The sequence below is a fragment of the Aestuariibaculum suncheonense genome (assembly GCF_014596935.1).
GTDB lineage: Bacteria > Bacteroidota > Bacteroidia > Flavobacteriales > Flavobacteriaceae > Aestuariibaculum > Aestuariibaculum suncheonense.
Genome location: NZ_JACVXC010000004.1, coordinates 173,015 through 363,180, shown reverse-complemented (window position 1 = coordinate 363,180; position 190,166 = coordinate 173,015). Strand labels below are relative to the sequence as shown.

Here is a 190,166-nt window from a genome sequence, read left to right as displayed (position 1 = left end):
GACTGCGAAAGTAGCTCAGGGGTAGAGCATCACCTTGCCAAGGTGAGGGTCGCGGGTTCAAATCCCGTCTTTCGCTCTGAGACTTTCAAAAAAATATACCATGCTGAAGTGGTGGAATTGGTAGACACGTTGGACTTAAAATCCAATGAACATTAGTTCGTGCGGGTTCAAGTCCCGCCTTCAGTACTAAAGCCTTTGCGATTTTCGTAAAGGCTTTTTTGTTGCTTAAAATCTTGCTGTTTTAGATTTGCTGAGTGTTTAAGAATGATGCTTTTTAGAAAAATGTAAATAAAAATAACTAAAAAACTTTTTACTTTTAATAATTATAGTAAATTTGCACCCGCAATAGCAATATTGTACGTTCATAATAAAGACTGCGAAAGTAGCTCAGGGGTAGAGCATCACCTTGCCAAGGTGAGGGTCGCGGGTTCAAATCCCGTCTTTCGCTCTGAGACTTTCAAAAAAATATACCATGCTGAAGTGGTGGAATTGGTAGACACGTTGGACTTAAAATCCAATGAACATTAGTTCGTGCGGGTTCAAGTCCCGCCTTCAGTACTAAAGCCTTTTACGATTTTCGTAGAGGCTTTTTTGTTTTAAACACTTTCCTTTTACATCCTGTATTTAATCATTCCTTTAGGTGTGTATTAATGTTCAAAATGATATTATCACGACAAATTTTAAGGGTTTTACTTTTTCGAGAAGTTATTATGTTGTGAGTCATTAAAAAAAATAAGTAATCTTGTAACTTTTTGTTATTTAATGATGTTATATTTTTATGTGTCTGAAGTTGATAAAAATGTCCCCTTTATTCGCTTAAAAAATAATACAGATTTCATTTTAAATTACTGAATTTTGTTAAATGGTGCACATCGCATAAATTTTTATAATTCATTTTGTCAAATATATTTTATGAAACGTAGAGAATACTTAAAAACCATAGTTTTGGGCTCGGTTTTACCGATGGCATTTTCCAGTTATGGTTTGTCTCCATATATCGAAGAGTTGTGGGATGCTAAAAAGAAAGTTAAGTTTAAAAGTCAGTGGGATAAATTTAAGGATATGAAATGGGCCGGACCCGAATATTGGGGAAACCGCTTGCAGGATTGGGAAATACGTAATGGTGCTGTGGAATGTGTGGTGGTAGGAAAAGAAAGAAATCTACATTTGTTAACTGTAATGCATCAACATGGCGATTCGGCTTTAGATTTAGAAGTGACTATTGCTATAAAACATCCGGATTTAGGAACCTTTGATAAAGGTTGTGTTGGAATGTTATTAGGGGCAAAAGGAAATTTTGACGATTATCGTTCAGCAGCTGTTTTTGGTAAAGGTCTTGAAGTAGGGTTGAATACCAAAGGGCAACTTCAGGTTGGTAAGCAAGAAATTAAAACGCCGTTTTCTGAAATTCCGAAGACTTTTAAATTACATATTAAAACAAAGCCTTTAAAGAATGATGAGCAAACTTTAGTTGTTCGCATATTAAATCCAGAAAACAATAAAGAACTATTTGAAAGTTCTAAGTTGAATGTTAAAAACAAAGATTTAGCAGGCACATTTGCTTTGTTAGCAAATATCGATTCAGGAAGAAAAGTTGAAGAAAAATCGAGTTGTTCTTTTAGTGATTGGAAAGTAGAGGGTAATGCGCTTCAGGAAAACGAAACTCAGTTATTCGGTCCAATTTGTTTTGCACAGTATACTTTAAATAAAGGAAAATTAAAGCTAATGGCTCAATGTTCTCCTTTTGAAAGTTTAGAAGGACACGCTGTTGCCCTTGAAATATTTAAAGATGGCGTGTGGAAAACTATTTCTAAAGGTGAATTAATTAACGGCGGAAGAAATAAACTTTTTGAAATCGAGGACTGGAATGAGGAGACCGATATACCATATCGTGTTTGTGCAGAACTTCCGCAGTCCAATGGCATTAAGCGTTACTATTATGAAGGTACAGTTAAAGCAGAACCTAAAGATAAAGAAGAGCTTAATATAGCCGTCCTAAATTGTAATATGCACTTCGGATTCCCAGATCAGGATATTGTAGATAATTTAGATATGTTATCATACGATGTTTGTGTGTTTTTAGGCGATCAGTTTTATGAGGGTACTGGAGGTTATGGTGTGCAATATGAAGGCGATTACGATAAACGTTGTTTAGATTTCTTAAGAAAATGGATGATGTTTGGTTGGTCGTATCGCGAAGTATTTCGTCACCACCCTTGTGGTATTATTACAGACGATCATGACGTGTTTCACGGCAACCTTTGGGGATGCGGTGGAAGTCACGCCGATACCTCTTCAGGTTTTGGCTCTATAGCTCAGGATAGTGGCGGCTACAAAATGGATGCTGATTGGGTAAATATGGCACAATTTACGCAAACAGGACACCTTCCTGATCCTTACGATGCAACACCTGTAAAACAGGGGATTAATGTATATTATACCCAATGGGATTATGCCGGGGTAAGTTTTGCAATTTTAGAAGATAGAAAATTTAAATCGGCACCCAAAACAGTGCTTCCTGAAGAAGCCGATATATTTAATGGCTTCATAAGAAATACAGAATTCGACATTAAAAAACACAGAGATATTGATGCTGAATTGTTAGGTGAAAGACAGGAAACCTTTTTGAAAAACTGGGTAGACGATTGGTCTAACAACACCCAAATGAAAATCTTGTTATCACAAACCAATTTTGCAACCATCGCAACTCTTCCTAAAGGAGCAACAAGTGATGATATGGTGCCTAGTTTACGAGTACCTGAAAAAGGAGAATACATTGAAGGGGATGATTTTACAAAGGATATGGATTCTAACGGATGGCCCCAAAAAAAGCGCGATGAAACCTTAGAGATTATTCGTAAAGGATTTACATTTCATATTGCAGGCGATCAGCATTTAGGAACCTTTGTGCAATATGGAATTGAAGAACACGGCGATAGTGGTTTTGCTTTTACAGGACCGGCACTTAATAACATCTGGCCTCGTCGTTTTTGGCCACCAGTAAATGCATCTAATCATTCGGTTGAAAATCCCGCATACAAAGGAGATTTTGAAGATGGATTCGGAAATAAAATATCTGTTCATGCCGTAACAAATCCTTACAATCATCACAAAGAGCCGGCTATTTTGTATAATAGATCAACGGGGTTTGGTATGGTTTCAGTAAATAAAAAGAAGCGAACCATTACCAGTTCTTGCTATCAAAGGTTTAAAGACGTTAGTCAGGCAGATGCCCAATATCCCGGATGGCCTATTACAGTAACACAGGAAGATCAATTATTTAAAAAAGCCAAATTTGTCCTTCCGGAATTAAATATAGCATCAGATGTGTTGCCAATTGTTAGAGTGCTTGACGAGCAGGGGGAGTTGGTATATTCATTACCGCTTGCCAATAAGATATTTTTACCTAAAGTTTACAAAGAGAGCAATTACACTATTCAGTTTTTAATTGATAACGAACTAAAAAAAGAAATTAAGGCAAAATCTTCTTTAGAAAATGTTGGAGCAATTACTGTTTACATTTAAAAAATAAAGGGATGATACGAATTTATAAATTTAGTTTTTTAGCCGGTGTTTTTGCAATATATTTATATTCCTCCTCGGTAAAAGCACAGCAGAAAAATGCTTCAAAACCCAATATCATTTTTATTTTAACTGATGATCTAGGTTATGGTGATATTGGTGTCTTTTATCAGAATCAACGAAAGGCCAAAGGAGAACGATCACAGCCATGGACAAGCACTCCTAATCTCGATAAAATGGCTCATGAAGGAGCGATGCTTACTCAGCATTATGCAGCCGCTCCAGTTTGTGCCCCTTCAAGAAGCTCTTTGTTGACTGGATTGTCACAAGGTCATGCCAATGTTCGAGACAATCAGTTTGATAAGGCTTTAGCCGATAATTACACGATTGGAAATGTGGCTCAAAAAATGGGGTATACGACAGCAGCAATAGGTAAGTGGGGATTACAAGGTAGTGATGTTGAAGATTGGCCAAGTGCTCCAAATAAAAGAGGTTTCGATTATTTTTATGGATATATGCGTCACGTCGATGGACATGAACATTATCCCGTAGAAGGTATTTATCGAGGTAAAAAGGAAGTCTGGGAGAACGATAAGGAAGTCTCTGCAGGTTTAGATAAATGCTATACTACCGATTTATGGACCGCTGTGGCTAAAAAATGGATTGTGGAGCAGACAAAAGCAGAGAAACCATTTTTAATGTATTTGGCTTATGATACACCTCATGCTGTATTAGAATTGCCTACTCAGAAGTATCCCAAGGGTGGTGGACTTCATGGTGGTTTACAATGGACAGGAAAATCAGGGCAAATGATTAATACTGCATCCGGAGCACCAGATTCGTACATGCATCCAGAATATGCTAAAGCAACTTACGACGACGATAATAATGGTGATACCCCCGAAGTAGAGTGGCCTAAAACTTATAAACGTTATGCAACCAGTGTGAGACGAATTGATGATGCGGTTGGAGATGTGATTCAGTTGCTTAAAGATTTGAAAATTGATGACAATACTTTGGTGATTTTCACTTCAGACAACGGGCCTTCCACGGAATCGTATTTGCCTAAAGGTTATGTGCCCAATAATCCTGATTTTTTTGATAGTTTTGGCCCGTTTGATGGTGTAAAGCGAGATGTGTTAGAAGGAGGAGAGCGCATGCCTTTAATTGCGAGATGGCCCGGCCATATTCCTGAAAACAGCAAAGTAGATGAGCCAAGTATTTCTTATGATTGGTTGGCGACGTTTACAGAGGTTGCAGGTTTTCCAGCACCAGCCTACAGTGATGGGATTTCTGTTTTACCGGCATTAACAGGAAAAGGGAATCAGCAGGAATCCTTAGTGTATTCAGAATATGTTTTTCCTGGTAAGACCCCCGATTTTCAAGAATTTTCACCAAATAATCGTAATCGGGTTCGCAAGCAAATGCAAATGATTCGAAAAGGAGATTTGGTAGGTATTCGTTATAACATTCAATCGGCAGAAGACGATTTCGAAATTTATGATGTGATTATCGACACACACCAATCTCATAATTTAGCAGGAGAAGATTCGCTTGCTGAGGTTCAGCAATACATGAAAGATAAAGTATTGCGTATTCGTCGTACTGATGCTCAGGCAAAACGTCCTTATGATGACGCTCCGGTGCCGGCACTGTCAATGCAAGTGCGTAAAAAAGGTTGGAACTGGAAAGCGTTCGACGGGCACTATCCTTGGCTACCAAATTTAAGTTTTATGTCAGCCGTTAAGTCCGGCAAGGTTTCAAAACTGGATAAGATGAATTTTAAAAAAACTGAGGAGGACTTATTCCTATTTGAAGGATATATTGATATTCCTAGTACGGGAAGCTATACGTTTCAGTTTAGTGCAATTGATAAAGGTTTAGTGCGTTTTCACGACGCTATTTTATTTGATGCGGATTACGGCTATACACCCGGAACGATGAAAATGACTGAGATGATTCTTGAAAAAGGAATTCACCCAATAAAAGTTTATATTTCTAATAAAAACCAAGTGCAAAACCCGTTTCAGCTAACATGGAGCTCTAAGTCGCATGTCTCTGAATCTTTTAATGCCCTATCGGTATATTATCGTTAAGAGGTAAGTGTAACTTATTCTAAAAAGGGAACTATTGTTAAAATAGTTCCCTTTTTTGTTTTCATATTAAAAAATTAGTTATTTTTACAAACCAGAACAGAACAGAACGGTTAATGATTTTTGATTTAAATTTTAATAGCGATATACCTAAATACCAGCAGTTGGTTAATGCTATAAATGATGCTTTGGCGAATAATACCATAGGCAGTGGAGATCCCTTACCTTCGGTGAATAGTATAGTTAAGGACTATAGCTTGTCCAGAGATACGGTGTTCAAAGCTTATTCTATTTTAAAGGATAACGGAGTTATTGAATCAGTGCCGAATAAAGGTTATTTTGTAGCCAATGATACCCGAAAAGTTCTGTTGGTTTTAGATACGTTTAAGGCTTATAAGGAAGTTTTGTATCACGCATTTGTAAATAATTTGCCAAAAAACGTCATTGTCGATGTGCAGTTTCATCATTATAATATCAACAATTTTAAAACCATTTTGCAAAATAGTAAAGGGAAATATTTCAAGTATGTGGTGATGAGTTTTAATCATAAAGAAGTAAAAGGGGTATTATCAGAATTCGATAAGGATAAATTGTTATTAATAGACTGGAATATTTTTGCGGACGATGATAATAATTATGTATTTCAGGATTTTGGGAAATCTTTTTTTGAAGCTTTAGAACCTGCCATTACTGCGTTTAAAAACTACAAACGCTTGGTATTTTTGTATCCAAGTTTTACTAAGCACCCTTCAGAAACAGTAACTTATTTTAAAAAGTTCTGTGAGTCTCATCATTTAAAATACAAGGTGATTACCGAGATTGAAGATTTTAAAGTTACTAAAGGTGACGCATACATTAGTGTTAGCGATCGCATTTTGGGTGTGTTTCTAGAGCAGTGCCGAGCTAAAACCTTTGAGCCAGGAACCGATGTCGGCTTTTTATCTTACAACGAAACCCCGATGAAACCATTTATTTACAAAGGTATTTCGGTAATATCAACCGATTTTAAAGCGATGGGAGCAACCGCAGCAGGTTTTATAAATGAAGAAAAAAAAATACAAACCTATATACCAACACAATTAATATTAAGAGAATCATTATAATATGTATTATTTAGGACTAGACATAGGAAGTTCATCCATAAAAGCGGCACTGGTAGAAACAGAAACCGGTAAAAGCATAGGTGTCGTGCAGGAGCCCGAAGATGAGATGGGCATGTATGCCGAAAAAAATGGATGGGCAGAACAACACCCAGACGATTGGTGGCAGCATGTATGTCGTGCGATTTCTCGATTGAAATCGGAAAATCATATAGAAGCCAATCAAATTAAAGGCATTGGTATTTCATATCAAATGCACGGTTTGGTGGTAGTAGATAAAGACGGTAAACCACTGCGAAAAAGTATTATTTGGTGCGATAGTCGAGCCGTAGACATTGGGAATTTAGCGTTTCAGACCATCGGCGAGGAAACCTGCGGTACTAGTTTACTGAATTCACCGGCCAATTTTACAGCCTCAAAATTAAAATGGGTAAAAGACAATGAACCTGAAATTTACAATGAAATTTATAAGTTCATGTTGCCTGGTGATTATATCGCTTACAAATTTTCGAATACCATAAATACAACCATCTCAGGATTGTCAGAAGGCATTTTTTGGGATTTCAAAACCGATAACATAGCCGATATTCTTTTAGAGCATTACGGTATAGATAAAAACCTGATTCCAGATATTGTTTCAACTTTTGAAACACAATCGATTGTGTCGAAACAAGGCGAAATGGAAAGTGGAATTTTGGCAGGAACACCAATTTATTATCGTGCCGGAGATCAGCCTAACAATGCCTTGTCATTAAATGTATTTAATCCGGGAGATGTGGCCTCAACAGGGGGAACATCTGGTGTTGTTTATGCGATTACAAATAGCCTTTCTGTTAAGGAAAGCTCGCGCGTTAATAACTTCGCTCATGTTAATTATAACAAGGGAGAAGAGGCTAGAATAGGAAAATTACTTTGTATAAATGGTGCCGGTATTCAGTATCGTTGGCTATTAAACAATTTGGCTGTGAGCTCCTATGAAGAGATGAATATTTTGGCTAACAAAATTCCTGTTGGGTCCGATGGTGTTTGCTTAATTCCTTTTGGAAATGGAGCTGAGCGGATGTTAAATAACAAAGACATTGGTACACGTATTTTAAACCTCAATTTAAATAATCATCATAAAGGGCATTTGTGTCGTGCAGCACTGGAAGGTATTGCTTTTTCCTTTGTATATGGCATGGAAATTTTAACGTCCGATGGTATAAAACCAACTGTTATTCGAGCAGGAAACGATAATTTATATCGTTCAGAGATTTTTGCTAATACCGTAGCAACTTTAATCGATCAGGATATTGAAATTTATAATACTACCGGCGCGATTGGCGCCGCTCGCGCAGCCGATTTACACAAAGGTGATTTTGAAACTTTTGGTAAACGAATTATCGAAAACGATTATATAATGACCTACAAACCGCTTAAAAATAAAGAGGTTTATCAGGAAGCGTATAATAATTGGAAAAAAGAATTAGAAATAATATTACAAAATAAATAAACAATAAATACAATGGCATTAATAGGTAACAAAGAATACTACAAAGGTATTCCAGAAATTAAGTTTGAAGGAAAAGAGTCTGATAATCCGTTAGCGTTTAAATACTATAATCCGGATCAGGTAGTTGCTGGAAAAACTATGAAAGAATGGTTCAAATTTTCGATAGCATATTGGCATACGTTCTGCGCTAAGGGAGGAGATCCGTTTGGTACAGATACTATGAGTTTTGAATGGGATAATTCTTCAGATCCAATTCAGGCAGCTAAAGATAAGGCTGATGCGGCATTCGAATTCATTACAAAAATGGGATTTGGTTATTACTGCTTTCATGATGTTGATTTGGTGCGTGAAGGCGCCTCATTTGGTGAATTAGAAAGCAGATTGGCAACTATTACCGATTATTTAAAAGAAAAGCAAGCAGCTTCAGGTGTTAAGTTACTTTGGGGAACGGCAAATTGTTTTTCTAATCCACGTTATATGAATGGTGCAGCGACTAACCCAGATTTTAATGTCGTAGCTCGTGCTGGTGGACAGGTAAAATTAGCTTTAGACGCAACTATTGCTTTAAACGGAGAAAACTATGTCTTCTGGGGTGGTCGTGAAGGTTATATGAGTCTGTTGAATACCGATATGGGACGCGAGTTAGACCATATGGGACAGTTTTTAACTATGGCAAGAGATTATGCCAGAGCCCAAGGATTTAAAGGGAATTTCTTTATAGAGCCAAAGCCAATGGAACCCATGAAACATCAATATGATTTCGATACAGCTACAGCTATTGGTTTCTTAAAGGAATATGGTTTAGATAAAGATTTCAAAATTAATATTGAAGTGAATCACGCTACGTTGGCGCAACACACATTTCAACATGAGATTGAAGTGGCAGCTAAAGCCGGAATGTTAGGAAGTTTGGATGCTAACCGTGGAGATTATCAAAACGGATGGGATACCGACCAATTCCCGAATAATATTTTAGAAACGACTGAAGCCATGTTAGTGTTCTTAAAAGCTGGTGGCTTACAAGGAGGTGGTGTGAATTTCGATGCTAAAATCAGAAGAAATTCAACCGATTTAGAAGATGTATTCTTGGCGCATATTGGTGGAGCCGATACCTTTGCTAGAGCTTTATTAACAGCCGATAAAATCATTGCATCATCACCTTATGAAAAACTGAGAACCGAGCGTTATGCCTCATTTGACTCAGGAAAAGGAAAAGCATTTGAAGAAGGAAAATTAAGTCTTAAGGATTTATATCAAATCGCTCAGGATAATGGTGAATTGAAGTTACAAAGTGGTAAACAGGAGTTGTTTGAAAATATACTTAACCAATATATTTAATATTCCTTTTTGCAAACTAAACAAATAAAAAAGACTGCTTTTCGGCAGTCTTTTTTATTTTAATTCTAAGATTGTATTAGTCTTTTTTCTCGTAGTGTTCGTCTGTAATTTGTTGCACTTTTTCTTCAACGGCATCACTGGCATCTTGCAATGCTTTTCCAGTAGATTTGGCCGCATCATCAACAGCTTTTTCGGCTTTGTCAAGTGTTTCGTTAGTGGCATCAACAGCATCATTAGCCATATTATCTATATCGTCAGCGGCTTTTTCAAGAGCATTTCCTGCATCATCCATAGCTTCGTCTGTTGCTTCAACGGCATCGTCGGCAGCTTCTTTTACATCATCGGCAGCATCATCTAAGGCCTCACCAACGTTTTCCATGGTTTCTTCAATAGATTCCGATTTTTTTGTGTCTCTACAAGAGGTGAAACTTAAACTTAGGGCTAATAACAGGGCTGTACTTAACAATAGTTTTTTCATTAGTTTTTGATTTTAGGTGTTGATTATAAATATACTAAATTTAATAATAGATGTCTGGTTAATGTCTAAATATTAAATGTTTAGCTTTATATACGGAAGAAAGCACCTTATAGATGTTTGACTAAAAATTTAAAAACTAGAATCCTAAATACTTGATGATTTTATCAACAGCACCCTTATGATTTTTAATGTAAGTGGCGTTGTTGTTTCCGGCGAGTTTACGCTTGGCATCCTCTTTAATAAGTTCTGTCAAAATATCATTGAATTCATCTTGGGAAGAAATAGAAAACATACCTTTATTGTCAATTAAAGCCTGGGCCTCAGGAAATTTATCGTAAATATTTCCGATGATTATCGGGACGCCAAAAACCGCAGGTTCTAAGGTGTTATGCAAGCCTGTATTCCCTAATGCGCCGCCAACATAAGCAATATCTGCATAGCTATAAATTTTGGTTAAAATACCAATGGTGTTGACAATAAATACCTTCGCTGTTTTTAAATCATGTTGTTCTTTTTCAGAAAACAGAACGCTTTCAACTTTAAGCTTGTCTTGAATATTATGTATTTGGTTAGATTTAATGTTGTGAGGAGCGATAATGAATTTTACATCTTTTGAAGCATGATTATTAATATAATTAATTAGTAAAGCTTCCCCTTCAGGCCAGGTACTTCCGGCCACAACACAAAGTTTACCTTGTTTAAAATCTTCAACAAAATCTAAAGTATTATCCATTTCTAACTGACTCGACACACGGTCAAAACGCGTATCGCCAGAAACAGTGACGTTATTATAATTGATGGATTTTAATAATTCTTTTGAAGCTTCATTTTGGGTGAAAATATGTTCAAAGGCAAACAAAGCCTGTCGCAGATGTTTTCCGTAGAATTTAAAATACGATTGATTTGGTCTAAAAGCTGCCGAAATAAGAATCACGCGTAATTGCTTTCTTTTAAGTTCATTTAAATGATTAGGCCAGATGTCGTACTTAACAAAAACGGTAAGCTCCGGATGTACAAGATTGATAAAGCGTTTAGCATTCTGTTTTGCATCCAGAGGAAGATAAACAACAACATCGGCAATAGGTGAATTTTTTCTAATCTCGTAACCCGAAGGTGAGAAAAAGGTCAATACGATTTTATGATTTTTAAAGTGTTTACGGAGTACTTTAAAAGCCGGAAGCCCTTGTTCGTATTCACCTAAAGAGGCACAATGAAACCACAGCGTTTTGTCTTTTTCTGATATATGCTTTTCTAAAATAGTGAAGGATTCACGTCTTCCTTCAACACCTTTCTTAATTTTTTGGTTAAAAGGAGCGACGCATATCAGTCCAAAATGTGCTAATGTAATGCCTGTATTGTAAGTAAAACTCAATGCTTTTTTTGTTTGGTGCTAAAATACATTTCTTTAAAATAAATTCATTGGTTACCGCTTACTAATTTCGTAATTTCGTAGTCTATTAACTCCAAATACAAGTGTTAGTAAAAATGTGTCTTTCTAATTTTATTAAACCTTGTAAAAAGTTACAATTTTTTTAGATGAAAAGTATTCAAATGGTAGACCTTAAAGGTCAATATAATGAGATTAAAGATGAGGTGAATGTCTCGATACAGGAAGTTTTAGAAACCACCGCATTTGTTAACGGACCAAAGGTTCATGAATTCCAAAAGAACTTAGAGAATTATTTAGGTGTAAAACACGTTATTCCTTGTGCAAATGGCACTGATGCGTTGCAAATTGCCATGATGGGACTGGGGTTGCAACCAGGAGATGAGGTTATCACTGCCGACTTCACCTTTGCAGCAACCGTTGAAGTGATTGCGTTATTGCAGTTAACACCTGTATTGGTTGATGTAAATGAAGATGATTTCAATATTAATATTGAAGCCGTTAAAAATGCAATTACGCCAAAAACAAAAGCTATTGTTCCTGTGCATTTATTCGGGCAATGTACAAATATGGAAGCTATCATGGAAATTGCTAAAGCTCACAATTTATTTGTAATCGAAGATAATGCGCAAGCTATTGGAGTAAATTATACCTATAGCAACGGAACAAAAGCAAAAGCAGGAACTATAGGGCATGTAGGAGCGACATCTTTCTTTCCTTCAAAAAATTTAGGATGTTACGGTGATGGTGGAGCTATATTTACTAACGATGATGAATTAGCACATATCATTAGAGGTATAGTAAACCATGGTATGTACGAGCGTTATCACCACGATGTGGTCGGTGTAAATTCACGTTTAGATAGCATACAGGCTGCAGTATTAAATGCCAAGTTGCCAAACCTCGATACCTATAATAAAAAACGACAAGCTTCAGCAAAAAAGTATAATGCAGCTTTTGAGGGTATCGATAACATAATTACACCAAAATTATCCAATGGCTGTAAGGAAATCTGTGATACTTGTGATTGTCATGTATTTCATCAATATACTTTACGTGTAAATAGCGCAAAAAGAGATGGTTTAGTAAAGCACTTAAATGAAAATTCTATACCTTGCGGCGTCTATTATCCAATTCCGCTTCATAAGCAGAAAGCCTATGCCGATGAGAGATATAATGAAGCTGATTTTGTAGTAACAAATCAATTGGTTAAAGAGGTGATTTCTTTACCAATGCACACCGAGTTGGATGATGAGCAAATTGCACACATAACATCAACAATAATAAACTACATTAATGAGTAAAATTTTAGTTACAGGTGGATTAGGTTTTATCGGGTCCCATACTGTTGTAGAATTACAAAACGAAGGTTACGAAGTTGTAATCATTGACGATTTATCAAATTCATCTGAAAGTGTTTTAGACGGAATTACGGCTATTACAGGAAAGAAACCAGTATTTGAAAAATTAGATTTAAAAGACAAAACTGGAGTTGAATCGTTTTTTAAGAAGCATAACGATGTAGAAGGCGTGATTCATTTTGCTGCCAGTAAAGCGGTAGGCGAAAGTGTTCAGGAGCCTTTATTGTACTACGAAAACAATATCAGCACTTTAGTTTATATTCTAAAGGAATTAAAGAAGCTACCATCTGCAGCTTTTATCTTTAGTTCATCATGTACTGTTTACGGTCAAGCCGACGAATTGCCAATTACTGAAAATGCACCAGTTAAATTAGCTGAGTCGCCTTACGGAAATACGAAACAAATTGGTGAAGAAATCATAAGAGATACATGTAAAGTAACACCTTCAATAAAAGCTATTGCGTTACGTTATTTCAATCCGGTAGGAGCACATGAGTCTGTTGAAATTGGTGAGCTTCCAATAGGCGTACCTCAAAACTTAGTGCCTTTTATTACACAAACTGCTATTGGGCTTCGTGAGGAATTATCTGTTTTTGGTGACGATTACCCAACGCCAGACGGGACCTGTATTCGCGATTATATTCACGTGGTAGATTTAGCAAAGGCACACGTGGTTGCTTTAAAACGTTTGTTAGAAGGAAAGAATAAAGAAAACTACGAAACCTTTAACTTAGGTACAGGGAAAGGTAGTTCTGTATTAGAAGTGGTTCAGGCATTTGAACGTGTTTCTGGTGAAAAATTAAAATACAAAGTTGTAGGTCGTCGTGAGGGTGATATTATTTCAGCGTACGCCGATACCAATAAAGCAAATAACGAATTAGGTTGGAAAACTGAATTATCCCTTGACGATGCGATGCGTTCTGCATGGAATTGGGAAAAGAAAGTTAGGAGTAAATAGCTTAATCGTTAAATAAAAAAAGGCTGCAATACTAATTGCAGCCTTTTTTTATTGTCAATTTGAATGTTATTATTCAGTAATTGTTTTTTTCTTGGTTTTAAAACTGGCAAACAGCAGAATAAACATGCCTGCTGTAACTGATACATCGGCCATATTAAAGATTCCGGTTCTAAATACGCCTCCTAAATCAATAAAGAAAAAGTCGGTTACTGAGCCATAAACAATACGGTCGTAAACATTGGCGATACCACCACCAATGATGCTGGCAAAAGCAAATAACGACCAAGGGTCGATGGTTTTATCTTTTAAAATATGACGTAAAACAAAACCTAAAACAATAATTGGTAAAATAAGTAATACAATAAGTCTAAGCGTGGGGTTTAAATCACTACCCATTCCTAAAAAGGCTCCGGTATTTTCAACATTCATCATTACAAACATATCTCCAATTACAGATATACGTTCTCCGGGACTCACTTCGGTTCGTGGTTCAATACTTCCTCTTACAATTACTTTAGAAATCTGATCGACTGCAATCGTAACTACAATCACTAAAATAATGTATAAGGTACGTTTTGTAAACTTCATCTATTAAATATTTTCTACAGGTCTGTTTTAGACTTATGCGGTTGCAGAAGCTGTTTCAGCTTGTCTGTCAATTTTTTTAACTAATCCTTGTAAAACGTTACCAGGCCCCACTTCAGTAAATAACGTAGCACCATCGGTAATCATTTGTTGTACTGATTGCGTCCAACGTACAGGAGCTGTTAACTGAGAAATTAAATTTGTTTTAATCGCGTTCTCGTCAATAACGGCATTAGCGGTTACGTTTTGGTAAATAGGGCAGTTAGGTTTGCTAAACGTTGTGTTTTCAATAGCTGCTGCTAATTCTTCACGAGCAGGCTCCATTAATGGTGAGTGGAACGCACCACCAACAGGTAAAACTAACGCACGACGCGCACCAGCTTCTTTTAAAGCTTCACATGCTTTGTTAATGGCTTCAACTTCTCCAGAAATAACTAATTGACCTGGGCAGTTGTAGTTTGCAGCAACCACAACACCTTCGGTGGAAGCACATACGTTTTCCACGATGGAATCTTCTAAACCTAAAACAGCAGCCATAGTACTTGGTTGTAACTCACAGGCTTTTTGCATCGCTAAAGCACGCTGAGAAACTAATTTTAATCCGTCTTCAAAATTTAAAGCACCGTTGGCAACCAATGCTGAAAATTCACCTAACGAATGTCCAGCAACCATATCTGGCTTGAAGCTAGCACCTAAAGTTTTTGCTAAAATAACAGAGTGTAAAAAGATAGCAGGTTGTGTTACTTTAGTTTCCTTAAGATCTTCAGCAGAACCTTCGAACATAATATCAGTAATGTTAAAACCAAGAATGCTGTTGGCTTTTTCAAATAATTCTTGAGCTAAAGGGGAGTTCTCATAAAGATCTAACCCCATACCTGTAAACTGTGCGCCCTGACCAGGAAATATATATGCTTTCATTTGTAAGTGTTTAAAATTTAGTGGTGCAAAAATAGGAATATTTTTTCTAAGATAATTTTGTTTCGTTTTGTGTTGAATTTCAGTGTGTTGTTTTATAAGCCTGTGATTGCAGCTTCGGCACAACGCTCACCATCCATAGCCGCCGATACGATACCACCGGCATAACCACCACCTTCACCACAAGGGAATAAGCCTTGAATTTGCGGGTGTTCCAAGCGTTCATTTCTAGGTATACAGACTGGAGATGAGGTTCTGGATTCAACACCAACAATATTGGCTTCGGCTGTATAATAGCCTTTCATTTTTTGTCCGAAGGCAGTAAACCCTTTTCTTAAGCGGCTACCAATTAATTTCGGCATTAAAGAATGTAGTGGTGCTGAATTTAACCCCGGTTGATAAGAAGTGGGGTTTAAATCTGCCGATAATTTACCTTCAACAAAATCGGTTAAACGTTGGGCAGGAGCGACCTGACTTCTTCCGCCAGCTGTAAATGCCATACGCTCTAGATTCTTTTGGTATTCCAAGCCTTTTAAAGCACCGAATTGTTCGTATTTAGGTAAATCGCGGTTCACATCTATTTCAACCACAATACCAGAATTAGCATATAAGTTATTACGCTTAGAGGGGGACATACCGTTAACTACCACTTCGCCGTTAGCCGTTGCTGCAGGAACAATAAAACCACCAGGACACATACAAAAAGAGTATACACCGCGGTCATTAACCTGTTGCACTAAACTATACGAAGCTGCAGGTAATAATTCGTGACGCTCGCCACTACAGTGGTATTGAATACTGTCAATAATATGCTGCGGATGTTCTACACGAACACCCATAGCGAATGATTTAGCTTCTAAAGCAATTTCTTTTTCATGTAATAAATAGAAAATGTCTCTTGCTGAATGTCCTGTTGCCAGAATAACACGGTCGGCAGGCATTTCATTATTTCCATTTAATTGAATGGCCTGTATTTTATTGTTTTTAATGACGAAATCCGTCACTCGTGTTTCAAAATGGACTTCACCACCATATTTTAAGATGGTTTCACGAATATTCTGAACTACTTTTGGTAGTTTATTGGTTCCGATATGTGGATGCGCGTCTACCAGAATCTGGTCGGTAGCTCCGTGATATACTAAGTTTTCAAATATACGACGGACATCACCACGCTTTAAACTTCTTGTGTACAGTTTACCATCACTATACGTTCCGGCACCGCCTTCACCAAAACAGTAATTAGAATCTTCGTTTACAAAATGTTGTTGGTTAATGGCTCGTAAATCACGACGACGGTCTTGAACGTTTTTACCACGCTCTAGCACAATAGGTTTAAAACCTAATTCAATACAGCGCAATGCGGCATACATTCCGGCAGGACCAAAACCAATAATATGGATAGGCTTGGCTTTCGAAACATCTTTGTAATCGAATTGATATTCGGAAGATTTTGGCAGCACTTCACGAATATAAACCGCTACCTTGTAGTTAAAAATAATTTTAGGTTTACGAGCGTCAATTGATTTACGTAACACCTTAACACCTGTAATATCTTCCTTGTCGACATCTAATGCTTGAGCCGATTTAATAACCAAAATATCATGGTGTTCCTCTTCCTTAAGAGTTACACGAAGTTGTAATTCTTTAACCATACTGCGAAATTAGTGAAAATAGCCATGATTTTTTTAAAAAGTATACTTGAAAGGTATTAATGCGGCCTTTTAGTGTGTTTTTTATAAGCCTTATAAAGTTTCGGAATATTTAAAGATTCGGTATTTCCATTGTGAACAAGTAAACGGTAGCGTAAAATGGTGGGTTTGATATTTGATAATGGAACAGTTTCTGCTCCGGGAAACGGATATACAGCATTTTGCATACTACGTTTTTGGCGTAAAATCCATCGGTTTTGTTGTCCAGGATTTGAAGGATGGCACAAAATAGTTAGCCCTGCTTGTGATGAGTTTTTACCTAATGTACCGGAAATATCCATCCAGTTTCCAGACTTAATAGGAAGATTTTTGGGAGTGACTTTGCCCTTGCAACTTCTGAAAGTAATATCTTCAGGAAGTTTTATTCTTGGAGAAAATCCGCCATAGCCTTTTTCGTCTTCCGAACCACCAATACGTAAGTTTGGTTCTAAAGCTAGTAAGCGAATTTCAATATCTATAGCGCGATAATTTTCGGTTTTAGGATAAACTGTGATGTTTGTGGTTTCTTTTACAAAGGGTTTTTCGTTACCTGCGGAATCTAACCATAAATTCGATTTCCAGAAGACTTCGGTTTGTATGGTTTTAGATTTATTATGGTTTTCAATTTCTTTTACAGAAGAAACTTCCCAGCTAAAATTTTCAATTTCCCAGCCATCGCCAATACGTTTATCACTAATATAAAGTTGATGCCAAGCCCAGAATATGCCACGATGATGCAGATGGTCTTCAGGAAAATCTTCGGTTAAAACTTCGCCGTCTAAGGAATATAGCGGATGGATATAATTGGCTCGTTTATAATTCCCGTTTAATGATTTTTCAGTAATTTGATAAGCAAGAATACTGTCTTTACTTTGAGTAAAATAAGCCTGATTTTTATTTATGGAGACAGAAACGGTTTGCGCTTCCACTGATATAATGATGAATAATAAACAGAATAAAATGGCCTTTAGTTGCATGAGTAAAAAAATATGACTTTAACAAATTACCTAAAATTACTGTAATTTGTTAAAGCCATTATGCTTTAGGTTTTACGCTTTGTTTATTTTCTTTGGTATGTTAAGAATGTAAAATCATATTCGTTTTTCTCACTTTTTGGGTGGAATTCATGAGCTGTTTCCTGCCAGATGTTTGAATCGATTTCAGGGAAAAACGTATCGGCTTCAAAATCGGCGTGGACACGAGTAATTTCAATTTTATCGGCAACTTCCATAGCTTGTTTGTAAATTTCACCACCACCTATAATAAAGGGTTGGTCGTCGTTTTTAGCTACCGCAATAGCGTCTTCTAAATTATTTACCACAATAACGCCTTCAGGAACTTCGTAATCGCTTTGTCTTGTAATGACCACATGCGTGCGGTTAGGTAGTGGTTTTGGGAAACTTTCAAAAGTTTTACGCCCCATAATGACATGGTGTCCGCTGGTTAAGCTTTTAAAGTGTTTTAAATCGTCGCTAATATGCCAGATAAGTTTGTTGTCTTTTCCAATAGCATTGTTTTCTGCTGCAGCAACAATAATGGTTAAGTTGTCGTTTTTTGTCAATTTCTGATTTAATTTTTTTAATAAACTTTCGTCGGAAGGCAAACTGGCTTTAAGATTTTCAATTCGTTCCTTTTGTTTGGCTACAAGTTTGTTTAATTGTGCATTTTCCCATTCTTTACCCATAAATCGGTGTGTAACAAATACAGAGAAAACATGGTAAGTAAAGAAGAAAAACCAGATAAGAATAGCTATAACAAACCAATCTTGGCCGAGTGGTGTTATGGCGTTACCAATACCTAAAACTAAATTGGCGATAATAAAAAATACAGAAGCAATTAAAAAAATAACAAAGTGTCTGTAAAGCCCTTTTTTCTTTTTAATGCGTCTTTGAGCGTTTTCAATCAGCTCCAATTGTTCTTTGTCAATTTGAGGTTTTGATGTCTTTTTTCCAAACATAATACTTGTTTTACACAGGAGTAAAGTTAAAGCTTTTTGTTTAATTGCCTTTCTTTATTTTTTTAAGAGACAGTGATTCGATATTCTGCTGTTTTGTTATTCAATAAAACTGAAAATCAGTTATTAATATTCATTTTAAACTGACAAATACATAAAATTTATTAGGTGAAAAATAAGAGGTTTAAATTTAGTATAGGGCATTATTAATAAATTGATAATTCTTTGCCTTAAAGCACGTTAGAATGTAATCTATGTTAAATTCTTTGTTATTTTTGTTAGCATAACAATCACTAAAACTTATATTATGGCTATTTCAAAACAGTACTTAAAAAGTAAACCAGTATGCAAAGTAACGTTTTCAATTCTTGCTGAAGACGCTAAAAAAGTATCCTTAGTAGGAAGCTTTAATGAGTGGAATACAAAGGCAATGCCTTTAAAAAAATTAAAAAACGGAACCTTTAAAGGCGTTGTTGATTTAGACAAAGACGGATCTTACGAATTTAAATATGTAGTTGATGGCACTTATATAAATGATGATGATGCAGATGGGTATGTATGGAGTGATTATGCTGCTGCAGATAATAGTGTTGTAACGGTTTAAAACCAATGCTTATTGATAAAAAATACATTAAAAAAGGCTTTCTTAACAAGAAAGCCTTTTTATGTTTTATACTGCAACTACACCTTTAATGTGTGGATGCGGATCGTAATCTTCTAAAGTGAAATCTTCAAATTTGAAATCGAAAATATCTTTGATTTCAGGATTTAATCTCATTTTTGGTAATGGTCTTGGCTCACGCGACAGTTGTAATTCCAACTGCTCAAAATGGTTGCTGTAAATATGTGCATCACCAAAGGTATGAATAAATTCTCCTGGTTGGTAACCACAAACCTGTGCCATCATCATGGTGAATAAAGCATAAGATGCAATATTGAAAGGGACACCTAAAAAGATATCTGCACTACGTTGATACAGTTGACATGATAATTTACCATTGGCTACATAAAACTGAAAAAAGGCGTGGCACGGAGGCAAAGCGGCTTTTCCATTAGCTACATTTTCACTGAAGCTTTTTGAGGTATCTGGTAAAACCGAAGGGTTCCAAGCAGAAACTAACATGCGACGACTGTTCGGACTGTTTTTTAAAGTGTCTATAACTTCTTTAATCTGATCGATTTCATCGCTGTTCCAGTTACGCCACTGATGACCATAAACTGGGCCAAGATCGCCGTTTTCATCAGCCCATTCGTTCCAGATGCGAACGCCGTTTTCGGTTAAATATTTAATGTTGGTATCGCCTTTTAAAAACCAAAGTAGTTCGTAAATAATCGATTTTAAATGCAATTTTTTAGTGGTTACCATTGGGAAACCTTCACTTAAATCGAATCGCATTTGGTATCCAAAAACACTTTTTGTACCTGTTCCGGTACGATCTCCTTTTTCATTGCCATGTTCTAAAACATGTTTTACTAAGTCGTGGTATTGCTTCATAATGTTATTGGTCAATGAAAATCATCGTGATAAAAAACGGATGTATTTTCAAGGGATAAAAATAGAAAAAAGCAGAATGCTAACCGATTGAAAAATACTTAATTTATTCTAAAGTTATTAACGGTTAGAAAGGTAGCTGTTAACCAATAATCATTCCGGCGATGGTTGCTGAAACTAAAGAAGCAATCGTACCTCCAATTAAAGCTTTCATTCCGAATTTTGATAAGGTTTTACGTTGTCCGGGAGCAAGAGAACCAATGCCTCCTATTTGAATACCAATAGAGGCGAAGTTGGCAAAACCACAAAGCATGTAGGTCGCCATAATAATGGATTTTTCATAAGTCAAATGAATGCCGTTGGTCGCATCTTTCAAATCACGAAGCTGTATGTAACCAATAAATTCACTGGCAGCCAATTTGATTCCAAGTAACTGTCCCATCATCATCATGTCTTCTTGTGCAACACCTATTAGCCACATTAATGGTGCGAAAACGTAGCCTAAAATCAGCTCAATAGATAAACTTTGATAACTTGTATTATCGGTAACCCAGGAATTGAATGTTGTTATATCTCCAATCCAACCTAAAATACCATTAAACATGGCAATGAACGCTACAAAAACTAAAAGCATACCACCTACATTAACGGCTAGTCTTAGACCTTCGGTGGTTCCGTTGGCAATAGCATCTAAAAAGTTAGCTCCTATTTTTTCCTGTGAAACAGAAACATCGGTATTTACATCTTCGGTTTGTGGATATAATATTTTTGAAATGACAATCGCACCTGGTGCAGCCATAACTGATGCGGCTAAAAGGTGTTTGGCGTAGAATAAGCGCATCACTTCGTCATCGCCTCCTAAAAAACCAATGTATGCAGCAAGTACAGCGCCTGCAACAGTGGCCATACCACCAATCATAACCAAAAGCATTTCAGATTTATTCATTTTCTCCAAATAGGCTTTGATTAAAAGCGGGGCTTCAGTTTGACCTAAAAAGATATTCCCGGCAACACTTAAACTTTCTGCACCTGAAATTTTTAAAGCTTTTGAGAGTAACCAGGCCATGCCTTTTACTACTTTTTGAATCACACCTAAATAGAAAAGTACAGATGTTAATGCTGAAAAGAAGATGATAGTTGGCAATACCTGAAAGGCAAAAATGTAACCAAAGGTATCCATGTCGACTACCAATCCTTCAAATAAAAATTTACTTCCGGCTCTGGTGAATTCAAGTACCGAAACGAATAGTCCGCCAATAAATTCAAAAACGGTTTTTATAAAGTCAACTTTTAAAACCCCAAAAGCTATTAAAAGCTGAAAAGCTAAGCCAATACCAACAATTTTCCAATTAATGGCTTTTCTGTTACTGCTAAATAAAAAGGCTATAAAAATTAAAGATACCATTCCTAAAGCACCTCGTAAAAGACTGCTAAATGAGAAGCCTTGACTTGGGATGATAGGGGAGTTAACTGTAGCTTCGGTTTCTTCGGCTACAATAATTTCTTCAGGAGTAGTAGAGGATGTAGGAATTAGAGAATCGGCTTCAGTGTTAACCGGTTCTGATATTTCGGTTTGTAAACTATCGGGCGGTGTATTTTTGTTTTGCGCTAAAGCTGTTGAAGTAAGTAGACATAAAAATAGGGCAAAAAACAAAAATACGTGTTTCATAGTATGCTTATGTTATTCGAGGTTATTCGCGTTTAGAAATTTCATCCCTAATATGTGCCGCACGCTCGTAATCTTCATTAGCAACGGCTTCATCAAGTAAAGTTTGTAATTCTTTTAAAGTCTTTCCTTTGTAGTTTTCGCGAGGAGCAGAACTTGTCGATTCAACTTCGTCTGCTAATAAATCATCAACAAGAATACTGTCATGCGATTCGTTACCTTCTTCGTCTTCTTTTTTAGGATTCACTTTTAAATAAATTCCGGCCTTATCCAGAATGTTTTTATACGTAAAAATAGGTGCATCAAAACGTAACGCTAACGCGATAGCATCACTGGTTCTGGCATCTATAATTTCTTCAATTTTGTCCCGTTCGCAGATTAAACTTGAGTAGAATACACCATCAACAAGTTTATGAATAATGACTTGTTTTATGGTAATATCAAAACGATCGGCAAAATTTTTAAATAAGTCGTGTGTTAATGGTCGTGGCGGACGAATTTCTTTTTCTAAGGCTATAGCAATAGACTGCGCTTCAAAAGCTCCAATCACAATTGGTAATTTTCTGTCACCATCTACTTCGTTTAAAATCAGTGCGTAAGCGCCGTTTTGGGTTTGGCTATAAGAAATTCCTTTTATATTTAATCTTACTAAACTCATATGTTATAAAAAACGCAAAGAACTGTTTAAATTAGGACTTTAGCAACTGCCAAGGACAGATTTACTCTATTATCGAGATTTAATTGCCCGGGATTGCCTTGATAAACACATCTTGTTTCTTGCCAAAGCCATGTTGGCTAAATACAATGTTGTTTACCAAAAAGTGCCAATTTAAGCAGTTCTTTAAAACTATACAATTTATAAAAAATAATTTATTGTTGAGCTTTAAACGCTTTTAATTTTTCGATAAGTTCAGGGACAACCTGAAAAGCGTCACCTACCACTCCGTAGTCTGCAGCTTTAAAGAATGGTGCTTCTGGATCGGTGTTGATAACTACTTTGACTTTTGATGCATTAATACCGGCTAGATGCTGAATAGCACCAGAAATTCCGATAGCGATATATAAGTTTGAAGCCACTGGTTTACCGGTTTGACCTACGTGCTCACCGTGCGGTCTCCAGCCTAAATCGGATACCGGTTTTGAACAGGCTGTGGCGGCACCTAAAACATTGGCTAATTCTTCAATCATACCCCAGTTTTCTGGGCCTTTAAGTCCACGACCACCAGATACCACAATTTCGGCATCGGCGATACTTACTTTATCTGAAGCTTTGTCAACAGATTCAACTTTTATACCTAAATCGGTGATTGATGGTGAAAAAGCTTCAGCCGTAGCAGATCCTGAGGTTTCAACCAAGCCGAAGGCATTATTAGAAACCCCAACGATTTTAACATCGGTATTTATGGCCATTTCTTCGAAGGCTTTATTGGTAAATGCGCTACGTTTTACTGTAAAAGGCGTTGAGCTTGATGGTGCGGCAATTACATTTGAAGCGTATCCGGCATTTAAAAAGATGGCTAAAAGCGGAGCTAAATATTTGCTGTTGGCACTTGAGCTTAATACTACAACTTTCGAACCTTCTTTTTCGGCTGCCTGCTGAATAGCTTCAGCGTAACCTTTAGCGTTAAAAGTTTCTAACTCACTGTTAGAAACGGTTAAGACTTTATCAACCCCATAATTGCCTAAAGTTGAAGTATCGTTCGCATTTATGGTAATGGCAGTTACTGTTGTTCCCAATTGGTCTGCAACAGCTTTAGCATAAGAAGCCACTTCGAATGCTACTTTTTTAAGTTTTCCTTGTTCTGATTCTGTATATACTAAAACGGACATGTTATTCTTTTTTTGAAGGTTAATTAAATCACTTTTGCTTCGTTGTGAAGTAAGCGTATTAATTCGTCTAGGTTATCTGGAGATACTAATTTTACCGCTCCTTTTGGCGCTGGTTTTTCAAATTTTACAGAAGCAGTTTCTGTATTTGTATCAACAGGATCGACAACTGTTAAAGGTTTTTGGCGAGCCATCATGATACCTCGCATGTTAGGAATACGTAAATCGCTTTCCTCAACAATTCCTTTTTGTCCCCCAATAACAAGAGGCAGAGATGTCGATACCGTTTCTTTACCACCATCAATTTCTCTTACAGCAGTAACCGAAGAGCCTTCAATATCTAATTTTATACAGTTATTTATAAAGTTGGCATTGGTTAATCCGGCAATCATACCCGGTACCATACCACCATTGTAATCAATCGATTCACGACCAGCAATTACTAAATCGTAACCACCTTCCTTCACTACATTTGCTAATTGTTTAGCTACAGAAAAACCATCGGTTGCTGGTGTATTAACTCGAATCGCAGCATCTGCACCAATAGCTAAAGCCTTACGAAGGGTTGGTTCAGTTTCAGCACCACCAACATTTACTACGGTAACATTGGCACCTTGTTTTTCCTTGAACCACATCGCACGGGTTAGTCCGAATTCATCATTCGGGTTAATTACAAATTGCACACCGTTTGTGTCGAATTTTGTATCGCCATCGGTGAAATTAATCTTCGATGTAGTGTCAGGAACATGACTAATGCACACTAATATTTTCATCTGTTTTATTTTTTAGTTGTTATATTAAAGTCAGATGGAATTCGCTAATGAATATTAAGTTAAAGTTAATGGTTCATTATGGCTCATTTCATAAGAATTTCAATTTAATAAGTCTATTTTGGTTGCGGCTACGAAGTTAATTATTTTATTCTGAATATTTATTATGCACGCATAATAAATTTTAAATAATTCTTTAATAAGAATATAGCTTTTATTCCTATTTTTGTGACTCGAATTAAAATAGATTTAATGAAGACAATACAATTTAGAGAAGCTATTTGTGAAGCCATGAGCGAAGAGATGCGTCGTGATGAGAGCGTATACTTAATGGGTGAAGAGGTAGCTGAGTATAATGGTGCCTACAAAGCATCAAAAGGAATGTTAGATGAATTTGGGCCAAAGCGTGTAATCGATACACCTATTGCAGAGCTTGGTTTTGCAGGTATTGCTGTAGGATCTACAATGACGGGTAACCGACCTATTGTAGAGTATATGACGTTTAACTTTTCTCTTGTTGGAATTGATCAGATTATAAATAATGCTGCTAAAATCAGACAAATGTCTGGTGGACAGTTTAAATGTCCAATCGTATTCCGTGGGCCAACAGCGTCTGCAGGTCAGTTAGGAGCGACTCACTCACAAGCTTTTGAAAACTGGTTTGCTAATACACCAGGTTTAAAAGTTATCGTACCATCAACACCTTATGATGCTAAAGGATTATTAAAAGCGGCTATCCGCGATGACGATCCGGTTATTTTCATGGAAAGTGAGCAAATGTATGGAGACAAAGGTGAAGTACCCGAAGGTGAATATATTTTACCAATTGGTGTTGCCGATGTAAAACGTGAAGGTAGCGATGTAACCATTGTGTCTTTTGGAAAAATCATTAAAGAAGCTTTTAAAGCTGCTGAAGAATTAGAGAAGGAAGGTATTTCTTGTGAGATTATCGATTTACGTACGGTGCGTCCTTTAGATAAACAAGCGATTTTAGAATCTGTTAAGAAAACAAACCGTTTGGTTATTTTAGAAGAAGCCTGGCCATTCGCTAACGTATCTTCTGAGATTACTTATATCGTGCAATCTGAAGCTTTCGATTATTTAGATGCTCCAATTGTAAAAATCAATACAGCTGATACACCAGCCCCATATTCACCGGTGTTATTAGAAGAATGGCTTCCTAACAGTAACGATGTTATCAAAGCCGTTAAGAAGGTATTGTATAAATAAAAATATTATTTTTACGTTATATGAACTTCATCAACAATTATGTTGATGAAGTTTTTTTGTATTATGAACTTAAGACTACTTTTTATATTTTTTTATTTCGGAATCGTTACTGCTTTTGCCCAAACAAAGGTTAGTGGTTATGTGTTCGATGAATACGACCAGCCGGTTTCTTTCGCTAACGTATTGTTTAAAGGCTCAACTAAAGGGACTATTACTGACGAAAATGGTAAGTTTTATTTAGAGTCCGATGAAACCTGGGACGCCTTAACGGTATCCTTTATAGGGTACGAAACTTTAGTCATTTCTCTAGATAAAAAAGTCAATTATAATTTAAACTTCATATTAAAAGAAGAAACAGCACAGTTGGATCAGGTGGTGATTGTTTCTGGTAAACAGTCTAAAAAGAATAATCCGGCCATTGATATTCTTCGGAAAATCTGGGAGCATAAACGTAAAAATGGCTTACGATTGTATAACCAGTATCAGTACGATAAATACGAAAAGGTAGAATTCGACATCAACACCATCGACAGTGCGCTTATAAAAAGTAAACTCTTTCGAGGGATGGAGTTTGTATTTAACGAAGTCGATACTTCTAACGTAACCGGGAAAACCTATTTGCCTATTTTTATCAATGAAGCGGTATCTAAGGTGTATGGCGATAATGTGATAAGCAAAGAAAAAGAAGTTTTAAGTGGAAATAAAAACTCAGGGTTTAGCGATAATCAGGTGATTATCGATTTTGTGGATGATTTGTATTCCGATTATAATATTTACGACAATTACATGAAGTTTTTCGATAAAAGCTTTGTAAGTCCCTTGTCACGTACCGGAATCAATACTTATAATTATGTGTTGGGCGATAGCGCGTATATCGATAATAAATGGTGTTACAACATTGTGTACTACCCGAGACGTAAAAATGAATTGACTTTTAAAGGGGATTTTTGGGTAGCCGATACCACCTATGCCATAAAAGAAATAAACCTTCAGGCGTCTAAAAGTGCCAACATCAACTGGGTAAAAGATATTTATATCGAACAGGAATTCGAGGTTGTAAACGATTCAGTGTTTTTGGTGAAACGCGATTATATGATGTCGGACTTCGCTTTCAAGAAAAAGGAACAGGCTCGCGGTATTTATGGTAAACGAACCACATTATTCAATAACTATAAGTTCGATATAGAAAAAGATAAGAAATTTTACGAAGCCGAGGTTTTTAATTACGATCAAGATGTCTACGATCGAGATGATTCTTTTTGGGAAGAAAACCGAATGGAGGCTTTAAATAAAGACGAAAAAGGGGTTTATAAAATGCTAGACACGCTGAAAACCGTTAAAAAGTTTAAGCGTTTGTATAATTTAGGAAGCATTTTAACCTCGGGTTACATAGAATTTAACACTCTGCCATTAGATTACGGACCTATTTTTTCAACCTTCGGATTTAATGAAGTGGAAGGGGTGCGTATCCGTACCGGCGGAAGAACCTATTTTGGTAAAAACGACTTATGGCGTCTGGAAGGCTATCTGGCTTATGGCCTTAAAGACGATAAATTTAAATATGGTATTTCAGGAAAATGGCTTTTAGATAAAAAGAACCGATTTATTATTTCGGCTGGAAATAGGCGAGATGTAGAACAAATAGGAGTGAATTTAACCACCAATACCGATGTGTTGGGAAGAAGTTTTGCCTCGTCGGGGCTAATTACTACGGGACCAAATGATAAGCTGACCAGCATCAATTTAACGAGCTTGTATATAGAAACTGAACCATTAAAAAATGTAGTATTCAAAATAGGAGGAAACTACCGCACTTTGGAATCGGCATCACCAACCTTTAGCTTAGATTATAATACCGAAGATGGCGTAGCATCTGAAATCAAGCAATTTGAATCTTCGTTATCCGTTTCTTATTTCCCTAAACGGAAAATGACAGGTTTTGGAGTAGAACGCCTACATGCTAACGATGATTATGCGAGTTTGTTTGCGCAGGTCACCAGAGGCGATAAAGATTTCTTCAATAGCGATTTCGATTACACAAAACTGCAATTTTCGTATACGCAACCTTGGCAAATTGGAGGCTTTGGTCGTTTAACAACAGTGGTTGAAGCGGGAAAAACTATTGGTGAAGTGCCGCTGGGTTTATTAAGTATAGTACCTGGAAATCAATCCTATTTTTCAATTTATAATACTTTTTCACAGTTAGATTACTACGAGTTTGTAACCGATACCTATGCCTCGTTTCATGTGGAGCATAATTTTAACGGACGATTATTTTCAAGAATTCCATTCATGAGAAAACTTAATCTTCGTGAAATTGTAAGCTTTAGAAGCGCCTGGGGAGAATTATCAGATGAGAATATTGCTTTAAATACAACTAGCAATCCTAATGCTGTTCCTTTAGTGGCCCCAAGCGACGACATCTATTATGAATATGGCTTTGGAATTGGAAATATTTTTAAAGTATTTCGAATAGATTTTAATTTTAGAGGTAATTATTTAGACAATCCCGATGCTCGAAAGTTCGGTGTAACAGGGACTTTCGGATTTTATTTTTAGAATTTTCATTTTTATTAAAGTCTTTAAATGATTTATTATCAGTTTTCAATATTTAAAAAGGTCAAAACGATATAAATTATCACTTTAACAAATTTTTAATCAAAAGCTCTTGTTTAGATGTTTTCCGTGATATAGTTTTGTTTCCCTGAATGAAAAAAGCATTTTTTAAATACCTTCTTTTTCTATTAGTATTCGTTTTAAACGGGTACAATCAGGTGTATGCTAATGTAGGTGAGCAAGACGATTGTATGCCATGCATTAAGCCTAACCATTCAAGTCAGATTTCTGCAGATAATCAATTAAATTTTACTCATACCACTTCAAATGAGTCTTTAGATTTAAAGGTAACCGAAATAGAAATTGAAGAAAGTGAAAAGGCACTTTCAAAAAAAATAGGGCAGGATAATGCGTTTATCGAATTTTACTTAGCTTCAGAACATCACTACAATATTAATAATAAAAGCCTCATTCCAAACGGGCTTTTTTGCTATACGCTCTTTAGTAAGCGTCACATTTTATTCCAGATATTTAGAATTTAGAATCTAAATAAGGCCGAAAATGGTCTTGTTTATGGCATTCTCATGCCGGTAATATTCTTTTTTATCAGAAAAAAGGAATGCCTGCTTGTATTTCTATATTCCGGAAATAAGCAAACCAAATTTATTAATTATTACAAAATGCACTACGGCATGGCAACAGGCTTGTTGTGAGCTGTACTATGCTTTGGTGCGTTTTAATCTGAATCAAAACACCCTATAACTGATGACAAAAAAGTTTCTATTTGTAACAGGCATTTGCAGCTTGTTACTATCTACTAGTTGCGAATCAAAACATGAAAAAAAGGAAAAGGAAGTTGCCTTTTTAGTGACCAACCCAGTGGTTATGGATACCACAATAACCAAAGATTATGTGTGTCAAATTCATTCTATAAGAAATATTGAATTACGAGCACTTGAGAAAGGTTATCTAAAACAAATTTACGTAGACGAAGGGCAAACGGTGAAGAAAGGACAGAAAATGTTCGACATCATGCCTAATGTTTATCAAGCCGATTTACTAAAGGCAAAAGCAGAAGCTGAAGTTGCAGAAATTGAATATAAAAACACTAAAATGTTAGCCGATAACGATGTGGTTTCTGTAAACGAATTAAATATGAGTAAAGCTAATTTCGACAAAGCCAAGGCCGAAGTAGCTTTGGCGGAAACGCATTTAAGCTTTACCGACATCCGTGCGCCTTTTGATGGTATTATGGATCACCTACACGTTAGGGAAGGAAGTTTATTAGACGAAGGCGAACTTTTAACCTCTTTATCTGATAACAGTAAAATGTGGGTTTACTTCAATGTCCCTGAAGCAGAATATCTGGATTATATCATGAATCATTCGAAAGAAAGTGCTAAAGAAGTGAGTCTTTTAATGGCCAATAATAGAAAGTTTCCGCACGATGGAAAAGTGGAAACTATAGAAGGAGAATTTAACAACGAAACCGGAAATATAGCCTTTAGAGCAACATTCGAAAATCCGGAAGGGATTTTAAGGCATGGTGAAACTGGTAGTATTCTTATGAAAGTGCCATACAACCAGTCACTGATTATTCCACAGAAAGCCACCTTCGAAATTCTGGATAAGAAATTTGTTTTCGTTATCGATAAAGACCATGTTGTAAGACAACGTGAAATTACTGTAGAAGCCGAATTGCCTCATTTATTCATCGTTCAAAAGGGATTATCTACAAAAGATCAAATCCTTTTAGAAGGGATTAGAATGGTGAAAAATGGAGAAAAAGTTCACACTAAGTTCGAAAAACCAAATGTGGTTATGGCAAACTTAGAGGCATACGCCGAGTAATTAAAACACGTACAACATTATGTTTAGTAAATTTATAAAAAGACCGGTATTGGCTATTGTCATTTCGGTGATTATCGTATTTACGGGTTTGCTGGCCATCAAGCAGCTGCCCATTTCACAGTTCCCCCAAATAGCACCAACCACGGTAAATATTTTTATTGCTTATCCGGGATCTAGTGCCGATGTTTTGGTGAACTCCACGCTAATTCCTTTAGAAACAGCTATTAACGGAGTTCAGGGGATGCGTTATATTGCTTCCGATGCCACCAGTGCTGGTGAAGGAACCTTACGTATTATTTTCGAACCAGGAACCGATCCCAACCAGGCCGTAGTTCGGGTAAAAACGCGTGTAGATCAAGTAATGCCTTTATTGCCAGAGCTGGTACAACGTGAAGGGGTTATTATTACGCCCGTTCAACCCAGTATGTTAATGTATGTGAACTTGTTTAGTAAACAAAAGGATAACGACGAGAAGTTTCTTTATAATTATGCATACACTAAAATTATTCCTGAAATTCAACGTATTAATGGTATTGCCAGTGCACAGATTTTAGGTAGTAGAAAATATGCGATGCGCGTTTGGTTAAAACCAGACCGTATGCGTGCTTATAATATTTCGGCCGAAGAAATTCTGGAAGCCATGCAGGAACAAAGTATTCTTGCCAGACCTGGGCGTTTGGGGCGAAGCTCGGGGATTGCTTCACAATCTCTGGAGTATGTATTAACTTATGAAAACCGATACAGCGAGCCTGAACAATACAAAGATATTATTATTCGTGCGAATAAGGATGGGGAAATGTTGACCTTAGGCGATGTTGCTGAAGTAAAATTGGGAAGTGAATTCTTTGATATTTATTCAAATCTGGATGGACACCCATCGGCGTCTATCGTTTTAAAGCAAACCTTTGGTAGTAATGGTAGTGATGTTATTGATTCCGTAAAAGATAAACTGAAAGAACTAGAGGAAGATTTGCCTCCTGGGATTGAATATAAAATCAGTTACGACGTATCGAATTTCTTAGATGCATCTATCGAACAAGTACTTCATACCTTACGTGATGCCTTTATTCTGGTAGCTGTTGTAGTATTTCTGTTTTTAGGTGACTGGCGATCAACATTAATTCCAATTATTGCGGTACCGGTATCCTTAATCGGAGCCTTCTTTGTAATGCAAATGTTCGGGTTATCCATAAACTTAATTACTCTGTTTGCCTTGGTGTTGGCTATTGGTATTGTGGTCGACGACGCGATTGTGGTGGTTGAAGCCGTCCATTTAAAGATGGAAGAAGAACATCTTACACCTTATCAGGCATCTTATAAAGCCTTAAGTGAAATTGGGGGCGCCATTGTAGCGATTACTTTAGTTATGGTATCGGTATTTTTGCCAATATCGTTCATGACAGGACCCGTTGGGGTATTCTACCGTCAGTTCTCAATTACTATGGCAGGTTCGATTATCATTTCGGCAGTTGTGGCTTTAACATTAACGCCGGTATTATGTGCGATGATGTTGAAAAATAACCATGGTAAACCAAGAAAATCACCTATCGATAAATTTATAGACTGGTTTAACCGCGGATTCGAAAGATTAACCGGACGCTATGTGAAAGTGTTAAATAAAATTGTAGCACGACGTGTCGTAACCTTTGGTTTATTAATCGCATTCTGTGCGGGTATCTTCTTTACCAATAAATCGTTACCGGCAGGATTCATTCCTAGTGAGGATCAGGGGATGATTTATGCGATTATTCAAACGCCTCCAGGGGCCACTTTAGAGCGTACCAATGAAGTGGCCAGAAAGCTTCAGAAAATATGTGAAGAAACCGAAGGCGTAGAGTCGGTGTCATCTTTAGCGGGTTACGAGATTATGACCGAAGGTCGTGGATCTAATGCTGGTACCTGTTTAATAAACTTAAAACCATGGAGCGAGCGTCATCATTCGGTACACGAAATCATGGAAGAATTAGAGGAAGAAACCAGAGATTTAGGAGCTGTTATCGAGTATTTTGAACCGCCAGCAGTACCTGGATTCGGGTCTTCGGGTGGTTTCTCTATGCGTTTATTGGATAAAACCAATTCAACCGATTATCATGAGTTTGAAACTATAAATAACAACTTTCTTGATGCCTTATCGGCCCGTAAAGAGTTAACCGGATTATTCACCTTCTATTCTGCAAATTATCCGCAGTATCATTTAAAAATTGATAATAAAAAAGCCATGCAAAAAGGGGTAACCATTGGTAATGCTATGGAAAACCTGAATATTTTAATTGGTAGTACTTACGAACAAGGTTTCATACGTTTTGGCCGATTCTTTAAGGTATATACACAGGCGGCACCGGAATACCGCAGAATACCTTCAGATTTAGAAAAACTTTATGTGAAAAGTGAAGAAGGTGAAATGGTTCCTTATTCAGCATTTATGATTTTAGAAAAACAATTAGGGCCAAACGAGATTACCCGTTATAACCTTTATAATTCTGCCGCTATTCGTGGGTTACCGGCAAAAGGCTATACCAGTGGTGACGCCATCAATGCTATTAAGGAAGTTGCTGCCGAAGTGTTGCCAAGAGGTTATGATGTTGCTTGGGAAGGTCTTACTTACGATGAAGCAAACCGAGGAAATGAATCGATTTACATTTTCGCTGTGGTGTTAATTTTCGTGTACTTCGTTTTAGCGGCGCAATACGAAAGTTTCTTATTACCATTGGCGGTAATCTTATCGTTGCCAGTGGGTATTTTCGGGTCGTTCTTATTGCTTAAAGGTATGGGCTTGGCGAACGACGTATATGCACAAATCGGACTCATCATGCTGATCGGACTGCTCGGTAAAAATGCCGTTTTAATTGTAGAGTTCGCCGTGCAGAAACGACGTGAAGGCGCAACTATTCTGGAAGCAGCTATCGAAGGTGCTAAAGCACGTTTCCGTCCTATTTTAATGACGTCATTTGCATTTATCGCAGGTTTAATTCCATTAGTAATTGCTACTGGTGCCGGTGCTATTGGTAACCGTACCATTGGTGGTTCAGCCATGGGAGGAATGGTGTTAGGAACACTATTCGGAGTGATTGTTATTCCTGGTCTGTATTACATTTTTGGAACTTTAGCCGATGGTAAGAGTTTAATTAAAGACGAAGACACGACGACCATTACAGAAGAATTTATGAAGTACAGTGAAAGCGAAAGTAAATTAAAAATACAACTGCGTAAGATGAATTTACTCGTGAAAAAATTAATGAAACGATCAGACGATGAACAATAAAAGAAAACATATGTTACACTATAAAAAAATAGGGTTACTGGGCGCTATCGTTTTAATCAGTCTGTATTCCTGTGTACCGACTATAGAGGTGATGAAAGAACGAAAGGATGTTCCGGAACAATTCCAGAATCAATCTGGCGATACGACTAATACTGCCGGAATTCATTGGCAGGAGTATTTTACCGATCCGCATTTGTATGCCTTAATTGAAACGGCATTGCAAAACAATCAGGAGTTAAATATTACTTTACAGGAAATTGAAATTGCCCGTAATGAGGTAAAAGCCAAAAAAGGGGAGTATTTACCTTTTGTAGATTTTAAAGCGGGCGCTGAAGTTGAAAAAGTAGGCCGTTATACCAGTCAGGGGGCAAACGATGCGAATACCGATATCAGACCTGGAGAAGAATTCCCGGAACCTTTACCAAATTATGGTTTAGCACTCCAGGCGCGTTGGGAACTAGACGTTTGGAAAAAGTTGCGTAATGCTAAAAAAGCAACCTACCAGCGTTATATTGCTTCGGTTGAAGGCCGAAACTTTTTGGTAACGAATTTAATTTCAGAAATTGCTAATTCCTATTACGAATTACTGGCTTTAGATAATCAGTTGCGCATTGTTGAAGAAAACATCAAAATTCAGTCCAATGCTTTGAATATTGTAAAGCTTCAAAAGCAGGCTGCTCGCGTAACCGAACTGGCTGTAAAACGTTTTGAGGCTGAGGTGATGCATACCAGAAGTTTACAATTTGATATTAAGCAGCAAATTGTGGAAACGGAAAATAATATCAACTTTTTGGTAGGTAGATTTCCGCAACCGGTCATTAGAAGTTCAGATGCGTTTTACGATTTAATTCCAGAACATTTAGCGGTTGGTGTGCCTTCGCAATTGTTGGAAAACCGTCCGGATATCCGTCAGGCAGAAATGGAACTGGAAGCGGCAAAATTGGATATAAAAGTGGCTAAAGCCAGATTTTATCCGTCGCTTGGTATTTCGGCAGGTATAGGTTTAGAAGCTTTTAAACCGTCGTTATTAACCGAAACTCCAGAGTCCTTATTGTACTCTGTTATTGGTGATATTGCCGGGCCACTTATTAATAGAAATGAAATAAAAGCGGCGTATTATAACGCCAGTGCAAAGCAAATACAGGCTGTATTTAATTATGAAAGAACGGTGTTGAACGCGTATCTAGAAGTTGCTAATCAGCTCTCTAAAATTAGTAATCTTGATAAAAGCTACGATTTAAAATCGCAGAAAGTAGATGCGCTTACCCGTTCCATCGATATTTCGAATACCTTGTTTAAGTCGGCAAGAGCAGATTATTTAGAAGTGTTGTTAACTCAAAGAGAAGCTCTAGAGTCAAAATTTGAGTTGGTGGAAACCAAAAAAGAGCAAATGAATGCAATGGTTAATATGTATCGTGCTTTAGGAGGAGGTTGGGATTAAGCTTCTCCTGGTTTAAGTGTTTTGATGAGAAAACCCCAAAGGACTTAGTCTTTTGGGGTTTTTGATTATAAAAATTCCGAAATATATTTAGAATGACAATTTTCGCTATAATTATTTTTTAGATTTTTCTTTAAAACGATCAAAATCCGACTGGCTTTCCGTTTTCGGGAAACTGTTGTTAGTCGCATCAGTATCGGCAAATTCAAAATTAGGGTCTAAATTTACCTTGCTCACTTCTTTGTCTTTTAAAAAGGTTTTAGTCACTTCGTATTCATTAAGTCTCCAGATATCGGCTGGTAATTTTTCAATCTCGGTAGTGCCGTCGGTATACATCCATTCAATGGTTACCGGCATCACTAAACCACCTACATTTTTTATGGTAACCTCGTAAATGTTTTTATTGTGCAATTGTTTGCGCATTTCGGTTTCATCTAATCTGGATAAAAATCCGCCATATGCGTTATCAGGCGTGTCGGTCATGGTAATTACTTCAGGTCCGTTCGAGAAATCCTGTGGGTTTTCAGCGCTATTTTTACCTTCAATTTTAACCGATGTCTTTTTCTGCTGATCTTCAATGTTCAGATTCTCTTCGAAAACTTTATACCATTTAACGTTGCTTAATTCCATATCAACATGATCTACGGTAAAAAACCAACCTCTAAAAAACCAGTCTAAATCGGTAGCAGTAGCATCTTCAAGCGTTCTGAATAAATCGCCCGGATTGGGGTGTTTGTATTTCCAACGGTTAGCATATTCTTTAAACGCCTGGTCGAATAATTCTTTCCCAATGATGGATTCACGAAGCATTTGCAGCCCAACGGTTGGTTTTTGGTAAAAGTTATTGCCGAATTGCGTTAGTAATTCGTTATCGGAAGTTGTCATAATCGGGCGTAAAATGTTTTTATCGCCGCTCATAAACGGTACGATACTCTTCGGTGTGGTATAGCTGAATTCAGGGTAGCGCTCTTCAACAGTACGTTGGTGAATAAAGGTGTTTAGTCCTTCGTCCATCCACATCCATTTACGTTCATCTGAACTAACAATCATCGGGAACCAGTTGTGCCCAACTTCATGTACAATAGTACCAATCATGCCTTGTTTAGCGCGGTCACTCATTTCTCCGTCTTTCGGGCGGCCACCATTAAAGCTAATCATCGGGAATTCCATGCCAATATTAGAGGTGTTCACCGAAATAGCTACGGGATAGGGGTAATCGAAAGTAGCTTCAGAATAGACTTCCAATGCATTTTTAATCGCTTTAGTCGATTCTTCAGCCCAAACCGGAAGGCCTTCTTCAGGAAAATACGACATGGCCATCACAGTGTTGGTTGGTAATTTTACTGCCTGAGCATCCCAGATGAATTTTCTTGACGATGCAAAAGCAAAATCTCTGACGTTCTCAGCGTGGAATTTCCAGGTTTTGGTTTTTGAACTTTTATTTCTTTTGTTTGCAGCCGCTTCTTCCTGGGTAATAATTAATACAGGTTTGTCGAACGATTTTTTAGCCTGATCTAAGCGTTGTCTTTGGGTTTTTGTTAAAACACTTTCGCTGTTTTGAAGTTCTCCTGTTGCAGCAACAATATGATCTTCGGGAACAGTAATTTCTACATCATAATCACCAAATTCTAAGGCGAATTCTCCTAGGCGTCTAAACTGTTGGTTTTGCCAGCCTTCGGTATCGTTGTAAACAGCCATTCTTGGAAACCAGTGTGCGATTAAATAAATGGTGTTGTCGTCAGTTGGGAAATATTCATACCCTTCACGACTTAACGAAAACATACTACGGTCGGTAATCGGGTAAGACCAGCCTAAAGAGAAGGTTAAGCTTTCACCAGATTTTAAAGGGGTGTTTAAAATAACCTTCATCATGGTGTTATTCACTAAAGCTTTCAGCATATTTCCGGATGCGTCTTTAATGTATTTAATAGAATAGCCTGCGGGAAAGTCAATAGCTCTGGTAAGAAACTGCATTTGTCGGCTGTTCATCCCATCAGAAACGCCACCTCGGGCATCACCGAAATCAGGATTACCCTTTTTGTTAACGTTTTGTTCCAGTTGAAGCCATAAATAGCTCAAATCGTCAGGTGAATTGTTATGGTAGGTAATGGTTTCTTCACCAGATAACACATTTGTTTTTTCATCTATCGAAGCCTTAATCTTATAGTCGGCGCGCTGTTGCCAGTATTCCCGGCCGGGTGCGCCACTAGCGGTTCTGTAAGCGTTAGGCGGAGCAATCATATTATCGATAGGTTCGAACTTGCCCTGCCAGGGTTGGGTTTGGGCTTGTACATTAAGAAATGCACAAACCGGTAGGAGTAATAAATAATGTAAACGCATAAATATTTAAAGTTAGTCACAATTGAAGGACAATATAATAAATAGTTTCAGTTGTGCTGTTAAAAGTCTTCTGCTTTTACGGTATACCTAGTAAAATTACGGTTTTACCGTAAAAATGAGGGGTGAAAATTCGCTTTGCTTTTTAAGGAAATTGAGCTCAAACGTTTAAGCTTAAATTATAGGTATAAAAACAAACCTTTTGTTGCTAAATGCATAAGTGTTCAGTACATTTGCACGACCAAATACTAATATAATGAGTAACGAACAAGTAACATTTGATGTTTTAATAGAAATCCCAAAGGGAAGTAGAAATAAATACGAGTACGATTTTACATTACACAAAATCCGTTTTGATCGCATGTTGTTTTCATCGATGATGTATCCGGGAGATTACGGATTCATTCCTGAAACTTTAGCTTTAGATCAAGACCCGTTAGACGTTTTGGTATTAGGACATCAACCAACCTTTCCAATGGTTGTTATGGAAGTTAGACCTATTGGTGTATTCTACATGACAGATGAGAAAGGTCCGGATGAAAAAGTTATTTGTGTTCCAGTATCAGATCCAATCTGGAGTAAAAAGATGGACATTAGCGATATTAACCCACACCGTTTAAAAGAAATCGAGCATTTCTTCCAGGTATATAAAGATTTGGAGAAGAAAAAAGTTGATACTGGCGGATGGGGTAATGCTGATGATGCTGTTAGAATTTATGAGGAATGTGTGAAGCGTTACGAAGAAAGCGACCACAAGAAAAAACGAACGTTTACAATCTAATTTGAAAGATTAACAATATATCGTAAAAATGAATGAGCCATCTTTAATTAAAGGTGGCTTTTTTTATCACTTATATTTTCCTATTTTTAGCAGAATTAAAAATTTATTAACATAAAACCAACTAACTAATATGGAATTAATAGTGAGCTTTTTACCGCTTTTCGGAGTTTTAGCGTTAGCATTTGTATTTATTAAAAGTGCCTGGGTCTCCAAGCAGGATCAGGGTAGTGAGAAAATGATTAAAATTGCTAAAAATATAGCCGATGGGGCTATGTCTTTCCTTAAAGCCGAATATAAAATTTTATCGGTATTTGTAATCGCAGTAGCCATTTTGCTGTACTTTAAAGGGAGTTCAGAAACCGGATCCAACGGTATGGTGGCGGTATCATTTATTGTGGGCGCTATTTGTTCTGCTCTGGCAGGTTTTATTGGAATGAAAGTAGCCACCAAGGCTAATGTTAGAACAACTCAAGCGGCAAGAACTTCTTTAGGAAAAGCTTTAGAAGTGGCCTTTGCTGGAGGAGCCGTAATGGGCTTAGGTGTCGTAGGGCTTGGTGTTTTAGGTTTAAGTGGGCTTTTTGCTCTATATCAGGGTATTTGGCCTGGAGCAGATAACTTAGGGCTAGTTTTAAATGTGCTTTCAGGTTTTTCTCTTGGAGCTTCGTCTATAGCTTTATTCGCACGTGTTGGTGGTGGTATTTATACCAAAGCTGCCGATGTTGGTGCCGATTTAGTAGGGAAAGTAGAAGCTGGTATTCCTGAGGATCACCCGTTAAATCCTGCGACAATAGCCGATAACGTAGGTGATAATGTAGGTGATGTAGCCGGTATGGGTGCCGATTTATTTGAATCTTATGTAGGGTCTATCATCGGAACCATGGTATTGGGAGCATTTATTGTTACACCTAATTTTAACGGATTAGGAGCTGTTTATCTTCCGTTAGTTTTGGCTGCGGTAGGTATTATCATGTCTATTGTAGGTACCTTCTTTGTGAAGGTTAAAGATGGTGGTAACCCCCAAACCGCTTTAAATATTGGAGAATTTGGTTCTGCAGGATTAATGGTAGTAGCTTCTTATTTTTTAATTGATATTTTAATTCCTGAAACTTGGGTTTATAGTGGTGTGGAATATACTTCTTTAGGAGTTTTTCTTGCGACTTTAGCAGGTTTAATAGCAGGATTAGCAGTTGGTAAAATAACAGAATATTATACAGGTACCGGAACAAAACCGGTGAATAGTATTGTAAAACAATCAGAAACAGGTGCTGCAACTAATATTATTGCAGGTTTAGGTGTTGGTATGATGTCTACCATGTTTCCTATATTATTCATTGCTGCAGCAATTTTAGTATCGCATTATTTTGCGGGCTTATATGGTATTGCAATAGCGGCTGTAGGGATGTTAGCAAATACAGGAATTCAGTTAGCAGTTGATGCCTACGGACCTATTTCTGATAATGCCGGAGGTATTGCTGAGATGGCTGAATTACCAAGTGAAGTTCGTGAACGTACCGATAAATTAGATGCTGTTGGTAATACCACAGCTGCTATTGGTAAAGGATTTGCCATTGCTTCAGCAGCATTAACAGCGTTGGCCTTATTTTCTGCTTTTATGAAAGTAGCTAATGTAACATCAATAGATGTTTCAAAACCAACGGTTATGGCAGGATTATTAATTGGAGGGATGCTACCTTTTGTGTTTTCGGCCTTATCAATGAATGCGGTTGGTCGAGCTGCCATGGCAATGATTGAAGAAGTACGTCGCCAGTTTAAAGATATTCCGCAGCTAAAAGCAGCTTTAGAGGTGATGCGTAAATATGACTCTGATATGAGCAAAGCGTCAAAAGAAGATAGAGCTATTTTTGATGCTGCCGACGGTTATGCAGAGTATGGAAAGTGTGTTGATATTTCAACAAAGGCATCTATTAAAGAAATGGTGTTGCCTGGTTTATTAGCGATTGCTGTACCTGTAGTCGTTGGATTTGTAGGACATGCTGAAATGTTAGGAGGCTTACTTGCAGGTGTAACAACCTGTGGTGTGCTTATGGCTATTTTTCAGTCTAATGCTGGTGGCGCCTGGGATAATGCTAAAAAAATGATTGAGGCTGATGGTCGTAAAGGAACCGATGCACACAAAGCTGCCGTTGTTGGTGATACGGTTGGAGATCCGTTTAAAGATACGTCAGGGCCTTCATTAAACATATTATTGAAATTAATGTCGGTAGTAGCCTTGGTTATTGCGCCGAGTATTGCATTATCTCTAGATGAAGATACGGCTTACGCGTCAAATCAAGTTGAGGTTGTCAAAGAAATTAAAGTTGATATGACTAAAAATGATGATGGCACCGTACAAGCTGTGGTAACCACAGTAACAACTCAAAACGGGGAAACATCAACTTCATATGATACTTTTAATGGTGAAGAAGAAGAGGTTATTTCTAGAGTTAAAGCTTTAAAAGGCGATTCTTGAAAGGAGTAATTTAGTAAAATATATTATCATTTGTTGTTAAGTCGTCTATAAACCAATGTAGGCGACTTTTTTTATAGGTAATTTTTTGTACTGTAAGTTTTTAAAGAAGTGTATGAAAAAGCATAAAAGGATGTAAGGTATTGAAACAGAGGGGGACTAAAAGTTTTATATACTTTTTTCTCTTATATGTCCTAGTACTAGGATAGGGCAACTAGACGATTTGAAGCGATTACTAACCAGACTTTAAATTTATACAATAGTAAGTTTAAAAGTCAACTAAACTATATTTTATGAAACAAATAGCCTTATTTTTATTTACTGCTTTTTTAATTACAGCTTGTAGTAACCAAACTAATGATGAAGTAATTACATCAGAAATTGAAGATACAACTATTGTAAATTCAACTTTAGAAATCTCAAATCTAATGGATTTAAAAATTATTGAAGGGGTTGGTCTTGGAGATGTAATAACTTTAGGGATGAGTCGAGAGGAAATAATAGCAATAGCTACTGGGGTAGATTGTGCCTCTGATAATCAATGTAGTTTTCGTCTTTCTCCAGAAACAGGAACTATTACAGTTCATTTTGCCAATGATGTTGTTGATTTAATAGAAATTGGTCAATTTGGAGTTTTTCCTGAATATTTGTGGGAAACTTCTAAAGGCGTTACTAGTCAAACATTGCCTTCTGAAGTAGCGGAGATTTATGAAGGTTCTGAAATAGAAACTTATACTACTCACACTAATATTATTGCACTCGATTATGGTTACACATTTGCGAGTTATTTGCGTTACGGAGATGGTAGTAGCCAACGTGTGGTTACCCATCAAGTTTATGCTGTAGGTGGTCGACCAGAAGTTACTTATAGAAATTTTCAGGGGTTTATTGAAATTATTAACACTAAAAGAAAATCGACTCAATACGATGTGCAAATAACAATTACCACTCCAGATCCTGGTAAAGAGGCTGTAGAGGTGTTTTTACCTTCAGTAGATGTGCCGGGTCAAAGTTCTATAAAATTAGATCCTGAGAGTTATTTGCCTTTAGATGGATCGCTTGGTACTTATTATTACACTGTTGATTTGTTGATTGCAAAAGGAAGAAAGTCTTCGGTAGCTTCTACTTATACAGGAAGTTTTAAGCTTGTAGAATTTATTGAGTAACATCAGGAATACTATCGCATAAAAAAGGCTACTATTAAAAAAATAAATAGTAGCCTTTTTTTATGTTTAAATAAAAATATTTTAGAGATTAATATTTTCTTGCAATGTCAATATTCATTTCAGTAATATCGGTACTAGTGGCTTCAACTCCTAAAAAGTGTTTGCTGAAATAATCGGCTTTTAACCAGAAGAAGTATTCATACATTCTACCAAAACTATGACGTTGTCCTGGCATAACCATAAAATCGAAACGTTTGTTGGCTTTGATTAAAGCATCGGCAACGCGAATGGTTGATGCAGGGTGAACATTGTTGTCGATGTCTCCTGTAACCAGCATTAGTTTTCCTTTTAAGTTCTTTACCAAAGACTGGTTTTTGTCGATGTTGTATTTGTATGAAATTTTATCTTCTGCTCCAATAACTTCCTTAATACCGTGGTGTGTTTCACTCCACCAGCTATTGTAAATCGTGTTATCGTGATTTCCGGCAGACGATACAGCAACTTTAAAGAAATCAGGATACACCATCATGGCGGCGGTAGACATAAATCCTCCACCTGAGTGCCCGTAAATCCCAACTTTGTCAATATCGATATAATTGTATTTATCGGCTAATTGTTCGGCTACATATTTTTTATCTTCTAAACCGTAATCTCTTAAGTTTCCGTAACCGTAAGTGTGGTACCATTTAGAACGTGCCGGATGACCACCACGATTACCAACAGTCACTACAATAAATCCAACCTGAGCCATACGGGCTGTATTATGCATGCTCACGGAAAACGATTTGTCTACAGCTTCGGTTTGCGGGCCAGGATAAACGTATTCTAAAATTGGATATTTTTTGGTTTCATCGAAATCGTAAGGTTTGTACATGACTCCGTACAAATCAGTGATGCCATCAGCAGCCTTAAGTTTAAATGGTTCAGGGAATTTATATCCGGCAGCCATAAGTTGTGATAAATCGGCTTCTTCTAATTCTAAAATAACTTTACCGTTGCTGTTTCTAAGTTCCGACTTAGGTGTGGTATCTACTCTGGAATAGTTGTTAACAAAGTACAGGTTAGAATCTGCTAAATCAGCAGCGTTGTCATAGTCACCTTCATTTAAACATTTAAATCCGCTTCCGTTCAAGTTTACTTTGTATAAATGCTGGTAATACGGATCTTGATCTTTATTCACCCCGTTAGCAATAAAATAAACCGTACGTGTTTTTTCATCTATACCTTTAAAGTCATCCACGTGGAATTCACCAGTTGTTACTTGATTTTTAAGTGTTCCGTTGGCGTCGTATAAATAGAAGTGCCCCCAACCGTCGCGTTCAGACCAGTGTAGAATTTCGGTTTCATTATTAAATAAAACAATGTCTTTTTTATCGACATAGGTGTTGAAGTGATCTTCGATTAAGGTTTTTACTTCTCCGGTATTAAGGTCGGCAACATGAATGTCTAAGCGTTTGCGATCACGACTCACAGTGTTGAAATACACTTTATTTTTTTTAGAAAGTAATAAGCGTGGTTTGTGTTCGCTTTTATCAGCTTTTTTATATTGATGTGTGTAAATACCAATAGTCTGCTGTACGGTACTGTCTAATTGAACGGTTGTGATTTCTTTTGATGGCATGTCGAAGATCAACAAATCTGTTTTGTAAAACTCCGGCTCACCAGCCATGTGGTATTTGTAGGTTTCTAGAGTCGGGCGACCTTTATCAACCGAGTTGATGACCCATAAATCTTTAATATGGCGTGAATCTGTTTTTTGAAACACGAATTTTTTAGAGTCGTGAGACCAGTATCCGTGAATGGCTTCGCGTTTGGTGGTGTCTGCAGGTTTTGAATCGTTCTCTTCCTCTTTATTGCTTCCGCCATATCCAAAATAACGCTCACCATCTTTAGTCCACTGGTTTTCAACAACGGTTGTGTCTTTTTCGTCTTTTACAAGTTTCAGGAAGTTTTCTTTATCCATCCAGTATAAATTGTGATTTTTAGAGAATAAAACCACAGTACTGTCTGGTGATACATTAGCCCATGTTTTCCATGGTTCTTTTTTGTCTTTTTCGTATTCCAGAACTGTTAAACCATCAGAACCTAATTTGTATTCAAGATAGTATTTTTTCTTTTCCATTTTAGGAGCTTTCTTTTTCTCCTTTTTAGCTTTCGTAGAATCGGTTTGTGTCGAGTCGGTTTCTTTTTTTGCTTTTTCATCAACGACTTCAACCTCTTCATTCGATGTTAATTTGAATCGAATAGCGGTATCGTTATCAACAAATTCAAAATCGAACCTAGGCAGGTGCTTGGCGTCGTATGGATCTTTGGTGATTTCGGTTAGCCATTTTGCCATTTTGGCGTTGTCGAATAATTTCTTTTTGGTTCTTTTATCGGCATCTACAATGTAATAGTTAGAGCCTTCGGTGGTTTTGTACTGGTACCAGAACCGATTGCCATGTTCCAGCCACATAGGCTTAACTTCGGTAGAATGTACCATTTTAGCTAAGTTGTAAGGCGAAAACTTAGTAGCTAATTTGTAATTGGGTGTGGGTGTTAAGTTTTCCTGATTTTCCTGTGAAAAGGAAATGTTAGCGAGTATGGCTAACAGAAAAAATAAGGTAATTTTTTTCATGGTTTATAATCGACAAATTTTATGAAGCCACGAAAATATGCATTCAAACCACTAAAAATTGGTAATTAAATGTTAAAACCCTTATAAATAGTGTTATAATTTAGTTGGCATGATGATTTATTGAGAATTAAAACACCTAAGGAAGATGGTTTAAAATGTTCCCACAACCCCTAAAGTACCGTAACCCGCTTTAAATTGCCAACTTATTTTGTTGGAATGGCCATAGGTATATGCCGATTTTTTCTTCATAAAGTTATCCACACCATCTACGGTTGCTATAGCGATGGCGTAACCAAGTCCAACATCACTTAACCAGTGTGCGCCTGCCCATAGTCTGGAAACCGGAGCAATGGACCCGACGGCGTATATGCCCACTTTAACCCAGATGTTATCGAATTGCTTGGCAATGGCGTGTGCCATAGAAACAGATAAAATGGTATGACCAGAAGGGAAGGAGTGATATCCAGGCTCTTTAGAGAAAATGTCGAAATCGTTACGGTCGCCATCAGTTGGGCGCGCTCTACCTACAATATTTTTTGAAAGGGTTTGGATAAGTCCGGAAGTTACAGCAGATCCAATTATTAGAACTCCTGTTTCGCGTACTTTTTCATTATCGGTTATGAGTCCGAAACCATAAATACCTGCGGTAACCATAAAAAAGTTTTGCGGGCTACCAAAGTACCAGCCAAATTCTTTTAAAACCTGAGGAGCGTTTTCACTTTGTTCCAGAAAATAAGTATGAGCTTCATTATCGGCAGCATATAAGAGTCCGGTTCCAGCGACAATACCAGCGGCTGTTAAAAAGTCTTTTTTCTGCCAGCGCAGGGGTTGAGTAAATCCATTTCCAACACTTTTAAGAACAAAGCTACCGTCGTATTTAAGGTTTTTCCAGATACGACCTTGTGCTTTAGAGTTGGTGGTGTCCATGTGCGTTTGTGCATTGGAGATGAAGCTCCCAAGCATAAACATAAAGGCAAGAGCTATGGTTTTTGTCGCCGTCATTTATTGTTGAAAATATTTAAGGCCGCAAAAATACTAAAATAAGCCGTTTATTTCAGCATCAATAGTGTTAATAACAAAGCCCAAATCTTCGGGTTTTGATACGAAATCCAGTTTATCAACATCAATAATTAATAATTTCCCTTTATTGTAACCATGTATCCATGCTTCGTAACGTTCATTAAGTCGGCTTAAATAATCAATACTAATGGAGTTTTCATATTCACGACCACGTTTTTGAATTTGCGATACCAGATTAGGAATAGAGCTTCGTAAATAAATAAGAATATCGGGCCCCTGAACCAGCGATTCCATAAGATCGAATAGCGAACGGTAATTTTCAAAGTCACGATTGGTCATTAACCCCATGGCATGTAAGTTAGGAGCGAAAATATGAGCATCTTCGTAAATGGTTCTGTCTTGAATAATGTCTTTTCCACTTTCGCGAATTTGTAAGATTTGGCGAAAACGACTGTTTAAAAAGTAAACCTGTAGGTTAAAACTCCAGCGTTCCATCTGATTGTAAAAATCGTCTAAGTACGGATTGTCTACAACATCTTCCAGCTGTGCTTCCCAGTGATAATGTTTTGCAAGTAGTTTTGTAAGGGTGGTTTTTCCTGCGCCAATATTTCCGGCAATAGCAATATGCATAGCGTTAGATGGTTTTTATTTGGTATTCATGTAGGGTTTCGTTGTCGTAAATATACAAGGTTTCGTTGGTTACAAAAAACGCATTTATCAACAAATTTGGTAATTTTATAGGGATAATATCGTCAGATGTGTTTTTTAAAAAGAATAATGAATTATCTTTTTTCAGGATGATGTTGGCGTTGCTTTGTTCGAATGTCGTATAGCCTTTGTTTTTAATTTTTTTAACCAGACTACCAAAGTAATTATAGACGTATAAATATTTTTCGGTAAGTACCCAGCATGTATTGTAATTGCTTTTAATGTCTAATACCGGGCTTTGAATAGGCATAGATGTGACACGGGTTGTTTCGGTGTTATAGTCAAAAAGCTCCAGTTGCTGGTTGTTTTGGTTGAAAACCCAGAGCGTATTATCGTAGCCAGTAGAAACATGGGTAATATACTTTTGCTCTTCGAGAGCATTGAAATCTATTTTCGAGATTTCAGCCATGCGATTATCTAAAATAACTACCGTGTTAAAGTCTTTATAAAACAAATTAATTTTTAAGGGATTAAAGGTGTTTACCGATGTAATGTTTCCTAATTGAAAATTGTTATAACCAACATCGATACCTTTGGAATTTTTTTCTTGTTTGAATAGCACATTATCGAAAATATAAAATGTGGCTTCAAAACTGGAAACGCTAATAAACCTATCGGCTTCTAATTTGGTGTCTTTAATAAACGCGGTTTCAACATATTCCTGAGAATATATCGAGAGCGATATAAAAGCCAACAGATATCTTAATTTTTTCATGTAGAAATCAAAAGTACAAAAAAGCGCCAATGTTTTTGCATATTCAAGTGTCGTTACAGTCTATATATACTTGAATTCTAAATATATATTATTATGCGACTTGTGCGTTTTTATTGATAATTTAACATATAGCAATTAAACTTAATCATATTTTTGATATCTAACTAAAAATAAAAACAACTTTTCTAAATAGAGTTACTAACGTTTCAAATAAAAAATAACTTATGAACATGAAATACTTTAAACATTTGGCCTTAGGTTCAGCCTTATTGGTTTCGGTGGTGGCGTTCGCTCAAAAGGAGTTCCAGGGTATTGCGTATTATCAATCGAATACCAATGTCGATATGCAAGGCTTTGGTGGTGGTGACATCGATCCGGAACGTCAAAAGCGCATGGCAGAGCGTATGAAAGAGATGCTAGATAAAACCTATGTTTTAACCTTTAATCAAATAGAATCGTTTTATAAGGTTGAAGAAACAGAAGCTGCAGGTGGGGGTCGCTGGCGTGGGATGATGAATAGTTTTTCCAACGGGCCTCAGTACAAAAATATCAAAGAAAAACAGCTAATCCAAGATCAGGAGTTTTTTGGAAAGCAGTTTATAATAAAGGATGAATTACCGAATTTAGATTGGAAAATGACGAACGAATCTAAGAAAATTGGTGATTACATGTGTTTAAAAGCAACGACAACACGAACCGTACCTAATGTAGGTCCAGGGAATTTTAGAAGACGAGCAGATGCTAACGGAAATGAAGAAGAGCCGGCGGCAACCAAAGAAGTAGAAGTGGAAGCCTGGTATACCTTACAACTGCCAATTAATCAGGGGCCTGGCGATTATTGGGGGCTTCCGGGATTAATTTTAGAGGTTACAGTAGACAGAACAACCTTATACTGTTCTAAAATTATCATGAATCCTGCCGAGAAAGTTGCCATCGAAGCTCCTTCAAAAGGAAAAGAAATTACCCGTGCCGATTATGACGATTTGGTGAAAAAGAAGATGGAAGAAATGCGTGCGCAGTTCAGTGAACGTGCCGGAGACCGAAGATTTTAATATGATATCTTGGTGTGAAAGATTATTTTGAAAAAAAAATCATATTGTAAAACCTTGTTAATTATGGTTTTAAATATTTTTTTTGAAATTGCATGAATTTTATGTTGTGTAGTTTGATAAACAATGATATATTTGCACCCGGTTTTGGGGAGATACTCAAGCGGCCAACGAGGGCAGACTGTAAATCTGCTGACTATGTCTTCGCAGGTTCGAATCCTGCTCTCCCCACAAAACTGAAAAGCCTGCATCAAGCAGGCTTTTTTATTTCTGTATGTTTCCTATGTTTATTTTCTGCTCAAAAGATTAAGGTTTACAAGCAATAATATCTCAAAGTTGTGTTATTAGAGGCCTTGTTTTTAATCATGTCTTTTGTGGTAATCGTTCATGCAGTTAGCCATGCGTTACATGTCAAAGCTATGTGAAGTGGAAGACACCTGCATTCGGAATGATAACTAAACATCGAAACTTGAGAAAGGTCATGACGAGATATGCTACTTCGAAATCCTTCCATATAATAAACCATAACAAAATCTAAAAACCGGGGACAAATCGTAGGCCATCGAGTGCCGATACCTAAGATTAATATTTTAAATAAGAAAAAACCGACTAATTAATATCTAGTGTAAGATTTTAAATATAACTTTGTTGATTTATAGGGGTTTTCTTCGACATTCCTTCGGGGATTGTTCGGGTTTTCTTCGTAAAATAAGGGTTTTACCGAAGAATCCCCGAAGGAATGTCGAACATGACTCGAAGGAAACCTATATAATGACTGTAAAAATAATAGCTTGTCGCATAATAAATTGTAAGAAAGTTATTATATTGCAATGTACATGATGATACAAAAATGATAGGAATGAAAATAAAGCTTAAAAACCATCGTTATCCCACCCGATTAGGTGAATATGTAGTTTTCAATCATTCATATACACTGCGTTGTAGGTAATTTATGAAACAAATACTATTCATAGAAAACGAAAAGGATACAGTCCTTCCAAAAGAGCATCATAAAACAAACAATATTTGTGCAATAATTTACGACCAAATAACAGAAATATTCACCAAAAATAAATACAAAACATTATATGAAACTAATCTTAGCTTCAATGAAAACAATCTAAAGTTTGAAGAGTTTCAAAATGGTGAAATGCACATATTAGACTTTTTGAAGGAAAATGAATTAAATGATGATATTGAAAAAATTTTAACAAAACACATATTATTATCTATTAGTTCCGACTTCGTAAATTTTGTGTTTGAATCTTTAAGTTGTGCAAAAAAATGCAAATCTACTGTTGCTTATGCTCTCTCAAGAAAACCCTTCACAGACGAATTATTTCTATTAGAACAACTGCTTGTAGATAGAAAAGATTTTATTTATAAATTTTTCCATATTGGGGAACCAAAAAATTACGACCCCAGTTATAAACATGATAAAAAAGAAATCATAAAGGAAACAATTGAAAATTGTATTTCTAAATTAAAAATGAATTTTTTTCACTCTAAAGACTCTATTTACGAGTTAAGATATGACAAATCCCTTGAAAGAGGATTAAATGGTGTTTCTAACAAAGCCTTGCATATAGTAACAATTGATAAAAACTATAAGACTGCTGAGCAAAACTTAAACTTCATTTTTTCAAAACAGGAAGATATTTTTGAACAACTAAATGATTATTACTCAACAATACCTCCTTTGCTTTTTTATACTGCATCTGTTATTGATGAAATAGCTTTTAGTTTTACAGAAAAGAGTGATTCAGAAAATAAATCAAGACAAGTTTTAAAGCAATTTAGAAGGCTGATAGGATATATCTTATACGCAGAGGCAAATAAAATTACCGAAATAGCTAAAAGTAATGAAGTATTAAATTTTATATCAGAAAACCTAAATTTCATATGTGAAAATTGCAATCAAAAAACTGTCCCTACAAGAGATGATTTTGAGTATTTCTTTTATGCTAATTCTATTAATTGTAAAAGTTGCTTTAGTGATTTACTTAAGTTTAACAGAAACATAGATGAAATTTGTCAAATATCGAATTAAAACTACCTACAACACGGGTAGCTGTTAAATAACCTCATAATGTTGTAAAACCATGATACATAAGCGCTCATTTTATGGGCGTTTGTTGTTTTTAAGGATCACTTTGGGAGGGTTCAAATATTGCTTGAAGAACATGTACAGGGTATTTAAGTCTTCTGTGGTTTGTGTTGTAAAATGATTTAAAAAAAAACAGATATAAAAAAACTCCATAAGTTTAAAATTACGGAGTTTTTTTATGTTATAATGAAGTATAAATTATAAGTTGAAAGCTTCTTTCACTTGGTCTACATAGTCTAATTTTTCCCAGGTGAATAACTCGACGTCTAATGTAACGCTTTCACCTGTTGGCTGTGTGAAGGTTTTGGTTACGATCTCATTGGTGCGTCCCATGTGGCCGTAAGCAGCAGTTTCACTATAAATAGGATTTCTTAGTTTTAAGCGCTCTTCAATAGCGAATGGACGCATATCGAAAATTTCAGAAACTTTCTCTGCGATTTCACCATCAGTCATGTTAAACGGACACGTACCGTAGGTATTGATAAAAATACCCATAGGCTCAACAACACCAATAGCATAACTTACCTGTACTAAAATCTCGTCGGCAACACCAGCAGCAACTAAGTTTTTAGCAATATGGCGTGTTGCATAAGCAGCACTACGGTCTACTTTACTTGGGTCTTTTCCTGAGAAAGCACCACCACCGTGAGCACCTTTTCCGCCGTAAGTATCTACAATAATTTTACGCCCTGTAAGTCCGGTATCACCGTGTGGTCCACCAATTACGAATTTACCGGTTGGGTTAATGTGGTATTTAATGTCGTCGTTAAACAACGCCTGAATTTGCTCTGGTAATTTAGCGATAACACGTGGGATTAAAATCTCAACAATGTCTTTTCTAATTTTGGCCAACATCGTGTCGTCGTCAGCGAAATCGTCGTGCTGTGTAGACACCACGATGGCATCAATACGTTGTGGCACATTATCATCACTATATTCAATGGTTACCTGACTTTTAGAGTCTGGTCTTAAATAGGTGATGTCTTTGTTTTCACGACGTAAATCTGAAAGTTCTTTTAAGATACGGTGTGATAAATCTAAAGCCAACGGCATGAAGTTTTCAGTTTCGTTTGTAGCGTAACCAAACATCATTCCTTGATCTCCTGCACCTTGTTCTTCTTTAGAAGCGCGGTCAACACCACGATTAATATCGTCAGACTGCTCGTGAATTGCCGAAAACACACCACAAGAGTTGCCGTCAAACATGTATTCACCTTTGGTATAACCAATACTGTTAATGGTGTCTCTCGCAATTTTTTGAACATCTAAATAGGTGTGTGATTTTACCTCTCCGGCAAGGACAACCTGTCCGGTGGTTACAAGGGTTTCACATGCAACTTTCGATTCTTTATCGAAAGCTAAAAAATTGTCAATTAAAGCGTCGCTAATTTGGTCAGCAACCTTATCTGGGTGGCCTTCAGAAACACTTTCTGAAGTGAATAAATATGCCATAAAACTATTTTTATACTAAGATTTGACGGATAACGTCGAAGGAAGTTTGCACTGCCTTTAGCATTTTTGATTGTATCAAACTCATTTATAAATTTTTAATAAATTGGGTTTGTTACAAAGAGGTTGCAATCAGTCAAATCTTTCCTCTGTTATTTTACGAGGGCAAAAGTAAAAAAATAATAAGGAATAGAGAATTAGTTTTGATTTTTTTAAGGAATTAATTGGTTGTTAAATAAATAATTTAAATATTTGTCTTTCGAGATTATGAGAAACCAAATTTTAATTAGCATTTCTATTATTGTCATTGTGATTATTTCACAGGGATAGGAAGGCTATTGTTAAAATTTTATATGAATATATAAAGCCTTCCAATTTAGGAAGGCTTTTTTTATGCGATAATTTTAATTTTTGGACATCATAAAAATATCTGATTAAAAAATTGATAGTCAGCTATTTAGTTGAATATTTAAAGCAGTGGATTTAACCCTGAAAAACAAAGAAAAAAAGAATTAAAAACCTAAAGGACTAATTTCGAACCTCAATTTAGCAATTTGATTATTTCTAAGGTTAGTCTTAAAAACATAAAGTATTAAATAAAATATAGGATAGATTGTAGAATATCTTTAATAAAAATGAAAGAACTTAATAAACACAGTAAACGACTTACTCAAGATGAATCTCAACCAGCCTCGCAAGCTATGCTTTACGCCGTGGGGTTAACTGATGAGGATATGAAAAAAGCTCAGGTGGGTATTGCAAGTACCGGTTACGATGGTAACCCTTGTAATATGCACTTAAATAATTTAGCTGCTGAGGTTAAAATAGAGTGTAATATCGCCGGTTTAGTTGGTTTAGGATTTAATACTATTGGTGTAAGTGATGGTATTTCAATGGGAACTTCAGGGATGAATTATTCACTGGCTTCTCGCGATATCATTGCCGATTCTATTGAAACTGTTATGAATGCGCAAAGTTACGATGCACTTGTTTCTGTAGTAGGCTGTGATAAGAATATGCCAGGTGCTGTAATAGCCATGTTACGATTAAACCGTCCGTCAATCATGATGTACGGTGGAACCATAGCCTCAGGAAATTATAAAGGAAGAAAATTAAATATTGTATCGGCATTCGAAGCTTTAGGTCAAAAGGTAGCAGGTGAGATTGATGAAGAAGAATATAGAGAAATTATAAAAAGTGCCATTCCAGGAGCAGGAGCTTGTGGAGGTATGTATACCGCGAACACCATGGCATCAGCGATTGAATGTATGGGGTTTGCACTGCCTTATAATTCATCTATCCCAGCTGAAAACCCAAATAAACTATCTGAAAGCGAAAGAACAGCCGTTGCTATTAAAAATCTATTGGAATTAGATTTAAAGCCATTAGATATCATTTCTAAAAAATCTATTGAAAACGCTATTGCTATCGTAAATGCACTTGGAGGATCTACCAACGCGGTTCTACACTTTTTAGCGATTGCACATGCAGCAGATATTGAATTTACTTTAGAAGATTTTCAACGTGTTAGCGATAGAACCCCATTAATCGCTGATTTAAAACCGAGTGGTAAATACTTAATGGAGGATGTTCACGGTATTGGTGGTACACCAGCCGTAATGAAGTATTTATTAGATAATGGATATTTACACGGCGACTGTATGACAGTAACGGGTAAAACATTAGCTGAAAACTTAAAAGACGTGGAGCCGCTTCAGTTTGAAGACGAACAAGACGTTATTTATCCAACAGATAAAGCTTTAAAATCTTCAGGAAATTTACAAATCCTTTATGGAAACTTAGCAGAAGAAGGTGCAGTAGCAAAAATTTCTGGAAAAGAAGGCTTGGTATTCGAAGGCAAAGCGGTGGTTTACGATGGTGAGCAGGCGGCTAATACAGGTATTTCTAACGGTGAGGTTGCTAAAGGCGATGTGGTTGTTATCCGTTACGTAGGTCCTAAAGGAGGTCCGGGTATGCCGGAAATGTTAAAACCAACCTCTTTGATTATGGGAGCTGGTTTAGGAAAATCGGTGGCTTTAATTACCGACGGACGATTCTCTGGTGGTACTCACGGGTTTGTGGTAGGACACATTACACCAGAAGCACAAACCGGAGGAACAATTGCATTGGTTGAAACCGGAGATCGTATTAGAATTAGTGCGGAAGACAATTCTATTAATGTGTTAATTTCAGAAGAAGAACTGGCGAAGCGTAAAGCCGCTTGGGTAGCTCCGGAATTAAAGCACAAAAAAGGAATATTATACAAGTATGCGAAATCAGTAGCTTCAGCTTCAAAAGGTTGTGTAACTGACGCATTTTAAATAGATTTTTTATTTCCGCGAAAGCGGAAATCTCACATATAGAAATTGTGAATTATGAACACAGAAACGGAAAATAAAACACAGGAAGTGGCAAGTAAAACGATGCGTATTTCAGGTAGCGAAGCTGTAGTACGCAGTTTAATCGCAGAAGGTGTAGACATTCTTTACGGATATCCGGGAGGTGCTATTATGCCTGTTTATGATGAACTGTTTAAGTTTCAAGACCAGATTCATCACGTCTTAACCAGGCATGAACAAGGGGCGGCTCACGCAGCTCAGGGTTATGCTCGTATTTCAGGTAAAGTTGGAGTTGCTATCGCAACTTCAGGACCAGGTGCAACTAATTTAGTCACAGGTATTGCCGATGCGCAAATCGATTCTACACCATTAGTCTGTATTACGGGTCAGGTGTTTTCTCATTTGTTAGGTAGCGATGCGTTTCAGGAAACCGATATTGTAGGTATTTCTACGCCGGTTACCAAATGGAACTGTCAGGTAACGAAAGCTGCCGATATTCCTGCAGCATTAGCAAAGGCATTTTATATAGCAAAAAGTGGTCGTCCAGGGCCTGTACTTGTAGATATTACTAAAGATGCACAAGTAGGGGAGCTTGATTTTGAGTACGTACCTTGCAAAGGTGTACGTAGCTATTGGCCGGTACCAAAAACAAATCCTGCAGATGTTCAGGCGGCAGCCGATTTAATTAACGCAGCTAAAAAACCAATGATTGTTTGGGGACAAGGCGTTATTTTAGGTAAGGCTGAAGAAGAATTAAAAGCAGTAGTGGAGAAGGCAGGTATTCCTTCGGCTTGGACCATTCTTGGTGCTTCTGCAATGCCTACATCACATCCATTAAATATTGGAATGGTGGGGATGCACGGAAATTATGCGCCTAACAAATTAACCAACGAATGTGATGTGTTAATTGCCATAGGAATGCGTTTTGACGACCGTGTAACTGGTAAATTAGATTCTTACGCAAAGCAAGCGAAAATAGTACACTTCGATATCGATCCGGCTGAGATTGATAAGAACGTAAAAACCGATGTGGCTGTAATTGGTGATTCTAAAGACAGTTTAGCCCAATTATTACCTTTATTAGAAGCAAAATCGCATGATGCCTGGTTACAGGAATTTAAAGATTTGTATGCTATTGAGTTTGAACAGGTAATAAAAGGGGATATCCATCCGGAAAAGGAAGGCCTGACTATGGGTGAGGTATTAAGACAGATTAATGAAGAAACGAAAGGGAATGCAGCCATTGTTTCTGATGTTGGACAGCACCAGATGATAGCTTGTCGTTATGCCCATTTCAACGTGACCAAAAGTAATATTACATCGGGTGGTTTAGGAACCATGGGCTTCGCTTTACCGGCAGCCATTGGTGCGAAAATGGGAGCTCCAGATCGTGAAGTTGTTGCTATTATTGGTGATGGTGGTTATCAAATGAATATTCAGGAATTAGGGACTATTTTCCAAACCAAAGTTCCGGTTAAAATAGTGGTTTTAAACAACGAATTCTTAGGAATGGTGCGCCAGTGGCAACAGTTATTCTTCGATAAGCGTTATGCGTCTACCGAAATGACGAATCCAGATTTCGTTACTATTGCCAAAGGATACTACATTGAAGCTAAACGTGTAAAAACCAGAGCAGAATTAGCCGATGCCGTTAAAGAAATGATTGCTTCAAAAGATGCTTATTTCCTTGAAGTTTGCGTTGAAAAAGAGGATAATGTATTCCCGATGGTTCCAACAGGAGCTTCGGTTTCAGATGTACGTTTAAGCTAAATTATCAGAAAGAATGAACGAAGAAATAAAAACATTTACCATATCGCTTTATACCGAAAACAACATTGGTTTGTTAAACCGTGTTTCGGCAATTTTTCAGCGCAGACATATCAACATTGAAAGTTTAACAACATCACAATCTGAAATTGATGATGTGTTCCGATTTGTTATTGTTGTCAATATTACAGAAGCTCAGGCGGCGAAAATTGTAAAGCAGTTTGAAAAACAGATCGAGGTGATTCGCGCGTATTATCATACCGATGAAGAAACGATTTATACCGAATCTTGTATGTTTAAAATCAAGTCGGCGTTATTGTTTGAGGAGCCTCAAATTCAGAATATTATAAAAGATAGCAATTCAAGAATTGTTACAGTAAATAAAGAGTTTTTTGTTTTAGAAAAATCAGGAAGACGACATGAAATTGAATCGCTTCGCAGAGATTTAAATGTGTTTGGCATCATGCAGTTTGTGCGTGCCGGGCGTATTGCAGTAACAAAAGACGAAATGAGAGTAACCGATATGCTTATGGCATTCAATAATCATAATAACTAGAAATTAAAAAATGGGAAATTATTTTAACACACTTTCGTTAAGAGATAAATTAGACCAATTATCGAAGTGTAGATTTATGGACTCTTCAGAATTTGAAGATGGTGTAAATGCATTAAAAGGCAAAAAAATTGTTATCGTAGGTTGTGGTGCGCAAGGACTTAACCAAGGGTTAAACATGAGAGATTCAGGATTAGATATTTCTTATGCATTACGTGCTGAGGCGATTGCTGAAAAACGTAAGTCGTTTGTAAATGCAACAGATAACGGATTTAATGTAGGAACATACGAAGAGTTAATTCCAACGGCAGATTTAGTATTAAACTTAACTCCAGATAAACAACATACAAGTGTTGTAAATGCGGTAATGCCTTTAATGAAAAAAGGAGCAACGTTATCGTATTCTCACGGATTCAACATTGTTGAAGAAGGTACTCAAATTCGTGAAGATTTGACCGTAATCATGGTGGCGCCTAAGTGTCCTGGATCAGAGGTTAGAGAAGAGTATAAAAGAGGTTTTGGTGTGCCAACACTTATAGCAGTACATCCTGAAAACGATCCTGAAGGAAAAGGATGGTCACAAGCTAAAGCTTATGCAGCAGCAACTGGAGGTGACAGAGCAGGTGTGTTAGAATCATCTTTCGTTGCTGAGGTGAAATCGGATTTAATGGGTGAGCAAACCATTTTATGTGGATTGTTACAAACAGGATCTATCCTTTGTTTCGATAAAATGATTGAAAAAGGTATCGATGCTGGTTACGCTTCTAAATTAATTCAGTACGGATGGGAAACCATTACCGAAGGTCTTAAGTATGGTGGTATCACTAATATGATGGACAGACTTTCAAATCCAGCTAAAATTAAAGCATTCGAACTTTCAGAAGAATTAAAAGATATCATGCGTCCGTTATTCCAAAAGCATATGGATGATATTATGGAAGGACGTTTCTCTAGCGGCATGATGGAAGACTGGGCTAACGGTGATGAGAAATTATTAACATGGAGAGCAGCTACTGCAGAAACAGCTTTTGAAAAAACACCTGCAGGTGATGTTGAAATCTCTGAGCAAGAGTTCTACGATAATGGTGTGTTAATGGTAGCTATGGTAAGAGCTGGTGTGGAATTAGCTTTCGAAGCTATGACCGATTCAGGAATTATCGATGCGTCTGCTTACTATGAGTCGTTACACGAAACGCCGCTTATCGCTAACACGATTGCAAGACGTAAATTATACGAAATGAACAGTGTGATTTCTGATACTGCTGAGTACGGTTGTTATTTATTCGACCACGCTTGTAAGCCATTATTAGCAGATTTCATGACAAAAATAGACACTGATGTTATTGGTAAAGCTTATGCTAAAGATAACGGTAAAGGTGTTGATAATGCGAAGTTAATAGCGGTTAATAAAGCGTTAAGAGAGCATCCGGTAGAGAAAATCGGTTCGTTCTTAAGAGCGTCTATGACGGCTATGAAACCAATCGTTTAGTTACAAGTTCCGCGAAAGCGAGATATTAAAAAATACATTTATGGAAAAAGGGAAAACCATATATTTTCCAAGTATTGATAATGTTAAAGTAGCTGCCGATACCATTAAAAAGGTATCGGCAGTTACGCCTTTAAGCCCAAGCTTAAGGTATTCTAAACAGTTTGATGCTAACATACTTTTAAAGCGTGAAGATTTACAGCAGGTACGTTCCTATAAGATTAGAGGGGCTTATAACAAAATAAGCTCGTTAACGGCCGAAGAATCTGCTAGCGGCGTGGTTTGTGCTAGTGCCGGAAATCATGCGCAGGGCGTAGCATTATCCTGTAAATTATTAAAAATTAAGGGAAGTATTTATATGCCTGCCCCGACACCAAATCAAAAGGTGGAGCAGGTTAAAATGTTTGGAGAGGATTATATTGAAATTAAGCTGATAGGCGACACTTACGACGATGCCTATAATGCGGCGATGAAGGAGTGTGCAGAACAGAAAAAGACATTTATACACCCTTTTAATGATGAAAAGGTAATTGAAGGTCAGGCGACTATTGGAATGGAAATTCTGGAACAAACAACAGGACCTATCGATTATGTTTTTATCGCCGTTGGTGGTGGTGGATTAGCTTCTGGACTGTCAACTGTTTTTAAAACCTTATCTCCAAATACCAAGATTATAGGTGTTGAGCCGGAAGGCGCGCCATCTATGAAAGTGTCGTTGCAAAATGGTGTTAATACTGAATTAGACGATATTGAAAAATTTATTGACGGGGCGGCGGTAAAACGTGTCGGCGACTTAACCTTTGAAATCTGTAAAGCCAATTTACACGATATGATTACAGTGCCGGAAGGGAAGGTTTGCGAAACCATTTTAGAGCTTTATAATAAAGATGCTATTGTAGTGGAGCCGGCCGGAGCATTGAGTATTTCAGCCTTAGATTTTTACGCCGAGGAGATCAAAGGGAAAAATGTGGTTTGTGTGGTAAGTGGTAGTAATAACGATATTACCCGTACGGCAGAAATTAAGGAGCGTGCCTTACTATATGCCAATCTAAAACATTACTTTATTGTCAAGTTTCCGCAACGAGCGGGAGCCTTACGAGAATTTGTGGTAGATATTTTAGGGCCTAACGATGATATTACTTTTTTCCAGTATGCAAAGAAGACCAATCGCGAGAATGGTTCGGCAGTCGTTGGAATTCAGTTGAAATCATCGGATGATCTGGAGCCTTTAATTACCAAAATGAAACAACGTAATTTCTTTGGAGATTACCTAAATAATAAACCTGATTTGTTTCAGTTTCTAGTATAAAAAAGAGCGGTTATTTAACCGCTCTTTTTTTATTCATGATGGAGATTGTTATTCACTAATTCTTCAATAGGTTCAATTTTAAACTGGTCGATTTCCGGTGTGCGATGTTCTTGCTTAATTATGGAATATAAACGCTGAATGATTTCCGGGTGATCTTCGCCAATATTGTGTTCTTCGGTAATATCTTTGCTAAGGTCATACAGTTCGATTTCTGTATTTCCCTTTTTTATGTCTTTCCAGATCATTTTCCAGTTCCCCATTCTAACTGCAACCTGTCCGTTATACTCAGGAAATTCCCAATACAAATATTCATGCTCTTTTTGGTTCTCATTTTGAATTAAGGTATTTAAGAAGCTAATACCATCAATGGTTTCTGGAGGTGCAATTTGGGCTATATCACAAAAGGTTGGCATGACATCCCAGAAGGCAGAGATATGGTCGGTGGTTGTGTTAGGCTTTATTTTACCCGGCCATGAAGCGATCATTGGAACACGAATTCCACCTTCATAAACAAATCCTTTTCCATATCCGTAATCACTTTTAAAAGGTCTGGCGCTGTCAAACCAAGGCGAATCTGTTCCTCCATTATAGGTTGGGCCGTTATCGGAAGTGAAAATAATGAGGGTGTTGTCGTATTTTCCGGTTTCTTTAAGGCGTGCAATTAATTTTCCTATATTTTCGTCTAAATACGAAACCATTGCGGCATAAGTTGCCTTTGGATAGCAATTAGGGAAGTAGCCTTTATTGCCGATATAAGGTGCTTCGTCTCCAAACTTTTTAAGGTAATAATCGACCCGGTTTTTCGGTGCTTGTAATGGCATATGCGGAATAGGTGAGGCCCAGTAAATAAAAAATGGTTCGTCTTTTTTTAGAGAGTCGATAAATCCAATCATTTTTTCGAAAGACACATCTGGTGCATAGTATGGTTGAGTGTATTTACTGTAACTGCTTGGGTTGTTTGGGTCTGCACCCTTATCAAGTTTGGTATTAGGAGCTACCGTGTCGTTCGCTAAATAATAGCGCTTTTCGTTTTCGTATAAGTGTAAAGGGGTATATGTGTGTGCCTGACGTTGACAGTTATATCCGAAAAAATAATCGAACCCCATAGTTGTCGGAATAGATTCCGTATGTGGAGCTCCCAATCCCCATTTACCAAACATACCATTGGTGTAGCCGGCTTGTTTTAAAAGTTTAGCAATGGTCAGGGTGTTTCTAGGTAACGGACGTTGTCCTTCTAAAGTCGAATCTGCAGCAACTTTCCGATAATTCCAGACATCGCCAGGTTCTCCACGTTGCCATTCATCATTTCCTCTAATATAGGAATGTCCCATGTGGGTTCCTGTTAGTAAAGACGACCGTGCCGGTGCACATACCGGAGCGCCACTGTAATGCTGAGTAAACAGCATACCGTTTTTTGCTAATAAATCGATGTTTGGTGTCTCAATTTTATCCTGACCGTAGGCACCAATGTCTCCATAACCTAAATCGTCGGCTAAAATGTAAATGATATTAGGTTTACTTGTATATTGTTTTTGGTTGTCTGATTTACAAGAAAACAGTGAAAGAATAGTTAGAAAATAGATGCTATTTTTAATATGCATGTTTTTTAAGATTTGATTACAAGTAAAATAAATAAATTTATGTCTTAAAAATGTCAATTATATTATTCATAAAAGTGTATTATTTGATCGTTTTCACCTTTTATATTCTAGTCGACTTTTGAATTTAATGTTTTTATCTTTTTTATACCCGAAAACGTTGTAGCACTTTCGTTTTTTTTAAGGTTTCAAATTAATGCTGCAAATACAGTATTTTTATTCGCAATGTGATGGTTTTGAGTCGTTGTTCGTTAAAATATGAGTAACTTTAACTCTAGTTTTAATCACTAAAACCAATTAAAAATGAAAACGAAATTTTCAGAAATACCTGAACCATATAGAATAAACAAACTCACGCATCAAAATAGTTATTTGGTCTCTGGAGAGCTTAAAGAGTGGCACGGAGAAACTGCAGAGGTGTATTCTACGATTTCTTCAACTGAAGACTATAGGCCTACTTTGTTGGGAACTATTCCGCAACTCGGCGAGGCAGAAGCAATGGAATCTTTAAATTCAGCATTAGATGCTTTTGATAAAGGTCAAGGTTTATGGCCTACTATGAAGGTGGTTGACAGAATTGCTTGCATGAAAAAGTTTGTAGAGCAAATGAAGACCAAGCGCGAGGAAATTGTTAAGCTTTTAATGTGGGAAATTGGAAAAAATCTTCCAGATTCAGAAAAGGAGTTCGATAGAACCGTAGATTATATTTATGATACCATTGAAGCCTACAAACAAATTGATCGCGATTCTGCTAAGTTTGAAAAGAGTGAAGGCGTTTATGCACATATTCGTCGTGGTCCGTTAGGGGTTGTATTATGTTTAGGGCCATATAATTACCCGCTTAATGAAACCTTTTCATTGTTAATTCCCGCGCTGATTATGGGGAATACGGTAATTTTTAAGCCTGCTAAACATGGTGTTTTATTGATAAGTCCATTACTGGAAGCCTTTCAGAGTAGTTTTCCTAAAGGCGTTGTGAATATTGTTTATGGCCGTGGTAGAACGTTGGCAACACCAATCATGCAGTCGGGTAAAATAGATGTGTTGGCGTTAATAGGGAATAGTAAATCGGCCAACACGTTACAATCGCAACATCCTAAAGGAAACAGATTACGTATGGTTTTGGGATTGGAGGCTAAAAATCCGGCGATTATTTTACCAGACGCCGATTTAGATTTAGCTGTTGAAGAGTGTATTGCCGGAACCTTATCGTTTAATGGACAGCGTTGTACTGCTTTAAAGGTGGTGTATGTTCATGAATCGGTAGCAGAAGAGTTTAACAGGCGTTTTTCTTATAAAGTCGATCAGTTGAAATTTGGGAATCCATGGGAATCAGGCGCTAAATTAACACCACTTCCAGAAGTTGAAAAGCCTGCTTATATTCAGGAATTAATTGATGATGCCTTAGAAAAAGGGGCATCAATTTTAAATGAAAAGGGAGGAGAGACGACTGAAAATTATATTTATCCAGCAGTACTTTATCCTGTGAATAAAGAGATGCGTGTATATCAGGAGGAACAGTTCGGTCCTGTAATTCCAGTGATATCTTTTGCAGATATCGAAGAGCCTTTAGATGATATGGCAGAATCGAATTACGGACAGCAGGTGAGCTTGTTTGGTAAAAATGTACAAACCTTAGCGCCGTTAATTGACACTTTAGTGAATCTAGTATGTCGTGTTAATTTAAATAGCTCTTGTCAACGCGGACCAGATGTGTATCCGTTTACCGGAAGAAAAGATTCGGCTTATGGTACTTTAAGTGTGCATGATGCCTTGCGATCATTTTCTATTCGAACTTTTGTAGCTTCAAAGGATAATGATTACAACAGGGCTATTTTAAATGAACTTTTAGATAAAAAAGTGTCTAATTTTATCAGTACAGATTATATCTTATAATAAGTTAAAGGAAAAAATGATAACTATAAAAAAATCGAGGGTCCAAACCCTCGATTTTTTGTTTTTATGATGCTTTCGTTTTTAGAGTAAATCACTACTCATACCAGGTTCTTGAGGAACCAGATAGCGACCATTTTCTATTATTGCAGGGTGTTTAAATTTGTCACGTAAATGTGGAATATGTTCTAAAAGCACTACGGGATGGTTAATAGTGATGTGATTGAATAGAACCAGATGCTGATGGATTTGTCCCATGTCACCAACATGAGGAACAACCGGAATATTAAATTTCTTAGATAGTAAGCTAATTAGTATAAATTCTGAAACACCACCAACTCTTACAGCATCTACCTGGTTAAAAGACATACAACCCGATTGCATGAAGTTTTTAAAGATGATTTTATTAGGGACGTGTTCTCCTAATGCAATTTTAACATTGGTTTGATTGGCCAACTCTACATGAGCAAATACATCATCAGGATGTGTTGGTTCTTCAACCCAGTACGGATTTAGTTTTTTAAGTTCATGACAAATGTCAATTGCTTGAGGTAAATTCCATTGCTGATTAGCGTCAAACATAATGGTAGCGGCATCTCCAGCAATAGTTCTAACGAGTTCAGCTCTGCGTAAATCACGTGAAGCTTCTTTGGAACCCACTTTAAGTTTCATGGCTGTAAAGCCTTTGTCCATTGCTTTTTTTATGTTTTCAGCGACTTTTTCATCTGAATAATTAAACCAACCAATCGAAGTGTCGTAACCCGGATAACCGTCTTTTAGGATATTGCTTCGTTCATTTATGCCATTTTGTTGCTGTTTTAATAAAGTTAAGGCTTCTTCTTTAGGTAAAACGTCTTCATAAAATGAAAAGTCTAAAGTATTAACCAAAGCTTCAGGAGAAAGATCAATCAGTAATTTCCATAAAGGTACTTGTCTAGATTTAGCCCAAAGATCAAAACAGGCATTTACTACTGCTGCTAAGGCCAAATGCACCACACCTTTATGTGGTCCTAGCCATCTGAAATTAGGGTCGTCTGACATGGCTTTGTAGTAGGTGCCAAAGTCAGCCATTAAATCTTCAATATCTTTGCCTTCAATATGTTTAACTAAATAGTCTATAGCGTCGCATACCAATTTGTTTCCTGTTCCTAGGGTAAAAGCAAGACCAGTTCCTACCAGATTGGTATTCGTTTGTAAATTACATATGGCGTAAGCATAGATAGGAGTTAAGTGAACGGCATCAGAACCTGCGCCGTTTTCAAGTGGGAATCTTGTATCAGAGGATGTTCCTTTTAGTATTATAATTTGACTCATTATGACTTTTCTTTTAAAAGATGTATTTGTATTATTATTATTATTATTCTATCGAGTTGAAGGTTAGACCCCCTGAATCACTTGATTTATAAGCGGCTTCAACTATTTTCATGGTGTCTAAGGCTTCTTCAACACTGTTTGGTAAAGGAGAACTCTTGTCTATGCAGTGTTTTTGAAGCACTCCCATGGAGCCGATAAAGGCATGTGGAAACCATTTGCCTTCAAGTTTAAGATTTTGCCAACCTTTTTCAGGGGCCTCTAGATTATAATATTCAAAAGTAGGTGGCATCCCATTTGGATAATCCAATGAAACTCCAATCCGAATATGAATTGCACCTTTTGAACCCTCAATTTTAAAGTAAGAGGCTTGATGTTTTAATCCAAAGTTGTGCCCATGATTTGTAATAATACGTGCCTGAACATGATTTGGGTAGTCTAATATGGCCGTGGTGCGAGTAGAGGCTAAATCTAGCATTTTAGGGTGTTTTCTGGTACTGGCATAAATTTTTTCTGGATTGCCCAAAAATCCACGTATCAGGTCAAAGTAATGAATGCTGTGATATAGAATTTCTACTCTAGGAAGGTCGAAAAGAAAATCCCATAAATGCCATGGCGTATTCACATTAACCATTAGTTCCATGTCATATACATCACCAAGTAACCCGTCATTAATAAGTTGTTTGGCAGCAATCATGTATGGAGCAAATTGTAACTGAAAATTTACGGCAGCGGTCAGTTCTTTTTCGTTACAAATGGTTTTAATTTGTTTAGCTTCTGCTAGTGTTTCACCCATTGGTTTTTGAAGTAAAACGACACTGTGATTGGGTAATTTTTTTAAAGTTTCAATATGAAAGGCTGCCGGTAAAGCTAAGTCAAAAATAACCTGATGTGTCATGCTTTCTGAAATAGCATCTTCAAAGGAATTATAAATCTTCTCAACTATTGGAAATGCCGATTTTAAACTAATAGCCTTTTCTTTGTCAATATCATAAATACCAAGCACTCGAAATCCAGCGATTTGATAAGCTGGTAGGTGAGCATCTTTTACAATACCACCAGCACCAATAATAATTATAGGTAATGGTTTGGATGGTAAATCTATGGTTTGTTTAATAGTCATTTTTAAAACATTGGTTTCATAATTTGCCACTTTTCGAAGGTGTCATTGTTTTTATCAATTCTTTGAAATTTTGAAACATAGTCTTGCCATTCTTTTTCCCGAGGAAGTTTCCCCCAACGTTCTGAATCGGCATATATATCAAATGTGTCTTTTACCTCCATAATCATGAATACCCTATATTCTTGCAGGTATAATTCCATGTTTAAAACCCCCATGGTATTCATGTTATTGATGATTTCTGGCCAGATGGCATCTGGTTTATGAATATCGATATATTCTTTGCGAAGTTCAGGGTCTGGTTGTAAATTAAGAGTTAAAACTAGTTGTTTGCTCGCTGTTGGTGTGTTTTTATTTATTGCGGTTTCAGGCTTTTTAAATATGCGCTCCAAGGGGCCATGTATTTCCTTAAAATAGGATTCCATCTGCTTTTTATCCTCATTTAGGGATTCATAGGATGTTGTTGTAATAACAAAAGTGAGGTCGTTTTCACGGTAACCTTTTATGTTATTATTCAGGGATTTAAATGAATCCAAAATTGGATTTAATCCTATATAGCAGTATTTCTTAGCATTGGAATGTTTCATTTTTTAGAAAAATATAGTGTAAATGGTCAGCATAATAACAACCAAAGCCAAAGCAGTTATGTTTACTAAAGTTGAAGGGTTTTTAATTTTTAAATAAAAGGCACTGGAAACGTTCTGGTTGGACTTATCAAAATAGGACACTGTAAAATAAATTACAGAAGATACGATAAAAAAGACATAGGTTTGTCTTAGCCAGTTAATGCCTAGTCCTTCGGGATTTGAAACAAAATTGGTCATACCATTAAAAGAACCATATTTTTCAAATAAAAAGACTCCTCCAGCGAATAAACTTCCTATTAAGAGTGTAGCAAACGATGCATTTGCCGTACCTTTTCGATAAATAATACCCCACAGAAATACTGCAACTATCGAAGGTGCAAAAATACTAAACATTTGATTTATAAGTTCGAATATGGCACCGAGATTACCTAAAAAAGGAGACCAGATGGTGGCTATAGTTAGCACGGTAATTCCTGTAATTCGACCAATGCGTATTTTGGTTTTGTCGTTAAGTCCTGGTTTTAGCTTTTCGAACACATCGTATACAATTAAAGTAGAACAACTGTTTAATGCAGCGGCAACACTACTCATTACAGCAGCTAATAACGCCGCTATCATTAATCCTTTAAGACCTAAAGGCATCAATTCCATAATCATTATGGGTAATACATTCTTGGTGTCCTCACCAATTTGATCCTGGAATAAAGCAAAGGCTAATATACCTGGTACAATCATTAAAAATACGGGCAGGATTTTAAGAAATCCAGCAAATATAGCACCTAATTTAGCTTGCTGTTCCGACTTGGCGCCTAATACACGTTGTACAATGGTTTGATCGGTACACCAATACCAAATACCAAGTACCAGATGACCTAAAAGAATATCGCTAAAGGTAAACCCGGTTTTTTCGGTGTTAAAACTTACGGCATTCCAACGGTCTGGGTCTACAGCTTCTTTCAGAGCTTCATAGGAATGAATTCCAACCTCAGGTAATTGTAATATAGCCAAGATTAAAATCACTAAGGAGCCGAAAATTAAAATGATAGTTTGTACAGTTTCAGTAATAACAACCGAAGATAATCCGCCTACAACCGTATAAATTCCCGTTGCAATGGCAATAATAATAATGGAAATCCAAATGTTAATGCCGAAAATATATTCGAAAACGACTGCACCTGCATAAAAACTAACGCCAATATGCATAAACAAGGCTGCCAAAATGCTAAAAATAGCCAGGATTACCCGAGATCGTCCATCGTAACGTTTTTCAAGAAATTCAGGAAGTGTTGTTATTTTTGTTCGTAAATAAAATGGGATAAACACAAAGGCAAGAATAAGAAGTTCGAAGGCCGAGAACCATTCAAAATTACCCCAAACCAGGCCTTCTCTAAATCCAGATTCGGCAAATCCTACTAGATGTACTGTTGATATGTTTGAAGCGAAAAGAGATGCTCCAATAACAGACCAGGTTAAAGATTTACCAGCCAGAAAATACCCTTCACTGGTTTTCTTTTTTTTACGTGAATACCAAAGACCGAGTAATACGATACCAACAATGTAAATGATGATAACTAATAAGTCCCAAATGGCGATAGATTTCATATAATTTAGAGTTTATTGTAAGTTATTTTACCCTGCTTGGTCAAGTGGGGCCATACCAGCTCCCAAACATAGGTTGTTAATTTTGGTTCTTCTTCTGTTGCAAATTTTGGAAATATTTCTTGTTGAGAATTCCAGAAGGTTATGAGAATACGAATGCTGTGTTGTAATCTTAAATAACTGCCGGGTAGGGATTCTTTTTTTAGATATCCAAAAGCATTAAAGCGTTCATAAAAATCGGTCATTTGTTCACGTCTTACTCTCAAGGTAGCTTTTAGCAGGGTGTTTAGGTTTGGGAAATTTCTGGAAATTTCTAAAACATCTAAATTGAAAAACAGGTATTTGGTTTGAAAGGTTTCTAATTGTAGAAGTAATTCGTTAAATTGAATCATTGGATCTTTCGTCGCATCTTCAATTTCATAAACCTTAGAAATTTCATTGCGCATTTCACCGTAAATTCCCATAAGAAGATCTTCTTTAGTAGGGAAATGATATTCTAAATTCCCATGACTCATTCCTAGAGATTTAGCGATGTCCCGACTTGTAATATTTCTAAGTCCGTGTTCGTTATAAAGGGCAATTGCCTGATTAATTATTTTCTGTTTGGTATTCATCTTTCTTAGAAGTGAATGTCAAATATAAATAAAAATAACTTATTTAGGGCGTTTGCCCTAATTATTTGTTGCGTCGTAAATTTTAAGAGTTTTGATTTTTAATTGGGGGTTGAATAATACGGATTTGGATATGGCATTTTAGCGTTAACATTTTTACGCCATTCATGCAAAAGGGTTTTAAGTTCTTCTACTTTCTCAGGATTAATCTTAGCAAGATTTTGACTTTCACTTATGTCTTTTTTAATATTATAAAGCTCTACGCTCATATCCTCATAAAATTCGATTAATTTAAAATCACCAAGACGAACAGCTCCAGATGGTGTGCCTCCCAAACCACCACTATAGTGCTGATAATGCCAGAATACAGGTCGATCTTTAAGAATTTTATTTTCAAGCGCAGATTTCAAACTGAGACCTTCTAAGTCTTTAGCTTTACTGTTTTCTATATTTGCAAGATCTAACAAAGTGGGGTAATAATCTATACCTGAAACGGGTATTTCACATGTTTGTCCGTTATATTTTTCGCCGAATTTAATAACCAGTGATACGCGAATACCTCCTTCATACAAATATCCTTTACCGGCTTTTAAAGGTAAATTACTTGTTGGAATATTGTCTGTACGATTATTTGTTGCCATTCCACCATTATCTGATGTAAAAACCACAATGGTGTTTTCTTCTAATTTAAGTCGTTTTAAAGTTTCTATTACGCGACCAACATTTTCATCCATACTTTCAACCATGGTAGCATAATGAGGCATATTTTGTTGCTGTTTTATCCATGTTTTACCATTTAAAACGAAACCATCATTTGAGCTATTTATGGTATTTAATTTTTCCTGATATTTTTTAACTTTATCAGGCTTTCCTTGCATAGGCAAATGTACAGTGTAAAAGGAGAGATAAGCGAAAAACGGCTGGTTCTTGTTTTGTTCTATAAAATGAATAACCTCATTGGTTAAACGATCGGTTAAATATTCTCCTTCATAACCATCTGGTAGTTCTGGGTTTTTATAAGGAGAAAAATAACCTGACGATGGATGCCCTGTGTTATTACCTCATATATTAATATCAAATCCCTGAAATTGTGGATAATATTTTTCTTCTTCAGCTAAATGCCATTTTCCTGCCATCATTGTTTTATAACCCGCATCCCTAAAAGATTCAGCAATGGTGTATTCATTTAAATCGAGATAGTTTTTTAAGGCATGAGATGTTAATGTCTGGTCTTTGTGAGGGCCATAACTTTTATTTCCGGGAAGATAATCTGTAAGGTTTAATAGTGCGGGAGTCTTTCCTGTCATGATTCCTGCTCGAGACGGAGAACATACGGGGCAGGCAGCATAGGCATTGGTGAAAATAGTACCGTTAGCTGCCAAATTATCAATGTTTGGAGTTGCATAAAAAGAACTTCCTGTATATCCTAAATCAGACTAGCCAAGGTCATCAACTAGAATAAAAAGAACATTAGGTTTCTTAGAATTTGAATTTTTATTGCTTTGTAAAAAACAGGACAAGGCTATAAATACTGATATAATTGCCAACACTATTTTTTTGTCATGATTTCCAAGTTGCGTTTAATCGATTTATTCGTTTATAGCCTTTGCTACTATTTCAGCTATAGTTAGATAGCCTGCTTTGTTTGGATGAACGCCATCTTCTACGGTGAAAAACTCGGGTTTATTATTTAATGGTGTGTTTAAATCTATAAAGTTGACTTTCTCTTTATTAGCCACTGTTTGAATGATGTTTATTAATTTTTGTAAACGTGATTTTCTGATGGTTAAACCTTTTATACGTTCATCATTTAATCCTGGAGTTTCCAATACCATTGGGGTTGGTGCACAAATATAAATTTCAGGGTGTGAAGGGATTTGCTTTAATTCATTAATCAAATCAATATAATCTGACTTAAATTCATCGTTATGTTCCCAGCATATTCTTGAGCCACAGGTGCCCATACCGCAAGTATCATTCGTTCCTAAACTTATAATAACAAGGTCTGGCTGTGACTCTTTTATGCCTTGTAGTTGTTGCCAAACATTAGGGCTACCTTTTCGAATAAGAGTGCAACTGCTTACTCCAAAATTAATGACATTATAATTAGCGCCAAGAAGAGTCTGTAATTTAGCAGGATAAGAATCCTGGTCCGGGTTTTCCAGTCTGGCTCCAAACGTAATACTATCACCAACACAGGCTATCGTTTTTGTTTTTTTTGAAGAACAAGCCACGAGTAGAAAAGCTAAAAAGCCAGCTGATATATATAGTAAACGTGTTTTAAACATGGCTTAATATTTTAGTCGGTAATGTGAAAAACCTCAAATGATTTTATTTTAGGGGTATCTTGAGATGCTGTTATTTTTAAACGTACTTGAGAGACCTCTATGCCATCGAATTTATAGATGAATTTATGTCCTATACATGAGCCTTCGAAAATAGTTTTCCATCCGCTTTTTGTTTTGCCTTCGAGAATGAAGTTTCTAACACGTTCACCATGTGAAATATCTTCTGTAATCACAACCTGATTAACCTCTTGTGCATTAGGAAGTTTTACAGTTAGTTTACTTTTGTTACCAGAGGCACTCGCTACAGGGGTTGAAAAATTGCGTTTAATGTTTTCACCGAACTCTTTAAGACGTTTTACATCTGCTTCAGGAACTAAGCCATTAGGGTCTGGAGTGATACCTAAAATGAGAGATGTGTTATGTCCTACAGAATTACAATACATATCCATTAAATTTTTTAAAGGATAAATGTTTTCATCGTCATTAGGTTCCCAAAACCACTCATGGCGACCATTAAATCCTCTTAACGGTGCATCACTCATAGCCGGCATGTAAAATTTTCCATTCGGATCTCCTGTTTTTAATAACTTAAAGTTGTTTTTAAAAATAACTTCTTGATTAGTTGAATGCGAGTAAGGAAAAGGGTAGTTACCCCAACAAGGGTAAGGTACAGTACCAGATTCACTCCCTCCCCAACGAATATCTGCTCTTTGTGTATTGTGATAAAAAACAATGTCCTTTTGATATTTTTCTACAATCGGTAAAATATCTGCTCCGCCTTTTTCCGGTCCGTGGGCTCCACCATCGAACCAAACGATAGCTAAATCGCCATAGCGTGACATAAGCTCATCTACCATGCCCTCGCACATGCGATTGTAATGTTGCTGTCTGTTTTTAGCAAAATCACTGTTTCCCTCTACTATAAAGTCGTGAATACCAAAAAACGAATTCCAACGAATTCCAATGTAAATTCCCGGTTTTACTCCATATTTTCTGCACGATTCTACAAAATCCTTTACAATATCACCTTTGCCATCTCTCCATTTAACGGCTTTTAGAGAATAAGGATTAACATCACTTTGGTAAAGGGCAAAACCTGTTTCGTGAGTAGCCGTTAAAATAGCAATTTTACAACCTGCATCTTTAACCGATTTTATCCACTGGTCTGTGTCTAGTTGCTCTGGATTGAATATGTTTATATCTTCTACAGGTGTGATTCTATTGTGTGATTGGTTATAGGTTTTTCCATCAAAAACATGTAGATCGTAATGAAAAACAGCAACTAATTCTGCATTTTGCCAATCTAATTGCGCTTGTGTTGGTATGGGAATTGCAGTTTTAGATTGCGCCGTAGTTTCTAATGAGTTAAAAAGAAAAATAATTAAAATATATATGTATTTAGACATGTTATTTTTTTAAAAAATTGACTATTAATTACTGTTTGCTTGTTAATGTATTTTAATTTTTGAATTTTAGAATATAACTTATAGTACAATCACCACCATAAATATTTGTTCCAGAAGGGACATAAAGGTAAGCAGGCTTATTATCTAGAAATAAAATCTGAGGACGTTCAAATTTTGCATAAGATTTAGTTTTTGGGCCATAATGTACCGCTGCTTTATCCATATTGACATTGGTGTATTGATTGATACGATGAAATCCTTTTTCATATTCATTGAAGTGAATACCGTCATTTGATTTCCAAAGAATACCACCTCCGGCTTCTATAATACCATGATTGTCGGTAGTGAGCAGGCAAAATTGCCCATCATACATAAAAGCATAACCATCTTCTATATTTTGATCGTTTGCTGTAACAGGAAAAGGAAGTTGAACATAGGGGCCTTCAAGATTTTCAGCGATGGCAAGACCCATTTTGGCTTTTTCAGATTTGAAATATAGAAAGTAGCCGCCATTTGGATGTTCTAAAAAGGCTGGATTATTTACCCCATTACTAGCTTTGTAATTCCAGTAGTTTGGATTTGAAGGAGGGGTAAGTATTTTTCCATTTTCGGGGGCTTTTTTCCAAGGGCCGTACAAGCTTTTAGATACTGCCATACAGATGTATTGGTTAGATGGATGTTTTTCAATACCATCATTAACAATATAAAACAAAGCATAAGAATCTTCGGTTTTTTTAATTACTGGGTTGTGTGGAGCATATATTTTGGTAACTAATGGGTTTACTGGAGATTTTAGGTCAATATCGCCCTCTACTACAACATCTAAAAATGTAAACGGACCTTCAGGAGAATCTCCAATGTAATGAGCTATTTCACTATGCGTACGCCAGCCTGGATCAACGTTGAGTTCGCAAGGCCATCGAGCAACAAAAAGATGTACTTTACCAGCTTCATCTATTATGGGTGATGTGCCCCAAATGGTATAGCCAGGTTCCTCAATAGCAGTGCCCACAAATTCCCAATGGTCAGCAAATGATTTGTTATTTTGAGAAAACCCTACTGTTACTACAAGAAGAGTAATTACAAAGGAAAAATGATGTTTCATATTTTTAGTTTAGCTTTTTTAGTGATTACTATATCCTTTTATTTTATACTGATTGAGTATGGATGTTAATTCCTTTACCTTTTCAGGATTAATATCATACTGGTTATGCTGTTCGGATGGGTCGATATCAAGATTGTAAAGTTGTCCTTTTGTTTCTACAGGAAAGCCTTCAATTTTTAAATTCTTACTAAATCCTCCAGAGTTTTTACCTAAAATAAGTTTCCAATTCTCTTTTCTTATGGCAAATGTGCCATCTCCAGAATGATGAACTATAGTTTGTCTTAAGCTATTTTTATTGTCTTTGCCTAATAAAACTGTAGATATATCGTAGCTATCTTCCATTGAATTTGTGTCTTTTTCAATACCAAGGATAGAACAAACAGTTGATATAATGTCGGTTTGACAAACAAGTTGATTGCTTACCGTATTTTTTTTAATTTTTTTAGGCCAAGTAACTATAAAAGGTACGCGATGACCACCTTCCCAAGCATCTGCTTTTATACCTCTCCAAGGTTTACTTGGGTCATGTCCATATTTTTTTACCGATGTAATTTCGCCACCCATATTAGTGCCATCTCTTTGTGGTGAACCGTTGTCAGAGGTGAAAATTAGAAGAGTGTTTTCATACTGGCCTGATTTTTTAAGTGCTTTGATAATTTGACCAACAGACCAATCTACTTCATTAACGAAATCGCCGTATAAGCCAGCTTGACTTTTTCCTTTAAATTGATTTGTGGGAGCAATTGGAGTATGAGGGGCGGTTAATGCAAAATACAGGAAAAAGGGATGCTCTTTTTTAGATTCTTGTTCGATGTAGTTTACTGCTTTTTCTGTAATTTTTGGCATCACGTTAGTTAAATCCCAGCCTTCAGCCATTGGTCCTGGTGCGCCATACATATTTTTAGGTTTAATATGGTTTGGAATTTCTAAGAGTTTATCGTTTTCGAAAAATGCATACGGTGCAAAGTTGGGTACATCATCACCATAATAGTAATCGAAACCAGCTTCTAGAGGTCCACCCCCAAGCGGTTTTGAAAAATCTATTTTTTCATAAAAATTGTTTCTGTCTTTTAAGGTGTTGTTTCCAATAGCAATGGTATCGTTCATATATTCTCCATTAATATTCGAAGGCCAAAGCCACCCTAGATGCCATTTACCAATACATGCTGTTTGATAGTTTTTGGTTTTTAATAATTTAGGAAAAGTTAATCTGTTTTTTTCTATTAATGGTTTATCCCACATTTTAAGCACCCATTCTTTTAAATCTGTTCGCCAGGCGTATCTTCCAGTTAATATGCCATAGCGGGTGGGTGTACATACGCTACTTGGAGAATGAGCATCGGTGAAACGCATACCTTCACTTGCCAAATTGTCAATATTAGGTGTTGGAATCTTTGATTCTGAATTATAAACTTGAGGATCACCATAGCCTAAGTCGTCAGCCAATATGATTACTACGTTTGGTGCTTTTTTTTCATTAGAACAAGAAGAAAATAAAATTGTAAACGCAATAAGGAGGAAGGTTAGTTTATATTTAAAATGCATATTTAATACGATTAAGCTTTGATTTAATTTCGTTATTGTCTTTTTTAAAATAAGTCAAATATAGTAAAAAAAACACTAATTAGGGCTCTTGCCCTAATTAGTGTTTTTGAGGTTTTATATATAGATAATTTTTATATTCGATTAACTTTTGACTTCATGGATATTAAAAATAAAAGCCACACAAATAAAAGGTTGATAATATTTTGAAGAGTTTGAATTTTTACATTATGGAGTAAAAAAAAGTAAGTTCTTTTTTTGTCTTAAAATGTATAGCTTAATTTTAAAATTGAACCCCAAGGTAACACTGGTACAACGATAAAACTTGCATCAGGGTTTTCTTCAATGTAAGATTTTGTTGTACCATTAGCACTGGCACCAAAGCTATTGATTCCATAAAAATTAGCAAGACCTTCAGAATTGAAAAGATTGGTGATGAGTAAGCTGGCAGTCATGTTCTTTGTGATTTTGTATTCTAACCCTAAATCGAAAATACTATAAGCGGGAAGTTGGAATGCGTTTGCTACATTAGCCTCTCGTTTGCCCATAAAATGCCATGTCATAAAACTTGAAAAGGCTTTCAAATTGTATTCAGTAGTCATGTTAAACATAAGTTTAGGGTTAAAGGGTAGAGTATTGCCTGAATAGTCAGTAATACTATCATCTGCTGCATCTGCAGTTCCTGATGCTTCATAAAGGGTCCAGGATTTGGTTTTAGGATTTTGAAGTGTTCCGTTAAATATAAATCTGAGGTTGTTTATTGGAGCATAAACACTTTCCCATTCTAATCCAAAGGTTTCAGAGGAGTTAAATTGAATAGGAGTATAGAAAATTGAATTATTAGCATTGTCAAATTCAAAATTCGAACTGCCTATATTTTCAAGCTGACTATAAAATAATGTTCCGGCTACTGAAATATGTTTTAAACTTGACTTTAAACCAATTTCAATTTGATGTATTTTTTGAATTTCCCCTTTTTCGTTAATAGGAACATTAGAGAAATTATTGAAATAATAATTTAATTCAGGAGCTTTATTGCCTTTAGAATAACGCCCGAAAAGAGCTGTGTGGTTGGAGGATTTATAATTAATGCCAGCCGAATAAGAAATGTAATTGTATGTGCTATTAAATTCATCTATTTCTCCGGAAGGAGTTAGTATACCATTGTCATAATCCGTAAGAGGATTTTCGTCTAAGCCTCCTTCTTGAGAGAAAGGTTCGTAACGGTCGTTACTGCCTTTGTGTGTTATGGATTCAAACCTTAAACCGAAATCTAAATTAAGTTTATTTGTAAGATCCCAGCTGTCATTCGCAAAAGCTGCTAGCTGAGTTATGTTAGCTCTGCTATTTCCGAAAAATAGGCCGCCATAGTTGCTAATTCCGTTTTCATCTGATAAGGTTACAACAGGTTGATCAGGGTTTTCTAATGTTACGAATAACATCTTCGGATTCGTATCGTAAGTAACAAACCCAAAACTACCTTGAGTAAATACTGAAGTTTTTGAAAATCCGGATGCTAATCCAAAATCAAGGTTATGACTTTTTAGTTGTTTACTTAGTGTTAATTGTTGAATTAATTCGTCGGCCGTATTGTTTTTTAACCAGGTAGATGTTCCCATAATGGCATCGTTTGGAAGGCGACCATCGGTCAAATATAGAAAAGACTCACCAGATAAAATTCCGCTATTGTCAATTCTTGCAATTTCAGAACCAGACTGAGTGTCTCTGAAAACAACTTCTCCTACGGGAAATTGAGCACCAGTAATAAAATAAGCTAACGGATTATTTAGGGAAACGAAGGCATTACTAATAGATGTTTGCCAATTTGCTATCTTCGCTGAGAATTTAATATTGTTTTTTATGCTCCAGCTGTTGTTTAAATCTTGAAATAAATCTAACCCAAAAGCATAGTCTTTGGCATGAACACCTTGGGCGGGATTGAAAGTATTAGAGGAAGTTAAATTGCGACCATCAGGGATTTTAGTTTTAAATTCTGGCATCATCAAGGCCATTGAATTGAAGTTTTGTCCGAAAGCAGGAGTTGGATCGTTCCAATTCCTAGCGGCTACACCAGTGTAACGATTGGTTTTGTCATTAAGAAATTTTCCGTAGAATTTAAAATAACCGTTATCATTCTCTTTTCTAAGATTAAATTTAAGTTGTCCGCCTTTACTAAAAGTGAAATTAGTATTTCTGGCCCCATCATCATGACGGTAATGGCCTCCCGCGTTAAAAAACCAACTATTACCTAAGGGGCTTCCTATAGTAGCATCAATTCTGTATAACATGTTGTTGTTATTTTGGACACCAGATTGCAATTGAATTTCTCCTCCTAAAGCATTTCTCTTTCCATTAGAAATAAAATTGAAAATACCTCCGGGAGCATTCATTGAGGTGATAGATGTTTTTCCTCCTCTAATGGCTTCCAGTTTAGTGGTTGTTATATCATTTCGATAAAAAATATCGGGAGCATAATACGAATGTTGAATAAGGCTTATGGGTAAGCCGTCTTCTTGAAGTGAAATATAGTACCAACCCATGTCGTCTTCTGCTGACGCTGAAACACCTCGAGTATAAACACGAGTAAATACTTCTCCTGCAGAAGCATCTGTAAACATTCCGGAAACAGTTTGAAGTATTTGAGCAGTGCCACGAGGTGCAATTTTTGATAAGTTATTTTTATGTAATGTGCTAACAGAGGTACTGGATTGTAATTTTGATTTGGGGCTGAAATTTCCGGTAATAATCACGGTTTCCAGATTTAGTAAATCATCTTCAAGAATATAAGATAATTCCAAATCTTTATTGTTAATCGTTATAGCCTCATGAATATCTTTAAAGCCTAAATGGGTTAAAGAAAGTTTGTAATTGCCATTGGGAATGTTTGATAATTGATATAATCCGTTTGAAACATTTATCGAATAATTAACAGCAGGTGTTAGATGAATAATTGAGTTTTTAAGGTTGTTTCCGTCGCTATTTTTTACATTGATAAAGATTTGATTTTGAGAAATTAGTTGAAAAGAATATAGTAAAATAAAGATGAGAAGTGTGGTGTTTTTTTTCACGAATAGTTTATTAAAATTTTAAGTCGATAGGCTAAAAGCAAATATATAAATAAACTTATGTGGCATATTGTATAATTTAATTTTCATGTAATTTGAAATTTAACCAGTTATATATAGGTTGATGAGATAGTGATTATTTGTGAAATTTTCAATAGAAATATCTTAACACGAGTTATTTGTAAGTAAAAAACGAAAATTGGAGAAATATTAATAATTTTCGATGAAAAATTGAGGTTTTTATAGAACGCATGTTTTTGTTTGAAAAAAATATGTAATTTTGCTTCATCTAGTTAACGAAAGGGGCTTATGCCGACGATTTAGAGTTACTATTATGAAAACGACAAATTATATTTATACTCAAGTTAATGCTCAGTTTATGAGCATATTATTTAACGCATTTATCCCTGCACGTCGTTTTCGCCGCCCCTTGAGGGTTTAATAATTTATTTAGAAGTAGGTGTGCCCTGCTTCCTCAAAAGAAAAGAATCCATTTATTTTACCTAAACTTAACTCACTTTCAAGGTGATGTGCTATTTTTTAGGTTAAATTCTTTTAATTTTATTCGGATTCAAAAACAAGCAACAAAATTTAAATTATAATATTTTATTTATAACCTAGATTGGTTTATGAAAAACATTGAGGTATTAATTGCCAATAAATCACATGCTAAATACGCAGAAATTATCTGCGATACTATTGCCGAATCGGCCGCTGTTAGAGGGACTGGTATTGCTAGACGTTCTCCTGAATATATTACCAAAAAACTAGAGAACGGTAATGCTGTTATCGCCTTGGAAGGTGATAAATTTGCCGGCTTTTGTTATATAGAGCTTTGGGGACACGGTAAATTTGTGGCAAACTCAGGATTGATAGTACATCCAGACTACAGGAATGTAGGTCTGGCCAAAAAGATAAAACACAAAATATTTAAGCATTCAAGAACAAAATTTCCTGAAGCTAAAGTATTTAGTATAACTACCGGTTTGGCGGTAATGAAAATGAATAGCGATTTAGGATATAAACCGGTACCGTTTTCTGAGTTAACCGACGATTCAACATTTTGGGATGGTTGCCAAACCTGTAGAAACTATGACGTATTAACACGAACCAATAGAAAAATGTGTTTGTGTACAGGTATGCTTTACGACCCTAAAGCAAAGGATGAAAAACATAAAAAAATTAAAGAAAAGGTTTTCAATAGATTAAAACATATTAAAGAAACCATGTTCTTAAAAAAAAAAGATCAAAAGTAATATAGCAGATGAAAAAATTAGTAATTGCCTATAGTGGCGGGTTAGATACTTCGTATTGTGCAGTAAGTTTATCAAAAGAATTTGAAGTGCATGCTGTAAGTGTGAACACCGGTGGATTTACCAAAGCCGAGATAGATAGAATTGAAGCAAATGCCTATAAAATGGGGGTAACCACCTATAAAAATATAGATGCTGTAGCAACATTCTACCAAAAAGTAGTGAAATACTTAATTTTTGGAAACGTTTTAAAAAATAATACGTATCCATTATCTGTAAGTGCAGAGCGCATTGTTCAGGCTATTGAAATTATTGAATACGCAAAAAGTATTGATGCCGAGTACATAGCTCATGGTAGTACAGGTGCAGGAAACGACCAGGTTCGCTTCGATATGATTTTCCAAACGCTTGCTCCGGAAATTGAAATTATTACACCTATTAGAGATAAAAAATTAACAAGACAGGAAGAAATCGACTATTTAAAAGCAAATGGTGTCGATATGCCTTGGGAAAAAGCGAAGTATTCTATTAACAAAGGACTTTGGGGAACCAGCGTTGGAGGTTCGGAAACCTTAACCTCTGAAAAACCATTACCAAGTGAAGCGTATCCGTCTCAGTTAAAACATACCGAAGAAGAGAAAGTAAAATTAACCTTTGATAAAGGAGAATTGGTTGCTGTAAATGGTGTGGAGAATGATTCTGAAATCAATATTGAAACCTTAAATAATTTAGCATCAGCGTATGCGATTGGTCGCGATATTCACGTCGGAGATACTATTGTTGGTATCAAAGGTCGTGTAGGTTTTGAAGCTGCAGCTGCTTTAATCACCATTAAAGCACACCACTTATTAGAAAAGCACACACTTACCAAATGGCAATTACAACATAAAGAATATATTGCGAGTTTCTACGGTATGCATTTACATGAAGGTCTGTATTTAGATCCGGTAATGCGCGATATGGAAGCCTTTTTACAAAGTAGTCAGGACAAAGTAAGTGGTGATGTAACGGTAACTTTAAAACCTTACCACTTTACCTTAGATGGGATTTCGTCTGAACACGATTTAATGAGTGCGAAGTTTGGCAGCTACGGAGAAGAGAATAAGGGCTGGACGGCAGATGAAGCGAAAGGGTTTATTAAAATCTTTGGTAATCAGAATAAAATTTACCAACAGGTAAACTCAAAATAAAATAATCAAGAGTTGTCATGCTGAAATGTCATACTGAGCGGAGTCGAAGTGTTGTTTCAGCATCTCACCACATGGTTAAAAAACAAATAAAAATGAAAAATATTCAGGTTGGAATTATTGGAGGAGCAGGGTATACTGCCGGGGAATTGGTTCGATTATTAATCAATCATCCTCAAGCAGAACTTAACTTTGTATACAGTACATCTAACGCAGGAAATAAAATAAGTAAAATTCATCAGGACCTTGTTGGTTCTCTGGATTTAGAGTTTACCGATACGGTAAATCCAGATGTTGATGTGTTGTTTTTGTGTTTAGGACATGGAAATTCGGTAAAGTTCTTATCAGAAAACACTTTTTCTGAGACCACGAAAATCATCGATTTAGGAAACGATTTTAGGTTAGAAGCCGATAAAGTTTTCAACGGAAAAACTTTTGTTTACGGTTTGCCAGAACTACAAAAAGAAGCTATTAAACAAGCCAGTTATATTGCTAATCCGGGCTGTTTCGCAACGGCAATTCAGTTGGGGTTATTGCCTTTAGCTAATGCAGGGTTATTAAATACCGATGTACATATTAATGCGGTTACCGGTGCAACTGGTGCAGGAACGTCGTTATCGGCGACTTCACATTATGCGTGGCGCGATAATAACTTCTCGTATTACAAACCGTTTACGCATCAGCATTTAGGTGAGATTAACCAGTCGGTGAAGCAATTACAAAACGGATTCGATTCTGATATTTTGTTTATGCCTAACCGTGGAAATTTTTCAAGAGGTATTTTTGCGACGCTTTACACCGATTTTGAAGGTTCGGTAGAGGAAGCTAAAGCGCTTTATAAAGAGTTTTATAAAGGTGCTGAATTTACATTCATTTCTGATGACGAATTACATTTAAAGCAAGTAGTTAACACTAACAAGTGTTTAATTCATGTGCATAAGCATAATGGAAAGTTGTTAATTACCAGTATTATAGATAATTTATTGAAAGGAGCTTCCGGACAGGCCGTTCAGAATATGAACTTAATGTTTGGTTTAGAGGAAACCACGGGGTTGAATTTAAAAGCGACTTATTTCTAATAAAAACGAACCAATCAACATATGAAAATAGCAGTAATAGGAATCGGTAATTTAGGAAGTTCAATAGCTAACGGACTCATTAAAAATAATACCTTTTCATTGTATTTAAGTAGCCGAAAAGCGAGTAGTTTAGAGGCGTTTAAAGGCGTTGAAAATGTAAAAACCACTAACGATAATGCTTGGGCTGTAGAACAGTCAGATATTGTTATTTTCGCTTTACAACCTAAACATATCGACAAGGTTCTTGCAGAAGTGTCAGGAAAAATTACCGAAAACCATATTGTTATTTCTGTGGCTGCCGGTGTTGAGATTCCTAGAATTGAAAGCATTATTGGTAGCGATAAAAATATTATGCGTGTGATGCCAAATACAGCGATTTCCATAGGAAAATCGATGACCTGTATTGCAGCCAATGATAGAGCTCAGGATAAAGTGAGTTTAGCTCAGGATATTTTTAATCAGTTAGGAACTACCTTGGTAATTCCAGAAGAATTAATACAGGCGGCAACGGTTATTTGCGCTAGCGGAATTGCTTTTTGGATGCGTTTGGTTCGTGCTACGACGCAAGGTGCTATCCAGTTAGGGTTTGAAGCTCATGAAGCACATCAATTGGCCACACAAACGTGTTTCGGGGCGGCCAGTTTATTAATTGAAAGTGGTAAGCATCCGGAACAGGAAATCGATCGTGTAACGACCCCGAGTGGTTGTACCATTGAAGGTTTAAATGCCATGGAGCACAACGGATTAAGTTCAGCCTTAATCCAGGGAATTGTCGCTTCATTTGAAAAGATTAATCAAATTAAAAAGAATTAAAATGCCATTATTTGACGTTTATCCATTATATAATGTAACGCCTGTTTCGGCGAAAGGTATTCACGTTTACGACGAAAATAATACCGAATATTTAGACCTTTACGGTGGTCATGCTGTGATTTCCATTGGTCATGCGCACCCTAACTATGTGGCTGCTATTACCAATCAGGTGAATGCTTTAGGATTTTATTCGAATGCAATTCAAAACCCGATTCAGGTAGAGTTGGCCGATAAATTAGAAGCCCTTTCAGGTTGCGAAGGGTACAATTTATTTTTGTGTAATTCAGGTGCCGAAGCGAATGAAAATGCTTTAAAATTAGCCTCGTTTAAAACCGGAAAGTCACGCGTGGTGGCGTTTAAAAACGGATTTCACGGACGAACATCGGCCGCTGTTGCAGCAACCGATAACCCTGGAATTATTGCGCCAATTAATGCACAGCAGGAAGTGACCATTCTGGAGTTAAATGATATTGAAGGTGTAAAAACCGAGTTGGAAAAAGGTGATGTTTGTGCTGTTATTGTTGAGTTTATTCAGGGTGTTGGTGGTTTAGATCAGGCAACAGCAGAATTTTTCGAGCAGGTTGATGCGCTTTGTAAAGCGAACAACACCTATTTTATTGCCGATGAGGTGCAATCTGGTTACGGACGTTCAGGGAAATTCTTCGCTTTTCAGCATTATAATGTGACTCCTGAGGTGATTTCAATTGCTAAAGGCATGGGAAATGGATTCCCTATCGGAGGAATTTTAATTCATCCGGATATTGAAGCAAAATACGGGATGTTAGGAACCACTTTTGGAGGTAATCATCTAGCTTGTGCTGCAGGTTTAGCGGTGTTAAACACCATTGAAGAAGAAAATTTAATCGACAATGTAAATGCGATGTCAGAGTATTTCGTTTCGGTTGCTAAAACTATTCCGCAAATAAAAAATATTAAAGGACGCGGCTTAATGATTGGTTTAGAATTCGATTTTGAAGTCGGTGATTTAAGAAAGAAATTAATTTATGATCATCACATTTTTACCGGTGGAGCTTCGAATAAAAAGTTATTAAGAATTTTACCGCCATTAGCTATTAAAAAAGAACACATCGATCAGTTTTTCAAGGCATTAAAAAAGGAACTTGAAGCGGTTGAAGTGTAATAAAATAACGTGTCATTTCACCGATAGGAGAAATCACATAAGGACATAAAAAATGAACACCTTATTATCAATTGAAACAAGAAATGCTGTATTACTAAAAATGGCTGCTCTTTTAGAACAGGAACGAGCGGCGATTATAGAAATAAACAAAGGCGATTTGGAGGCTTACGATGGTGACGATATTTCCATGTACGATCGTTTAAAAGTGAATGATGCCAAAGTAGATGAAATGATTGCATCTGTAACCCATTTGGCATCTCAGGCAGACCCCGTTGGTGTTGAGCGTTTTAGTTTCAAACATGATAATGGCATGCAGGTGTATAATAAAACGGCATCGTTTGGTACGGTATTGATTATTTATGAATCACGCCCAGATGTCACTGTTGAGGCTGCAGGTATAGCCTTTAAATCGGGAAATAAAATTTTACTCAAAGGCGGAAAGGAGTCAACCAGTTCTAATTTAAAAATTGTGGAGTTGTGGCATGAAGCGTTAAAAGCTAATGGAGCTTCGACTGATTGGGTAGAGTATTTGCAATATAACAGAACTGAAACCCAGGCATTTTTAGAAAAACCAACGCAAAGAGTGGATTTAATTGTGCCTCGAGGCGGTGAGCGATTAATAGAATTTGTTAAGCAGCATGCGACTTGTCCGGTAATAATCAGTGGACGCGGAAATAATTTCGTGTATGTTCATAAAGAAGCCGATTTAGAGATTGCTTTAAACGTAATTATCAATGCGAAGACAGCTAAGATTTCGGCCTGTAATGCGTTAGACAAAGTGTTAATTGATTCAAATCTTCTGAATAAGGAAAACTTTATAACCACTTTAATTTCAAAATTAAAAACCTTTGATGTTCAGATTTTAGGTGATGAAAATTTAGTAAAGTTTGAAGGTGTTCAGCCAATAGAATCAGATGATATCTGGTATCAGGAGTTTTTAGATTTTAAAATTGCTATAGCTGAAATCGGTTCGACTCAAGAGGCTATCGCGATGATTAATAAATATTCAGGTGGCCATTCGTCTTCAATTATCACAATTAACGATCATGAAGCCAAAGTGTTTATGGAAAATGTAGATACTGCAGCGGTTTACCACAACGCGTCAACCCGTTTTACCGATGGCGGTCAGTTAGGGCTTGGTGGAGAATTGGCTATTAGTACAGATAAATTGCATCAACGTGGCCCGATTGGTTTACAACATTTAGTAACGAATAAGTGGTATGTTCACGGTAACGGACAAATACGATAGAATGAAGAAAAGACGCATATTACTAAAGGTTGGGTCGAATACGCTAACTAAAGAAACCGATAATATTTCCAGAGGAAAAATCGAGGATTTAGCAAGTCAGATTGCACAATTAAAAGATACTTGTGAGTTTGTAATTGTTAGTTCGGGTGCTATTGCTGTGGCGAAACAGTTTGTAAAGTTGGAGAGTAAACAAAAGGATGTTTTTGTAAAACAAGCTTTGGCTTCTATAGGTCAGCCGCATTTGATTAGAATTTATCAGGAAATTTTTAGAGAATACGGATTGTTAACCTCACAGTGTTTATTGTCGTATTCTGATTTTGAAAAAAAGGAAAGCCGAACCAATATAGTTAATACTATTAATGTGTTGGTGAATAACAATTACATTCCGATCATTAACGAAAATGATACGGTTGCTACCGATGAGATTAAATTTGGCGATAACGATAAATTAGGTGCTTTAACGGCATCGCTTTTGGAGGCCGATTTATTCATTATTGCAACTAATACGAACGGCATATATACTAAAGAATCTATAGAGAATGGTACGCCAAAAACTATAGAATTAGTTGAGGATTTTGAAGCATTGCAAAGTGAAGTAGTAAATTCAAAATCAACGCATGGAAGTGGAGGTATGCAATCTAAAATAGAAGCTGCTACTGTAGCTAAAAACGCTAATATTGAAACTTGGATTGTAAACGGACTGGAAGATAATTTTATTCTAAATGCTTTCGAAGATAAAGTGCCATTCACCAAGATTAAATAAATTAATAAAATAAATAAGGACAAATGAAACATTACACCTCCATACACGATATCGATGACATCAATTCTTGGATTGAGGACGCTAAAGCCTTAAAAAAAGACCCGTTAAAACATTTAGAGTTAGGTCGTAATAAAACCCTTGGGTTATTATTCTTTAATTCTAGTTTACGAACGCGGTTAAGTACTCAGAAGGCGGCATTAAACTTAGGAATGAATCCTATTGTAATGAATGTTTCAGGAGACGCCTGGGGTATTGAGTTTGGAGATGGTACCGTGATGAATGGCAATACAGCCGAACATATTAAAGAAGCTGCAGCTGTAATTTCACAATATTGTGATGTGATAGCCGTTAGAGCCTTTCCAACATTAACAGATAAAGCTAAAGATGAAAGCGAAGAGGTGTTAAATGCTTTTAAAAAATACGCATCTGTACCGTTGGTAAATATGGAGAGTGCTACGGGACACCCATTACAGGCCTTAACCGATGCGATTACCATTTCAGAATATAAGAAAAAAGACAGGCCAAAAGTCGTGTTAAGCTGGGCACCACATATTAAAGCTTTGCCGCATGCAGTAGCCAATAGTTTTACCCAAGCCATGCAGAAAATGGATGTCGATTTTGTAATTACAAACCCCAAAGGGTATAACTTGTCTCCCGATATTGTTGGAGATACACCGGTAATTCACAATCAGGAGGAAGCTTTAAAAGATGCGGATTTTGTTTACGTAAAAAACTGGAGTAGTTACGAAGACTACGGAAAAGTAGTTAATACAGATCCAAATTGGATGATAACGAAAGAAAAAATTGGTGATGCTAAGTTTATGCATTGTTTGCCTGTAAGACGAAATGTGATTGTTGAAGATGCCGTTTTAGATAGCGATAGCTCCATCGTGATTCAGCAGGCCAATAACAGAACTTATGCGGCGCAATTAGTTCTTAAAAAAATATTAGAGAATGCCTAAAGAAAAACTATCCATAGTAAAAATAGGCGGAAACATAATTGAAGATGCTTCAGCTTTAGAAGCCTTTTTGAAACTATTTTCAAGGTTAGAAGGAAAGAAGATTTTAGTGCATGGTGGTGGTAAACGTGCCACGCATATCGCTTCAAAACTAGGTATAGAATCTCAAATGGTTAATGGTCGTCGTATTACCGACGCCGAAACTTTAGAGGTGATTACCATGGTTTACGCTGGTTTGGTGAATAAAAATATTGTAGCTCAGTTACAAGCTTTACGTATTAATTCCATTGGATTAACCGGAGCCGATGCGAACAGTATTACTTCAGATAAACGTCCGGTGAAGGAGGTTGATTTCGGATTTGTTGGTGATGTGAAATCTGTGGATTATAATTCGGTGAATAAGTTAATAGAAGCCGATTTTACCCCGGTTTTCTGTGCCATTACGCACGACGGTAAAGGGCAATTATTAAATACAAATGCCGATACCATTACTTCACAAATTGCTATTGGAATGAGTGCATTGTATGAAACATCTATTAACTATTGTTTTGAATTAAATGGGGTGTTAGAAGATATTAACGACAAAAATTCCGTAATTAAACATATCGATACCAAATTATACGCCGAATTGCTTGAACAAGGTATTATAGCCGATGGTATGTTACCCAAATTAGAGAATTGTTTCGACGCGCTTAATAATGGTGTTTCAAGTATAAATATGGGAAATACGTCGATGTTAACACAGGAAAATGATAATTTTACAACCATAACATTATAATATGACCCAACAGGAGTTAAAAAACAATGCGATACATCTATTAAAACAATTAATAGAAACTCAGTCTTTTTCTTCGGAAGAAGATCAAACCGCATTGCATATTGAAGATTGGTTTAAACGTCACGATATAGATTATAAACGAACTCAAAACAATGTTTGGGCGGTAAATAAGCATTTCGATGAGAGTAAGCCTACCTTGTTGTTAAATTCGCATCACGATACCGTAAAACCTAACAGTGCTTACACAAAAGATCCGTTTAAAGCCATAGTTGAAGATGGAAAGTTATATGGTTTAGGTAGTAATGATGCCGGCGGATGTTTGGTGTCTTTAATAGCCACATTCACGTATTTTTATAATACCGAAGATTTAAAATATAACTTAGTTATTGTCGCTTCCGCGGAAGAGGAAAGCAGTGGTCCAAACGGATTAAATAGCATGCTACCTATTATTCCGGAAGTAGATGTGGCTATTGTGGGCGAACCTACTTTAATGAATCTGGCTGTTGCTGAAAAAGGTCTGGTGGTTTTTGATGCTGTAGTTTCCGGAACACCAAGTCATGCCGCACATCCAAACAATAATAATGCTATTTATAATAGTATTGAAGTCTTACAATGGTTTAAAGATTTTAAGTTTGAAAAGACTTCTGAGGCTTTAGGAGATGTAAAACTTACGGTAACGCAAATTAATGCCGGATCACAACATAATGTTGTGCCTGGTCATGTGGATTTAGTCATTGATGTTCGTGTAAACGATGCTTATAGCAATACTGAAATTGCCGAAATTTTACAAGCTCAGTCGCCATGTACGAGCATTAAACCAAGAAGCTTGCGCTTAAATTCATCAAGTATTCCTGTAGATCATCCATTAGTTAAAGAAGGTGTGGCTATGGGAAGAACAACGTATGGGTCGCCAACATTATCAGATCAGGCAGTGTTAAGTTGTCCCTCGTTAAAATTAGGGCCAGGTGACAGTACGCGGTCACATTCGGCAGATGAATTTATTTATTTGAGCGAAATTGAAGAAGGTATCGATATTTACATTGAACTGTTGAATCGGGTAATTGTAAAATAGAATAGAGAAACAAGAATAAAGAATCAAGACATTTTAAGTTTTTTGTCTAAAAACAAAGAGATCTTTTTTCTTGATTTTAATTTTTTAAGAATTAAAAATTTACGAAATGAAACTTTGGGATAAAGGGATATCAATCGATAAAAAAATAGAACAGTTTACAGTTGGTAACGACAGAGAAATTGATATTCACATTGCAAAATACGATGTTATAGCATCAAGAGCACATGCCAAGATGCTCCATAGAATTGGTATTTTAACTACGATTGAATTAGAGCAACTATTAGGCGGTTTAGATATTTTAGCAAATGAAATTGAAGCAGGTGAGTTTGTTATTGAAGCTCAGTTTGAAGATGTGCATTCTAAAATAGAATATGAACTGACTGCAAATCTGGGTGACGTTGGAAAAAAAATCCATACGGCACGTTCAAGAAACGATCAGGTTTTAGTAGCGTGTCATTTATACTACAAAGAAAATCTTGGTTTAGTTAGAGATAAGGTGAAAACACTTTTTGAAACCTTATTAAGTCAGGCTGAGGTTTATAAAGATAAGGTGTTACCAGGGTATACACATTTACAGGTAGCCATGCCATCGTCTTTTGGGTTGTGGTTTTCAGCTTATGCCGAGCAAATGATTGACGATGTGTTTTTAATCGATGCAGCCATTAAAACAGTAGATCAAAATCCGTTAGGATCTGCAGCCGGTTACGGTAGTTCATTCCCAATCGATCGTGAATTTACTACTAAAGAAATGGAATTTGCTACATTAAAATATAATGTGGTTGCGGCACAAATGGGACGTGGTAAAAACGAACGTACTATTTCGGCGGCCTTAGGAAGTTTAGCAAATACCATGGCGCGTTTCGCTATGGATACCTGTTTGTATATGAGTCAGAATTTCGGTTTTATTTCTTTTCCAGATGAATTAACAACCGGAAGTAGCATCATGCCACATAAAAAGAATCCGGATGTATTCGAATTAATTCGCGGCAAGTGTAACAAGATTCAGGCATTACAAACCGAAATGATTTTAGTGACTAATAATTTACCAAGTGGCTATCACAGAGATTTTCAGTTGTTAAAGGAAAACATGATTGCTGCCTTTGAAGAAATTAAAGACATTCTGGATATCTTTAATTATTCTATTCAACAAGTGATTGTTAAAGATGTCGATATTCACAGCGAGTTGTATAAATATTTATTTACGGTTGATAATATCAATACGCTGGTTGTAGAAGGTCAGACTTTTAGAGAGGCTTATCAAAAAATTGGAGGTCAGGTTCAGGACGGAACTTATGTGCCGGATACCTCAAAAAAACACACGCACGAAGGTAGTATTCACAACTTATGTTTAGATAAAATTCGAGAAAAATTCCCGAAGTAAACGGTGTTAACTGAAACAAAAATTGAAATCACATTATAGAGGAAACCTCCTTTTTAATGTGATTTTTTATTTAATAGAGGCGGTCTAATAAGTAGAAAAGCTTCGTATATTGTTTTAGTTAATTCAAAACTTATGGCTAAAAGTGATGGTGCGTTTTTAAGTTATGTGCATAGTTTTCGTGGCTTGGCCATATTAATTATTGTTTTTGGTCATGCTGTTGCAGCGGCAGCCATTGGAGCAAAAGGCGTGTTCGATGAGTCTTATCCGTTGGTGATGATTAGTGAAGTGTTTTATCACGATAGCACCATTTATTTTGCCATTATTTCTGGGTTGTTGTTTGCCAGTGTTTTAAAATCAAAAGGTTTTAAGCGGTTTTATGGGAGTAAATTCAAGTATGTATTATTGCCTTATTTCTTTCTGACTTTAATCTTCACATTAATCAAAATAAAATTTAAAAGTCATGACGGCTTTCTTGATAATTTTGGATTTTATCTTAGTGCTGCCCTAAAGAATTTAATTTACGGAAAAGCTAATTTTGTAATGTGGTATATTCCGGTATTGCTGTTTTTATATCTGGTAACACCTGTTTTAAACTGGTTACAATATAGAAACAGATTTACCAAAGTTTTATTCTTAATCATCGTTTTAATGCCACTTGTGGTTTCCAGAGTTCAAATGGCGCACGAGTATATTTTAAAGATTGAAACCATGTTGTATTTTACTGGAGCTTATGTCTTTGGGATGTGGTTAGGAGCAGCACTAGATGAGAAATTAACAGCTTTGAAAAAGTATAAGTATATCGTTTTTTCGATAGCGTTTTTAAGTACGGTGGGGTTATTCTATTTGTATGTTAATAAGCTTGATTATTTAGGGAAAGTGTCTTTAAAGGAGTCTTTGTTTTATGTTCAAAAATTATGTTTTACGGTTTTAATTTTATTTTTTTTTAAAAAATATGAACATAAGCAAGTGAGATGGTTGGATTTAGTAGCTCGTGATTCTTTTGCCATTTATTTTTTGCATGGGTTTATCCTCTTTACTTCGTTACCTTTATTTAAATCTATGTTACAAATTGAAGCCATAGAACCACTGAATATTATTTCTGGTACCATTTTGTTATTATTCTACTCTGTTAGCTTGAGTTTATTTACGGTTTTCATTTCGAAGAAAGTGTTTAAACAATATTCCAGATATTTAGTAGGCGCATAGTTAAAATTAAAAAAAGCGCATAGTAACTATGCGCTTTTAAGGACTACAAAAATTTTAATTTTGGTGACTAACTCAAAGTAATTAAATGATTGTGGACTGCCCTAAATGTATGTTGGTAAAGTTTAAGTTGGTCTCATCAGGATTATTAATAAAATCCTCGATGAAGTCTCCTACTTTAGTGGTGGTTATATGATCGTATTTCGTATTTAAATCGGGCGTTGTAATGTGTAGTTTAATAGATTTATCTACACCTTCTCTAACCAATGCGGCTTCATCATCTAGTCCAAAATGTTCTAATAACATGGCTGCCGATAAAATAGATGCTATAGGGTTGGCAATGCCTTTATTGGCTCCTTTCGTATATGCACCGTGAATAGGTTCAAACATGGCATGTTTTTCGCCTATAGATGCCGAAGCTAATAACCCTATAGATCCCACAATAACGCTGGCTTCTTCTGATAATATATCGCCAAACATGTTTTCGGTTAAAATAACATCAAACTGTCTTGGATTGATAATAAGTTCCATAGCGGCATTATCAATAAACAGATAGTCTACGGTTACGTCGGGATATTGTGGGGCTAACTCTTGTACTACTCTACGCCATAAACGTGAACTTTCCAATACATTGGCTTTATCAACCAATGCTAATTTACGTTTTCTGGACTGTGCAGCTTTGAAGGCTAAATGCGCAATGCGCTCAATTTCAAAGCGGTTGTACTCGCAAATGTCTGAGGCTTTATTTCCGTCATCACTTAATAACTTTTCACCAAAATAAATGCCGCCGGTAAGTTCTCTGTAAATTAGAATATTGGTATCCTTAATTTGTTTTTTCTTAAGCGACGATTTATTAAGTAACTCTTCGTAAGCAATTACGGGTCTGATATTGGTATATAATCCTAACGATTTGCGCAACCCTAAAAGGCCTTGTTCAGGTCTAATCTTGGCGTTTGGGTCTAAATCGTAAGAGGTGTTTCCAATGGCTCCAAATAAAACGGCATCTGCGTTTTCACATAAGTCTAAGGTTTCTTCGGGTAGCGGGTTGCCAGTTTGGTTTATGGCAGTGGCACCAATTAAACCTTCGGTAAAATTAAATACGTGATTAAACTCCATAGCAATGGCTTTCAAGACCTTTACGGCTTGAGCTGTAACTTCCGGACCTGCACCATCACCTGGTAAAACAGCTATATTTAATTTCATAAACTATGTGTTATTAAGCAGAAACGATTTCTCGGTATAATCTGCTGTTTTCTATAATATAATGAATGTCGTTGTCTTCAACTTCTTTCTTTTTATCGGCAAAATCTAAAAAATTCTGATAGATTTCATCTAACTGAAGTTTCGTTAATTCATATCCAATGTTTTTTGCTCTATAAGCTAAGGCAGCTCTACCACTTCTTGCAGTAAGTACAATAGCAGATTCGGTTACTCCTACATCTTTCGGGTCAATAATTTCGTAAGTTTCACGATTTTTAATCACACCATCCTGATGAATTCCCGAACTGTGGGCAAAAGCATTTGCTCCAACAATAGCTTTGTTTGGTTGTGTGTAAATACCCATGTTATCTGATACCAACTGACTTAAGCCGTAAAGCATTTCAGTTTTAATATTGGTGTCAAGATTTAAGTATGGGTGCTGTTTTAAAATCATAACAACTTCTTCTAAAGCCGTATTTCCAGCACGCTCACCAATACCATTAATGGTACACTCAATTTGTCTTGCTCCGTTAATAACGCCTTCAATAGAGTTAGCTGTTGCTAAACCTAAATCATTGTGACAGTGGCATGATAAAATAGCGTTATCGATGCCTTTTACGTTTTCTTTTAAATATTTAATTTTTGCACCATACTCGCTTGGTAAGCAATATCCTGTAGTATCCGGAATATTTAATACAGTAGCTCCAGCCTTGATCACTTCTTCACAAACACGTGCTAAATAGGCATTGTCAGTTCTTCCGGCATCTTCAGCATAAAACTCAACATCTTCAACAAAAGATTTAGCATATTTAACCGCTTTTACCGCACGTTCTATAATATCATCCTGATTCGATTTAAATTTAAATTTAATATGTGAATCAGAAGTTCCGATACCAGTGTGAATTCTAGGTTTTTTAGCGTATTTTAGCGCTTCGACAGCCACTTTAATATCGTTTTCAACCGAGCGTGTTAAACCACAAACTGTAGCGTTTTTTACAATTTTAGAAATGGCTTCTACCGATTTGAAATCGCCAGGACTTGATACAGGAAAACCGGCTTCAATAATGTCAACACCTAAATTATCCAGCTGTTCTGCTATGATTAATTTTTGTTCGGTGTTTAATTTACAGCCTGGGACTTGCTCGCCATCGCGAAGCGTTGTGTCAAAAATTTGGACGTTCGTATTAGTCATTTAGTAAAATAAATTTTCATTTTGTAATACGAATGTATACTTTGGTTTTGGAAAAGGATAATTGGTCGATTTTTTTTTACGATGTTTAACTGTAAGGCTATTTGGTTAAAATGTTGTAAATCAGTATTTTAAAACTGTTTTTAGAACTATGACAAAGGAACAAAAAGATAATTTGTTTGTATTGGTAAAGTCGCTTTCAAAGTCAGAAAAGCGCCAGTTTAAGCTCTATGTTGGTCGATTAGGAGTGAATGAAGATTCTAAATTTCTAACCCTTTTTAATATCCTTGAAAAGCTGCCAGCTTATGATGAAGCCGCGATTTTGAAGAAAGGTGTGGTGAAAAAAGAGCAGTTATCCAATTTAAAGGCGCATTTATACAAGCAGATTCTTATAAGTCTGCGGTTAAACCCATCGCACCAAACCATAAGAATTCAAATTCGTGAACAATTAGATTTCGCAACTATACTCTATCATAAAGGTTTGTATAAACAGAGTTTAAAAATTCTGGATAAAGCTAAAAATCTGGCGATTGCCAACGAAGAAAAAAATGTGGCTTACGAAATTGTCGAGTTTGAAAAAATTATAGAATCGCAATACATCACCCGAAGTTTAAATAACCGTGCCGACGAATTGGCTATTCAGGCTAAAGAACTGAGTCAGCAAAATGTTATTGCCAGTAAACTTTCCAACTTGTCACTTCAATTGTATGGACAGTTTCTTAAAACCGGTTATGTTAAAAATGCCAAGGAAAGTGCTCGAATTATAAAATACTACAATGCGCGCATGCCTAAGTACGATATTAACAAGCTGGGATTTCGTGAAAAACTTTGGTTGTACAAAGCAAACCTGTGGTATAGTTTTTTAACCCTCGATTTTTTAGCCAGTTATAAATACGCTACCAAGTGGGTCGATTTGTTCTATGAAAATAGGGATATGATGATTTTGAATCCGGTATTCTTTTTAAGAGGAAATCATTATCTTTTAGAAGCGTTATTTTACTTAAGACATTATGAAAAGTTTAAAGAAACCTTGATTCGTCTGGAACAAGTCACCAAAGAAAAGTGGTTTACTATGGACGACAATGTAGATGGTTTAACGTTTCTCTACATTTATAATAATAAATTCAATCTGCATTTTATAGAAGGGAGTTTTAAAGAAGGATTGCCATTGGTTGATGAGGTGTTGGATAAACTTAAAAACTATCGCGATCGTATTGATGAACATCATGTTATGGTGTTTTATTATAAGATTGCCAGCATGTATTTTGGTGCCGGTGAGACCAAAAAATGTATTTACTTTTTAGAGAAAATCATTAGCAATAAATCGCTTCAAATGCGTGAAGACTTATTGTGTTTTTCAAGGATTTTGAATTTGGTGGCACATTATGAAGCAGGTATGGACTATAACTTAGATACGCTAATTCGAAGTACCTATAAGTTTTTAATTAAAATGGAAGATTTATATGAGGTGCAAAAGGAATTCATCAAGTTCTTACGTGGCTTAGGCGATATTTATCCACATGAAGTGAAGAATGAATTTATTAAGCTTCATAAAAAATTAAAACAATACGAAAACGATCCGCATCAAAGTCGAGCGTTTTTGTATCTGGATATTATTTCCTGGTTAGAATCGAAAATTCAAAACCGACCAATCGATTTAGTTATTAGGAATAAGTTTTACGACATGCGTTTTAATCGCTAATAAAAGCTGAGTTTAGTCTTAATTTAAAAGTTTTTTAAAATTTTATTCAAAAAAATTAGGTTTTTTGCGATTTCTAATTGAATATTTGCAAACACAAAGTTCAAACTCTTATTGAAATGTTATCAAGAAAGGTGGAGGGATTAGACCCTTTGAAGCCTTAGCAACCCTTTACCTGTAAAGAAGGTGCTAAATTCTACCCAGTTCTAACATTTACTTATTAGAACCTTATGGATAGATAACGAAACAAATTACAGATGTAATTTAAATTTCTTTTTAACATTTTTCTAAATAAGTTCATCAAACAGCTTTGATGCATTTGGCTTTTGTTTTAATTATTTATTAACTCAAAGAAATTAGAAAAATGAGTACACAAAAATTTGCAACTAACGCTTTACACGCAGGTCACGATTTTAAAGCTAATGGCGGAACGCGAGCTGTTCCTATTTATCAAACGTCATCGTATGTGTTTAATAACTCCGATCATGCGGCAAATTTATTTTCGCTTAAAGAACTTGGATTTATTTACACACGACTTAATAACCCGACTAATCAAATTTTACAAGAACGCTTAGCAGCTTTAGAAGGTGGTGTGGGAGCAGTAGTTTTTGCTTCAGGAACTTCGGCGATTTCAACAGGGTTATTAACACTTTTAAAAGCTGGAGATCATATTGTAGCTTCTAGCAGTTTGTACGGAGGAACTTATAATTTATTGAAAGTTACTTTGCCACGATTAGGTATTACAACCACTTTTGTTGATGCCGACAACCCTGATAATTTTGCTTCGGCAGTACAAGATAACACAAGAGCCTTTTTCGTGGAATCGTTAGGTAATCCTAAATTGGATGTGTTAGATTTAAAAGCTATTTCGGTACATGCTAAAGCGGCAGGAGTGCCTTTTATTGTTGATAATACTGTGGCAACTCCAGCATTGTTAAATCCAATCGAGCATGGAGCAAATATAGTTATACATTCATTGACCAAATATATTGGCGGACAAGGAACGTCGTTAGGAGGAGCTATAATAGATGCAGGAACTTTCGATTGGACTAATGGGAAATTCCCAGAGTTTACCGAACCTTCTGAAGGTTATCATGGTTTGAAATATTATGAAACTTTGGGAACTGCTTCATATACTTTTAAACTAATTTTAGAGGGCTTACGTGATTTCGGTGGTGCTTTGAGTCCGTTTAATGCCTTTCAAATTTTACAAGGCTTAGAAACACTTCCTGTTAGAATTAAGCAACATAGTGAAAATGCCTTAGAATTGGCAAAATGGTTAGAAGAACAAGATGAAGTAGCTTGGGTAAATTATCCTGGGTTAGCGTCTAGTAAATATAAAGCCTTGTCCGATACATATTTATCAAAAGGGCAAAGTGGTATTGTTACTTTTGGAGCTAAGGGAGGTTATGAAGCTGCAAAAGCCATTGCAGATAATTCAAAATTATTCTCATTATTAGCGAATATTGGTGATACCAAATCGTTAATTATTCATCCGGCCAGTACCACGCACCAACAGTTAACAGAGGAAGAACAAGAATCAGCAGGTGTTACGGCTGATTTAATTAGACTTTCTGTTGGTATTGAAGATATAAATGATTTAAAAGCTGATTTAAAAGAAGCATTCAGCAAAATTTAAATAACAATAACATTGAAAAATAACCTTCAACATATTACAATTAGTAACTATTCTACCGAGAGTGGTATAGAAATCCCAAAAATAAGCCTAAGCTACCAGGTTTTTGGTAAAGCTTTGGGGATTGCCCCTGTGGTTTTAATCAATCACGCATTAACCGGAAACAGTAATGTTGCAGGAGAAGATGGTTGGTGGAAAGACTTAGTTGGCGACGATAAAGTTATCGATACCAACCTATACACTGTTTTGGCCTTTAACATTCCTGGAAATGGTTACGATGGTTTTGTGATTGAAAACTATAAAGATTTCGTGGCTAGGGACATAGCCAAACTGTTTTTAATCGGATTAAAAGAATTAAATATAAATAAGCTTTTCGCTATTGTTGGAGGTTCTCTTGGAGGTGGTATTGCCTGGGAAATGGCAGTGCTAAGTCCTGATATTGCCGAGCATTTAATTCCGGTAGCAACCGATTGGAAATCGACCGATTGGCTTATTGCAAATTGCCAGATTCAGGAGCAGTTTTTAATCAATTCTAAAAATCCGGTACATGATGCACGAATGCACGCCATGTTATGCTACCGAACGCCGGAATCTTTTAATGAGCGATTTCAGCGTTCAAAAAATGAAGAATTAGAAATTTTTAATGTAGAAAGTTGGTTGCTACATCACGGTAAAAAATTACAGGAACGTTTTCAGCTTTCAGCATATAAATTGATGAATCAGTTGCTGAAAACCATTGATGTTACAAAAAACCGACCAACCGATTTTAATGTGTTAGAGAATATTCACGGAAATATTCATATTGTAGGGGTCGATTCCGATTTGTTTTTTACGGCGGAAGAAAACAGGCAAACACACAAGCAACTGGCAGTTACAAACCCGAATGTTACTTATAACGAAATCCATTCAGTACATGGGCATGATGCCTTTTTAATGGAATACGAGCAATTAGAAAAAATAGTAGAAGGCATTTTTGTGCCAAACTCTAAAAATAGAAGAATGAAAGTATTAAAATTTGGAGGAAAATCTTTAGCAAACGGAAACGGATTAAATACCGTAATTTCTATCATAGAAAATAAAATTATTAACGGCGAAAAGATTACTGTAGTGGTGTCGGCACGTGGTTCGGCAACCGACGATTTAGAGTCTATTTTAGAACAGGCATTAAAAGGAAAAGATTATAAGTCTGATTTAAAAGCCTTTAAAACGTATCAGGTTGAGCCTTTACCAAACATAGATTTTTCTAAAGAATTTGCGGTGCTGGATAAGTTGTTTGAAGGCGTAAGTTTACTTGGTGATTACAGCAAAAAAACTAAAGATGAAGTACTGGCGCAAGGCGAATTACTTTCAGTGAAATTAATTGCAAGTTTATTAAACGAGCGTAACATCAAAGCTGCAGCTGTAGATTCGAGAGAGCTTATTAAAACCGATAATGTTTTTGGTAATGCACAGCCAATTTCTCAAGTGTCAAAGGATAATGTTAAAAACTTTTATAAAGCAACACCTGGCGATACGGTGAATATCGTAACTGGATTTATTGCTTCAAATAAAAATAACGAAACCACGACTTTAGGAAGAAATGGAAGTAATTATTCTGCAGCATTATTAGCAAATTTCTTAGATGCTGAAGAGTTACAAAACTATACGCACGTTAACGGAATATACACGGCAAATCCAGATTTAGTGGAGGATGCTAAAATAATAAGAGAATTGTCGTTTAGTGAGGCGAACGAGTTAGCCAATTTTGGTGCTACCGTTTTACACGCAAAAACGATTATTCCGTTGGTTGAGAAAAACATCAACTTACGTATTTTAAATACGTTCAATGCTGATGACGAAGGTACATTAATTACGGCAAAGCCAAATTCTAAAGAAGTAACATCATTGTCTGTTTTAGACGATGTGGCTTTAATTAATTTAGAAGGCCGCGGACTGTTAGGTAAAAGTGGTGTCGATGCCCGTATTTTTGGAGCTTTAGCCAATAAGGATATTAGTGTGAGTATCATTTCTCAAGGGTCTTCAGAGCGCGGAATAGGATTAATTATTAACGCAGATCAGGCAACAAATGCGGTTTTAGCCTTAGAAAAGGAATTTGAAAAAGACTTTTATTCACAGGATGTTAATAAGATTGGTGTTGTTGACGATGTTTCCGTAATTTCGATTATAGGTATCGAGTTGAGTACGTTTCATAAACCATTCAACGCCTTAATTAGGAATCAGATAACTCCGTTACTTTTCAACAATACGGTAACAGGGAAAAACGTGAGTTTGGTGGTTAAGAAAAACCAGTTACATAAAGCCATGAATGTGATTCATGGTGAAATCTTCGGAATTTCTAAGAAAATTAACATCGCTATTTTTGGACACGGTGGCGTTGGAGGTGCTTTAATCAATCAGATTCTAAAGTCGAAGGAAGAGATTGAAAAACGTAAAGGAGTGCTTTTAAATGTATTCGCTATTGCAAATTCAAGAAAGTTATTGTTAGATAAAAAAGGCGTTGGTGAAAATTGGAAAGAAGCTATTGAAAATTCACCTTTGGAAAGTTCAATTCAGGATGTTATTACATTTGCAAAGAATAATCATTTGGAAAACTTAATTGCAGTTGATAATACTGCGAGTCCAAGTTTTCATGATAATTATGTGCCATTTGTTGAAGCTGGTTTCGATTTAGTTTCGTCTAACAAAATTGCAAATACCATTTCTAATAAATTCTATACCGATTTACGAACGCAGTTAAAAGCACATAATAAAGAATATTTGTACGAGACCACAGTTGGTGCTGGTTTACCGTTAATTGATACCATTAAATTACTACATGAATCTGGTGAAAACATTACCAGAATTCGTGGTGTCTTTTCAGGAACCTTGAGTTATTTATTCAATAATTTCTCTGTTCAGGATAAACCTTTTAGTGAAATTATTCAGGAAACGATTGATAAAGGATTTACAGAACCAGATCCTCGCGAAGATTTTTCAGGAAACGATGTGGCAAGAAAATTATTGATTTTGGCCAGAGAGTTAGATTTAAAAAATGAATTTGAAGATGTCGCGGTTCAAAATTTAATTCCAGAAGCCTATAGAGATATTTCAGTTCAGGAATTTTTAGGACAATTAAATGTGTTGGATGCTGAATTCCAAAAGATAAAAGAAAATCAAAACCCAGATCATGTACTTCGTTATGTAGGTGATTTGTCGGGCGATTTATCTCAGGATAAAGGCGTTTTAGAAGTGAAATTAGTATCTATTCCAGAAGATAGTACACTTGGTCATGTAAAAGGTTCGGATGCTATTTTTGAAATTTTTACCGAGTCTTATGGCGAACAACCCATCGTGATTCAGGGAGCAGGAGCAGGAGCAGAGGTAACTGCCCGCGGTGTGTTTGGAGATATTTTAAGATTATCGAAACACGTGAATTAATTTGTTGTTCCTGTTAAACAGGAGCCTATAAAAGTAAATTAGTCAAAGTATATAAATGTTTATAACGATATTTGTGTATTCATGACAAGAAAATATTAAAAAATGAGTCAAGAAAAACATTTTGAAACATTAGCAGTACGAACGCAATCAGAAACCACTCAGTTTTCAGAGCATTCAGTTCCTTTGTATTTAACATCGGGATTTGTTTTTGATGATGCCGAAGAAATGAGAGCGTCTTTTGCAGAAGAGAAACAACGCGATTTATATAGCCGTTACAGTAACCCGAATGTAAACGAATTTGTAGAGAAAGTATGTTTAATGGAGGGAGCTGAAAGTGGTTATGCTTTTGCCAGTGGTATGGCGGCTGTGTTTTCAACATTTGCCACCTTATTAGATGCCGGAGACCATGTGGTGTCTTGTAGTTCGGTTTTTGGAGCAACCCATGGGTTATTCACAAAGTATTTCCCAAAATGGAATATTGAGTGTTCCTATTTTAATATTAATGAGCTAGAAACTATTGAAAGTTTAATCAGGCCAAATACCAAGTTTTTATATGCAGAAACACCTACCAATCCAGGTGTGGATGTTATAGATTTAGACTTTTTAAGTGCGATTTGTAAAAAGCATAACATTCTATTAGTGATTGATAATTGCTTTGCGACACCTTATTTACAAAACCCAATTAAGCATGGCGCTGATATCGTTATTCATTCGGCAACGAAATTAATGGATGGTCAAGGTCGAGTGTTAGGTGGTGTTGCTGTTGGTAAGAAGGAATTGATTCGTGAAATTTATTTATTCTCACGTTTAACAGGTCCGGCAATGAGTCCTTTTAATGCCTGGGTATTATCAAAATCTTTGGAAACCTTGGCTGTAAGAACAGAAAAGCACTGTGAAAATGCGCTGAAAATAGCAGAGTTTTTAGAGAGTCATCCAAAAGTGAAATGGGTGAAATATCCGTTTTTAAAATCGCATCCACAATATGAAATTGCTAAAAAGCAAATGCGTTTAGGGGGAAGTATCGTGGCGTTTGAAGTGGAAGGCGGCGTGGAAGGTGGACGTTCATTTTTCGACAACATAAAAATGTGTTCGTTATCGGCAAATCTAGGAGATACCAGAACGATAGTGACGCATCCGGCCAGTACTACACATGCCAAAGTAGAGCCTGAAGTAAAAGTAGCTGTTGGTATTACAGATGGTTCGGTACGTATTTCGGCAGGGTTAGAACATATAGATGATATTATTGCCGATTTAAAACAGGCATTAGGATAATTAGACCAGACGAAAAGTCAAATAAAAAAGGCGTTACTCTAGAGTAACGCCTTTTTTATTTATTCATGTTTAGCTTAATTCTTATATGCATCACGTACAACAGAATCGTTACCACCCCAGATTTTAACCATGCTCCAAGGTTCTGATTTTGATGTCCAGAAAGAATGGTTTTCAGGAAGTCCTAAAGGTAAAAAACCTAAAGAGGTTAAGTATAAACTTCCGGTATTGATGTAGGGCTCTGCCATTTTGGGCTGATATCCAACAACGCCTAATTGTAACCATCCTTTTTTGTCATAGGTGCCTTTGGCTTGTAGTACGCGTTTTAAAACAGCGGTTAATGCACCACGAACCTGACCTTCAGATAATTCTTTAGGAAGTTGTTCTAAAAGTGCCATTTGCGATAATAATTGAAAACTTCCAAATCTGTAAACAGATGATCTTCCAATCACAGGATATGTTCCTTCAGGCGAGACCTGACGTTCTAAGATTTCAGCATAACGTTGTGCGCGTTTAATAACATCATCATATAATCTTTTGTAAGGATGATTGGCTTCTTTAATGGTTGTTACTACATCAATAAGCATTGGATGAATGACGAATGAATTGTAATAATCCCAGTGGTAATATTTTCCATCAGAATATAACCCATCGCCAACATACCATTCCATATGTTTGTTTAGAGCGTATTCAATACGTAAATAGTCTGCTTCATTAGTGAATTTCACAAAAAAAGCTTCAACTGTAGCAGCAAATAGTAACCAGTTATTATAAGGTACGTTTTTAATAGTTCTTGATTTTTTGAATGCATCAATTACCATTTGTTTGGTCTCGTTAGAAAGCGGTTCCCATAACTGTTTCGGAGCTCTTAAAAATCCTTGAGCAAGAAAAGCGGCATCCACTAATGGTTGAGGGCCTTTATCAAAATTTAAATAATCTTTCGATTTAGGATTTACCGCATTATGAATGGCTTTGCGGGTGAGATCAATATATTTTTCTCGAAGTTTTCCTTCTTTGGTATTGTCCGGACCTAATTCTAACCAAGGTGCGATACCAGCCATAAGTCTACCAAAAGCCTCTAAACCAGCAAAATTACTTCTATCGCCATAATCAAAACTACTTTGCTCGGTAGGCATAGTAGCTTTTAGTTTGTCTTTAGCCAAAGCGTTTAAAACGGGTTCAGATAATTTGGTTAACTCATTAACCCAAAGTTCGCGGTCAGTTTGGGCGGTAATAAGTTGCACTGACAGTAAAAGGATTAATAAGGAGAATATTGATTTTTTCATGTTTTATTTTAATGTTTTTTGTCTGTAAAGGGCTTCTAGAAAGTAGTAATCGGCGTAATTTAAAGGCACATCGATTTCTGAATTGTGAGGAAGACTTCCAACAGAATGTTTCAATAAGAATCCGTTATTTGTTGTTGGTTCAGCAAAATATGCTGGACTACTTAAGGAATTGATAATGCTATTTGCAAAATTTTTATACAATTTACTTTCTTTTTTGTCTAAGAAGGTAGCTAACTCATATAAGGCTGAGGCTGTTATGGCTGCTGCCGAAGCATCGCGAGGCGTGTCGTTATTTAATGGAGCGTTATAATCCCAATACGGAATATTATCTTTTGGTAAATTCGGGTGATTTTTAATGTAGTCAGCAATATGTAAAGCCTGTTCTAAATATTTAGGGTCTTTAGTTTCTCTGTAGCATAGAGTGAAACCATAAAGTCCCCAAGCCTGACCGCGTGCCCAAGATGAATCGTCTGCATAACCTTGGTGTGTATATTTACCCAAAACTTCACCAGTTTCAGGATTGTAATTTAATACATGGTATGAAGAATAATCAGGTCTGAAATGATTTTTCATGGTTGCATTAGCATGAGAAACCGCAATAGTATAATAAGTAGAATCTCCTGAAATTTTGGTGGCATGGAATAGTAATTCTAGATTCATCATGTTATCAACAATTACCGGGCATCCCCATTTTTTACTGGCATTCCATGATTGAATGATTCCTGCTTTAGGATGAAAGCGTGTTGCTAAAGATTTTGCAGTTTGTACGATAACGTCGTCGTAGGCTTTTGAAGGGGCTTTTTTAAGAGCATTACCATAGCTGCACTCCATCATAAAACCAATATCATGATTTTCTGTCCAGTATTGTACACTGTCTAAGCGCTCAGTATATTCAGTTGCAAGTTTTTCCCATTTAGCGTCATTGGTTAAGAGGTGTAAATACCAAAGCGATCCAGGGTAAAATCCACTAGTCCAATCGTAAATACCGGTTAAGCCTGTTTCTCCATTTTTCTTAATGGTTCTAGGCATCATGCGTTTGGTATTGAGCTTAGAGTAGATGCTGTTATTCATAAACGTGTACTGCTCAGCACTTGCTTTTACTATCTTTTTAATTGATTTTATGGGTTTTGAATCATTGTTATTATAGCTTTGCAGCACTAAAATAACCGATAGTAAGGCTAAGGACTTTAAAATATTTTTAATCATGTTTTAATAATAGTTTATTATAGAGACTATAAAAGTATAAAAATCCATTAAATTTTAGAGGTGTGTACGATAACAATTGTTGTCAGGTTTGATTTTTTTTGCAATTTGACATGATGTTTATTAGATTCAATTAATTAATTATATTTACACCATGTTATCTAAGAAAACAAAATACGGATTAAAAGCGCTAACTTTCATTGCCAGACAAGAAGGTGATGTGCCTGTACAGGTTGGTGAAATTGCAAAAGGCGAGCAAATACCTCAAAAATTCTTAGAAAGCATTCTTCTTACCTTACGTAAAGCTGGAGTGTTAGGGTCAAAAAAAGGAAAACACGGCGGGTATTATTTACGACATACGCCTTCTGAAATTAACATGGCCGATGTGATGCGTGTTTTGGAAGGCCCCATTGCTATGGTGCCATGTGTGAGTTTAAATTTCTATGAAAAATGTGACGATTGTGTTGATGAGGCGCAATGTAGTGTACATAAACTCATGATTCAGGTACGTGACAGCAATCTTAATGTGTTTAAAAACACAACTTTAGAAGATTTGTCGTTTTCTAAATAGATAATAATTCATAAAATTTTATAGTCTTTTAAGAAATATTTTTCAGTTAAACGGATAAAATATTTAATTATTCGAAAAAGTTGAATGACCTTCTTTGTTATGTAAAATAATGTTTTACTTTTGTAATTCCTATTAAATCGATAGGAGTAATGTAAATAGTAAGAAAATGATTGAGCAAGTGTTAACAAATTCAAATCAAAAAGAAAAAACTACCTTTAAAACCGATGCAGCTTCTGAGAAGCCAATCAGGAGTGTAGTAAAGTCTTTAAGCTGGAGAACGATAGGAACTCTGGATACTATTTTAATCTCTTGGATTGTAACCGGAGAATTAACATTAGCCTTTTCGATAGGCTCTATAGAGTTGGTAACTAAAATGGTGCTTTACTTTTTTCATGAGCGCATTTGGAATTCAATTAAATGGGGTAAATAACTAGATATTATGATTACAGAAGATACATTACAGGAACTAAATAATCTATATAAAGACGCGAAACCGTCTGAAATTATTAAGAAAGCTTTAGAGTTAAGCGAAGAAGCAGTGGTAACCACAAATTTCAGACCTTATGAAGCAGCGATTTTACATGCTGTAAATCAGGAAGCGTCATCAATTCCGGTGGTATGGTGCGATACCGGATATAATACACCACAAACCTACAGGCACGCCGAGCAGTTGATTAAAGATTTACAGTTAAACGTGTTTTTATACGTGCCGAAGCAAACTGCTGCGCATCGTGATGTGGTTATGGGGATACCAAGCGTCGATGCGCCTGAGCACGCTTTATTTACAGAACAAGTAAAGTTGGAGCCTTTTAGACGTGCTATGGAAGAACATAAACCTAAAGTTTGGTTTACAAATTTACGTCAGGGACAAACAGCATTTAGAGATAGTATTGGTATATTTAGTGTGAGTAAAGATGGGGTTTTAAAAGTAAGTCCGTTCTATTATTGGTCTGATGCCGATTTAGACACTTATTTGCAAGACCACAATTTACCAAACGAGTTTAAATATTTCGATCCAACTAAAGCATTAGCTAACCGGGAGTGTGGTTTACATGCTTAAGAAAAAAATTAAAAATTTACGATGAACAAAGACACATCAAATATCAATTCATTAGAAAACGAAGCGATTTACATTATTAGAGAAGTAGCAGCGCAGTTCGAACGCCCTGTTTTATTATTCTCAGGTGGAAAGGATTCAATTACTTTGGTAAGATTAGCTGTTAAAGCTTTTTACCCTGCAAAAGTGCCTTTCCCTTTAATGCATATCGATACCGGACATAATTTTCCGGAAACTATTGAATTTAGAGACCGTTTAGTGAAGGAATTAGGCCTTGAACTTATTGTTAGAAATGTTCAGGATTCTATAGATGAAGGAAAAGTGAAAGAGGAAACTGGTCGTTACGCAAGTAGAAACCAATTGCAAACTACCACGCTATTAGATGCTATTGAAGAATTTAAGTTCGATGCTTGTATTGGAGGAGCTCGCCGTGATGAAGAAAAAGCCAGAGCTAAAGAGCGTATTTTTTCAGTACGTGATGATTTTGGTCAGTGGGATGAGAAAAACCAACGTCCGGAGTTATTCGATATGTTAAATGGTCAGATTGATTTAGGTCAAAACGTTCGTGTGTTCCCAATTTCAAACTGGACAGAGTTAGACGTTTGGTCTTATATCGAAGAAGAAAATATTGAAATTCCATCCATCTACTTTGCGCACAAACGTAAAGTCTTTTTAAGAGATGGTATGATTTGGTCTGCAGACGATGAAGTCGTTTACAGAGATGATCATGAAGAGGTTGTTGAAGAGTTAGTACGTTTTAGAACCGTAGGTGATATGAGTTGTACGGCAGCAGTGTTATCTGACGCAACAACCATAACAAAAGTGGTAGAAGAAATTCGAGAAAGTACCATTTCAGAACGTGGTGCACGTATCGACGATAAACGTTCTGAAGCAGCGATGGAAAAACGTAAGCAACAAGGGTACTTCTAAAAGATTAGTTTACCTACTACTACAGAAAACTTTAAAACGAATTAAAAATTAAACTAAAAACCGAGGTTTTTAGTTACAGCATAAATATTTATGGAAGTATTAAAAATAGCAACAGCAGGAAGTGTAGATGACGGAAAGAGTACGTTAATAGGTCGCATTCTTTACGATACGAAATCATTAACGACCGACAAGTTAGAAGCTATAGAAAAAACAAGTAAACAACGTGGATACGATTACTTAGATTTCTCGTTAGCTACCGATGGTTTAGTGGCAGAAAGGGAGCAAGGGATTACTATCGATGTAGCGCATATCTATTTTTCAACAAAAAAGAAAAGCTACATTATTGCCGATACACCAGGTCATGTTGAGTATACACGAAACATGGTTACGGGAGCATCAACATCACAGGCTTCTATCATTTTAATCGATGCAAGAAAAGGGGTTATCGAACAAACCAACCGTCACTTCTTTATCAATAATTTATTACGAATTAAAGATATTGTTGTTGCTATTAACAAAATGGATTTGGTAGATTATTCCGAAGAGGTTTACAATAAAATCAAAGCCGATTTTGAAACTTTAATGAGTAAACGCGATTATCAGGATCAGAAAATCACATTTATTCCGGTAAGTGCTTTAAAAGGCGATAACGTTGTTAACAAGACTGATAAAATGCCTTGGTATAAAGGTGAAGCTTTATTAGAGCATTTAGAGCAGTTAAGTAAAGCTGATATTTATAATGTTGGTACACCACGTTTCCCGGTTCAGTATGTGATTCGTCCAAAAACTGAAGAGTTTCATGACTTCAGAGGTTACGCCGGAAAAGTATATGGTGGTAATTTAAGTGTAGGCGATGAGGTTATTGTATTGCCTTCTAAAACCAGATCGAAAATTAAAGACATCTACTTTTATAACGAAAAATATGAAACGGCTTCAAGACGTTCATCGGTAACCATCACTTTAGAAGACGATATAAACGTAAGTCGTGGCGATATGATTGTTAAAGAAAACGATTTGCCAACTATCGATAAACAATTTACAGCTAATGTATGTTGGATGGATGCGACGCATTTAACGCCTGGTGGCAAGTATGTAGTTCAGCATGGTGTTAATAAAGTGTTAGCAAAGGTAGATCGTATCAATCATAAAATACATCCTGATTATTCAGGAATAGAAAAGGATGTTACCGAATTAAAAGTAAACGATATTGCTTCGGTAACCTTTAAATTAAATAAACCCATTTTTTACGATCAATTTAAAAACCACCGAACAAACGGTTCGTTTATTTTAATTGATACGCAATCTAATAATACTGTTGGCGCAGGATTTATTCAATAAAAAAATAAAAATTCTTTCTTAACGGAAAGGTCAGGTATGAAGTTATGCAAAGTTTTAGAACAGAAATAGAGAATCCAGTTGTAGAGAAGGATATTATTGAATTAGCTCGAAAGATTGAGTTGTTCAATAATGGAAATATAGATGAAGAGAAATTCAGGAGTCTTCGTTTAGCTCGTGGTGTTTACGGTCAGCGTCAGGAAGGCGTGCAAATGATTCGTATTAAATTACCTTACGGAAAAGTAAAGAGCAACCAGTTACGAAGAATTTCTGATGTGAGTGATGAGTATTCTCGTGGACGTTTACATATTACTACGCGCCAGGATATCCAGATTCACTATGTCGATTTAAACAGAACACCAGAGCTTTGGGCTGAACTTGAAAAAGACGATGTAACGTTAAGAGAGGCTTGTGGTAACACCGTTCGTAATGTAACAGCAAGTGAAACAGCAGGTATCGACGTAAACGAACCATTCGATGTGTCGCCTTATGCTGATGCATTGTATAAATTCTTTTTACGTAACCCGATTTGTCAGGAAATGGGCCGTAAATTTAAAGCGTCGTTTTCATCAAGTGATGAAGATACAGGATTGGCTTATATGCACGATTTAGGTTTTATTGCGAAAGTTGAAAATGGTGTTTGTGGATTTAAAGTAATGATTGGTGGCGGACTTGGGTCACAACCTCGTCATGCCGATTTGCTTTACGATTTTCTTCCAAGCGATAAAATTATTCCAACTATGGAAGGTGTTTTGAGGATTTTTGATCGTTATGGTGAGCGAAAAAGCCGAGCCAAAGCACGTATGAAATTCTTAATTAAAGATATTGGTTTAGAAGCTTTTAAAGCTTTAGTAGAAGAAGAACAAAACGCGATTGAATTTAAAACGGTTGCTATTGATGCCGATGCTTATGAGTATTCAAAACCAGTTTCAATTGAAGCGCCAAAGGTTGAAATTAAAGACGAACAAGCATACCAAACATGGGTGGCAACAAACCTTATTCCACAAAAGCAGGAAGGGTATGTAGCGATAGGGATTAAAGTGCTTTTAGGTGATTTTTATACGGATAAAGCGCGTTTGTTAGCTGATTTAGTTGATAAATATGCCGCAGGAGAAATCCGTTTAACGCTGCGTCAAAATATAGTAATACCTTTCGTTAAGGAAGATTTAGTGCCGTTTTTCTACACCGAATTAGAAAAATTAGGTTTTACCGAAGTAGGTTATAATAAAGCTGTAGATATCACTGCTTGTCCGGGAACAGATACCTGTAATTTAGGTATTGCGAGTAGTACTGGTATTGCTGATGAGTTAGAGCGCGTTATAAAAGTAGAATATCCACAGTATTTAAACAACGATGATGTTGTGATTAAAATTAGTGGATGTATGAATGCCTGCGGACAACACAATATGGCGAATATTGGTTTTCAAGGGATGTCCGTTCGTACTCCAGATAAATTAGTAGCACCAGCCTTACAGGTTTTGTTAGGTGGTGGAAATTTAGGTGACGGTAATGGATTGTTTGCAGATAAGGTGGTTAAAGTACCAAGCCGTAGAGGGCCTGAGGCATTACGTCGAATTTTAGACGATTTTGAAGCAAATGCCAACGGAAAATCGTTTATTGAGTATTATAAAGCCACCGGAGATCGTTACTTTTACGATTTATTAAACGATCTTCAGGATGTGACCAATTTAACGCCAGAAGATTTTATCGACTGGGGTAACGAAGAGAAATATGAAAAGGAGATTGGTGTTGGGGAGTGTGCAGGTGTTGTGATTGATTTAGTGGCAACCTTGTTCTTAGAAAGTGAAGAAAAAATTGAAAATGCACAGGAAGCTTTAAACAACAAGGTGTATTCAAGTGCTATTTACCACGCATATAGTTCTTTGGTGAATTCCGCGAAAGCTATTTTGTTGGCTGAAAACAAAAAGACAAACACACACGCGGGTATCATTAGTGATTTCGATAAAGAGTTTGTAGCAAGTGGTAAATTAGATTTAGGAGCTTCATTCTCTGATATCATCTATCAAATTAATAAATTTGCTCCTACAGAGGAGTTCGCTGTAAGGTATATTACGGAAGCTAATCAGTTTTTAGATAAAGTGAGAGCTTTTAGAGAAGCTGACAAAAGTGTAGTTGCCTAATAATAGCTATAAAAAGCAGAGCAATGAGTGGAATAACCCCAAAATTAACAGTAGTAGGTGCAGGACCTGGCGATGTAGAGTTAATTACATTAAAAGCAATAAAGGCTATTGAGGCCGCTAATGTAATTCTTTATGATGCCTTAATTAATGAAGAGCTTTTAAAGTATGCTTCAGAAGATGCTGAATTTATTTTTGTGGGTAAACGTAAAGGGTGTTATGCTTTTCAGCAGGAACAAATCAATGAGTTAATTGTTGCTAAGGCAAAAGAAAAAGGTCATGTGTTGAGATTAAAGGGAGGTGATCCTTTTATTTTCGGGCGTGGCGCAGAGGAAATAGATTTCGCCAGAGAATTTGGTTTGGAAACCTTTGTAGTGCCAGGCATTACATCGGCAATCGCGGTGCCAGCTTATCAAGGCATTCCATTAACAAAGCGTGGGTCTTCTGAAAGTTTTTGGGTGATAACAGCGACTACTAAAAACCACAGTTTGTCAACCGATGTGCCTTTGGCCGCAAAATCGACTGCTACTGTTGTTATCCTTATGGGGATGCATAAATTAGCGGAAATTGTTTCGATTTTTAAAGCAGAAGGCAAACAAGATACACCAATGGCTATTATTCAAAACGGAACCAGAGAAGACGAAAATGTTGGGATTGGAACCGTTAGCACGATTGAAACCGTTGTTGTTGAAAAACAATTAGCTTCGCCGGCAATTATAGTTATTGGAGATGTGGTTGAAAAACGTACGCAGTTATCGTCAGTTGTCGAAGAAGTTAATAAACTAGTTTAGTCTTATATTTATGGAAAGGAATAATTTATATCCTATTTTTTTAAAGACAAGCCAGTTGAATGTACTTATAGTAGGTGGGGGAAATGTTGCTGAAGAAAAATTAGGATTTCTATTAAAATCAAGTCCCGATGCGAATGTTACTATCGTATCGCCCATGTTTAGAGAAGGCACACTAACATTAGCAGAAAAGGGACATGTAAAATTAATAGAATCGAAATATAAAAAGCGATTTTTAAAAGGGCAACATATTGTTATTGCAACTACCGATGTGCCTGAGGTTAATGTAAAAGTGCATAAGCATTGCCGCAAGCGCAGTATTTTAATAAACGTTGCCGATAATCCGCCATATTGTGATTTTTATATGGGGGGTATTGTAACCAAAGGTAACGTGAAAGTGGCCATTTCAACCAATGGAAAATCGCCAACAACAGCCAAACGATTACGTCAGTTTTTCGAAGATGTGATTCCGGAAAATGTAGACGATTTGGTTAAAAATTTAAATGAATATAGAAAAACAATAAAAGGGGATTTCGAACAAAAAGTGGAAACGCTAAACGAATTTACCAAAGGATTAATTGAAACATCCGCAATAAAGTCGAATCAAGAAGAATAAAATTTAATTAATGTTGCATGTGTCGATTTAAAAAAAATATAAGCGGTCACATGAAAAAAAGAGTCGTAAAAATGATTAAGACAGATATACTTATAATAGGTGCAGGACCAACTGGATTATTTACAGTTTTTGAGGCAGGATTGTTAAAACTTAAATGTCATTTAATTGATGCGTTGCCACAACCTGGCGGACAGTGTTCAGAAATTTATCCTAAAAAACCAATTTATGATATTCCTGGATTTCCGGAAGTATTAGCTGGTGATTTAACAAAGAATTTGTTAGAGCAAGGAAAACAATTTGAACCAGGATTTACCTTAGGAGAGCGTGCAGAAACCATAGAGAAACAAGAAGACGGATCGTTTATTGTAACAACCAATAAAGGGACACAACATCAGGCGCCAGTAGTTGCAATCGCTGGTGGTTTAGGGTCTTTCGAGCCTAGAAAACCAGCTATTGAAGGTATTGCTGATTACGAAGATAAAGGTGTTGAGTATTTTATTAAAGATCCTGAAGTTTATAGAAATAAGAAAGTGGTTATTTCAGGTGGTGGAGATTCTGCTTTAGACTGGAGTATCTTCCTTGCCGATGTGGCTTCAGAAGTGACTTTAATTCACAGAAGAAATGAATTTAGAGGCGCTTTAGATTCTGTTGAAAAAGTAAGTGAGTTAAAACTTTTAGGGAAAATCAACTTAATTACTCCGGCTGAGGTTATAGGATTACATGGTGACGGAAAAATAGAGTCGGTTACTGTAAATAAAGATGGAGAAGAATTTAGAGTAGAAACCGATCATTTCATTCCATTATTTGGTTTATCGCCAAAATTAGGACCTATTGGAGACTGGGGCTTGGAAATTGAGAAAAATGCGATTAAAGTAGATAACTCAAGAAATTACCAAACCAATATCGACGGTATTTTCGCCATTGGTGATGTGAATACTTACCCAGAGAAGTTAAAATTAATTCTTTGCGGATTCCACGAAGCCACATTAATGTGTCAGGCGGCTTACCGTATCATCAATCCAGGTAAAAAATATGTGTTAAAATACACAACTGTAAGTGGTATTGATGGTTTCGACGGAACACGTAAAGAAGCGCCAAAAGCAGTTGTGCAGTCTATCCAATAAGATCGTGTATCTTTTTGGTAGCGGTGTAAACATTAAGAAATAATACCGACCATAACTGTATACTTTAATTTATTAAGATGCAATTCATGTAGTTAAGACGTTCAGAATGAAAAGAATTGATTAATTATGCGAATTGCATCTTAGCATTAAAACCATAAACTAATGAAACCGTGTAAAGAGTTAAACGATAAGTTGGTTAATAAAAAGTACAATGTTCGCTTAAAGGATGTTGTAGAAAGTTTTACAAAAAACTTGTTTTATTATTTGTTCGATGCTCATGATGATGAGTTGGAATGTCTTAAAAAAACGTTTTTAGAAATCGCTGATAATTTTCAAATAGAAAATGGCGAAGCCGAATGGAATGAATTTCAGTCTAAATTTCCATTCATTAAAGAAAAACTGGAGTTAGATGCTGTTGCCGTTGTAAATTTTGATCCTGCGACTAAAAGTTTAGAGGAAGTATATTTGGCTTGCCCGGGATTTTACGCGATTTCCGTTTACCGTTTAAGTCATGAGTTATACGTACAAAAAGTGCCTATCATTCCAAGAATGATGAGTGAGTATGTACACGGTATCACAGGTATCGATATTCATCCGGGAGCAACCATTGGAGAATCTTTTTTCTTAGATCACGGTACAGGAATTGTTATTGGAGAGACCTCAATTATTAAAAATAACGTAAAGATTTTTCAAGGGGTTACTTTAGGGGGTATTCAAGTGAAAAAGAGCATGGAGTCCACTAAGCGTCACCCAACTATTGAAGATAATGTGACTATTTATGCCAACGCGACTATTCTTGGAGGCGATATTGTGATAGGTGCAAATAGCACCATTGGAGCAAATGTTTGGATTACACAGTCTGTTCCCGAAAATTCATTAGTAACATATCAAACAGAAATAAAAATCAGACCCAAAAAGAATGGTATTCGTTAAAGGTATTTTAGATCATATAGGAAATACACCCCTTGTTGAGGCAAGTCATTTAGTAGGCAAAGAAGGCATAAAACTGTATTTAAAATTAGAAGGAGATAATCCTGGCGGAAGTGTTAAAGACCGTGCAGCTTTTAATATGATTAATGAAGCCTTAAAACGTGGCGATATTAAACCTGGCGGTACTTTAGTTGAAGCCACAAGCGGAAATACAGGAATTGCTTTGGCATTGATCGCGAGTTTATTCGGATTGAATATGGTTTTAATCATGCCCGAAAATTCAACCGAAGAACGCGTAAAAACCATGAGAGCTTACGGGGCAGAAGTCATTTTGACCCCAGCAGATGTAGGTATTGAAGGCTCTCGTGATTTGGCATTTAAACTTCGTGATGAGAAAGGTTATGTCTTATTAAATCAGTTTGAAAACAATGATAACTGGAAAGCACATTACATAACCACCGGTCCTGAAATTTGGAAAGATACTGAAGGCGAAATAACACATTTTGTGTCAGCCATGGGAACAACCGGAACTATTATGGGAGTGTCAACGTTTTTAAAAGAGCAAAAAAAAGATATTACTATCGTTGGTGCACAACCTGAAGATGGCGCTAAAATTCCAGGCATTAGAAAATGGCCGGAAGCATATGTGCCAAAGTTTTTCCATCGTTCAAAAGTCGATGTTGTAGTCGATGTTAGTGAAGAAAATGCTAAGAATACCACAAAACGTCTGGCCAAAGAAGCCGGTGTTTTTGCCGGTATGAGTAGTGGTGGTGCCGTGTATTGTGCTTTGGAAATAGCAAAAACTATCGATAAAGGTGTTATTGTAGCCATTATTTGTGATCGTGGTGATCGTTATTTGTCATCAACACTATTCGAATAGCGAGAAGGATTTATTTTTCCTAATTTCATGAGGATAAAAAAAATATATATAGTACTTTTGCTCCTTTAGTTCATAAACTTAATAATTCATGTTATCAAGAAAGGTAGAGGGAATAGACCCGATGAAGCCTTGGCAACCCTTTATCTTGTAAAGAAGGTGCTACGTTCTACTAATATGTATTCATATTAGAAAGATAACGGAAAGTCTTTTACTTTTCTTGATGACATACAGATATAAATTATCAAAATGTCAAACATACAACAAGCCTTACAGGAGCGTATTTTAGTGCTGGACGGTGCAATGGGAACCATGTTACAACGCTATAAATTTACTGAAGAAGATTTCAGGGGCGAGCGTTTTAAAGATTACCCAACACCATTGCAAGGGAATAACGATTTATTGTCTATTACCCAACCTCAGGCTATAAAAGAAGTTCATGCCAAATATTTTGAAGCGGGAGCTGATATCGTCGAAACCAATACGTTTTCGGGGACTACCATAGCTATGGCCGATTACCAAATGGAAGATTTGGTGTATGAGTTGAATTATCAATCAGCTAAAATAGCAAAGGAAGTTGCTGATGCTTTTACAGCTAAAGAGCCACATAAACCACGTTTTGTGGCGGGGTCAATCGGGCCAACTAACCGTACAGCAAGTATGTCACCCGATGTTAACGATCCAGGATATCGCGCGGTAACGTTTGATGAATTACGCATTGCATATAAGCAACAAGTTGAAGCATTGTTAGATGGTGGATCCGATTTATTATTGGTTGAAACCGTCTTTGATACCTTAAATGCCAAAGCAGCTTTGTTCGCTATAGAAGAGGTGAAAGAAGAACGTCAAATTGATGTGCCAATTATGCTAAGCGGTACGATTACAGATGCATCAGGAAGAACCTTATCAGGGCAAACGGCCGAAGCTTTTTTAATTTCAGTATCTCACATTCCGTTATTATCTGTAGGCTTTAATTGTGCTTTAGGAGCCAATCTGTTGCAACCACATTTAGAGGCCATAGCGAATAAAACCGACTTTGCGATTTCTGCACACCCAAATGCTGGCTTGCCAAATGCTTTTGGAGAATATGATGAAACTCCGGAAGAAATGGGTGAGCAAATTGAAGAATACCTAAAGAAGAATTTAATAAATATAATTGGTGGATGTTGCGGAACCACACCGGAGCATATTAAAGTTATTGCAGATATCGCTGCAAAATACAAACCAAGAAAAGTAGTTGAAACAGCGACACTTTAATCAATGAAAATTAAGCAAACAAAATACATGAAGTTGTCTGGTTTAGAACCTTTGGTTTTAAACGAGAATAGCAATTTTATAAATGTAGGAGAACGAACAAATGTTGCGGGGTCAAGAAAATTTCTTCGTTTAATTAAAGACGAACAATTTGACGAAGCTTTAGATATTGCTCGTCATCAGGTTGATGGTGGTGCGCAAATTATCGATATCAATATGGATGACGGATTGATAGACGGAAAAGAGTCTATGGTGCGTTTTCTTAATTTAATTGCTGCAGAGCCTGATATTTCCCGAGTGCCGATTATGATTGATAGTTCGAAGTGGGAAATTATCGAAGCAGGTTTGCAGGTGGTTCAGGGTAAATGTGTGGTAAATTCCATTTCCTTGAAAGAAGGAGAAGAAAAATTTATTTGGGAAGCCAAACAAATTAAACGATACGGAGCTGCGGTTATCGTTATGGCGTTTGATGAAGTCGGTCAGGCCGATAATTATGAGCGTCGTATAGAAATAGCAGAACGTTCGTATCGTATTCTGGTTGATAAAGTAGGCTTTCCATCGGAAGATATTATTTTCGATTTAAACATATTTCCTGTAGCAACAGGAATGGAAGAGCACCGCAGAAATGCTATCGATTTTATAGAAGCCACCCGTTGGGTGCGTGAGAATCTGGAAAATGTAAGTGTTAGTGGTGGAGTGAGTAACGTGTCGTTCTCGTTTAGAGGAAATGATGGCGTTCGTGAAGCTATGCACTCGGTGTTTTTATACCATGCCATTCAGGCAGGAATGAATATGGGAATAGTAAACCCGACCATGTTGGAGGTTTATGATGATATTCCAAAGGATTTATTAGAGCATGTAGAAGACGTTATTTTAGATCGTCGTGATGATGCTACCGAGCGTTTATTGGAATTCGCAGAAACCGTAAAAGGGTCAAAGGCCGAAAAGACAGTCGATTTATCATGGCGTGAAAATCCAGTACAAGACCGTATCACGCATGCTTTGGTAAAAGGAATCGATGCCTTTATTATTGAAGACGTTGAAGCAGCGAGGTTGGAAGCACAAAAGCCAATCGACGTTATTGAAGGGCACTTAATGATTGGTATGAATGTGGTTGGAGATTTATTCGGAGCCGGAAAAATGTTCTTGCCTCAGGTGGTAAAATCGGCGCGGGTGATGAAGAAGGCCGTGGCTTATTTAAATCCGTTTATCGAAGCTGAAAAAACTGAAGATTCAGAACCTGTTGGTAAGGTATTGATGGCTACGGTAAAAGGCGATGTGCACGATATAGGTAAAAATATTGTAAGTGTGGTATTGGCCTGTAACAATTATGAAATTGTTGATTTAGGCGTGATGGTACCACCAGAAAAAATTATAGAAACCGCCATTAAAGAACGCGTTGATGCTATCGGACTTTCGGGGTTAATTACACCATCGCTTGACGAAATGGTGTATTTAGCAAAGGAAATGCAGCGTGAAAACTTTAATATTCCGTTGTTAATTGGAGGAGCAACCACATCGAAAGCACATACGGCAGTTAAGATTGATACGCAGTATGAAAATGCGGTAGTACATGTTAACGATGCTTCCAGAGCGGTAACTGTCGTTGGTGATTTGTTAAACAAGAAAACCAATAAAGATTACGTTGCTGCCATGAAGAAAGATTACGAAGAATTCCGTACCAAGTTCCTAAAACGTGGTAAAGAGAAATCGTATATTTCTATTGAAGAAGCGCGTAAGCGCAAATATAAAATCGACTGGGAACAAAGCGAAATCGTAAAACCTAAGGAATTAGGCGTTCAAATGTTGAAGCAATTAAGTTTAAAAGAATTAGTGCCTTATATCGATTGGAGTCCATTTTTTAGAAGTTGGGATTTACATGGGAAATTCCCGGATATCTTAACCGATGAAGTTGTAGGTGAGCAGGCTACAATTATGTATAAGGAAGCACAGGAGATGATTGAAGACATTATCGCCAAGCAACTTTTAAAACCTAAAGCAGTATTTGGGTTGTTTGAAGCGAATAGTATTAATGACGACGATATTTCGGTTCAGAAAAAAGGAAAAGAAATTGCGGTTTTTAGGACTTTACGTCAGCAGTTAAGCAAGCGAGAAGGGATTCCTAATCATGCGTTGGCTGATTTTATTGCACCAAAAGACAGTGGCAAAACCGATTACATGGGTGCATTCTGTGTGGGTATTTTCGGAGCTCAGGAATTGGCTGATAGTTACCGAGGCAAAGGTGATGATTACAATGCGATTATGGCGCAGGCCATTGCCGATCGTTTTGCTGAAGCCTTTGCTGAATATTTGCACAAACAGATAAGAACGAAACATTGGGGTTATACCGCAGATGAAGACTTAACGAACGATGATTTAATTAAGGAAAGTTACAAAGGTATTCGTCCGGCACCGGGATATCCGGCGTGTCCAGACCATTTAGAAAAGGAAACCATTTGGAAGCTATTAGATGTTGAAAAAATCATAGGTGTTAAGCTTACGGAAAGTTTAGCGATGTGGCCGGCAGCTGCTGTTTCAGGATATTATTTTGCAAATCCTGAAGCCAAGTATTTTGGATTGGGTAAAATTACAGACGATCAGGTAACCGATTATGCTAACCGGAAAGGTATTGCTAAAGATAAAGCCAGAAAGTGGTTGCACCCGAATATAGCAGACGAATAATATAAGATTATGAATATCGATTTTATAGAATTATCATTAGGAAGCCATATGATTTCTCATGGGTACGATACTGAAAACAAAGAAGTTTTGGAATCTGTTGAGGTTGATGGCTTTTCGAAAAAAGTGATTGCGATTTCAAGAATAAAATCTGTGAGCGAAAAATATATTTTAACTGACTATGCAGACGGACGATGGATTTACTGGGAGTACGAAGAAGATTACGATTATATAAAAAAGTTGCTGGTTAGTTTGCGTTAGCGATTGCCGCGGCATCCTTTTTTGAGGAACGATAAAAAAGATATAGCAGAAAACGCGACCCGAAGCTTAGCGAAAGGTAACGCCAAAACAATAAAAGGAAGAATTAACAATTTGTTTCTTTTTCCATAACAAATAGAAATGATGTAAATAAGACATTTGCAGCAAAATTCAAACTATGAAAAAGATACAAAGCGAAGCATTAGTGTTTTTCTTTCAGCTTTTTGTTTTAGGATTTGCTGCGTTAACGGTGGCTTATTTTACCTAGAATAAATTACTGATAGAAATTCAGCGTAAATGAAAGTAACAGATCACATTAAAAAAGCGAACGGAAAGACTTTATTTTCTTTTGAAGTGATTCCGCCGCAAAAAGGTAAAAATATTCAGGATTTGTATAATAATATAGATCCATTAATGGAGTTCAATCCACCGTTTATTGATGTAACGACCTCAAGAGAAGAATACGTGTATGTTGATAAAGGTAACGGACTTCTGGATAAGCGAATTACCCGAATGCGCCCAGGAACAGTTGGGATTTGTGCTTCTATTATGCATAAGTATAATGTAGATGCCATTCCACATTTATTATGTGGCGGGTTTACTAAGGAGGAAACCGAATACGTTTTGGTAGACTGTCATTATCTGGGTATTGATAATGTTGTGGCCTTACGAGGGGATTCGAGAAAAGACGAATCTTATTTTGTGCCAACAAAAGGAGGGCATGCTTATGCCAGTGAGTTGGTACAGCAGATTACTAATTTAAATGAAGGAAAGTATCTGCATGATGAAATTGAGGTGGAGCACAATTACGATTTCTGTGTAGGTGTGGCTGGATATCCTGAAAAGCACATGGAAGCCCCTTCATTAAATACCGATTTAAAACGTTTGAAAGAAAAGGTTGATGCGGGTGCTGATTATGTGGTAACGCAAATGTTTTTCGATAATAAAAAGTACTTCGATTTTGTTGAAAAGGCAAGAGCTATTGGTATTAACGTGCCAATTATTCCGGGTATTAAACCCATTGCTGTAAAGCGTCATTTGCAAATTTTACCACAGGTATTTAAAATCGATTTGCCAGAAGATTTAATCGACGCAGTTGAAGCCTGTAAAGATAATAATGCGGTAAGACAGGTGGGAATTGAGTTCGCCATTCAACAGTCTAAAGAGTTAAAAGAGGCAGGTGTGCCATTTTTACATTACTACTCGATGGGAAAAAGTGACAATATAAAAGCGATTGCATCAGAATTGTTCTAATAATTCTGTTACTTTTGCCTACTCACATAGTCAGATTTGAATCCCTTGGCTGTATGCTGTTAATTCTTTTAGAAGTTATACAACCAAGGGTTTATAAAAAGTAGCAAATTTTAATGAAGTCGTTTTTAACCTACACCTTTTTACTGGTATCCTTGGTGGTTTTTTCTCAGCAAAACACACACAGTTCTTATATCGATTTAAGTTACTTTAGAGGAAATGTAGCTCTACATAACAATGATATTCTACACCTAATTGAAGGGCATCCTGAAGGTTATATTTTAAGCTGGAATAAAAAAACATACGGTTATAACGATTGGGAACAACGCTACAATTACCCGGACTACGGTGTGACATACGTTTATCAGAATCTTAAAAGTGAAGCTTTAGGTACAGTAGCTTCGGCGTATGCGCATTACAATTTTTATTTTTTAAACCGGAACTTAATGTTTCGCATTGCTCAGGGAATTGCTTATACCGCTCAACCTTACGATAAAGTAGACAATTACAGAAATGTCGCTTTCGGATCGCATATTTTAAGCAGTACGTTTGCGATGCTGAATTACAAAAAGGAGCGTCTGTTTGGGCGTTTTGGAGTGCAGGCCGGATTGTCTTTAATTCATTATTCTAACGCGAATGTAAAGGCACCTAACTTAAGTACCAATTCCATGACCTTAAATGTTGGTGTGACTTATAGTATTGATGAATTAGAACCTGAATATTCAACAACATTAGAAGGTGTAAAAGAAAAATTTACAGAGCCTGTAAAGTATAATCTAGTATTTAGAACCGGAATTAATGAGAGTGATGTGGTTGGCTCCGGGCAGTTTCCGTTTTATATTGCTTCGGCTTATGCCGATAAACGTATTAATGTGAAAAGTGCATTGCAGTTGGGAACTGATGTGTTTTTCTCAAAGTTTTTAGAGGAATTGATTTATTATCAAAGTGTATCTTATCCTGAAGAAGATGTGTCTGGCGATGAAGATTATAAACGCGTGGGAGTTTTTGCTGGCCATGAGTTGTTCGTTAATCGCATGTCTATAGTGACACAGTTTGGATATTATGTGTATTATCCGTTCGATTTTGAAGGAAGAACCTATCTGCGTATTGGTTTAAAAAGATATTTCGGGAAGAAATTATTTGGAGCAATGACTTTAAAATCACATGGGGCAAAAGCTGAGGCGGTTGAATTTGGAATTGGAGTAAGATTATAGGTTATGGAAAAACTATTTTACATTTTAGGTTTAATTGTTGTTTTTGCTTGTGATAGTGAAAACGCTGGTGATTGTTTTCAGAAAACAGGCGCTATTATTCAGCAGGAGTTTACCGTTGCAACTTTCGATAAAATTCTAGTGAATCGTGATATAGAATTAGTTATTAAACATGGAATCGAACAAAAAGTACTTGTTGAAACTGGCGAAAATTTAATTAATGATGTGACGGCCGTTATTGAGGATGGCAAACTAATTCTAACAGATAATAATACCTGTAACTATATTCGTGATTATGGTGTGACTAAAGTTTATGTAACGTCACCAAATATTACTGAAATTAGAAGTTCAACACAATATGATATCAGTTCCGATGGTGTATTGACTTACCCAAGTTTAACACTTTTGTCTGAAAGTTTTGGTGCGCCAGAATCCTTTACAAGTGCGAATTTTAAACTTCAGGTGAATAACAATACACTTCTTGTTGTCTTTAATAATGCTTCTAATTGTTACATTTCTGGGCAAACCAATAATTTGAACATTACTTTTGCTTCAGGAACGTCGCGTTTTGAAGGAGAGAATCTAAAGGCTCAAAATATTACCATTTGGAATCGTAGTTCAAATAATATGATATTAAATCCACAGCAATCAATAAAAGGAAAAATATCTGGTGTTGGAGACGTTATTTGCGTAACCAAACCAGATATTGTAGATGTTGTTGAAGAATATAAAGGGCGATTAATTTTTAAATAATTCAACCGCCTGTTTAGCAATCTCTAGTTCTTCGTTAGTAGGAATCACTAAAATTTTTGTCTTAGAATCTTCAGTATTTATTTCTCTAATCTCCTTAGATCTAACTGTATTTTTGGTCTCATCTAAATTGATACCAAAGAAATCCATATGTTCACAAACTAAACGACGAATGGTTTGTGAGTTTTCGCCAATTCCGGCAGTAAAAACAATAGCATCCAATCCGTTTAAAACAGCAGTGTAGGCACCAATATATTTTTTAATGCGGTAAGCATTCATCTCTAAAGCTAACTGGCAATCTTTATTGCCCTTCGCAGCCATAGTTTCAATATCACGTAAATCGCTGTAACCGGTTAAGCCGAGCATGCCGCTTTGTTTATTTAAAAGTGTGTTGATTTCTTTTAAGCTATAACCTAATTTATTTTTTAAATGAAAAATAACCGAAGGATCGATATCTCCAGAACGCGTTCCCATTATAAGTCCAGAAATAGGAGAAAACCCAAGAGAATGATCAATGCTTTCTCCATTTTTAACAGCAGTCATACTGCAACCATTGCCTAAATGAATAGTAATGATTTTGGATTCTTTTTGACCTAAATATTCAATGGCTTTTTCTGAAACGTACTTATGACTCGTGCCGTGGAAACCGTACAAACGGATACGGTGTTCGGTTAGTAGTTCGTTCGGAATAGCAAACTTATAGGCCTTTTCAGGGATTGTTTGATGAAAAGCCGTGTCGAAAACAGCGACTTGCTTAGCATTCGGAAAAATATCTTCTGCAACCTCAATACCTTCCAAATTTGCAGGGTTGTGTAACGGAGCTAAAGCAATTAGGTCTTTAATTTTAGTTTTAACTTCTTTAGTAATTTCGGTGGTGTTACTAAACGATTTTCCGCCGTGAACCACGCGATGACCAACAACAGCAATTTCTTCAGGAGATTTTATAACGCCAACCTCTTTATGTAACAAATGTTGAGATACAAGCTTTAAAGCGCTTCGATGATTTAAGATAGGCGTTTCAATTTCAATCGTTTTTTTCTTGTTATCGTATTTAAAAATGGCATCATTAAAACCAATGCGTTCAACAAGTCCTGAACAAATAATGGTTTCTTCCGGCATGGAAAATAATTGAAATTTTAGGGATGAACTCCCCGAGTTTAAAACTAATACTTGCATGTTTTTATTCTTCTTGAGCTTGAATAGCGGTTATAATAACTGTACTGTAAATGTCTTCGGAAGTACAGCCTCTACTTAGGTCGTTAACAGGTTTGTTTAAGCCTTGTAAAACTGGTCCGATAGCCAGTGCACCGGTTTCTCTTTGTACGGCTTTATAAGTGTTATTTCCTGTATTTAAATCTGGGAAAATTAAAACGCTGGCATTACCAGCTACTTCCGATTCTGGCATTTTAGCTTTACCGATACGTTCGTCTACCGCTGCATCGTATTGAATAGGACCTTCAATTTTTAGGTTGGTAGCATGACTTTTTACAATTTCTGTTGCTTCTCTTACCTTATCTACTTCGGCACCTTTTCCTGATGCGCCAGAAGAGTAGGATAGCATAGCTACTTTTGGTTCAATACCAAAACTTTTAGCAGTTTCAGCCGACGAGATAGCAATTTCGGCTAGCTCTGCCGCATTAGGATTCGGGTTAATAGCGCAATCGCCAAATACCGAAACGCGATCTTCTAAACACATAAAGAAAATAGAAGATACAATATTTACCCCAGGTTTTGTTTTTATGAATTGCAGGGCAGGGCGTAGAGTGTGCTGCGTCGTGTGTACTGCACCAGAAACCATACCGTCGGCATGTCCTTTGTAAATCATCATGGTTCCAAAATAGGATACATCGGCCATAGCATCTCGAGCCATTTCCAGATTTACATTTTTATGTTTTCTTAATTCGTAGAAGGTATTAACATAATCGTCGTAATGAGGTGAGGTAGTTGGAGATACAATGTTAATATCTTCAACATTTAAAGGAATATCTAATTTTTCAATACGCTCTTTAATTTTATCTTTATCACCAATAAGCGTAATGTCTACCACCTGAGCCGCGATTAATTTAGCAGTTGCTCTTAGTACACGTTCGTCATAACCTTCGGGTAAAACAATGTGTTTTTTGTTTTTTAAAGCACGTTGTAATAAGTTATACTGAAACATTCTTGGGGTGAATATCTCCGATTCAAATGTAATTAACTTATCTGCTAAAGTATCTGTATTGGCGTATTTTTCAAAGATTGAAATCGCCGAAGTAATTTTTTCGGTGTTTTCAGCATAGATTTTAGACTTGGTTTTACCTATGCGGTTTGTTGCAAAATAAGTGCCTTCTTTAACGCTGATGATTGGTACAATACTGGAAAGACCTTCAATCAATTTTAAAATAGGTTCTTCAGGAATCAAGCCTCCCGTTAAAACAATCCCAGAAATTTTCGGATAGTTTTTAGAAATGTTAGCCTGTAAGGCTCCTAAAATGATATCGGCACGATCACCAGGTGTAATAACCAGTGAATTGTCTTTTAGGTGGGTTAAGTAGTTGCGTAATTGCATTGCACCCACACTGTAGTTTTCAATCAGGTTATTTAAATGGTCTTTTCCAAAAATAATAGTGCCGTCAAGTAGTTTTACTATTTCTTTCACAGTTGGGCAAGCCAAATGTGGTATTTTAGGAATTACCGTAATATCAGTATTACTCGGAATACGTGACTGTAATAATTCTTTTAATGGCTCTGCATCTTTGGGATTGACTTTATTGGCAATGATTGAAAGCACATCGACTTCCTGTTTAAAGGTGTCGTGAGCTAATTGCACGTTATCAATGATTTCCTTAACACTCTTGTTATCGCCCTGAGATACAATAATAACAGGTAAACTCAGATTTTTAGAGATAAGCATGTTAAGGTCTAACTCAAGCGTAGAGTTTTCTGTTGAAAAATCGGTGCCTTCAACTAAAATATAGTCGAAACGATCTTCAAGGTATTTGAATTTGGTAATAATCTGGTCGATAACATCGCCAGATTTTCCCTGATTATATAACTCTAAAACCTCATTACGAGTAAAGGCATAGGCGTTTTTGTAATTAATGTCAATCTCAAAATGAGAAAGCACGGTATTAATGTGTATATCTGTTTCGTCAGATTTTGGATTATCGATGATAGGGCGGAAGTAACCAACTTTAGCGGTTTTTCCTAAAAGCATGCGCATTAAGCCTAAAACGATTACAGATTTTCCACTATTAGGTTCTATGGTTGCAACATAAATTCCTTTACTCATGGTGTATGTGTTTTTGTTCGTAAAATCAAGTTGTTACTTATACTTATTGATAAGCTTATGCAAAATTAGTGTCAAAAATTTTAATACAAATGACATTTGTCATGCTTTCATTTAATGGTTAAATAAGCATTAGTAATTTATGATTTTTTAAGGAAAATACAAATCCTAAGTATTACTTTGTCAAGTCTCTGAATAAATGTTCCAGACTACTATTTTTTTGGTTGAGTTGTAAAATCTTTAATTGATTGTCGTGAGCAAAGTCGAAAACATGCGAACGCATATCCTGACTTGTGGTAAAGGTAATTTCATAAACGAAGTCATGAGTATTCACCACTTGTTCTACTTTTGGTAATTTTAGAAGAAAAGCATCTTCCACACGATAGTCAAATTCTACAACAACCACTTGTTGTTTTTCGTCGCGAAGGTCTTTCAGTTTTTTATTGGCAACAATTTCACCTTTATTAATAATAATGACACGATCACACATGGCTTCTACTTCCTGCATAATATGAGTAGATAGGAAAATGGTTTTGGTTTTACCAATGCTTTTAATCAGGGTTCTGATGTCGATTAGTTGATTAGGATCAAGTCCGGTTGTAGGCTCGTCTAAAATTAAAACATCCGGATCGTGCAAAAGAGCATTTGCTAAACCAACACGCTGACGGTAACCTTTAGATAGCTGACCAATTTTTTTATGAGCTTCAGGTGTTAATCCGGTAAGTTCGATAACCTCGTCAATACGTTTTTTATCTACACTATATATATTAGCATTAAAGGCTAAATATTCCTTAATATATAGGTCTAAGTACAACGGGTTGTGTTCTGGTAGGTATCCGACACTTCGTTGTACCTGTTGTTTTTCTAGGTTTACATCAAAACCGTTTACTTTTGCTTCACCTTCATTCGGATTCAAGTAAGTGGTTAAGATTTTCATCATAGTCGATTTTCCGGCACCGTTAGGCCCTAGAAAACCAACTACTTCTGGTTTTTCTATTTTAAACGATATGTTATTCAGCGCTTTTTGGTTGCCGTAAAGCTTTGTAATACCCGAAACCTCTATAGACATATTAAGAAAATATTTGTTCAAAAATAATGATTATCTAACATAAAGTGAGTTTTGCTGTAAAATCTTTAAAACTTTTATCGATACCATAAAAAAAGGTTTTTTAGTGTTTTGATTTCTTAAAATATTATTTACATTAGCGATGTAATTATGACAACAACAGTATATTATACATATTTTAGCTTTTGGTTTTATTTCTTTTTTAGCAAGAGGAACGAGGCATAGTATGTATAATTTATAAGATAAATTTAAGATATAAGTCTCGGTGTAAATCGGGACTTTTTTTGTACATGATAAATACAGTTGCAATACAAGGTGTACTTGGTTCTTTTCATCATATTGTGTCACAACAATTTTTTGAAAAACCGGTTGAAGTGATTGAATGCTTAACATTCGATCAGGTGGTAGATTCTCTTATAACCAGGGAATGCGATGCCGCAATTATGGCTTTAGAAAATTCTATAGCCGGTTCTATTATTCCTAATTATGCGTTAATCGATAAATATGGTTTACACATAGTAGGAGAACATTATCTAGATATTCAGCATAATTTACTGGCAGTGCCAGGGCAGAGTATCAAAGAAATTAAGGAAGTATACTCGCATCCTATGGCGTTGTTGCAGTGTAAGGAGTTTTTTAAACTGCATCCACATATTAAATTGGTTGAAGATAAAGATACCGCCGAAGTAGCGCAGCGTATACAAAAACATAAATTAAAAGGTATTGCTGCCATTGCTAGTGTAATGGCTGCCGAATTGTTTGAGTTAGACATTCTGGCGAAAAGTATTCAAACCATTCAGCACAATGAAACCCGATTTGTTATTGTTAAACGTAATAATTCGGAAGTTGAAGAAGCTAACATCAGTAAAGCTTCAGTAAAGTTTGAGGCCGATCATAAACGCGGAAGTTTGGCAGCAATATTGAACGTGATGAGCGACTGTAAGTTGAATTTAACTAAAATACAGTCCCTACCAATTGTTGAAACACCTTGGAAATATGCCTTTTTCGTAGATGTAACATTCGATACCTACGAAGATTTTAAAAAGGCAAAATCGATAATAAGTATAATGGCACATGGATTTAAAGTGCTTGGGGAATATAAAAAAGCAAAAGTATGATTGAAGTTGCTAACAGATTGCAAACTGTAGAAGAATACTACTTCTCAAAAAAATTAAGAGAAGTTAGTGCACTTATAGCAAGTGGAAAACCAATAATTAATTTAGGTATTGGAAGTCCTGATTTACAACCACCTCAAAAGGTAATTGATGCGTTGGTTGAGGGATTTTCAAGTCCGGTGGCTCACAAATATCAGAGTTATCAAGGCTTGCCAGAATTAAGAGAAGCGATTTGTAGTTTTTATAAAACTCATTTTAAAGTAAGCTTAAGTCCGTTAATCGAAGTATTGCCATTAATGGGAAGTAAGGAAGGGATTATGCATATTTCTATGGCATATTTGAATGAAGGCGATGCGGCTTTAATTCCTAATCCGGGATATCCAACTTACCAGTCGGTAACCAAGTTGGTAGGAGCGGAGCCTATGTTTTATGAATTGGATGCCGCAAATAACTGGCAACCTGATTTCGAAGCTTTAGAAAAGCAGGATTTAAGCAAGGTGAAAATTATGTGGGTTAACTATCCGCATATGCCAACGGGAGCTGTTCCAAGTGCATCGGTATATAAAGATTTAGTAGCTTTTGGTAAAAAGCACAATATTTTAATTGTGAATGATAATCCGTATACCTTCATATTAAACGACGACCCAAGAAGTATTTTAAGTGTTGAAGGCGCTAAAGAGGTTTGTCTGGAATTGAATTCATTAAGTAAAACCTTCAATATGGCCGGATGGCGTGTAGGGATGGTTGTTGGCGATGGGCAACATATAAGTAATGTACTTAAGGTGAAAAGTAATATGGATTCCGGAATGTTTTATGGCATTCAAAAGGGGGCTATTGAAGCTTTAAAATGTACCGATATGTGGTTTAGTACGCTTAATAGTGTCTATAAAAAACGTCGCGATTTGGTATGGCAATTAGCTGATGCTTTAAACTGTACTTACGACAAAAATGCCGTAGGATTATTTGTTTGGGCAAAATTAGCAGAAGGCATCGAGGCTGAGCAATTTATTGATAAAGTGTTAAAAGAAAATCATTTGTTCATTACCCCGGGAACCATTTTCGGAACTAAAGGTGAAGGGTATATTAGGTTTTCGTTATGTGGATCGACAGAAGATTTAGAAGAAGCCATTGCAAGATTTAAATAAAAATGAATAATATATACGTAATAGGGGTAGGTTTAATAGGAGGTAGTCTGGCTATCGATATCAAAAAGAATAATCCAGAGGTGGTTATTCACGGTATTGGTAGAAACGACAATACCTTAGATGAAGCTTTAGCACTTAAGCTTATAGATAAAAAAGCAACTTTAGAGGATTTAGGTCAAGCCGATTTGGTTATTGTATCGATTCCTGTAGATGCAACCGTTAAAATTTTACCAACGGTTTTAGATAATATTTCAGATAACGGACTGGTAGTGGATGTGGGATCAACAAAATTAGACATTTGTAAAGTGGTTGAAAACCATCCAAAACGCCGTAATTTCTTAGCAATGCATCCTATCGCTGGAACTGAGTATTCCGGACCAAGTGCTGCTATTGAAGGACTTTTTGTGGGTAAAACCAATATTGTTTGTGAGGTAGAGAAAACCACTTTCAAACTTCAGGAAAAAGCGTTAAAGCTGTTTACCGATATCGGAATGCGTATTCGCTATATGAATCCTGAAGCACACGATAAACATATTGCTTATGTGTCGCATTTGTCACACATTAGTTCATTCATGTTAGGGAAAACGGTTATTGAAAAGGAGAAGAATGAACGCGATATTTTTGATATGGCGGGCAGTGGATTCGCTTCAACAGTGCGTCTGGCAAAAAGTTCGCCAGAAATGTGGACACCTATTTTTAAGCAAAATAAAGACAATGTTATTGAAACATTAGAAGAATACATCAATAACCTCACACACTTTAAAGACCTGATGAAAGGTGACGATTTTGAGGCTATTTTTAATGAAATGAAACAAACCAATCACATAAAAGATATACTTAACGGTATAAATTAACTAAAACGAATTAAGAATAATGTTAGTAAAGTAAATTGAACCCGTGTGAGCCATCACATTTAGTAGATTTTAGGTAAATTAAACAAAAATGGAAAACAAAAAAGAAATGAGAACCTGGTTAGATGATTTACAGTTAAGTCATCCGTTAGTAATTGCAGGACCATGTAGTGCTGAAACCGAAGAACAAGTATTAAAAATAGCTCACGAGCTAAAAGATACTGATGTAAGTTATTTTAGAGCAGGTATTTGGAAACCAAGAACGCGTCCGGGTATGTTTGAAGGAGTAGGAGCGTTAGGTTTAAAATGGTTGCAAAAAGTAAAAGCAGAAACCGGTATGAAAGTATGTACCGAAGTTGCTAATGCGGCCCATGTAAAATTAGCTTTAGAGCATGATATTGATTTATTATGGATTGGAGCTCGTTCTACGGTTAGTCCATTCATCATGCAGGAAATTGCAGATGCCTTAGAAGGAACAGATAAACCGGTATTGGTTAAAAACCCGGTAAACCCAGATTTAGCTTTATGGTTAGGCGGTATCGAGCGTATTTACAATGCAGGAGTTAAAAATATTGGAGCAATTCACCGTGGATTCTCTACTTACGAAAAAACAAAGTACAGAAATAATCCAGAGTGGCAGTTAGCTATCGATTTTCAAAATAAATATCCGGATATTCCATTAATTAACGATCCGTCGCATATTACCGGAAAACGTGATATGATTTTCGATGTGTCTCAATCGGCATTAGATTTAAATTTCGATGGTTTAATGATTGAAACCCATTACGATCCGGATAATGCATGGAGTGATGCAGCGCAACAGGTAACACCAAAAACCTTAGTGCAAATTATGAAAGATTTAAAAATTAGAAAAGAAACCGATTCTGAAGCAGAATACACTAAATCTCTCGACAATTTAAGAGCACAAATTGATGTAATTGATAATCAAATTATCGATTTATTAGGAAAACGTATGAAAGTAGCCGATGGTATTGGTACACTTAAGAAACAAAAGAATGTTGCAGTGTTACAGTCGAAACGTTGGAATGAGATTTTAGGAAAAATGGTATTAGAAGGAGAAGCTCATGGATTAAGTGAAGAGTTCATCTTGAAAATGTTTAAAGCGATTCATCAGGAATCGATTAATCATCAGGAAAAAATCCTTAACGGATAACATAGAAAAAGGCTCGCATTTTGCGAGCCTTTTTTATTATCAATATTTTTTTATTATTTGTCGAAGCTTTTAACAATCGCTTGCACATATTGTTTAGAAGCTGAAGACAAATCAGATGGATCTTCAATTTTTGAAGTTACAACGCCAATAAGTTGTTTGTCTTCCGGTTCATCTAAATTGTAAATTACGGTTTCTAAAATGTAGTTTTTAGAGGTATAGGTTGTTGAGGTTTCTGGAACGTAATTCCCTAAAGTAGAATATGCCATGGGATGATAGTAATATCCGTAAAACCCATGATAGTATCTTGGATAATATCCGTAGTATGTACTACCAGCATAATAACCACCATCGGTAACGGTTTTAGTTAATTCTTGTGTGTCTTTAACAACGGTTAAAATAACGCCTTCGTAGCCGTTAGCTTCAATGATAGATTTAATTTTCTTTTCATCTTCTTGAGTGATTTTTTTGTCAGGGTTAAATTCAGGAGACTTATTGAAACTAGGAGAAGCTTTAATACCTCGTTTTGTTAGTTCTTCAACAATTTCATTTTCAAATGCAATTCGGGCAGAGGTATTGTTGGTTCTGGCAATAACCAAAACATTTTGGTCTTTAATAGAGCTAATGTTATCGCCTTTCCAGGAGTTTAAAACATTCACACTGGAACAGGATAACATAGAGAATAACAATATGCAAGCCGAGTAAAAATAAAAGTTCTTTTTCATAATAAATGTATAATTAGAGTTTGTTTCTTTTAAATATATAACGCGTTATAAAAATGCCTTGCCCGTCGTCTTTACCACTGTCGCTTTCAACAGCACTGGTTACAAAGGCTAGTTCCCATCCTTCTTGAACCATAGTGTTTATTTTGGAACTTAAAACAGCATCATTAGCTGCAATATTTTGAAAACGAATACCACCAATATTGTAAAAGTTTAAAAGTTTGGTTTCTTCAAAATCTTTAACACGGATATCTCCGCGATCCGATTTATTTCTGGTATTGTCGTCTTCAGTTTGTTCTGTTGTATAATCTTTATAATTTTTTTCCTCTACAGAAGATATTAGTCGAGATCGACCTAATCCATTGGGAACAATGGATTCAACAGAAGTGATAACTTTGTATTCCACCTGGGCCTGAGTTTCATTTGAAAATATCAAACCAAAAAATAAGGCAAATAAAATATGTTTCATTTTTTAAAAGAATAAAGTTGTTAAACAGTTAAATATAAAGATATTCTTACTCATAAAATAATTTTTTTAGAGTACTTTTGAAGCCGATATGACAGGACTCGTTTATAAATCTACAGGAAGCTGGTACACCGTTAAAACACAATTGGGTGAAACTTACGATTGCCGAATAAAAGGTAAGTTTCGTATCAAAGGAATTAAAAGTACGAATCCGATTGCAGTGGGCGATTATGTAGATTTTGAATTAGAAACCAATAACAATAATGTTTCGGGAGTGATTCATAAAATTCATGACCGTAAAAACTACATAGTTCGTAAATCGGTTAACTTGTCGAAGCAAACGCATATTATTGCATCAAATATCGATCAGGTGTTTTTGATGATTACCATTAACAATCCACCAACATTAACTAGCTTTATCGATCGATTTTTGGTAACAGCCGAAGCCTATTCGGTGAAGACAGTTTTATTGTTTAATAAGATTGATGCATACGATGACGAAACTTTAGATGAAGTAAGATACCTGGCACACGTTTATAGAAAAATAGGGTACGAGTGCATTGGTGTTTCTGCTAAATCGGGTAAAAATGTCGATAAGGTAAAAGCTTTAATGAAAGATAAAGTAAGTATGTTTTCTGGGCACTCCGGTGTGGGGAAATCGACTTTAGTTAATGCGATTGAACCCGGATTGAATATAAAAACGAAAGAGATATCAACCCTACACAGCCAAGGGCAACACACCACAACTTTTGCTGAAATGTTCGATCTGAATTTTGGCGGACAAATTATCGATACTCCGGGAATTAAAGGTTTTGGCGTGGTTGATATGGAAAAGGAAGAAGTCGGTGATTATTTTCCAGAGATTTTTGCCTTAAAACAAGACTGCAAGTTTAATAACTGTCTGCATATTAAAGAACCTAAATGTGCGGTTAAAGAAGCTTTAGATAACGATGAAATTGCCTTTTCACGTTACCGCAGTTATATTCAAATTATAGAAGGCGAGGAAGAACATTACCGAACTGATAACTGGGAAAAGGAATAATATATGAAGGTTGTAATTCAGCGTGTAACCAAAGCAAGCGTTACTATTGAAGGAGAAAAAGTAGCTTCAATTACCAACGGATTATTGGTGTTATTGGGAATTGTTGATGACGATACTCAGGAAGATATTAATTGGCTTTCTAATAAAATAGTAAACCTGCGTATTTTTGAAGACGACCATCAGGTGATGAACAAATCACTATTCGATATAAACGGAGATATTATTGTGGTTAGTCAGTTTACACTTCATGCTGCTACAAAAAAAGGGAACCGTCCAAGTTATATAAAGGCAGCAAAGCCCGACGTGGCTATTCCGCTTTATGAAGCCTTCGTAAAAACCCTTGAAGCTGGTTTAGGCAAAACTGTCCAAACCGGAGAGTTTGGTGCTGATATGAAAGTTGAACTCCTTAATGATGGGCCGGTAACAATTATTATAGACTCTAAGAATAAAGAATAAGTTTTACTGTAAGTTTTCTTCGTTTTAATATGGTATACTATTTTTTAATACCTATTTATAGCTAGTATTTTATCTATTTGTATGAATTGGATTAGGATATTTGCATACTTTTTTTATTTTTGAAGATAAGAATTATAATTAATCCTAGCCTTAGCTAATTCTCTCAACCTAATTAATTCTTAAACTGTTCTCTTAACAGAGGATTAATAGCAAACAATTAATTGAGAAATTATAAACTAAGGTTTATGGCGGTTAAAAACTATTTACAGTTATCATTCTTTTTTATTTCTTTCATCCTTTTTTCTCAAGAAAAGGCATTCACAAGTTTTAATATACCCGAAGCGCTAAGCGAAGGTGCTAATGCTGTTGTCCGTTTGGACGAAACCCATATTGTATTAGAAAAAATTGATGCCATGCAGGTATTGCAAAAGTGTATTATTACAGTTCTTAACAAAAGTGGCGATGGCAGTGTTAATGCCTATGTGCATTACGACGATAATGTAAAGATTAAAGCATTAGAGGCGACCATATATAATAAGGTTGGTGCTGTAATTAAGAAGATAAAAGAGAAGAATTTTAAAGATGTTAGCGCAGTCGATGGCGGGACTCTGTATTCGGATTCTAGAGTAAAGTATCTTGATTATACGCCTTCAGATTACCCTTATACTATTGAATTTGTTTGTGAGATATTAACAAGTAACACAGCCTTTATTCCATCGTTTATGCCTATCGATGAATACTTTGTAAGTGTTGAAGAAAGTAAATATAGTTTGACTTATCCTGAAAATATAACTGTTAGAAAAAAAGAAAAGAATTTAGAAGGTCTGGGTTTTGAAAAACAGGAGAATTCTGGGTTAATAAGCTATTCAATTAAAAATTTGAAAGCGTATAAACCTGAAGATTTTTGTCCGTCGTTGGTAGATATAGCGCCGCGAGTTTTAGTCGCATCAAAGCAATTTAGTTTAGAAGGTGTTCAGGCTGAAGTTGAAGACTGGAACGGCTTTGGAAGATGGATGTATAACGACCTTTTGTTTGATACAGTTGACTTACCGGCCAGTACGATTAGCAAGGTGCAGGAACTGGTTAAAAATGAAACATCCGATATTGAAAAGGCAAAGAAAATCTATCAATACGTTCAGGATAAAGTAAGATATATTAGTGTACAGGTTGGTATTGGTGGTTGGAAACCTTTTAAAGCTTCAAAAGTAGATGAGTTAGGATATGGAGATTGTAAAGGCTTAACCAATTATACCATGGCTTTATTAAAGGCCGTTGGTGTTGAATCGAACTATTGTGTTATTTATGCCGGTAAATCTCAGAGAAATATGGAACCAGATTTCGCTCTAATGCAGGGGAATCATGTGATATTATCAATTCCTACAGAGGAAGATGCTGTTTGGTTAGAATGTACCAGTCAAGAGCTGCCCTTTGGATTTATAGGAGACTTTACCGACGATAGAGACGTATTGGTTGTGACATCTGAAGGAGGAGAAATTAAGCATACCAAAAAGTATAATACTCAAGAGAATACTCAGTATTTAAAAGGAGATTATATTATTAATGCAGACGGTTCTATAAATGCTGAAGTACAGATTGTTTCAAAAGGCATTCAGTATGATGATAAGTACGGGGTAAAAACATTGAGTGAACGAGATTTAGATGTGTATTACAAAGATCGATGGGGTTATTTAAATACCATCTCTATCAATAAAATTGAAGTTGAAAATGATAAAACAGACATTTCTTTAACAGAGCATATTAGTTTTTATGTTCCAAATTACACTAAAAAAGCTGGGGATATTATGTTGCTAACGGTTAACGCTCTAAATAGAAATTCTCATATTCCAGATAAATATAAAGAACGCAATTATCCAATCAAGGTAAAAAGAGGTTTTGTAGATGAAGATGAAGTTAAAATAACTTTGCCGGAAGGTTATCTTGTAGAAGCCTTACCGGAAAAAGTCTCTATTGAGAATAAGTTCGGTAGTTATCAAATAGAATTTGTTGTTAAAGATGAAGGCGTTATCTATAAGCGTAAACTTATTATGAATGATGGTGAATTCCCAAAAGAAGACTACAATGATTTTAGAGATTTCTATATTGATATTTCTAAATACGATAATGCTAAAATAGCCCTTGTAAAAAATACTACTAAAAACTAATCATAATGAAATTAACAACCATTTTAGTTTGTCTTTGCCTTTCAGTTAAGGTGTTTTCTCAAGATGTCAAATTCGGAAAAGTTTCTAAAGAAGAACTTGAAGAAAAAGCTAATCCGTTAGATTCTTCCGCTAACGCAACATATTTGTACAAGTATAGATGGACACATATTGAATATGATCAGCAACAGGAAGAGTTTTATATATCCACAGATGTTCAGGAGCGCATAAAAATATACAATAAGGAAGGGTTTGATTATGCTAATAGAATTGTTAATTTGCATGTAAGTAATAATAAAGAAGAGGAAGTACAAGGGCTTAAGGCCTTTACCTATACCCTTGAAAACGGAAATGTAGAAAATATTAAATTGGAAAAGGGCGGTGTTTTTGAAATTGAAAAAAACAAGTATTTAAATCAGTTATCTTTTACTATGCCTAACGTTAAGGAGGGGTGTGTGGTTGAATATAAGTATACTATAAAATCTCCATTTTTTTGGATGGTGGACGATTTTTATTTTCAGCATGATATTCCTGTAAAAAAGGTAGAAGCTCGGTTTGAGTCTCCAGAATACTTCAATTTTAAAAAGGTTTCAAAAGGGTATTTATATGTTAAGCCGGAAACTGAGCGTAAGTCTGATAGAACATTGGAGTGTTTAAGAGATCTTACAATGTTTAATTTAAGTAATGTACCTGCGTTAAAGGACGAGCCTTATGTGAACAATATTGATAACTATAGATCGGCAGTAAGTTATGAATTGTCGTTTATTAATTGGCCTCTTACTCCAATTAAATATTATGCAACAACCTGGGAAGATGTTGTGAAAACCATTTACGAAAGTCCTGGTTTTGGTGATGAATTGAAGAGAAATTCTTATTATAAAGAAGATGTAGAGGCTTTGTTTTCAGGCGAATCTCAACCACTGGAAAAGGCCGCCAAGATTTTCAATTATGTGAAATCGAACATGAAATGGAATGGGTTTGCAGGAAAGTATACTCAGGAAGGCGTTAAAAAGGCCTATTTAAGAAAAGAAGGAAATGTTGCTGATATCAACTTGATGTTAACCTCTATGCTGCGTTACGCTGGATTAAATGCCAATCCTGTTTTAGTAAGTACCAGAGATAATGGTATTCCTTTGTTTCCAACCCTTGATGGGTATAATTATGTGATTTGTGCGATAGAAACTCCGGAAGGGACAATTCTCTTAGATGCAACAACCAGTCATGGGTTACCAAATGTGTTGCCCGTGAGAGTTTTAAATTGGGAAGGTCGAATTGTGAGAGAGAACAAAAGTTCATCAACAGTGAGTTTGTATCCAAAGGAAAAGTCGGTAAATGTAGTGTCGCTTTTAGCTAATTTAACTGAAAGTGGTGATTTGGAAGGGAATGTAAGATTTTCTAGAAGTAATTATTTCGCTGTGAATTATCGTAATGATTACTTCGGCTCTGGTCATGATGTTTATATCGAAGATCTTGAAAATAAATTTGGAAATATTCACATATCAGACTTCAAAATTCAAAATGAAAAAGATATTACAAAACCCGTAATTGAATCTTTTAAATTTTCATTAGAAAATCAGGCCGATGTAATTAGTAATAAAATTTATTTTTCACCATTATTCTTTTTAAAAACAAAAGAAAATCCGTTTAAACTTGAAAAAAGAGAATTTCCGGTAGATTTTAGCTATCCAAAAAGTGATAAGTACAAATTGGTAATACAGGTGCCTGAAAATTATAAAGTAGAAAGCACTCCTGAATCGGTGCAAATGTTATTGCCGGATGATTTAGGACAGTTTAGATATGTTGTTAACTCAAGCCCCGACGGGAAAATAGTGCACATAACCTTTGAAACAGATATCAATCAATCTATCATACCGTCTATTTATTATGAACATTTAAAAGCGTATTTTAGCAAACTCATAGAAAAACAATCAGAACAAATCGTTTTAACTAAAGTATAAAATGAATATTCAAAACGCACAACAGGACGTAGACGAGTGGATTAAAAATCATGGAGTTCGTTATTTTAATGAGCTGACTAACATGGCACAGTTAACCGAAGAGGTTGGTGAAGTTGCCCGTATTATAGCCCGTCGTTATGGTGAACAAAGTGAAAAAGAAAGCGATAAGGATAAAGATTTAGGTGAAGAATTAGCCGATGTATTATTTGTGGTTTTATGTCTGGCGAACCAAACAGGAGTGGATTTACAAGCTGCATTCGATAAAAGAATGGATAAGAAGGGAAAACGTGACCACGATAGGCATCATAATAACGAAAAATTAAAGTAAATTAGCGGCTTTGTTAAAACAGACCAACTATTATTATGCATATCACGCTTCAAAAATCTGAAATAGCTAAGCAATCGGCTATTCAAATTACAGGTTCAAAAAGTGAATCTAACCGATTGTTGCTTTTAAAGGCTCTATATCCTCAATTTAGTTTAGAAAATATCTCAAATTCCGATGATAGTAATTTAATGACCAAAGCATTAAGTTCATCGTCTGATATTGTAGATATCCATCACGCAGGTACAGCTATGCGATTTTTAACGGCCTATTTTTCTATACAAGAAGGTCGAGAAGTCACACTTACCGGATCTAAACGCATGAAGGAACGCCCGATTCAAATTTTGGTAGAGGCGCTTCAACAATTAGGTGCAGATATAGACTATGTTGAAAATACGGGGTATCCGCCAATCAAAATAAAAGGAAAAAAGTTAACTAAAAACAAAGTGTCGTTACAGGCAAACGTTAGTAGCCAGTATATTTCCGCATTGTTATTAATTGCGTCTCGTTTAGAAAACGGTTTGGAATTAACCTTGGAAGGAAAAATTACTTCGGTGCCGTATATTAATATGACCTTAAGTTTATTAACCGAGATTGGCGTTGAAAATTCTTTTGAAGGGAATACCATCACTGTTAAACCAGCAACAAAGAATTTAGAAGCAAAAACTTTCGTCGTAGAATCAGATTGGTCATCGGCATCATACTATTTCAGTTTGGCAGCTTTAAGTGCAGTAGGTACTGAAATTACCTTATCATCTTATAAGAAAAATTCCCTGCAGGGTGATTCTGCCTTGGTGGATATCTATAAACATTTTGGAGTTGAAACGCAATTTCAGAATAATTCGGTCATCTTAACAAAAACCAATAAACCGGTTTCAAACTTCACTCACGATTTAACCAATGCTCCAGATATCGCACAAACCATAGCAGTAACGTGTTTTGCTTTGGGAATTAAATGTGATTTAACAGGACTGCATACATTAAAAATTAAAGAAACCGATCGTTTAATAGCTTTAAAAACAGAGATTGAAAAATTAGGCGGAAAGGTTGATATTACCGATGCCTCTTTACACTTATCGGAAGCGACTACGATAAAAAGCGATGTAGCTATCGCAACCTATAACGATCATAGAATGGCGATGGCTTTTGCCCCGATTGCTCTTAAAACATCCCTAATTATCGAGGATGCTATGGTGGTTTCAAAATCATATCCAACCTTTTGGGACGATTTAGAAGCTATTGGTTTTAAAATAACTAAATAATAATCACCTATTTACTTGACAAGGCCTATGTGCAGATTGTATATTTGCACTCTTCAAAGTATTGAAGTCCATTATAAATTTATAGAATATTCATTTTGAATATTTTAATTGTCATTAAAAAAACAATAAAAGTAAGCACATGAAATTATCAAACTTTGGTTTTAACTTACCAGATGAATTATTAGCGGAATATCCGGCAGAGAACAGAGATGAGGCGCGTTTAATGGTTTTAGATAGAAAAACGCAAACTATCGAACACAAAATGTTTAAGGATATTGTTGATTATTTTGATGAAGATGATGTTTTAATTCTTAACAATACCAAAGTATTTCCGGCACGTCTTTACGGTAATAAAGAAAAAACCGGAGCAAGAATCGAAGTATTCTTATTAAGAGAGCTTAATGAAGAGCAACGCCTTTGGGATGTACTTGTAGATCCTGCTCGTAAAATCAGAATTGGTAACAAATTATATTTTGGTGATGACGATACATTAGTTGCTGAGGTAATTGATAATACAACCTCTAGAGGGCGTACGTTACGTTTCTTATACGACGGTTCTTATACTGAGTTCCGTAGAAAATTAAACGAATTAGGAGAAACGCCACTTCCAAAATATATCAAACGTCAGGTAGAGCCAGAAGATGAAGAGCGTTACCAGACTATTTACGCTAAAAACGAAGGAGCAGTAGCTGCACCAACAGCAGGTCTTCATTTCTCTAAGCACTTGTTAAAGCGTTTAGAAATTAAAGGGGTAAACTTTGCTGAAGTGACGTTACACGTTGGTTTAGGTACGTTTAATCCGGTTGAGGTTGAAGATTTATCGAAACACAAAATGGATAGTGAAGAGCTTAAAATCGATGAAAAAGCGGTTGATATTGTAAATAAGGGTATCCGCGGAAAAAGACGTGTATGTGCTGTAGGTACTACAGTTATGCGTGCTATCGAGAGTTCGGTATCATCGAATGGCGAGCTAAACGAATTCGAAGGTTGGACTAACAAATTCATTTTCCCTCCTTACGATTTTAGTATTGCCAACTGTATGATTACTAATTTCCATACGCCAAAATCAACATTATTAATGATGATTTCAGCGTTTGCAGGTCATGATTTCATGAAAAAAGCATACGACGAAGCAGTAAAAGAAGGCTACAAGTTCTACAGTTACGGCGACGCGATGTTAATCTTATAAAATTTTAAAAGCCTTGTTTTTACGAGGCTTTTTTATTGCTTTATTTTTGGCGTTACCCTTCGGGTCAGGCTTTCTGCGCTACACGGTAGCTTGCTTCATATATTTTAGTATTCATGATTTCCTTTTAGAACAATAAGTGTGTATGAGTAATCCCTAACCTGAAAAAATGAATAAATAAAAATGAAAAGCTAAAGATAATTTCCATAAATATCCAATACCCAAATTCTAATTGTCACTTATCGTCGTCAGTCTTCCATCATCGGTCTAAAAATCTAACCTGTCTAATTAAGTCTAATCATAATGCCAAAATCATTACTTTTGCATCATCTATGGCAACAACAAAAAGAGACATACGCGCATTAACCAAAGAACAGTTAAGAGCATTTTTCGAAAAGCAAGGCGATAAGGCATTTCGTGGCAATCAGGTTTACGAATGGCTTTGGCAAAAAGCAGCTTATTCTTTCGACGATATGACGAATATATCAAAAGAAACCCGACAAATGCTTGAAGACAATTTTGTTATTAACAACATTAAGGTCGATACTATGCAACGTAGTAGTGATGGCACAGTTAAAAATGCTGTGCGTTTACACGATGGTTTGGTGGTAGAGTCGGTATTGATTCCAACTGCAACACGAACGACAGCTTGTGTGTCAAGTCAGGTAGGATGTAGTTTAGATTGTCGATTTTGTGCTACGGCACGCTTAAAGCGTATGCGAAACTTAAATCCTGATGAAATTTATGACCAGGTGGTGGCTATCGATAATGAAAGCCGTTTATATCACGATAGACCGTTGAGTAATATTGTGTTTATGGGCATGGGTGAACCACTTATGAATTACAATAATGTGATTAAAGCCATTGATAAAATTACTTCAGATGAAGGTTTAGGGATGTCACCAAAACGTATTACAGTGTCTACATCGGGTGTGCCAAAAATGATTAAAAAAATGGCTGATGACGAGGTGAAATTCAATCTGGCTGTGTCGTTGCACTCGGCAGTCGATGAGGTGCGCACCAAAATTATGCCGTTCAATGAAACCTTTCCACTTAAAGATTTAAAAGAAGCTTTAGAATACTGGTATGTAAAAACTAAGCGTAGAATTACTTACGAATATGTGGTTTGGGACGGTATTAACGATACCCAAAACGATATTGATGCTTTTGTAAAATTCTGTAAGTATGTACCATGTAAAGTCAACATTATTGAATATAATCCGATCGATGATGGCGAATTCCAGCAAGCTTCAAACCAGGCTTTAGAAAATTACATTTCTAACTTAGAGAAAAACGGTATTGTTGTTAATGTACGTCGAAGTCGAGGTAAGGATATCGATGCCGCCTGCGGACAATTAGCAAATAAAAGTTAGAAATTTAGCTGCTAAAACTTATATTTGAATCACCTTAGCTAAAACAGTTGAAAATAGTAGAGCAAATAAAACAACCTATAGCCTTTGAAATGGATCTTTTCGAGCAAAAGTTCCTGCTTTCAATGTCGAGTAAGGTGGCTTTGTTAAACCGAATAACCACATATATTGTTAACCGGAAAGGGAAACAAATGCGTCCCATGTTTGTGTTTTTGGTGGCTAAAATGGTATCGAATGGCGAAGCGATTGAACGTACGTATCGTGGTGCTTCCGTTATCGAGCTTATTCATACGGCAACTTTAGTACATGACGATGTAGTTGATGATAGCAATCGTCGTCGCGGTTTTTTCTCTGTTAATGCCCTTTGGAAAAATAAAATAGCTGTTCTTATCGGTGATTATCTTCTATCGAAAGGTTTGTTGTTAAGTATTGATAACAATGACTTCGATTTGCTTAAGATCATTTCTGTTGCCGTGCGCGAAATGAGTGAAGGGGAGTTGCTTCAAATAGAAAAGGCGAGAAAATTAGATATCACGGAAGAGGTGTATTATGAAATCATCCGCCAGAAAACAGCAACGCTTATTGCGGCTTGTTGCAGTTTGGGAGCAGCTTCGGTTAAGCCAGAATCAGAGCATGTAGAAAAAATGCGCAAGTTCGGTGAACTAATTGGTATGGCATTCCAAATTAAAGATGATTTATTCGATTATAGCGAAGACCAAATAGGTAAACCAACAGGTATTGATATTAAAGAGCAAAAAATGACTCTACCTTTAATTTATGTGCTTAACAACGCCGATAAAAAGGATAAAAAGTGGTTAATAAACTCTATCAAGAACCATAATAAGGATAAAAAGCGTGTTAAAGAAGTGATTGCTTTTGTTAAGGAAAATGGCGGTTTAGAATATGCCATAACCAAAATGAAACAATTTCAAACCGAGGCTTTAAATCTTTTAAATACTTACCCAGATTCCGATTATAAGTCATCTTTAGAGCTTATGGTTAACTACGTTATCGACAGGAAAAAATAATTTTTTATTTTCTATACACACTTCAAAAGCATATATCTGCTTAAAGCTTCATATTATATTTTGAATTATTTTAGTACGAGCTTTAGATGCTTGGTGCTTGTTTTTTAGCTTTTCTTTAAAAAAAAATAAAAGCTCAGGCAACTATTGCATAAAAATTCCCGTCTATTAAAATAGAAGACTAAATGAACTCTTTATTGAAAGTTATACAACTTCATAAAAACGAATCGACACTTATAAAACGGGCTGTAAAAAACAACCGTGAGGCGCAGCATATGTTGTTCGAATTACATGCACCAAAAATGTTGAGTATTTGTCGATACTATGTAAAGGATGTATATCAAGCTGAAGAGATTATGATGAATGGCTTTTTTAAAGTATTTACCAATTTAAAAAGTTTTAGGGGAGAAGGAAGTTTTGAGGGGTGGATGAGAAGAATTATGGTTCGGGAATCTATTTCTTATCTAAGACAACAAAAAGATATTGAGTTTGCTGTTGAAGAGCTAGACTTTAAAAATGAGTTTACCAATAATATAGAAACCGAAATCGAAGTTGAAGACATACAGCGACTTATTGACGAGTTACCTGAAGGCTATAAAATTGTATTTGTTATGTATGCCATTCAAGGATATAAACATCAGGAAATTGCAGAACTTTTGAATATTGCAGAAAGTACGTCTAAGTCGCAATTGTTTAAAGCGAGGAAGCTTTTACAGGAAAAAATTAAAAACAGAAATAAAACAAGCTATGGCACGAACTGATTTTGAAAAGTATATGAAGGAGAAGCTTGAAAACAGGAGCATGAAACCTTCTCCAGAGGCATGGAATAGCCTTTCAAAGCGATTAGATGAAAATGAAAATGCGTCCAGTAACAAAACCTATTGGTGGTTAGGAATAGCCGCTGGTTTTATTGGAATATTATTCACAGTATCTTTATTTTTTAAAACTAATGAAGTGGTACCTGTTATTGTTAATAACCCAGTTAAAACAGTTGAAGAAGTTCAGAAGGATACTTTGAAAAATGATGTGAAAAAAGCAGTTAAGCCCGTTGAGGAGTTCATGGAAATAAAACAGAATGCTATACTGCCAAAACAAGAAGAACCCATTGAAATAGTTCAGGAACAACCCATAATAACTGAAGAGGAGCAAAATGCTAATAATCAAATTAAAAAGGAACTGAGTTTCGAAGACCAAAAAGTAAAAGAAGTCATTGCTAAGGTAAACGATTTAATGACTCAGAATAAAGAAGTGACAGACGACGATATTGAAGCTTTGCTTCTTGAAGCGCAACGAGGCATCAACAAGCAAAGAATTATCAATCAGTCGACAGGAGTTGTTGATGCCGATGCATTACTTCAGGATGTAGAAACCGAGTTAGATCAGTCGTTTAGAAGTAAAGTGTTCGAAGCTATTAAAACCAGTTTCGGAACCGTGAAAACAGCAGTAGCACAACGTAATCAATAAATCATCATTCAATCAAATCATATTAATCAAAACCCGATTCGGGAAAAAACGAACAGTTATGCAAATCATTACTAAAATTTTAGTGCTTACGGCATTGTGTTTAAGCGTGCAATTCATCAATGCACAAGACACCATTCAAAATGTTAATAACAAAGAGAAAATCGAACTTTTATTAAAAGAAAAAGAAGCGATTCAAAGTCAGGAACGCGACTTGTTGAAGCAAGAAGTAGAAGCTATTAATGTCAGGCTTGAAAAAGGTGAGTTAACGAGTTTGGAAGCGGATATTTTAAAGAAAGAAGCAGCGAAGAAACGCGCATTAAATATTGAAAACCGCGTGGCTATTGTCGATAATAAAATTGAACTTCTTAAGCGTAATGAAGACGACTATATTATCGACGAAGAAAATGAAAATGTTATCATTCGAATTGGAACTGGAGATGAAACCAGTGAAAGTTTTGTGTTCGTTGGAGAGAAAAAGGATGATAAGCCAAGAAAATATGATAAACGCACCACGAGTGATTTCGTATTAGCCTTTGGTTTTAACAACGCTATAATAGAAGGAGAGAAGTTAGACGATTCACCTTATAAATTTGGTGGTTCTCGTTTCTTTGAAATGGGTTGGGCCTGGAAAACCAGAGTGTTTAAAGAGTCTAACTTTATGAGATTAAAATACGGATGGTCACTTCAAATTAACGGATTAAAGGCTGCCGATAATCAGTATTTTTTTCAGGATGGCGATCAAACATTTTTAGAGCCTTTTCCTTATGAACTAAAAAAAGCAAAACTTTCAGTTTCTAATTTAGTGTTCCCAGTACATTTTGAGTTCGGACCGTCTAAGAAAATTGAACGCGAAAATTATTTCAGATATTCAACTAAAAATCAATTTAAAATAGGTCTTGGTGGTTATGGCGGTTTTAATGTAGGAACGCGCCAGAAATTAAAATACACAGCCGATGGCGATCGTTCTAAAGAAAAGCAAAAACGCAGTTTTAATACCAGTAATCTGGTTTATGGACTAAGCGGATATTTAGCAATAAACGATGTGGCTCTTTATGTGAAATACGATTTGTCGCCGCTCTTTAAAGATCAGGATGTCCGACAAAATAATATTTCTCTCGGACTCCGGTTTGATGTTGATTAAATTACGAAAGCGATGCAGGTTTTGTGTCGCTTTTTTGTTGAAATTAATATTCGTATTTTAGGCTTTAAATCAGAAAGTATTTTTGATGGTCATTAGCATTTACATGCGTATTTTTGTTTCGGAAATTAGAAATAATTCAGTCTTTAAAAATTTAAAATAATACAACTTGATTTCTCCAGCCTCTATAGATTTAGTTTTTGAAACCGCCCGTGTAGAGGAGGTTATCGGTGATTTTGTTCAGCTAAAAAAAGCGGGGAGCAATTTCAAAGGATTAAGTCCGTTTAGCGACGAGCGTTCGCCAAGTTTTATGGTGTCGCCCGTAAAGCAAATCTGGAAGGATTTCTCAACTGGAAAAGGGGGTACCGTAGTGTCATTTTTAATGGAACATGAACATTTTACGTATCCGGAGGCGATTAAGTATTTAGCCAAAAAGTACAATATTGAAATAGAGGAGACCGAGCAAAGTGATGAACAAAAGGAAAAAGCCAACGAACGTGAAAGTTTATATTTGGTAAGTGAATTTGCCAGTTCGTATTTTCAAAAAATTCTTCATAAAACCGATCAGGGAAAATCCATAGGATTAAGTTATTTTAAAGAACGTGGATTTACCGATGAAACCATTAAACGTTTCGATTTAGGGTATTCACTTGACGAGTGGCAGGCCTTTACCGATGAGGCTTTAAAAAAAGGTTACAGCTTAGAGTATCTAGAAAAAACAGGACTTACAATCGTTAAAGACGATAAGCGTTTCGACCGCTTTAAAGGTCGTGTGATGTTTCCGATTAAAAGTATGAGTGGTCGTGTGCTTGGGTTTGGTGGTCGTATTTTAATCAATGATAAAAAGGCTGCCAAGTATCTAAATTCCCCGGAAAGTGATATTTACCATAAAAGTAATGTGCTCTACGGAATTTATGACGCGAAGCAAAGTATTGCCAAAGAAGATAACTGTTACTTAGTTGAAGGGTATACCGATGTGATTCAGTTTTATCAAACTGGGGTGACCAATGTGGTGTCTTCGTCAGGAACTGCTTTAACTTCGGAGCAGATTCGATTAATCAACCGATTGACCAAAAATATTACCGTGCTGTTTGATGGTGATGCAGCAGGTATGCGCGCTTCACTAAGAGGGATTGATTTAATTTTGGAACAAGGTATGAATGTTAAGGTATGTTCGTTTCCCGAAGGCGAAGATCCTGATAGTTTTGCCAGACAAAATACGTTGGAAGAATTAACAGATTATTTAAATGAAAATTCTAAAGACTTCATTCAGTTTAAGGCTTCTATATTATTCGAAGAATCTAAAAATGACCCGATAAAAAAGGCCGAAACGGTTAGAGATATTGTTAACAGCATCTCGAAAATTCCCGATCAGATTAAGAAGGAAATTTATATTCAGGAATGTGCTCGCATTATGGATATCAGCGAAGATGTGTTATTCAGTACGCTCGCTCAAATCAGTAATAAAGCAGCCAAAGAAGATGGTAAGTCGGCTAGAGAAGATTATAAAGTCTTCGACGTTATTAAGAATCAGCAGCAGACTGCAGCAGTCAAAAAGGTTGACGTTCAGTATTTGTTAGAACGAAAAATTATTGAAATTTTATTGCTTTACGGGAACAAATCGGAAGAGTTTGAAGATCTGGTGTTAAAGGAAAATGATAAAGGCGAATTAGAGTTAGAACCTGTAATTCATACCGCAAAAGTATTTGAAAAAATATATTTAGACTTACAGGACGACGAAATGCAATTCGGTAATCCTCAGTTTAAAAGCATATACTATACGATTATTGAAGCGCTGAATCAGAATGAAAATTTCGAACTGAAAAGTTTTATTAATTCGGTAGACCCGGATATGGGTTATGAGATTTCTAACATCTTGATGGAAGATGAACGCTATACACTAGATAATTGGCAACGCATGGATATTTTTCCTAAAGAAAAACAGCATAGCGTTGCGCAATTAGTTAGTGAAACTATACTTAACCTCCGTTGTTTTTTAATCGACCAAAAAGTCAAGGAATTTCAACAAGAAACATTAGCCAATAAAGCTGATGTAAATAGAAATATTCTTGAAGAAGTTAAAGACTATTCTGGTTTGAAAATGTTGTTGTCTAGAAAACTAAATCGTGTTCTATAACGATTCTTTAAGCTTGGCTTGATTAACTAAATCTACCAAGTTAGTTACTTTTAATTTACGCATTAAACGCGCTTTATAAGTACTAACGGTTTTCTCGTTAATATCAAGCTCCTTAGAAATTTCCTTATTCTTTTTACCAATAGTCAGAAGTTTTAAAACTTCGGCTTCTCGAGTAGAAAGTTTTTTGTAGAAAGTTCCAGATTTACTAGCTCGGCTTCCAAATGCTAACTGTTGTGTTAACTCGTTACTTAAATAAATGCCGCCTTCAGCTACTTTTAAGATGGCTTCATTAATTGTGATAACGTTTACAGATTTGTGTAAATAACCGTTAGCGCCGGCTTTAATGGCGTTAATGGCATAAACTTCTTCTGGTTCACCACTAAAAATGATAGTTTTTACGTCTGGATAATCTTTTTTAAGATAACGTAAAATGGTTAACCCGTTTAATTTTGGAAGATCTGCTTCTGTTAAAAGGATGTCTACAGGATTATTTTTGATGAATTCCATTGCGGCTTCGCCGTTGTCAACACTTCCTACAATTTTAATGTTAGAAGATGCTGAGAATAGAACCTCAAGCCCTTTCCTGGTAATAGGGTGATTGTCTGCTATTAATACTTTTACCATAATTTTAAAGCTTTATTATAATTAGTTAGAGAGGTTATTATAATTGAGAGAATAAGCTTATGACAAAAGTAGGTAAATTTTATGTGATTTGCAATAATTAAAGTAAATTGTTTGGAATTTCGCAAACAGGTATAGGAATCATCTTATGTTTGTTAGCGGAGTTAAGGCGTTTATAGATTTTGAAAACCTCTAGAGCTCTTCCTTCGAAATCGTCTGCCGTTTTTCCCTGACGATCCATCTCCATAGCCCATTCCAATTCTGGATAAGATGCACCAATTTGATCTTCGTCGGTACGGTCATCACCCCAAAGGCCATCGGTTGGAGCAGCATCAATAATTTCCTGATTAACACCTAAATATTTTGCGATGTCGTAAACCTGAGTTTTGTATAAATCTGCAATGGGGCTTAAATCCACGCCACCGTCTCCATACTTTGTGTAGAAACCAACTCCAAAATCTTCTACTTTATTCCCTGTTCCAGCAACTAAAAGTTTATCTAAAGCCGCAAAGTAGTAAAGCGAGGTCATACGTAATCGTGCTCTGGTATTTGCCAAAGACATAAAACGATCTTCTTCATTTTCTACAGGAGGTAATGAAGCAACTAAACTATCGAAGACTGGTGTTAAGTTTACCTGAGTCATAGTAACGTCGTTAAAATTAGATTGTAACCATTTAATATGATTCAGTGCGCGAGTTACCTGATTAGGGGCTTGATGTATAGGCATCTCTAAACATAAAAGTGGTAAACCTGTCTTGGCACAAAGTGTTGAGGTTACGGCAGAATCAATTCCGCCAGAAACTCCAATTACAAAACCTTTAACGCCAGCTTTTGTAGCGTAATCTTTAAGCCAATGAACTATATAGTCTACAACTTTTTCTGTTTGCATATTAAATGAATTTAATTCTAAGAATAGTACCTTTGCAAACAAAAATAAACGAATCGACCAATTAATAAAAATTTATAGCGTTTAAGTTTTATATGAAACAGGGATTATTGTTGTTAATTTTTTTAGTGAGTGTGATTTCTTGCAAAAAGGAAGATCAATTAGAAAACGAGATTGCAAAGATTAACATCGATGCTAATGTAGAACGGTTTGATGTGCTATTTGCTCAGGTAACAGACTCTAAACTACCAGATTTAAAACAGGCTTACCCATTTATGTTTTCGGAAAAATATACCGACTCGTTCTGGCTAGCCAAGGCTTCAGATAGTTTACAAAAGCTACTGTTTAAAGAGGTGAATAAAACCTTTAATAATTTTTCACAAACCGAATTAGAAGTTGAATCACTTTTCAATCATCTTAAATATTATTTCCCAGAATTTCAGGTGCCAAGAATTATTACAGTAACTAGCGATGTAGACTATAGAAACCGGGTTATTGTAACAGATACTATTGATATTGTGGCTTTAGATAATTATTTAGGTTCAGACCATGAGTTTTACCAGAGTATCCCTGTGTATCTGCGAGAAAATTTTAATAAGGAGCATATCGTAGTCGATTTGGCTGGTGAATATGCGAAAAAATACATCTACCCGATTCATAACCGAACCTTTTTAGATGAGATGATTTATTTCGGAAAGCAACTGTACTTTAAAGATGTTATGGTGCCATTTAAATCCGAAGCTTCAAGAATAGGGTATACTGAAGAAGAATTAGAATGGGCACAAACCAACGAAAGTTATATCTGGCGTTATTTTGTAGAGCGCGAAATGTTATTTAGTACCGATTCCAAATTATCAGGACGATTTATAGCTGAAGCACCATTTTCTAAATTTTATTTGGAAGGAATCGATTCAGAATCACCCGGGCAACTGGGACAATATATAGGATGGCAGATTGTTAGAGCATATATGCAACATAATGAGGTGTCTTTAAAAGATATGCTGATAACCAATGCTGAAGAAATTTTTAATAATTCAAAGTTTAAACCAAGAAAATAAATGTCTAAAAATCATACTTCAAAAATAGAACTTCAAGTAGAACTTGACGAAAACAGAATTCCGGAGAAATTACTTTGGACAGCTGAAGATGGCGGAATTACACAAGAAGAAGCAAAAGCTATGTTACTTTCGGTTTGGGATTCGAACGCTCAGGAAACTTTGCGCATCGACTTATGGACAAAAGATATGCCTGTTGATGAGATGAAAGTGTTTTTCCATCAAACTTTAGTAGCCATGAGCGATACTTTTCACCGTGCGACTCAAGATGAAAAAATGACGGCCACTATGAAAGATTTCTGTGATTATTTTGCTGAAAAATTAGAGCTTAAAAAATAAAACTACTTTTTGGCGTCTTGTATGTCTTTTGATAAGTGATCTAGGTACAAGATGCCATTTAAATGGTCTATTTCATGTTGAAAAATTACTGAGGTAAATCCTTCAATAGTTTCGGTTTTATGTTCAGCGGTCATTGTGTCGTAGGCAATTTTAATACTAAACGCTCTGGTGCTAAGTGTATCGCTTCTTCCGGGAATAGATAAACAGCCTTCTTTACAGATTTGTTTCTTTTTAGAGTACTCTTTTATTACCGGATTCAAATAGACTTCAAAAGGTAAATTCTCTTTATCGAAACGTTGTACCCAGATTATATTTTTCAAAACTCCTACTTGAGGCGCAGCAATACCCACACCCATAGATAGGCTGTCTCTAACGGTAGCATAAAGGCGTTTTACAAAATGTTGTAACACAACATCGTTTGGATTAGCTTTTATTTTTGCGCTTTTTGTACGAAGTAATAAGGAGTCTTTTTTGTCGGTTATTTTATAAACACGCATTGGTATTAAGGAATCCTTAGACATGATTATTTCGGTTTGTTCAGCTGAAAAACCATTTCCGAACAAGTTTTTAGATCCGTGACATGACGATAAGAAAAGTGAAAGTGCTACTAAAGGAAAAATGAATTTTTTCATAACAGAAAGATAATGAAAAAAAGCAGATTCAGGCTACCATTCATTAATTCGGTTAGAATCCAGTTTTATAAAAATAAAAATCAGGATGGTAAATGCCCAAAGTCCGGAACCTCCGTAACTAAATAAAGGCAAGGGAATACCAATGGTTGGTATTAGTCCCATAACCATACCTATATTAATGAAGAAGTGAACAAATATAATCGCGGCGACACTATAGCCATACACGCGACTGAATTGGGACTTTTGTAATTCGGCCAAATGCAGAATACGCAATAGTAATAATACAAAAAGAATAACGACCATCGTGCTTCCAAAAAAACCCCATTCTTCACCAACGGTACTAAAAATGTAGTCGGTGTGCTGTTCCGGTACAAATTTACCAGTTGTTCGAGTGCCTTCCATAAATCCTCTTCCTGTAAAACCTCCTGAACCAATTGCTTTTTCAGATTCGTTAAGGTTGTAGGCGAAAGTCTGTTTCATGCGTTCCAGTTTCTCAGGATCCTTCTCTAAACGAAGCCATAAACTAATACGATCTTTTTGGTGCGGTTGAAGCACAGAATTATAAAAGAATTTAATTCCAAAAGATGCCCCTGCAGATAGTAGGAAAACAGCAATAATCAAAAGGATATTCGATCGGCGTTTATTTAAAAAGTAGTATCCAAAAATTAGAATACCGGCTGCTATGGTTGTGAATAATCCGCCGAATTTTAAAGACAAGATGGAAATAAAAATAAGAGAAACACCTATGTTAAGATAAATTTTAGGTAAGCCTTCTCTATATAAAACAAAGAAAAAGGCACCGTAAACAATGGTACTTCCAGTGTCGTTTTGTAACAATACCAATAATGCAGGAATGATGATGATGATGAAAACCTGTATCTGGTCTTTAAAGTTTTTAATATTGGTGTTCAGGTCACTTACGTATTTGGCGACCGCAAGGGCTGTAGCCATTTTGGCAAACTCACTCGGCTGAATGGTCATGCCTCCAATACCATACCACGAGGTCGCCCCGTTGACATTTTTACCAAAGACAAATAGTCCCAAAAGGGAAACCATGGATATAATATATATAACACTTGAGAACCGTTCGTAAAACTTGGCATCAATGGCCAGCAGTAATACGATGAGTATAAAGGTTAAGAAGATAAATATAAGTTGTTTGCCATAGGGTTGGGAGAAATCAAAATAATTAATTTCTTCCCCCACATGAGACGCCGAAATAATATTAATCCAACCAAAACCCGCTAAAAGCAGAAAGAGAATAATTGTAATCCAGTCAAATTTAAAATGTCTGTGGGTATTTCTAACCATCAATATTTTGGTTGTTAAGTTTGGCTAATTCGTCTTTAAGTCCTTTGTATTCCTCGGGGCTGACTTCTTCTAATGTTGTTGCTCTGTTAATACCAAAAGGTTTTCCGGAATACGGTTTGGCATATTCGTGTTCTAACGTATGTCTTAATAACCAATCTTCTAAATCTGTACGAGTAATTTCGCCTTTTAGATGTTTTTCTATAAGCAAACTGGCCACTCTACCAGCAAAACGACTTCCCCAGTATCCGTTTTCAACAAAAACAGCTAAAGCAATTTTAGGGTTGTCTTTAGGTGCAAAAGCTACGAAAATAGAGTGGTCGGTAAGCTGCGTTTTTACGCTATCGACAATGGCGAAGTTTTCTACCGTTCCTGTTTTACCACAAATATCAATATCTTTTACCTGTAAGGCTGCAGCTGTACCTTGTTTGTAAACTTGCAACATACCTTCAATGACCGGCTCGAAATTTTGTTTATCAATGGAAGTGTATTTAGGTGTTGTGAAATCTTCGGGGATGTCTTCACCTTCAATATGTTTAATGATATGAGGCGTGTAATAATAACCGCGATTTGCTATGGCAGCTATCATATTGGCTAGCTGAATTGGCGTTGTCGCAACTTCCCCTTGACCAATGGCATTAGAGATTGTATAGGTAGAGTAGAAGGTGTTCGGGTAAATGTATTTATAATAATCTCTGTCAGGAATTCTTCCTTTTTGCCCCACGAATAAATCGTTGTTTAAAAAGTTTCCTAACCCAAAGCTTTTGGCATGGGCACTCCATTTGTCAATGCCATCGGATGCACTTCCATTTTTATCCAGAATTTTTCTGTAAGCCGTAGCAAAATAAGCATTACACGAATGCATAATACCACCAACCATATTATTTCTTGTGCCATAAGCACAGTGGCACCCCATGACGCGTCCACCATAATGATAACCACCAGAGCAAGTCACAATTTCGTTAGGGGTCATTACACCTTCCTGAAGTGCAATAAGGGCATTCATTAATTTGAAAGGAGATCCCGGTTCGTAAACCCCTTGAAGGCTTCGGTTAAACAGAGGCTTGGCAATGGAGTCGTTAAATAGTTTGGTGAAGTTTTTAGAGCGGTCACGACCTACCAACAAATTGGGATTATAGGTAGGGGCAGCAATCATGGCTAAAATTTCACCGGAAGATGGTTCAATGGCAATAACACCACCGCGCTTATTACGCATTAATAACTCGCCATATGCTTGTAATTTTGCATCAATGGTTATGGTTATATCTTTTCCTTGAACAGGAAGAGTGTCGTAAATACCTTCTTTATACGGACCAATATTTCTATTGAAGCGGTCTTTTTGAATAAACTTAATCCCTTTTACGCCGCGAAGAATGTTTTCGTACGAGGCCTCAACACCTTGCTTTCCTTTTAAATCGCCGGATTTATAATACGGGTCATTTTTCATGTCTCCGTAATTTACTTCACCAATATCACCCAAAACATTAGCGCCAATTGTAGTTTGGTAGTGTCTTAACGAACGCTTCTGAATATAAAAGCCTTCGAATTTCCGCATTTTTTCTTGTAAAACGGCATAATCGGCTTTTGATAACTGCGGAATAAATACCGAGGGGAGTCTTGGAGAGTAGCGATACGCTTTTTCGTAAATGTCTTTAAAACGTTGTTTATCTATTTTTAAAAGCGAACAAAATTCCAAGGTATCTAAAGGTTTTACTTCACGAGGAATCACCATCACATCATACGACGGTTGGTTTGATACCAATAGTTCTCCGTTTCTGTCGAATACAAAACCGCGCTTGGGATAATCGTAAACTTTTCTAATGGCATTATCTTCAAACAAATTATCGCTGCTTGGATTATAGATTTGGAGATAGAATAGCCTAGAAATAAACAATAACCCTGCTAAAACGATGACGATGTAAAGCAAAAATTGTCTCATCTATTTTTTTCTACTAAAAATAATGGTTGCCAGAATACTTAATAAAATAGTAAATATACTTGAGAATAACGTTTTCTGAAGCACTAAAATTATTTTTGAAGCATTAAATATTTCTAAAGAGAATAATACAAAATGATGCACTAAAGTTAATATGGAAATATAGGTGAATTTCGACCCGAATTCCACATTTTCAAATTTAATGGTTTGGTGCTCGTACATCATTCCGAAAGAGAACTTTAAAAATAAAGGTCTGGCATAGGCTATAAATACCGATGCCGCTGCGTGAATACCGCCTGAATCCTGAAATAAATCGATGGCTAAACCAATTAAAAAGCTTAAAAATATGATTAACAATCGGTTATTTTTTACCGGAAATAATAATATGAATAAAATATATGGGTACGGATTGATGTAACCTAAAAAGTTAATGTGATTACAAATGAGTACCTGAACCAATACCAACACAACAAAGCGGACAATATTTGAGTAAGCGGTGTTATTCATTTGTTTTGCCGCTTAAAAGGTTTGTAATTTCAACTTTATCGGAGTTTTCTATTACGTAAACATGTTCTAGGTTGGTCATGTCGTTAAATAACTTCACGTTAATTTCATAGAAATTCTCGGCGTTATCCAATTTAAAATTATCAACAACTCCTACAGGTATTCCTTTAGGGAAAATAGAAGACATTCCTGTAGTTACTATAGTGTCGCCTTTAGTTACTGGTGCTATTTTTTGAATATCTATAAGTTGTGCAAAAGCAGGATCTTTTCCATTCCAGGTTAAGGAACCATAATGATTGGTTTTCTTCAATTGTGCACTAATTTTAATAGTGGTGTTTAATACCGAAATCACTGTAGCATAATTTCGGCTGGTTTTATTAATAATACCAATAATGCCTTTTGAAGATATAACACCGAAATCTTCTTTAATGCTGTCTTTTGAACCTCTGTTTATCAGAAGCATATTATCGGTAGCCGAGTAACTGTTTCTAATAATGTTAGCCGTTCTAAATTTGTAAATATCGTTAGTCGCTAAAGTGTCTAAAAAAATAGAGTCCGTTTTTGTATTCGAATTGTAAAGTAAGTTTTTTAAATGGTTGTTTTCTTCTGCTAAAATCTCGTTTTGCGATTTTAGATTGAAGTAGCCGTTAATGTTGCTTACCGAATTGTAAACACCGCCAGTTAAAAAATTGGCAGAGTTGATAAACTTACTTTTATGATACGAATGCGACTGAATTGTAAAAAACAGGGAAATACCAAACAGCAACAAGAACAACAAGAAGTTTTTGTTTCTTATTATGAAATTAATAATCTGTTGCATGTTTTATCGGCCTATTTAATCAGTACACTTTTGTATTTCGGTAAATTTTTAAGTGTAATTCCAGTACCTCTTACTACGGCTCTTAAAGGATCTTCTGCGATATAAACCGGTAAATCTGTTTTTTGAGATAAACGTTTGTCTAGGCCTCTTAACATTGAGCCACCACCTGCTAAGTAAATACCGGTATTGTAAATATCGGCAGCTAATTCTGGAGGGGTTTGCGATAAGGTTTCCATAACCGCATCTTCAATTCGTAAAATAGATTTGTCTAGGGCTTTGGCAATTTCACGGTGTGAGATGGAAACCTGTTTAGGTTTTCCCGTTAATAAGTCACGGCCTTGAACGCTCATATCGTCTGGTGGCAACTCCAAGTCTTCGGTTGCTGCACCAATTTGAATTTTAATTTTTTCAGCAGTACGCTCACCAACATATAAGTTGTGTTGTGTACGCATGTAGTAAACAATATCGTTTGTAAATACGTCTCCCGCAATTTTAACCGATTTGTCACATACAATACCGCCTAAAGCAATAACGGCAATTTCGGTGGTACCACCACCGATATCAACAATCATATTTCCTTTAGGTTGCATAATATCTACACCAATACCAATTGCTGCAGCCATTGGTTCGTGTATTAAGTAAACCTCTTTACCATTTACACGTTCGGCACTTTCTTTAACCGCGCGCATCTCCACCTCTGTAATTCCTGAAGGAATACAAACAACCATACGTAACGCCGGAGTGAAGAACTTCTTTTTTAATGCTGGTATGTTTTTAATAAACATACTAATCATTTGTTCAGAAGCGTCAAAATCTGCAATCACCCCATCTTTTAACGGACGAATGGTTTTAATATTCTCATGGGTTTTTCCTTGCATTAAGCTGGCTTCCTGTCCGACGGCAATAATTTTTCCAGATACTCTATCGCGAGCAACGATAGAAGGTGCATCAACAACAACCTTGTCGTTGTGAATAATTAAAGTGTTGGCAGTACCTAAATCTATTGCGATTTCTTCGGTTAGGAAGTCAAAAAATCCCATGGGCAGTTAAATAATTATTGAGGTTTAAAACGTTTCTCGTAAATGTAGTAAAAGTTAATAAATATATTAAGGTTTAAGTACAATCAAATTTCAATACTTTGTAGTTATACGTTTCATATTGATATTTGGCCGACTTAAACCTTAATTTTCTTTAAATTAATGCTTAAAGTGACGTGTTCCTGTAAATACCATAGCAACATCATTATCATTACAGTAATCGATACTTAACTGGTCTTTAATGGAACCTCCTGGTTGAATAACCGCTTTAATACCGGCATTGTTTGCAATTTCCACACAATCAGGGAATGGGAAGAACGCATCACTCGCCATAACAGCTCCGTTTAAATCGAAGTTAAATGAATTTGCTTTGTGAATCGCTTGCTCTAAAGCATCAACACGACTTGTTTGCCCAGTTCCTCCAGCACATAATTGTTTATTTTTAACTAAGATGATGGTGTTAGATTTTGTGTGCTTACAAATTTTAGAAGCAAAGATTAAATCTTCTAATTCACTTTGTGAAGGTTTGTTATTAGTCACATAAGTCAACCCTTCAATAGTATCGGTTACGTTATTTCTATCTTGAACAAGGACACCGTTTAAGCAACTTCTTACGTTGGTTTGTGGTAATTCAACATCGTTTAAAACAAGAATGATTCTGTTTTTTTTACTTTTTAATATTTCTACAGCCTCGTCTTCGTAAGCTGGAGCGATAATTACTTCACAGAATAAACTGTTAATTTCTTCAGCAGTTGCTTTGTCAATTACTGTGTTGCTGATTAATACACCTCCAAATGCAGAAACAGGGTCTCCAGCTAAGGCGTCAACGTAAGCCTGGTGAATGGTTTCACTTTGAGCAAAGCCACAAGCATTGTTGTGTTTTAAAATAGCGAAAGTAGGTGCTTCTCCTTTAAATTCGTTAATTAAGTTAACGGCAGCATCAACATCTAAAAGGTTGTTGTAGCTTAATTCTTTTCCGTTAAGTTTGGTAAACATCGCATCGAAATCTCCGAAGAACGATCCTTTTTGGTGTGGATTTTCGCCATAACGTAATGCTTTACCGTTAGTTTCGCTGATTTTTAAAACCACTTCTTGATTGTCTTTGTTGAAGTAGTTGAAAATAGCAGAATCGTAGTGCGATGATACGTTGAATGCTTTTGTAGCAAAACGTTTTCTGTCTTCTAAAGAAATGCTTCCGTTGTTTTTAGAAATGATTTCTAAGAACTCCGCATAGTCATTAACAGAAGCTACACAGGTAACATCTGCAAAGTTTTTAGCAGCAGCACGAATTAACGAAATACCACCTATATCAATTTTTTCAATAATATCTTGTTCGCTAGCATCTGAAGCAACTGTTTTTTCAAACGGATATAAATCAACAATAACGACATCGATTTGAGGGATTTCAAAATCCGCCAATTCTTTAACGTCACTTTCATTATTTTGTCTGTTTAAAATACCTCCAAATACCTTTGGGTGTAAGGTTTTAACACGACCACCAAGAATAGATGGGTACGATGTGATTTCTTCAACAGGAACGACGTCGATACCTAAGTCGTTAATGAATGTTTGAGTTCCTCCAGTAGAGTAGATGGTTACACCTTGTTCGTTTAGTTTCTTTACGATTGGCTCTAAGCCGTCTTTACTAAATACTGAAATTAATGCTGATTTTACTGTTTTTTCGTTGCTCATTTTTCTAAACTAGTTATAAAGTGCAAAAGTAGTTATTTTTTACTCAAAAATAGAGTTAGAAATGTTGAAAAAACACGGATAATTTTTTACCCGAATATCGAGCTTATAAAGCACATAAATCGGACTAAAAAATGAAGATTCAGTAACCTAATATTTTCTTATAAAATGGATGCGACTTGTGCACAAACAAATTCTAAAAAGCGTTCGTCGGCTTCGGTAAATGGATCTGGAGTATTCGAGTCAATGTCAATCTGACCGATGTTTTCTCCATTTACAAAAATAGGGATTACGATTTCAGCCTTTACGGTAATACTACAAGCAATGTAATTATCTTGAGCAGCAACATCGGGCACAACAAAATTTTCGTTGCTAACAGCTACTTGTCCACAGATGCCTTTTCCAAACGGAATAATCGTATGGTCGGTTGGTGCGCCAACGTAAGGTCCAAGTTTCAGTTCTTCTTTATTCCCATTTCTAAAATAAAACCCAACCCAATTGTAATAACTAACATTAGCTTCTAATAGTTCGCAAATATTCAGAAGACGTTCGTCAACCGTATTATTGGTATTAGCAATAATTGTTTCGATCTGAGGTTTTAGGGTTTCAAAAATCATAATTCAAAAGTTTTGGTAAAAGTATTTAAAAAGCTGTAATTTCGGGATGTAGTTTAAAGGAATTTTAACGTTATCATTTGAAAGCACTTCTAGTAAAATATAAACTCGTCATAAAATTCATATTTACCTTTTTGTTGGTTTATTTGATGTTGTCGTTAGCTTATAAGTTTTACTTACAGTTTTCAGATGGATCCATATACTATCCGGACTATATAACCCATTTGGTAGCCTTGCAATGTCAGGATTTGTTACAGGTTTTAGGGTATCATATCGAGATGATCCCGCATCCTGACGAGCCTTCCGTTAAAGTGATTTTAAATGAGATGTATCTTTCCAGAATTATAGAAGGCTGTAATGGGTTTAGTGTCATTCTCCTTTTTATATCTTTTATTGTAGCTTTTGCAGCCGATTTTAAAACAACGTTTATTTACAGTTTGTTGGGAAGTGTTTTAATTTATGTAGTGAATGTTATTCGTATAGTTATTATTAATTTAGGGTTATATCATTATCCAGAATATGAATCCGTGTTGCATGAAATTGTTTTCCCGTTGATTATTTATGGTATGATGTTTTTGCTTTGGGTATTTTGGGTGAATCGATTTTCTAAAATAAATCGCGTCAATGCCTAAACCGATTACCTACATATTAATTTTGATATTGTTTGGGGTGTTAATTTTAATCCGAGCCTTCGAGAATTTACTGTTTTACGACCCGTACTTAACGTTTTTTAAAAACGATTATTTATATATCGATAGTCCAAGGCGAGAGGTATTAAAACTGGTGTTTTTTACAAGCTTTCGATTTTGGTTAAATACGTTGGTGTCTTTAGGGATTCTTTATCTGTTTTTTAAAGAGTGGTCTTTGATTAAGTTTTCCGTTTTATTTTATGCTATAGCTTATATCGTATTGATTTTAGTATTTATCTATTTTATTATCAATCCGAAACAGGAAGATTATTATTTGTTTTTTAATTTTAGGAGATTTCTTATTCAGCCCATAATATTGCTAGTGTTGTTACCAGCGTTTTATTATTATAAGTTGAATAAAGATTTAAAATAAAAAAACGCTTCAATTAAACATTGAAGCGTTTTTAATAATTTATTTAGGGTGATTCGCCATTACATCATACCTGGCATTCCACCTCCGCCCATTGGCATAGCAGGAGCGTCTTCTTTAATGTCAACTAAAGCGCACTCGGTAGTTAAAATCATTCCAGAAACAGATGCTGCATTTTCTAATGCTACGCGTGTTACTTTCTTAGGATCGATAATACCAGCCTTAAGCATATCTACATACGTTTCAGATTTCGCGTCGTAACCGAAGTTTTTCTCACCTTCTAATACTTTGTTAACAACAACGCTACCTTCTCCACCTGCATTTTCTACAATAGTGCGTAAAGGCGCTTCAATAGCACGAGCAACGATTTGAACACCTGTAGTTTCGTCTAAGTTATCAGTAGTTAAGGTTTCTAATACCGCTTTAGCTCTAACCAAGGCAACACCACCACCAGCAACGATACCTTCTTCTACAGCAGCTCTAGTTGCATGTAACGCATCATCAACACGGTCTTTCTTCTCTTTCATTTCAACTTCAGAAGCAGCACCAACGTAAAGTACAGCAACACCACCAGCTAATTTAGCTAAGCGCTCTTGTAATTTTTCTTTATCGTAATCACTAGTAGTTGTTTCAATTTGTGCTTTAATTTGGTTTACACGCGCTTTAATGTTATCAGCATCACCGGAACCGTTTACAATTGTTGTGTTGTCTTTATCGATAGTCACTGTTTCAGCAGTACCTAACATGCTTAAATCGGCATTTTCTAAAGTGAATCCTCGTTCTTCAGAAATAACAACACCACCAGTTAAGATTGCAATATCTTCTAACATGGCTTTACGTCTGTCACCAAAACCAGGGGCTTTAACAGCAGCAATTTTTAAACCACCACGTAATTTGTTAACTACTAAAGTAGCTAAAGCTTGTCCGTCTACATCTTCAGCGATGATTAATAACGGACGACCAGATTGAGCAACAGGCTCTAATATTGGAAGGATTTCCTGTAAATTAGAAATCTTTTTATCGAATAATAAGATATAAGGATTGTCTAATTCAGCAATCATTTTATCGGTGTTGGTAACGAAGTAAGGCGATAAGTACCCTCTGTCGAATTGCATACCTTCTACAACATCAACATAAGTATCCATACCTTTAGCTTCTTCAACAGTAATCACACCTTCTTTACCTACTTTAGTAAAAGCTTGCGCAATTAATTCACCAATTGTGTCATCGTTGTTTGCTGAAATAGCAGCAACTTGTTTGATTTTTTCTGAAGAGTTTCCAACTTCCTGAGCTTGTTCCTCAAGATCTTTAGTAATGGCTTCAACAGCTTTATCGATACCACGTTTTAAATCCATTGGATTTGCACCCGCAGCTACATTTTTCAAGCCTTCTTTTACAATAGCCTGAGCTAAAACCGTTGCGGTAGTTGTGCCGTCACCAGCCAAGTCGTTAGTTTTTGAAGCAACTTCTTTTACCATTTGCGCTCCCATGTTTTCAAGAGCATCTTCTAATTCGATTTCTTTAGCTACAGAAACACCATCTTTAGTTACATGAGGTGCGCCAAAACTTTTTCCAATGATGACGTTACGTCCTTTAGGACCTAAAGTTACTTTTACAGCGTTAGCTAATGCATCAACACCACGTTTTAAACCGTCGCGTGCTTCAATATCAAATTTTATATCTTTTGCCATTTTTATTTATTGTTTTTGAGTTTTTAAGAAATTAAATGATTGCTAAAATGTCGCTTTCACGCATAATTAAATAATCTTTACCTTCTAATTTTAATTCTGTTCCAGCATATTTTCCATATAACACAGTATCGCCAACTTGCACGGTGATAGGCTCGTCTTTAGTTCCTTTACCGGCAGCTATAACAGTTCCTCTTTGTGGCTTTTCTTTAGCGTTATCTGGAATAATAATTCCTGAAGCTGTTTTAGTTTCAGCGGCAGCTGGTTCAATAAGAACGCGGTCTGCTAATGGTTTAATGTTCAATGCCATTTGTATATATTTTTAAGTTTAAAAATTAATGTTTATTGCGTATAGCCTATTCTAAAAGTGTGCCAATAGTGGTTAACTGACAAACTTGCAGTAACAAAAAATGCCAACTTGAAAAGTTGGCATTTTTTATATGTATGATTGCATGGTTTACTCAGTAGCCTCGTCAGCAGGTGTCGCAGCATCATCTGTAGATTGCACAGGATTTGGTAATGGTTGTGCAGTAGTTTCAGCATCTAAAGCTTTAGAATCTGCAGCATCCCCCCCTCTGTTAATCGCCATATTAGATAATAAGATTAATACTAATAAAAGGGTAGCTAAAGTCCATGTACTTTTATCTAAAAAGTCGGTTGTTTTTTTAACACCACCTAATTGTTGTGTTCCACCGCCACCGAAAGAAGAAGATAATCCGCCTCCTTTAGGGTTTTGTACCATAATAACTACGATTAGTAAAAACGCTACTATAACGATCAATGCTAAAAATATTGTAAACGTGCTCATTATTCTAATTTATTTTGTTCTTGTAATTGTTGTACTGCTTTAATTTGGTTTGCAAAGAAACTATTTTTTTCTGGATATTTCAAACTTAAAATTTTATAAGATTGAATTGCCTTTTTGTAGTTTTTTTGTTCTACATAAATTCTCGCCAAAGTCTCTGTCATTAAGGCTTCTGGCTGTATCATTTGTGCCTTGGCTAAGTTTCCTTTGGTAGCGGAGGTTTTTGTTGGGTTAATTTTAGGGTTTTCCTGAATGAATTTATCAATTAATTCAAACTTTTTTTCGCGTTCTAATATATCTAATTGGGAAGATTCGCTTACGTGTTTTGTAGCTAATTCCTGCTTAGGTGTCGGTTCTGTTTGTTTTGCTTCTTTAACAGGTTCGTTGCGATTAATAGGTTTAAAACGTGTTAGTTGTAGCCATTCATTAAACGAGTGGGTTTCGTTTTTTTCAAATTCAAAAGGCTTACCAATATTTAATATTTTAACAGGAGACTCTGTTTCTTCCGGTTTAGATTCCGTGTCAATTAAAGAAACCTCTACTGGTTTTGGTGTTCTAATTTCCTTAGGTTGAAATAGGGCAGGGTCTAAAACCCCAGTGGTATCTTTTACCTGTTGTTGTAAATTGTCGTCAATTTCAACGCGACGATTTACCGAAATATCTTCGTAGTCAACTTCTATATTCCAAACGTTGGTGATATTTTGTTTTATGGATTCTGAAATTTCATTTTGAAGAAATACATCCGAAGTGATAAAATCAAACAGAATGCTTCTGTCGGTGGTGTAAGCTGCCGTAATTTTAAGTTCCTGATTGTATTTAAAACTACTCTGGTCTTTTAAGCCTTTAAGGTAAATGGCGCGCGCGGGTTGAAAATATGGAAATTCGTCAATGATAGATTTTACCGCTTCAGTCTGTTCATGAGTGATAGACTGTGGGTGCTGAAGGATATATGTAAAATCTGTCGGGTTCATTGGCTAAGCCAAATTTAATCATTTTTTATAATCAAAACACTACCACTTTGCAAGGGTAGCATTAAAGATGTCTTGGGTTAAACGCTGAAATATTTCTTCGTGGGCTGTTGCTTTTTGACTTCCTGTAAGTAAAGCTGAGCCTGGATAATCATAGAAGAAAGAGAAGCTTTGTTCTAAATCGTCCTCTTCTTTTTTCTTATTGAAAAACCTGATTTTTACGCTAATGGTTAAACGGTTTTGTGCCGCTTTATTATCGGATGTTGCGGTAGTTGGGGATACGCGATAATCGGTAATTTCACCTTCATATAATAAATCGCCATTAGTCGTAACTAAACTTAGATTTGTTTGATTCTGAATTAAATCTTGTAGAGCGTTTTGAAATTGTAAATCCAACCCAGGCTCAAACAAAAGCGCTGTGTTTTCAAAGCGGTTTACCTGAAATGTTTTAACGTTGGCTGGTACTGAAGCGCCAGTAAACGAGTAAATACCACAGTTTAGTAATGTAAAGCTTAATGCTAAAAATGATAAATATATAAAGTGTTTTTTCATGTTTTTTAACGTTGTTCGATAACCGAGATTTGAGTATTAAAAGGTTATGCCTTATTTCAACGGATGTAGGCTTTACAAATTGTATTGCTTGATTTTGCGGTACAAGGTGCGTTCACTAATACCTAATTCGGCTGCAGCTAATTTACGTTTTCCACCGTGACGCTCAAGCGATTTTTTAATTAATTCCAGTTCCTTGTCTTGTAACGATAAGGTTTCTTCCTCTTCAATTTCTTCAGCAAAATGATATTTATCGGTAATGGTTTCCGGAATATCATGGTGAATGGTGTGCTCGGGAATAGAAAGTACCTCGTTGTTTGAAGGCGTTAAATCTTCCTCAAAAATAGCATCGTCTTCGTCGTTATCGCCGTAAATTTTCTGAATTAATCCTTCATGACTTTTTTCAACATCTTTGGTGTTACCGCTTTTCATTAATTCCAGCGTAAGCTTCTTTAAATCGTTTAAATCGCTTTTCATGTCGAAAAGCACTTTATAAAGAATTTCACGTTCGCTGCTAAAATCGCTCTCTGATTTTGAGGTTTTAATAACCGCAGGTAAATTCGGGGAGCTGTTAGGAAGATACCCGTTTAAGGTTTCTGCCGAAATGGTTCGTTCTTGCTCTAAAACAGAAAGTTGTTCTGCGATGTTGCGTAGCTGCCTGATGTTTCCGCCCCAACGGTATTTGGTTAAAACCTGAATTGCTGCATCGGTTAATTTGATGGTTGGCATTTTGTATTTTAAAGCAAAATCGCTTGCAAATTTTCTGAATAACAGGTGAATATCATCCTGGCGCTCGCGTAATGGCGGTAAATGAATTTCGACCGTACTTAAGCGATAATATAGATCTTCACGGAATTTTTCCTTTTCAATAGCTTCAAACATATTTACGTTTGTTGCTGCCACAATACGCACGTTGGTTTTTTGAACTTTACTCGACCCAACTTTTAAGAATTCACCATTTTCTAAAACACGAAGTAAACGTACTTGCGTGGTTAAGGGTAACTCGCCAACTTCATCTAAAAAAATAGTTCCGCCATCGGCAACTTCAAAATAACCTTCGCGAGTTTGTGTGGCTCCTGTAAAGGCGCCTTTTTCGTGACCAAAAAGTTCACTGTCTATAGTTCCTTCTGGAATAGCACCACAGTTAACGGCGATGTATTTATTATGCTTTCGGTGTGAAAGTTGGTGTATGATTTTTGGAATACTTTCTTTACCAACACCACTTTCACCAGTAACCAAAACCGAAATATCGGTTGGTGCTACCTGGATGGCTTTTTCTATGGCGCGATTTAGCGCAGGCGTATTACCTATAATGCCAAATCGTTGTTTTATAGCTTGAACAGATTCCATAAAATGATTTTAGTTGTTTTCAGAATAACCAACAGCTTCACCAATTAAAGTGGTGCTGGTACAGTCGGTGATTTTTACATTAACAAAATCGCCTGGTTTGTAATCGCCTTTAGGGAAAACAACCACTGTGTTTTGGCTATTACGTCCAGACCAGTGTTCGTTTGAACGTTTTGAAAGTTTTTCAACAAGAACTTCTTCAACTTTGCCTAAATGCTCTTTAGTACGGTAGAAACTGTGCTCTTGTTGTAGCTCGATAATTTCTTGCAAACGACGTTTTTTTGTATCTTCAGGAATATCGTCGTCCATTTTTCTTTCGGCTAAAGTTCCTGGTCTTTCAGAATAAGCAAACATGAAACCGAAGTCGTATTTTACATATTCCATTAAACTAAGTGTATCCTGGTGATCTTCTTCAGTTTCGGTTGGAAAACCAGAAATCATATCCTGAGAAATGGCGCAGTCTGGAATAAGACGTTTAATGTTGTCTATTAATTCGAAATACTCTTCGCGGGTATGCTGGCGATTCATTTCTTTTAAAATGCGGTTACTGCCACTTTGTACCGGAAGGTGAATGTATTTACAAATATTTCTATGTTTAGCCATTGATTCAATCACATCTAAAGTCATATCCTGAGGATTAGATGTCGAGAAGCGGAAACGCATTTTTGGGAATGCCGTCGCACACATGTCTAATAACTTAGCGAAGTTTACGGCTGTTGCTTTTTGAATATCGCTGGCTTTTTCGAAATCTTTTTTAAGTCCGCCGCCATACCAAAGGAAACTATCCACATTTTGACCAAGAAGTGTTACTTCTTTAAAACCTCGGTTCCATAAATCGGTGATTTCTTCCATAATACTTTGCGGATCACGGCTGCGCTCACGACCACGTGTAAATGGTACGACACAGAAGGTGCACATATTGTCACAACCACGAGTAATCGATACGAAAGCGGTTACGCCATTGGTGTTCAAACGTACCGGAGCAATATCTCCATAGGTTTCTTCTTTAGAAAGAATTACGTTAATGGCATCGCGTCCTTCTTCAACTTCGGCTAATAAGTTTGGTAAATCTTTATAAGCATCAGGGCCTACAACAAGATCCACGATTTTTTCTTCTTCTAAGAATTTTGTTTTTAAACGCTCTGCCATACAGCCTAAAACACCAACCTTCATGCCTGGGTTGTGTGATTTTTTTACGGCATTGTATTTTTCTAAACGTTTACGAACGGTTTGCTCGGCTTTGTCGCGAATAGAGCAGGTATTAACAAGAACTAAGTCGGCATCTTCCAGGTTTTGTGTAGTGTTATAACCTTGTTCGGTTAGAATAGATGCCACAATTTCACTATCACTAAAATTCATTTGGCAACCGTAACTTTCAATAAAAAGTTTACGTGTATTACCGTCTTTTTGGTTTAAAACCAATGTCTCGCCTTGTTTGTTTTCGTCTATAATTTTCTCCATAACTATCTAGATCACACGTATCGTTCAATAAGCATGCAAAGATACAATTAATTTATTGTTTCTGACAAAGTGTCAGAACTTAAATAAATAATAATTTTTGTTAAATAATACATAAAACAGTTACTTTGAAATCGCACTAATTAATATATGTAATGAATACAATTACCACATTATCAGAAAAAATAGCTCAAGCTAAAGATTTGGACTTTGGGGATATAATTGATAAAATGATTAATTTGTTTAAGAAAGTTTGGTTGAAAGGTTCTTTAGTCGTTATTCTTATTACTGTTTTTGCAATTGTGTTAGCCTTAGTTTTTCAAGCTATTGGATTAGGATCAAATACTATGTTTTTTAATGAAGGTTTTGTTATAGATGATTTTGTGAAAGTTTATTACGTTAATTTAGTTTACAGCTTACCTCAGTCTATGTTAGTCAGCACAATAACTATAGGGTTGTTGGCTGGGTTTTATAGAATATGTGAACAAGAATTGTCGGGATCTACTCAAAATAATGATTTTTTCTACTTTCTAAGCAAAGAGTATTTTAGCAAGGTATTTATGTTGGGAATATTATTTACTGCTATTGCTTTTTTAGCTCAAGCCTTGTTGTTTGTCCCTTATATTTTTGCTTTTATACCATTGTCTTATTTCTCTGTTGTTTTTGCTAATAACCCACATTTGAATGAATATGATATTGTAAAGGCTAGCTTTGCGATTGGTACTAAAAAGTGGTTAATAAGTTTTGGTGTCATGTTTGTAGCTGGTGTTTTGGGTTGCTTAGGGTTTATAGGGTGTGGAATTGGTGTGATTTTTACCATATCAATAGTGTATTTGCCAGCTTTTTTAATTTATCGAGAGTCTATAGGTGTTGTAGCACATAGTGAGATTGATCAGATAGGGGAGACGGGTTATTAATAGTAATAAAATATGAGTGATTTTAACAATATGATAGAGAAAATCAAGAATGCACCAAGTTTAGATTTTGGAAACGTTATAAATCAATGTATAGAGCATTTTAAAAAAGTATGGTTACAGGGGCTAGTTACATTAATTTTAAATGGTGTTTTAATGATTCCTTTAGTGTTCATTATATATATTCCAATGATTATATTGGCATTAATTAATCCTGATGTATTTGAAGATAGTACCACTTTTACAGATTTGGGGAATGCCGGCATTCTTTTTATAATCTTATCAGCTGTTTTATTCGGATTAGTTATGTTTTTGGCAATGAGTCTGCAAATAGCATTAAAAGCAGCATATTTCAAGATGGTTAATAATAAAGATTTAGGAATTAAGCGTTCAGATGATTATTTTTTCTTTTTGAAGAAGAAATATCTTATGAAAACAATTAGATTAACACTTATGATGTTCGGAATAAGTATTCTAGCGTTATTATGTTTTATTATTCCTATATTTTATGTAATTATTCCTTTGTCATATATGGTGGTTATTTATGGGTTAAACCCAGATTTAAGTGAACGGGAAATAATTAAAATAGGGTTTGCTTTAGGTAACAAGAAATGGTTTATTACATTCTTATTAGTTTTTGTAGCGTGGCTTATGTCTTCTACTATTGGGTTTTTAATGTGTTTTATTGGTATCTATGTAACTCAACAATTTGTTGATTTACCTTTTTATGAGGTGTATAAGAAATCTATTGGTTTCAGCGAAACGCATGTTATCGATGAAATTGGAACGTCGGTAGAATAAATTTTAAAAAGAATTAAAAAGCCCGGTTTTTACTTGTTGAAATCGGGCTTTTTTTATATATATTCGGGTAGATATTATGTGAAATTAGGCAGATAAACTTTTTTTCATATACATTTGTACCCTCAAAAAATCGAAGTATGGCGAAGAATTTAGTAATTGTAGAGTCACCTGCTAAGGCGAAAACTATTGAAAAATTTTTAGGAAAAGATTTTAAAGTAGAGTCTAGCTTTGGGCATATATCAGACCTGCCGAGTAAAGAACTTGGAGTTGATGTAGAAGGTGATTTTAGTCCGAAATATGAAGTTTCTAAAGATAAAAAAGCGGTTGTAAAAAAATTGAAGGACTTAGCTAAGAAAGCCGAAATGGTTTGGTTGGCAAGTGATGAGGACCGCGAGGGAGAGGCAATCGCATGGCACTTGGCGGAAACTTTAAAATTGGATAAAGAAAAAACAAAACGTATTGTTTTTCATGAGATTACTAAAACGGCTATTCAAAAAGCGATTGAAAACCCAAGAGGAATAGATTACGATTTAGTTGATGCGCAACAGGCACGTCGTATTTTAGATCGTATTGTGGGCTACGAATTGTCTCCGGTGCTTTGGCGTAAAGTGAAAGGTGGCTTATCGGCAGGACGTGTACAATCGGTTTCTGTGCGTTTAATTGTAGAGCGTGAACGTGATATTCAAAACTTTACTCCGGAAGCATCCTATAGAATAGATGCTGAGTTTTCAAATGAAAACGGACAAGTATTTAAAGCCAAATTACCTAAGAATTTTGAGACTAAAGAAGAGGCTTTTGCTTTTTTAGAATCTAATGCAACGGCCGATTTTAAAGTTGCTGAATTAGACAAAAAGCCTGCTAAAAAATCGCCGGCAGCACCATTTACAACGTCTACGTTACAACAGGAAGCTTCTCGTAAATTATATTTTTCAGTAAGTAAAACCATGACTTTAGCACAACGCTTGTATGAGTCGGGGTTAATTACTTATATGAGAACGGATAGTGTGAATTTATCAGATGAAGCACGTCAGGGCGCTCAGGCCGAAATAGAGAAAGCTTACGGAACTAAATATAGTAAACCAAGAAACTATGTGGGGAAAGCCAAAGGTGCTCAAGAAGCGCATGAGGCGATTAGACCAACAAGTTTCGCAACGCATTCGGTTGATATCGATAGAGATCAAGCGCGTTTATATGATTTAATCTGGAAGCGTGCGATTGCTTCACAAATGAGTGAAGCAGAGTTGGAACGTACCAATGTTAAAGTAAGTGCATCAACTCATAAAGAATTATTCACAGCGAGTGGCGAGGTAATTACGTTTGATGGTTTCCTAAAAGTGTATTTAGAAGGCACCGATGATGAAGATGTAGAGCAAGAAGGCATGTTACCGGCTATGAAGGAAAACGAAACCTTGCTTAATAACTATATCACCGCAACCGAGCGTTATTCTCGTCCGCCGGCACGATATACTGAGGCCTCGTTGGTGAAAAAATTAGAGGAACTGGGAATCGGTCGTCCGTCTACCTATGCGCCAACTATTTCAACCATTCAAAATCGTAATTATGTTGAAAAGGGAACCGTTGATGGTACCGAGCGAGATTATACGCAGTTAACTCTTAAAGGAGGTTCTGTAAAAGCAAAAACATTAACGGAAAAAGTAGGTTCAGATAAAGGGAAGTTAGTACCAACCGATATTGGTATGATTGTAACCGACTTTTTAGTAAATCATTTTGAAACTATATTAGATTATAACTTTACGGCGAAAGTTGAAGAGGATTTTGATGATATAGCCGAAGGTAAAGTAGACTGGTCTAAGATGATGAAAGATTTCTATAAAGACTTTCATCCGCAGGTGCAGGATGTTCAGGAAAATGCTGATAGAGAATCTGGAGAGCGTATTCTTGGTGTCGACCCTGTTACAGGTAAACAAGTGAGTGTGCGTTTAGGGAAGTTTGGGCCAATGGTTCAAATCGGAACGCCTGATGACGAAGAGAAGCCTCAGTTCGCCAGTTTAAGTCCGGATCAGCAATTAAATAGCATTACGTTTGAAGAAGCGATGGATTTATTCCAGCTTCCAAAAACTTTAGGTACTTATAAAGGAGAAACCATTGAAGTCAATAATGGGCGTTTCGGGCCGTATGTTAAATTTGGTTCGGCGTTTGTATCGTTGCCAAAAGGGCAAGATCCCTTAAGTGTGGAGTTAGAAGATGCTATCGAATTAATTAAAGAAAAACAGGAGGCAGACGCTCCTATATATTATTACAAAGAACTTCCTGTGCAAAAGGGTAAAGGGCGTTTTGGGCCATTCATTAAGTGGAATAATATGTTTATTAACGTGAATAAAAAGTACGACTGGGATAACTTGTCTGATGAAGATATTGTAGAGCTTATCGAAACTAAAATTCAAAAGGATATCGATAAAGTGGTACATAACTGGGAAGAGGAAGGTATTAAAGTTGAAAAAGCGCGTTGGGGTAGACATAATGTTATAAAAGGAAAGGTTAAAGTTGAGCTTGATAAAACGGTCGATGCAGCTAAAATGACTTTAGAAGAAGCTAAAGCATTAATTGAAGCTAAAACTCCTAAGAAAGCCGCTAAAAAAACAGTAAAGAAGAAAACCACGACTAAAAAGAAGTAGTTAAAGGTTATATTATTGGTAATTATTGTTTTCTTAAATTAAGAAATTATAATTATTGGGAGTTTATTTTTATGTTTACAAAGTATAATAACTCATTTATTCTAATGATATTTGTAAGTAAACTAATCAAAACTAAGCTAACCAATAAATTACTAGCCCCAAATGACCTTTAATTTTTTTTCACCTGTATCAGATTTGGTTTTAGCTCATAACGAGTTGCTTTCGCCACAAGCCTTAGGAAAAAAGATTAAAATTCATTCCGTTAAAAAAGGATTCCCGGATTTAAAAGGGGTAGATATTGCTGTTTTCGGTGTGTTGGAAAACAGGAATGATGTTAATTACATAGGTGAAACGTTTCAGCTAAACGAAGTCAGAAAAACTTTTTATAGTCTATTTCCCGGAAGCTGGAGTACTACAGTTGCCGATTTAGGAGATATTCAGCGTGGGGAAACCGTTGACGATACTTACTTTGCATTAAAGAATACCGTTGCCGAACTCATTAAACAAAACATTATTCCAGTTATTATTGGTGGGACACAAGATTTAACCTATGCAGTGTATCGTGCCTACGATAATATTCAGCCTATGGTTAATTTGGTGAATGTAGACTGTAAGTTCGATTTAGGAGATTCTTCTAAACCGATTAAGAATAACAGTTTTGTAGGTAAGATTATTCTAGATGAACCTTATAATTTATTCAACTACGCTACAATAGGGTATCAAACTTATTTTAATTCTCAGGAAGAAAAAGACTTAATGGATAGTTTGTATTTTGAATCTTATCGATTAGGGGAGATTTCTAATAATGTAACTATTGTCGAGCCGGTAATGCGCGATGCGAATATTGTGAGTGTCGATTTAACGGCTGTACGTGGTTCTGAAGTGAGCTTGAAGCAGAAATTTTCTCCAAACGGATTAGATGGGAAAGAAATTTGTGCCATGGCAAGATATGCTGGTATAAGTAATAAAGTATCTTCGTTTGGGATTTATGAATACAAGCCATCTAAGGATGATGATATGACCTCCATGTTGATATCACAAATTTTGTGGTATTTTATAGAGGGAGTAAACTGTCGTATAAATGATGAAGATTTTACAGATGATAGGTCATATCAAAAGTTTATTTCTTTGGTGGAAGATCAGGAATTGGTTTTTTACAAGAGTATTAAGACCGGGAGATGGTGGATTGAGATTCCTTTTTTATCAAATGTTAATAATAAATTAAAAAGACATACGTTATTACCTTGCATGCATCAAGATTATATAGATGCTTGCCAAAATAAGGTGCCGGAGCGTTGGTACAAGGCGTTCCAAAAGAATAGTATTTAACATTTTAAACCGGTTAAAGGTTGTGTTTTATCGATAAAACGCCTTTTTTTTACGATGAAACGTATTTTTTTCCTTTAAAAAGTTGTTTTTTAAAAAATATATAAATATGTTTACGCTCTCAATAACGAAGCTTAAATAATTAACCTCGAGTTTTCTATGGATATGAAGAAGTTTATATTATTAACCGCAGTAATGACTTTGCTTGCTAGTTGTGGCTCTAACGATAAGGGCGAACTAGTGGGTGTACAAGGAAAAAAATGGCATCCGGAAAAGCCATACGGAATGGAATTAATACCGGGTGGTTCATTTATCATGGGTAAAGCCGACGATGATTTAGCTGGCGTGCAAGATGCACCTGCTAAAACCGTTACCGTACGTGCCTTTTATATGGACGCTACCGAAATTACTAACAGCGAATATCGCCAATTTGTAAATTGGGTTAGAGACTCGATAGTAAGAACCAAACTGGCTATTCTTGCTGATGAGGTTGGTAAAGTGCCTGGAGATGGTGGTATTGGAGAGTACGCATTTAAAGATGCAGATACCGCTAATATGACAGTTTACGAAAAATACATGTTTGAAAACTACACTGGTTTGGGGCCAACAGGTTACGAAGGTCGTAAATTAAACAAAGACATCGATTTAGTTTATGATACTGCCGAATATCCAGACGAGTTCTATGCTGAAGTAATGGATACCATGTATCTACCTATGGAAGAATCGTATAACGGACAACGTACTTGGAATGTTAAGAAATTCAAATTCCAGTACAATTATATGGATATCCAGGAAGCAGCTAAAAACAGAGGTGTAAAACGTAGCGACGTTATTAAAAAGGAAGAAATTGAAGTGTATCCAGATACAACCGTTTGGATTAGAGACTTCGCTTACTCTTATAACGAGCCAATGCACAACGATTATTTCTGGCATGATGCTTATAGTGAGTATCCTGTTGTAGGTGTTACTTGGAAGCAAGCTAAAGCATTTTGTGAGTGGAGAACTATCAACAAAAACTCTTACCAAAAATCAAGAAGTGGAGCGCAAATGGTAAACCGTTTCCGTTTACCTTCTGAAGCTGAGTGGGAATATGCTGCTCGTGGTGGTCTGCAAGCAGCGACTTATCCTTGGGGTGGACCTTACACGAAGAGTGATAGAGGATGCTTTATGGCAAACTTTAAGCCAGTACGTGGAGATTATGCTGCAGATCAGGCATTATATACTGTAGAAGCAAAATCTTATGAGCCTAACGATTACAACTTATACAATATGGCAGGTAACGTTGCTGAATGGGTAAATGCATCTTACGATCCGTCATCTTACGAGTACACATCTACTATTAATCCTAATGTTAACGATTATAATAACCAACGTAAAGTGGTACGTGGTGGTTCTTGGAAAGATGTGGCATACTATTTACAAGTAAGTTCAAGAGATTTTGAATATGCAGATTCTGCAAGAAGTTATATTGGTTTTAGAACCGTTCAGGATTACATGGGGACACAAGTAACCGGAGGAAATAACTAATACCAAAAATCTTAATTAACTAAATCATAAACAAAATAACAACCTATTAATTAACCTACTTAAGTAATTTATTACTTAACTAAAAAATCAAAATTATGGCACAGTCAAAAGCAAGTAAAAAGTTCATGAATATGGCTTACGGTTTAGGAGCAGCAATTGTAATTATTGGGGCACTATTCAAAATTACTCACATGGAGTTTGGTCCAATTACAGGTAACTTAATGTTAACTTTAGGTCTTGTAACCGAAGCAATTATTTTCGCATTATCAGCTTTCGAACCAGTAGAAAGCGATTTGGATTGGTCTTTAGTTTACCCAGAATTAGCTGGAGGTAAAGCAACTAAGAGAGAGAAAAAAGAGGATGATGCACCAGGATTATTATCTAAAAAATTAGATGAATTATTAAAGGAGGCTAAAATTGATGGTGAATTAATGGCTAGCTTAGGAGAAAGCATCAAAAACTTCGAAGGAGCTGCTAAAAGTATGTCTTCTGGAGCTAACGGTATCGAAGCTTCTAAAAAATACAGTGAAGAATTATCTTTGGCTGCTGCTCAAATGGAATCTTTAAACAGTTTATACAAAGTACAGTTAGAGAGCGCAAGCAAACAAGCTACTATCAACCAAGAGCAAGTAGAAAATGCAGTGAAGTTAAAAGAGCAAATGCAATCGTTAGCTTCAAACCTATCTTCATTAAATGGAGTATACGGTGGTATGCTATCTGCTATGAACAAAAACTAATTAGGGTATCTAATTATTTAATTAACCAAAAACCTAATTAGTTATGGCAGGAGGAAATTTATCACCCAGACAGAAAATGATTAATCTGATGTATTTAATCTTCATTGCGATGTTAGCATTAAATATGTCGAAAGAAGTGCTTTCAGCCTTCGGATTAATGAACGAGCGATTAACAGAATCAAACAAAGCCGCAGATGAAAGAAACTTGGCGTTCTTTGATGGTTTAAAGTTAAAAGCTGAAGAACAAACAGAAAAATACAAGCCTTTATTAGATAAAGCTGAACAAATTCGTATTTTATCGAAAGATTTAAATACGTATTTAGAGGATCTAAAAGAAAGAATGTCAGCTACGGTTGATGATCCTACAGATTATGAAATCATGGATAAAGGAGATTATTTAGATCAAAACTTCTTTAAAGGCGACAAATTAAAACCAGAAGGCGAAGAGTTTTTAAATAAATTAGAAACTTTCCGTAGTGGGGTTGTTGAAATTTTAGGAGATAACCCCGCAATGGCTTCAGTAGTTGCTGATGTTAATGACAAGTTTAGTACAGAGCCTGTAACTAACCGCTCAGGACAAAAAGTAGATTGGTTAGATTACCACTATAAAGGTTTTCCTTTAGTGGCGTCGTTAACTAAAATGACTCAGTTACAGTCTGATGTTAAAACTGTAGGTTCAGAGATTTTAGCAAAAATGATGCAGGGAACGTTATCTGCAGAGGTGTCTATGACTAACTATACAACATTAATGGAAACATCTAAATCAGCTTACTTTAATGGTGAGACTTTTGATGGGGCTATTGTATTAGGTCGTAAAGATGCTACTACAAAACCAAATAAAGTTGAATTAACTTTAGATGGTGTGAAGTTAACTGAAAACCAATACACTATCGAAGATGGTCGTGTAAAATTAAATGTTGGAACAGGAAGACCTGGAGAACACAAAATTGAAGGTAAATTAATCTTTGCTCAAGATGGTGACGATATTGAAGTTCCGGTATCGCAAACTTTCGCAACGGTTTCTAAACCAAATGCAGCAACAATTTCTGCAGATAAAATGAATGTAGTTTACCGTGGTGTTAAAAACCCAATGACGATTTCATTCGCTGGAATTGCTGATAATAATGTAAATGCTTCAGCACAAGGTTTAAGCCGTGTGAGCGGAAGTAAATATATCATGGATGCGACAAGAATTCAAGGTAGAGAAGTAACTATCAACGTATCAGGTACATTACCTGACGGACAAAAAGTAGGAGATAGAGCAACGTTCAGAATTAAAGATTTACCAAAACCAACAGGTACAGTTAGAGGTGAAGATGGATCTATTAAAATGCAACGTCAGTCTTTAGAAATTTCTACTGTTGGAGCTAAATTCGACGATTTCGATTTCGAATTACCATTACGTGTAACAGGATTTAAATTTAAAGTTCCAGGACAACCTACAATTAATGTAAGTGGAAATAAACTAGATAGCCGAGCGAAGTCTGCTTTATTAAAAGCGAAGCGTGGTTCAGATGTTCAAATCTTTGATATCGAGGCTCAGGCTAGTGGTGTTAGTGTGATCCTTAAAAAGGTATCGCCAGTTATTATTGAGCTTACTAATTAATAGTAAAAATAGTATCATATCCATATTTTAAATATGGATATGATATAAATTATAGAGAGCCTAGTTGACGTTCAACTATAGAAAAATAAAACCAAAGCACATGAATTTAAAAAGTTTTTTATTAACCGTTACAACTGTTTTTACTGTATCAGGTGTGTTTGCGCAGGCTAACATACTTAATGCAAAAAGCCCTGATGAGATTGGTGTGAGAACAGAAGCTCAAATAGCTATTGATAATGATAAACCGTTAGAGTATGGTTATGTAGACGACAGAGATATTTTGTATTCTAAAATGGTTTGGGAAAGGATCGTTCTTGACGAGCGTGCTAATTTCCCTTTATATTACCCGATAGATACAAATAATATAGGTAGCGACAGACGTTCATTGTATGATGTGCTTATGAAGAACATTAAAAATGGGAAGATAAAAAACATCTACGATGATTCATACTTTAAAACAAAACGTACGCTTGATGATATTCAGGCAGCTTTAGCTAAAGTAGATACAACAGAGTTAGGTATCGAGCAAATTAATGCTGGTGAGCAATTATCTGCTGAGTATATCGACAGACGTGATCTTACAGCTGCAGATATTGTAGAGTACCGTATTAAAGGTCTTTGGTATTTCGATAAGCGTCAGGCAGAATTAAAATACCGTTTATTAGGTATCGCTCCTGTGGCTCCGGATGTTAACTTTATTGATTCTGAAACACCAGATTTAGTAGAGTTATTCTGGGTATTTTTCCCAGATGCTCGCGAGGTGTTGCACGAAGCAAAATCGTTTAATAATAAGAATAGCTCCATGCCATTTTCCTTTGATCATGTGCTGAATTCACGACGTTTCAATGCGATGATTTATAAAGAAGAAAACGTACAGCAGGATAGAGCAATTAACGAATATGTAACCGATAATGCCTTGATGCAGTTATTAGAATCTGAAAGAATTAAAGAGAAAATTCGTGATTTCGAATTAGATATGTGGACATACTAATTCCTGATTTTATAAAAAAAAAATAAAGAAGCCCGCTTATTTAAGCGGGCTTCTTTATTTTTTATCTTAGCAGCATGATTCAAGTAGATTACATTGTTGTGGGTATTGGGTTGGCCGGCATTAGTTTTTGTGAACAATTAAAAGCTAATCATAAAACTTTTGTGGTGTTTGATAATGCGTCTCAGTTATCTTCAACTGTGGCGGGCGGATTGTACAATCCGGTGGTGTTAAAACGATTTACACCGGTTTGGAAATGCCAGGAACAATTAGCACAGGCATTGCCCATGTACGCGCGTTTGGAACAGGAGCTAAATGTGAAGTTAGATTATAAACTTCCTGTTTATAGAAAATTTGCATCGCTTGAAGAACAAAACGATTGGTTTACGGCGTCGGATAAACCGAAACTTACCGAGTATTTATCAACAACTATTGTTAAAAATGGTAATGAAGCAGTGGATGCGCCTTTTGGTTTCGGCGAAGTTTTAGAAACAGGTCGTATTGATGTGAAAACCTTAATCGAAGCTTATAAAAAGCAGTTGGAGCAGAATAATCAGCTTATTGAAGATGTGTTCGATTATGGTAAATTGGAGTTTGGAAGTAACGTTAAATACAATGAAATTGAAGCAAAGCATATTGTGTTTTCAGAAGGTTTCGGAATTAAACAAAATCCGTTTTTTAATAATCTGCCATTGAATCCTGCGAAAGGGGAATTGTTAATTATTCATGCGCCTGAGTTAAAAATTGATTATGTACTAAAGGCAGGAGCATTTTTAATTCCGTTAGGTGACGATCAGTATATTGTTGGGGCTACTTATGAGTGGAAAGATTTAACAAATCAACCGTCGGAATCTGCAAAAGAAGAGCTTTCGGAGAAACTTCAGAAAATTATCAACTGTCCGTTTAAAATAGTGAATCAGGTGGCAGGCGTTCGCCCTACTGTTAAAGACCGTAGACCACTAGTTGGTCAACATGCTGAATATAAAAATATGTATGTCCTCAACGGATTGGGTACTCGCGGGGTTATGATCGGGCCTTATGTGGCTGCTCAGCTTTATAATTTTATTGAAAATCAAATGCCTTTAGAAGCCGAAATCGATATCAAACGTTTTCAGTAATTACTTTTTGGATTTAGCAAACGACTTGTCGTAATGGATAAAAAAGTTAATCCAAATGTTGCGTGATAGCCTTAAAATGACAGGCATGAAAACCACAAGTGTCGCAACGATGGAGACAAACATCGCGTTTAGTCCGGCGTTAAAGACAAAATAAGAGATTACAAAAGCTGCTACAGCAAAGGCAATACCTACGGCATAACTTACATACATAGAACCGTAAAAAAACGATGGTTCAATTTTGTATTTAGTACCACAGTTGCTGCAAGTTTCGTGCATGTCTAAAGCCTCAGAAAGAATATATGGATTTTTGTTTTTAAACATCGATTCTTCATGGCACTTAGGGCAAGTTCCCGTGAAAATACTATATAATTTTGAACCTTTTGAAAACATATTATTTAATGTACTTTTGCATTCTTAATCAATCAGAACAAATATAATTTTTTAAACGTTAAAGTTCTGTGATATAAGTTACAATTCTATGCTAAACATTCATAATTTATCGATTTCATTTCAAGGAGAATACCTGTTTGAAGATATTACGTTTAAACTGGTTAATGGCGATCGGGTAGGTCTTATTGGTAAAAATGGCGCCGGTAAATCTACAATGCTTAAAATTTTAGCAAAAGAGTTGGAACCAGACACCGGGCAAATCGCTTCCGATAAGGATTTGAAAATAGGATTCTTAAAACAGGATATCGATTTTATTTTAGGAAGAACGGTTTTAGAAGAGTCTTATCAGGCATTTACAGAAATTAAGGCTTTAGAGTCTAAAATGGAAGAGGTTAACGCCGAATTAGCCGAGCGTACCGATTACGAGAGTGATGCCTATCACCAGTTAATGGTCGATATTAACGATTTACAGCACCAGTATGAAATCCTGGGGGGGTATAACTATCAAGGTGAAACCGAAAAAATTCTTCAGGGATTAGGATTTAAACGTGAAGATTTCAATAAACTTACAGATACTTTTTCCGGAGGATGGCGTATGCGTATAGAATTGGCAAAGCTCCTGCTTCAAAGTAACGATATTTTACTTCTTGATGAGCCTACCAACCATTTAGATATCGAATCGATTATCTGGTTAGAAAGTTTTTTAAAGTCGTATCCGGGTGCTGTGGCCATCGTATCGCACGATAAAATGTTTTTAGATAATGTAACCAATCGTACCATTGAAATTTCATTAGGTCGCATTTACGATTATCCGAAACCATATTCACAATATTTGGTACTTCGTGAAGAATTAAGAACGCAGCAGCTGGCTTCACAAAAAAATCAGCAGAAACAGATTGAACAAACCGAAAAGCTGATTGAGAAATTCCGAGCTAAAGCTTCAAAAGCCACTATGGCACAATCCCTTATAAAAAAGCTAGATAAAATTGAGCGTATAGAGGTTGATGAAGATGATAATAGTGTAATGACTTTAAACTTTCCGGTCTCAGTTACACCAGGAAAAGTGGTTGTTGAAACCGATAAAATCTCTAAAAGTTACGGAAACAATGAAGTGCTTCGTGAAGTTGATTTAATGATTGAACGCGATAGTAAAACGGCTTTTGTTGGACAAAACGGACAAGGGAAATCGACTTTAGCTAAAATTATCGTAGGAGATATTAAGTATGAAGGGTATTTAAAGTTAGGACATAATGTACAGATAGGGTATTTTGCTCAGAATCAAGCCGAGTATTTAGATGGAAATAAAACGATTCATGATACCATGATCGATGCGGCTAATGAAACCAATCGTAGTAAAGTTCGTGATATTTTGGGATCATTTTTATTCCGAGGTGATGAAGTTGATAAATATGTGCGTGTGCTTTCTGGAGGAGAGAGAAACCGTTTGGCCTTAGCGAAATTGATGTTGCAACCATTCAATGTATTGGTGATGGATGAGCCGACAAATCACTTAGATATTAAATCTAAAAACGTACTAAAGGAAGCGTTAAAGCGATTTGAAGGTACGTTAATTTTGGTATCACACGACCGTGATTTTCTTCAAGGTTTAACAGATAGAGTTTATGAGTTTAAAGACCATAAGTTAAAAGAGTATTTAGGCGATATTGATTTTTACTTAGAACAACGTAATGTTGAAAACCTGCGTGAGGTTGAAAAGCGTACAGTAATTAAGGAAATGCCTAAAGAGAAAAAGCAACAATCTTACGAAGATCAGAAAAAGTTAAAATCGTTAAACAATAAGCTTAGTAATGTAGAAGCTAAGATAAACGATTTAGAACGTAAGATAAAGGCGATAGACGCAGAACTTGAAATAAATTACGAGGAAGTGACTTCTAAAGCCAATTTCTTTGACGACTATCATAAATTAAAAAAGGATTTAGAAGGTTTAATGGAGCAATGGGAAACCATTCAAATAGAGATTGAAGTCTTCGAATAGGGGTGTTTGTTAAAATTTAGTGCATTTCATCGAATAAATGTGTTTTTAGTCTAATTGTTGTGTATATTCGTGTAAGAATTAATCCCAAATCAATTCGACCATGAAAAAACATTACATTTTAGTTTTAACACTTTTCGTATCAGCTTTTACATTTGCAAAGGTTTCACCAAGTGAAAAAGAGGCTTTAGTAGCTATTTATAATGCAACAAATGGTAGTCATTGGAATTCCTCTTGGGATTTAAATGCTGCTGTTGAAAAGTGGTACGGTGTAAAAGTAGAAGACGATAAAGTTGTTGAAGTAAATTTACAGTTCAATAATCTTCAGGGCACTTTACCAGCAGAAATCGGGAATTTAGTTAATTTAAAAAAATTGAATTTAGGATTCAATAAATTAACCGGAACTCTTCCAACTTCAATTAAAAATTTACAAGAATTAACTTCATTAGAGTTATTTATGAATGGATTTGAAGGTTCTATTCCTGAAGAATTAGGACAATTGAAAAAATTAGAATCTTTAAAATTATATAGTAACAAGTTTTCAGGAACCATTCCAAAGGCTATCATGGGACTAACCAATTTAAAAGAGTTACTAATGGGAAGTAACTTCATAATTGGAACCATTCCAACTGAAATAGCAGCTTTAACTAAATTAGAGAAGTTGAGCTTAATGGATAATAAACTGGAAGGTGATATTCCAGTAGAAATGGCACAATTAAGAAATTTAGAAGAGTTAGTGTTATCCACTAATAAATTAACAGGAGATTTACCTTTAGAGTTTATGAATCTTCCAAAATTAACCACGTTAATGGTTAGTGATAACAATTTGAATAGAGAGTACGTTACAGTTTCAGGAAACCATCCTCCAGGGTTGATGTATTTAGAGTTACAAAATTCAACCGCAACAATGGATATTGAAAAAGAATAGTAAGTTTTTGTTTAAATTAATTATAGTTTTAAGAAGTCAGCTTTATGCTGACTTTTTTGTATTTTAAAATTATGATTGAACACTTTTTTACTTGTCCGTATTGCTGGGGACAAATTTCCATGTTGATTGATAATAGCGTTTCGAGTCAGCAATATATTGAAGATTGTGAGGTTTGTTGTCGTCCAATTCAAGTGAATTTAAAATTTATTAATCTTGAATTGGTTGACTTTCAGGTGTCTGAAATTTAATTGGAATATTTTTCAAATATAAGTTTGCAGAACTTAAAAAGGATTGTATATTTGCACCACAATATCGCGGGATAGAGCAGTAGGTAGCTCGTCGGGCTCATAACCCGAAGGTCACAGGTTCGAGTCCTGTTCCCGCTACGAAGCTTAAGTCAAGCAAAATCAACGGTTTAGTTTTCACTAAACCGTTTTTTTATGGCTATAATTAAAGAAATTCTTACCTTAGCATACGTTTGTGAATACGAAAGTGCATACGATTTGTCCCAACAGAAGAAATTTTCTAACCCAAAAATATTTACGGCTAAAGGCGATTTAAGTAAACGCTGGTACGTCTATTTTTCTTATCGAAATCCTAAAACAGGAAAACTAAAACGGGTGACTCCCATTTATGGCGAAGCCAACAGGTATAAAACAAAAGAAGAGCGACTTTTTGTTTTAACGAAATACCAGAAAGTACTTCTGAAATTACTTAAGGAAGGATTTAATCCGTTTGAAGATAACAGTGCGCTTATAGAGCAGCGAAAGGCTAAGCAAGAAGATCTTCAGAATGAAACTAAGAAGACTAATCCCAAAAAAGAAGAAACGGAGTCAGAAGCCACAAAAATGACTATCAAGGAAGCTTTCGACTATGGCTTAAAATTAAAAGAGAAGTTACTTAGCAAAACGACTAAGCGAGCCTATGAGAATCGCTTAAAAAACTTTTTGCTTTGGTTAGAAACAGATAAGCCAGATTTGAAAACCATTGATCAGCTCGATGGCAGGGTTGTAACCGAATTTTTAAATTCTGTTTTAACCAATACAAGTGCACGTAACAGGAACAATTATCGCGTTGATTTAAGCAGCTTAGTTCAGGTGCTGGTTGATAATTATATCATAAGTCAAAACTATGTCAAGAAAATACCTGTACTTAAAACTATACCACAGCGTAACAAGACCTATACAGCAGAAAAACAGGAGGAAATTTATAGCTATTTAGAAAAGGAAGATCCAAGCTTATTGCTGTTTATTAAGTTTATATCTTATAATTTTTTAAGACCGATAGAAGTCTGTAGACTGAAGGTAGAAGATGTCGATTTGAATAATAAAACCGTTCGGTTTTTGGCTAAAAGCGGCGTGGTGAAAACGAAGATTATTCCAGACTTATTAATACAAGATTTACCGGATCTATCTCATTTAGATAAGAAACTGGATGTGTTTACACCCGATGGGATAGGTGGTAACTGGGATATCGATGAAGATAACAAGCGGGATTACTTTACGAAGCGTTTTAAACGAGTGGTAAAGGACCATTTTAAACTGGGAACTGATTACGGATTGTATAGTTTCAGGCATACATTTATAACCAAACTTTATAGAGCTTTAGTTAAAGCGTCGTCGCCTTTTGAAGCGAAAAGTAGATTAATGTTAATAACAGGACATAGCTCCATGGCTGCTCTTGAAAAATACTTAAGAGATATAGACGCCGAACTTCCAGCAGACTATTCAGCGTTATTAAAGTAATATGAAGTGTAATTTTAAGCAAAACTTATGGGATTAGAGGAATTGTTTGAAGAACTTCAAATGAAGCTGTATAAGCCGTTTATTTTTTATATTCCTAGTTCTGTTATACCAGAGGAGAAAAACTTCGAATTTCAAGATGCTACGTATGCTGTTTATTTTAACAATGTTATTTTAATAGATAGTAAGGGATTTGATAAGGAGCTTAAAGCTGAACCTTCATATTATGAAATGATGACTAAGAAGGCTTCTCTGGATAAAAACCTTTTTAAGTTATTAGAAAAGAAGGAAGTATTAAAGGTTAATCAATTTGAGTTTCTGTTAGAAAAGTATCTGGAGCATTTAAACTTTTGTGTGTATGTTTCAGAATGGTTATCTACAAACCTGGTGAATCATATTACATGCTGTAGTGAAGAAACTAAAAATACATTTAAGTTACAGTCCAATACCTTTGCCAATCATTTTAGTGATGTTAAAAGCAAATTGTTAACAACTGACCGTTTTGAAAACAAGCCCATTGATGTGCTTAAATTTGTTCAAAATAAAGTGCCCGTTGTTAATAACACATTGAAAACTATAATACCTGAAGACCAAGAGTTGAAACCAGAAAAGGAAGTCAAGAAAAGGTCTAAAAAGCAAATGCCTTCATTAGTGGATGAACAGGTTGAAGATTTTTTGTTACGAACGGTATTTAATATGGATTAACAAGATATAGTCTTGTCTTATTTCCGGACGGGTCAGTTCGGGGCATAACGGTTTGTATAACGCAGCGTTGCGTTGGTTGAAACTAAGATAGTAAAATGGGGGAACTTTGATTGGCGAGTGGATTCCGATTAGGAAGCCACGAAGCAATGGGCGTTATACGGTGTTGGCATTCGTTGTTTTTAATTTTTAGATTAATTGCTTTACAATTATAAAGGTTAGTCCTAGAAAAAATATACCACCAACTACTATATTTTTATGCGAGTCATAGCCATCATCTTCATCAAATCTGTTTAAGTCGTTATCATTAGTGAGGTCGTATTTGTTTTGAATAGGCCCATTTAAATATTCTTTAAATGGAGTTTTTGGATTCTTTCGTATTGCATTATATATCGTTCCTAATGTCCAGCGAATACAGGCACCTAAAAAGTTAAAAAGATTCCGAAAAATAAATCTTGCGATGTCTTCGGCCATATCAAATTATTTTTTCTCAATGAATGCCAACGGTTCGTATAACCGTCAGTTATCGGTTTGGTTTACTTTGTTTTTCGGTTTAGCACTAGCGTTAGCAATTCCGAGTGGATTCGGACGTAGTCGAATCCGCCGTAATTGCGGTTATATGTTGTTGTAAAACGTTTTTTTTCCATTTTCAAATTCCGTTGTTAACTCATTCACTTTTCTTTTATTCGCAAACCAATGAAAGGGCGAGGGGCTTGAGTTAAGTCCGAAGGATATGCAATTCACTAACAAATCTGTTCTGTCGTAAATTATTGTCATTTGCTTTCCCCAATCAGTTCCAGAATCTTTCCAAGAAAAATTGATTATTGTTATTTGTTGATTATTGGTTGAAATATTCCATTTATTTTTTTTCGCAATTCTCTCAATCAGATTTGAGTTTTTTACTCTTGATATCCCTTTAATCCGCTTTAATTTATAAACATTGAAAATTGAATAAATCATAAATCCTCCAATTGCTAGCGTAAAAATTAGAAAGACTAGAGAAAGTCCAATAGGTTTATCATTGTTTAAATTGGAATTGAATTCTTTTAACGCTATAAATAGAAAAATACCAATTAGCATTAATGGAAGTAAATATTCGAATAATTTTTGAATAAACCATTGTCTTTTTATAAGCCTGCCAGCTTTTTTAGATTTCGATATGTTGATTTGCATCCTGTTCACTCAAATGTTTTACAACGGTTGGTATAAGAATAGTGCGGTTTTGTGTCCGAGGATTTTCCGTAGGAAAATCAGAGTGACCAAATACGCACTAAAATTCAGTTTTGTACTAAACTACGCATTATTTTTATACGGTGTTGCCCAAAGTTATTTTTCAGGTGTCAGTTTAAATTCTGTTCTTTTATTTCCACCAATTCCCATGAGTGTAAAGTTAGTTTCGATATCCATAATTCCGTCATATGAAATCCAATAACCTTTATCCAAATCAAATTTTCCTATTGCTTTGTGGGACGTTTTCATAAATATTTTTTTATCACCTTCTTCTTTTGAAAATACTGACATTATTCCATTTCCGAAATCTCCCGAAACAAATGCTTCTAAGTCATATTCTATTACTGCTATTTTATTTCTTTTTTCGATTTTGATATCTTTAAGTCTAACAACGCTTTTCTTGTAAAGGGAGTCGGCTTTAAAATTTTGGTCCATTGAAATCATGTCAATTTTCAAATCCCATTCGTCCCCAATTGCAACTTGTTTAGTCGGAAGTTCAAACAATATAGAAATCAAATTATTTTGAGCGCTTTTGTAATAGAAGCTTAATAATTCACCTTCAGGACTTACTTTACCTCGTAAAACTATATTTCCGTTCATTTTAGCCATTCCAGAAAATATAGTTTCAGTAGTATCTGTTTTGTCTTTTTTGAGCATCATTTCAATGTCTACATTTCCATTTTTGTCAGGAAATAGTTTTGTTTCATATTTTAAGTCACTCAATTGCTCTTGCATTGTTTTAAACATTCCGCTAATTTTTTCTGATATCGAATCACTTTCGGTTTGTTCTTTATTTTTCTCAAGAATTACATCTTGCATTACTGTTTTGTAAGTCAAAGTATCAGTAATTTTCCATTTCAAATCGACAGTTTCTTTTTTCTGCGCATTTGCAGTAATAGCAACTAAAATAAATGGTAGTAGTAGTTTTTTCATAATTGTGGGCAACATGTGTATAAACACTCTGGTGTGTTTATTTTTATTATATATACACCCAAATATACATATTATTCTTACGTTTAATAAGGAAGATTAATATTAATTGTCTAATGGTAAAAAGGAATATTTTATGGTATTGGTATGAAGGTCAAAATAGGGTAGGGCACCATCTTGTCTTGGTGGGTGGTTTAATATTTTATGATAGCGTTTTGTGAGGTGTTTAGCCAGTAGTTCCAGATCACCTTTGGTAGCTGGTAGATTAATATCTTTTGTTGCGAAGGATTTAATTCCATCTGCAATTAGAGTTCCTAGACCAGCATTTATAACTCCTGGAATACTTACGGCTTCTATTTTTGTTTTAGGTTGCTCAGGTTTAACAGTAGGAGGGACATTGTTTTCTTCAATTTTCTTAGTCGGTAATTTTGACTGTTTTGATTTCTTCGCATTGTGTGCTTTAGATCTGCAGGAGTTACAGCAAAATTTTTGAACGCGTCGTCTTGTAGGTTCAAATTCTTTATAACAATAGTTACAAGTGTAATATCTCATTTAAATAAATTTAGCGTCAATCCAACGTTGGATTGACGCTAAAATAGCAATTTTATGTGTATTTATAGAAATACTATCACATTTAAAAGCCTTGTTTTATCTTTTTACAACTTTAAATGTGCTGGTTTCTTGAGACGTTAGGTCTCTTACTTTTATAATATAAATGCCAGCTGCTACATTATCGAAATCTATAGACTTAGAAAATGATTCCGTTACTTTTTCCCCCAGGATGTTATAAACAGTTGTGTTTATTTCTCCTTTATAGTTAATATCTAGTACCGATTGTACCGGGTTAGGAGCAAAGCTTATTTCAGAAGGATTTATGGTTTTTGTTGATAAGGTACTATTAACCAAAGATAGCAATACGTTTTTAGTAAATAGTTTAACATTATCGTTAAAGTTTGCCGGGCTTCCATCAGCATACCAATCATACGATCCACCACCGTTTATGATAATGGTTCCATGACCAGCCATTCTAGGGTTGAATCTAGCGGCTTGAATCTCATTTCCATTACAGTTGGTTAGCAGTATCTCGGCATTTAAAATGGTTTCAAACTCACTTTGTTTTTGAGCTAAAGTTGCAGAACCTCCATTTTTTGTGTTGGCATCATCATTTATGCGACCAAAATCAAGATTGTATTGGCATGTTCTGTTTTTTTTACCTGATCCAGAAGCTAAAAACTCAATATAAATACCATTGTTACAACCAGCGTCTGGAGTGCCCAATATAAAATCATTCATAATAGGGTCATTGGTTTCACCATGGTATAAATTGCCCCAGGGATTATCTACGGCCCAAGAATCTGTAATTGGAGCAGTTTCTCCAAAGGTTTGATTAGGTCGATATTCCCATGGGTTACTAAGACCATCAAACACCCCAAAGACTTCCAATCCTTTGGCAGCGAAATTTCCCAGAAAAATGTTTCCTCCGGTTTCATAAAAACTTCGAATACTTGATATAAAGCTGTCTTCGAGTGAAATGCAATTGGCATCTCCGCCATTCCATTCAAAACCAACTTCTGTAATAATACAATGTCTTTCGCCACCGCCTTCAGAGGTGCCTCTTGGCCATTCCTCTAGCCTACTAGGCCAGGTGGCGCCATCGCTTTGTATCCAAAGAACATCGAAATTACTTAGGTCTGCTCCTTCGGCAATATCCTGAAAGGAAAAATAGCTACCATTAATGTTGGAATTTGTTGGGACAAAATCTTCCATAAACCATGTTGCTGCTGCACGGTCATCATCATACGTAAAGCCATCAGCTGCAGCTGGTATATTATCGTTATAAGAGGGAGCTTGCCCTATAAATGCTATGTTTTTTGTCTGTGCGTTGAGATTCACAAAAGACATGATTAACGATAGGGCAATCAGTTGTTTTGTAATTTTTTTCATTTTTGACTTAGTTTAGTGGTTATCGTTGTGTTTATATTTTGCAATGATTGTTTAGAAACTTCATAATATCTTCTGTTAATATTTTAGGGTTTGCTCCTTTGTTTTGCGCAACTATAGATCCAATAGCACAGGCAAAATCAATAGCTTCCTGCGGAGAGCCGTTACTTAATAATTTCGAAATTAGTGAAGCTAAAAATGAGTCGCCTGCACCAACAGTATCTACAACATTGATTAAAAAGCCGGCATTATGATACAGTTTACCTTTCCACAGTAGGACCGCGCCATGCTTTCCTTTTGTAACACATATAGCATTAGTTTTGGTTACTTGGGCTATGAAATGAATGTTTTCCTCAATAGATTTTGATGAAGAACCCAGTTCTTCTGAAATTTCAAGGAGTTCTTCATCGTTGAATTTTATAAAATCTGATTTGTCCATCAGATTTTTTAGCGTTTCTATATTGTAATGAGGTGGCCTTAAATTAACATCGAAAACCTTGAATGTGTTGTTGTATTCCAGAAGTTCGAATAGGGTATTTTTAGAAACAAGGTCTCTACAGGCTAAACTACCGAAAAGCAAAACATCTGAGGTCTCAACTATTTTGCGAATAGTAGGAGTGATTTCAATTTTATCCCAAGCTACTGGATGTTGAATGGAATAGGTTGCAGAGCCTTTACTGTCTAAAGTTACATTAACAATACCAGTAGCGTAGTTTTCGGTAATCGAGATTCCTTTAGTATCAATATTTTCATTGTTGACGTAGTTTGTTAATGATACACCATTGTCGTCATTACCAATGGCACTTATCATAGAAACAGGGAATCCGAAGGACTTTATTCTTAAAGCCAGGTTTAAAGGGGCTCCACCAATTTTTTTTCGGTCGTTAAAAACATCAAAAAGAATCTCTCCGTAGCTAGCAAATTTTATGTTTGTGTTTTCGAACATATTAGTAAGGATTTTTTAAACTGATATTAGAAAATTCAACCTTGGCATTATTTGAGTAAATAGCCCATTGTTTTCCACTAGTATTGTAAAGTCTGTTACTAAAGGCTATTGTGTCATTTACATAAATCACACATACATCTTCATTTGTGGTTATCGTAATGTTATAACTTTCATCTGTTGAAAAACTAAATGGAATATGGTTTACATACTGATTAATACCATCAATAACATTATAAGCGGTGATTCTATTATTTTCTGGTTCGAAAGCTATATTGAAAGCAGAAATTCCTTCATTCTCATAATTTAAAAGTATCCCGGATTCACCTACTGAATCGTATGAGAAATCAAATGCGATTTCATTTGATTTTTTGATACTATTGAAGACAACGCTAGCTTTATTAGAGGATCCATCAAGTGCGAATGTATTATTGGTTTGGTTAATAGAACCAAATGTCTCTGCTGTTTCAAGGGGTACATCATTGGTGAATATTGAACTGATGGATTCTGGTTGTTGAACTCGCAATGAACCATCTGTGTTTTGAACAAGTTCATGTATTACTAAATTACCGGCCCATTCTTTATTGCCTGTATTGTTTTCTGGTGCTTTTCTTGCAGTCCACCCGAAAAGATAACGTTCGTTTCCATTGGTAGCAGTCTTTGCTGCATATAAATATTCGCCATCAAATCGATCGGTTTCAGGAGTTGTCCATGGTCCGTAAGGAGAGTTGGCTATACGGTATCTAGTGCCCTTATAGTTACTCCAGTTTTCAGAGAAAACCAAGTACCAATAAGATCCCATTTTAAACATATCGGCACACTCAAGCATTAAATAATTTTCTTCTGAAGTTGTAGTGTAAACAGGATTTTCAACTTCCCAGTTATTTGTTGAAGGATCGCTAGTTGTAAATAGAGCTACCACAGCCTTTCTTCCAGGGTTTGTTTGAGTAGACATTAGCATCCAATATTTACCTTCTTCTTCGTTGTAGAACACATGAGGATCTCTAAAATCGAAATCGTAGTATCCAGCAGGTGCAGTTAATTTAAAATCTTCAACTTTTGTCCAGGTTTTAAGGTCTGTACTTGTAGCACAAAGAACACTTTCTCTTGGGTTATTTTGAAGGAATGATGGAATACCATTATGTCCGGTATAGTAGAAATAATAAAGGTTTCCGACTTTTACCACTGATCCGGTTCCTACACCAAAATCAGGTTCATCAGTTGTTCCATACGGAATCATTCTGCCATTGTAATCAAACTCCGTAAAGTTTGACGTTTCAAAACTGTGGATATCATGAAATCCTTCACCGGCAGGTTTTGTTTTTGCATCATGTAAAAAGAAAAGGTTGAATTTACCATTATCAAAATAAGGCATAACATCTCCAACATACCCCGAAGTATAATACGGGTTTGTTTCTCCCATCCATTGTTCAGGAGGGAGTGGATATATAGCAGTTTGATTACCTGTATCGATCGGTGTTTGAGAATATGTTTCACCATCGTTTGAACACGACATGAAAAGACAGATATATAATCCGATTATAAAATTTTGTTTTAAGTACATCATGTTTAGTTTTAGTTGTCAGCTAAATAGGCTAAGCTGTTTGCTGTTAGTATTTTTATATTATCTAAAAAGCCGTTGTTACCATTTGTGTCATTTTCATTAAACCAATCGTAGGCTCCCATGGAAATAACAACTGTATTTATGTTAGTAGCTCCTCCAGGGAATTCAGCAATAGTTACTCGTCCATTAAGGCTATCATCCCAAGCTTCACTCGCAAGGTTGTTTCCTCCGGTTTGATCTCTCCAACCTTGTCCGTCTCCATAACCACCCCATTCCGGTAAGAACCACCAGGCAGTATGGTTTAATCTAAAGGTTCCTTTTTCTAATAAATTAGCTTTTCCAGGAGCAAAAGTTTCAAGACCTAAGAAAATAGGATGGTCTTCATGTCCTACAAATGACATTCCCCAATCGTTACCATCGATAAATCCATTCGGCAAAAAGTCTCCAAATACATTGTTAGGACCTTTTCCGCTAGGAATAATGTTCAAAGCCTCTAAATATTGAGAAGCAAAGGTTGTAAGCAATAGGTTTCCTCCATTTGCTTGATAATTCATTAATGCAGATGTAACACTGGCATCTAAGGCAATGGTAGGTAGGTTTATAGCACTATCATAATGCCACCAAATGACATCTATACCTGCTAATGAAATCCCATTAGAGATGTCTGTGAACGATAAATATTGAGCTCCGGGATAGTTTTCAAATAACCAATCTGAAGCAGTAATTTCATCCGGATTAGTAATGCTTTGTAAAGATGCTGAGGTTCCTAAAAATGCAATTACAGGACCATCAACAGGGGTCGTTACAATAGCTGTATACTCTTCAGTTAATGTAGCAGAACTAACAGTATAGATTACTGGATTTGAAAAATCGGTTACAGCACCTGAACCAGGTGTAATGCTAACACCTTCAGTTACTTCAATTGTTGGTTCAAGAGAGGTTAGATCTGTGCCTTCAGGCAGAGTAAGAGATATAATTTTTGAATTATGGTTAATGCTTGCATTT

The 190,166-nt window shown here is 35.9% G+C and carries 157 protein-coding genes, 6 tRNA genes, 1 pseudogene and 2 riboswitches (1 of these 166 cut by a window edge); of the genes and pseudogenes, 99 read left to right on the top strand and 65 right to left on the bottom strand.

Translation table 11 applies throughout. From position 1 onward, the window contains the following. The first annotated feature begins 4 nt into the window (after positions 1-4). From ICJ84_RS12490 to xylA, 9 genes are all read left to right on the top strand, one after another. Positions 5-76, top strand: a tRNA-Gly gene (locus ICJ84_RS12490). Positions 77-102: 26 nt separating this feature from the next. After that, positions 103-186, top strand: a tRNA-Leu gene (locus tag ICJ84_RS12485). A 190-nt stretch (positions 187-376) separates the two neighbouring features. Next, positions 377-448 (top strand) — tRNA-Gly (locus tag ICJ84_RS12480). A 26-nt stretch (positions 449-474) separates the two neighbouring features. Further along, a tRNA-Leu gene (locus tag ICJ84_RS12475) sits at positions 475-558 on the top strand. Positions 559-912: 354 nt separating this feature from the next. Then, positions 913-3,525 carry an alkaline phosphatase D family protein gene (locus tag ICJ84_RS12470; RefSeq protein ID WP_188216736.1) on the top strand — a complete coding sequence of 871 codons (2,613 nt, stop codon included), beginning with the start codon at positions 913-915 and terminating at the stop codon, positions 3,523-3,525. Positions 3,526-3,536: 11 nt separating this feature from the next. Further along, entirely contained in the window at positions 3,537-5,618 is a 2,082-nt protein-coding gene (locus ICJ84_RS12465; RefSeq protein ID WP_188216735.1) for an arylsulfatase, read from the top strand. Positions 5,619-5,731: 113 nt separating this feature from the next. Next, positions 5,732-6,718 (top strand): GntR family transcriptional regulator, encoded by a 987-nt coding sequence (locus ICJ84_RS12460; RefSeq protein ID WP_188216734.1) that lies wholly within the window; start codon positions 5,732-5,734, stop codon positions 6,716-6,718. A 1-nt stretch (position 6,719) separates the two neighbouring features. After that, on the top strand, positions 6,720-8,207 hold the full coding sequence (locus ICJ84_RS12455; protein ID WP_188216733.1) for a xylulokinase: 1,488 nt from the start codon (positions 6,720-6,722) through the stop codon (positions 8,205-8,207). A gap of 12 nt (positions 8,208-8,219) precedes the next feature. Next, entirely contained in the window at positions 8,220-9,545 is a 1,326-nt protein-coding gene (gene xylA / locus ICJ84_RS12450) for a xylose isomerase (RefSeq protein WP_188216732.1), read from the top strand. A 76-nt stretch (positions 9,546-9,621) separates the two neighbouring features. Here xylA and ICJ84_RS12445 read toward each other — a convergent pair whose 3' ends face one another. Both ICJ84_RS12445 and ICJ84_RS12440 read right to left on the bottom strand, forming a co-directional pair. After that, positions 9,622-10,023 (bottom strand): hypothetical protein, encoded by a 402-nt coding sequence (locus tag ICJ84_RS12445; protein ID WP_188216731.1) that lies wholly within the window; start codon positions 10,021-10,023, stop codon positions 9,622-9,624. A gap of 136 nt (positions 10,024-10,159) precedes the next feature. Then, positions 10,160-11,395 (bottom strand): 3-deoxy-D-manno-octulosonic acid transferase, encoded by a 1,236-nt coding sequence (locus ICJ84_RS12440; RefSeq protein WP_241748754.1) that lies wholly within the window; start codon positions 11,393-11,395, stop codon positions 10,160-10,162. A 164-nt stretch (positions 11,396-11,559) separates the two neighbouring features. On the opposite strand from ICJ84_RS12440, the gene ICJ84_RS12435 reads away from it, so the two are divergent. Next, positions 11,560-12,714 carry a DegT/DnrJ/EryC1/StrS family aminotransferase gene (locus tag ICJ84_RS12435; RefSeq protein ID WP_188216730.1) on the top strand — a complete coding sequence of 385 codons (1,155 nt, stop codon included), beginning with the start codon at positions 11,560-11,562 and terminating at the stop codon, positions 12,712-12,714. Continuing rightward, positions 12,707-13,729, top strand: a complete 1,023-nt coding sequence (galE, locus tag ICJ84_RS12430; RefSeq protein WP_188216729.1) for a UDP-glucose 4-epimerase GalE — start codon at positions 12,707-12,709, stop codon at positions 13,727-13,729. Before ICJ84_RS12435 ends, galE begins: the two co-directional genes overlap by 8 nt. Positions 13,730-13,798: 69 nt before the next feature. On the opposite strand, the gene lspA is transcribed toward galE, so the two are convergent. The 5 genes from lspA to ICJ84_RS12405 all read right to left on the bottom strand — a co-directional run bounded on the left by lspA (position 13,799) and on the right by ICJ84_RS12405 (position 18,874). Next, complete coding sequence (gene lspA, locus ICJ84_RS12425; protein WP_188216728.1) at positions 13,799-14,317, bottom strand: signal peptidase II; 519 nt, start codon at positions 14,315-14,317, stop codon at positions 13,799-13,801. 33 nt (positions 14,318-14,350) lie between these two features. Further along, positions 14,351-15,232, bottom strand: a complete 882-nt coding sequence (gene fabD / locus ICJ84_RS12420; protein ID WP_188216727.1) for an ACP S-malonyltransferase — start codon at positions 15,230-15,232, stop codon at positions 14,351-14,353. Between the two features lie 92 nt (positions 15,233-15,324). Continuing rightward, complete coding sequence (locus tag ICJ84_RS12415) at positions 15,325-16,881, bottom strand: NAD(P)/FAD-dependent oxidoreductase (RefSeq protein ID WP_188216726.1); 1,557 nt, start codon at positions 16,879-16,881, stop codon at positions 15,325-15,327. Positions 16,882-16,937: 56 nt separating this feature from the next. Next, positions 16,938-17,894, bottom strand: coding sequence for a DUF6807 family protein (locus tag ICJ84_RS12410; RefSeq protein ID WP_188216725.1), 957 nt, complete (start codon positions 17,892-17,894; stop codon positions 16,938-16,940). A gap of 83 nt (positions 17,895-17,977) precedes the next feature. After that, positions 17,978-18,874: a dihydrofolate reductase gene (locus ICJ84_RS12405; RefSeq protein WP_188216724.1), complete on the bottom strand. Its 897-nt coding sequence runs from the start codon at positions 18,872-18,874 to the stop codon at positions 17,978-17,980. 304 nt (positions 18,875-19,178) lie between these two features. On the opposite strand from ICJ84_RS12405, the gene ICJ84_RS12400 reads away from it, so the two are divergent. Then, complete coding sequence (locus ICJ84_RS12400) at positions 19,179-19,475, top strand: isoamylase early set domain-containing protein (protein ID WP_188216723.1); 297 nt, start codon at positions 19,179-19,181, stop codon at positions 19,473-19,475. A gap of 66 nt (positions 19,476-19,541) precedes the next feature. Here the strand turns inward: ICJ84_RS12400 and ICJ84_RS12395 are convergent, their stop codons facing one another. The 5 genes from ICJ84_RS12395 to ICJ84_RS12375 all read right to left on the bottom strand — a co-directional run bounded on the left by ICJ84_RS12395 (position 19,542) and on the right by ICJ84_RS12375 (position 24,629). Then, the gene (locus tag ICJ84_RS12395) at positions 19,542-20,366 is read right to left on the bottom strand and encodes a thymidylate synthase (protein WP_188216722.1); all 825 of its coding nucleotides are present in this window, start codon (positions 20,364-20,366) and stop codon (positions 19,542-19,544) included. Between the two features lie 139 nt (positions 20,367-20,505). Continuing rightward, positions 20,506-22,032, bottom strand: coding sequence for a NupC/NupG family nucleoside CNT transporter (locus tag ICJ84_RS12390; RefSeq protein WP_241748753.1), 1,527 nt, complete (start codon positions 22,030-22,032; stop codon positions 20,506-20,508). Positions 22,033-22,054: 22 nt separating this feature from the next. Further along, positions 22,055-22,687: a bifunctional nuclease family protein gene (locus ICJ84_RS12385; RefSeq protein ID WP_188216721.1), complete on the bottom strand. Its 633-nt coding sequence runs from the start codon at positions 22,685-22,687 to the stop codon at positions 22,055-22,057. 212 nt (positions 22,688-22,899) lie between these two features. After that, a complete protein-coding gene (locus tag ICJ84_RS12380) occupies positions 22,900-23,859 on the bottom strand; it encodes an electron transfer flavoprotein subunit alpha/FixB family protein (protein ID WP_188216720.1) in 960 nt (319 codons plus the stop codon). A gap of 23 nt (positions 23,860-23,882) precedes the next feature. Further along, a complete protein-coding gene (locus ICJ84_RS12375) occupies positions 23,883-24,629 on the bottom strand; it encodes an electron transfer flavoprotein subunit beta/FixA family protein (protein ID WP_188216719.1) in 747 nt (248 codons plus the stop codon). A gap of 249 nt (positions 24,630-24,878) precedes the next feature. Between ICJ84_RS12375 and ICJ84_RS12370 the strand changes: the two genes are divergently transcribed. The 6 genes from ICJ84_RS12370 (at position 24,879) to ICJ84_RS12345 (ending at position 34,966) form a co-directional block, all read left to right on the top strand. Beyond that, entirely contained in the window at positions 24,879-25,856 is a 978-nt protein-coding gene (locus ICJ84_RS12370; protein WP_188216718.1) for a pyruvate dehydrogenase complex E1 component subunit beta, read from the top strand. A gap of 63 nt (positions 25,857-25,919) precedes the next feature. Further along, positions 25,920-28,415 carry a DUF5686 and carboxypeptidase-like regulatory domain-containing protein gene (locus ICJ84_RS12365; protein WP_188216717.1) on the top strand — a complete coding sequence of 832 codons (2,496 nt, stop codon included), beginning with the start codon at positions 25,920-25,922 and terminating at the stop codon, positions 28,413-28,415. A gap of 149 nt (positions 28,416-28,564) precedes the next feature. Beyond that, complete coding sequence (locus ICJ84_RS12360; protein ID WP_188216716.1) at positions 28,565-28,954, top strand: hypothetical protein; 390 nt, start codon at positions 28,565-28,567, stop codon at positions 28,952-28,954. Between the two features lie 223 nt (positions 28,955-29,177). Next, positions 29,178-30,263, top strand: a complete 1,086-nt coding sequence (locus ICJ84_RS12355; RefSeq protein WP_188216715.1) for an efflux RND transporter periplasmic adaptor subunit — start codon at positions 29,178-29,180, stop codon at positions 30,261-30,263. Between the two features lie 19 nt (positions 30,264-30,282). Then, positions 30,283-33,525 (top strand): efflux RND transporter permease subunit, encoded by a 3,243-nt coding sequence (locus ICJ84_RS12350; protein ID WP_188216714.1) that lies wholly within the window; start codon positions 30,283-30,285, stop codon positions 33,523-33,525. Between the two features lie 10 nt (positions 33,526-33,535). Further along, a complete protein-coding gene (locus tag ICJ84_RS12345; protein ID WP_241748752.1) occupies positions 33,536-34,966 on the top strand; it encodes a TolC family protein in 1,431 nt (476 codons plus the stop codon). Positions 34,967-35,077: 111 nt separating this feature from the next. On the opposite strand, the gene ICJ84_RS12340 is transcribed toward ICJ84_RS12345, so the two are convergent. After that, positions 35,078-37,303 carry a M1 family metallopeptidase gene (locus ICJ84_RS12340; protein ID WP_188216712.1) on the bottom strand — a complete coding sequence of 742 codons (2,226 nt, stop codon included), beginning with the start codon at positions 37,301-37,303 and terminating at the stop codon, positions 35,078-35,080. Positions 37,304-37,556: 253 nt separating this feature from the next. Between ICJ84_RS12340 and ICJ84_RS12335 the strand changes: the two genes are divergently transcribed. The 3 genes from ICJ84_RS12335 to ICJ84_RS12325 all read left to right on the top strand — a co-directional run bounded on the left by ICJ84_RS12335 (position 37,557) and on the right by ICJ84_RS12325 (position 41,714). Continuing rightward, the gene (locus tag ICJ84_RS12335; RefSeq protein ID WP_188216711.1) at positions 37,557-38,081 is read left to right on the top strand and encodes an inorganic diphosphatase; all 525 of its coding nucleotides are present in this window, start codon (positions 37,557-37,559) and stop codon (positions 38,079-38,081) included. Positions 38,082-38,211: 130 nt separating this feature from the next. Beyond that, positions 38,212-40,551: a sodium-translocating pyrophosphatase gene (locus ICJ84_RS12330; RefSeq protein ID WP_188216710.1), complete on the top strand. Its 2,340-nt coding sequence runs from the start codon at positions 38,212-38,214 to the stop codon at positions 40,549-40,551. A 290-nt stretch (positions 40,552-40,841) separates the two neighbouring features. Further along, the gene (locus ICJ84_RS12325) at positions 40,842-41,714 is read left to right on the top strand and encodes a hypothetical protein (RefSeq protein ID WP_188216709.1); all 873 of its coding nucleotides are present in this window, start codon (positions 40,842-40,844) and stop codon (positions 41,712-41,714) included. Between the two features lie 88 nt (positions 41,715-41,802). On the opposite strand, the gene ICJ84_RS12320 is transcribed toward ICJ84_RS12325, so the two are convergent. The 4 genes from ICJ84_RS12320 to ICJ84_RS12305 form a co-directional block, all read right to left on the bottom strand. Then, the gene (locus ICJ84_RS12320; protein ID WP_188216708.1) at positions 41,803-44,331 is read right to left on the bottom strand and encodes a S9 family peptidase; all 2,529 of its coding nucleotides are present in this window, start codon (positions 44,329-44,331) and stop codon (positions 41,803-41,805) included. Between the two features lie 150 nt (positions 44,332-44,481). Next, positions 44,482-45,333: a phosphatase PAP2 family protein gene (locus tag ICJ84_RS12315; RefSeq protein ID WP_188216707.1), complete on the bottom strand. Its 852-nt coding sequence runs from the start codon at positions 45,331-45,333 to the stop codon at positions 44,482-44,484. Between the two features lie 33 nt (positions 45,334-45,366). Next, positions 45,367-45,981, bottom strand: coding sequence for a deoxynucleoside kinase (locus ICJ84_RS12310; RefSeq protein WP_188216706.1), 615 nt, complete (start codon positions 45,979-45,981; stop codon positions 45,367-45,369). Positions 45,982-45,985: 4 nt separating this feature from the next. Next, positions 45,986-46,774: a hypothetical protein gene (locus tag ICJ84_RS12305; protein ID WP_188216705.1), complete on the bottom strand. Its 789-nt coding sequence runs from the start codon at positions 46,772-46,774 to the stop codon at positions 45,986-45,988. Positions 46,775-47,004: 230 nt separating this feature from the next. Here ICJ84_RS12305 and ICJ84_RS12300 point away from each other — a divergent pair, with 230 nt between their 5' ends. The 3 genes from ICJ84_RS12300 (at position 47,005) to ICJ84_RS12290 (ending at position 49,873) form a co-directional block, all read left to right on the top strand. Then, entirely contained in the window at positions 47,005-47,826 is an 822-nt protein-coding gene (locus ICJ84_RS12300) for a GLPGLI family protein (RefSeq protein WP_188216704.1), read from the top strand. Positions 47,827-47,972: 146 nt separating this feature from the next. After that, positions 47,973-48,054 (top strand) — tRNA-Tyr (locus ICJ84_RS12295). A gap of 721 nt (positions 48,055-48,775) precedes the next feature. Beyond that, the gene (locus ICJ84_RS12290) at positions 48,776-49,873 is read left to right on the top strand and encodes a hypothetical protein (protein WP_188216703.1); all 1,098 of its coding nucleotides are present in this window, start codon (positions 48,776-48,778) and stop codon (positions 49,871-49,873) included. Positions 49,874-50,128: 255 nt separating this feature from the next. Here the strand turns inward: ICJ84_RS12290 and metK are convergent, their stop codons facing one another. Next, on the bottom strand, positions 50,129-51,382 hold the full coding sequence (metK, locus tag ICJ84_RS12285) for a methionine adenosyltransferase (RefSeq protein ID WP_188216702.1): 1,254 nt from the start codon (positions 51,380-51,382) through the stop codon (positions 50,129-50,131). A 632-nt stretch (positions 51,383-52,014) separates the two neighbouring features. Here metK and ilvD point away from each other — a divergent pair. Genes ilvD through ilvA form a run of 5 tightly spaced genes read left to right on the top strand, consistent with a single transcriptional unit; the run spans position 52,015 to position 58,833 of the window. After that, the gene (gene ilvD, locus ICJ84_RS12280; RefSeq protein ID WP_188216701.1) at positions 52,015-53,700 is read left to right on the top strand and encodes a dihydroxy-acid dehydratase; all 1,686 of its coding nucleotides are present in this window, start codon (positions 52,015-52,017) and stop codon (positions 53,698-53,700) included. Between the two features lie 54 nt (positions 53,701-53,754). Continuing rightward, positions 53,755-55,488: a biosynthetic-type acetolactate synthase large subunit gene (ilvB, locus tag ICJ84_RS12275; RefSeq protein ID WP_188216700.1), complete on the top strand. Its 1,734-nt coding sequence runs from the start codon at positions 53,755-53,757 to the stop codon at positions 55,486-55,488. A 13-nt stretch (positions 55,489-55,501) separates the two neighbouring features. After that, positions 55,502-56,041, top strand: coding sequence for an acetolactate synthase small subunit (gene ilvN, locus ICJ84_RS12270; protein ID WP_188216699.1), 540 nt, complete (start codon positions 55,502-55,504; stop codon positions 56,039-56,041). A gap of 10 nt (positions 56,042-56,051) precedes the next feature. Continuing rightward, the gene (ilvC, locus tag ICJ84_RS12265; RefSeq protein WP_188216698.1) at positions 56,052-57,527 is read left to right on the top strand and encodes a ketol-acid reductoisomerase; all 1,476 of its coding nucleotides are present in this window, start codon (positions 56,052-56,054) and stop codon (positions 57,525-57,527) included. A gap of 40 nt (positions 57,528-57,567) precedes the next feature. Beyond that, on the top strand, positions 57,568-58,833 hold the full coding sequence (gene ilvA, locus ICJ84_RS12260) for a threonine ammonia-lyase IlvA (protein ID WP_188216697.1): 1,266 nt from the start codon (positions 57,568-57,570) through the stop codon (positions 58,831-58,833). 29 nt (positions 58,834-58,862) lie between these two features. On the opposite strand, the gene ICJ84_RS12255 is transcribed toward ilvA, so the two are convergent. Next, on the bottom strand, positions 58,863-60,434 hold the full coding sequence (locus ICJ84_RS12255) for an arylsulfatase (protein WP_188216696.1): 1,572 nt from the start codon (positions 60,432-60,434) through the stop codon (positions 58,863-58,865). Positions 60,435-60,734: 300 nt separating this feature from the next. On the opposite strand from ICJ84_RS12255, the gene ICJ84_RS12250 reads away from it, so the two are divergent. Next, on the top strand, positions 60,735-62,327 hold the full coding sequence (locus ICJ84_RS12250; RefSeq protein ID WP_188216695.1) for an NADP-dependent glyceraldehyde-3-phosphate dehydrogenase: 1,593 nt from the start codon (positions 60,735-60,737) through the stop codon (positions 62,325-62,327). An 81-nt stretch (positions 62,328-62,408) separates the two neighbouring features. Here ICJ84_RS12250 and ICJ84_RS12245 read toward each other — a convergent pair whose 3' ends face one another. The 11 genes and pseudogenes from ICJ84_RS12245 to ICJ84_RS12195 form a co-directional block, all read right to left on the bottom strand. Next, the gene (locus ICJ84_RS12245; RefSeq protein WP_188216694.1) at positions 62,409-63,638 is read right to left on the bottom strand and encodes an enolase C-terminal domain-like protein; all 1,230 of its coding nucleotides are present in this window, start codon (positions 63,636-63,638) and stop codon (positions 62,409-62,411) included. A 43-nt stretch (positions 63,639-63,681) separates the two neighbouring features. Beyond that, on the bottom strand, positions 63,682-64,758 hold the full coding sequence (locus tag ICJ84_RS12240; protein ID WP_188216693.1) for a Gfo/Idh/MocA family protein: 1,077 nt from the start codon (positions 64,756-64,758) through the stop codon (positions 63,682-63,684). Positions 64,759-64,760: 2 nt separating this feature from the next. Next, positions 64,761-65,342, bottom strand: a complete 582-nt coding sequence (locus tag ICJ84_RS12235) for an L-rhamnose mutarotase (RefSeq protein ID WP_188216692.1) — start codon at positions 65,340-65,342, stop codon at positions 64,761-64,763. Between the two features lie 3 nt (positions 65,343-65,345). Continuing rightward, the gene (locus ICJ84_RS12230) at positions 65,346-66,944 is read right to left on the bottom strand and encodes a sodium:solute symporter family transporter (RefSeq protein ID WP_188216691.1); all 1,599 of its coding nucleotides are present in this window, start codon (positions 66,942-66,944) and stop codon (positions 65,346-65,348) included. Between the two features lie 5 nt (positions 66,945-66,949). Continuing rightward, positions 66,950-67,555: a TetR/AcrR family transcriptional regulator gene (locus tag ICJ84_RS12225; protein WP_188216690.1), complete on the bottom strand. Its 606-nt coding sequence runs from the start codon at positions 67,553-67,555 to the stop codon at positions 66,950-66,952. Between the two features lie 98 nt (positions 67,556-67,653). Beyond that, a pseudogene (locus ICJ84_RS17015) lies at positions 67,654-68,973 on the bottom strand (sulfatase); the annotation flags it as partial. Between the two features lie 168 nt (positions 68,974-69,141). Beyond that, complete coding sequence (locus ICJ84_RS12215) at positions 69,142-69,840, bottom strand: DUF459 domain-containing protein (protein WP_188216689.1); 699 nt, start codon at positions 69,838-69,840, stop codon at positions 69,142-69,144. 11 nt (positions 69,841-69,851) lie between these two features. Then, entirely contained in the window at positions 69,852-71,246 is a 1,395-nt protein-coding gene (locus ICJ84_RS12210; protein ID WP_188216688.1) for an alpha-L-fucosidase, read from the bottom strand. Positions 71,247-71,298: 52 nt separating this feature from the next. After that, a complete protein-coding gene (locus tag ICJ84_RS12205) occupies positions 71,299-72,351 on the bottom strand; it encodes a glycoside hydrolase family protein (protein ID WP_188216687.1) in 1,053 nt (350 codons plus the stop codon). 18 nt (positions 72,352-72,369) lie between these two features. Next, a complete protein-coding gene (locus tag ICJ84_RS12200; protein ID WP_188216686.1) occupies positions 72,370-73,896 on the bottom strand; it encodes a sulfatase family protein in 1,527 nt (508 codons plus the stop codon). Between the two features lie 260 nt (positions 73,897-74,156). Next, the gene (locus ICJ84_RS12195; protein WP_188216685.1) at positions 74,157-76,961 is read right to left on the bottom strand and encodes a TonB-dependent receptor; all 2,805 of its coding nucleotides are present in this window, start codon (positions 76,959-76,961) and stop codon (positions 74,157-74,159) included. Positions 76,962-77,596: 635 nt separating this feature from the next. Between ICJ84_RS12195 and ICJ84_RS12190 the strand changes: the two genes are divergently transcribed. From ICJ84_RS12190 to ICJ84_RS12135, 12 genes are all read left to right on the top strand, one after another. Then, on the top strand, positions 77,597-78,214 hold the full coding sequence (locus ICJ84_RS12190; protein WP_188216778.1) for a GNAT family N-acetyltransferase: 618 nt from the start codon (positions 77,597-77,599) through the stop codon (positions 78,212-78,214). Positions 78,215-78,222: 8 nt separating this feature from the next. Further along, positions 78,223-79,401 carry an argininosuccinate synthase gene (locus tag ICJ84_RS12185; RefSeq protein ID WP_188216684.1) on the top strand — a complete coding sequence of 393 codons (1,179 nt, stop codon included), beginning with the start codon at positions 78,223-78,225 and terminating at the stop codon, positions 79,399-79,401. Positions 79,402-79,493: 92 nt separating this feature from the next. Next, positions 79,494-80,477, top strand: coding sequence for an N-acetyl-gamma-glutamyl-phosphate reductase (argC, locus tag ICJ84_RS12180; RefSeq protein ID WP_188216683.1), 984 nt, complete (start codon positions 79,494-79,496; stop codon positions 80,475-80,477). A 21-nt stretch (positions 80,478-80,498) separates the two neighbouring features. Further along, positions 80,499-81,290, top strand: coding sequence for a pyrroline-5-carboxylate reductase (gene proC, locus ICJ84_RS12175; protein ID WP_188216682.1), 792 nt, complete (start codon positions 80,499-80,501; stop codon positions 81,288-81,290). Position 81,291: 1 nt separating this feature from the next. Continuing rightward, the gene (locus tag ICJ84_RS12170; protein ID WP_188216681.1) at positions 81,292-82,431 is read left to right on the top strand and encodes an aspartate aminotransferase family protein; all 1,140 of its coding nucleotides are present in this window, start codon (positions 81,292-81,294) and stop codon (positions 82,429-82,431) included. Between the two features lie 52 nt (positions 82,432-82,483). Next, entirely contained in the window at positions 82,484-83,680 is a 1,197-nt protein-coding gene (locus ICJ84_RS12165) for a glutamate-5-semialdehyde dehydrogenase (protein WP_188216680.1), read from the top strand. A gap of 1 nt (position 83,681) precedes the next feature. After that, positions 83,682-84,443 (top strand): glutamate 5-kinase, encoded by a 762-nt coding sequence (proB, locus tag ICJ84_RS12160; protein WP_188216679.1) that lies wholly within the window; start codon positions 83,682-83,684, stop codon positions 84,441-84,443. Positions 84,444-84,466: 23 nt separating this feature from the next. Then, positions 84,467-85,405, top strand: coding sequence for an N-acetylornithine carbamoyltransferase (locus tag ICJ84_RS12155; RefSeq protein WP_188216678.1), 939 nt, complete (start codon positions 84,467-84,469; stop codon positions 85,403-85,405). Beyond that, on the top strand, positions 85,398-86,180 hold the full coding sequence (gene argB / locus ICJ84_RS12150; RefSeq protein ID WP_188216677.1) for an acetylglutamate kinase: 783 nt from the start codon (positions 85,398-85,400) through the stop codon (positions 86,178-86,180). The genes ICJ84_RS12155 and argB overlap by 8 nt, the downstream gene beginning before the upstream one ends. 1 nt (position 86,181) lies before the next feature. Beyond that, positions 86,182-87,252, top strand: coding sequence for a M20 family metallo-hydrolase (locus tag ICJ84_RS12145; RefSeq protein ID WP_188216676.1), 1,071 nt, complete (start codon positions 86,182-86,184; stop codon positions 87,250-87,252). Positions 87,253-87,358: 106 nt separating this feature from the next. Further along, positions 87,359-88,633 (top strand): argininosuccinate lyase, encoded by a 1,275-nt coding sequence (gene argH, locus ICJ84_RS12140; protein WP_188216675.1) that lies wholly within the window; start codon positions 87,359-87,361, stop codon positions 88,631-88,633. Between the two features lie 132 nt (positions 88,634-88,765). Further along, positions 88,766-89,839, top strand: a complete 1,074-nt coding sequence (locus ICJ84_RS12135; protein ID WP_188216674.1) for an acyltransferase family protein — start codon at positions 88,766-88,768, stop codon at positions 89,837-89,839. Positions 89,840-89,920: 81 nt separating this feature from the next. Here ICJ84_RS12135 and leuB read toward each other — a convergent pair whose 3' ends face one another. Further along, complete coding sequence (gene leuB / locus ICJ84_RS12130; RefSeq protein WP_188216673.1) at positions 89,921-91,039, bottom strand: 3-isopropylmalate dehydrogenase; 1,119 nt, start codon at positions 91,037-91,039, stop codon at positions 89,921-89,923. A gap of 13 nt (positions 91,040-91,052) precedes the next feature. Next, positions 91,053-92,228: a 2-isopropylmalate synthase gene (locus ICJ84_RS12125; protein WP_188216672.1), complete on the bottom strand. Its 1,176-nt coding sequence runs from the start codon at positions 92,226-92,228 to the stop codon at positions 91,053-91,055. A gap of 148 nt (positions 92,229-92,376) precedes the next feature. Here ICJ84_RS12125 and ICJ84_RS12120 point away from each other — a divergent pair, with 148 nt between their 5' ends. The 4 genes from ICJ84_RS12120 to ICJ84_RS12105 all read left to right on the top strand — a co-directional run bounded on the left by ICJ84_RS12120 (position 92,377) and on the right by ICJ84_RS12105 (position 100,249). Then, positions 92,377-93,927, top strand: coding sequence for a hypothetical protein (locus ICJ84_RS12120; protein ID WP_188216671.1), 1,551 nt, complete (start codon positions 92,377-92,379; stop codon positions 93,925-93,927). A gap of 116 nt (positions 93,928-94,043) precedes the next feature. Beyond that, a riboswitch (SAM riboswitch) is annotated at positions 94,044-94,169 on the top strand. A 119-nt stretch (positions 94,170-94,288) separates the two neighbouring features. Then, a complete protein-coding gene (locus ICJ84_RS12115; RefSeq protein WP_188216670.1) occupies positions 94,289-95,563 on the top strand; it encodes an O-acetylhomoserine aminocarboxypropyltransferase/cysteine synthase family protein in 1,275 nt (424 codons plus the stop codon). A gap of 12 nt (positions 95,564-95,575) precedes the next feature. Further along, positions 95,576-98,977 (top strand): bifunctional aspartate kinase/homoserine dehydrogenase I, encoded by a 3,402-nt coding sequence (gene thrA, locus ICJ84_RS12110; protein ID WP_188216669.1) that lies wholly within the window; start codon positions 95,576-95,578, stop codon positions 98,975-98,977. 102 nt (positions 98,978-99,079) lie between these two features. Beyond that, positions 99,080-100,249, top strand: coding sequence for a trans-sulfuration enzyme family protein (locus ICJ84_RS12105; RefSeq protein WP_188216668.1), 1,170 nt, complete (start codon positions 99,080-99,082; stop codon positions 100,247-100,249). Positions 100,250-100,323: 74 nt separating this feature from the next. On the opposite strand, the gene ICJ84_RS12100 is transcribed toward ICJ84_RS12105, so the two are convergent. Beyond that, positions 100,324-101,532 carry a DUF2264 domain-containing protein gene (locus ICJ84_RS12100; protein WP_188216667.1) on the bottom strand — a complete coding sequence of 403 codons (1,209 nt, stop codon included), beginning with the start codon at positions 101,530-101,532 and terminating at the stop codon, positions 100,324-100,326. A 3-nt stretch (positions 101,533-101,535) separates the two neighbouring features. Further along, positions 101,536-102,738, bottom strand: coding sequence for a glycoside hydrolase family 88 protein (locus ICJ84_RS12095; protein ID WP_194408559.1), 1,203 nt, complete (start codon positions 102,736-102,738; stop codon positions 101,536-101,538). A 151-nt stretch (positions 102,739-102,889) separates the two neighbouring features. Between ICJ84_RS12095 and ICJ84_RS12090 the strand changes: the two genes are divergently transcribed. The 17 genes from ICJ84_RS12090 to ICJ84_RS12010 all read left to right on the top strand — a co-directional run bounded on the left by ICJ84_RS12090 (position 102,890) and on the right by ICJ84_RS12010 (position 120,507). Then, the gene (locus tag ICJ84_RS12090; RefSeq protein WP_188216666.1) at positions 102,890-103,306 is read left to right on the top strand and encodes an RrF2 family transcriptional regulator; all 417 of its coding nucleotides are present in this window, start codon (positions 102,890-102,892) and stop codon (positions 103,304-103,306) included. A gap of 166 nt (positions 103,307-103,472) precedes the next feature. After that, positions 103,473-103,736, top strand: a complete 264-nt coding sequence (locus ICJ84_RS12085) for a DUF2061 domain-containing protein (protein ID WP_188216665.1) — start codon at positions 103,473-103,475, stop codon at positions 103,734-103,736. A 9-nt stretch (positions 103,737-103,745) separates the two neighbouring features. Next, positions 103,746-104,366 (top strand): phosphoadenosine phosphosulfate reductase domain-containing protein, encoded by a 621-nt coding sequence (locus ICJ84_RS12080; RefSeq protein ID WP_188216664.1) that lies wholly within the window; start codon positions 103,746-103,748, stop codon positions 104,364-104,366. A 21-nt stretch (positions 104,367-104,387) separates the two neighbouring features. Further along, on the top strand, positions 104,388-105,293 hold the full coding sequence (cysD, locus tag ICJ84_RS12075) for a sulfate adenylyltransferase subunit CysD (protein WP_188216663.1): 906 nt from the start codon (positions 104,388-104,390) through the stop codon (positions 105,291-105,293). A 90-nt stretch (positions 105,294-105,383) separates the two neighbouring features. Next, positions 105,384-106,631 carry a sulfate adenylyltransferase subunit 1 gene (locus tag ICJ84_RS12070; RefSeq protein ID WP_188216662.1) on the top strand — a complete coding sequence of 416 codons (1,248 nt, stop codon included), beginning with the start codon at positions 105,384-105,386 and terminating at the stop codon, positions 106,629-106,631. 44 nt (positions 106,632-106,675) lie between these two features. Next, positions 106,676-108,769 carry a HEPN domain-containing protein gene (locus ICJ84_RS12065; RefSeq protein WP_188216661.1) on the top strand — a complete coding sequence of 698 codons (2,094 nt, stop codon included), beginning with the start codon at positions 106,676-106,678 and terminating at the stop codon, positions 108,767-108,769. Between the two features lie 23 nt (positions 108,770-108,792). Beyond that, positions 108,793-109,557 (top strand): uroporphyrinogen-III C-methyltransferase, encoded by a 765-nt coding sequence (gene cobA / locus ICJ84_RS12060; protein ID WP_188216660.1) that lies wholly within the window; start codon positions 108,793-108,795, stop codon positions 109,555-109,557. Between the two features lie 10 nt (positions 109,558-109,567). After that, a complete protein-coding gene (locus ICJ84_RS12055) occupies positions 109,568-110,170 on the top strand; it encodes a precorrin-2 dehydrogenase/sirohydrochlorin ferrochelatase family protein (RefSeq protein ID WP_188216659.1) in 603 nt (200 codons plus the stop codon). A 71-nt stretch (positions 110,171-110,241) separates the two neighbouring features. Further along, complete coding sequence (locus ICJ84_RS12050) at positions 110,242-111,294, top strand: NAD(P)/FAD-dependent oxidoreductase (RefSeq protein ID WP_188216776.1); 1,053 nt, start codon at positions 110,242-110,244, stop codon at positions 111,292-111,294. 162 nt (positions 111,295-111,456) lie between these two features. Then, positions 111,457-112,227, top strand: coding sequence for a serine O-acetyltransferase EpsC (gene epsC, locus ICJ84_RS12045; RefSeq protein WP_188216658.1), 771 nt, complete (start codon positions 111,457-111,459; stop codon positions 112,225-112,227). Beyond that, positions 112,214-113,104 carry a cysteine synthase CysM gene (gene cysM, locus ICJ84_RS12040; RefSeq protein ID WP_188216657.1) on the top strand — a complete coding sequence of 297 codons (891 nt, stop codon included), beginning with the start codon at positions 112,214-112,216 and terminating at the stop codon, positions 113,102-113,104. The genes epsC and cysM overlap by 14 nt, the downstream gene beginning before the upstream one ends. A gap of 88 nt (positions 113,105-113,192) precedes the next feature. Further along, positions 113,193-113,304, top strand: a riboswitch (SAM riboswitch). A gap of 46 nt (positions 113,305-113,350) precedes the next feature. After that, the gene (locus ICJ84_RS12035; RefSeq protein WP_188216656.1) at positions 113,351-114,358 is read left to right on the top strand and encodes a homocysteine S-methyltransferase family protein; all 1,008 of its coding nucleotides are present in this window, start codon (positions 113,351-113,353) and stop codon (positions 114,356-114,358) included. A 3-nt stretch (positions 114,359-114,361) separates the two neighbouring features. Further along, positions 114,362-117,037: a methionine synthase gene (gene metH, locus ICJ84_RS12030; protein ID WP_188216655.1), complete on the top strand. Its 2,676-nt coding sequence runs from the start codon at positions 114,362-114,364 to the stop codon at positions 117,035-117,037. A gap of 9 nt (positions 117,038-117,046) precedes the next feature. Continuing rightward, the gene (locus ICJ84_RS12025) at positions 117,047-117,295 is read left to right on the top strand and encodes a hypothetical protein (RefSeq protein WP_188216654.1); all 249 of its coding nucleotides are present in this window, start codon (positions 117,047-117,049) and stop codon (positions 117,293-117,295) included. Between the two features lie 294 nt (positions 117,296-117,589). Beyond that, positions 117,590-118,546: a methylenetetrahydrofolate reductase [NAD(P)H] gene (gene metF, locus ICJ84_RS12020; protein ID WP_188216653.1), complete on the top strand. Its 957-nt coding sequence runs from the start codon at positions 117,590-117,592 to the stop codon at positions 118,544-118,546. 113 nt (positions 118,547-118,659) lie between these two features. Continuing rightward, the gene (locus ICJ84_RS12015; RefSeq protein WP_188216652.1) at positions 118,660-119,757 is read left to right on the top strand and encodes an acyloxyacyl hydrolase; all 1,098 of its coding nucleotides are present in this window, start codon (positions 118,660-118,662) and stop codon (positions 119,755-119,757) included. 3 nt (positions 119,758-119,760) lie between these two features. Then, positions 119,761-120,507 (top strand): head GIN domain-containing protein, encoded by a 747-nt coding sequence (locus tag ICJ84_RS12010; protein ID WP_188216651.1) that lies wholly within the window; start codon positions 119,761-119,763, stop codon positions 120,505-120,507. Here ICJ84_RS12010 and ICJ84_RS12005 read toward each other — a convergent pair. The 3 genes from ICJ84_RS12005 to gldA all read right to left on the bottom strand — a co-directional run bounded on the left by ICJ84_RS12005 (position 120,493) and on the right by gldA (position 124,841). Then, the gene (locus ICJ84_RS12005) at positions 120,493-121,680 is read right to left on the bottom strand and encodes an acetate/propionate family kinase (protein WP_188216650.1); all 1,188 of its coding nucleotides are present in this window, start codon (positions 121,678-121,680) and stop codon (positions 120,493-120,495) included. The two genes, ICJ84_RS12010 and ICJ84_RS12005, sit on opposite strands and share 15 nt — an antisense overlap. Positions 121,681-121,684: 4 nt before the next feature. After that, entirely contained in the window at positions 121,685-123,775 is a 2,091-nt protein-coding gene (gene pta / locus ICJ84_RS12000; protein WP_188216649.1) for a phosphate acetyltransferase, read from the bottom strand. Positions 123,776-123,947: 172 nt separating this feature from the next. Next, complete coding sequence (gene gldA / locus ICJ84_RS11995) at positions 123,948-124,841, bottom strand: gliding motility-associated ABC transporter ATP-binding subunit GldA (RefSeq protein WP_188216648.1); 894 nt, start codon at positions 124,839-124,841, stop codon at positions 123,948-123,950. Between the two features lie 287 nt (positions 124,842-125,128). Between gldA and ICJ84_RS11990 the strand changes: the two genes are divergently transcribed. The 4 genes from ICJ84_RS11990 (at position 125,129) to ICJ84_RS11975 (ending at position 129,123) form a co-directional block, all read left to right on the top strand. After that, complete coding sequence (locus tag ICJ84_RS11990) at positions 125,129-125,956, top strand: prephenate dehydratase (protein ID WP_188216647.1); 828 nt, start codon at positions 125,129-125,131, stop codon at positions 125,954-125,956. Continuing rightward, complete coding sequence (locus ICJ84_RS11985) at positions 125,953-127,098, top strand: pyridoxal phosphate-dependent aminotransferase (RefSeq protein WP_188216646.1); 1,146 nt, start codon at positions 125,953-125,955, stop codon at positions 127,096-127,098. The genes ICJ84_RS11990 and ICJ84_RS11985 overlap by 4 nt, the downstream gene beginning before the upstream one ends. Before the next feature lie 2 nt (positions 127,099-127,100). Beyond that, a complete protein-coding gene (locus ICJ84_RS11980; protein WP_188216645.1) occupies positions 127,101-127,952 on the top strand; it encodes a prephenate dehydrogenase in 852 nt (283 codons plus the stop codon). 88 nt (positions 127,953-128,040) lie between these two features. Continuing rightward, positions 128,041-129,123: a bifunctional 3-deoxy-7-phosphoheptulonate synthase/chorismate mutase type II gene (locus ICJ84_RS11975; protein ID WP_188216644.1), complete on the top strand. Its 1,083-nt coding sequence runs from the start codon at positions 128,041-128,043 to the stop codon at positions 129,121-129,123. Positions 129,124-129,176: 53 nt separating this feature from the next. Here the strand turns inward: ICJ84_RS11975 and ICJ84_RS11970 are convergent, their stop codons facing one another. Both ICJ84_RS11970 and ICJ84_RS11965 read right to left on the bottom strand, forming a co-directional pair. Continuing rightward, positions 129,177-129,845 (bottom strand): hypothetical protein, encoded by a 669-nt coding sequence (locus ICJ84_RS11970; RefSeq protein ID WP_188216643.1) that lies wholly within the window; start codon positions 129,843-129,845, stop codon positions 129,177-129,179. A gap of 13 nt (positions 129,846-129,858) precedes the next feature. Then, positions 129,859-130,311: a hypothetical protein gene (locus ICJ84_RS11965; protein ID WP_188216642.1), complete on the bottom strand. Its 453-nt coding sequence runs from the start codon at positions 130,309-130,311 to the stop codon at positions 129,859-129,861. Between the two features lie 88 nt (positions 130,312-130,399). On the opposite strand from ICJ84_RS11965, the gene rsgA reads away from it, so the two are divergent. The 13 genes from rsgA to dnaG all read left to right on the top strand — a co-directional run bounded on the left by rsgA (position 130,400) and on the right by dnaG (position 145,830). Further along, on the top strand, positions 130,400-131,350 hold the full coding sequence (gene rsgA, locus ICJ84_RS11960) for a ribosome small subunit-dependent GTPase A (protein WP_188216641.1): 951 nt from the start codon (positions 130,400-130,402) through the stop codon (positions 131,348-131,350). Positions 131,351-131,353: 3 nt separating this feature from the next. Beyond that, positions 131,354-131,806 carry a D-aminoacyl-tRNA deacylase gene (dtd, locus tag ICJ84_RS11955; protein ID WP_188216640.1) on the top strand — a complete coding sequence of 151 codons (453 nt, stop codon included), beginning with the start codon at positions 131,354-131,356 and terminating at the stop codon, positions 131,804-131,806. Between the two features lie 245 nt (positions 131,807-132,051). Further along, on the top strand, positions 132,052-133,968 hold the full coding sequence (locus ICJ84_RS11950; RefSeq protein WP_188216639.1) for a DUF3857 domain-containing transglutaminase family protein: 1,917 nt from the start codon (positions 132,052-132,054) through the stop codon (positions 133,966-133,968). Positions 133,969-133,973: 5 nt separating this feature from the next. Then, complete coding sequence (locus ICJ84_RS11945) at positions 133,974-135,923, top strand: transglutaminase domain-containing protein (RefSeq protein ID WP_188216638.1); 1,950 nt, start codon at positions 133,974-133,976, stop codon at positions 135,921-135,923. A 1-nt stretch (position 135,924) separates the two neighbouring features. Then, entirely contained in the window at positions 135,925-136,251 is a 327-nt protein-coding gene (locus tag ICJ84_RS11940) for a nucleotide pyrophosphohydrolase (RefSeq protein WP_188216637.1), read from the top strand. A gap of 35 nt (positions 136,252-136,286) precedes the next feature. Further along, the gene (locus tag ICJ84_RS11935) at positions 136,287-137,510 is read left to right on the top strand and encodes a 3-phosphoshikimate 1-carboxyvinyltransferase (RefSeq protein WP_188216636.1); all 1,224 of its coding nucleotides are present in this window, start codon (positions 136,287-136,289) and stop codon (positions 137,508-137,510) included. Positions 137,511-137,649: 139 nt separating this feature from the next. Continuing rightward, positions 137,650-138,699, top strand: a complete 1,050-nt coding sequence (queA, locus tag ICJ84_RS11930) for a tRNA preQ1(34) S-adenosylmethionine ribosyltransferase-isomerase QueA (protein WP_188216635.1) — start codon at positions 137,650-137,652, stop codon at positions 138,697-138,699. Positions 138,700-139,028: 329 nt separating this feature from the next. Next, a complete protein-coding gene (gene rlmN, locus ICJ84_RS11925; protein WP_188216634.1) occupies positions 139,029-140,069 on the top strand; it encodes a 23S rRNA (adenine(2503)-C(2))-methyltransferase RlmN in 1,041 nt (346 codons plus the stop codon). 47 nt (positions 140,070-140,116) lie between these two features. Then, positions 140,117-141,094: a polyprenyl synthetase family protein gene (locus ICJ84_RS11920; protein ID WP_188216633.1), complete on the top strand. Its 978-nt coding sequence runs from the start codon at positions 140,117-140,119 to the stop codon at positions 141,092-141,094. Positions 141,095-141,276: 182 nt separating this feature from the next. Further along, the gene (locus ICJ84_RS11915) at positions 141,277-141,852 is read left to right on the top strand and encodes an RNA polymerase sigma factor (protein WP_241748751.1); all 576 of its coding nucleotides are present in this window, start codon (positions 141,277-141,279) and stop codon (positions 141,850-141,852) included. Then, positions 141,839-142,555 carry a hypothetical protein gene (locus ICJ84_RS11910; RefSeq protein WP_188216632.1) on the top strand — a complete coding sequence of 239 codons (717 nt, stop codon included), beginning with the start codon at positions 141,839-141,841 and terminating at the stop codon, positions 142,553-142,555. Before ICJ84_RS11915 ends, ICJ84_RS11910 begins: the two co-directional genes overlap by 14 nt. Before the next feature lie 58 nt (positions 142,556-142,613). Continuing rightward, positions 142,614-143,696, top strand: coding sequence for a hypothetical protein (locus tag ICJ84_RS11905; protein WP_188216631.1), 1,083 nt, complete (start codon positions 142,614-142,616; stop codon positions 143,694-143,696). Positions 143,697-143,862: 166 nt separating this feature from the next. Next, entirely contained in the window at positions 143,863-145,830 is a 1,968-nt protein-coding gene (dnaG, locus tag ICJ84_RS11900) for a DNA primase (RefSeq protein ID WP_188216630.1), read from the top strand. Here the strand turns inward: dnaG and ICJ84_RS11895 are convergent. Together ICJ84_RS11895 and nadE are read right to left on the bottom strand one after the other, a co-directional pair. Further along, positions 145,825-146,454, bottom strand: coding sequence for a response regulator (locus ICJ84_RS11895; RefSeq protein ID WP_188216629.1), 630 nt, complete (start codon positions 146,452-146,454; stop codon positions 145,825-145,827). The genes dnaG and ICJ84_RS11895 overlap by 6 nt on opposite strands. A 97-nt stretch (positions 146,455-146,551) precedes the next feature. Then, positions 146,552-147,340 (bottom strand): NAD(+) synthase, encoded by a 789-nt coding sequence (nadE, locus tag ICJ84_RS11890; protein WP_188216628.1) that lies wholly within the window; start codon positions 147,338-147,340, stop codon positions 146,552-146,554. Between the two features lie 92 nt (positions 147,341-147,432). Between nadE and gldB the strand changes: the two genes are divergently transcribed. Next, positions 147,433-148,395: a gliding motility lipoprotein GldB gene (gldB, locus tag ICJ84_RS11885; RefSeq protein WP_188216627.1), complete on the top strand. Its 963-nt coding sequence runs from the start codon at positions 147,433-147,435 to the stop codon at positions 148,393-148,395. Further along, on the top strand, positions 148,396-148,731 hold the full coding sequence (gene gldC, locus ICJ84_RS11880; RefSeq protein ID WP_188216626.1) for a gliding motility protein GldC: 336 nt from the start codon (positions 148,396-148,398) through the stop codon (positions 148,729-148,731). It begins immediately after the preceding gene. Between the two features lie 2 nt (positions 148,732-148,733). On the opposite strand, the gene def is transcribed toward gldC, so the two are convergent. The 8 genes from def to ICJ84_RS11840 all read right to left on the bottom strand — a co-directional run bounded on the left by def (position 148,734) and on the right by ICJ84_RS11840 (position 157,274). After that, positions 148,734-149,363 (bottom strand): peptide deformylase, encoded by a 630-nt coding sequence (def, locus tag ICJ84_RS11875; protein ID WP_188216625.1) that lies wholly within the window; start codon positions 149,361-149,363, stop codon positions 148,734-148,736. Positions 149,364-149,396: 33 nt separating this feature from the next. Next, positions 149,397-150,674, bottom strand: a complete 1,278-nt coding sequence (gene rodA / locus ICJ84_RS11870; protein ID WP_188216624.1) for a rod shape-determining protein RodA — start codon at positions 150,672-150,674, stop codon at positions 149,397-149,399. Then, positions 150,667-152,610, bottom strand: coding sequence for a penicillin-binding protein 2 (mrdA, locus tag ICJ84_RS11865; RefSeq protein WP_188216623.1), 1,944 nt, complete (start codon positions 152,608-152,610; stop codon positions 150,667-150,669). Before mrdA ends, rodA begins: the two co-directional genes overlap by 8 nt. Then, positions 152,611-153,114 (bottom strand): rod shape-determining protein MreD, encoded by a 504-nt coding sequence (locus ICJ84_RS11860; protein ID WP_188216622.1) that lies wholly within the window; start codon positions 153,112-153,114, stop codon positions 152,611-152,613. It lies immediately after the preceding gene. Then, positions 153,107-153,931 (bottom strand): rod shape-determining protein MreC, encoded by an 825-nt coding sequence (gene mreC / locus ICJ84_RS11855; RefSeq protein WP_188216621.1) that lies wholly within the window; start codon positions 153,929-153,931, stop codon positions 153,107-153,109. The genes ICJ84_RS11860 and mreC overlap by 8 nt, the downstream gene beginning before the upstream one ends. 11 nt (positions 153,932-153,942) lie before the next feature. Next, positions 153,943-154,971 carry a rod shape-determining protein gene (locus ICJ84_RS11850; protein WP_188216620.1) on the bottom strand — a complete coding sequence of 343 codons (1,029 nt, stop codon included), beginning with the start codon at positions 154,969-154,971 and terminating at the stop codon, positions 153,943-153,945. Positions 154,972-155,127: 156 nt separating this feature from the next. Next, on the bottom strand, positions 155,128-156,660 hold the full coding sequence (gene purH / locus ICJ84_RS11845; protein WP_188216619.1) for a bifunctional phosphoribosylaminoimidazolecarboxamide formyltransferase/IMP cyclohydrolase: 1,533 nt from the start codon (positions 156,658-156,660) through the stop codon (positions 155,128-155,130). Between the two features lie 158 nt (positions 156,661-156,818). After that, positions 156,819-157,274: a GAF domain-containing protein gene (locus ICJ84_RS11840; RefSeq protein WP_188216618.1), complete on the bottom strand. Its 456-nt coding sequence runs from the start codon at positions 157,272-157,274 to the stop codon at positions 156,819-156,821. Positions 157,275-157,351: 77 nt separating this feature from the next. On the opposite strand from ICJ84_RS11840, the gene xrtF reads away from it, so the two are divergent. Continuing rightward, a complete protein-coding gene (gene xrtF / locus ICJ84_RS11835; protein ID WP_188216617.1) occupies positions 157,352-157,903 on the top strand; it encodes an exosortase family protein XrtF in 552 nt (183 codons plus the stop codon). Further along, positions 157,896-158,333 (top strand): exosortase F system-associated membrane protein, encoded by a 438-nt coding sequence (locus ICJ84_RS11830; protein WP_188216616.1) that lies wholly within the window; start codon positions 157,896-157,898, stop codon positions 158,331-158,333. Before xrtF ends, ICJ84_RS11830 begins: the two co-directional genes overlap by 8 nt. Before the next feature lie 59 nt (positions 158,334-158,392). Here the strand turns inward: ICJ84_RS11830 and groL are convergent, their stop codons facing one another. From groL to miaB, 7 genes are all read right to left on the bottom strand, one after another. Next, positions 158,393-160,021 (bottom strand): chaperonin GroEL, encoded by a 1,629-nt coding sequence (groL, locus tag ICJ84_RS11825; RefSeq protein ID WP_188216615.1) that lies wholly within the window; start codon positions 160,019-160,021, stop codon positions 158,393-158,395. A gap of 31 nt (positions 160,022-160,052) precedes the next feature. Next, positions 160,053-160,328, bottom strand: a complete 276-nt coding sequence (locus ICJ84_RS11820; RefSeq protein WP_188216614.1) for a co-chaperone GroES — start codon at positions 160,326-160,328, stop codon at positions 160,053-160,055. A 147-nt stretch (positions 160,329-160,475) separates the two neighbouring features. Further along, entirely contained in the window at positions 160,476-160,826 is a 351-nt protein-coding gene (secG, locus tag ICJ84_RS11815) for a preprotein translocase subunit SecG (RefSeq protein ID WP_188216613.1), read from the bottom strand. Continuing rightward, complete coding sequence (locus ICJ84_RS11810; RefSeq protein WP_188216612.1) at positions 160,826-161,794, bottom strand: hypothetical protein; 969 nt, start codon at positions 161,792-161,794, stop codon at positions 160,826-160,828. The genes secG and ICJ84_RS11810 overlap by 1 nt, the downstream gene beginning before the upstream one ends. Positions 161,795-161,833: 39 nt before the next feature. Then, the gene (locus ICJ84_RS11805) at positions 161,834-162,343 is read right to left on the bottom strand and encodes an LptE family protein (RefSeq protein WP_188216611.1); all 510 of its coding nucleotides are present in this window, start codon (positions 162,341-162,343) and stop codon (positions 161,834-161,836) included. Between the two features lie 72 nt (positions 162,344-162,415). After that, a complete protein-coding gene (locus ICJ84_RS11800) occupies positions 162,416-163,690 on the bottom strand; it encodes a sigma-54 interaction domain-containing protein (RefSeq protein WP_188216610.1) in 1,275 nt (424 codons plus the stop codon). A 9-nt stretch (positions 163,691-163,699) separates the two neighbouring features. Further along, positions 163,700-165,148, bottom strand: coding sequence for a tRNA (N6-isopentenyl adenosine(37)-C2)-methylthiotransferase MiaB (gene miaB, locus ICJ84_RS11795; protein WP_188216609.1), 1,449 nt, complete (start codon positions 165,146-165,148; stop codon positions 163,700-163,702). Between the two features lie 152 nt (positions 165,149-165,300). On the opposite strand from miaB, the gene ICJ84_RS11790 reads away from it, so the two are divergent. From ICJ84_RS11790 to ICJ84_RS11750, 9 genes are all read left to right on the top strand, one after another. Further along, positions 165,301-166,062: a hypothetical protein gene (locus ICJ84_RS11790; RefSeq protein ID WP_188216608.1), complete on the top strand. Its 762-nt coding sequence runs from the start codon at positions 165,301-165,303 to the stop codon at positions 166,060-166,062. A 12-nt stretch (positions 166,063-166,074) separates the two neighbouring features. After that, positions 166,075-166,860 (top strand): hypothetical protein, encoded by a 786-nt coding sequence (locus tag ICJ84_RS11785; protein ID WP_188216607.1) that lies wholly within the window; start codon positions 166,075-166,077, stop codon positions 166,858-166,860. A gap of 137 nt (positions 166,861-166,997) precedes the next feature. Then, the gene (gene topA / locus ICJ84_RS11780; RefSeq protein WP_188216606.1) at positions 166,998-169,496 is read left to right on the top strand and encodes a type I DNA topoisomerase; all 2,499 of its coding nucleotides are present in this window, start codon (positions 166,998-167,000) and stop codon (positions 169,494-169,496) included. Positions 169,497-169,658: 162 nt separating this feature from the next. Then, positions 169,659-170,825: a formimidoylglutamase gene (locus ICJ84_RS11775; protein ID WP_188216605.1), complete on the top strand. Its 1,167-nt coding sequence runs from the start codon at positions 169,659-169,661 to the stop codon at positions 170,823-170,825. A 162-nt stretch (positions 170,826-170,987) separates the two neighbouring features. Then, the gene (gene porK / locus ICJ84_RS11770) at positions 170,988-172,349 is read left to right on the top strand and encodes a T9SS ring complex lipoprotein PorK/GldK (RefSeq protein ID WP_188216604.1); all 1,362 of its coding nucleotides are present in this window, start codon (positions 170,988-170,990) and stop codon (positions 172,347-172,349) included. 95 nt (positions 172,350-172,444) lie between these two features. Continuing rightward, positions 172,445-173,086, top strand: a complete 642-nt coding sequence (porL, locus tag ICJ84_RS11765) for a type IX secretion system motor protein PorL/GldL (protein ID WP_188216603.1) — start codon at positions 172,445-172,447, stop codon at positions 173,084-173,086. Positions 173,087-173,129: 43 nt separating this feature from the next. After that, positions 173,130-174,692 (top strand): type IX secretion system motor protein PorM/GldM, encoded by a 1,563-nt coding sequence (porM, locus tag ICJ84_RS11760; protein WP_188216602.1) that lies wholly within the window; start codon positions 173,130-173,132, stop codon positions 174,690-174,692. A 100-nt stretch (positions 174,693-174,792) separates the two neighbouring features. Then, on the top strand, positions 174,793-175,683 hold the full coding sequence (gene porN / locus ICJ84_RS11755; protein ID WP_188216601.1) for a type IX secretion system ring subunit PorN/GldN: 891 nt from the start codon (positions 174,793-174,795) through the stop codon (positions 175,681-175,683). Between the two features lie 74 nt (positions 175,684-175,757). After that, complete coding sequence (locus ICJ84_RS11750) at positions 175,758-176,798, top strand: NAD(P)/FAD-dependent oxidoreductase (protein WP_188216600.1); 1,041 nt, start codon at positions 175,758-175,760, stop codon at positions 176,796-176,798. Here the strand turns inward: ICJ84_RS11750 and ICJ84_RS11745 are convergent, their stop codons facing one another. Further along, on the bottom strand, positions 176,799-177,188 hold the full coding sequence (locus ICJ84_RS11745; protein WP_188216599.1) for a DUF983 domain-containing protein: 390 nt from the start codon (positions 177,186-177,188) through the stop codon (positions 176,799-176,801). It abuts the gene before it with no gap. Between the two features lie 88 nt (positions 177,189-177,276). Here ICJ84_RS11745 and ICJ84_RS11740 point away from each other — a divergent pair, with 88 nt between their 5' ends. The 6 genes from ICJ84_RS11740 (at position 177,277) to ICJ84_RS11715 (ending at position 182,556) form a co-directional block, all read left to right on the top strand. Then, positions 177,277-179,184 (top strand): ABC-F family ATP-binding cassette domain-containing protein, encoded by a 1,908-nt coding sequence (locus ICJ84_RS11740; RefSeq protein WP_188216598.1) that lies wholly within the window; start codon positions 177,277-177,279, stop codon positions 179,182-179,184. Positions 179,185-179,284: 100 nt separating this feature from the next. Beyond that, entirely contained in the window at positions 179,285-180,109 is an 825-nt protein-coding gene (locus ICJ84_RS11735; RefSeq protein ID WP_188216597.1) for a leucine-rich repeat domain-containing protein, read from the top strand. A gap of 71 nt (positions 180,110-180,180) precedes the next feature. Further along, positions 180,181-180,357 (top strand): CPXCG motif-containing cysteine-rich protein, encoded by a 177-nt coding sequence (locus tag ICJ84_RS11730; RefSeq protein WP_188216596.1) that lies wholly within the window; start codon positions 180,181-180,183, stop codon positions 180,355-180,357. A 65-nt stretch (positions 180,358-180,422) separates the two neighbouring features. Next, positions 180,423-180,495: transfer RNA gene (locus ICJ84_RS11725), tRNA-Met, on the top strand. A gap of 54 nt (positions 180,496-180,549) precedes the next feature. After that, a complete protein-coding gene (locus tag ICJ84_RS11720; protein ID WP_188216595.1) occupies positions 180,550-181,854 on the top strand; it encodes a tyrosine-type recombinase/integrase in 1,305 nt (434 codons plus the stop codon). A gap of 27 nt (positions 181,855-181,881) precedes the next feature. After that, positions 181,882-182,556 (top strand): hypothetical protein, encoded by a 675-nt coding sequence (locus ICJ84_RS11715; RefSeq protein WP_188216594.1) that lies wholly within the window; start codon positions 181,882-181,884, stop codon positions 182,554-182,556. 186 nt (positions 182,557-182,742) lie between these two features. On the opposite strand, the gene ICJ84_RS11710 is transcribed toward ICJ84_RS11715, so the two are convergent. The 8 genes from ICJ84_RS11710 to ICJ84_RS11675 form a co-directional block, all read right to left on the bottom strand. Further along, positions 182,743-183,027, bottom strand: a complete 285-nt coding sequence (locus tag ICJ84_RS11710) for a hypothetical protein (RefSeq protein WP_188216593.1) — start codon at positions 183,025-183,027, stop codon at positions 182,743-182,745. A gap of 141 nt (positions 183,028-183,168) precedes the next feature. Beyond that, positions 183,169-183,726 carry a hypothetical protein gene (locus ICJ84_RS11705; RefSeq protein WP_188216592.1) on the bottom strand — a complete coding sequence of 186 codons (558 nt, stop codon included), beginning with the start codon at positions 183,724-183,726 and terminating at the stop codon, positions 183,169-183,171. 153 nt (positions 183,727-183,879) lie between these two features. Continuing rightward, positions 183,880-184,716, bottom strand: a complete 837-nt coding sequence (locus tag ICJ84_RS11700; protein WP_188216591.1) for a hypothetical protein — start codon at positions 184,714-184,716, stop codon at positions 183,880-183,882. 102 nt (positions 184,717-184,818) lie between these two features. Continuing rightward, positions 184,819-185,265 carry a hypothetical protein gene (locus ICJ84_RS11695; protein ID WP_188216590.1) on the bottom strand — a complete coding sequence of 149 codons (447 nt, stop codon included), beginning with the start codon at positions 185,263-185,265 and terminating at the stop codon, positions 184,819-184,821. Positions 185,266-185,361: 96 nt separating this feature from the next. After that, a complete protein-coding gene (locus ICJ84_RS11690; RefSeq protein ID WP_188216589.1) occupies positions 185,362-186,657 on the bottom strand; it encodes a DUF4960 domain-containing protein in 1,296 nt (431 codons plus the stop codon). A gap of 31 nt (positions 186,658-186,688) precedes the next feature. Continuing rightward, entirely contained in the window at positions 186,689-187,600 is a 912-nt protein-coding gene (locus tag ICJ84_RS11685) for a carbohydrate kinase family protein (protein WP_188216588.1), read from the bottom strand. Between the two features lies 1 nt (position 187,601). Next, positions 187,602-189,113, bottom strand: coding sequence for a glycoside hydrolase family 32 protein (locus tag ICJ84_RS11680; protein WP_188216587.1), 1,512 nt, complete (start codon positions 189,111-189,113; stop codon positions 187,602-187,604). A gap of 59 nt (positions 189,114-189,172) precedes the next feature. Then, positions 189,173-190,166: the 3' portion of a DUF4960 domain-containing protein gene (locus tag ICJ84_RS11675; RefSeq protein ID WP_188216586.1), read on the bottom strand. Its footprint extends 395 nt past the window's final position; 994 of the gene's 1,389 nt are visible here — the last part of the coding sequence; its start codon lies off the right edge, out of view; it ends in the stop codon at positions 189,173-189,175.

Bases quoted from the DNA above. Each gene is read 5' to 3' on its own strand.
- nadE (WP_188216628.1), bottom strand. From the start codon at position 147,340: ATGCAAACAGAAAAAGTTGTAGACTATATAGTTCATTGGCTTAAAGAT.
- ICJ84_RS12010 (WP_188216651.1), top strand. From the start codon at position 119,761: ATGGAAAAACTATTTTACATTTTAGGTTTAATTGTTGTTTTTGCTTGT.
- ICJ84_RS12345 (WP_241748752.1), top strand. From the start codon at position 33,536: ATGTTACACTATAAAAAAATAGGGTTACTGGGCGCTATCGTTTTAATC.
- ICJ84_RS11950 (WP_188216639.1), top strand. From the start codon at position 132,052: ATGGCGGTTAAAAACTATTTACAGTTATCATTCTTTTTTATTTCTTTC.
- mrdA (WP_188216623.1), bottom strand. From the start codon at position 152,610: ATGAGACAATTTTTGCTTTACATCGTCATCGTTTTAGCAGGGTTATTG.
- rsgA (WP_188216641.1), top strand. From the start codon at position 130,400: ATGACAGGACTCGTTTATAAATCTACAGGAAGCTGGTACACCGTTAAA.
- ICJ84_RS11840 (WP_188216618.1), bottom strand. From the start codon at position 157,274: ATGATTTTTGAAACCCTAAAACCTCAGATCGAAACAATTATTGCTAAT.
- ICJ84_RS12205 (WP_188216687.1), bottom strand. From the start codon at position 72,351: ATGAAACATCATTTTTCCTTTGTAATTACTCTTCTTGTAGTAACAGTA.
- secG (WP_188216613.1), bottom strand. From the start codon at position 160,826: ATGAGCACGTTTACAATATTTTTAGCATTGATCGTTATAGTAGCGTTT.
- ICJ84_RS11710 (WP_188216593.1), bottom strand. From the start codon at position 183,027: ATGGCCGAAGACATCGCAAGATTTATTTTTCGGAATCTTTTTAACTTT.
- ilvC (WP_188216698.1), top strand. From the start codon at position 56,052: ATGGGAAATTATTTTAACACACTTTCGTTAAGAGATAAATTAGACCAA.
- ICJ84_RS11790 (WP_188216608.1), top strand. From the start codon at position 165,301: ATGAATACAATTACCACATTATCAGAAAAAATAGCTCAAGCTAAAGAT.
- ICJ84_RS12395 (WP_188216722.1), bottom strand. From the start codon at position 20,366: ATGAAGCAATACCACGACTTAGTAAAACATGTTTTAGAACATGGCAAT.
- ICJ84_RS12080 (WP_188216664.1), top strand. From the start codon at position 103,746: ATGATTACAGAAGATACATTACAGGAACTAAATAATCTATATAAAGAC.
- ICJ84_RS11695 (WP_188216590.1), bottom strand. From the start codon at position 185,265: ATGAGATATTACACTTGTAACTATTGTTATAAAGAATTTGAACCTACA.
- ICJ84_RS11740 (WP_188216598.1), top strand. From the start codon at position 177,277: ATGCTAAACATTCATAATTTATCGATTTCATTTCAAGGAGAATACCTG.
- ICJ84_RS11745 (WP_188216599.1), bottom strand. From the start codon at position 177,188: ATGTTTTCAAAAGGTTCAAAATTATATAGTATTTTCACGGGAACTTGC.
- ICJ84_RS12235 (WP_188216692.1), bottom strand. From the start codon at position 65,342: ATGAAACATTCCAATGCTAAGAAATACTGCTATATAGGATTAAATCCA.
- ICJ84_RS12165 (WP_188216680.1), top strand. From the start codon at position 82,484: ATGAACACCTTATTATCAATTGAAACAAGAAATGCTGTATTACTAAAA.
- ilvB (WP_188216700.1), top strand. From the start codon at position 53,755: ATGAACACAGAAACGGAAAATAAAACACAGGAAGTGGCAAGTAAAACG.
- ICJ84_RS12385 (WP_188216721.1), bottom strand. From the start codon at position 22,687: ATGAGTTTAGTAAGATTAAATATAAAAGGAATTTCTTATAGCCAAACC.
- ICJ84_RS12025 (WP_188216654.1), top strand. From the start codon at position 117,047: ATGAATATCGATTTTATAGAATTATCATTAGGAAGCCATATGATTTCT.
- ICJ84_RS12470 (WP_188216736.1), top strand. From the start codon at position 913: ATGAAACGTAGAGAATACTTAAAAACCATAGTTTTGGGCTCGGTTTTA.
- ICJ84_RS12135 (WP_188216674.1), top strand. From the start codon at position 88,766: ATGGCTAAAAGTGATGGTGCGTTTTTAAGTTATGTGCATAGTTTTCGT.
- ICJ84_RS12015 (WP_188216652.1), top strand. From the start codon at position 118,660: ATGAAGTCGTTTTTAACCTACACCTTTTTACTGGTATCCTTGGTGGTT.
- ICJ84_RS11785 (WP_188216607.1), top strand. From the start codon at position 166,075: ATGAGTGATTTTAACAATATGATAGAGAAAATCAAGAATGCACCAAGT.
- ICJ84_RS12325 (WP_188216709.1), top strand. From the start codon at position 40,842: ATGAAACAAATAGCCTTATTTTTATTTACTGCTTTTTTAATTACAGCT.
- ICJ84_RS11895 (WP_188216629.1), bottom strand. From the start codon at position 146,454: ATGGTAAAAGTATTAATAGCAGACAATCACCCTATTACCAGGAAAGGG.
- ICJ84_RS12405 (WP_188216724.1), bottom strand. From the start codon at position 18,874: ATGTTTGGAAAAAAGACATCAAAACCTCAAATTGACAAAGAACAATTG.
- ICJ84_RS12215 (WP_188216689.1), bottom strand. From the start codon at position 69,840: ATGTTTAAAACACGTTTACTATATATATCAGCTGGCTTTTTAGCTTTT.
- ICJ84_RS12085 (WP_188216665.1), top strand. From the start codon at position 103,473: ATGATTGAGCAAGTGTTAACAAATTCAAATCAAAAAGAAAAAACTACC.
- groL (WP_188216615.1), bottom strand. From the start codon at position 160,021: ATGGCAAAAGATATAAAATTTGATATTGAAGCACGCGACGGTTTAAAA.
- ICJ84_RS12230 (WP_188216691.1), bottom strand. From the start codon at position 66,944: ATGAAATCTATCGCCATTTGGGACTTATTAGTTATCATCATTTACATT.
- ICJ84_RS12090 (WP_188216666.1), top strand. From the start codon at position 102,890: ATGTTATCTAAGAAAACAAAATACGGATTAAAAGCGCTAACTTTCATT.
- metK (WP_188216702.1), bottom strand. From the start codon at position 51,382: ATGGCATATTTATTCACTTCAGAAAGTGTTTCTGAAGGCCACCCAGAT.
- ICJ84_RS12300 (WP_188216704.1), top strand. From the start codon at position 47,005: ATGAAATACTTTAAACATTTGGCCTTAGGTTCAGCCTTATTGGTTTCG.
- ICJ84_RS12400 (WP_188216723.1), top strand. From the start codon at position 19,179: ATGGCTATTTCAAAACAGTACTTAAAAAGTAAACCAGTATGCAAAGTA.
- cobA (WP_188216660.1), top strand. From the start codon at position 108,793: ATGAGTGGAATAACCCCAAAATTAACAGTAGTAGGTGCAGGACCTGGC.
- ICJ84_RS11940 (WP_188216637.1), top strand. From the start codon at position 135,925: ATGAATATTCAAAACGCACAACAGGACGTAGACGAGTGGATTAAAAAT.
- ICJ84_RS12390 (WP_241748753.1), bottom strand. From the start codon at position 22,032: ATGAAACACGTATTTTTGTTTTTTGCCCTATTTTTATGTCTACTTACT.
- epsC (WP_188216658.1), top strand. From the start codon at position 111,457: ATGAAACCGTGTAAAGAGTTAAACGATAAGTTGGTTAATAAAAAGTAC.
- queA (WP_188216635.1), top strand. From the start codon at position 137,650: ATGAAATTATCAAACTTTGGTTTTAACTTACCAGATGAATTATTAGCG.
- ICJ84_RS12305 (WP_188216705.1), bottom strand. From the start codon at position 46,774: ATGAAAAAATTAAGATATCTGTTGGCTTTTATATCGCTCTCGATATAT.
- def (WP_188216625.1), bottom strand. From the start codon at position 149,363: ATGAAAAAATTCATTTTTCCTTTAGTAGCACTTTCACTTTTCTTATCG.
- gldA (WP_188216648.1), bottom strand. From the start codon at position 124,841: ATGTCTATAGAGGTTTCGGGTATTACAAAGCTTTACGGCAACCAAAAA.
- argH (WP_188216675.1), top strand. From the start codon at position 87,359: ATGAAACTTTGGGATAAAGGGATATCAATCGATAAAAAAATAGAACAG.
- ilvA (WP_188216697.1), top strand. From the start codon at position 57,568: ATGGAAAAAGGGAAAACCATATATTTTCCAAGTATTGATAATGTTAAA.
- ICJ84_RS12035 (WP_188216656.1), top strand. From the start codon at position 113,351: ATGTCAAACATACAACAAGCCTTACAGGAGCGTATTTTAGTGCTGGAC.
- ICJ84_RS11775 (WP_188216605.1), top strand. From the start codon at position 169,659: ATGACCTTTAATTTTTTTTCACCTGTATCAGATTTGGTTTTAGCTCAT.
- ICJ84_RS11735 (WP_188216597.1), top strand. From the start codon at position 179,285: ATGAAAAAACATTACATTTTAGTTTTAACACTTTTCGTATCAGCTTTT.
- mreC (WP_188216621.1), bottom strand. From the start codon at position 153,931: ATGCAACAGATTATTAATTTCATAATAAGAAACAAAAACTTCTTGTTG.
- ICJ84_RS11685 (WP_188216588.1), bottom strand. From the start codon at position 187,600: ATGTTCGAAAACACAAACATAAAATTTGCTAGCTACGGAGAGATTCTT.
- ICJ84_RS12310 (WP_188216706.1), bottom strand. From the start codon at position 45,981: ATGCATATTGCTATTGCCGGAAATATTGGCGCAGGAAAAACCACCCTT.
- ICJ84_RS11850 (WP_188216620.1), bottom strand. From the start codon at position 154,971: ATGGGATTTTTTGACTTCCTAACCGAAGAAATCGCAATAGATTTAGGT.
- ICJ84_RS12380 (WP_188216720.1), bottom strand. From the start codon at position 23,859: ATGTCCGTTTTAGTATATACAGAATCAGAACAAGGAAAACTTAAAAAA.
- gldC (WP_188216626.1), top strand. From the start codon at position 148,396: ATGTCTAAAAATCATACTTCAAAAATAGAACTTCAAGTAGAACTTGAC.
- ICJ84_RS11985 (WP_188216646.1), top strand. From the start codon at position 125,953: ATGATTGAAGTTGCTAACAGATTGCAAACTGTAGAAGAATACTACTTC.
- ICJ84_RS12290 (WP_188216703.1), top strand. From the start codon at position 48,776: ATGAAACAAATACTATTCATAGAAAACGAAAAGGATACAGTCCTTCCA.
- ICJ84_RS12415 (WP_188216726.1), bottom strand. From the start codon at position 16,881: ATGGTTAAAGAATTACAACTTCGTGTAACTCTTAAGGAAGAGGAACAC.
- dtd (WP_188216640.1), top strand. From the start codon at position 131,354: ATGAAGGTTGTAATTCAGCGTGTAACCAAAGCAAGCGTTACTATTGAA.
- ICJ84_RS11830 (WP_188216616.1), top strand. From the start codon at position 157,896: ATGCCTAAACCGATTACCTACATATTAATTTTGATATTGTTTGGGGTG.
- ICJ84_RS12170 (WP_188216681.1), top strand. From the start codon at position 81,292: ATGCCATTATTTGACGTTTATCCATTATATAATGTAACGCCTGTTTCG.
- ICJ84_RS12115 (WP_188216670.1), top strand. From the start codon at position 94,289: ATGAGTACACAAAAATTTGCAACTAACGCTTTACACGCAGGTCACGAT.
- ICJ84_RS12410 (WP_188216725.1), bottom strand. From the start codon at position 17,894: ATGCAACTAAAGGCCATTTTATTCTGTTTATTATTCATCATTATATCA.
- ICJ84_RS12445 (WP_188216731.1), bottom strand. From the start codon at position 10,023: ATGAAAAAACTATTGTTAAGTACAGCCCTGTTATTAGCCCTAAGTTTA.
- ICJ84_RS12125 (WP_188216672.1), bottom strand. From the start codon at position 92,228: ATGACTAATACGAACGTCCAAATTTTTGACACAACGCTTCGCGATGGC.
- galE (WP_188216729.1), top strand. From the start codon at position 12,707: ATGAGTAAAATTTTAGTTACAGGTGGATTAGGTTTTATCGGGTCCCAT.
- ilvD (WP_188216701.1), top strand. From the start codon at position 52,015: ATGAAAGAACTTAATAAACACAGTAAACGACTTACTCAAGATGAATCT.
- ICJ84_RS11720 (WP_188216595.1), top strand. From the start codon at position 180,550: ATGGCTATAATTAAAGAAATTCTTACCTTAGCATACGTTTGTGAATAC.
- ICJ84_RS11915 (WP_241748751.1), top strand. From the start codon at position 141,277: ATGAACTCTTTATTGAAAGTTATACAACTTCATAAAAACGAATCGACA.
- metF (WP_188216653.1), top strand. From the start codon at position 117,590: ATGAAAGTAACAGATCACATTAAAAAAGCGAACGGAAAGACTTTATTT.
- ICJ84_RS12370 (WP_188216718.1), top strand. From the start codon at position 24,879: ATGAAGACAATACAATTTAGAGAAGCTATTTGTGAAGCCATGAGCGAA.
- ICJ84_RS12095 (WP_194408559.1), bottom strand. From the start codon at position 102,738: ATGATTAAAAATATTTTAAAGTCCTTAGCCTTACTATCGGTTATTTTA.
- ICJ84_RS12350 (WP_188216714.1), top strand. From the start codon at position 30,283: ATGTTTAGTAAATTTATAAAAAGACCGGTATTGGCTATTGTCATTTCG.
- ICJ84_RS12055 (WP_188216659.1), top strand. From the start codon at position 109,568: ATGGAAAGGAATAATTTATATCCTATTTTTTTAAAGACAAGCCAGTTG.
- ICJ84_RS12225 (WP_188216690.1), bottom strand. From the start codon at position 67,555: ATGAATACCAAACAGAAAATAATTAATCAGGCAATTGCCCTTTATAAC.
- ICJ84_RS11805 (WP_188216611.1), bottom strand. From the start codon at position 162,343: ATGAAAAAACACTTTATATATTTATCATTTTTAGCATTAAGCTTTACA.
- ICJ84_RS12200 (WP_188216686.1), bottom strand. From the start codon at position 73,896: ATGCATTTTAAATATAAACTAACCTTCCTCCTTATTGCGTTTACAATT.
- ICJ84_RS12360 (WP_188216716.1), top strand. From the start codon at position 28,565: ATGAAAAAAGCATTTTTTAAATACCTTCTTTTTCTATTAGTATTCGTT.
- ICJ84_RS11700 (WP_188216591.1), bottom strand. From the start codon at position 184,716: ATGAAAAAACTACTACTACCATTTATTTTAGTTGCTATTACTGCAAAT.
- ICJ84_RS11910 (WP_188216632.1), top strand. From the start codon at position 141,839: ATGGCACGAACTGATTTTGAAAAGTATATGAAGGAGAAGCTTGAAAAC.
- ICJ84_RS12320 (WP_188216708.1), bottom strand. From the start codon at position 44,331: ATGAAAAAAATTACCTTATTTTTTCTGTTAGCCATACTCGCTAACATT.
- purH (WP_188216619.1), bottom strand. From the start codon at position 156,660: ATGAGCAACGAAAAAACAGTAAAATCAGCATTAATTTCAGTATTTAGT.
- ICJ84_RS12050 (WP_188216776.1), top strand. From the start codon at position 110,242: ATGATTAAGACAGATATACTTATAATAGGTGCAGGACCAACTGGATTA.
- rodA (WP_188216624.1), bottom strand. From the start codon at position 150,674: ATGGTTAGAAATACCCACAGACATTTTAAATTTGACTGGATTACAATT.
- ICJ84_RS12340 (WP_188216712.1), bottom strand. From the start codon at position 37,303: ATGCGTTTACATTATTTATTACTCCTACCGGTTTGTGCATTTCTTAAT.
- ICJ84_RS11680 (WP_188216587.1), bottom strand. From the start codon at position 189,113: ATGTCGTGTTCAAACGATGGTGAAACATATTCTCAAACACCGATCGAT.
- xylA (WP_188216732.1), top strand. From the start codon at position 8,220: ATGGCATTAATAGGTAACAAAGAATACTACAAAGGTATTCCAGAAATT.
- ICJ84_RS12460 (WP_188216734.1), top strand. From the start codon at position 5,732: ATGATTTTTGATTTAAATTTTAATAGCGATATACCTAAATACCAGCAG.
- ICJ84_RS11750 (WP_188216600.1), top strand. From the start codon at position 175,758: ATGATTCAAGTAGATTACATTGTTGTGGGTATTGGGTTGGCCGGCATT.
- rlmN (WP_188216634.1), top strand. From the start codon at position 139,029: ATGGCAACAACAAAAAGAGACATACGCGCATTAACCAAAGAACAGTTA.
- ICJ84_RS12315 (WP_188216707.1), bottom strand. From the start codon at position 45,333: ATGACGGCGACAAAAACCATAGCTCTTGCCTTTATGTTTATGCTTGGG.
- proB (WP_188216679.1), top strand. From the start codon at position 83,682: ATGAAGAAAAGACGCATATTACTAAAGGTTGGGTCGAATACGCTAACT.
- ICJ84_RS12355 (WP_188216715.1), top strand. From the start codon at position 29,178: ATGACAAAAAAGTTTCTATTTGTAACAGGCATTTGCAGCTTGTTACTA.
- ICJ84_RS11810 (WP_188216612.1), bottom strand. From the start codon at position 161,794: ATGAACCCGACAGATTTTACATATATCCTTCAGCACCCACAGTCTATC.
- ICJ84_RS11975 (WP_188216644.1), top strand. From the start codon at position 128,041: ATGGAAAACAAAAAAGAAATGAGAACCTGGTTAGATGATTTACAGTTA.
- ICJ84_RS11945 (WP_188216638.1), top strand. From the start codon at position 133,974: ATGAAATTAACAACCATTTTAGTTTGTCTTTGCCTTTCAGTTAAGGTG.
- miaB (WP_188216609.1), bottom strand. From the start codon at position 165,148: ATGGAGAAAATTATAGACGAAAACAAACAAGGCGAGACATTGGTTTTA.
- leuB (WP_188216673.1), bottom strand. From the start codon at position 91,039: ATGAAATTAAATATAGCTGTTTTACCAGGTGATGGTGCAGGTCCGGAA.
- ICJ84_RS12330 (WP_188216710.1), top strand. From the start codon at position 38,212: ATGGAATTAATAGTGAGCTTTTTACCGCTTTTCGGAGTTTTAGCGTTA.
- ICJ84_RS11965 (WP_188216642.1), bottom strand. From the start codon at position 130,311: ATGAAACATATTTTATTTGCCTTATTTTTTGGTTTGATATTTTCAAAT.
- ICJ84_RS11730 (WP_188216596.1), top strand. From the start codon at position 180,181: ATGATTGAACACTTTTTTACTTGTCCGTATTGCTGGGGACAAATTTCC.
- ICJ84_RS12210 (WP_188216688.1), bottom strand. From the start codon at position 71,246: ATGTCTAAATACATATATATTTTAATTATTTTTCTTTTTAACTCATTA.
- ICJ84_RS12255 (WP_188216696.1), bottom strand. From the start codon at position 60,434: ATGCATATTAAAAATAGCATCTATTTTCTAACTATTCTTTCACTGTTT.
- ICJ84_RS11715 (WP_188216594.1), top strand. From the start codon at position 181,882: ATGGGATTAGAGGAATTGTTTGAAGAACTTCAAATGAAGCTGTATAAG.
- topA (WP_188216606.1), top strand. From the start codon at position 166,998: ATGGCGAAGAATTTAGTAATTGTAGAGTCACCTGCTAAGGCGAAAACT.
- ICJ84_RS12120 (WP_188216671.1), top strand. From the start codon at position 92,377: ATGACAAAGGAACAAAAAGATAATTTGTTTGTATTGGTAAAGTCGCTT.
- ICJ84_RS12365 (WP_188216717.1), top strand. From the start codon at position 25,920: ATGAACTTAAGACTACTTTTTATATTTTTTTATTTCGGAATCGTTACT.
- ICJ84_RS11800 (WP_188216610.1), bottom strand. From the start codon at position 163,690: ATGGAATCTGTTCAAGCTATAAAACAACGATTTGGCATTATAGGTAAT.
- ICJ84_RS11970 (WP_188216643.1), bottom strand. From the start codon at position 129,845: ATGAAAAAGAACTTTTATTTTTACTCGGCTTGCATATTGTTATTCTCT.
- ICJ84_RS11860 (WP_188216622.1), bottom strand. From the start codon at position 153,114: ATGAATAACACCGCTTACTCAAATATTGTCCGCTTTGTTGTGTTGGTA.
- ICJ84_RS11980 (WP_188216645.1), top strand. From the start codon at position 127,101: ATGAATAATATATACGTAATAGGGGTAGGTTTAATAGGAGGTAGTCTG.
- ICJ84_RS12335 (WP_188216711.1), top strand. From the start codon at position 37,557: ATGAGTAACGAACAAGTAACATTTGATGTTTTAATAGAAATCCCAAAG.
- cysD (WP_188216663.1), top strand. From the start codon at position 104,388: ATGAACAAAGACACATCAAATATCAATTCATTAGAAAACGAAGCGATT.
- ICJ84_RS12435 (WP_188216730.1), top strand. From the start codon at position 11,560: ATGAAAAGTATTCAAATGGTAGACCTTAAAGGTCAATATAATGAGATT.
- ICJ84_RS11705 (WP_188216592.1), bottom strand. From the start codon at position 183,726: ATGCAAATCAACATATCGAAATCTAAAAAAGCTGGCAGGCTTATAAAA.
- ICJ84_RS12105 (WP_188216668.1), top strand. From the start codon at position 99,080: ATGAGTCAAGAAAAACATTTTGAAACATTAGCAGTACGAACGCAATCA.
- ICJ84_RS12100 (WP_188216667.1), bottom strand. From the start codon at position 101,532: ATGAAAAAATCAATATTCTCCTTATTAATCCTTTTACTGTCAGTGCAA.
- porL (WP_188216603.1), top strand. From the start codon at position 172,445: ATGGCACAGTCAAAAGCAAGTAAAAAGTTCATGAATATGGCTTACGGT.
- pta (WP_188216649.1), bottom strand. From the start codon at position 123,775: ATGAGTAAAGGAATTTATGTTGCAACCATAGAACCTAATAGTGGAAAA.
- porN (WP_188216601.1), top strand. From the start codon at position 174,793: ATGAATTTAAAAAGTTTTTTATTAACCGTTACAACTGTTTTTACTGTA.
- ICJ84_RS12005 (WP_188216650.1), bottom strand. From the start codon at position 121,680: ATGCAAGTATTAGTTTTAAACTCGGGGAGTTCATCCCTAAAATTTCAA.
- argB (WP_188216677.1), top strand. From the start codon at position 85,398: ATGCCTAAAGAAAAACTATCCATAGTAAAAATAGGCGGAAACATAATT.
- gldB (WP_188216627.1), top strand. From the start codon at position 147,433: ATGAAACAGGGATTATTGTTGTTAATTTTTTTAGTGAGTGTGATTTCT.
- ICJ84_RS12455 (WP_188216733.1), top strand. From the start codon at position 6,720: ATGTATTATTTAGGACTAGACATAGGAAGTTCATCCATAAAAGCGGCA.
- fabD (WP_188216727.1), bottom strand. From the start codon at position 15,232: ATGAAAGCATATATATTTCCTGGTCAGGGCGCACAGTTTACAGGTATG.
- ICJ84_RS12375 (WP_188216719.1), bottom strand. From the start codon at position 24,629: ATGAAAATATTAGTGTGCATTAGTCATGTTCCTGACACTACATCGAAG.
- ICJ84_RS12070 (WP_188216662.1), top strand. From the start codon at position 105,384: ATGGAAGTATTAAAAATAGCAACAGCAGGAAGTGTAGATGACGGAAAG.
- ICJ84_RS12145 (WP_188216676.1), top strand. From the start codon at position 86,182: ATGACCCAACAGGAGTTAAAAAACAATGCGATACATCTATTAAAACAA.
- porK (WP_188216604.1), top strand. From the start codon at position 170,988: ATGAAGAAGTTTATATTATTAACCGCAGTAATGACTTTGCTTGCTAGT.
- ICJ84_RS12065 (WP_188216661.1), top strand. From the start codon at position 106,676: ATGCAAAGTTTTAGAACAGAAATAGAGAATCCAGTTGTAGAGAAGGAT.
- ICJ84_RS12155 (WP_188216678.1), top strand. From the start codon at position 84,467: ATGAAACATTACACCTCCATACACGATATCGATGACATCAATTCTTGG.
- argC (WP_188216683.1), top strand. From the start codon at position 79,494: ATGAAAAATATTCAGGTTGGAATTATTGGAGGAGCAGGGTATACTGCC.
- proC (WP_188216682.1), top strand. From the start codon at position 80,499: ATGAAAATAGCAGTAATAGGAATCGGTAATTTAGGAAGTTCAATAGCT.
- ICJ84_RS11905 (WP_188216631.1), top strand. From the start codon at position 142,614: ATGCAAATCATTACTAAAATTTTAGTGCTTACGGCATTGTGTTTAAGC.
- lspA (WP_188216728.1), bottom strand. From the start codon at position 14,317: ATGAAGTTTACAAAACGTACCTTATACATTATTTTAGTGATTGTAGTT.
- ICJ84_RS11820 (WP_188216614.1), bottom strand. From the start codon at position 160,328: ATGGCATTGAACATTAAACCATTAGCAGACCGCGTTCTTATTGAACCA.
- ICJ84_RS11935 (WP_188216636.1), top strand. From the start codon at position 136,287: ATGCATATCACGCTTCAAAAATCTGAAATAGCTAAGCAATCGGCTATT.
- metH (WP_188216655.1), top strand. From the start codon at position 114,362: ATGAAAATTAAGCAAACAAAATACATGAAGTTGTCTGGTTTAGAACCT.
- cysM (WP_188216657.1), top strand. From the start codon at position 112,214: ATGGTATTCGTTAAAGGTATTTTAGATCATATAGGAAATACACCCCTT.
- ICJ84_RS12250 (WP_188216695.1), top strand. From the start codon at position 60,735: ATGAAAACGAAATTTTCAGAAATACCTGAACCATATAGAATAAACAAA.
- ICJ84_RS11690 (WP_188216589.1), bottom strand. From the start codon at position 186,657: ATGAAAAAAATTACAAAACAACTGATTGCCCTATCGTTAATCATGTCT.
- porM (WP_188216602.1), top strand. From the start codon at position 173,130: ATGGCAGGAGGAAATTTATCACCCAGACAGAAAATGATTAATCTGATG.
- ICJ84_RS11990 (WP_188216647.1), top strand. From the start codon at position 125,129: ATGATAAATACAGTTGCAATACAAGGTGTACTTGGTTCTTTTCATCAT.
- ICJ84_RS12465 (WP_188216735.1), top strand. From the start codon at position 3,537: ATGATACGAATTTATAAATTTAGTTTTTTAGCCGGTGTTTTTGCAATA.
- ICJ84_RS12245 (WP_188216694.1), bottom strand. From the start codon at position 63,638: ATGAGTCAAATTATAATACTAAAAGGAACATCCTCTGATACAAGATTC.
- ICJ84_RS12185 (WP_188216684.1), top strand. From the start codon at position 78,223: ATGAAAAAATTAGTAATTGCCTATAGTGGCGGGTTAGATACTTCGTAT.
- ICJ84_RS12240 (WP_188216693.1), bottom strand. From the start codon at position 64,758: ATGACTATTAAACAAACCATAGATTTACCATCCAAACCATTACCTATA.
- ilvN (WP_188216699.1), top strand. From the start codon at position 55,502: ATGAACGAAGAAATAAAAACATTTACCATATCGCTTTATACCGAAAAC.